Annotated in this window: 208 protein-coding genes, 4 tRNA genes and 3 rRNA genes (2 of these 215 cut by a window edge); 145 read left to right on the top strand and 70 right to left on the bottom strand. The window is 70.1% G+C overall.

The annotated features are described in order from the left end of the window. On the bottom strand, window positions 1–707 hold the 5' portion of the coding sequence (locus tag AC0VYL_RS24970; RefSeq protein WP_475481634.1) for a hypothetical protein. Its footprint begins 562 nt before the window's first position; only the first 707 of its 1,269 coding nucleotides appear in the window; its start codon is at window positions 705–707; its stop codon lies off the left edge, out of view. A 162-nt stretch (window positions 708–869) separates the two neighbouring features. On the opposite strand from AC0VYL_RS24970, the gene AC0VYL_RS24965 reads away from it, so the two are divergent. The 17 genes from AC0VYL_RS24965 (at window position 870) to AC0VYL_RS24885 (ending at window position 20,595) form a co-directional block, all read left to right on the top strand. Beyond that, window positions 870–1,580 carry a demethylmenaquinone methyltransferase gene (locus AC0VYL_RS24965; protein ID WP_475456464.1) on the top strand — a complete coding sequence of 237 codons (711 nt, stop codon included), beginning with the start codon at window positions 870–872 and terminating at the stop codon, window positions 1,578–1,580. 419 nt (window positions 1,581–1,999) lie between these two features. Continuing rightward, the gene (locus AC0VYL_RS24960) at window positions 2,000–3,304 is read left to right on the top strand and encodes a geranylgeranyl reductase family protein (protein WP_378738690.1); all 1,305 of its coding nucleotides are present in this window, start codon (window positions 2,000–2,002) and stop codon (window positions 3,302–3,304) included. Between the two features lie 157 nt (window positions 3,305–3,461). Further along, window positions 3,462–3,821 (top strand): NADH-quinone oxidoreductase subunit A, encoded by a 360-nt coding sequence (locus AC0VYL_RS24955; protein WP_017543079.1) that lies wholly within the window; start codon window positions 3,462–3,464, stop codon window positions 3,819–3,821. Between the two features lie 64 nt (window positions 3,822–3,885). Next, window positions 3,886–4,431 carry a NuoB/complex I 20 kDa subunit family protein gene (locus AC0VYL_RS24950; protein WP_475456461.1) on the top strand — a complete coding sequence of 182 codons (546 nt, stop codon included), beginning with the start codon at window positions 3,886–3,888 and terminating at the stop codon, window positions 4,429–4,431. A 1-nt stretch (window position 4,432) separates the two neighbouring features. Then, window positions 4,433–5,173 (top strand): NADH-quinone oxidoreductase subunit C, encoded by a 741-nt coding sequence (locus tag AC0VYL_RS24945; protein WP_475456459.1) that lies wholly within the window; start codon window positions 4,433–4,435, stop codon window positions 5,171–5,173. A gap of 55 nt (window positions 5,174–5,228) precedes the next feature. Then, window positions 5,229–6,524, top strand: a complete 1,296-nt coding sequence (locus tag AC0VYL_RS24940) for an NADH-quinone oxidoreductase subunit D (RefSeq protein ID WP_475456458.1) — start codon at window positions 5,229–5,231, stop codon at window positions 6,522–6,524. After that, window positions 6,521–7,261, top strand: coding sequence for an NADH-quinone oxidoreductase subunit NuoE (nuoE, locus tag AC0VYL_RS24935; RefSeq protein ID WP_475456457.1), 741 nt, complete (start codon window positions 6,521–6,523; stop codon window positions 7,259–7,261). Before AC0VYL_RS24940 ends, nuoE begins: the two co-directional genes overlap by 4 nt. Continuing rightward, window positions 7,258–8,580, top strand: a complete 1,323-nt coding sequence (nuoF, locus tag AC0VYL_RS24930) for an NADH-quinone oxidoreductase subunit NuoF (protein ID WP_475456455.1) — start codon at window positions 7,258–7,260, stop codon at window positions 8,578–8,580. Before nuoE ends, nuoF begins: the two co-directional genes overlap by 4 nt. Further along, window positions 8,577–11,036 carry an NADH-quinone oxidoreductase subunit G gene (locus tag AC0VYL_RS24925; RefSeq protein ID WP_475481633.1) on the top strand — a complete coding sequence of 820 codons (2,460 nt, stop codon included), beginning with the start codon at window positions 8,577–8,579 and terminating at the stop codon, window positions 11,034–11,036. The genes nuoF and AC0VYL_RS24925 overlap by 4 nt, the downstream gene beginning before the upstream one ends. Then, window positions 11,033–12,406 (top strand): NADH-quinone oxidoreductase subunit NuoH, encoded by a 1,374-nt coding sequence (nuoH, locus tag AC0VYL_RS24920; RefSeq protein ID WP_475456451.1) that lies wholly within the window; start codon window positions 11,033–11,035, stop codon window positions 12,404–12,406. The genes AC0VYL_RS24925 and nuoH overlap by 4 nt, the downstream gene beginning before the upstream one ends. After that, window positions 12,399–12,947, top strand: a complete 549-nt coding sequence (nuoI, locus tag AC0VYL_RS24915) for an NADH-quinone oxidoreductase subunit NuoI (protein WP_475456449.1) — start codon at window positions 12,399–12,401, stop codon at window positions 12,945–12,947. The genes nuoH and nuoI overlap by 8 nt, the downstream gene beginning before the upstream one ends. Next, window positions 12,944–13,906 (top strand): NADH-quinone oxidoreductase subunit J, encoded by a 963-nt coding sequence (locus AC0VYL_RS24910; RefSeq protein ID WP_475456447.1) that lies wholly within the window; start codon window positions 12,944–12,946, stop codon window positions 13,904–13,906. The genes nuoI and AC0VYL_RS24910 overlap by 4 nt, the downstream gene beginning before the upstream one ends. Next, the gene (gene nuoK / locus AC0VYL_RS24905; RefSeq protein WP_017543069.1) at window positions 13,894–14,193 is read left to right on the top strand and encodes an NADH-quinone oxidoreductase subunit NuoK; all 300 of its coding nucleotides are present in this window, start codon (window positions 13,894–13,896) and stop codon (window positions 14,191–14,193) included. The genes AC0VYL_RS24910 and nuoK overlap by 13 nt, the downstream gene beginning before the upstream one ends. A 14-nt stretch (window positions 14,194–14,207) precedes the next feature. Next, a complete protein-coding gene (gene nuoL, locus AC0VYL_RS24900) occupies window positions 14,208–16,154 on the top strand; it encodes an NADH-quinone oxidoreductase subunit L (protein ID WP_475463248.1) in 1,947 nt (648 codons plus the stop codon). Next, window positions 16,155–17,792 (top strand): NADH-quinone oxidoreductase subunit M, encoded by a 1,638-nt coding sequence (locus AC0VYL_RS24895; RefSeq protein WP_475456445.1) that lies wholly within the window; start codon window positions 16,155–16,157, stop codon window positions 17,790–17,792. Beyond that, window positions 17,789–19,450, top strand: a complete 1,662-nt coding sequence (gene nuoN, locus AC0VYL_RS24890) for an NADH-quinone oxidoreductase subunit NuoN (protein ID WP_475456443.1) — start codon at window positions 17,789–17,791, stop codon at window positions 19,448–19,450. The genes AC0VYL_RS24895 and nuoN overlap by 4 nt, the downstream gene beginning before the upstream one ends. A 140-nt stretch (window positions 19,451–19,590) precedes the next feature. Beyond that, on the top strand, window positions 19,591–20,595 hold the full coding sequence (locus AC0VYL_RS24885; protein WP_475456441.1) for a polyprenyl synthetase family protein: 1,005 nt from the start codon (window positions 19,591–19,593) through the stop codon (window positions 20,593–20,595). 108 nt (window positions 20,596–20,703) lie between these two features. Here AC0VYL_RS24885 and AC0VYL_RS24880 read toward each other — a convergent pair whose 3' ends face one another. Next, window positions 20,704–21,726: a hypothetical protein gene (locus AC0VYL_RS24880; protein ID WP_475481632.1), complete on the bottom strand. Its 1,023-nt coding sequence runs from the start codon at window positions 21,724–21,726 to the stop codon at window positions 20,704–20,706. Window positions 21,727–21,879: 153 nt separating this feature from the next. Here AC0VYL_RS24880 and AC0VYL_RS24875 point away from each other — a divergent pair, with 153 nt between their 5' ends. Continuing rightward, on the top strand, window positions 21,880–22,836 hold the full coding sequence (locus AC0VYL_RS24875) for a serine/threonine-protein kinase (protein ID WP_475481631.1): 957 nt from the start codon (window positions 21,880–21,882) through the stop codon (window positions 22,834–22,836). Between the two features lie 100 nt (window positions 22,837–22,936). Then, complete coding sequence (locus tag AC0VYL_RS24870) at window positions 22,937–24,124, top strand: FAD-dependent monooxygenase (RefSeq protein WP_475481630.1); 1,188 nt, start codon at window positions 22,937–22,939, stop codon at window positions 24,122–24,124. A gap of 64 nt (window positions 24,125–24,188) precedes the next feature. Here AC0VYL_RS24870 and AC0VYL_RS24865 read toward each other — a convergent pair whose 3' ends face one another. The 3 genes from AC0VYL_RS24865 to rarD form a co-directional block, all read right to left on the bottom strand. Beyond that, entirely contained in the window at window positions 24,189–25,469 is a 1,281-nt protein-coding gene (locus AC0VYL_RS24865; protein ID WP_475456433.1) for a hypothetical protein, read from the bottom strand. Window positions 25,470–25,651: 182 nt separating this feature from the next. Further along, window positions 25,652–26,503 carry a hypothetical protein gene (locus AC0VYL_RS24860; protein WP_475481629.1) on the bottom strand — a complete coding sequence of 284 codons (852 nt, stop codon included), beginning with the start codon at window positions 26,501–26,503 and terminating at the stop codon, window positions 25,652–25,654. Window positions 26,504–26,616: 113 nt separating this feature from the next. Continuing rightward, window positions 26,617–27,528 carry an EamA family transporter RarD gene (gene rarD / locus AC0VYL_RS24855; RefSeq protein ID WP_475456429.1) on the bottom strand — a complete coding sequence of 304 codons (912 nt, stop codon included), beginning with the start codon at window positions 27,526–27,528 and terminating at the stop codon, window positions 26,617–26,619. 100 nt (window positions 27,529–27,628) lie between these two features. Between rarD and msrA the strand changes: the two genes are divergently transcribed. From msrA to hppD, 7 genes are all read left to right on the top strand, one after another. After that, window positions 27,629–28,294: a peptide-methionine (S)-S-oxide reductase MsrA gene (gene msrA, locus AC0VYL_RS24850; protein WP_475456427.1), complete on the top strand. Its 666-nt coding sequence runs from the start codon at window positions 27,629–27,631 to the stop codon at window positions 28,292–28,294. A gap of 176 nt (window positions 28,295–28,470) precedes the next feature. Beyond that, window positions 28,471–28,800 (top strand): hypothetical protein, encoded by a 330-nt coding sequence (locus AC0VYL_RS24845; protein ID WP_475481628.1) that lies wholly within the window; start codon window positions 28,471–28,473, stop codon window positions 28,798–28,800. Window positions 28,801–28,832: 32 nt separating this feature from the next. Then, entirely contained in the window at window positions 28,833–29,441 is a 609-nt protein-coding gene (locus AC0VYL_RS24840; RefSeq protein ID WP_475481627.1) for a hypothetical protein, read from the top strand. Further along, the gene (locus AC0VYL_RS24835; RefSeq protein ID WP_475481626.1) at window positions 29,398–30,126 is read left to right on the top strand and encodes a DUF6518 family protein; all 729 of its coding nucleotides are present in this window, start codon (window positions 29,398–29,400) and stop codon (window positions 30,124–30,126) included. Before AC0VYL_RS24840 ends, AC0VYL_RS24835 begins: the two co-directional genes overlap by 44 nt. A gap of 122 nt (window positions 30,127–30,248) precedes the next feature. Beyond that, a complete protein-coding gene (locus AC0VYL_RS24830) occupies window positions 30,249–30,956 on the top strand; it encodes a DUF6518 family protein (RefSeq protein WP_475481625.1) in 708 nt (235 codons plus the stop codon). Window positions 30,957–31,113: 157 nt separating this feature from the next. After that, window positions 31,114–32,133 (top strand): acyltransferase, encoded by a 1,020-nt coding sequence (locus tag AC0VYL_RS24825; protein WP_475481624.1) that lies wholly within the window; start codon window positions 31,114–31,116, stop codon window positions 32,131–32,133. 246 nt (window positions 32,134–32,379) lie between these two features. Next, entirely contained in the window at window positions 32,380–33,426 is a 1,047-nt protein-coding gene (gene hppD, locus AC0VYL_RS24820; protein WP_475456417.1) for a 4-hydroxyphenylpyruvate dioxygenase, read from the top strand. 56 nt (window positions 33,427–33,482) lie between these two features. On the opposite strand, the gene AC0VYL_RS24815 is transcribed toward hppD, so the two are convergent. From AC0VYL_RS24815 to AC0VYL_RS24805, 3 genes are read right to left on the bottom strand one after another with little or no spacing between them, the layout of a single operon-like run. Further along, the gene (locus AC0VYL_RS24815; protein ID WP_475481623.1) at window positions 33,483–35,024 is read right to left on the bottom strand and encodes a tripartite tricarboxylate transporter permease; all 1,542 of its coding nucleotides are present in this window, start codon (window positions 35,022–35,024) and stop codon (window positions 33,483–33,485) included. Next, window positions 35,024–35,638: a tripartite tricarboxylate transporter TctB family protein gene (locus AC0VYL_RS24810; protein ID WP_475481622.1), complete on the bottom strand. Its 615-nt coding sequence runs from the start codon at window positions 35,636–35,638 to the stop codon at window positions 35,024–35,026. Before AC0VYL_RS24810 ends, AC0VYL_RS24815 begins: the two co-directional genes overlap by 1 nt. Continuing rightward, on the bottom strand, window positions 35,635–36,627 hold the full coding sequence (locus AC0VYL_RS24805; protein WP_475456411.1) for a Bug family tripartite tricarboxylate transporter substrate binding protein: 993 nt from the start codon (window positions 36,625–36,627) through the stop codon (window positions 35,635–35,637). The genes AC0VYL_RS24810 and AC0VYL_RS24805 overlap by 4 nt, the downstream gene beginning before the upstream one ends. Window positions 36,628–36,847: 220 nt before the next feature. Here AC0VYL_RS24805 and AC0VYL_RS24800 point away from each other — a divergent pair, with 220 nt between their 5' ends. From AC0VYL_RS24800 to AC0VYL_RS24790, 3 genes are all read left to right on the top strand, one after another. Continuing rightward, on the top strand, window positions 36,848–38,509 hold the full coding sequence (locus AC0VYL_RS24800; protein WP_475456409.1) for an ATP-binding protein: 1,662 nt from the start codon (window positions 36,848–36,850) through the stop codon (window positions 38,507–38,509). Beyond that, on the top strand, window positions 38,506–39,189 hold the full coding sequence (locus tag AC0VYL_RS24795) for a response regulator (protein ID WP_475456407.1): 684 nt from the start codon (window positions 38,506–38,508) through the stop codon (window positions 39,187–39,189). Before AC0VYL_RS24800 ends, AC0VYL_RS24795 begins: the two co-directional genes overlap by 4 nt. 99 nt (window positions 39,190–39,288) lie before the next feature. Next, window positions 39,289–39,657 (top strand): VOC family protein, encoded by a 369-nt coding sequence (locus AC0VYL_RS24790; protein WP_475456405.1) that lies wholly within the window; start codon window positions 39,289–39,291, stop codon window positions 39,655–39,657. A gap of 53 nt (window positions 39,658–39,710) precedes the next feature. On the opposite strand, the gene AC0VYL_RS24785 is transcribed toward AC0VYL_RS24790, so the two are convergent. Beyond that, complete coding sequence (locus AC0VYL_RS24785) at window positions 39,711–40,883, bottom strand: NAD(P)-binding protein (RefSeq protein ID WP_475456403.1); 1,173 nt, start codon at window positions 40,881–40,883, stop codon at window positions 39,711–39,713. Between the two features lie 4 nt (window positions 40,884–40,887). Continuing rightward, a complete protein-coding gene (gene sigJ, locus AC0VYL_RS24780) occupies window positions 40,888–41,796 on the bottom strand; it encodes an RNA polymerase sigma factor SigJ (RefSeq protein ID WP_475481621.1) in 909 nt (302 codons plus the stop codon). Window positions 41,797–41,927: 131 nt separating this feature from the next. Here sigJ and AC0VYL_RS24775 point away from each other — a divergent pair, with 131 nt between their 5' ends. Further along, a complete protein-coding gene (locus AC0VYL_RS24775) occupies window positions 41,928–42,464 on the top strand; it encodes a GNAT family N-acetyltransferase (RefSeq protein ID WP_475456399.1) in 537 nt (178 codons plus the stop codon). Between the two features lie 68 nt (window positions 42,465–42,532). Here AC0VYL_RS24775 and AC0VYL_RS24770 read toward each other — a convergent pair whose 3' ends face one another. The 6 genes from AC0VYL_RS24770 to AC0VYL_RS24745 form a co-directional block, all read right to left on the bottom strand. Further along, complete coding sequence (locus AC0VYL_RS24770) at window positions 42,533–42,748, bottom strand: hypothetical protein (RefSeq protein ID WP_110049703.1); 216 nt, start codon at window positions 42,746–42,748, stop codon at window positions 42,533–42,535. A gap of 75 nt (window positions 42,749–42,823) precedes the next feature. Continuing rightward, complete coding sequence (locus AC0VYL_RS24765) at window positions 42,824–43,036, bottom strand: hypothetical protein (protein WP_475456397.1); 213 nt, start codon at window positions 43,034–43,036, stop codon at window positions 42,824–42,826. Between the two features lie 330 nt (window positions 43,037–43,366). Further along, window positions 43,367–43,897, bottom strand: coding sequence for a hypothetical protein (locus AC0VYL_RS24760; RefSeq protein ID WP_475456395.1), 531 nt, complete (start codon window positions 43,895–43,897; stop codon window positions 43,367–43,369). Window positions 43,898–44,135: 238 nt separating this feature from the next. Next, on the bottom strand, window positions 44,136–44,798 hold the full coding sequence (locus AC0VYL_RS24755) for an NAD(P)-binding oxidoreductase (RefSeq protein ID WP_475456393.1): 663 nt from the start codon (window positions 44,796–44,798) through the stop codon (window positions 44,136–44,138). A gap of 101 nt (window positions 44,799–44,899) precedes the next feature. Continuing rightward, window positions 44,900–45,886 (bottom strand): 2-oxoacid:ferredoxin oxidoreductase subunit beta, encoded by a 987-nt coding sequence (locus AC0VYL_RS24750; protein ID WP_475463246.1) that lies wholly within the window; start codon window positions 45,884–45,886, stop codon window positions 44,900–44,902. A 61-nt stretch (window positions 45,887–45,947) separates the two neighbouring features. Next, window positions 45,948–47,798 carry a 2-oxoacid:acceptor oxidoreductase subunit alpha gene (locus tag AC0VYL_RS24745; protein ID WP_475481620.1) on the bottom strand — a complete coding sequence of 617 codons (1,851 nt, stop codon included), beginning with the start codon at window positions 47,796–47,798 and terminating at the stop codon, window positions 45,948–45,950. 493 nt (window positions 47,799–48,291) lie between these two features. Here AC0VYL_RS24745 and AC0VYL_RS24740 point away from each other — a divergent pair, with 493 nt between their 5' ends. After that, complete coding sequence (locus AC0VYL_RS24740) at window positions 48,292–49,152, top strand: M48 family metalloprotease (RefSeq protein ID WP_378738600.1); 861 nt, start codon at window positions 48,292–48,294, stop codon at window positions 49,150–49,152. A 50-nt stretch (window positions 49,153–49,202) separates the two neighbouring features. Here the strand turns inward: AC0VYL_RS24740 and AC0VYL_RS24735 are convergent, their stop codons facing one another. Beyond that, a complete protein-coding gene (locus tag AC0VYL_RS24735) occupies window positions 49,203–49,700 on the bottom strand; it encodes a YajQ family cyclic di-GMP-binding protein (RefSeq protein WP_475456389.1) in 498 nt (165 codons plus the stop codon). A gap of 221 nt (window positions 49,701–49,921) precedes the next feature. Between AC0VYL_RS24735 and AC0VYL_RS24730 the strand changes: the two genes are divergently transcribed. Continuing rightward, window positions 49,922–50,003: transfer RNA gene (locus tag AC0VYL_RS24730), tRNA-Tyr, on the top strand. Window positions 50,004–50,211: 208 nt separating this feature from the next. Here AC0VYL_RS24730 and AC0VYL_RS24725 read toward each other — a convergent pair. Next, window positions 50,212–51,342: an MrcB family domain-containing protein gene (locus tag AC0VYL_RS24725; protein WP_475481619.1), complete on the bottom strand. Its 1,131-nt coding sequence runs from the start codon at window positions 51,340–51,342 to the stop codon at window positions 50,212–50,214. Window positions 51,343–51,778: 436 nt separating this feature from the next. Between AC0VYL_RS24725 and AC0VYL_RS24720 the strand changes: the two genes are divergently transcribed. The 15 genes from AC0VYL_RS24720 (at window position 51,779) to AC0VYL_RS24650 (ending at window position 65,952) form a co-directional block, all read left to right on the top strand. Then, window positions 51,779–52,024: a hypothetical protein gene (locus AC0VYL_RS24720; RefSeq protein WP_378738596.1), complete on the top strand. Its 246-nt coding sequence runs from the start codon at window positions 51,779–51,781 to the stop codon at window positions 52,022–52,024. A 56-nt stretch (window positions 52,025–52,080) separates the two neighbouring features. Further along, window positions 52,081–52,335, top strand: coding sequence for a hypothetical protein (locus AC0VYL_RS24715; protein ID WP_378738594.1), 255 nt, complete (start codon window positions 52,081–52,083; stop codon window positions 52,333–52,335). 12 nt (window positions 52,336–52,347) lie between these two features. Beyond that, the gene (locus tag AC0VYL_RS24710) at window positions 52,348–52,593 is read left to right on the top strand and encodes a hypothetical protein (RefSeq protein WP_378738592.1); all 246 of its coding nucleotides are present in this window, start codon (window positions 52,348–52,350) and stop codon (window positions 52,591–52,593) included. A 10-nt stretch (window positions 52,594–52,603) separates the two neighbouring features. Beyond that, the gene (locus AC0VYL_RS24705; RefSeq protein WP_475456386.1) at window positions 52,604–52,912 is read left to right on the top strand and encodes a hypothetical protein; all 309 of its coding nucleotides are present in this window, start codon (window positions 52,604–52,606) and stop codon (window positions 52,910–52,912) included. Between the two features lie 134 nt (window positions 52,913–53,046). After that, entirely contained in the window at window positions 53,047–53,574 is a 528-nt protein-coding gene (locus AC0VYL_RS24700; RefSeq protein WP_475456384.1) for a hypothetical protein, read from the top strand. A 152-nt stretch (window positions 53,575–53,726) separates the two neighbouring features. Further along, a complete protein-coding gene (locus tag AC0VYL_RS24695; RefSeq protein ID WP_475481618.1) occupies window positions 53,727–54,491 on the top strand; it encodes a DUF2397 family protein in 765 nt (254 codons plus the stop codon). After that, window positions 54,491–55,867, top strand: coding sequence for a TIGR02678 family protein (locus AC0VYL_RS24690; protein WP_475481617.1), 1,377 nt, complete (start codon window positions 54,491–54,493; stop codon window positions 55,865–55,867). Before AC0VYL_RS24695 ends, AC0VYL_RS24690 begins: the two co-directional genes overlap by 1 nt. Further along, window positions 55,821–60,491 carry an SbcC/MukB-like Walker B domain-containing protein gene (locus AC0VYL_RS24685; RefSeq protein WP_475481616.1) on the top strand — a complete coding sequence of 1,557 codons (4,671 nt, stop codon included), beginning with the start codon at window positions 55,821–55,823 and terminating at the stop codon, window positions 60,489–60,491. Before AC0VYL_RS24690 ends, AC0VYL_RS24685 begins: the two co-directional genes overlap by 47 nt. Before the next feature lie 378 nt (window positions 60,492–60,869). Further along, window positions 60,870–62,975: an AAA family ATPase gene (locus AC0VYL_RS24680; RefSeq protein ID WP_475481615.1), complete on the top strand. Its 2,106-nt coding sequence runs from the start codon at window positions 60,870–60,872 to the stop codon at window positions 62,973–62,975. A gap of 278 nt (window positions 62,976–63,253) precedes the next feature. Further along, window positions 63,254–63,329: transfer RNA gene (locus AC0VYL_RS24675), tRNA-Thr, on the top strand. Between the two features lie 102 nt (window positions 63,330–63,431). Then, window positions 63,432–63,507 (top strand) — tRNA-Met (locus AC0VYL_RS24670). 101 nt (window positions 63,508–63,608) lie between these two features. Then, window positions 63,609–63,773: a 50S ribosomal protein L33 gene (gene rpmG / locus AC0VYL_RS24665; RefSeq protein ID WP_026117477.1), complete on the top strand. Its 165-nt coding sequence runs from the start codon at window positions 63,609–63,611 to the stop codon at window positions 63,771–63,773. Window positions 63,774–63,931: 158 nt separating this feature from the next. Further along, complete coding sequence (locus tag AC0VYL_RS24660; RefSeq protein WP_475456374.1) at window positions 63,932–64,375, top strand: MaoC family dehydratase N-terminal domain-containing protein; 444 nt, start codon at window positions 63,932–63,934, stop codon at window positions 64,373–64,375. 15 nt (window positions 64,376–64,390) lie between these two features. Further along, window positions 64,391–64,819: a MaoC family dehydratase gene (locus AC0VYL_RS24655; protein WP_475456372.1), complete on the top strand. Its 429-nt coding sequence runs from the start codon at window positions 64,391–64,393 to the stop codon at window positions 64,817–64,819. Between the two features lie 62 nt (window positions 64,820–64,881). Next, the gene (locus AC0VYL_RS24650; RefSeq protein ID WP_475456370.1) at window positions 64,882–65,952 is read left to right on the top strand and encodes a UDP-N-acetylmuramate dehydrogenase; all 1,071 of its coding nucleotides are present in this window, start codon (window positions 64,882–64,884) and stop codon (window positions 65,950–65,952) included. Between the two features lie 9 nt (window positions 65,953–65,961). Here the strand turns inward: AC0VYL_RS24650 and AC0VYL_RS24645 are convergent, their stop codons facing one another. Next, entirely contained in the window at window positions 65,962–66,270 is a 309-nt protein-coding gene (locus AC0VYL_RS24645) for a hypothetical protein (protein WP_475481614.1), read from the bottom strand. A gap of 385 nt (window positions 66,271–66,655) precedes the next feature. Between AC0VYL_RS24645 and AC0VYL_RS24640 the strand changes: the two genes are divergently transcribed. Continuing rightward, on the top strand, window positions 66,656–67,249 hold the full coding sequence (locus AC0VYL_RS24640; RefSeq protein ID WP_475481613.1) for a TMEM165/GDT1 family protein: 594 nt from the start codon (window positions 66,656–66,658) through the stop codon (window positions 67,247–67,249). A 32-nt stretch (window positions 67,250–67,281) separates the two neighbouring features. Here AC0VYL_RS24640 and AC0VYL_RS24635 read toward each other — a convergent pair whose 3' ends face one another. After that, window positions 67,282–68,331, bottom strand: coding sequence for an adenosine deaminase (locus AC0VYL_RS24635; RefSeq protein WP_475481612.1), 1,050 nt, complete (start codon window positions 68,329–68,331; stop codon window positions 67,282–67,284). 118 nt (window positions 68,332–68,449) lie between these two features. After that, a complete protein-coding gene (locus AC0VYL_RS24630; protein WP_475481611.1) occupies window positions 68,450–69,658 on the bottom strand; it encodes a pyridoxal phosphate-dependent aminotransferase in 1,209 nt (402 codons plus the stop codon). A 177-nt stretch (window positions 69,659–69,835) separates the two neighbouring features. On the opposite strand from AC0VYL_RS24630, the gene AC0VYL_RS24625 reads away from it, so the two are divergent. From AC0VYL_RS24625 to rplA, 5 genes are all read left to right on the top strand, one after another. Beyond that, window positions 69,836–69,908, top strand: a tRNA-Trp gene (locus AC0VYL_RS24625). A 102-nt stretch (window positions 69,909–70,010) separates the two neighbouring features. Beyond that, a complete protein-coding gene (gene secE / locus AC0VYL_RS24620) occupies window positions 70,011–70,265 on the top strand; it encodes a preprotein translocase subunit SecE (protein WP_378738568.1) in 255 nt (84 codons plus the stop codon). A 215-nt stretch (window positions 70,266–70,480) separates the two neighbouring features. Continuing rightward, on the top strand, window positions 70,481–71,290 hold the full coding sequence (gene nusG / locus AC0VYL_RS24615) for a transcription termination/antitermination protein NusG (protein WP_475456360.1): 810 nt from the start codon (window positions 70,481–70,483) through the stop codon (window positions 71,288–71,290). A gap of 281 nt (window positions 71,291–71,571) precedes the next feature. Beyond that, window positions 71,572–72,000, top strand: a complete 429-nt coding sequence (gene rplK / locus AC0VYL_RS24610; RefSeq protein ID WP_049569197.1) for a 50S ribosomal protein L11 — start codon at window positions 71,572–71,574, stop codon at window positions 71,998–72,000. A gap of 86 nt (window positions 72,001–72,086) precedes the next feature. Beyond that, complete coding sequence (gene rplA / locus AC0VYL_RS24605; RefSeq protein WP_017543020.1) at window positions 72,087–72,764, top strand: 50S ribosomal protein L1; 678 nt, start codon at window positions 72,087–72,089, stop codon at window positions 72,762–72,764. Between the two features lie 138 nt (window positions 72,765–72,902). On the opposite strand, the gene AC0VYL_RS24600 is transcribed toward rplA, so the two are convergent. Both AC0VYL_RS24600 and AC0VYL_RS24595 read right to left on the bottom strand, forming a co-directional pair. Then, window positions 72,903–73,751 (bottom strand): SCO4651 family lipoprotein, encoded by an 849-nt coding sequence (locus AC0VYL_RS24600; RefSeq protein ID WP_475481610.1) that lies wholly within the window; start codon window positions 73,749–73,751, stop codon window positions 72,903–72,905. 115 nt (window positions 73,752–73,866) lie between these two features. Next, a complete protein-coding gene (locus AC0VYL_RS24595; RefSeq protein ID WP_475481609.1) occupies window positions 73,867–74,622 on the bottom strand; it encodes a hypothetical protein in 756 nt (251 codons plus the stop codon). 375 nt (window positions 74,623–74,997) lie between these two features. On the opposite strand from AC0VYL_RS24595, the gene rplJ reads away from it, so the two are divergent. From rplJ to truA, 41 genes are all read left to right on the top strand, one after another. Continuing rightward, window positions 74,998–75,525 (top strand): 50S ribosomal protein L10, encoded by a 528-nt coding sequence (gene rplJ, locus AC0VYL_RS24590; RefSeq protein ID WP_475456353.1) that lies wholly within the window; start codon window positions 74,998–75,000, stop codon window positions 75,523–75,525. A 97-nt stretch (window positions 75,526–75,622) separates the two neighbouring features. Next, window positions 75,623–76,006, top strand: a complete 384-nt coding sequence (gene rplL, locus AC0VYL_RS24585) for a 50S ribosomal protein L7/L12 (RefSeq protein WP_475456351.1) — start codon at window positions 75,623–75,625, stop codon at window positions 76,004–76,006. An 824-nt stretch (window positions 76,007–76,830) separates the two neighbouring features. Next, entirely contained in the window at window positions 76,831–80,298 is a 3,468-nt protein-coding gene (gene rpoB, locus AC0VYL_RS24580; protein ID WP_475456349.1) for a DNA-directed RNA polymerase subunit beta, read from the top strand. 34 nt (window positions 80,299–80,332) lie between these two features. Next, window positions 80,333–84,211, top strand: a complete 3,879-nt coding sequence (locus AC0VYL_RS24575) for a DNA-directed RNA polymerase subunit beta' (protein WP_475481608.1) — start codon at window positions 80,333–80,335, stop codon at window positions 84,209–84,211. A gap of 2,524 nt (window positions 84,212–86,735) precedes the next feature. Beyond that, window positions 86,736–87,905 (top strand): hypothetical protein, encoded by a 1,170-nt coding sequence (locus AC0VYL_RS24570; protein ID WP_475481607.1) that lies wholly within the window; start codon window positions 86,736–86,738, stop codon window positions 87,903–87,905. Between the two features lie 460 nt (window positions 87,906–88,365). Then, window positions 88,366–88,737 carry a 30S ribosomal protein S12 gene (gene rpsL / locus AC0VYL_RS24565; RefSeq protein ID WP_014912437.1) on the top strand — a complete coding sequence of 124 codons (372 nt, stop codon included), beginning with the start codon at window positions 88,366–88,368 and terminating at the stop codon, window positions 88,735–88,737. Between the two features lie 2 nt (window positions 88,738–88,739). Then, window positions 88,740–89,210, top strand: a complete 471-nt coding sequence (gene rpsG / locus AC0VYL_RS24560) for a 30S ribosomal protein S7 (RefSeq protein ID WP_475456343.1) — start codon at window positions 88,740–88,742, stop codon at window positions 89,208–89,210. A gap of 45 nt (window positions 89,211–89,255) precedes the next feature. After that, entirely contained in the window at window positions 89,256–91,367 is a 2,112-nt protein-coding gene (gene fusA / locus AC0VYL_RS24555; RefSeq protein WP_475456341.1) for an elongation factor G, read from the top strand. Window positions 91,368–91,450: 83 nt separating this feature from the next. Next, window positions 91,451–92,644: an elongation factor Tu gene (gene tuf, locus AC0VYL_RS24550; protein WP_017543008.1), complete on the top strand. Its 1,194-nt coding sequence runs from the start codon at window positions 91,451–91,453 to the stop codon at window positions 92,642–92,644. Between the two features lie 257 nt (window positions 92,645–92,901). Then, window positions 92,902–93,210: a 30S ribosomal protein S10 gene (rpsJ, locus tag AC0VYL_RS24545; protein WP_013156110.1), complete on the top strand. Its 309-nt coding sequence runs from the start codon at window positions 92,902–92,904 to the stop codon at window positions 93,208–93,210. 12 nt (window positions 93,211–93,222) lie between these two features. Further along, window positions 93,223–93,873 (top strand): 50S ribosomal protein L3, encoded by a 651-nt coding sequence (gene rplC / locus AC0VYL_RS24540; RefSeq protein WP_357760506.1) that lies wholly within the window; start codon window positions 93,223–93,225, stop codon window positions 93,871–93,873. Between the two features lie 3 nt (window positions 93,874–93,876). Further along, entirely contained in the window at window positions 93,877–94,548 is a 672-nt protein-coding gene (gene rplD, locus AC0VYL_RS24535; RefSeq protein WP_475456338.1) for a 50S ribosomal protein L4, read from the top strand. Then, window positions 94,545–94,835, top strand: a complete 291-nt coding sequence (gene rplW / locus AC0VYL_RS24530) for a 50S ribosomal protein L23 (RefSeq protein ID WP_475456336.1) — start codon at window positions 94,545–94,547, stop codon at window positions 94,833–94,835. The genes rplD and rplW overlap by 4 nt, the downstream gene beginning before the upstream one ends. Before the next feature lie 58 nt (window positions 94,836–94,893). Beyond that, window positions 94,894–95,733 carry a 50S ribosomal protein L2 gene (gene rplB, locus AC0VYL_RS24525; RefSeq protein WP_475456334.1) on the top strand — a complete coding sequence of 280 codons (840 nt, stop codon included), beginning with the start codon at window positions 94,894–94,896 and terminating at the stop codon, window positions 95,731–95,733. Window positions 95,734–95,745: 12 nt separating this feature from the next. After that, a complete protein-coding gene (gene rpsS, locus AC0VYL_RS24520; RefSeq protein WP_475456332.1) occupies window positions 95,746–96,024 on the top strand; it encodes a 30S ribosomal protein S19 in 279 nt (92 codons plus the stop codon). Between the two features lie 74 nt (window positions 96,025–96,098). Next, window positions 96,099–96,467, top strand: coding sequence for a 50S ribosomal protein L22 (gene rplV / locus AC0VYL_RS24515; protein ID WP_017543002.1), 369 nt, complete (start codon window positions 96,099–96,101; stop codon window positions 96,465–96,467). After that, window positions 96,467–97,255 carry a 30S ribosomal protein S3 gene (rpsC, locus tag AC0VYL_RS24510; protein WP_049569156.1) on the top strand — a complete coding sequence of 263 codons (789 nt, stop codon included), beginning with the start codon at window positions 96,467–96,469 and terminating at the stop codon, window positions 97,253–97,255. Before rplV ends, rpsC begins: the two co-directional genes overlap by 1 nt. A gap of 3 nt (window positions 97,256–97,258) precedes the next feature. Further along, window positions 97,259–97,675: a 50S ribosomal protein L16 gene (gene rplP / locus AC0VYL_RS24505; RefSeq protein WP_378738545.1), complete on the top strand. Its 417-nt coding sequence runs from the start codon at window positions 97,259–97,261 to the stop codon at window positions 97,673–97,675. Next, the gene (rpmC, locus tag AC0VYL_RS24500; protein ID WP_017542999.1) at window positions 97,675–97,929 is read left to right on the top strand and encodes a 50S ribosomal protein L29; all 255 of its coding nucleotides are present in this window, start codon (window positions 97,675–97,677) and stop codon (window positions 97,927–97,929) included. The genes rplP and rpmC overlap by 1 nt, the downstream gene beginning before the upstream one ends. Continuing rightward, entirely contained in the window at window positions 97,926–98,198 is a 273-nt protein-coding gene (rpsQ, locus tag AC0VYL_RS24495; RefSeq protein ID WP_017542998.1) for a 30S ribosomal protein S17, read from the top strand. Before rpmC ends, rpsQ begins: the two co-directional genes overlap by 4 nt. A gap of 104 nt (window positions 98,199–98,302) precedes the next feature. Continuing rightward, a complete protein-coding gene (gene rplN, locus AC0VYL_RS24490) occupies window positions 98,303–98,671 on the top strand; it encodes a 50S ribosomal protein L14 (RefSeq protein ID WP_013156121.1) in 369 nt (122 codons plus the stop codon). A 3-nt stretch (window positions 98,672–98,674) separates the two neighbouring features. After that, a complete protein-coding gene (gene rplX, locus AC0VYL_RS24485) occupies window positions 98,675–98,980 on the top strand; it encodes a 50S ribosomal protein L24 (protein ID WP_475456328.1) in 306 nt (101 codons plus the stop codon). Next, a complete protein-coding gene (gene rplE, locus AC0VYL_RS24480; RefSeq protein ID WP_475456326.1) occupies window positions 98,980–99,555 on the top strand; it encodes a 50S ribosomal protein L5 in 576 nt (191 codons plus the stop codon). Before rplX ends, rplE begins: the two co-directional genes overlap by 1 nt. Before the next feature lie 13 nt (window positions 99,556–99,568). Further along, window positions 99,569–99,754 carry a type Z 30S ribosomal protein S14 gene (locus AC0VYL_RS24475; RefSeq protein ID WP_017573364.1) on the top strand — a complete coding sequence of 62 codons (186 nt, stop codon included), beginning with the start codon at window positions 99,569–99,571 and terminating at the stop codon, window positions 99,752–99,754. A 269-nt stretch (window positions 99,755–100,023) separates the two neighbouring features. Beyond that, window positions 100,024–100,422, top strand: coding sequence for a 30S ribosomal protein S8 (gene rpsH, locus AC0VYL_RS24470; RefSeq protein ID WP_026119486.1), 399 nt, complete (start codon window positions 100,024–100,026; stop codon window positions 100,420–100,422). Between the two features lie 17 nt (window positions 100,423–100,439). Further along, the gene (gene rplF, locus AC0VYL_RS24465; RefSeq protein ID WP_017542994.1) at window positions 100,440–100,976 is read left to right on the top strand and encodes a 50S ribosomal protein L6; all 537 of its coding nucleotides are present in this window, start codon (window positions 100,440–100,442) and stop codon (window positions 100,974–100,976) included. Window positions 100,977–100,978: 2 nt separating this feature from the next. Then, window positions 100,979–101,359: a 50S ribosomal protein L18 gene (rplR, locus tag AC0VYL_RS24460; protein WP_357760537.1), complete on the top strand. Its 381-nt coding sequence runs from the start codon at window positions 100,979–100,981 to the stop codon at window positions 101,357–101,359. 51 nt (window positions 101,360–101,410) lie between these two features. Continuing rightward, window positions 101,411–102,013 (top strand): 30S ribosomal protein S5, encoded by a 603-nt coding sequence (gene rpsE, locus AC0VYL_RS24455; protein ID WP_017542992.1) that lies wholly within the window; start codon window positions 101,411–101,413, stop codon window positions 102,011–102,013. A 2-nt stretch (window positions 102,014–102,015) separates the two neighbouring features. Continuing rightward, on the top strand, window positions 102,016–102,201 hold the full coding sequence (gene rpmD, locus AC0VYL_RS24450; protein ID WP_014912857.1) for a 50S ribosomal protein L30: 186 nt from the start codon (window positions 102,016–102,018) through the stop codon (window positions 102,199–102,201). Further along, a complete protein-coding gene (gene rplO, locus AC0VYL_RS24445; protein WP_017542990.1) occupies window positions 102,198–102,662 on the top strand; it encodes a 50S ribosomal protein L15 in 465 nt (154 codons plus the stop codon). Before rpmD ends, rplO begins: the two co-directional genes overlap by 4 nt. A 280-nt stretch (window positions 102,663–102,942) precedes the next feature. Next, window positions 102,943–104,256 (top strand): preprotein translocase subunit SecY, encoded by a 1,314-nt coding sequence (gene secY, locus AC0VYL_RS24440; RefSeq protein WP_475456322.1) that lies wholly within the window; start codon window positions 102,943–102,945, stop codon window positions 104,254–104,256. Then, window positions 104,257–104,916 carry an adenylate kinase gene (locus AC0VYL_RS24435; protein ID WP_475456320.1) on the top strand — a complete coding sequence of 220 codons (660 nt, stop codon included), beginning with the start codon at window positions 104,257–104,259 and terminating at the stop codon, window positions 104,914–104,916. Beyond that, the gene (gene map, locus AC0VYL_RS24430; RefSeq protein ID WP_475481606.1) at window positions 104,916–105,737 is read left to right on the top strand and encodes a type I methionyl aminopeptidase; all 822 of its coding nucleotides are present in this window, start codon (window positions 104,916–104,918) and stop codon (window positions 105,735–105,737) included. Before AC0VYL_RS24435 ends, map begins: the two co-directional genes overlap by 1 nt. A 90-nt stretch (window positions 105,738–105,827) precedes the next feature. After that, complete coding sequence (locus AC0VYL_RS24425; RefSeq protein WP_475456316.1) at window positions 105,828–106,274, top strand: DUF1707 domain-containing protein; 447 nt, start codon at window positions 105,828–105,830, stop codon at window positions 106,272–106,274. A 353-nt stretch (window positions 106,275–106,627) separates the two neighbouring features. Beyond that, window positions 106,628–106,849 carry a translation initiation factor IF-1 gene (gene infA / locus AC0VYL_RS24420; RefSeq protein ID WP_017578623.1) on the top strand — a complete coding sequence of 74 codons (222 nt, stop codon included), beginning with the start codon at window positions 106,628–106,630 and terminating at the stop codon, window positions 106,847–106,849. A gap of 53 nt (window positions 106,850–106,902) precedes the next feature. After that, entirely contained in the window at window positions 106,903–107,016 is a 114-nt protein-coding gene (rpmJ, locus tag AC0VYL_RS24415; protein ID WP_082206327.1) for a 50S ribosomal protein L36, read from the top strand. Window positions 107,017–107,234: 218 nt separating this feature from the next. Beyond that, window positions 107,235–107,615, top strand: a complete 381-nt coding sequence (gene rpsM / locus AC0VYL_RS24410; RefSeq protein WP_017542983.1) for a 30S ribosomal protein S13 — start codon at window positions 107,235–107,237, stop codon at window positions 107,613–107,615. A 69-nt stretch (window positions 107,616–107,684) separates the two neighbouring features. After that, window positions 107,685–108,089 carry a 30S ribosomal protein S11 gene (gene rpsK, locus AC0VYL_RS24405; protein WP_017542982.1) on the top strand — a complete coding sequence of 135 codons (405 nt, stop codon included), beginning with the start codon at window positions 107,685–107,687 and terminating at the stop codon, window positions 108,087–108,089. A gap of 181 nt (window positions 108,090–108,270) precedes the next feature. Beyond that, window positions 108,271–109,293, top strand: a complete 1,023-nt coding sequence (locus tag AC0VYL_RS24400; protein ID WP_017542981.1) for a DNA-directed RNA polymerase subunit alpha — start codon at window positions 108,271–108,273, stop codon at window positions 109,291–109,293. Window positions 109,294–109,358: 65 nt separating this feature from the next. After that, entirely contained in the window at window positions 109,359–109,823 is a 465-nt protein-coding gene (rplQ, locus tag AC0VYL_RS24395; protein WP_475456313.1) for a 50S ribosomal protein L17, read from the top strand. Window positions 109,824–109,951: 128 nt separating this feature from the next. Further along, window positions 109,952–110,797, top strand: a complete 846-nt coding sequence (gene truA / locus AC0VYL_RS24390) for a tRNA pseudouridine(38-40) synthase TruA (protein ID WP_475481605.1) — start codon at window positions 109,952–109,954, stop codon at window positions 110,795–110,797. 118 nt (window positions 110,798–110,915) lie between these two features. Here the strand turns inward: truA and AC0VYL_RS24385 are convergent, their stop codons facing one another. Next, window positions 110,916–111,941 carry a hypothetical protein gene (locus tag AC0VYL_RS24385; RefSeq protein ID WP_475481604.1) on the bottom strand — a complete coding sequence of 342 codons (1,026 nt, stop codon included), beginning with the start codon at window positions 111,939–111,941 and terminating at the stop codon, window positions 110,916–110,918. Between the two features lie 1,287 nt (window positions 111,942–113,228). On the opposite strand from AC0VYL_RS24385, the gene rplM reads away from it, so the two are divergent. The 4 genes from rplM (at window position 113,229) to AC0VYL_RS24365 (ending at window position 116,907) form a co-directional block, all read left to right on the top strand. Beyond that, the gene (rplM, locus tag AC0VYL_RS24380; RefSeq protein WP_378738514.1) at window positions 113,229–113,678 is read left to right on the top strand and encodes a 50S ribosomal protein L13; all 450 of its coding nucleotides are present in this window, start codon (window positions 113,229–113,231) and stop codon (window positions 113,676–113,678) included. Window positions 113,679–113,715: 37 nt separating this feature from the next. Continuing rightward, the gene (gene rpsI / locus AC0VYL_RS24375; RefSeq protein WP_017542976.1) at window positions 113,716–114,225 is read left to right on the top strand and encodes a 30S ribosomal protein S9; all 510 of its coding nucleotides are present in this window, start codon (window positions 113,716–113,718) and stop codon (window positions 114,223–114,225) included. A gap of 160 nt (window positions 114,226–114,385) precedes the next feature. Next, a complete protein-coding gene (gene glmM / locus AC0VYL_RS24370) occupies window positions 114,386–115,723 on the top strand; it encodes a phosphoglucosamine mutase (RefSeq protein WP_475481603.1) in 1,338 nt (445 codons plus the stop codon). Between the two features lie 155 nt (window positions 115,724–115,878). Further along, window positions 115,879–116,907: an ROK family glucokinase gene (locus tag AC0VYL_RS24365; RefSeq protein ID WP_475456304.1), complete on the top strand. Its 1,029-nt coding sequence runs from the start codon at window positions 115,879–115,881 to the stop codon at window positions 116,905–116,907. 3 nt (window positions 116,908–116,910) lie between these two features. On the opposite strand, the gene AC0VYL_RS24360 is transcribed toward AC0VYL_RS24365, so the two are convergent. Beyond that, window positions 116,911–117,507 carry a Uma2 family endonuclease gene (locus AC0VYL_RS24360; RefSeq protein WP_475456302.1) on the bottom strand — a complete coding sequence of 199 codons (597 nt, stop codon included), beginning with the start codon at window positions 117,505–117,507 and terminating at the stop codon, window positions 116,911–116,913. A 116-nt stretch (window positions 117,508–117,623) separates the two neighbouring features. Here AC0VYL_RS24360 and AC0VYL_RS24355 point away from each other — a divergent pair, with 116 nt between their 5' ends. The 3 genes from AC0VYL_RS24355 (at window position 117,624) to AC0VYL_RS24345 (ending at window position 120,396) form a co-directional block, all read left to right on the top strand. Then, window positions 117,624–118,397 (top strand): SDR family NAD(P)-dependent oxidoreductase, encoded by a 774-nt coding sequence (locus tag AC0VYL_RS24355; RefSeq protein WP_475456300.1) that lies wholly within the window; start codon window positions 117,624–117,626, stop codon window positions 118,395–118,397. A gap of 9 nt (window positions 118,398–118,406) precedes the next feature. Then, window positions 118,407–119,171 carry a crotonase/enoyl-CoA hydratase family protein gene (locus tag AC0VYL_RS24350; protein ID WP_475456298.1) on the top strand — a complete coding sequence of 255 codons (765 nt, stop codon included), beginning with the start codon at window positions 118,407–118,409 and terminating at the stop codon, window positions 119,169–119,171. Between the two features lie 130 nt (window positions 119,172–119,301). Continuing rightward, window positions 119,302–120,396 (top strand): DUF6716 putative glycosyltransferase, encoded by a 1,095-nt coding sequence (locus tag AC0VYL_RS24345; RefSeq protein WP_475456296.1) that lies wholly within the window; start codon window positions 119,302–119,304, stop codon window positions 120,394–120,396. A 12-nt stretch (window positions 120,397–120,408) separates the two neighbouring features. Here the strand turns inward: AC0VYL_RS24345 and AC0VYL_RS24340 are convergent, their stop codons facing one another. Next, on the bottom strand, window positions 120,409–122,535 hold the full coding sequence (locus AC0VYL_RS24340) for an acyltransferase family protein (RefSeq protein WP_475481602.1): 2,127 nt from the start codon (window positions 122,533–122,535) through the stop codon (window positions 120,409–120,411). Between the two features lie 577 nt (window positions 122,536–123,112). On the opposite strand from AC0VYL_RS24340, the gene AC0VYL_RS24335 reads away from it, so the two are divergent. Next, complete coding sequence (locus AC0VYL_RS24335) at window positions 123,113–124,204, top strand: CDP-alcohol phosphatidyltransferase family protein (RefSeq protein ID WP_475481601.1); 1,092 nt, start codon at window positions 123,113–123,115, stop codon at window positions 124,202–124,204. An 81-nt stretch (window positions 124,205–124,285) separates the two neighbouring features. On the opposite strand, the gene AC0VYL_RS24330 is transcribed toward AC0VYL_RS24335, so the two are convergent. The 7 genes from AC0VYL_RS24330 to AC0VYL_RS24300 form a co-directional block, all read right to left on the bottom strand. Beyond that, entirely contained in the window at window positions 124,286–126,301 is a 2,016-nt protein-coding gene (locus AC0VYL_RS24330) for a glycerophosphotransferase (protein WP_475481600.1), read from the bottom strand. Continuing rightward, window positions 126,298–127,773 (bottom strand): SDR family NAD(P)-dependent oxidoreductase, encoded by a 1,476-nt coding sequence (locus AC0VYL_RS24325; protein WP_475456288.1) that lies wholly within the window; start codon window positions 127,771–127,773, stop codon window positions 126,298–126,300. The genes AC0VYL_RS24330 and AC0VYL_RS24325 overlap by 4 nt, the downstream gene beginning before the upstream one ends. Window positions 127,774–128,355: 582 nt before the next feature. Continuing rightward, entirely contained in the window at window positions 128,356–129,912 is a 1,557-nt protein-coding gene (locus tag AC0VYL_RS24320) for an NCS1 family nucleobase:cation symporter-1 (protein ID WP_475481599.1), read from the bottom strand. A gap of 216 nt (window positions 129,913–130,128) precedes the next feature. Beyond that, complete coding sequence (locus AC0VYL_RS24315) at window positions 130,129–131,154, bottom strand: TIGR03842 family LLM class F420-dependent oxidoreductase (protein ID WP_475481598.1); 1,026 nt, start codon at window positions 131,152–131,154, stop codon at window positions 130,129–130,131. A 10-nt stretch (window positions 131,155–131,164) separates the two neighbouring features. Further along, window positions 131,165–132,571: a dihydropyrimidinase gene (hydA, locus tag AC0VYL_RS24310; protein ID WP_475481597.1), complete on the bottom strand. Its 1,407-nt coding sequence runs from the start codon at window positions 132,569–132,571 to the stop codon at window positions 131,165–131,167. A 4-nt stretch (window positions 132,572–132,575) separates the two neighbouring features. Beyond that, the gene (locus tag AC0VYL_RS24305; RefSeq protein ID WP_475481596.1) at window positions 132,576–133,418 is read right to left on the bottom strand and encodes a nitrilase-related carbon-nitrogen hydrolase; all 843 of its coding nucleotides are present in this window, start codon (window positions 133,416–133,418) and stop codon (window positions 132,576–132,578) included. A 371-nt stretch (window positions 133,419–133,789) separates the two neighbouring features. Then, on the bottom strand, window positions 133,790–134,602 hold the full coding sequence (locus AC0VYL_RS24300; RefSeq protein ID WP_475481595.1) for a DUF4352 domain-containing protein: 813 nt from the start codon (window positions 134,600–134,602) through the stop codon (window positions 133,790–133,792). A 284-nt stretch (window positions 134,603–134,886) separates the two neighbouring features. On the opposite strand from AC0VYL_RS24300, the gene AC0VYL_RS24295 reads away from it, so the two are divergent. Both AC0VYL_RS24295 and AC0VYL_RS24290 read left to right on the top strand, forming a co-directional pair. Then, a complete protein-coding gene (locus AC0VYL_RS24295) occupies window positions 134,887–135,366 on the top strand; it encodes a flavodoxin family protein (RefSeq protein ID WP_475481594.1) in 480 nt (159 codons plus the stop codon). Window positions 135,367–135,592: 226 nt separating this feature from the next. Beyond that, window positions 135,593–136,315: a response regulator gene (locus tag AC0VYL_RS24290; protein WP_378738474.1), complete on the top strand. Its 723-nt coding sequence runs from the start codon at window positions 135,593–135,595 to the stop codon at window positions 136,313–136,315. 66 nt (window positions 136,316–136,381) lie between these two features. Here the strand turns inward: AC0VYL_RS24290 and AC0VYL_RS24285 are convergent, their stop codons facing one another. Beyond that, window positions 136,382–137,026, bottom strand: a complete 645-nt coding sequence (locus tag AC0VYL_RS24285) for a dihydrofolate reductase family protein (RefSeq protein ID WP_475456274.1) — start codon at window positions 137,024–137,026, stop codon at window positions 136,382–136,384. A gap of 260 nt (window positions 137,027–137,286) precedes the next feature. Here AC0VYL_RS24285 and AC0VYL_RS24280 point away from each other — a divergent pair, with 260 nt between their 5' ends. Beyond that, a complete protein-coding gene (locus AC0VYL_RS24280) occupies window positions 137,287–137,991 on the top strand; it encodes a TNT domain-containing protein (RefSeq protein WP_475481593.1) in 705 nt (234 codons plus the stop codon). A gap of 223 nt (window positions 137,992–138,214) precedes the next feature. Here AC0VYL_RS24280 and AC0VYL_RS24275 read toward each other — a convergent pair whose 3' ends face one another. Continuing rightward, window positions 138,215–138,577: an ArsR/SmtB family transcription factor gene (locus tag AC0VYL_RS24275; protein WP_475481592.1), complete on the bottom strand. Its 363-nt coding sequence runs from the start codon at window positions 138,575–138,577 to the stop codon at window positions 138,215–138,217. Between the two features lie 136 nt (window positions 138,578–138,713). Between AC0VYL_RS24275 and AC0VYL_RS24270 the strand changes: the two genes are divergently transcribed. Then, entirely contained in the window at window positions 138,714–139,823 is a 1,110-nt protein-coding gene (locus AC0VYL_RS24270) for an NADH:flavin oxidoreductase/NADH oxidase (protein ID WP_475481591.1), read from the top strand. A 61-nt stretch (window positions 139,824–139,884) separates the two neighbouring features. Here the strand turns inward: AC0VYL_RS24270 and AC0VYL_RS24265 are convergent, their stop codons facing one another. Beyond that, window positions 139,885–140,118, bottom strand: a complete 234-nt coding sequence (locus tag AC0VYL_RS24265; RefSeq protein WP_475456267.1) for a DUF397 domain-containing protein — start codon at window positions 140,116–140,118, stop codon at window positions 139,885–139,887. A gap of 475 nt (window positions 140,119–140,593) precedes the next feature. On the opposite strand from AC0VYL_RS24265, the gene AC0VYL_RS24260 reads away from it, so the two are divergent. Both AC0VYL_RS24260 and AC0VYL_RS24255 read left to right on the top strand, forming a co-directional pair. Continuing rightward, entirely contained in the window at window positions 140,594–142,042 is a 1,449-nt protein-coding gene (locus AC0VYL_RS24260; RefSeq protein WP_475481590.1) for a gamma-aminobutyraldehyde dehydrogenase, read from the top strand. A gap of 105 nt (window positions 142,043–142,147) precedes the next feature. Continuing rightward, a complete protein-coding gene (locus AC0VYL_RS24255) occupies window positions 142,148–143,569 on the top strand; it encodes an NAD(P)/FAD-dependent oxidoreductase (protein ID WP_475481589.1) in 1,422 nt (473 codons plus the stop codon). Window positions 143,570–144,066: 497 nt separating this feature from the next. Here AC0VYL_RS24255 and AC0VYL_RS24250 read toward each other — a convergent pair whose 3' ends face one another. The 11 genes from AC0VYL_RS24250 to AC0VYL_RS24200 all read right to left on the bottom strand — a co-directional run bounded on the left by AC0VYL_RS24250 (window position 144,067) and on the right by AC0VYL_RS24200 (window position 153,541). After that, entirely contained in the window at window positions 144,067–144,387 is a 321-nt protein-coding gene (locus AC0VYL_RS24250) for a MerR family transcriptional regulator (protein ID WP_475456261.1), read from the bottom strand. 754 nt (window positions 144,388–145,141) lie between these two features. Beyond that, window positions 145,142–146,731 carry a polyamine aminopropyltransferase gene (locus AC0VYL_RS24245; RefSeq protein WP_475481588.1) on the bottom strand — a complete coding sequence of 530 codons (1,590 nt, stop codon included), beginning with the start codon at window positions 146,729–146,731 and terminating at the stop codon, window positions 145,142–145,144. 91 nt (window positions 146,732–146,822) lie between these two features. After that, window positions 146,823–147,191 carry a hypothetical protein gene (locus AC0VYL_RS24240; protein WP_475456257.1) on the bottom strand — a complete coding sequence of 123 codons (369 nt, stop codon included), beginning with the start codon at window positions 147,189–147,191 and terminating at the stop codon, window positions 146,823–146,825. A 12-nt stretch (window positions 147,192–147,203) separates the two neighbouring features. Further along, complete coding sequence (locus AC0VYL_RS24235) at window positions 147,204–147,716, bottom strand: DUF2617 family protein (RefSeq protein ID WP_475456255.1); 513 nt, start codon at window positions 147,714–147,716, stop codon at window positions 147,204–147,206. Between the two features lie 7 nt (window positions 147,717–147,723). Next, window positions 147,724–148,323, bottom strand: a complete 600-nt coding sequence (locus AC0VYL_RS24230; protein WP_431872943.1) for a DUF4178 domain-containing protein — start codon at window positions 148,321–148,323, stop codon at window positions 147,724–147,726. A gap of 317 nt (window positions 148,324–148,640) precedes the next feature. Then, window positions 148,641–149,495: a sulfurtransferase gene (locus AC0VYL_RS24225; RefSeq protein ID WP_475456253.1), complete on the bottom strand. Its 855-nt coding sequence runs from the start codon at window positions 149,493–149,495 to the stop codon at window positions 148,641–148,643. A 60-nt stretch (window positions 149,496–149,555) separates the two neighbouring features. After that, complete coding sequence (locus tag AC0VYL_RS24220) at window positions 149,556–149,963, bottom strand: hypothetical protein (protein ID WP_475481587.1); 408 nt, start codon at window positions 149,961–149,963, stop codon at window positions 149,556–149,558. 83 nt (window positions 149,964–150,046) lie between these two features. Beyond that, complete coding sequence (locus AC0VYL_RS24215; protein WP_475456249.1) at window positions 150,047–150,466, bottom strand: hypothetical protein; 420 nt, start codon at window positions 150,464–150,466, stop codon at window positions 150,047–150,049. Then, the gene (locus AC0VYL_RS24210) at window positions 150,459–150,821 is read right to left on the bottom strand and encodes a cyclin family protein (protein WP_475456247.1); all 363 of its coding nucleotides are present in this window, start codon (window positions 150,819–150,821) and stop codon (window positions 150,459–150,461) included. Before AC0VYL_RS24210 ends, AC0VYL_RS24215 begins: the two co-directional genes overlap by 8 nt. Window positions 150,822–150,939: 118 nt before the next feature. After that, a complete protein-coding gene (locus AC0VYL_RS24205; RefSeq protein ID WP_475481586.1) occupies window positions 150,940–152,991 on the bottom strand; it encodes a hypothetical protein in 2,052 nt (683 codons plus the stop codon). Window positions 152,992–153,121: 130 nt separating this feature from the next. Further along, window positions 153,122–153,541, bottom strand: a complete 420-nt coding sequence (locus AC0VYL_RS24200; RefSeq protein WP_475481585.1) for a hypothetical protein — start codon at window positions 153,539–153,541, stop codon at window positions 153,122–153,124. Window positions 153,542–154,749: 1,208 nt separating this feature from the next. Between AC0VYL_RS24200 and AC0VYL_RS24195 the strand changes: the two genes are divergently transcribed. After that, window positions 154,750–156,333, top strand: a complete 1,584-nt coding sequence (locus AC0VYL_RS24195; RefSeq protein WP_475481584.1) for an NAD(P)H-hydrate dehydratase — start codon at window positions 154,750–154,752, stop codon at window positions 156,331–156,333. On the opposite strand, the gene AC0VYL_RS24190 is transcribed toward AC0VYL_RS24195, so the two are convergent. Together AC0VYL_RS24190 and AC0VYL_RS24185 are read right to left on the bottom strand one after the other, a co-directional pair. Further along, entirely contained in the window at window positions 156,302–156,796 is a 495-nt protein-coding gene (locus AC0VYL_RS24190) for an NUDIX hydrolase (protein ID WP_475481583.1), read from the bottom strand. The two genes, AC0VYL_RS24195 and AC0VYL_RS24190, sit on opposite strands and share 32 nt — an antisense overlap. Then, on the bottom strand, window positions 156,793–157,443 hold the full coding sequence (locus AC0VYL_RS24185; protein WP_475481582.1) for a TetR/AcrR family transcriptional regulator: 651 nt from the start codon (window positions 157,441–157,443) through the stop codon (window positions 156,793–156,795). The genes AC0VYL_RS24190 and AC0VYL_RS24185 overlap by 4 nt, the downstream gene beginning before the upstream one ends. Before the next feature lie 102 nt (window positions 157,444–157,545). Here AC0VYL_RS24185 and AC0VYL_RS24180 point away from each other — a divergent pair, with 102 nt between their 5' ends. From AC0VYL_RS24180 to AC0VYL_RS24170, 3 genes are all read left to right on the top strand, one after another. Further along, window positions 157,546–158,529, top strand: a complete 984-nt coding sequence (locus tag AC0VYL_RS24180; RefSeq protein ID WP_475481581.1) for a hypothetical protein — start codon at window positions 157,546–157,548, stop codon at window positions 158,527–158,529. Continuing rightward, window positions 158,526–159,851 (top strand): methyltransferase family protein, encoded by a 1,326-nt coding sequence (locus tag AC0VYL_RS24175; protein ID WP_475481580.1) that lies wholly within the window; start codon window positions 158,526–158,528, stop codon window positions 159,849–159,851. The genes AC0VYL_RS24180 and AC0VYL_RS24175 overlap by 4 nt, the downstream gene beginning before the upstream one ends. Window positions 159,852–159,987: 136 nt before the next feature. Beyond that, window positions 159,988–162,126, top strand: coding sequence for a PrsW family glutamic-type intramembrane protease (locus AC0VYL_RS24170; protein ID WP_475456231.1), 2,139 nt, complete (start codon window positions 159,988–159,990; stop codon window positions 162,124–162,126). Window positions 162,127–162,135: 9 nt separating this feature from the next. On the opposite strand, the gene AC0VYL_RS24165 is transcribed toward AC0VYL_RS24170, so the two are convergent. Next, a complete protein-coding gene (locus AC0VYL_RS24165) occupies window positions 162,136–164,514 on the bottom strand; it encodes a molybdopterin-dependent oxidoreductase (protein ID WP_475481579.1) in 2,379 nt (792 codons plus the stop codon). 170 nt (window positions 164,515–164,684) lie between these two features. On the opposite strand from AC0VYL_RS24165, the gene AC0VYL_RS24160 reads away from it, so the two are divergent. The 3 genes from AC0VYL_RS24160 (at window position 164,685) to AC0VYL_RS24150 (ending at window position 168,188) form a co-directional block, all read left to right on the top strand. Beyond that, window positions 164,685–165,632 carry an HpcH/HpaI aldolase/citrate lyase family protein gene (locus AC0VYL_RS24160; RefSeq protein WP_475481578.1) on the top strand — a complete coding sequence of 316 codons (948 nt, stop codon included), beginning with the start codon at window positions 164,685–164,687 and terminating at the stop codon, window positions 165,630–165,632. Window positions 165,633–165,702: 70 nt separating this feature from the next. Next, entirely contained in the window at window positions 165,703–166,401 is a 699-nt protein-coding gene (locus AC0VYL_RS24155; RefSeq protein ID WP_475463244.1) for a response regulator transcription factor, read from the top strand. Window positions 166,402–166,481: 80 nt separating this feature from the next. Further along, a complete protein-coding gene (locus tag AC0VYL_RS24150) occupies window positions 166,482–168,188 on the top strand; it encodes a sensor histidine kinase (protein ID WP_475463243.1) in 1,707 nt (568 codons plus the stop codon). A gap of 25 nt (window positions 168,189–168,213) precedes the next feature. Here AC0VYL_RS24150 and AC0VYL_RS24145 read toward each other — a convergent pair whose 3' ends face one another. Next, window positions 168,214–169,473 (bottom strand): glycosyltransferase, encoded by a 1,260-nt coding sequence (locus AC0VYL_RS24145; RefSeq protein ID WP_475463241.1) that lies wholly within the window; start codon window positions 169,471–169,473, stop codon window positions 168,214–168,216. 304 nt (window positions 169,474–169,777) lie between these two features. After that, complete coding sequence (locus tag AC0VYL_RS24140; RefSeq protein ID WP_475481577.1) at window positions 169,778–171,475, bottom strand: S1C family serine protease; 1,698 nt, start codon at window positions 171,473–171,475, stop codon at window positions 169,778–169,780. A 229-nt stretch (window positions 171,476–171,704) separates the two neighbouring features. Here AC0VYL_RS24140 and AC0VYL_RS24135 point away from each other — a divergent pair, with 229 nt between their 5' ends. Next, complete coding sequence (locus AC0VYL_RS24135; protein ID WP_475456223.1) at window positions 171,705–172,310, top strand: response regulator; 606 nt, start codon at window positions 171,705–171,707, stop codon at window positions 172,308–172,310. 58 nt (window positions 172,311–172,368) lie between these two features. Here AC0VYL_RS24135 and AC0VYL_RS24130 read toward each other — a convergent pair whose 3' ends face one another. After that, window positions 172,369–174,534 carry a SpoIIE family protein phosphatase gene (locus AC0VYL_RS24130; RefSeq protein WP_475463239.1) on the bottom strand — a complete coding sequence of 722 codons (2,166 nt, stop codon included), beginning with the start codon at window positions 174,532–174,534 and terminating at the stop codon, window positions 172,369–172,371. 417 nt (window positions 174,535–174,951) lie between these two features. On the opposite strand from AC0VYL_RS24130, the gene AC0VYL_RS24125 reads away from it, so the two are divergent. Both AC0VYL_RS24125 and AC0VYL_RS24120 read left to right on the top strand, forming a co-directional pair. Continuing rightward, window positions 174,952–179,373 (top strand): HAMP domain-containing protein, encoded by a 4,422-nt coding sequence (locus tag AC0VYL_RS24125; RefSeq protein ID WP_475456221.1) that lies wholly within the window; start codon window positions 174,952–174,954, stop codon window positions 179,371–179,373. A gap of 6 nt (window positions 179,374–179,379) precedes the next feature. After that, window positions 179,380–180,018: a response regulator gene (locus AC0VYL_RS24120; RefSeq protein ID WP_378738389.1), complete on the top strand. Its 639-nt coding sequence runs from the start codon at window positions 179,380–179,382 to the stop codon at window positions 180,016–180,018. Window positions 180,019–180,117: 99 nt separating this feature from the next. On the opposite strand, the gene AC0VYL_RS24115 is transcribed toward AC0VYL_RS24120, so the two are convergent. Next, window positions 180,118–181,272: a PAS domain-containing protein gene (locus AC0VYL_RS24115; RefSeq protein WP_475456218.1), complete on the bottom strand. Its 1,155-nt coding sequence runs from the start codon at window positions 181,270–181,272 to the stop codon at window positions 180,118–180,120. 131 nt (window positions 181,273–181,403) lie between these two features. On the opposite strand from AC0VYL_RS24115, the gene AC0VYL_RS24110 reads away from it, so the two are divergent. Then, window positions 181,404–182,174, top strand: coding sequence for an ANTAR domain-containing response regulator (locus AC0VYL_RS24110; protein WP_475481576.1), 771 nt, complete (start codon window positions 181,404–181,406; stop codon window positions 182,172–182,174). 163 nt (window positions 182,175–182,337) lie between these two features. Beyond that, entirely contained in the window at window positions 182,338–182,685 is a 348-nt protein-coding gene (locus AC0VYL_RS24105; RefSeq protein ID WP_475456214.1) for an STAS domain-containing protein, read from the top strand. Here AC0VYL_RS24105 and AC0VYL_RS24100 read toward each other — a convergent pair. Together AC0VYL_RS24100 and AC0VYL_RS24095 are read right to left on the bottom strand one after the other, a co-directional pair. Continuing rightward, entirely contained in the window at window positions 182,675–183,652 is a 978-nt protein-coding gene (locus AC0VYL_RS24100; RefSeq protein ID WP_475456212.1) for an anti-sigma factor RsbA family regulatory protein, read from the bottom strand. The genes AC0VYL_RS24105 and AC0VYL_RS24100 overlap by 11 nt on opposite strands. 17 nt (window positions 183,653–183,669) lie before the next feature. Then, window positions 183,670–184,944: a glycosyltransferase gene (locus tag AC0VYL_RS24095; RefSeq protein ID WP_475456210.1), complete on the bottom strand. Its 1,275-nt coding sequence runs from the start codon at window positions 184,942–184,944 to the stop codon at window positions 183,670–183,672. An 847-nt stretch (window positions 184,945–185,791) separates the two neighbouring features. Here AC0VYL_RS24095 and AC0VYL_RS24090 point away from each other — a divergent pair. Then, window positions 185,792–186,553 (top strand): PP2C family protein-serine/threonine phosphatase, encoded by a 762-nt coding sequence (locus AC0VYL_RS24090; RefSeq protein ID WP_017590331.1) that lies wholly within the window; start codon window positions 185,792–185,794, stop codon window positions 186,551–186,553. Window positions 186,554–186,616: 63 nt separating this feature from the next. On the opposite strand, the gene AC0VYL_RS24085 is transcribed toward AC0VYL_RS24090, so the two are convergent. The 3 genes from AC0VYL_RS24085 to AC0VYL_RS24075 all read right to left on the bottom strand — a co-directional run bounded on the left by AC0VYL_RS24085 (window position 186,617) and on the right by AC0VYL_RS24075 (window position 188,320). Further along, entirely contained in the window at window positions 186,617–187,234 is a 618-nt protein-coding gene (locus AC0VYL_RS24085) for a copper resistance CopC family protein (RefSeq protein ID WP_475456206.1), read from the bottom strand. Between the two features lie 110 nt (window positions 187,235–187,344). Next, window positions 187,345–187,914: a copper resistance protein gene (locus tag AC0VYL_RS24080; protein WP_475481575.1), complete on the bottom strand. Its 570-nt coding sequence runs from the start codon at window positions 187,912–187,914 to the stop codon at window positions 187,345–187,347. 142 nt (window positions 187,915–188,056) lie between these two features. Then, on the bottom strand, window positions 188,057–188,320 hold the full coding sequence (locus AC0VYL_RS24075) for a WhiB family transcriptional regulator (protein ID WP_475456202.1): 264 nt from the start codon (window positions 188,318–188,320) through the stop codon (window positions 188,057–188,059). Between the two features lie 790 nt (window positions 188,321–189,110). On the opposite strand from AC0VYL_RS24075, the gene ectA reads away from it, so the two are divergent. The 8 genes from ectA to AC0VYL_RS24035 all read left to right on the top strand — a co-directional run bounded on the left by ectA (window position 189,111) and on the right by AC0VYL_RS24035 (window position 196,885). Next, window positions 189,111–189,617, top strand: coding sequence for a diaminobutyrate acetyltransferase (ectA, locus tag AC0VYL_RS24070; RefSeq protein WP_475463237.1), 507 nt, complete (start codon window positions 189,111–189,113; stop codon window positions 189,615–189,617). Window positions 189,618–189,708: 91 nt separating this feature from the next. Further along, the gene (gene ectB / locus AC0VYL_RS24065) at window positions 189,709–190,977 is read left to right on the top strand and encodes a diaminobutyrate--2-oxoglutarate transaminase (protein WP_475456200.1); all 1,269 of its coding nucleotides are present in this window, start codon (window positions 189,709–189,711) and stop codon (window positions 190,975–190,977) included. A gap of 148 nt (window positions 190,978–191,125) precedes the next feature. Further along, window positions 191,126–191,527 (top strand): ectoine synthase, encoded by a 402-nt coding sequence (locus AC0VYL_RS24060; RefSeq protein ID WP_026129663.1) that lies wholly within the window; start codon window positions 191,126–191,128, stop codon window positions 191,525–191,527. A 460-nt stretch (window positions 191,528–191,987) separates the two neighbouring features. Continuing rightward, the gene (gene ehuB, locus AC0VYL_RS24055; RefSeq protein WP_475463236.1) at window positions 191,988–192,857 is read left to right on the top strand and encodes an ectoine/hydroxyectoine ABC transporter substrate-binding protein EhuB; all 870 of its coding nucleotides are present in this window, start codon (window positions 191,988–191,990) and stop codon (window positions 192,855–192,857) included. A 6-nt stretch (window positions 192,858–192,863) separates the two neighbouring features. After that, entirely contained in the window at window positions 192,864–193,592 is a 729-nt protein-coding gene (gene ehuC / locus AC0VYL_RS24050; protein WP_475456198.1) for an ectoine/hydroxyectoine ABC transporter permease subunit EhuC, read from the top strand. Between the two features lie 8 nt (window positions 193,593–193,600). Next, window positions 193,601–194,254, top strand: a complete 654-nt coding sequence (ehuD, locus tag AC0VYL_RS24045; RefSeq protein WP_475463231.1) for an ectoine/hydroxyectoine ABC transporter permease subunit EhuD — start codon at window positions 193,601–193,603, stop codon at window positions 194,252–194,254. Continuing rightward, window positions 194,241–195,077: an ectoine/hydroxyectoine ABC transporter ATP-binding protein EhuA gene (ehuA, locus tag AC0VYL_RS24040; protein WP_475456196.1), complete on the top strand. Its 837-nt coding sequence runs from the start codon at window positions 194,241–194,243 to the stop codon at window positions 195,075–195,077. Before ehuD ends, ehuA begins: the two co-directional genes overlap by 14 nt. Before the next feature lie 296 nt (window positions 195,078–195,373). Further along, window positions 195,374–196,885 carry an AbgT family transporter gene (locus tag AC0VYL_RS24035; RefSeq protein ID WP_475481574.1) on the top strand — a complete coding sequence of 504 codons (1,512 nt, stop codon included), beginning with the start codon at window positions 195,374–195,376 and terminating at the stop codon, window positions 196,883–196,885. Between the two features lie 67 nt (window positions 196,886–196,952). Here the strand turns inward: AC0VYL_RS24035 and AC0VYL_RS24030 are convergent, their stop codons facing one another. Beyond that, window positions 196,953–197,651, bottom strand: coding sequence for a class I SAM-dependent methyltransferase (locus tag AC0VYL_RS24030; protein ID WP_475481573.1), 699 nt, complete (start codon window positions 197,649–197,651; stop codon window positions 196,953–196,955). A gap of 139 nt (window positions 197,652–197,790) precedes the next feature. On the opposite strand from AC0VYL_RS24030, the gene AC0VYL_RS24025 reads away from it, so the two are divergent. The 5 genes from AC0VYL_RS24025 (at window position 197,791) to AC0VYL_RS24005 (ending at window position 203,644) form a co-directional block, all read left to right on the top strand. Beyond that, complete coding sequence (locus AC0VYL_RS24025; RefSeq protein ID WP_475456190.1) at window positions 197,791–198,729, top strand: lysostaphin resistance A-like protein; 939 nt, start codon at window positions 197,791–197,793, stop codon at window positions 198,727–198,729. A 206-nt stretch (window positions 198,730–198,935) separates the two neighbouring features. After that, window positions 198,936–201,038 carry an RNA degradosome polyphosphate kinase gene (locus tag AC0VYL_RS24020; protein ID WP_475456188.1) on the top strand — a complete coding sequence of 701 codons (2,103 nt, stop codon included), beginning with the start codon at window positions 198,936–198,938 and terminating at the stop codon, window positions 201,036–201,038. Between the two features lie 74 nt (window positions 201,039–201,112). Next, window positions 201,113–202,057 (top strand): NUDIX hydrolase, encoded by a 945-nt coding sequence (locus tag AC0VYL_RS24015; protein WP_475483573.1) that lies wholly within the window; start codon window positions 201,113–201,115, stop codon window positions 202,055–202,057. A gap of 56 nt (window positions 202,058–202,113) precedes the next feature. Beyond that, complete coding sequence (locus tag AC0VYL_RS24010) at window positions 202,114–202,557, top strand: SRPBCC family protein (RefSeq protein WP_475481572.1); 444 nt, start codon at window positions 202,114–202,116, stop codon at window positions 202,555–202,557. Window positions 202,558–202,912: 355 nt separating this feature from the next. After that, on the top strand, window positions 202,913–203,644 hold the full coding sequence (locus AC0VYL_RS24005; RefSeq protein ID WP_475463227.1) for a M50 family metallopeptidase: 732 nt from the start codon (window positions 202,913–202,915) through the stop codon (window positions 203,642–203,644). A gap of 81 nt (window positions 203,645–203,725) precedes the next feature. Here AC0VYL_RS24005 and AC0VYL_RS24000 read toward each other — a convergent pair whose 3' ends face one another. The 3 genes from AC0VYL_RS24000 to AC0VYL_RS23990 all read right to left on the bottom strand — a co-directional run bounded on the left by AC0VYL_RS24000 (window position 203,726) and on the right by AC0VYL_RS23990 (window position 208,253). Further along, the gene (locus AC0VYL_RS24000; RefSeq protein ID WP_475456184.1) at window positions 203,726–204,082 is read right to left on the bottom strand and encodes an STAS domain-containing protein; all 357 of its coding nucleotides are present in this window, start codon (window positions 204,080–204,082) and stop codon (window positions 203,726–203,728) included. A gap of 591 nt (window positions 204,083–204,673) precedes the next feature. After that, complete coding sequence (locus AC0VYL_RS23995) at window positions 204,674–206,998, bottom strand: hypothetical protein (RefSeq protein WP_475456182.1); 2,325 nt, start codon at window positions 206,996–206,998, stop codon at window positions 204,674–204,676. Window positions 206,999–207,158: 160 nt separating this feature from the next. Then, window positions 207,159–208,253: a CaiB/BaiF CoA transferase family protein gene (locus AC0VYL_RS23990; protein WP_475456180.1), complete on the bottom strand. Its 1,095-nt coding sequence runs from the start codon at window positions 208,251–208,253 to the stop codon at window positions 207,159–207,161. A 310-nt stretch (window positions 208,254–208,563) separates the two neighbouring features. On the opposite strand from AC0VYL_RS23990, the gene AC0VYL_RS23985 reads away from it, so the two are divergent. Next, window positions 208,564–209,739 carry a ubiquitin-like domain-containing protein gene (locus AC0VYL_RS23985; protein WP_475456178.1) on the top strand — a complete coding sequence of 392 codons (1,176 nt, stop codon included), beginning with the start codon at window positions 208,564–208,566 and terminating at the stop codon, window positions 209,737–209,739. Between the two features lie 86 nt (window positions 209,740–209,825). Further along, on the top strand, window positions 209,826–210,710 hold the full coding sequence (rsmA, locus tag AC0VYL_RS23980; protein WP_475481571.1) for a 16S rRNA (adenine(1518)-N(6)/adenine(1519)-N(6))-dimethyltransferase RsmA: 885 nt from the start codon (window positions 209,826–209,828) through the stop codon (window positions 210,708–210,710). A 222-nt stretch (window positions 210,711–210,932) separates the two neighbouring features. Here the strand turns inward: rsmA and AC0VYL_RS23975 are convergent, their stop codons facing one another. Both AC0VYL_RS23975 and AC0VYL_RS23970 read right to left on the bottom strand, forming a co-directional pair. After that, window positions 210,933–211,166, bottom strand: a complete 234-nt coding sequence (locus tag AC0VYL_RS23975) for a hypothetical protein (protein ID WP_475456176.1) — start codon at window positions 211,164–211,166, stop codon at window positions 210,933–210,935. Beyond that, window positions 211,147–212,697 (bottom strand): PspC domain-containing protein, encoded by a 1,551-nt coding sequence (locus AC0VYL_RS23970; protein ID WP_475481570.1) that lies wholly within the window; start codon window positions 212,695–212,697, stop codon window positions 211,147–211,149. Before AC0VYL_RS23970 ends, AC0VYL_RS23975 begins: the two co-directional genes overlap by 20 nt. 238 nt (window positions 212,698–212,935) lie before the next feature. Here AC0VYL_RS23970 and AC0VYL_RS23965 point away from each other — a divergent pair, with 238 nt between their 5' ends. Further along, a complete protein-coding gene (locus AC0VYL_RS23965; RefSeq protein WP_475463224.1) occupies window positions 212,936–214,126 on the top strand; it encodes an ATP-binding protein in 1,191 nt (396 codons plus the stop codon). Between the two features lie 176 nt (window positions 214,127–214,302). Next, complete coding sequence (locus tag AC0VYL_RS23960) at window positions 214,303–214,974, top strand: response regulator (RefSeq protein WP_378738339.1); 672 nt, start codon at window positions 214,303–214,305, stop codon at window positions 214,972–214,974. A 115-nt stretch (window positions 214,975–215,089) separates the two neighbouring features. On the opposite strand, the gene AC0VYL_RS23955 is transcribed toward AC0VYL_RS23960, so the two are convergent. After that, complete coding sequence (locus AC0VYL_RS23955) at window positions 215,090–216,019, bottom strand: nucleoside hydrolase (RefSeq protein ID WP_475483572.1); 930 nt, start codon at window positions 216,017–216,019, stop codon at window positions 215,090–215,092. A 341-nt stretch (window positions 216,020–216,360) separates the two neighbouring features. Between AC0VYL_RS23955 and pcrA the strand changes: the two genes are divergently transcribed. The 4 genes from pcrA (at window position 216,361) to rrf (ending at window position 224,496) form a co-directional block, all read left to right on the top strand. Then, the gene (gene pcrA / locus AC0VYL_RS23950; protein WP_475481569.1) at window positions 216,361–218,691 is read left to right on the top strand and encodes a DNA helicase PcrA; all 2,331 of its coding nucleotides are present in this window, start codon (window positions 216,361–216,363) and stop codon (window positions 218,689–218,691) included. Window positions 218,692–219,354: 663 nt separating this feature from the next. After that, window positions 219,355–220,887 (top strand): 16S ribosomal RNA (locus AC0VYL_RS23945). Between the two features lie 306 nt (window positions 220,888–221,193). Next, a 23S ribosomal RNA gene (locus AC0VYL_RS23940) occupies window positions 221,194–224,283 on the top strand. 97 nt (window positions 224,284–224,380) lie between these two features. Then, window positions 224,381–224,496 (top strand): 5S ribosomal RNA (gene rrf, locus AC0VYL_RS23935). Together the 16S, 23S and 5S rRNA genes form the textbook arrangement of a ribosomal RNA operon. A 316-nt stretch (window positions 224,497–224,812) precedes the next feature. Here rrf and AC0VYL_RS23930 read toward each other — a convergent pair. The 4 genes from AC0VYL_RS23930 to AC0VYL_RS23915 all read right to left on the bottom strand — a co-directional run bounded on the left by AC0VYL_RS23930 (window position 224,813) and on the right by AC0VYL_RS23915 (window position 228,283). Beyond that, window positions 224,813–225,808, bottom strand: a complete 996-nt coding sequence (locus AC0VYL_RS23930) for a M23 family metallopeptidase (RefSeq protein ID WP_475481568.1) — start codon at window positions 225,806–225,808, stop codon at window positions 224,813–224,815. A 144-nt stretch (window positions 225,809–225,952) separates the two neighbouring features. Beyond that, window positions 225,953–226,507, bottom strand: a complete 555-nt coding sequence (locus AC0VYL_RS23925; RefSeq protein WP_475456168.1) for a methylated-DNA--[protein]-cysteine S-methyltransferase — start codon at window positions 226,505–226,507, stop codon at window positions 225,953–225,955. Beyond that, entirely contained in the window at window positions 226,504–227,961 is a 1,458-nt protein-coding gene (locus AC0VYL_RS23920; RefSeq protein WP_475481567.1) for an AlkA N-terminal domain-containing protein, read from the bottom strand. Before AC0VYL_RS23920 ends, AC0VYL_RS23925 begins: the two co-directional genes overlap by 4 nt. Before the next feature lie 52 nt (window positions 227,962–228,013). After that, window positions 228,014–228,283, bottom strand: coding sequence for a hypothetical protein (locus tag AC0VYL_RS23915; RefSeq protein ID WP_475456164.1), 270 nt, complete (start codon window positions 228,281–228,283; stop codon window positions 228,014–228,016). Between the two features lie 133 nt (window positions 228,284–228,416). Here AC0VYL_RS23915 and AC0VYL_RS23910 point away from each other — a divergent pair, with 133 nt between their 5' ends. From AC0VYL_RS23910 to sucD, 3 genes are all read left to right on the top strand, one after another. Then, window positions 228,417–228,827: a cobalamin B12-binding domain-containing protein gene (locus AC0VYL_RS23910; RefSeq protein ID WP_378745213.1), complete on the top strand. Its 411-nt coding sequence runs from the start codon at window positions 228,417–228,419 to the stop codon at window positions 228,825–228,827. 367 nt (window positions 228,828–229,194) lie between these two features. Continuing rightward, window positions 229,195–230,376 (top strand): ADP-forming succinate--CoA ligase subunit beta, encoded by a 1,182-nt coding sequence (sucC, locus tag AC0VYL_RS23905; protein WP_475481566.1) that lies wholly within the window; start codon window positions 229,195–229,197, stop codon window positions 230,374–230,376. Between the two features lie 13 nt (window positions 230,377–230,389). Beyond that, window positions 230,390–230,686, top strand: the 5' end (the start) of a protein-coding gene (gene sucD, locus AC0VYL_RS23900) for a succinate--CoA ligase subunit alpha (protein WP_017545891.1). The gene runs 582 nt beyond the window's last position; 297 of the gene's 879 nt are visible here — the first part of the coding sequence; the start codon lies at window positions 230,390–230,392; its stop codon lies off the right edge, out of view.

Below are 230,686 nucleotides of genomic sequence, written 5' to 3'. Positions count from 1 at the left end.
TCGACCTTGGTGAACGTCCCGTTGATGGCGAGCCTGCGGCCGTCCGGGCTCAGGGCCAGCTCCTGCACGCGCAGGACGCCCCGGCGCTGCTCGGAGATGGTCGGGGTGAAGTCCGTGTCCACCGCGCCGGTCGCGGCGTCGAGCCGGGCCAGCCCGGTGCGCTTCTCCCCGCCCACACCGGTGAAGTTCCCGCCGACGTAGAGCCGGCCCCCGTGACCGGCGAGCCGGTACACGCTCCCGTCGTCCAGCGCCGTGCCGAACGCGGAGACGGCCCGGCCGGTCCTGGCGTCGACGCGGGCGAGCCCCCGGCTGGGCGAGCCGTCGACGCTCTGGAACTGGCCGCCGATGATCAGTGACCCGTTCGGGCCCTCGGCCACGGAGTTGACGGTGCCGTCCACCCGAGGGGTGAAGCCGGTCAGGAGCTCACCGCTGCCGTGCCGGAAGGCGAACAGGTTGCGCCGGTTGTGCGTCTTGCCCCCGTCGGCGTCGGACACGCGCTCGAACTGCCCGGCCACCACGACGGTGTCACCGATCCGGAGGATGTCCTTGACGGTTCCGTCCAGGACGTGCGGGGTCCACTGGACGGGCTGTTCGCTGACCACGCCCTCGTGGGGTGCCGCGAGGGCGGGCGCGGCGGTCGCGACCCCCAGGGGGAGCAGGAGCAGGGAGCTCATCGTCAGGGCGACGAACGATCGGGCCGGTTTCACGGGACTCCTCGGGCGCGCGAAGGGTGGTTTCGGTCCCCTCATCATTGCACGGAGTGGGGGTTTGATTACGTCAAGTAATCGCCCGCTCGCCTGGTCAGTACCGTCGCGGGCTCCCTTCCCACCCGGTCCGCTCCGCTGTCCGGCCACCCTTAGGCTGGTGCCATGACCCGCGCGAAGCTCGACAAGAAGCCCCAGGACGTCGCCGCGATGTTCGACGGCATCGCAGAGAACTACGACCTCGTCAACGACGTCATCTCGCTCGGCCAGGACCGCGTCTGGCGACGCGCCGTGGTCGACGCGGTCGACGCCCACAGCGGCGAACTGGTGCTGGACCTCGCCGCGGGTACCGGGACCTCCTCGGAGTCCTTCATCAAGAAGGGCGCCCGCGTGATCGCCTGCGACTTCTCGCTGGGCATGCTCCAGAACGGCGCCCGGCGCCGGGGCGGCGCCTCGCGCGGCGGGGTGACCTTCGTGGCCGGGGACGCGCTCTCGTTGCCCTTCGCCGACGAGACCTTCGACGCGGTGACGATCTCCTTCGGGCTCCGCAACGTCGCGGACGTGGACCAGGCGCTGCGGGAGCTGCGCCGGGTGACCAGGGTCGGCGGGCGGCTGGTCATCTGCGAGTTCAGCCACATCCCGGTCGAGTTCGTGGACAGGCTGTACTCCACCTACCTGATGGCGGCGCTGCCGAAGATCGCCGGAGCCTTCTCCGGGCGCAGCGAGGCCTACGACTACCTGTCGGAGTCGATCATGGCCTGGCCCGACCAGGCCGAGCTGTCGACGTACCTCCAGGGCGCCGGGTGGTCGCGGGTCGCGTGGCGCAACCTGACGCTGGGCACGGTGGCCCTGCACCGTGGTTTCCGAGAGAAGTAAAAACAGACATAGCGCCCATACGGCGAAAGTCTTCTCTTCTAACTAAAAAGCACGCAAACCCCAAGGAAAGATCTGTTCCTTGGGGTTTTTTCTGTTACCCATGGGTCACTTGTTGTGGATCAGGTATCGCTAGCTGCGTATTTGACTGTTTGTGGCTGCTTTGGTGGGTGTGTGGAGGCTTGTGGGTCCTATATCCGATTTTCCGAAGAATGCCCCCCGGGGGTCGCCTCCTGGCTCGCGAGGGTCTAGACTGCGGAAAAGTGGCTTGTGAAGTGCTTCACAAGGCCACGAGGCTTATGACACAAGACCCATGTCGGACATGTCGGAAGTCCCCCAACGTCCCATAGCACCCCCCGTGAGCGGGTCGAACCCGCACTGACCCGCCACGGTGTACCGCGCGAGTAGTCGAGGACACATCCGTGAGCGAGACAGCCACCTCCTCTCCCAGAGGCCGGGAACGGATCGAGTACGACGCCGACGTCATCGTCGTCGGCGCTGGCCCTTCTGGCTCCACCACCGCCTACTACCTGGCCCAGGCCGGGCTTGACGTCCTGCTCCTGGAGAAGACCGCCTTCCCCAGGGAGAAGGTCTGCGGCGACGGACTCACCCCGAGGGCGGTGAAACAGCTCACCGCCATGGGGATCACCTTCGAGGACGAGGGGTGGATCAGGAACCACGGCCTGCGCATCGTCGGCGCGGGCGTGCGCCTCGAACTGCCCTGGCCCGACCTCGCCGCGTACCCGGGTTTCGGCCTTGTGCGCACGCGCTTCGACTTTGACCAGATCCTGGTCAACCGGGCGGTCTCCGCCGGGGCCAAGCTCCTGGAGCGCACCAACGTCACCGGCCCCCTCATGGACGAGCGCAGCAACCGCATCGTCGGGGTCCACGCCAAGAACGCCGACCGCGAACCCGTGACCTTCCGGGCCCCGCTGGTCGTGGCCGCCGACGGCAACTCGTCGCGGCTCTCCGTCGCCATGGGCATCCGTAAGCGCGACGACCGGCCGCTCGGCGTGGCCGTGCGCACCTACTTCGAGAGCCCCCGCCACGAGGACGACTACCTGGAGTCGTGGCTGGAGCTGTGGGACCGCAGCGGAGACAAGGACGTCCTCCTGCCCGGGTACGGGTGGGTGTTCGGTGTCGGTGACGGCACCAGCAACGTCGGCCTCGGCATCCTCAACTCCACCACCGCCTTCCAGGACGTGGACTACCGCAAGCTCCTGCGCCGGTGGACCGAGTCCATGCCCGAGGAGTGGGGCTTCACCGAGGAGAACCAGAAGGGCAAGATCCTCGGCGCGGCGCTGCCGATGGGCTTCAACCGGGTCCCGCACTACGCGCGCGGCCTGCTGTTGGTCGGTGACGCGGGCGGCATGGTCAACCCCTTCAACGGTGAGGGCATCGCCTACGCCATGGAGGCCGGGCAGATCGCCGCCGACGTGATCGTGCAGGCGCACGGCCGTCCCACCCAGCAGACGCGCGAGCGCGCCCTGCTGCGGTACCCGGAGGTCCTCGCGGACACCTACGGCGGCTACTACACGCTGGGCCGCTACTTCGTGAAGGTCATCGGCCAGCCCGAGTTCATGAAGTACGCGACCAAGTACGGGCTGCGTCAGCGCACGCTCATGAAGTTCGTGCTGAAGATGCTCGCCAACCTCACCGAACCGAGCAAGGGCGACGCCATGGACCGGGTCATCAACGGCCTGTCCAAGATGGCGCCCGCCGCCTAGAGGGCGACGGCGGGATCGTACGGCCGGACCGCCGGTGTTCCGCGGTCCGGCCCCACCACACAGACATTTCGGGAAGAGCCGAGAGAAGCACGTGAAAACGTTCACAAGTCAGCCGGTCGCGCGCTCCGACCAGCCATTCAGTGGAGGAGGGTGAGCCGTGGAGCTGTACACACCGATATTCGTGCTCGGTGGGATCGGCGCCGCGTTCGTCGTCCTGTCGATGGTCGCCGGTGCGGTCATGGGACCCAAGCGGTACAACCGGGCCAAGATGCAGGCGTACGAGTGCGGGATCGAACCCACCCCGCAGCCCGCGGGCGGTGGCCGTTTCACCGTCAAGTACTACATGACGGCGATGATGTTCATCGTCTTCGACATCGAGATCATCTTCCTCATCCCGTGGGCCGTGCACTTCGACGCCCTCGGCTGGTTCGGCGTCATCGCGATCATCCTCTTCCTGGTGAACGTCTCCATCGCCTACGCCTACGAGTGGCGCCGCGGAGGCCTCGAATGGGACTGATCCCCCTGACCCCGCACACCCCCGACCAGACCCAGCCGCCCACCCCCGAGGAGGTCCGCAGCTGATGGGTATCGAAGAGAAACTGCCGGCCGGAGTCGCGCTCACCACGGTCGAACAGGTCGTCGGCCTGGCCCGCAAGTCGTCCATGTGGCCCGCCACGTTCGGCCTGGCCTGCTGCGCCATCGAGATGATGGCGGTCGGCGGACCCCACTACGACCTCGCCCGGTTCGGCATGGAGAAGTTCGGCGCCACCCCGCGCCAGGCCGACCTCATGGTCGTGGCCGGGCGGGTCAGCCAGAAGATGGCCCCGGTCCTGCGCCAGATCTACGACCAGATGCCCGAGCCCAAGTGGGTCATCGCGATGGGCGTCTGCGCCTCCAGCGGCGGCATGTTCAACAACTACGCGATCGTCCAGGGCGTGGACCACATCGTCCCGGTCGACATCTACCTGCCGGGCTGCCCGCCCAGGCCGGAGATGTTCCTGGACGCCGTGCTCAAGCTCCACGACAAGGTGCAGAACACCAAGCTCGGTGCCCACCGCGAGCAGGAGATCGCCGAGACCGAGGAGCGCCTGCTCCGCCGTTCGCTGCCCCTGGTGACCAAGGACTGACATGAGCAACGAGAACGAGCGCGACGAGGCGGCGGAGAACCTCCCCGACCAGCTCGGGCGCGAGCGCTTGGCCGCACCGGTCAGGCGCACCGGCATGTTCGGCGCCCGGACCTCCGGCGACACCTCCGGTTTCGGCGGTCTACAGGTACGGGGGAGCGCTCCCGTCCAGAGCCAGCGCCCCTTCACCGACCCCGACGACCCGCGCACCGCCGACTTCGACCGGGTAGCGGACGACCTGGAGACGGCCCTCACGGCGATCGGCCGTGAGGCCGAGGTCGAGCGCGTGGAGGTCGACCGGGGCGAGATCACCTTCCACGTGCGCCGCGAGGCCCTGCTGGAACTGGTCCGCGTCCTGCGCGACGACCCCGCGCTCCGCTACGAGCTGTGCACGGGCGTGGTCGGGGTCCACTACCTGGAGGACATCGGACGCGAGCTGCACGCGGTCTACCACTTCCGGTCGATCACCCACAACAGCGAGATCCGCGTCGAGACCACCTGCCCCGACTCCGACCCCCGCGTCCCCTCGATCGTGTCGGCCTACCCGACCAACGACTGGCACGAGCGCGAGGCCTGGGACTTCTTCGGGATCGTCTTCGACGGGCACCCGGCGCTGACCCGCATCCAGATGCCCGACGACTGGCACGGCCACCCCCAGCGCAAGGACTACCCGCTGGGCGGCATCCCGGTCGAGTACCGGGGCGCCACGGTGCCCCCGCCGGACGAGCGGCGGTCCTACACGTGATCCGCGCGGCCACCACACCAGCCACACGAAGGCCCCTCCGGAAGGGAGGCACGGCATGACCGTCACCGAGGACTACATCGACGCCTCCGGTGGGGACTGGGACGACGTCATCGAGAAGGCCCAGGGCACCAGCGCCGAACGCCTGGTCGTCAACATGGGCCCCCAGCACCCGTCCACCCACGGCGTGCTCCGCCTGATCCTCACCCTCGACGGCGAGACCTGTACCGAGGCCCGCGTGGCCATCGGCTACCTGCACACCGGCATCGAGAAGAACATGGAGTACCGGACGTGGACGCAGGGCACCACGTTCGTGACCCGCATGGACTACCTCACGCCGCTCTTCAACGAGACGGCGTACTGCCTGGCGGTCGAGAAGCTGCTCGACATCACTGACCGGGTGCCCGAGCGCGCCAGCGTCATCCGCGTGCTGCTCATGGAGCTCAACCGGATGGCCTCGCACTTCGTGGCCATGGCGACGTTCGGCATGGAGCTGGGCGCCACCACGGTGATGACCAACGGCTTCCGCGAGCGCGAGATGATCCTGGACATCTTCGAGCTCGTCACGGGCCTGAGGATGAACCACGCCTACGTCCGGCCCGGCGGCGTGGCGCAGGACCTGCCGCCCGGAGCCGTGGGCAAGGTCCGGGAGCTCCTCAAGGAGATGCCCAAGCGCATCCAGACCATGCGCAAGCTCCTGGACGAGAACCCCGTCTACCTGGCCCGGACCAAGGACGTCGCGTACCTGAACCTGCCCGGCTGCATGGCGCTCGGCGTCACCGGCCCGCTGGTGCGCGCCTCCGGCCTGGCCTGGGACCTGCGCAAGGCCAAGCCGTACTGCGGCTACGAGGACTACGAGTTCGACGTCCCGGTCTCCGACGGCGGCGACGTGTACGCCCGCTACCGGGTGCGCATCGCCGAGATGGAGGAGAGCCTCAAGATCGTCGAGCAGTGCCTGGACAAGCTCCAGCCCGGCCCGGTGATGATCGAGGACGCCAAGATCGGCTGGCCCGCGAAGCTGGCGCTCGGCCCGGACGGCATGGGCAACTCCCCGGACCACATCGCGCACATCATGACCGGCTCGATGGAGGCGCTGATCCACCACTTCAAGCTGGTCACCGAGGGCTTCCGGGTCCCCGCGGGCCAGACCTACGCGGCGGTGGAGAGCGCCAAGGGCGAGCTCGGCTGCTACGCGGTCAGCGACGGGGGCACCCGCCCCTACCGCGTGCACTTCCGCGACCCCTCGTTCACCCACCTCCAGGCCGTCGCCGCCATGTGCGAGGGCGGGACGGTGGCGGACGTCATCGCGGCCGTGGCCAGTATCGACCCGGTGATGGGAGGCGTGGACCGGTGAGCGAGTCCAACGAGAACAACCCCGTGGAGACCCCCGAGGTCTTCACCGACGAGGTCGTGGCGCGCCTGGAACAGGACGCCAAGGAGATCGTCAGCCGCTACCCGAAGCCGCGTTCGGCGCTGCTCCCCCTGCTGCACCTGGTGCAGGCCGAGGAGGGGCACGTCAGCGCGGAGGGCATGCGGTTCTGCGCCGACCAGCTCGGCATCACGCTGGCCGAGGTCAAGGCGGTCGCCACGTTCTACACCATGTACCGCCGCGAACCCGGCGGCGACTACCAGGTGGGCGTGTGCACCAACACCCTGTGCGCGGTGATGGGCGGCGACGAGATCTTCTCCGCCCTCAAGGAGCACCTGGACGTGGCCAACGCGGAGACCACCGGCGACGGGAAGGTCACGCTGGAGCACGTCGAGTGCAACGCGGCCTGCGACTTCGCGCCGGTCGTGATGGTCAACTGGGAGTTCTTCGACAACCAGACCCCGGCCACCGCCAAGCAGCTGGTGGACGACCTGCGCCTCGGCCGGGACGTCGCCCCCACGCGCGGCCCCGCCAGCCTGTGCACCTGGAAGCAGGCCTCGCGCGTGCTGGCCGGGTTCGACGACGGCCGCGCGGGCGAGGGCGTCCAGGCGGCCGGTCCCTCGCTGGCCGGGCTCCGGATCGCGGACCGCCACGGCTGGACCGCGCCGGACCCGAACAACCTCCCCGTCCGTCCCGACCAGGGTGAGGAGGGCGCCAAGTGACCACCCTGACCCCGATCCTGTCCAGGAACTGGGACCGCCCCGACTCCTTCACGATCGACGGCTACCGGGCCACCGGCGGCTACGAGGCGCTGCGGAAGTCGCTCACCATGGAGCCCGACTCCATCGTGGACCTGGTCAAGCAGTCCGGCCTGCGCGGCCGCGGCGGCGCCGGCTTCCCCACCGGGATGAAGTGGGGGTTCCTGCCCAAGGACAACCCCAACCCGCGCTACCTCGTCGTCAACGCCGACGAGTCCGAGCCGGGTACCTGCAAGGACATCCCGCTCATGCTCGCCAACCCCCACGTGCTGGTGGAGGGGGTGGCGATCGCCTCGTACGCGATCAGGTCCCAGCAGGCCTTCATCTACGTGCGCGGCGAGGTCGTCCACGTGATCCGCCGCCTGCGCCAGGCGGTGGCCGACGCCTACGAGGCCGGACTGCTCGGCAAGGACATCCTCGGCAGCGGCTTCGACCTCGACGTCGTCGTGCACGCCGGGGCGGGCGCCTACATCTGCGGTGAGGAGACCGCCCTCCTGGACTCCCTGGAGGGCTACCGGGGCCAGCCCCGCCTCAAGCCGCCGTTCCCCGCCGTGGCCGGGCTCTACGCCTCGCCCACCGTGGTGAACAACGTCGAGTCCATCGCCAGCGTCCCCGGGATCGTCGCCAACGGCGCCGAGTGGTTCACGTCCATGGGCACCGAGAAGTCCGCCGGGTTCGGCTTCTTCTCCCTGTCCGGGCACGTCACCAACCCCGGCCAGTACGAGGCGCCGCTCGGGATCACCCTGCGCGAGCTCCTGGACATGGCGGGCGGGATCCGCGAGGGGCACCGGCTCAAGTTCTGGACCCCGGGCGGCTCCTCCACGCCCATCTTCACCGAGGAGCACCTGGACACCCCGCTCGACTTCGAGTCGGTGGGCGCCGCCGGGTCCATGCTCGGCACCCGCGCCCTCCAGATCTTCGACGAGACCACCTGCGTGGTCCGCGCCGTCGGCCGCTGGATCGCCTTCTACGCCCACGAGTCCTGCGGCAAGTGCACGCCCTGCCGCGAGGGCAACTTCTGGATGGTCCAGGTCCTGGACCGCCTGGAGCGCGGCGAGGGCACCGAGGCCGACATCGACAAGCTCCTCCAGATCTGCGACAACCTGCTCGGCCGCTCCTTCTGCGCGCTGGGCGACGGTGCCACCAGCCCCGTCATGTCGTCGATCAAGCACTTCCGCCAGGAGTACGTCGACCACTTCGAGAAGGGCGGCTGCCCCTTCGACCACTCCAGGTCCACCCTCTGGGCGGACCGGCCGACCACGGAAGAGGGAGGGAACCGGTGACCGTCACCTCCAACACCTCGGGCGGGTCCTCGCCCGCCCCGCCCCCGGAGGACCTGATCACCGTCACCATCGACGGTTTCCAGATCCGCGTCCCCAAGGGCACCCTGTTGATCCGGGCCGCCGAGCTGCTCGGCATCCAGATCCCCCGGTTCTGCGACCACCCGCTGCTCGACCCGGTGGGGGCCTGCCGCCAGTGCCTGGTGGAGATCCCCGACATGGGCAACGGGCGCGGGATGCCCAAACCGCAGGCCTCCTGCACCATCACCGTCATGGAGGGGATGGTGGTCAACACCCACCTCACCTCCGAGGTGGCGGAGAGGGCGCAGCGCGGGATCATGGAGTTCCTCCTGATCAACCACCCGCTGGACTGCCCGGTCTGTGACAAGGGCGGCGAGTGCCCCCTCCAGAACCAGGCCATGTCCACGGGCCAGGGGGAGACCGAGTTCGTCGACGTCAAGCGGACCTTCCCCAAGCCGATCGCGCTCTCGACCGGGGTGCTGCTGGACCGCGAACGCTGCATCCAGTGCGCCCGCTGCACCCGCTTCGCGGCGCAGATCGCGGGCGACCCGCTCATCGAGCTGATGGAGCGCGGCGCCCAGGAGCAGGTCGGTGTCGCGGAGGGGGAGGCGTTCGACTCCTACTTCTCCGGCAACACCGTGCAGATCTGCCCGGTGGGCGCGCTCACCGGATCGGCCTACCGGTTCCGGTCGCGCCCCTTCGACCTGGTCTCCACCCCGAGCGTGTGCGAGCACTGCGCGGGCGGCTGCGCCCAGCGCACCGACCACCGCCGGGGCAAGGTCACCCGCCGTCTGGCCGGGGACGACCCGCAGGTCAACGAGGAGTGGAACTGCGACAAGGGCCGGTGGGCGTTCACCTACGCCACCCGGTCCGACCGCCTCTCCCGCCCCCTGGTCCGCGACGACGAGTCCCAGGCCCTGGAGTTCGCCTCCTGGCCCGAGGCGACCAGCCTCGCCGCCCAGAGGCTCAGCGCGGCTCGGGGGAAGGTGGGTGTGCTGGTCGGCGGACGCCTGACCTACGAGGACGCCTACGCCTACGCCAAGTTCGCCCGCGTGGCACTGGGCACCAACGACGTGGACGCCCGTGCCCGCGAGCACTCCGCCGAGGAGGCCGACTTCCTCGCCGCCCACGTGGCGGGGACCCCGGTGGGCGTGGACTTCACCGCCCTGGAGAAGGCGCCCGCCGTCCTGCTGGCCGGGTTCGAGCCCGAGGACGAGTCGCCCTCCACCTTCCTGCGCCTGCGCAAGGGATCGCGCAAGCGGGGCCTGAAGGTCTACTCGATCGCCTCGCACGCCAGCCTGGGCCTCACCAAGACCTCGGGCACCCTGGTCCGGACCGTCCCCGGCGACGAGGCACGCGCCCTCAACGCCCTGGACACCGAACACCCCGAGGTGGTCGAGGCGATCGGCCGGGAGGGCGCCGTCATCCTGGCCGGGGAGCGGCTCGCCGCCGTCCCCGGAGCCCTCACCGCCGTCGCCGCGCTGGCCGAGCGCACCGGAGCCCGGCTGGCCTGGGTTCCGCGCCGCGCCGGTGAGCGGGGCGCGATCGACGCCGGGGCCCTGCCGGGCCTGCTGCCCGGGGGGCGCCCCGTCTCCGACGACTCGGCCCGCGCCGAGGTGGCCCGCGTCTGGAACGTCGGCTCGCTGCCGGACACCCCCGGCCGCGACACCGACGCGATCATCGCGGCGGCCGCCGCCGGTGAGCTGGACGCCCTGGTGGTCGCCGGGGTCGAGCTGGACGACCTGCCCGACCCGGACGCCGCCCGCGAGGCCCTGGCGAGGGTGCCGTTCGTGGTCAGCCTCGAACTGCGCGCCAGCGACGTCACGGACCGCGCCGACGTGGTGCTGCCGGTGGCCGCCGTCGCGGAGAAGTCCGGCACCTTCGTCAACTGGGAGGGCCGCCACCGGCCCTTCGGTGACGCGCTCAAGGTGCCCGGAGCCCTCTCCGACCTGCGGGCGCTGTCCGCGATCGCCAACGCGATGGACGTCCACCTGGGCCTGCCGGACGCCGCCAGCGCCTACGACGAGCTCCTGGAGCTGGGCGTGTGGGTGGGGGACCGGCCCGCCGGGCCCTCCGCCCGACCGGCCGAGCCCGTCTCACCCGCCCCGGGTCAGGCCCTGCTGTCCACGTGGCGGCAGCTCCTGGGGACCGGCCGGATGGAGGACGGCGAGCCCTACCTCGCCGGAACCGCCCGCCAGCCGCGCGCCTACCTGTCCAAGGCCACGGCCGACGAGGTCGGGGTCCCCGACGGCGGTTCGCTCCGCGTCACGGGGGAGCGGGGCTCGGTGACCGTCCCCGTGGTCGTCACCGACATCGCGGACCGGGTCGTCTGGCTCCCGGCCAACGCCCACGGCTGCGACATCCGCCGTGACCTGGGCGGCACCGCCGGGCAGACGGTCATCCTGGCCGCGCCCACCACCAACGGGAGGCAGCAGTGACCCCCGCCGCTCTCGATCCGCGCGCGGCCGTACTGGCCTCGGAGAGCACCCTGAGCGCCTTCGGGAACGACCCGTGGTGGATCACCACCATCAAGGCGCTCGCGATCTTCGTCTTCCTGATGATCTGCGTGCTCATGATGATCATGGCCGACCGCAAGGTCATGGGCCGGATGCAGCAGCGCCACGGACCCAACCGGATGGGCCCCTTCGGCCTCCTCCAGTCCCTGTTCGACGGCATCAAGCTCTCCCTCAAGGAGGACCTGATCCCGCGCGGGGTGGACCGGTTCGTGTACATCGCGGCACCGATGATCGCGGCCGTGCCCGCGTTCATCGCCTTCTCGGTCATCCCGATCGGGCCCGAGGTGAACATGTTCGGGGTCATGACCCCGCTCCAGCTCACCGACCTGCCGATCGCCGCGCTGCTGGTCCTGGCCACCGCCGCGCTCGGCGTCTACGGGTTCGTGCTCGGCGGCTGGGCCTCCCAGTCGCCGTACGCCCTGCTCGGCGGCCTGCGCGCCTCCGCGCAGGTGATCAGCTACGAGATCGCGATGGGCCTGTCCTTCGTCGCGGTCTTCATCATGGCGGGCACGCTCACCACCTCCGGCATCGTCGCGGCCCAGGAGAACCTGTGGTTCGCGGTGCTGCTCCTGCCCTCCTTCCTCATCTACATCGTCACGATGGTCGGTGAGACCAACCGTCTCCCGTTCGACCTGGCGGAGGGCGAGGGCGAGATCGTCGGCGGCTTCATGACCGAGTACGGGTCCATGAAGTTCACGATGTTCTTCCTCGCGGAGTACGTGAACATGTGCACCGTCGCGGCCGTGTCCGTGACGCTCTTCCTCGGCGGTTGGTACGCCCCGCCCGGGGTCACCGCGATCCTCCCGGGAGCCAACGAGGGCTGGTGGCCCGCCCTGTGGTGGCTGCTCAAGTTCGTCGCCGTCATGTTCCTGTTCATCTGGGCCCGCGGCAGCCTCCCGCGCGTCCGGTACGACCAGCTCATGAAGCTCGGCTGGAAGGTCCTCATCCCGATCCAGCTCGTGTGGATCACCGGTGTGGCCGTCGTCCGCATGCTCGTCCTCGACGGCGCGCACCCGATGGTCATCGCCGCCGTGGTCGCGGGCTTCACCGTCGCCACCGTCGCGGCCATCGCCGCCTGGGTCCGCTTCGTGCGCCGCGAGCGCGCGGAGGAGGCCCGCCAGCGCGCCGAGAACGCGCGCCGCGCCCACAAGGAACCCTCCTTCGGCGGGTTCCCGGTGCCCCCGAGCACCGCCGCCCACTACGGCAGCAGCGTGCTCGCCGAACCGTCGCGGACGGCCACGGCCGCCACCGCCGAACGCAACCAGAAGAAGGGGGAGGTTACCGGTGCTTGAGTGGCTCAACCCCGTCAAGGGTTTCGGTGTCACCTTCCACACGATGTTCAAGAAGGTGCCCACCGTCGAGTACCCGGAGGTCAAGCGCCCCACGGCGCCGCGCTTCCACGGACGGCACCAGCTGAACCGGTGGGCCGACGGCCTGGAGAAGTGCATCGGGTGCGAACTCTGCGCCTGGGCCTGCCCGGCCGACGCCATCTACGTGGAGGCGGGAGACAACACCGAGGACGACCGGTACTCGCCCGGTGAGCGGTACGGGCGCGTCTACCAGATCAACTACCTGCGGTGCATCCTGTGCGGTCTGTGCGTCGAGGCCTGCCCGACCCGGGCCCTCACCATGACCAACGAGTACGAGCTGGCCGACGACAACAGGCAGAGCCTGATCTGGACCAAGGAGCAGCTGCTCGCCCCGCTGCGCGAGGGCATGGAGCAGCCGCCCCACCCGATGCGCCTCGGCGACAGCGACCTCGACTACTACGCCACCGGGCGCGGTGAGCACGGGACCCAGGACCGGCCGGAGAACACGGGGGCGGTCCGTTGAACCCGCTCACCCCCGACTCCCCCGCGCAGCACCTCGCCGCGTCGGCGCCCATCGGCTCCGGTGAGGCCGCGGTCTTCTGGGTCCTGGGCACGGTCGTCGTGCTCGGGGCCCTGGGCGTGGTCTTCTCCCGCAAGGCCGTGCACTCGGCCATGTCGATGGCGCTGGCCATGGTCGGCCTGGCGATCTTCTACGGCATCAACGAGGCGCCGTTCCTGATGGTCGTCCAGATCGTCGTCTACACCGGCGCCGTGCTGATGCTGTTCCTGTTCGTCCTGATGCTCGTGGGCGTCAGCTCCGCCGACTCCCTCGTGGAGACCCTGCGCGGACAGCGGCTCATGACCGCGATCGTGGCGATCTGCTTCGTCGGCGCCCTGACCACCGGGATCACCCGGATCGCCGTGGGCGACCCGGCCGGGATCGCGGCCGCCGCCACCCCGGTCGGCGGCACCATCCCGTGGATCGCCAGCGAACTCCTGCTGCGCTACGTGGTGGCCTTCGAGGCCACCGCCGCGCTGCTCGTGACCTCGGTGCTCGGCGCCATGGTGCTCGCGCACACCGCCCGCACGGGCAGGCGCCGCACCCAGCGCGAGATCTCCGAGGACCGCATCAGGGGCGACCACCCCACCCCACTGCCCGGACCCGGCACCTACGCCCGGCACAACGCGATCGACATGCCCGCGCTGCTGCCCGACGGCACGGTCTCGAAGCTCTCGCTCAACCCGGTCCTGGCCGCCCGCGACCCCGAGCACCGGTCGGGCGTCCCGATGGACGTCCAGACCGGGCGGGCCGCGCTCCCCGGCGGGGCGTCGGACTCGGCCGACTCCAAGGAGAGCGGGATCACCGCCGACCAGGGGGACGGACCCGCCGAGCACGGTGAGGACGGCCCGGCCGCCACCACCGACGGCGAAGAGAACGGCAACGGCAACGGACAGGAGGTCGAGTCCTCGTGGACCCGATGAACTACATCGTCCTCGCGGCGCTTCTGTTCACCATCGGCGCGGTCGGCGTCCTCGTCCGACGCAACGCGATCATCGTCTTCATGTGCGTGGAGCTCATGCTCAACGCCTGCAACCTGGCGTTCGTCGCGTTCGCCCGGATGCACGGGGACATCGAGGGGCAGGTCGTCGCCTTCTTCGTGATGGTCGTGGCCGCCGCCGAGGTGGTCGTGGGCCTCGCGATCATCATGCAGATCTTCCGAACCCGCAGGTCGGCGTCGCTCGATGACGCGAACCTGCTCAAGCACTAGAAGGCGACGTGGCAGTGACACAACATCACGCGTACCTCGCCGCCGATCCCGTGGTGGCGACCACGGCCGACAGCGCGGTGCTGTCGAACGCCTGGCTGCTGATCGCCCTGCCACTCGTGGGCGCGGCGATCCTGCTGCTGGGCGGGCGGCGCACCAACGGGTGGGGGCCGCTGCTGGCCACCGCCCTGCCGATCGGCTCCTTCGTCTGGGCGGTCCTCGCCCTGTTCGACCTCCTCGGCCGGAACGCGGCCGAGCGGTCCGTCTCCGTGCCGGTCTACGAGTGGTTCGCGGCGGGTGACTTCTCCGCCCGGATCAACCTCCTGGTGGACCCGCTCTCGATCAGCTTCGTCCTGCTGATCACCTTCGTGGGCTCGCTCATCCACGTCTACTCGCTCGGCTACATGGCCGACGACCCGGCCCGGCGGCGGTTCTTCGCCTACCTCAACCTGTTCGTCGCGGCCATGCTCGTGCTGGTCCTCGCGGACAACTTCGTGCTGCTCTTCCTCGGCTGGGAGGGTGTGGGCCTCGCGTCCTACCTGCTCATCGGGTTCTGGCAGTACAAGCCCACGGCCGCCACCGCGGCCAAGAAGGCGTTCCTGATCAACCGGGTCGGTGACGTCGGCCTGCTCGTGGCGATCATGGTGATGTTCACCGTGCTCGGCGCGGTGAGCTTCAGCGACGTCTTCGCGGCCGTCCCCGGCGCCAGCGACGGCGTCCTCCTCGCCATCGGCCTGCTCCTGCTCCTGGGCGCCTGCGGCAAGTCCGCGCAGCTCCCGCTCCAGGCGTGGTTGCTGGACGCCATGGAGGGCCCGACCCCGGTGTCGGCGCTCATCCACGCCGCCACCATGGTCACCGCCGGCGTGTACCTGATCGTGCGCGCCGGACCGATCTTCGAGGGCGCCCCGGTGGCGCAGACGGTCGTCATGACGGTCGGCGCCGCCACCATGATCGCGGGCGGCCTGATCGCCTCGGCCAAGGACGACATCAAGAAGTCCCTGGCCGGTTCGACCATGAGCCAGATCGGCATGATGGTGCTGGCCGCCGGGCTCGGCCCGGTCGGCTACGTCGCCGCCATCGCCCACCTGATCACGCACGGCTTCTTCAAGGCCGGGCTGTTCCTGGGCGCCGGTTCGGTCATGCACGGCATGAACGACGGCGTCGACATGCGCCGGTACGGCGGCCTGGCGTCGAAGATGCCGATCACCTTCGCCACCTTCGGCCTCGGCTACCTCGCCATCATCGGCGTCCCGTTCCTGTCCGGCTGGTGGACCAAGGAGAGCATCATCTCCGCCGCCTTCGGCATCGGCGGGACCGCCGGGGCGGTCTTCGGCACCGCGATCATCGCGGGCGCCGCGCTCACCGCCTTCTACATGTCGCGGATGGTCTTCATGACCTTCTTCGGTGAGAAGCGCTGGGACGAGGGCGTGCACCCGCACGAGTCACCGGTGAGCATGACCGCCCCCATGGTGGTGCTGTCGATCGGGTCGGTCGCCCTCGGTGCCTTCCTGGTCTTCGGCGACCGGTTCGCGGGCTTCCTCGCCCCGGCCATCGGCGCCGAGCCGCACCACTTCACCGTGGGCCACGCCTTCACCGCGCCCTACGGCATCGCCGCCCTGGTCGTGCTGGTCCTGGGCGTCGCCCTGGCCTGGTTCATGTACCTGCGCAGGCCCGTGGCGCGCACCGCGCCCAAGGGCAACCTCGTCACCGACACGGCCCGCAACGAGCTGTACGGCAACGAGATCAACGAGGGCCTGTTCATGCGCCCCGGCCAGGTGCTCACCAGGGCCCTGGTCGTCATCGAGGACAAGGTCATCGACGGCGCGGTCAACGGGATCGGTGCCGGGGTCGGAGACTCCTCCACCGGACTCGGCAGGACACAGACCGGGTTCGCCCGCACCTACGCGCTCACCATGCTCCTCGGCGCCGTGATCGTCGCCGCGACGCTGGTTGTGAGGTTCTAAATGTTCCCCTGGCTCACTCTCGCGATCGCGCTCCCAGCGATCGGCGCGGCCGTCATCTGGGCGCTGCCGCGCGTCAAGGCCCCGGCGGCGTCGGGCGGTGCCACGGCCTCGGTCGGCGCCGAGTCCGGCTCCGGCACGGCCACGGCCACCAAGGCCCGTCCCGCCACGGGCGGGGCGGCCTCGGCCGAGCCCGCCAAGCGCCTGGCCCTGGGCTTCTCCGTCGCGACCCTCCTGCTGGTCGTGGCCATGGCCCTGAACTTCGACACCTCCGGGGCGGGGGGCCTCCAGTTCGAGGAGGTCTACCCGTGGATCCCCTACTTCGGGATCCACTTCGCGGTCGGCGTCGACGGCATCGCCCTCGCGCTGATCCTGATGTCCGTGGTCCTCGTGCCGCTCGTGGTGCTGGCGGCCTGGCGGGAACACGACGACCGGGACGACGGCGGACGCGGCTACTTCGCGCTCATCCTCGCCCTCGAGGCGATGATGATCGGTGTCTTCGCCGCCACCGACGTCTTCCTGTTCTACGTGTTCTTCGAGGTCATGCTCATCCCGGTCTACTTCATGATCGGGCGCTACGGACGCGGCGCCGACCGCGCCAAGGCGGCCATGAAGTTCCTGCTGTACAGCCTCGCCGGCGGCCTCATCATGCTGGTCGCGGTGATCGGCGTGTACGTCATCGGCGGGACCTTCCTGTGGACCGAGCTCACCGACCCGGGCGGCGCCCTCGCGGCCGTCGACCCGGCCACCGCCCGCTGGCTCTTCCTCGGGTTCTTCATCGCCTTCGCGATCAAGGCCCCGATGTGGCCCGTGCACACCTGGCTGCCCGGCGCCGCCGGGTCGTCCAGCCCCGGCACCGCCGTTCTGCTGGTCGGCGTGCTGGACAAGGTCGGCACCTACGGGATGCTCCGGTACTGCCTGGAGATGTTCCCGGCGGCCGTGTCGTGGTTCGTGTGGCCCGTGGTGGCGCTCAGCCTGGTGAGCATCTTCTACGGCGCGATCCTCGCGATCGGCCAGAGCGACATGATGCGCCTGGTCGCCTACACGTCGGTGTCCCACTTCGGCTTCATCACCCTGGGCATCTTCGCCCTGACCGAACAGGCCCAGGCCGGGGCCGCCCTCTACATGGTCAACCACGGGTTCGCCACCGGCGCGCTCTTCCTGATCGTGGGCTTCCTCGTCGCCCGCCGGGGCAGCGCGCGGATCGAGGACTACGGGGGCGTCCAGAAGGTCGCGCCCAAGCTGGCCGGGGTCTTCCTGATCGCGGGTCTGGCCGGTCTGGCGCTGCCGGGCCTGGCGCCCTTCGTCAGCGAGTTCCTGGTGTTCGTCGGCGTGTACGCCTTCAGCCCGGTACCGGCGGTCATCGCCGCGCTCGGCGTGGTCCTCGCGGCGCTCTACATCCTGTGGATGTACCAGCGCACGATGACCGGTCCCACCCCGGAGAAGCTGTCCGCCCTGCCGGACCTGTCCGGGCGTGAGACCTGGGCGGTCGCCCCGCTGATCGCCCTGATCATCGCGTTCGGCGTCTACCCGCAGCCCCTGCTCAACGTGATCAACCCCGCCGTCGAACGCACCGTGGAGGCCCCGGCCGACACCGAGGTGGCGGTCGCGGACGGCGACGCGGAAGGAGACGAGGAGTGATCCCCCTCAATCTCGCGGACGGGGCGCCCCCGGCGCTCCACGGAGTCACCGAGGCTCCGCCGGTCCTGGACTGGTGGCTGCTCGCACCGTTCCTGGTGCTGTTCGGCGCCGGTGTGCTGGGCGTGCTCCTGGAGGCCTTCTGGCCCAAGGGGTCCCGCCGCACCGCGCAGATCGCCCTGGCGGCGGTCGCCCTGCTGGGCGCGTTCGTCCTGCTGGTCCTCCAGGTGGAGGCGGTCGGTGACGGCACGACCATCGCCAACGGCGTGCTGGCCGTGGACCGGACGGTGCTCTTCTTCCAGGGCACCATCACCGTGCTGGCCCTGATCAGCCTCATGCTGATCGCCGAGCGGCGGGACGGCCGGGACGCGTTCTCGGCCCAGGCCGCCACGGTCCCGGGCAGCGAGGAGGAGCGGACGCACATCCTCGCGGGCTCGCAGCACACCGAGGTGTACCCGCTGGTGCTGTTCGCGGTGCTGGGCATGCTCATGTTCCCGGCCTCGAACGACTTCCTGGTCATGTTCATCGCGCTGGAGGTCATGAGCCTCCCGCTGTACCTGCTCTGCGGGCTGGCCCGCAGGCGGCGCCTGTTCTCGCAGGAGGCCGCGGTCAAGTACTTCCTGCTGGGCGCGTTCTCCTCGGCGTTCTTCCTGTTCGGCATCGCCATGGTCTACGGCTACGCGGGTTCGGTGAACTTCGGCGTGATCCGCCAGGCCGTGGAGTCCGGCGGGGCCGAGATCTTCCAGGACGGCAACGGTGAGCCGCTGCTCCTCATGGGCGTGGGCCTGGTCGCGATCGGCCTGCTGTTCAAGGTCGGTGCCGTGCCCTTCCACAACTGGAAGCCGGACGTCTACCAGGGCGCCCCGACCCCGATCACGGCGCTGATGGCCTCCTGCACCCTGGTCGCCGCCTTCGGCGCCCTGCTGCGGGTGTTCTTCGTGCCGTTCGGCACCTCGGTGGCGATCTGGGAGCCGATGCTGTGGACGGTGGCCATCCTGACGATGGTCGTCGCCGCGATCGTGGCCGTGACCCAGCGCGACGTGAAGCGGCTGCTGGCCTACTCCTCGGTGGTGCACGCCGGGTTCATCCTCACCGCCGTGGTCGCGGGCAGCGTCGAGGGCCTCGCGGGCGCCATGTTCTACCTGGCCGCCTACGGGTTCACCACGCTGGGCGCGTTCGCCGTCGTCACCCTGGTGCGTACCAGGGACGGCGGGCAGGAGCTCGGGGACCTCGACCGGTGGGCGGGGCTCGGACGCCGTTCCCCCGGGCTGGCCCTGGCCCTGTCGCTGTTCCTGCTGGCCTTCGCCGGTATCCCGCTGACCAGCGGTTTCATCGGCAAGTTCGCGGTGTTCGAGGCGGCCGTGGCGGCCGGAGCGACTCCGCTGGTCGTCATCGGTGTGCTCAGCAGCGCCGTCACCGCGTACTTCTACGTGCGGATCATCGTTGTGATGTTCTTCCGGGATTCCGAGGGCGAGGGTCCCACGGTGGCCCGTGCCGGAGTGCTCACCGGCGGCGTGATCACTGTGGGTGTGGCGGCGACTCTGGCGCTCGGGATCTTCCCGGGGCCCGTCCTGGACACCCTTCTGCCGTCCGGCGAGCCGGGTCAGGAACCGGCCGCGGTGATGGTCGACCAGGTCACGGAGGTATCCGCCGACGAGTGAGCGCCGACCCGGGTGTGGCTTTGGACCTTCATTCCGGGTCGGATACCGTGGCAAGTCGGATCATGTTCATGTGCTGAGCGTGTGGTGGCCCCCTCCCGAGGGGGCCACCAGCACGCCCGTTCAACAGGTGGAGCTTTACGGTGAGCGGTGCTGTCCCGAGCGGTTTTCTCGCTCTGCCGAGAGTCGACCCGACCCTCGCCCGGGAGGTCCAGGACGACCTGGAGAAGGTCGAGGAGCTGCTGAGGGAGTCGGTGCGGTCCAGCGACCCCATGCTGACCGAGGCCGCCTCCCACCTGCTGGCCGCCGGAGGCAAGCGCTTCCGCGCCATGTTGGTGCTGCTCGCGGCGCACTTCGGTGACCCCCGGGTCCCCGACCTCATCCCGGCGGCGGCCGTGGTCGAGCTGACCCACGTGGCCACCCTGTACCACGACGACGTGATGGACGAGGCGGAGCTGCGCCGGGGCGAGCCCAGCGCGAACCAGCGCTGGGGCAACACCATCGCGATCCTCACCGGCGACTACGTGTTCGCCAAAGCTTCGACCATGCTCGCGGACCTGGGCACCGAGGCGGTCCGCCTCCAGGCCGAGACCTTCGCGCGCCTGGTCCAGGGGCAGATCCTGGAGACCTCCGGGCCGCGTGACGGGATCGACCCGCTCGACCACTACCTCAACGTCATCGACGACAAGACGGCGTCGCTGATCGCCTCGTCGGCCGAGTTCGGCGGCATGTTCGGCAAGGTCGACCCGGAGACGGTGAGCACCCTGACCCGCGCCTGCGACGCGCTGGGCATGGCGTTCCAGCTGGCCGACGACATCCTGGACGTGGCCAGCGAGAGCGCCGACTCGGGCAAGGTCCCCGGCACGGACCTGCGCGAGGGCGTGCTGACGCTGCCGATGTTCTACGCGATGCGCTCCCAGGACCCGGCCGACGAGCGGCTGAAGTCGCTGCTGGGCCGCCCGCTGGTCGACGCCGAGGCCGAGGAGGCCCTGGGCCTGCTGCGTCCGCACCCGGCCATGGCCGAGGCCGACGCCACCCTGCGCGGCTGGTCCGAGAAGGCCCGTGCGGAACTGTCCACCCTGCCGGACATCCCGGCGCGGGACGCCTTCCTGGCCCTGTGCGACTACGTGGTGGAGCGCTCCGGCTGATCCGCCCCCAGACACGTCGCGGGCCCCGCCCGGAACCACGGTTCCCGGCGGGGCCCGCGTGCGTGCGGGGGAGGACCGGGGCGCGCACCCTGGCCGGGGCGCGGGGGCTCAGACGGCGGGCAGCGGGACGCCCAGCCTCTTCCGGGTCCGCGCGTACTCGGCCGCCGGACTCCGGGACATGTACCCCCACAGGTTGCCCTGGCCGAAGGGGACGACGGTCCCGGCCCGTTCGAGGGCGGCCGCCGCGCGCTCGTCCTCGAAGCACAGGGTGAGCGCGGAGCCGAAGGCGTGCGCGTCGCGGGCCACCAGGGGGTAGTCCGGGTCGCCCTCCAGCCAGCGGTCGGCGGCCTCGACGATCTCCGCCGTCACCGCCGTCTCCGTGTAGTGGATCGTGAGCAGGTCGCGCGTCTCGCTGACGGTCTCGGCCTCCTGCTCCCTGATCCAGTAGATGGCCTTCTCGTAGTGCGCCTGGGGGACCAGGACCAGGGAGCGGTCCCCGGCCGGGGCCTCCCGGGCCACCTCCCGCGCGAAGGCGAACATCTGCTCCTCCGAGCCCGACCACTTCCGGCACAGCACCTGGAGCCGGGACTCCAGGGAGGCGTGGTGGCGCGGGTCGAGTTCGACGATCCGCTCCCACATGTGGTCCAGCTCCTCGCGCGGCAGGCCGGACCCGAGCCCGAACCACTGGAGCTGGTCGAGGGCCGTGGGGGTCAGGCTCATCCGGGCCGCGTACGCGAGCGGCTCGAAGGCCGAGGCCAGCGTCTCCCGGAAGAGCTCGAAGCGGTCGTGCCCGACGTCCTTGGCCCATCGGCCCGAGCGGATCTCCCAGGCGGCCTTGATCCGGGTGACGCCCGCCCACATGAGCAGGTCCGGCTCCGGGTCCGGCTGGTCCATCCCGGCCTCCAGCGCGTCCAGGAGCGCGGTGCCCTCCTTGGAGAGCACGTGCAGGCGCAGCGCGCGCAGCTGGGGGTCGTTCACGGCCAGGAGGGCCAGCCCAGCGGTGAGGTCGCCGTCGAGGACGGCGGGCAGGGCCGCGGTGAGCTCCGGGTCGTGCCAGGCGTCGCCGTGGGTGAGGCCGTGTCTGCGCACGACCTGATCATCGCTCCGGCCGAGGAGCTTGTTGAGAACCATGTCCTGATTCTTGTGCTCCGTGAAGAGGACGAACGCGACTTACGGGATCGAAACGGCAACGGTTCGAGGATCGGGTGAGGGCCGCAACCGCCAGCGCCCTTCCGACGTCTCACCCGGTGACGTCCCCTCGGTCCCCGACGGAAGGGCGGACCCATGCCGCACCGCTGGTTCACCGGCCCCGAGCCCCTCGCCGCGGGCGACCCCGAGCGGGTGGGCGGGCACACGCTGGCCGGACGGCTGGGGGAGGGGCGGTCGGGCACCGTCTACGCGGCGCTGGGGCACGACTCCCAGCCCTTCGCGCTGCGCGTCTTCCACTCGGGGTTCGCGGAGGACCCCGGTTTCCGGGCGCGGCTCCGCAGAGAGGTCGACCTGGTCCGTGGGATCTCGGGACCGTTCGTCGCCCGCCTCCTCACCGCAGACCCGGACGCGCCGCGTCCGTGGCTGGCGACGGAGCTGGTCCCCGGGCCCGCTCTGGACCGGTGGGTCCGGCACGGGGGGCCGCTGCGCGGCGGCGCCCTGCTGGGTGTCGCGGTGGGGACGCTGGACGCCCTGCGGACGCTGCACAGCCGGGGCGCGGTCCACCGGGACCTGCGGCCGGGCAACGTGCTCCTCACGTCCGGGGGCCCGAGGGTGCTCGACGCCGGGATCGCCCGAGCCCTGGACGCGACCGTGCTCAGCCGCACCGGCGGACCGTGCGGGGACTCGGGCTGGATCGCGCCCGAGAGGTACCGGGAGGGGGTCTCCGCGCCGGGCGGGGACGTGTTCGCCTGGGGCGCGCTGACGGCGCTGGCCGCGACGGGCCGGGAGCCCTTCGGAACGGGGACGCCGCAGGAGGTGGCGGGGCGGGTGCTCTGGGAGGAGCCCGACCTGGAGGGGGTCCCCGCCGATCTGCTCTCCCCGGTGGCGGCGGCGCTGGACAAGGACCCGGACCGGCGGCCGGGGGTCGGGGACCTGCTCCGGGAGCTGACCGGGCAGGCCGAGCCGTCCGAGGAGGCCGTGGCCGCGGCGGGGCGCGGCTGGCCGGGGAGCGCGCGGCCCCCGGAGCGCCGGGGGCGGTGGTCCTGGCGGTGGCCGGGGCCCCTCACCCTGCTCCGGCCGCAGGGGCACTGACCCTCCGGGCTGAGTCGGGGGTGTCCCCGGGGCGGGGGCATTGACGAGAATTTGAACGTACGTACAATCAAATCACTGCGCTCGTTACCGGGAGGCCGACATGACCCCAGCACGCGTCCTCATCTCCGGCGGAGGGATCGCCGGTCCCGCCCTGGCCCACTGGCTGCGCCGCCACGGCATGCGTCCGACCGTCGTGGAACGGGCTCCGGCGGTGCGGGACGGCGGCCACCGCCTCCAGATCGACGGCGCCGGTGTCGACGCCCTGCGCCGCATGGGCCTCCTGGCGGAGCTCCGCGGGCTGGGCGTCCCCTCACCGGACGGGATCCACCTCGACTACGGAGGGAGCCGGGAGGTGGTCATCCCCGGTGTGCCCACCCTCGTCTCCGGCGAGCCGGGGCTCGTGCTCCGCAGGGGAGACCTGTGCGAGGTGCTCCACCGGCACGTCCGCGACGACGTCGAGTACCTGTTCGACGACTCTGTGACCGCGCTCCACGAGTCCGAGGACGCGGTCACCGTGAACTTCCGCAACCGGGAACCGCGCTCCTTCGACCTCGTCGTCGGCGCGGACGGCATGCACTCCCGCCTCCGCTCACTGGTCTTCGGCCCGGAGGACGCCTTCCGGCGGTACCTGGGCACCAACCTCGTCCTCTTCGACCTCGACCGCCACCGCGCCCCCACCGGCCACGTGGTCGGACGCATCAGACCCCGGCGCGGCGTGCTGCTCGCCCCCCTGCCTGATCCCGCGCGACTGGAGTGCACGATCCTCACACGGGACCGGGACCCCGTGACCGACCCCGAGGCGCATCTGGTCGCGGTGCGGGAACGCTTCGCGGGCGACGGCGAGGGGACCGCCCGGGTCCTCGCCGCCATGGAGGACGCACCGGCGGTGCACGTGGCACCCAGCGCGCAGATCCGCATGGGCACCTGGACCCGGGGCCGGGTGACCCTGCTCGGGGACGCTGGCTACTGCCCCGACCCGATGACCGGCCAGGGCAGCACCCTCGCCCTGGTGGGGGCGTGCGTCCTCGGCGGCGCGATCGTCCGGGCGGGCGGCGACCACCGGGCCGCCCTCCCCGCCTATGAGCGGGCGATGCGCGCGTTCGTCGACGCCAACCTGGCCATGGGCGGCACGAACACCGCGGTGGCCGCCCCGGACACCGGCCCGGCCGGGCTGAGGGCGCGCGCGTGGGCCCTGCGCGGCCTCACCCGGCTCTCCTCCCTCGTCGGGACGACACCCGCGCTACGGCGGGCCTACGAGTTCCCGCTCGCGGAGCACGTCCCGCAGTGAGCGGACACGACGGCGGCGCCGCCCCGGTGCGTGGGGCGGCGCCGCGATGACGGTACGGGGAGGACTACCTGACGAGGGGGAGCGCCTCGGAACCCGGCAGGTCCATGAAGGTGGGGTGCTGGACCATGCCCTCGGGGGTCTCCTGCTCGGCGGTGCCGCCCTCGATCGAGACGAGGTCGCTGGTGTCCAGGTCGTTGAGCAGGTCCGTGCCCCGGCTCAGGCCGTGGACCAGGTCCTCGGCGGTGGTGGTGTCGATGCCCTCGGCGACCTGCGGCAGCTGCGCGTCGGCCAGCGGACCCTGGAGGGAGACCGGCTCCGCGGAGCCGAGGTCGGACGCGCCGGTCATCAGGGCGTCGGTCAGGTCGGTGACGCGGGGCGCCTCCGGGGCCTCCGCGAGGGTCGCGGGGGCCGCGGGGGAGCTCTGCGGAACGGTGGTGAGGTCGCGGTCCTCCCAGGCGCGGTTGCCCACCATGCCCAGGACCTCCTCCTCACCGAGGTTCACGTAGTTGTCGGCGGTCAGCTCGGTGGCCTCGACGACGTCCTGGAGCTGGTCGGGGGTCTCCAGGCCGAAGGCGGCGGCCAGGTCCCACATGTTGGGCGCGGTGAGGTCGGCGCCCTCGGGCGGGACGGCGGCGCTCGTGTGGACGGGCGTGGGACGGGGCTCGGACAGGGCGCTGACCGGGTTGAGCTCGTTCAGCACCAGGGCGTTGTCACCGGTGAGGTCGGTGACGTTGCCCGCGACGTCGTTCAGGGAGGGCGCCTCGCTCAGCTCGGGCAGGCGGCGCTCCTCCAGGCTCGGCAGCCGGGTGGTGTCCAACTCGGGCAGGACCAGCATCTCGTCACGCAGGTCGGCGGCGGCCTGGACCGTGTGGGGCAGCACCTCTGTGGCGGTGGACTCCGTGGTCGTGCCCGCCTGACGGGCGGTGTCCTCCACGGCGGTTCCGGCGTCCTGGGCCGTGGACTCCAGGTGCCGTCCCACCGTGTGGCCGACGGTGTCGTGCGGGTCGCCGTCCAGGCCGGTGGCGTCCTGCGTCTTGGTGACGGTCTCGGAGAGCGGGGAGTCCGGGAGGACGGCGCCCAGGTCGGGGGCGGGCTTCTCGGCCTTGGCGGTCTCCTGGAGCTCGGCCAGCGCGCGGTCGGCGATCGGGGTGACGCCTTCGGGGGCGAGCGTGTTCACGGCCGGGGCCACGCCCTCGACGAGCGCGCGCTCGACGACGGGCGCGAGCTCCTGGGCCGGGGTGGCCAGGCCCTCGGCTCCGGCGACACCGGCGCCGAGGGCCACGAAGCCCGCGGTACCCGTGACGAGGAGTACGGCTCGGGCGGAGAAGCGCTTGGTGTGCGTCATGGTTTTCCTTCCCTGGTGAAGCTCTGGATGAACGGGACGGCCGGGCGGCCGTGCGGAGCCGGGGCGGACCACCGGCTGACGTGAATCACGTGAACGAGGGCACGGGACTCAGGTCAGCTCCCAGGAGGAACGTGCTGGGAACGGTCCGGGGGCGCCTCAGGCGCCCGGGGCGGGACCGTTCGCTAGTCCGGCGAGACCGTCAGGTCGTCGGCCGGGTCGGCGGGCACGGTGTGCAGCCGGTGCGCGGCCAGGCGCACGGCGTCGGCGGTGGGCGCGGGAAGCGGCGCCGCCGAGAGGTAACCGGCGACGGAGGGCACGGGGGCCGGTCCGTTGGCGGTGGGCGCGGGAGACCCGGTGGCGGGCTGTACGCGCTGGTGGTCGGGGGCGCCGTCGGCGTCCTCGCGCTCGGAGTCGTCCGTCCCGGAGCTCGGTGTCGCGGCGGCCTGGTGCGAGGTGGTCGCGGGCGGCACGGGGACGCCGTGGCCCTCGGGCCGCTCGGCGCGCTCGGGGTCCGCGTCCTCTTCGGAGACCCGGTCCTCCCCGGTCTCCTCCGGGGCGTCCGTCTCACGGGGCGCACCGGGCTCGGACAGCGGCAGGCCCTGGACCAGGCCGTGCTCGGCCGTGTCCCCGCGGCGGTCGATCTCCGCGACGAACCCGCGCACCTCGGCCACGGCGGGCTCGGGCAGGCTGACGGCGGCCTCTGCGGTGTCGGCGGTGCCCTTCTCCAGGCGCTGGTGCACGGTGCCGAGGGTGGTGGCCACCGGCGCGGTGACCTCCTCGGGCACGAGGCCCAACCTCGGCGCCTCGCCCAGCCCGAGGGCCTCGCCCGTGGCGGAGGCGGTCTCGGAGACCGGGGTCCCGAGGGCACCCGAGCCCAGGGCCGCGGTGTCCGCCTGCGCCGGTGCGGCGCCGAAGAGCCACAGCACGGCGAGGAGGGCGCCCAACACCAGGGGCGGGACGATCGCGGAGGGCACCACCGCGCACGCGGCCGAGGCGGCACGGAGCGTGCCGGTTCGGCTGGTGCGAGGAATCAAGGGGGCCCTCCGGGACGTGTGACCAGGTCGGGGCGGGGCAGAGCCCGGCGCCCACGACCTGACGTTAGCACAGTGTCACGGAGGGTAGTTTTGTTTGACCGAAACTGTCGGGGTCAGGGTCTGACGGCCTCACGACGGGCCGCCGCCCGGGCCCGCGAGCTGCGCACCTGGTCGAAGACGAAGACGCACACGGCCAACCAGACGAAGACGAACCCGATCCACCGGCTCAGCGGCATCTCCTCGCCCTGGACCAGCCAGCCGATCAGGAAGATCATGGTCGGCGCGATGAACTGGAGCATGCCGATCACGCTGAGCGGCACCTTGCGGGCGGCCACACCGAACAGCAGCAGCGGAAGCGCGGTGACGAACCCGCCGCCCACCAACAGCGCGGTGTGCCCGGGCGAGACCGACAGGGCGGTGCCCGCCCCGGTGGCCTCCAGGTAGACGACGAACCCCAGCGCGGGCAGGAACATCACCAGGGTCTCGACCGTCAGGCTCTGCATGCCGTCGAGGCTCACGTACTTCTTCACCGCGCCGTAGGCGGCGAACGAGGTGGCCATCAGCAGCGAGAGCCACGGGGTGGAGCCGTAGGCGACGGTCATCACCCCGACCGCGACCACGCCGAGCCCCACCGCGACCCACTGGGCGGTGCGCAGGCGTTCGGAGAAGAGGACCACGCCGAGGCAGACCGTCATCAGGGGGTTGATGAAGTAGGCCAGCGAGGCCTGGAGGGTCTGGGCGGTGGAGACCGAGTAGATGAACCCCCACCAGTTCAGCGAGATGAGCACCGCGGCCGCCCCGACCGGCAACAGCTGCCGGGGGTTGCGCAGCACCTGGGGCAGCCAGGACCAGCCGCGCCGGGCCAGCAGGAGGAACACGCACATGGCGAGGAGCGCCCACACCATGCGGTGGGCGAGGACCTCGGCGGGTTCCGAATCGGAGAGGAAGGGCCAGTAGAGGGCGGCGAAGCCCCACATGAGGAAGGCGGTCGCCCCGAGGGCGACACCGCGGTTGGAGTCCGACACAACGGCAATGGTAGGACGAATCCCCCCGCCTGTCTCCTGTCCGTCCCAGCCTGTGGACAACCTCCGGGGAAGCCCTGGACGCGCCGGATAGCCTGGAGACATGTTCGGCAGAAGAACCACCATGGTCGACCCCGCCCAGGCCCTTCCCGGCCGGGACACCGCGATGCCGGTGCCCTTCGGCCACACGGTGCTGGGCACCCGGCTCACCCCGCCCTACCCGGAGGGCAGCGAGATCGCGGACGTCGCGATGGGCTGCTTCTGGGGCGCGGAGCGCATCTTCTGGAGGCTCGGAGCGGAGCGCGGGATCATCACCACCGCCGTGGGCTACGCCGGCGGCTACACGCCCAACCCCACCTACGAGGAGGTGTGCTCGGGCCTGACCGGCCACACCGAGATGGTCCGGGTCGTCTTCGACCCGTCGCTGATCACCTACACGGAGATCCTCAAGGTGTTCTGGGAGGGTCACGACCCCACCCAGGGGCTGCGGCAGGGCAACGACGTCGGCTCGCAGTACCGGTCGGCGATCTACCACCACTCGGAGGCCCAGCGCGAGGCGGCCGAGGCCACCCGCGACGCCTTCCAGCCGGTCCTGACCCGTGCGGGCCACGGCCCGATCACCACCGAGATCGCACCGCTGAGGGCCTTCTACTTCGCCGAGGACTACCACCAGCAGTACCTGTCCGACGCGAAGAACCCCAACGGCTACTGCGGCATCGGCGGCACCGGCGCCAGCTGCCCCATCGGCGTGGCCTCCAGCGACGACTGACCTGGGCCCTGGCCGCATCCGGCCAGGGCCCAGGTCAGGGCACTCCAGAAGCGTGATCGAAGGGCCTTCGGACGCCGGAGTCCGGCCACGTACCGTCGCCCCCTGGTAGAGATGGGCAGTGCCTCCCCCTGCTCTTGGTGATGGCCGCCCATCCCCCGCGTGCCTCCTGGAGACCCATGTCCGACGAAGCCGGTGTCAACCCCTTCGCATCCCTGTCCAAGGCCGAGCTCGCCGAGGAGATGTCCGAGGCGATGGTCTATCTCGGTGTCGACTTCGAGACCGCCGTCGATGACCTGCGCGCTGTGGTTTCCCGGCACGTCACGGCAGGGCTGGGTGACTTCGAGACGGACGCCTTCCAGCACATTCGGTCCGTGGCCGACCATGGCATCGGGCTGGCCATGAACGTCCAGGGAGCCACGATTGAGATCGTCGACACCGACCACGAGAACGCTGAGGCCTACCAGGAAGGGCTGGAGGCGCTGGACCTCCAGATCAACTTCCCCTGACCAGCTCCCTCCGGTAGGAACGGATATCCCCCATGTCTATCCCCGCCATGTCTTTGGGCCTTCCCCCGGACATCGACGCCGAGCCCTCGGCCATCGAGAGCGGCGCGGAGACCCTCGACGGAATCTGTCAGACGATGTACGGGCGAGCCGAAGGCCTGGATGGTCAGTTCACCAACACGGCCATCGAGTTCACTGACCTCGTCTCCTGGGACATCAGTTCCGCTTCGGCCAAGGAACTGGAGTCCTGGCGTGAGGCCGGGGCCGCTCTGACGAACGGTGCGGCCGTCCTTCGGCTCTGGGCCGAGGACATCAAGGCCTATCGTCTGGTCCGCTCCGAACTCCAGCAGATGAGGAAAATGTCCACATCGTCCAGGGCGATGACGACGACATCGACACTGCGCGGGAGCTGTCCGGTATGGCGAGCGATGGTTTCGGAACGGCGTTGCATACGGAGGAGTTCTATGCAGACCCGGAGAACCCTGGTGAGACTCTGGGCAACCGGCTCGACCCAGAGGAAGACACTGGTCACAGCGGTTACTTCGAGGACGAGGAGAGCCTTGGTTACTTGGGAGATGTTCTCACCGGGGGGCGTCCCTGATGGCTGGCTCCCCCTCCGGCGACCCATTGGAGACAGGGGCTGACCAAGACCCCGGATCATGCCAGCCCTCGGGCCGGGAAGCCCCACGTGAGGAGTGGCCTGGGATCCGTCATCGGTGGCTCCTCCTGACGCTCGCTCTGGGGGCGGGATTCGTCTGCGGATCACTTGCGGCGTTCGTCAACGGGTTACATCCCGAGGACGGCGGGTTCCTGGAACTGTCAGTCGGCCTCTATGTCGTGCCTCCCGTCCTGCTCGGCTTGTTGGCGGCGAGGCCCTGGCTGGCGACGGTCACCGGCCTGTCCGTCTACTTGGCAGCGGTCCTGGGACATCTGATGGTCTCGGTGACGCTCGTGGACGACGTCAACGTGTTGGAGTACCGGGCGTGGGTCTTGGTGGGCCTCGTTGTAGGGCCCCTGCTGGGATTTCTCGGGGACCGGCTCCGCTCGGGGTCCACGTTCGCCCGGGGGTTCGCGGGCGGTCTCCCCCTGGGGCTGGTGGCAGTTTTCGCGTGCCTGTCCTTCCAGGTCTCCTCGGTGTCCGGGAGGGTCGGCGTTCACCCGGTCCCCGTGCTTGTGGAGGTGTTCCTGGCCCTGCTGCTGCTTGCGCTCTGCCGAGGTTGGAAGACCCGGAGCACGGCAGTACTGTGCGCGGCGGCGCTCCTCCTGCCGCTGGCCTTCGGAGTGGCCGCCCTTTTCATGCTCGTGTGGGTCGCGAGCGGGGACTACTGACCACATCGACTCCCGATTCCACGGGGCCACCGCGCCATCGGCTCCGGCTGTCGGGTTCGGAGGGTGAGGGCCTCACCGACGTGCCCCCGGATTCCCGGGCTCGCCCGAGGCGGAAGGATTCGATGAGCGAGACCGCAACCGCTGCTTCGAGCCTCGTGCGCCTTCTGGGGCTGGACGAGCGCCCCGAACCTCCGCTGTCCGCGCTTCGTGCGTTCTGGGACCGACACCTGTGGGCTCTGCTGCTCACGACCGCTCCGCTGGGCGCGGCGGGTGGTGTGTTATCGGCGTTGTACGTGCTCAAGGTGAACGAGTACCCGAGCGTCTCGTTCGGTCTGTTCGTCCTCCCCACGGTGCTGGCGGGCTGGGCGGCGTCGCGCCCGGGACACGCCACGCTGGCTGGGACGACCACACTGCTGTTCGGGGTCCTCGGGCACTTCGTTGGCTCCCGGTTCGTCGAGTACGCCCAGAACGACCTCGAATACCGGGGGTGGCTCGTCATCGGCCTCGTCTTCGGGGCGCTACTGGGCCATTTCGGCTTCCGGCTCCGTTCTGAGCGGACCATGCGGCGGGTGATGGCCGCTGCGGTGATCATCGGACTCTTGCTCGCTCCCTTGTACGTCTGGCAGGATTCTCCGACCTACCCGCTGAGGTCGGTCGATCCGCGCCTGTACCTCTTCGACCTCTGCGGGGCGGTCCTGGTCCTCCTGGCGTGTCGGGGGCTGGCACCCAAGGTGTTCGCTCTGGTCGTCAGCGCGCCGTTCGCGGTGATCTTCGGCGTCCTGTCGGTGTTCTCCTCCATTTTCCTGTGGGCCTCCGGAGGGGGTCGCTGACCACGGAAGAGACCCGATCACTGACCCCGGGTAACGAAATCCTGACTTGCGTTTCAGGTAACGAACAGATATCGGTGAAGGTGTGCGAGTCGATGAAGCCCCCCAAAACGCCGTAGCCCCGCCTCCCGCCGCCCCGACGGTCTCGAAGACCGCGTGGATGGGTTTCGCGCGGGTGGCCGCCATGGCCGCCGTCGTGCTGGTGCACGCCTATTCGCCGTTCGTGAGCACGACCTACACCGACCTGGGCGGCCCCACCTGGTGGGGGGCGCACGTGGTGGACGCCGCGCTGCGCTGGTGCGTACCGGTGTTCGTCATGATCAGCGGTGCGCTCCTGCTGCGCCCGCGCGACGAGGACGTCCGGGGGTTCTACCGGAAGCGGTGGGCCCGGATCGGCGTGCCGCTGCTCGTGTGGACCGCCGCCTACCTTCTGTGGCAGTTCTGGCGCGACGGCCTCGGGTTCCCCGACTCCCTGGCCCAGGCGGCCTCGGGGTCGCCCTCGATCCACCTGTACTTCCTGTACGTCATCGCCGGGCTCTACGTGTTCACGCCCTTCCTCCGCACGGTGGTGGCGCACACCTCGCGCACGGGCCTGTGGTGGTTCGCTGGCGCGGCTCTGTCGGTGGGCATGGTCGACCAGTTGTCCGCCCTCGTCGACGGGGTCGGCGGGGTCACCGCCGCCACCAGGTTCCTGCCGTTCCTCGGCTACTACCTGCTGGGCTGGCTCCTGGCGGAACGGGAGCAGGGGCCGCGCGACGCCCTCCACGGTTCGGTGGCCCTGGTCCTGGGCACCACCGGGACCGTCCTGGGCGCCTGGGGCGCCGCCGCCACGGCGGGCGAGTGGGGGACCGGTGCCGCGTACGTCTACGACTTCCTGTCCCCGACCGTGATCGTCGCGTCGGTCGGCGCCTTCCTCCTGCTGCGCACCTGGGGCACCCAGGTCGCGAAGCGGGGCCCCGGGAGCCGGGTGAACCGGTCGATCGCGGTGCTGTCCGGGCTGAGCTTCGGGGTCTACCTCGTGCACGTCATGGTCCTGTACACGCTGCGGGACCTCGGCGGGACCCCCGACGGGCTGGTGGGCCTGACCATCGCCGCCGGGTACGCCGTCGCCACGACGCTGATCAGCCTCGTCCTGGTGGCCGTCGCCCAGCGGATCCCCCTCCTGCGCGTCACCGTCTAGGGGCGAGGGCCCGCGCGGGAGGCGGCCCGGGGCGACCGGGCCACCCGGTTCGCGCCGGACCCCGGAAGAACTTTGGTAACCCCTTGTGTCACACCGGTAACGGGCTCGGCCGGGTGACCAGCGCTTCGTCGCTCGGGGGCCTTTCCCGCCCACTGAGGGCTCCTTTCCCGGGGGAGGGACGCTGCATAGTCTCGGGATCCCGTGGCGCCTCCAGCGCGCGGATCACCGACTTCCAGGGGAGAGTCCATGACGGCCCTGCACGGGTTGACGGTCGACCACCTCAGAATCCACACGGCGGACGCCGAGAAGGCCGCCCTGCGCATGCGCGACGGGTACGGGTTGGGCACCCTGGCCGAGAGCGTCCAGAACGACACCGAGCGGTCCACCATGGTGGGCGCCGGCGACATCAGGATGGTGTTCACCCAGGCGCTCACCGACGACCACCCGGTGGCCGACTACGTCCGCGCGCACGGCGACGGGGTCGCGGACATCGCCCTCACCGCCGGGGACGCCCGGGCCGCCCACGACCTCGCGGTCTCCCGGGGCGCGGAGTCGGTGGCCGCGCCCACCGAACGCGACGGGGTGGTCACCGCCACCGTCGGCGGGTTCGGGGACGTCACGCACACCTTCGTCGAACGCCCTCCCGGCACCGACGTGCGCCGCCTGCCCGGCCTCTCCCCGGTGGCCGGGGGAGGGACGACCGACCTCGGGCTGCTCACCGTCGACCACCTCGCGGTCTGCCTGGCACCGGGGCGGCTCGATCCCACGGTCGAGTACTACCGGAGCGTCCTGGGCTTCGAGGTGATCTTCGAGGAGCGCATCGTCGTCGGTTCGCAGGCGATGGTCTCGCGCATCGTCCGCTCCGCCGGGGGCGACGTCACCCTCACCCTCATCGAACCGGACCAGGACCTCGACCCCGGACACATCGACGACTTCGTGCGCGACCACGGCGGCCCCGGGGTCCAGCACATCGCTCTGAGCACCGCCGACGCGGTGAGCACGGTGCGGGCGCTGCGGCGGCGCGGGGTCGCCTTCCTGTCCACCCCCGGCGCCTACTACCGGCTGCTGGCTGAGCGCCTGGACCTGCGTAGACACACGGTGGACGAGCTCCGGGAGCTGGACATCCTAGTGGACGAGGACCACGACGGCCAGCTCTTCCAGATCTTCGCCCGCTCCACCCACCCGAGGAACACCGTGTTCTTCGAGGTGATCGAACGCCTGGGCGCCACCACCTTCGGCAGCGGCAACATCCGGGCCCTGTACGAGGCGGTGGAGCAGGGGCGCGAGGACTGACACACGGGAGCGGCCCCCGGGGAACGGTACCCGGGGGCCGCTGGGGGACGGGAGGGTCAGACCCGCTCGGTGGTCCTCTCGACCCTGCGGTCCGCGGCGCGGCGACGCAGCAGGGAGATCACCGGAACCAGGGCCGCCACCAGGACCAGGGCGTACAGCCCGATCGAGATGCCGCTGCCCACCAGGATCGACGGGTCGCCCGACGAGGCGGCCAGCGCACGGCGGAACTCGGTCTCCGCGATCGGCCCGAGCACCACACCGATCAGCGCGGGGGCGACCGGGACCCCGAAGGTCCGCATCGCCAGGCCCAACAGGGCGATGGCCAGCAACATCACCAGGTGCGTGATCGAGGTGTTGATGGCGTACACCGCCAGCACCGAGAACAGCGTGATGCCCGCGTACAGGTACGGCTTGGGCAGCTTCAGCAGCTTGGCCCACAGCGGCGCGAACGGCAGGTTGATCACCAGCAGCAGGACGCTGCCGATCAGGAGCGAGGCCAGCAGGGTCCACACCAGGTCGGCGTTGCGCTCGAACAGCACCGGCCCCGGCTGGAGCCCGTACTGCTGGAAGGCGGCGAGCATGATCGCGGCCGTGGCGGAGGTCGGCAGGCCCAGTCCCAGCAGCGGGACCATCGTGCCCGCCGCGCTGGAGTTGTTGGCCGACTCCGGACCGGCCACACCCTCGATCGCGCCCTGGCCGAACTCGCTCTTCTCCCCGGTCCGGCGCTCACGGCGCTCAGCGAGCTTGCGCTCCAGGCCCAGGGACAGGAAGGTCGGGACCTCGGCGCCGCTGCCGGGGATCGGCCCGAAGGCGCTGCCCAGAGCGGTGCCGCGCAGCCACGGCTTCCAGGAGCGGCGCAGGTCCTTGCGGCCCAGCCACGGGCGGCCGGTGCGGATCGACGCGAAGTTCGGCGCCGACTTGCCCCGGGCCGCGATGTACAGCACCTCACCGAGGGCGAGCAGGCCCACGGTGACGATCACGATGTCGATCCCGTCCAGCAGGCTGGAGGAACCGAAGTCGAACCGGGCGGCACCGCTCTGCCCGTCGATCCCGACCATGCCGATGGCCAGACCGATGAGCAGCGACGCGATGCCGCGCACCACCGAGCCGGACACGACCGCGGCCACGGCCACGAACGAGAACACCGTCAGCGCGAAGTACTCGCCGGGGCCGAAGTTGAGCGCGAACGCCACCATCACCGGGGCGAACAGAGCCACGACCAGCGTGCCGATGACGCTCGCCACGAACGAACCGATCACCGCCGTGCCCAGCGCCTGGGCGGCCCGGCCCTTGAGCGCCATCTTGTGGCCCTCGTAGGTGGTGGCGATCGACGACGCCTGCCCGGGGGTGTTGAGCAGGATCGAGGTGGTGGCGCCACCGAACATGCCGCCGTAGTACACACCGGCGAACAGGATGAGCGCGCTGGTGGGGTCGAGACGGAAGGTGACGGGCAGCAGCAGGGCCACCGCCATGGCCGAGCCCATGCCCGGCAGGACGCCCACGGCGGTGCCGAGCAGCACGCCGAGGAAGGCCCACATGAGGTTCTGCGGGGTCAGCGCCGAGGCCAACCCGTCCGCGAGGCTGATCAGAGTGTCCATCAGAGCACCATCTCCAGGAAGCCGCCCGGCAGGCTGAGTCCGAGGCCGAGCGAGAAGCCGACCTGGACCGCCGCGGACATCGACAGCGCCACGATCGCGTCACGCAGGTGGGCGCGGGCACCGAAGGCGTAGGCCACGACCCAGAACAGCAGAGCGCCAGCGAACAGCCAGCCCAGGATCTCCAGCAGGGCCACGTGCACCACCAGCCCGGCCAGCACCAGCAGCACCGGGCGGCCCTCGAACCAGTCCAGGGTGGAGGAGCCGTCGCCGGTGTTCCGGTTACGCAGGTTGACCACGGTCATGCACGCGGCGACGACCAGCAGCAGCACGCCCACGGCGCCGGGGAAGGCGCCCGGGCCGGGCCGGGTGGCGTTGGGCGGCGCCTCGATGGTGAGGCCGCCCCAGAGGGCGACAGCCCCCAGCGCCGCCACCAGCGCGGGGATGACCCACGCGGTCGGGCCGCGCCAGACGGTGGTCTCGGGGTCGAGCGTCTCGGCCCCGGTGGTCTCGGGGGACGCGGCCTCGACAGCCTCGGCCGCGGGGGCGTCGGTCTCGGGGGCCTCGGCCTCCGGGGTGTCCGTCGACCCGGTCACGCGGGTCTCGTCGGGCGTCACAGTCCCAGCTCCTTCACGGTCTCCTGGGTCAGGGCGACCTCCTCGTCGAGGAACTCCTCGAACTCCGCGCGGCCCTGGTAGGTGTCGGTCCACCGGTTGCGCTCCAGCGTGTCCGCCCAGGAGTCGGTGGCCAGGAGCTCGCGCACCAGCGCCTCCAGCTCGTCGGCCTCCTCCTCGGAGAGGCCGGGAGGGGCGATCACCCCGCGCCAGTTCGACATCTCCAGGTCGTAGCCGAGCTCGACCATGGTCGGGATGTCCACGCCGTCCAGGCGTTCGGGGGAGGAAACCGCGAGCGCGCGCAGCGGGCCGTCCTCCTCGATCTGGTCGCTGAAGTCGCCCAGGGTGCCGAAGCCGACCGCCGACGTCCCGGAGAGCAGCGAGGTCAGGGTCTCGCCGCCGCCCGAGTACGGGAGGTAGTTGATGTCGCCGGGCGAGATCCCCATGGACTGGGCGACCTGCGCGGCGAAGATCTGGTCGACGCCGCCCATGGAACCGCCCGCCACGGGGAGGGTCCCGGACTTCTCGTTCCAGTCCTCGGCGAGGTCGTCGATGGTCTCGTACGGCGAGTCCTTGGGGACGACGATCGCGAGGTACTCCGACGCCAGCTGTGCGATGGGGGTCGCGTCCTCCATGGTGTAGAGCGACCCGGTGGTCTCCACCGCGCCCACCATGCCCAGTCCGGTCATGGTCAGCACGTTGTCCTGGCCGTCGCGGCCCACGGTCTGGGCCAGCCCGATGGTGCCGCCCGCGCCCTCGGCGTTGCGGACCTCGACGTTGTACCGCAGGTCCTCCTCGCGCAGGCCGTTCTGCATCTCCCGGGCCAGGGTGTCCCATCCGCCGCCGGGGCCGGCGGGTGCGATGAGCAGCACCTTCTCCTGGGCCCCGTCGCCGGAGGCGGCGCTCTGACGTACGTCGTACAGTGCCGTCCCGACGAGGAGGAGGGCACAGAGCCCTCCCGCCACGCGGAGCGGCACGCCACGATCGCGCATCGTCCTCTCCTTCCTGAATGTCCGTGCACGTCTCCCAGTGCGCGGACGCAGGGGAGATCCAGACCACAGTGTGACCGTGGGCACGCCACTGTGAGGTCTTTGTTAAAACTGGAGTCATATTGGTCGTATTGTTCGTGAAGCTTGCTAGCGAAGCCGTCCCCGCGACGCCGACCTGCGCGTTCACCGGCCGGGAGATCCCACCCCGGCCACTGGAGTGCTCATGAACCCTCATCCCGCATCCGGCCGCCTCACGCTCACCGGGTCCCTTTTCATTGGATATGTCTGTCTTCTGGCGGTGGCGCTCACCGTCATCGGCTCCCTCTGGGCGATCCACGTCGACCGCGAGACCGACCGCCAGTACGCCGAACGCGTGCTCACCGTGGCCCGGTCGGTCGCGGTCCTGCCCGAGGTCGTCGAGGGCCTCCAGGCACCCGACCCGTCCGAGGACCTCGATCCCCTGGCCGACCGCATCTCCGCTGCCACCGGCGCCGACTACCTCGTCATCGCCTCGCCCGACGGGACCCGGCACACGCACCCGGACAAGGACCGGATAGGGGAGACCGTGTCCACCCCGCCCGGCCCCGTCGTGGACGGCGCCGAGTGGACGGGCGTGCAGGACGGAACCCAGGGCCGCACGGTGCGCGCCAAGATCCCCGTGTTCTCCGGCGGGGGTTCGCTGAACGGCGGCGACGCCCACGGGGAGGTCGTGGGATACGTGTCCCTGGGCATCCTGGACTCCAGCGCCACCACCGACGCGCGCGCCTCGATCCCGGTGATCCTGGCCGCCACCGCGCTCGTGCTCGTCCTGGGCGTGGGCGGTTCCTGGGTGCTCTCCCGGCAGGTCCGCACCAAGACGCACGGCCTGGAACCGGCCGACATCACCACGCTCCTGGAGAGCCGGGAGGCCCTGCTGTACGCGGTGCGCGAGGGCGTGCTCGCGGTGGACCGCGACGACCGGGTCCTGCTGGTCAATCAGCCCGCCCGCACCATGCTGGGCCTGTCCAAGGGGGTGGAGGGCCGCCGCCTGGACGACCTCGGCCTCTCCGAACGGGCCCGCGACATCGTGTCCGGCGCCGACCCCGGGGACGACCTCATCCTGCTCTCCGGCGACCGCGTCCTGGTCGCCAACCGGATGCCGGTGCGTATCCGGGGCGAGGAGGCCGGGGCCGTGGTCACCCTCCGGGACCGCACCGAGGTGGACCGGCTCACCGGTGAACTGGACGGGGCGCGGACCGTCACCCGGGGACTGCGCGCCCAGACCCACGAGTTCGCCAACCGGGTGCACACCGTCGCCGGGATGCTCGAACTCGGTGCCCACGACGAGGCCCGCGCCTACCTGGCCGACCTCGCCGCCACGCACACCCGCACCTCCAGCGGCGTGGCGGAGCACGTCCGCGACCCCGCGCTCGCGGCGCTCACCCTGGCCAAGTCCGCCCAGGCCTCCGAGCTCGGCGTGGACCTTCGGCTCTCCCCGATGACCAGCGTTCCGGCGTCCCTCAAGGGCGATCTGCGCTCGGACGCGCTCCTGACCCTGGGCAACCTGGTGGACAATGCCCTGGACGCGGTCACCCCGAACGGGTGGGTGGAGCTGATGGTGCGCCTGCACACCGCCGCCGACACGGGACTGCCGCACGACCTCCTGGAGATCCGGGTGACCGACTCCGGGCAGGGGGTGTCCGACGAGTTGGCGGAGGAGATCTTCCGCTACGGGTTCACCACCAAGGCCTCCCGCGACGGAGGCACCCGTGGCCTGGGGTTGGCGCTGGTCAAACAGGTCTGTGAGAGCAGAGGGGGAAGCATCGAGATGGAGGCACCCGACGCCGAGGAGGGCGCGGTGTTCACCGCCTGCCTGCCGGTCGTCACGGCGGCGGTGACCCGGTGATCCGCGTGCTGGTCGTCGACGACGACGTCCGGGTGGCCCGCAACCACCAGGAGCTGGTGGAGTCGGTGCCCGAGTTCACCGTGGTCGGGGTGGCGCACACGGCGGCCGCGGCCCTGGCACAGGTACGCGGTCACCGCCCCGACCTGGTTCTGCTCGACCTCCACCTGCCGGACGCCTCGGGCACCTCGGTGATGCACACCCTGCGCTCGGCCACCTCCCAGAGCGCCCCCCAACCCGACTTCCTGATGATCACCGCCGTCCGCGACATCGCCCAGGTCCGCGCCGCCCTACACGGCGGGGCCGTCCACTACCTGCTCAAGCCGTTCCCGCTCAGCGCCCTGCGCGACCAGCTCGAACGCTACGCGGTGGCGCGTCGGCAGATGGAGGGGGAACGGCAGGCCACGCAGCAGGACGTGGACCGGCTGTTCGGGCTGCTGCGCCCGCCCGCCGCCCGCTCCCTGCCCAAGGGGCTGACCTCCGCCACCGTCGACCTGGTCGCGGGCGTGCTGCGCGAGGCCGAGGGCGAGGTCTCCGCCTCCGACGTGGCGGAACGGTCCGGGGTCTCCCGGGTCACCGCGCGCCGCTACCTGGAGCACCTGTGCGCCGACGGCCGCGCGGAGCTCCGCATGCGCTACGGCTCGGCGGGCCGCCCCGAACACCTCTACCGCTGGGTCGCCTGACCTGGGGGGTACCGGTCGGTTTCCACAGGACCGATCCGGACCGGACGCACGGCGGTTCGGAGCCGCGGGAACGTCAGTGGCGCGTGTCACACTCGGGGCATGCTCGATCACCTCGGTATCCAGGTCGCTGATCCCGAAGCCAGCGCCACCTTCTACGACGCCGTCCTCGCCGCGCTGGGCCACCGGCGCATGCTCCAGTACGGGCCGGTGATCGGCTACGGCAGCGAGCACCCCCAGTTCTGGATCGCCCCCAGTGAGTCCGAGGGACCGGCGAGGGAGTCGCACATCGCCTTCCTCGCACCGGACCGGGCCACGGTCGACTCCTTCTTCGCGGCGGCGGTGGAGACCGGAGCCGAGGTGCTGCACGAACCCAGGGTCTGGCCGGAGTACCACGAGCACTACTACGGCGCCTTCGTGCGCGACCCCGACGGCAACAACGTGGAGGCGGTCAGCCACGTCCCCGCCTGATCCGGCGGTCCTCCGGGGCCGGGGCACGTCGAAGCGTCCCGGCCCCGGAGGGATCAGACGGTGCCCGCCCCCGAGCGGGCGCCGGTGCGGGACGTGCTCCGGCCGGTGGCCAGCTCGGCGGCGCGCACGGCGCTGGTGAGGGCCACCTCGCCCAGCAGTCCGGGCGCGGCCACCGCGTCCCCGGCCAGGTAGAGACCGTCGCCCCGGTCGATGGCGGGCCGGTCCCGCCACGTGGTGCCGGGCAGGTCCAGGGCACCGGTGCGGCCCCGGGCCACCTGGTCGCGCCGCCAGGTCAGCCGGTCCCGCCAACCGGTCAGGGCCGTGTCGAGCAGAGCCTCCAGGCGTTCGGTGGTCGCCGCGCGCGACTCGCCGGGCCGGACCGGCAGCTGGGCCTGGACGAGGTCCTCCCCGGCCGGAGCGAGGGTGGGATCGACGACGCTGTAGCGCTCCAGGAACCCGCACTCGTCGGAGTCGAACACCAGGAACGGGTCCCCGGAGCGGTGCCGCACTCCCAGGTCCACCATGAGCGTGTGGCCGCTCTCCCAGGTCAGGGAGGGGTCACCGAGCAGGGCGCGCGCGGAGTCCAGTGACGTGGCCACGATCGTCGTCCCCTCCGGCCGCTCGGCGGCCCGGGCCTCCAACTCGATCCGCACCCCCGCCGCACGGGCGCGGTCGGCGAGGCGGTCCACCAGCGCGGTCCAGCCGCCGACCACGTACCGGGGCGAGGGCCACGCCGGGCGGGTCACCCGCAGGAACCGTTCCCACACGAAGGCGGCGGACAGCGTCCCGGGTTCCGCGTGGAAGAGGGCCACGCCCATCATGGAGCCCACCGCCCGCGCGGACTCGGCGCCCAGCTCCTCCTCCGCCCACGAGCCGAAGTCCCGGTCGTGCGGGGCGCGCAGCCTCCGGCGGGCGGCGGCGCGGAGCACCGCGGCCGGGGGGCCGCCGAGCGAGCCCCGGTAACGCCAGCGCACCCCGAGGGCTGCCCGCGCGGGCAGCGCCCTGGCGGGTGGCACCAGGTCGCGCTCGCGCAGCCAGGCGTAGGGCGCGGAGTCGGAGTACAGCACGTGCGGGCCGTCGTTGGCCACGTACGGCGGTTCGGTGGAGCGGGCCCTCCCGCCCAGCGTCCGGTGGGATTCCAGCAGGGTGACGTTCGCGCCGAGTTCGGCGCTGGCGATGGCCGCGGTCAGTCCGGCGAGGCCACCGCCCACAACGGTGATGTCCATGCCCCTAGGACGGATCGGGCACCCGCAGACGTGACATCTTGTCCGGGTTGGCCATCAGGTACACGTGCCGCACCCGGTCCTCGAAGACGTCCAGCGCCAGCAGGAGCACCGGGGAACCCCCGGCGGCCACCAGCGCGGCGGGTCCGCCGTTCACCTCGGTGACCTCCATGGACAGCTCCGCCGCGGTGTCCGCGCCCACGGACCTGAGGAAGCGCGAGATGTTGCGCTCCTCCGAGATCGCGGTGAGGAACCGGCCCACCTTCCGGGAGCCGTGCAGCACCCGCAGCGGGGCCCGGACCTTGCCGCCGCCGTCGCTCACCATCGTGGCGTCGTCCGCGAGCATCCCCTTGAGCCCGTCCAGGTCGCCCTCCAGGCACGCCCGGAGGAAGCGTTCGGTCATGAGGCGGCGCTGGGTCCGGTCGGCCTCGAACCGGGGGCGGCGCTCCCGTACGTGGTCCCGCGCGCGCCGGGCCAGCTGCCGGGTGGCGTCCTCGCTCCGGCCGATGACCTCGGAGATCTGCGCGTAGGGCAGCTGGAAGGCCTCGTGCAGGACGAAGACCGCCCGCTCCAGGGGGCTGAGGGTCTCCAGCACCACCATGAGGGCGAACTCCACCGAATCCGCGAGCTCGGCGCGCTCGGCGGCGTCGGGCAGGTCGCTGACCGGCTCGGGCAGCCACTCGCCCACGTAGGACTCGCGCCGGGCGCTGGCCCTGCGCAGCCGGTCGATGGACAGCCGGGACACCACGGTGACCAGGTAGGCGCGGGGGTTGTCCACCTCGCCCCCGGACACCCCGGACCACCGCAGCCAGGCCTCCTGGACCACGTCCTCGGCGTCGGCCGCGGTGCCGAGGACGCGGTAGGCGACCCCGGTCAGGAGGGAGCGGTGGGCTTCGAAGACCTCTGTCGTCGTCATGTCAGGAGAGACGTACCACCCCCGCCCCCGTGTGACACGCCCGAACAGCTCCGAGGGGGCAAAAGGGCTTGCCTCGGCCGCGGGGCGGTTCTAGGTTGGCGCGACCTGAACCGTCATGAGAGGGGTTGCGGTTGTACCGCCTACGTGAGTGGAACCGGGGCGACGCCGACCGGTTGCTGGAGGCCTTCCGCTGGGACGAGCTGGCCTGGCAGGAACCCGAGGTGCCGCGCACGCGTGAGGAGGCCCTGGAGTGGATCGCGCGGTGCGGGCGCCTGGCCGAGGAGGGTGACGTCCACGGGTTCGCCGTGGTCGACGGGACCGACCGGGTCCTGGGGCACACGCAGGTCGGTGTGACCAGCCGCAGGCACGGCCTCGGCTGGTTGTCGTACTGGACGCACCCGGCCGAGCAGGGCCGGGGCGTGGCCTCGGCCGGTGCCCGCCTGGCCGCGGAGTTCGCCTTCGACCGGTTGGACCTGTTCCGCGTGGAGACGGGGCACCGGGTGAACAACCCCGGTTCCTGCCTGGTCGCCCAGCGGGCGGGCTTCCGGCCGGAGGGGATCGAGCGGGCCAAGCTCCGCTACGGGACCTCGCGCTACGACTCCGGGACGCACGCGCGGCTGGTCACGGACCCGGCCGAGGGCGTGGTCGCGGGCGTCTGCGGGGGCTGAACACGCGAAACGCGGGGCACGGTGGGTGAACACCGTGCCCCGCGTCGTTCCCGTGCCCGGAGCCGGAACTACCAGTCGAAGGCGGCGACGCCGGAGGTGATGTTGTTGTGGACGACGTTGCAGCCCTCGGAGCTGAAGCCCGCGAAGGAGATCACGTCGGCGCAGATCGGCACGGTGATGTTCTGGATGTGGGCGTTGTTGTCGGCGGCGGCGGTGCCGGTCATGGCGCCCAGGGCGAGGCCGGTGGCGAGGATGAGACCGGAGACGGCGGTGATGCGCTTCATTGTGTGTTCCCTTTCGGTTGGTGTTTCTCAGGTGGATCGGGCAGGTCTGACGGGGGGTCGCGCGACGGCAGGGGCCTAGTCGTGGACGGCGATGCCCGAGGTGGAGTTCCAGTCGACGACGTTGCAGCCGCTCGCGCTGAAGCCGGAGGCCTTGAGGACGTCGAGGCAGATCGGGATCGTGATGTTCTGGATGTGGGCGTTGTTGTCGGCCGCGGCGGTCCCGGTGAGGGCGCCGAAGGCGAGGCCGGTGGCGAGGACGAATCCGGAAACCTTGGCGATACGGGGCATGGTGGTTACCTTTCGGAAGTGCAAAACACGTTGGCTGCGGCCGCCGTAATTAACTTAGCGTAGCTGGGCGCCTGCTCGAAGTGATTTTCGGGAAGAGTTCAGAGTTTCTCAGGAGTTTCTTCGGCTTCGCACCGGACATGGCGGACATGTCATTCCTTGGCAGCCACCTGCGTTACACAACCGAAAGCGAGGCGCAGTCGAACTTCCGGCAATTGCATCGGAACCCGCTTCAGTCCGGATATGGGCCTTCGTACACGGGCGAACGCGGACACGAAAAAGGGGCCCACACGGTCACACCGTGTGGGCCCCGCTGTTCGGGAGGGGGTTCGGCTACCAGCCCTGCTGCTGTCCGTAACCCGGGTACTGCTGTCCATAGCCGGGCTGCTGGCCGTAGCCCGGCTGCTGCTGTCCGTAACCCGGGTACTGCTGCGGGTCGTAACCGGGGTACTGCTGTTGCTGCTGACCGTAGCCCTGGCCGTAACCCGCGTACGGGTCCGGCTGCTGAGCGCCCGTGTGGTGGTGCTGGTAGGGCTGCTGCTGGCCGGACTGGTCCTGCGGCACCTGCTGCTGGGCCTGCGGCGCCTCGGCCTGCTCGGACTCCTTCTTCGCGGTGTCCGGGCGGAAGATGAACAGGCGCGCGGCGGCGGACTCACCGGTCTCGCTGGGGGTGATCAGCTCCAGCCGCCACCCGGCCTCCTCGATGCCCTCGAGGATGCGGGTCAGCCCCGGCCGCAGCTTGCTGGAGGCCTCGTCGTAGGCGTTGACCTCGAGCTGGATGATGAACATCCGGCGCTTCTGCTGCGCGGCGACCTTGGCGTGCTCGACGACAGTGCTGTCCCTCACGACCTGCGTGACGCTCATGAATAACCGTACCCATCTGCTCTGCGGAGCTGCTTCACCCGTCGGGGTCGTTCCCGGTCGTCCGCGTCCACCGTGGCGGGATTCCGCCGGGCTCCGGTTCCATCATGCCTCCTATGAGGGCATCTGGCCACAGAAGGCCGGAACCGCCACCGACGACGGAAACCGCCGTGGAACCGCCGTGGTGGTACCGGGAACCGACGGCCCCGGGCCCCGTCACCGGAGCCCGGGGGCCGGGCGGCTAACCGGCGACGGCGCGGACCGCCTCGACGACGGGCGTCTCACCGTTCACCAGGTTGAGAACCCGCTTGGCCGTGCCCGGTTCGTCCAGAAGGGCCACGATCACGGCGGCCACGTCGTCGCGGGTCACCGAGTCGCGCTCCACGGCCTCGCCCAGGTCCACCCGGCCGGTTCCGGCCTCGTCGGTCAGCCGACCGGGGCGCAGGATGGTCCAGTCCAGGTCGAGGTCGTGCTCGCGCAGGTCGTCGTCGGCCGCCTTCTTGGCGGCCACGTACGCGGCCCACACCTCGTCGGTACCCTCCGGCACCGGCTGGTCCACGTTGATCGCGGAGACCTGCACCAGACGGCGCACCCCGGCCAGCGCGGCCGCGTTCGCGGTCAGGGAGGCCGCCTCGTGGTCCACCGTGGACTTGCGGTCGGCGCCGCTGCCCGGACCGGCGCCGGCGGCGAACACCACCGCGTCGGCGTCCATGATCCTCTCGGTCAACTCGGTGACCGTGGCCTGTTCCAGGTCGATGACGACCGGTTCGGCCCCGGCGTCGACGACGTCCTGGGTGTGGTCGGGGTTGCGGATGAGGGCGACGGGCTGGTCACCGCGGGCGGCCAGAAGCCTGGCCAGCCGCAGTGCGATCTTTCCGTGTCCACCGGCGATGACGATACGCATGGGGGCAGCGTATTGCCTGGGACACGGACACACCGGGAGGAACCCCCGGGCGGCGGCGGTGAACTTCCCGACGCCGCCCGGGGGAATAGGTCACCCGGGGGTCAGTCCACGGTCCAGGTGTCCCCGCTGGCCAGCAGCGCCCCCAGCTCACCGTCTCCGTGCTCGGCCCGCGCGTCCTCCACCTGTTCGTTCAGCAGCTCGTCGTAGACCGGTCGCCGTACGTCCCGGAACACCCCGACCGGCACGTGCTCGAAGGCGGGCTGGTCCAGTCTGGACAGGGCGAACGCGTACCCCGGGTCCGGGCGGTGCGCGTCGTGCCGGATCAGCCGGTCCTCGTCGACCGACGCGACGTCCACGACCTCCAGGCCGCCGAACCCGTCCGCCACCACACCGCGGTCCGGGCCCAGCCGCAGCGGCTCACCGTGTTCCAGGCGCAGCAGCCGCAGGTCGCGGGCGGCCGGGTCCTTCAACGGCTCGAACGCGTCGTCGTTGAAGATCGGGCAGTTCTGGTAGATCTCCACGAACGAGGCGCCGGGGTGGTCGGCCGCCGCGCGCAGCACCGAGGTCAGGTGCTTGCGGTCGGAGTCGACGGTCCGCGCCACGAAGCCCGCCTCGGCGCCCAGCGCCAGCGACACCGGGTTGAACGGCTGGTCCAGCGACCCCAGCGGCGAGGACTTCGTGATCTTCCCGGCCTCGGAGGTGGGGGAGTACTGGCCCTTGGTCAGCCCGTAGATGCGGTTGTTGAACAGCAGGATGTTGATGTTCACGTTGCGCCGCAGCGCGTGGATCAGGTGGTTGCCGCCGATGGACAGCCCGTCGCCGTCCCCGGTGACCACCCACACCGACAGGTCCGGGCGGCTGGCCGCGAGCCCCGTCGCGATCGCCGGGGCACGCCCGTGGATCGAGTGCACGCCGTAGGTGCTCAGGTAGTACGGGAAACGCGAGGAGCAGCCGATCCCGGACACCATCACGATGTTCTCGCGGGGCACGCCCAGCTGGGGCAGGAACGACTGGAAGGCCGCCAGGACCGCGTAGTCGCCGCACCCCGGGCACCAGCGCACCTCCTGGTCGGACTTGAAGTCCTTCATGCGGTACTCGGTGTCGGTCGTGGGCACCAGCCGCAGGCCGGCCGGGGGCGCCCCGTTCGTCTCAGTCACGGTCGATGACCTCCCGCAGCACGTCCGCGAGTTCCTCCGCCTTGAACGGCAGACCGCGGACCTTGTTGTATCCGATGACGTCCACCAGGAACCGGCCGCGCAGCAGCAGCGACAGCTGGCCCAGGTTGATCTCCGGGACCACGACCCGGTCGTAGCTCCGCAGCACGTCGCCGAGGTTGGCCGGGAAGGGGTTGAGGTGGCGCAGGTGCGCCTGGGCGACCCGGCCCCCGGAGCGCCGGATCCGGCGCACGGCCGCGGTGATCGACCCGTAGGTGCCGCCCCAGCCCAGTACGAGCACGTTCGCGTCGCCCGTGGGGTCGGACACCTCCAGCTCGGGGATGTCCCTGGCGATGGCGTCCACCTTCGCCTGCCGGGTGCGGACCATGAGGTCGTGGTTGTCCGGCGTGTACGAGATGTCGCCGGTCCGCGCGTGCTTCTCGATCCCGCCGATCCGGTGCTCCAGGCCTGCCGTGCCCGGTACCGCCCACGGGCGGGCCAGGGTCTCCTCGTCGCGCAGGTACGGCAGGAACCCGCCGTCCGGCCCGTTGGGCTCCGTGGCGAAGCCGGGATCGATCACCGGCAGCTCCGACACCTCGGGCAGCCGCCAGGGCTCCGAGCCGTTGGCGAGGTAGCCGTCGGAGAGCACGATCACCGGGGTCCGGTACCGCACCGCCAGCCGGACCGCCTCCAGCGCCGCGTCGAAGCAGTCGGCGGGGGAGGAGGGGGCCACCACCGGCACGGGGGACTCACCGTTGCGCCCGTACAGCGCCATCAGCAGGTCCGTCTGCTCGGTCTTGGTGGGCATGCCGGTGCTGGGCCCGGCGCGCTGCACGTCCACGACGACCAGCGGGAGCTCGGTCATCACCGCCAGACCCACGGCCTCCTGCTTGAGCACCATGCCCGGGCCGGAGGTGGTCGTGACCCCGAGTGAGCCGCCGAACGAGGCGCCGATGGCCGCGCCGACCCCCGCGATCTCGTCCTCCGCCTGGAACGTGCGCACACCGAACCGCTTGTGTCGGGAGAGCTCGTGCAGGATGTCGGAGGCGGGGGTGATGGGGTACGACCCCAGGAACAGGGGCAGCCCCGACCGCCGCGACCCGGCGATCAGCCCGTAGGCGGTGGCCAGGTTCCCGGTGATGTTGCGGTACGTGCCCGGAGGGAGCTTCGCGGGCTTGATCTCGTAGGAGACCGCGAAGTCCTCCGTGGTCTCCCCGAAGTTCCACCCGGCCCGGAACGCCGTCAGGTTGGCGGCGAGGATGTCCGGCTTGCTGGCGAACTTCGACTTCAGGAACGAGGTCGTGCCCTCCGTCGGCCGGTTGTACATCCAGGAGAGCAGCCCCAGCGCGAACATGTTCTTCGCGCGCTGGGCGTCCTTCTTGGACAGGCCGGACCCCTCCAGGGCGGCCACCGTCATCGAGGTGAGGCCCACCGCGCTCACGTGGAACCCGTCCAGGGTGCCGTCGGTGAGCGGGTCGGCCGCGTAGCCGACCCTGGCCAGGCTGCGCTTGGTGAACTCGTCGGTGTTGATGATGACGGTCGCGCCCCGCCGCAGGTCACCGAGGTTGGCCTTCAACGCGGCGGGATTCATCGCCACCAGCACGTCCGGGGCGTCGCCCGGCGTCATGATGTCGTGGTCGGCGAAGTGGAGCTGGAAGCTGGAGACACCGGGGAGGGTCCCGGCGGGGGCACGGATCTCGGCGGGGAAGTTCGGCAGGGTCGAGAGGTCGTTGCCGAACGACGCCGTCTCCTGGGTGAAGCGGTCACCGGTCAACTGCATCCCGTCGCCGGAGTCCCCGGCGAACCGGATGATGACCCGGTCGAGCTGTTCGATCTGTTTGGCCACTGAGATCGAAGACCTCCTTGGTCAGCCGCCGGTCGTGACGGGCGGCGGCGCTGTGGTGTCTACCCCCGGCCGAACCTCACCGTCACGGGCCGGGTGCCTGGATCGGGGGCAGGAGGACGGCGTGGCCCCCACACGCCCTGGGTGCGCCAACCCCGGGTGGTGTTTCGGCGGTCTCGGACCGCGACCGGGCCGTCCTCGGCTTCCGCCTCCGACGGCACGGCCCCCCGCTCACCTCGAAGGGGACGCCCGCCCCGCCGGGGCGCCGTCCCGTCCCCGTGGTGTTCGGAGTGACAAGGGCCACGTTCGCACTATAGGTCGTCGTCCCGACCCCGCGGCGGGGCGGGTGGCCATTGTCACAACCCCTCCGAATCCGGGTTGGAAGCGGGATGTGACCGACAGCTGGTCACATGGGGAACGCAAGACGCGGACCCGCACGTTTGTCACCATGTACGCATCCGGAGCCGGGCAGCGGCGAACAGCGGAAGGAGGGCGCGTGCACGTCAACGCGATCCGCGCGGTCGGCCTGTTCGCCGGGGTCTCGGCGCTCGCCGTCGTGGTCGGCTGGCTGTGCGGTGCGGAGAAGGGGCTCCAGGCGTCGGTGGCGCTGGTGGCCTGCGCGGGGATCCTGGTCTACCTCTTCGGGAACTCCCTGGCGCTCCGCGCGATGCGGGCCCGCCCGGTCAGCGAGATCGAACGCCCCGAGCTCTACCGGATGGTGCGGGAGCTGGCCACGGCCGCCCGGCAGCCCATGCCCCGGCTCTACCTGTCCCCGGTGCGCTCACCCAACGCCTTCGCGACCGGGAACAGCCCCCGCCGCGCCGCCCTGTGCTGCACGACCGGCCTGCTGCGCGCCCTCGACGAACGCGAGCTGCGCGGTGTCCTCGCCCACGAACTGGCGCACATCCGTGCCCACGACACCCTCATCAGTTCGGTGGCGGCGACGCTGACCGCGCTCATCACCGCCCTGACCGCGGTCTCGTTCCTGATCCCGCTCGGGGACTCTGAGGAGACGGACCTGCCCAACCTGCTGGGCGGACTGATGATGGTGGTCCTCGCCCCGCTGGCGGCGATGGTCGTCTACTTCGGTGTGGGCCGGGCGCGCGAGTTCCGGGCCGACGAGAGGGCGGCGGAGATCACCGGCGACCCCCTGGGGCTGGCCGACGCCCTGCTCAAGCTGGAAGCCGGGAACCGCGACTACCCGCTGCCCCGTGAACGCGCCCTGCTGGCCGCCTCGCACCTGATGACGACCAACCCCTTCCCCGGGGGCGTGGGCCGCCTGTTCGCCGCCCACCCGCCGGTGGAGGAGCGGGTCCGGCGGCTCCGCGAACTGCGCCGCAGGTGGGACCTGGGCTGAACGCCAACGGCCGCCCGCCCCTGCCGGGGAGGGCGGCCGTTCGGCGGTGCCTAGCGGTAGTTCACGAACTGGAGCGCCAGGTCGAAGTCCTTGTCCTTGATGAGGTTCATGACGTTCTGGAGGTCGTCCTTCTTCTTGGAGCTGACCCGCAGCTCCTCGCCCTGGATCTGGGCCTTGACGCCCTTGGGGCCCTCGTCCCGGATGAGCTTGGAGATCTTCTTGGCGTCCTCGGTGGAGATGCCCTCCTTGAGGCTGATGGGGAGGCGGTACTCCTTGCCGGAGGGCTTGGCCTCCTCGGCCGCGTCCAGGATCTTCAGGGACAGCTTGCGCTTGACCAGCTTCTCCTTGAAGACCTCCAGGGCGGCCAGGGCGCGCTCCTCGGAGCCGCTCCTGATCTCGATGCCGTCCTCGCCCTGCCAGGCGATGGTGGTCCCCGTGCCCTTGAAGTCGAACCGCTGGGACAGTTCCTTGCCCGCCTGGTTCAGCGCGTTGTCGACCTCCTGACGGTCGAGCTTGGACACCACGTCGAAACTGGATTCGGCGGCCACGTACTCTCACACCCCGCTACGTCTCATGGGTCACGGACGCTGTGGGGCGCCCGTGTACGTCTCGTCCGGCCCGGTCCGGGCCGGTTCAGAGCTTAGCCGCGCCGTGCGGGCCCCGCCTGACGAGCCCTGTCGGGGCGCGCCCGCCAAACGATTTCAGGTTCGGGCCCATCATCCGCTATTGTCGTTCCTGCGCGGCGACGCCACGGCGTCGCAGCAGCCCAGGCGGGTTGCCCGAGCGGCCAATGGGAGCGGACTGTAAATCCGTCGGCTTAGCCTTCGAAGGTTCGAATCCTTCACCCGCCACACTGGGAAAAGACCCCGATGACCAGCGTCAACGCTGAGCATCGGGGTCTTTCGCGTTCCCGGTCGTTCATGGGCGTCCTTGGAACAGCCACGGAACACTTCTCTGGCGGCGACTCCGGGGTAGTCTCCGCCGGTTCGGATCACGGGTGACCACCCTCGCCGCTGAAACCGCCCTAAATCTTGAGCGGGTGGTGGCGGATCGATACCTCTACGAGCCACCCGACTGGTAGACGTACGAGACGACGGTGAGGTCGTCCTCCGCGATCTCCCAAGGGGAAGTGCAGTGGAGGACGCCCCCACTCGCGGTGGGTGGTGACACGCTCCGGTCCAGGTTGATCGAGTGGACGACCACGAGGGCGTTCGCGGGAACGAGTTCGCGCTGCCTCTCGACCTCGGCGCGGGTGAGGATCACTTGGGTGCCTTCCGAAGTGGTTCCCTTCACCTCCACATGCAGGCGTTCATCCTTCCGTGTCAGCAGGAGGTCGTACGACTCCTTGGCACCGACGTCCTTGACTGTCCAGCCGTCGGCTTCGAAGTAGGCGGTGGCCATGCCGACACTGTGCAGTTCCAGCGCCCGTCGATCAGGTGCGCTCAGCCGGAACCCTTGGCCCTTGGCGGGCTTCCTCCGACGACCGGCGGTCTTGGCGGCCGCTTCGGTGGCGTCCAACACCTCGGGGGGAGCGTCCCCCGGGACGTGGGAGGCCGTGTCCTCCCCATGGTGGATCGCGCGGAGCAAGCTCGCCATGTAGAGGAGATCTTCGACCAGGGTGTTCTCAGGCGGCATCTCGTGTCGGTCGTACTTGATCGCGATCACGTTGCCAGCCGCGTATCCAGGGGCCACCTTCGACTTCACCGATTGAAGGTCGATGTCTTCGACGAGGTCGTCGCGTTGAAGGAGCAGCTCCTTCAGGAGGGGGCGGGCCCATGCCACACGCTTGGCGAGTTCGTCGTGACCTCGAAAAGCGAAGACCGACCCCGTCCACCTGGTGGTGCCCTGAATCAAGGAGAGGTAGAGCCGGTCACCCTCGGCGCTGAAGAGGTAGACCAGGTACCAACCGGTCGTCGCGCTGGAGGAGCGTTGGGGGATGTAGACGCGAATCCAGGGGATCTCGGTCTTGCGCCCCGTCCCGTCGCGGCCCTCCACGCCTACGTCGGACTCGGGTACGCCCAGTGCGGTCGCCAATTCAGGGACATGCTGCCGGAGCTGGCTCGCCAGGGTCCTGCGCACGAGGACCCCGCGGCACTTCATCGCCTCGGTGTTCTCGGCGGTCCATTGCTTCTGAAGGTCAAGGATCTCGATCAAGGTCTCGTCCACGACGTCGACCTTAGAGAAGTCCATGCATAAGGGGCTAATCGGGCATTGGGTGCACCCCGGTTGATCCGGGGGCTTCGTCGTGTCCGGGGCCGAACGGTGTGTGTCCGAGGGGGTCCCCGGGCCCGGGGGCTCCGCCGTCACGCTTCGTGGGGGGTGCTCACGGGGGGTCGCCTGATTCGGGCGGTTGCGAGATGGTCACGCTCCGAGTGCGCTTCGATCACTCTGTGTGATCTTTGATTGTTTCGGCGCGGCCGGACCGTGCTGATAAATCACCGCATCGTCCCTTTTGTATTCAAGGGCAAAAAGAGCGCACCCGGCAATCTGGACAATTAGTTTCCCGAGTTTCGGCGTTGACAAAAATCGGGGGGCGGATGATGATTGCATCAGTCCACCGCGACACAGGTGCAAAAGCGCCTGCGTCTTTTTCTGTCAATGCCTCGCTTGAATTCTCGGGGGAAACATGATCAAGAAGCTGACCGCTGCTGGCCTGGTCGCTGGTGCCGCGATGGGCGCGCTCCTCATGGGCGCTCCGGCCTCCGCCTCCCACGGCGGTGACCAGCAGTTCAACCAGAACCTGCAGCTCGTTCCGATCCAGTCCTGCAACCTGACGGGCAGCGTCGGCCTGGTGGCCGTCACCATCCCGATCCTGTCGCCGCAGACCACGGGCGACTGCGTGAACGGGCCCATCGGCACCAACATCAGCTAGTCCCGGCAATCGGTTCGACCGAGACCATATCTCAAACTTCTCTGAAGGGTAATTCAATGCTGCGTAAGCTCGGTGTTGCCGGCCTCGTTGCTGGTGCTGCTTTCTCTGCCGTTCTGGCCGCCACTCCGGCCTCCGCCTCCCACGGTTCCCACGGTGGCGACCAGCAGTACAACCAGAACCTCCAGGCCATCCCGGTCCAGCTGTGCAACACCAGCGCCGCCGTGGGTCTGGTCGCTGTGAACGTCCCGGTCCTGTCGCCGCAGACCACCGGCGACTGCGTCAACGGCCCCATCAGCACCAACATCGACTAGGAGAACCCCACAATGCGTAAGTTCACCGCCGCCACCGCCATCGCCGGTGTCGCTCTCGGCGCCATCCTCGCGGCCGCTCCCGCGTCCGCCTCGCACGGTGGCGACCAGCAGTACAACCAGAACCTTCAGCTGGTTCCGGTTCAGCTCTGCAACACCGAGCTGGCCGTCGGTCTCCTGGCCGGCGTCAACGTGCCGATCCTGTCGCCGCAGACCACGGGCGACTGCGTCAACGGCCCGATCAGCACCAACATCGACTAGGGAGCCACCCATGCTGCGCAGGTTCACCGCCGCCACGGCGATCGCCGGTGTCGCGCTCGGCGCGATGCTCGCGGCCGCTCCGGCCTCGGCCTCGCACGGTGGCGACCAGCAGTTCAATCAGAACCTCCAGTTGGTTCCGATTCAGCTGTGCAACACCGAGCTGGCTGTCGGCCTGGTCGGCGCCAACGTGCCGATCCTGTCGCCGCAGACCACGGGCGACTGCGTCAACGGTCCGGCGAGCACCAACGTCAGCCACGACAGTGCTGACAAGGGCGAGCACGACCGTGCCGACGAGGGCAACCACGGCTACGGCTACTGACCACCTGAGCGTGGTCGACGGAGCCCCCGGGCTCCGGTGACGGAACAGAGCGGGTCCGAGGCCCCCCGGCGTGTGCCGGGGGGCCTCGCCGCATCCCGCGACAGGATGGTCGCGAACCCAACGGAGGAGGTCGGTTGAAGTCCACACTCGTGGCCGGTGCCCTGATGGTCGGGGCGGTCCTGGCGCTGACGGCCTGCGGTGAGTCCGAGGAGCCCGTCGAGGACCGCCCCACGGCGCAGGACGACGCCCCCGGCACGGACTCCCCGGAGCCCGCCGACGGGCCCGTCGCGGAGGGCGAGGTCCAGGTCCTCAACCTGCACGGAGACGAGGAGGGCTTCGAGGACCAGCGCCCGGAGGTCTACGTCGCCACGGGGTCCACGACCTTCTCCGACATGGAGTGGGACGAGTGGGGCGACACCCGCGCCCGGGGCGAGGGCGAGGTCCTGGGCACCTGGTGCATGGACCAGGGCTGCCAGAACGACCCCTACGACGTGGAGGTGGAGCTCGGGGACCCGGTGGAGGCGGACGGGACCTGGTTCTTCTCCACCTACTCGATCACCGAGTACGACGACGACATGCCCCAGGAGCAGCGGGACGCGCTGGCCGACGCGGACGGCGGACGCCTCACCCTTCCGGCGGCCCCCGACGACCAGTCGACGTGAGCTTCGACTCCGCACCCGCTTCCACGAATCCTCGCAAAGTCGAGAAAACTCTCGAACCCGCTGGTCAGATCGGACGCGGGATGCATTTCAGCGGGGTCCGGGGTGGCCGAACCGGGCGTGGCGGGCCCCGGAGGTCTCTAGTCTGCTGAGTTGTGGGACTCAACCAGTGGGCGGACGACCGCGCGGACGAAGGACAGGGCACCGGTGACCGGCCGGTGCCACGGCACGGCCGCGCCGCTCTGCTGCGCCTGGCGACGTGGTTCGAGGCCGCGGAACCGGACCGCGCGGAGGCGCTGGCCACCGCGGCCTTCGCCCTGCACCCCGCCCGCCACCTGGAGGGGCGGGTGGACGACACGGTCGCGGCCACCACCAGCTGGTGGCAGGCCGAGGCCGACCGCAGCGCCGTCACCGAGCACCCCGGGACCCGCCCGCCCGAACCCGTGCGCGACCACCGCGCCCAGCAGGCCCGCCTGCGCGACGCGGCCGAGTCCTCCGCGCACTGGCGCCGAGCCGGTGCCGAACAGATCCGGTCCCTGCTCACCGAACCCACCTCGGACCGCGCCCGCCTGGACCTGTCCGGCGCCGGGATGGAGGTCCTCATGGAGCTCCTCACCGCCGCGCTCGGCTCCGGTGACGCCTCCCGCCGCCCCACCTCGGCCGGGGACCTGGAGTTCGGGCTGCGCCTGCACGTCCACGCCTCGCCCGGGGCGGAGCTCACGATCCGGGGCGAGGGCGGGGACCTGACGCTGGAGGGCCTGAGCCTGTGCGTTACCTCCTACGAACAGCACGCCGTACCGACGACCGGTGAGCGCCCGCACAGCCTGGAGCTCCCCGTGGTCCCGGCCGCCGACGACCTCCGCGACCCCGACGTGGAGACCACCGGCCCCATCGACATCGCGAGCGGAGGATGGGACTGATGGAGACCAGCGCACACACCGAGGACGCCGCCCTCATCGGTGAGCGGCAGGCCGCCGCCCGCGCCCTCATGGCCCGCCCCCTGCTCACCCGGCGCACCCACCCGGCCGAGTTCTCCCTCGTGCGCTCCCACGCCGAGTGGCTGGTGCAGCGCTTCCAGCGGGTCCTCGGCTACCGGCTGACCGTGGCCGACGAACACGCCCGCCTGGTCAAGCGCGGCCTCGTGGACGAGGTGGTGCGCCCGGCCACGAGGTCCACCGGCGCCCGGTTCACCCCCCGGACCCACACCTACCTCGCACTGGCCCTCGCCGTCCTGGTCGAGCAGACCGGGCCCACCAGCGCGTGGTCACTCACCTCCCGGGTCCGCGCCGCCGCCCGCGAGGCCGGGATCGACGCGGACCCCACGAGGGGCCTCGGTGAACGCCGGGCCTTCTGCGCGGCCCTGCACCACCTGGTCGGTCTCGGGGCGCTCACCGAGACCTCCGGGACCGTCCGCGCCCACCAGGCCGACCCGGCGGCCGACGTCGGACTCACGCCGCACACCGGCGCCCTGCGCGCCGTCGCCGCCCACCTGCCCCGGGCCGGCGACGACCCGGACTCCTTCCTCGCCGACGCGGCGGACCCGGACCCCGAGGGCGACCAGGCGGGCGAGATCGGCCTGCGCCGCCTGCTGGCCGAGACCGCCGTGGTCTACCGGGAACACCTCCCCGACCGCCAGCGCGACCGCCTCGCCGCCCACCAGTGGAGGGCCGCCGCCGCCCTCGGCAACCTGCTCGGCTGCGACACCGAGATCCGCGCCGAGGGTGTGGCGCTCGTCATGCCGGACGAGACCGAGGCGACCGCGCGCTTCCCCTCGGACGACCCGGTGGGCCGCACGGCGCTGGCCCTGGTCCGCCACCTCTCCGGCCGCCTGCACCCCGGCCGCCCCGCCACCTCCGTCCCCGTCCCCGACCTGGAACTTCTGGCCGCGCTGGAGACCCTCGGCGGTGAGGACGCCCCGATCCGCGCCGAGTGGGCGCGCGCCGCGGGCCCCGAGATCCCCGATCCGGACCGGCTGGCCGCCCTCGTGCTGGAGCTCCTGACCGGCCTCGGCCTGCTCACGGGAGGCCCCGGGGCGTGGTCGCTCACCGCCGCCGGGGCCCGGTTCGGCGCCGACGTGGACGAGCGCGTCCCGCTGATCCAGGACAATGACGAAGACAGCCGGACACTCCCCGCGCGACCGCGTGGTTCCGGTCAGGACGAACCCGATCCCCAGACCGGCCCCCGAGGCGACCTCGACCGGGTGACGTCCGTGCTGCAAGCGGTGGCGAACGAGAAGGTGAGCGCGACCAGTGGTGACACAGGAGACGATCGAGGCCCCCGGGACGGCTCCGGCTGATCCTGCCGACTCCCCCCGCTACCGCCTGGAACGCGCGGGCATCAGGAACGTGTGGCAGTACGACGACCACGTCCTGGACTTCGCGGAGGGGCGGCTGCTGCTGCGCGGCCGCAACGGCGCGGGCAAGTCCAAGGCCCTGGAGATGCTGCTCCCCTTCCTGCTGGACGGCGACGTCCGGCGCCTGGACACCACCGGCACCAACCGCACCAGCCTGCGCTGGCTGATGGCCGACGACCCCCGCTCCGCGCGCGGTCCGGTCGAGGAGGACACCGGCCCCGACCTGCTCGGGGGCCCCGCCGAACCCGAGTCCGGGGAGGACGGGGAGCCCGCAGACGGCCCGGCGCCCGCCGACGCCAGCTCCGGACCGGCCACCCGCCTCGGCTACCTGTGGGTCGAGTTCACCACCGCGCGCGGCGACCGCGGCCTGGACTCCGCCACCCCCGCGCGCACCCTCGCGCCCGCCGCTCCCACCACCGCCTCCGCGCTGCTCGCCGCCCTCGCACCGGCCGCCGACCCCGAGGACGACGCGGACCCGGCCATCGACGGCACCGACCCCGCCCGGGCCCCGGCCGACACCGACGACGAGGACGCCCCTGGGGCCCCGCCCCGGCACCTCACCCTCGGGGCCGCCGTCATGGCCGTCGGGGACGCCGACCCGCGCTGCGTGTTCTTCGTGACCGACCGCAGGGTCGGCCACGACCTCGACCTCGTGACCGACGGCCGCCCCAAGCCCGTGGACCGGCTGCGCTCGGAGATCGGCGCCGACAACTGCTTCACGAGCGCCGTCCCCTACCGCGCCCGCGTCATGCGCGACCTGTTCGGGATCGACGACTCCGTCCGCTACCGCAACCTCATCCACCTGCTCTACCGCCTGCGCCGCCCCACCATCGGCGACCGCCTGGAGGCCGGAGAGCTGGTCGGCGTGCTGTCCGAGGCCCTCCCGCCCATGGACGAGTCCGTCCTGGACGAGGTCGCCCGCAACATCGCGGACCTCGAACAGGCCCGCAGCGACAAGAACGGGCTCACCGAGGCCGGAGCCGGGGTCGCCGCCTTCCTCAGCGACTACCACGGCTACCTCCTGCACACCCTGCGCGCCCGCTCCTCGGAGGTCCGCGAGCAGCTCGACGCCTGCACCCGCCGCACCGAGGAGACCGACCGCCTGCGCGCGGAGCTGGACGACCTCATCACCGCCGAGAGCCAGATCGCGGAGGAACGCGACCAGGCCCGCCGCACCCGCGACACCGCCGACGCCGACGACGGCACCCTCGCCACGGCCCAGGGCGCGGCCGCCACCGCCACCACCAACGAGCGCCGCGCCTACGACGCAGCCGTCGGTGCCTACATCCGCGCCGCCGAGGCGGCCTGGGCCGCCGCCGAGCACGCCGCCACCACCGAGTCCCACGCGGTGGAGCGCCTGGGCGAGGACACCACCGCCATCGAGCGGGCCCTGGAGATCCTGCGCCAGACCCACCTCGAAGCCGCGCGCGCCGCCACCGCCGCCGGACTCGACACCCAGGGGCTCGGGCAGGTCCCCGACGCCCACACCACCGTGCACGCCCCCAGGGAGAGCACCACCCGGGTCGACCTCCAGGGCCTGGAACAGGCCGTCGAGCGCGCCCCCGTCGAGGGCGTCGACCTCGCTGACCTGCGCGACCACCTCGGCCGCCTGCACGACCGGCTCACCACCTGCGCCGACGCCGCCGCCGACCGCACCGACCTCGCCACCCAGCTGACCGGCCTCACCACCGCCGAGGCCGCCACCGACCGCCACCTGGTCGCCCTCACCAGCGAGGCGGAGAGCGCCGAGGCGGTCCTGGAGCACACCCACACCCGCGAGCAGGAGGCCATCGCCGCCCTACGCGCCGAGAGCACCACCTACGCCGACGGCGTCCGCGCCTGGGCGGCCCGGCTGCGGGACTCCAGCCACGCCCACGCTCTCGGTGAGGCCATCCACGAGCTGGAGGGCAGCGTCGAACTGCCCATCACCGACACCCTGCGCGTGCTGGACCCCCAGGTTCCGGCCGCCGTCTCCCGCCTCGCCCACACCGCCGTGGACCCGCTTCTGGAGGAACTGCGCGCCCGCCGCGACGTCGCCGTCAACGAGGAGGGCCAGCTCTCCGACGAACTGGCCGACCTCGCCGCCCGACGCGCGAGGAACACCGACAGCGCCCCCGAGCGCCCCGCCTGGGCCACCTACCCGCGCCCGGACGGCGACGGCGTCCCCTTCCACCTGGCCGTGGACTTCGCGGACGGTCTCACCCCGCGCGAACAGGCCGGACTGGAGGCGGCCCTGGAGGCCAGCGGACTGCTCTCCGGGTGGATCCGCGCGGACGGCACCCTCTACGACCCCACCACCCGCGATCTCATGGTCACCCCGGCCCGCCCGGCCAAGGGCCGCACCCTCCTGGACGTCCTCGTCCCGGTCGTGTTCCCGGACCGGGGCGCGCACGGCGACAACCTCCGCGCGCTGTTGTCCTCCATCGCCCTGCACTCGGAGACGCCGGGCAGCGCCGAGGACACCGAGCCCAAGCACCGCCGGGACAGCGCCGTGACCACCGTCAGCTCCATGTCGCTCTCCGGCGGCTGGCGCCTGGGCGTGGCCTCCGGAGCCCACTACAAGGGCGAACCGGAGTTCATCGGTGAGGCCGCCCGCAAGCGCGCCCGCGACCGCCAGTCCGCCAACACCGACCGGCGCATGGCGATCGCGGAGGCCCTGCTGGCCGAGGCCGGGGAGCGCCGCTGGGCCGTGGAGCACTCCTACACCGAACTGCTGGCGGTCTCCCGCGACCTCCCCGAGGCCGCCCCGCTGATCCGCGCCTGGGCCACCCTCGACGTGGCCCGGACCGACGTGGCCGCCGCCCGCCGCGCCCACGACACCGCCCAGGCCGCCGCCGAGTCCACCCGGGGCGAACTCCTCGGCATCCGCACACGGCTGACCGAGGCCGCCCGGGACGAGCACCTGCCCACCGTCCGCGCCGAACTCGACAGCGCCCTGCGCGCCCTGGACCACCTCCGGGTCCTGATCGCCTCGGCCCTGCGCGACCTCGACGTCCTCGCCTGGGAACTGGCCGACCACGAACGCCACGTCGCCGCCTGGTCCCGCACCCGCGCGGCCCGCGTCCTGGCCGAGGACGCCCGCGCCGCGGCGATCGACGACATGATCACCGTGCGCCGCCAGTTCGAGCTCGGTGACCGCGCCCGGGGCGTGGCCCCGGAACAGATCGACGCCGCCCGCGCCCAGGTCCAGGCGCGCGCGAAGGAGGCCGCCGATCGCCTCCCCGAACTCGAACGCGACGCCCAGCGCGCCCGCGACGAACGCGTCAGCGCCGAGGTCCGGCTCGACGTCGCCACCACCGAACGCGCCGAACAGGTCCGCCGCGCCCTGGCGGCGGGGGAGGCCCTGGTCTCCTCCGTCACCACCGTCGGTGACCCCGACAGCCCGGCCGTCACCGGCACCGAGGACACCGTCCCCGACGCCGTGCTGCTCCGCGCCGCCGGGCTGGAGGACTGCGCCGGGAGCGACGCCCCCCTGGCCCGTTACCTGGCGGCCGTCAACGGCGGACCCGAGGTCGAGACCACCGGGCCGGACGAGCGCCTGGCCCTCCTGGCCTCCTTCACCTCGCAGCTGGAGGACGGCCTGGCCGCCCAGGACGGCGTCGACGAGGTCGACGACAGCGCCATCCTCGGCAGCCGCGAGGAGCTGCACCGCCTCCTCACCTCGGTGGGCTGGGCCCAGACCCGCACCGAACTCAGCGAGCCGCGCGGCGTGAAACGCCTCACGGTCCACGACGAGGACGGCGCCCACGACGTCACCTCCTACGCGGAACGCGTCGCGGAGGCGGTCGTGCGCGCCGAGGAGACCGTGGCCGTCGCTGAGGAGGAGGCCTTCGAACGCCACCTCCTGGGCGAGCTCGCCGGACACCTCTCCCGCCAGATCGACGAGGCCCGCGCCCTCATCGCGACCATGAACGACGTCCTCAAGGACGTCACCACCTCCGCCGGGCTCGGCGTCCGCCTGGACTGGAGCCTGGCGCCCGACGCCGGGGCCGACGTCGAGGCGGTCGTCCCGCTGCTGGCCACCCCGGCCGACGAGCGCACCCGGGTCCAGACCACCCGCCTGCGCGACGCCCTGCGCCGCTGCATCGAGGCGATCCGCCGTCTGGACCCGACCGCCACCGGCGGCGCCCAGCTGCGGGCCGCGCTCGACTACCGCTCCTGGTTCACCTTCACCGTCTACGTGACCGACTCCGCCGGGGACGAGCGCCGCCTGGGCCACCGCACCGCGCTCAGCCAGGGCGAGCAGCGCGTCGTCGCCTACCTCGTGCTGTTCGCGGCGGCCGCCGCCCAGTTCGACGCCCTGGCGGCCCGCGCGCCGTGGGCACCGCGCCTGATCCTGCTGGACGACGCCTTCGCCAAGGTGGACGAACCCACGCACGGACGCCTGCTCGGACTGCTGGTCGAACTCGACCTCGACTTCGTGCTCACGTCCGAACGCGTCTGGGGCTGCTTCGCGAGCGTGCCGAGCCTGAACATCTACGAGTGCCTGCGGGACCCGAACGTCCCGGGCATCGCCACCCTGCACTTCACCTGGGACGGCAGCAGGAGGAGGCTGGTCGGCGTGTGACCCGGCGGCCCCGGCACCGCCGACGGCCTGAGGCGTCGGGTTCCCCGAACACGCCGACGCGCGCCCGCCGACCGTGTCACAGTGGCCTGGGTCACCTCCGGTCCTCGGGGGAGTGAGGCGCCGGAGAGTCCGGGTTCCAGCAAGCACCGAGCAAGACGAAGCAAACCGCCAGCGAGGAGCGAGCGTCAGGCGTAGACGAGGATGCCGTGTCGCCTTCTGAACCCGGATCCCTCTGCGAAGGCGCCGAACACGCTCCGAAGCGAAGCGGAGGCGCAATCGGGTACGACGGGTATCGGGTGCCGTCCGGCGCGCGTATCACCAGCGCGCTTCCTCCCGTCCTGTCCTACTCTGCAGGTGCAGGTTCGAGAACGGAGCGGGGTGGCGAAGGTGACTCGGGGACCCGAGGCGGACACACGCACAGGACGGGACGGCCACGCGGCCGCACCCCAGACCGAGGACCCCACCACCAAGGCACTCCTCGACGCCCTGGCGCGTTCGGGGCTGCCCGAGGCGGTCCGTACCTGGGTCGGCGCCGCCCTGTGGGGTGAGGAGGCGCTGGAGGCGCTCCTGAGGGGTGAGCACATCCCCGGGATCGTCCCCGGGGAGTCGCCCGAGCCGCCGCCCGGACGGGTGCGCCGGGCCTACCTCACCGGCATCCGCGTCCAGGGGTTCCGCGGCATCGGCCGACCGGCCGACCTCACCTTCTCCCCGAGCCCCGGCCTCACCGTCATCGTCGGCCGCAACGGCTCCGGCAAGTCGAGCTTCGCGGAGGCCGCCGAGGCGGCCCTCACCGGCCGCAACCCGCGCTGGGACGCCATGCCCACCGGCTGGCGCGACGGCTGGCGCAACCTGCACTACGACGAGCGCACCGAGGCGACCGTGGACATCCACATCGCCGGGGACCCCGGACCCACCCGGATCAGCCGCCGCTGGACCGGGGAGAGCGTCCGCTCCGCGCGCGGCGAGGTCGTGCACCCCAACGGCGACGTCTCCCCGCTGCGCACCCTCGACTGGGGCGAGAACCTCGTCCGCTACCGGCCGTTCCTGTCCTACGACGAACTCGGCCGCACGGTCACCGGCCGCGCGGCGGAGCTGTACGACACCCTCACGGCGCTGCTCGGACTCACCGGGCTCGCGGAGGCCGAGCGCCGACTGGCCAAGGTCTGCGACGGGCTGGCCCGGCGCCGCGACCGGCCGTCCCGCGAGCTGCGGCCGCTCCTGGACGTCCTGGGCGCCTCCAACGACCCCCGGGCGGTCCAGGCCGTCGGTGTGCTCTCCGCGCCCTCCATGGACCTGGAGGCGCTGCGCCGGGTCGCCTCCGACGACGGCCCCAGCGACCCCGCCCTGCACGTGGTCCTGCGCCGCCTGCGCCGCCTGGCCGTCCCCGAGCGCACGCTCATCGCGGACGTCGTCAACGAACTGCGCGGTGCCGCCATGGAACTGGCCATGGCGGCCGGGAGCAAGGGCGACCACGCGCACGGCGTGGTCCAGCTCCTCGAACAGGCGCTGGAACACCACAAGCGCCACCCCACCGAGACCACCTGTCCCACGTGTGCCGCGACCGGGGCGCTCGGCGCCGACTGGGTGCGCCGCGCCAACGCGCAGCTCCGCGCGCTCCGGCCCCAGGCCGCCTCCGCCTCGGCCGCCTACGACCGCGCCTCCGCCGCGCGCGACCAGGCACGCTTCCTGCTCTCCCCGGTGCCGTCCTGGCTGCCGCCGGAGAGCGAGCTCGGTCAGGTGTGGGCGCTCTGGGAGTCCGGCTCCGACATCGAGGACCTCGGGGAGCTGGCCGAACACATCGAGACCGTGGGCCGCCGACTCCGGGCGGCGGCGGTCAGCGCCCGCCGGGACGCCTCCGAACGGCTGGAGGATCCCACCGAGGGCTGGTCCGACCTCGCGGAACGGCTCTCCGGCTGGCTGGACGACGCCCAGGACGCCGTGGCGGCGAGCGAGACCCTGGGGGCGGCGGAGGCGGCCCTGAACTGGCTGGCCGAGCACGCGCGCGGCGTGCGCGCGGAACGGCTGGGGCCCGTGATCTCCCAGGCGGAGCAGGTCTGGTTCCGGCTGCGCCAGGAACGCCACATCGACCTCCAGGGCATGCGGCTGATCGGCCGGGGCGCCCGCCGGAGGGTCGAGGTGGACGTCTCCGTCGACGGCGTGGACGACCAGACCAGCGCGCCCGGGCTGCTCAGCCAGGGCGAGTTCCAGGCCCTGGCGCTGTCCATCTGCCTGCCGCGCGCGCTGGTGGAGGGCAACCCGTTCGGCTTCCTGTTGCTGGACGACCCGGTCCAGGCGATGGACACCGAGACGGTGGAGGGGCTGGCGGCGGTCCTGGCCGAGGTGGGGCGGCACCGGCAGCTCATCGTGTTCACGCACGACACCCGGCTGTCCGACGCCCTGCGCAGGCTCGGCCTGCCCGCCGACATCCGGACGATCAACCGCGACGCGATGTCCAACGTCTGGCTGGCCGAGCCGAACGGCTGAGACCGGGCCCGGGCCGGGTGCACGGCGTCACATCCGCCCTTTTCCGGGCCCCGGGCCGGACGGTGCGGAGGGCCCCGAGAGCGCGTGTGAACCCCTGTCGACCAGGGGTTCCCGTGTTCCGTGCGGAGTGCGGGGGAGGGGGTCGGAGTACGTCCCGGCGGGCCTCCTCCGGGGCGCCCGGCGCTCGATTTGGCAGAGCACCCCCGGATCCCTGTATAGTCATGTTCAGCGCAAGGGGGCAACACCCCCGGGGCGGACGAGAGAAAGTCCCACAGCGCGCCCCTTTAGCTCAGTCGGCAGAGCGTCTCCATGGTAAGGAGAAGGTCTACGGTTCGATTCCGTAAAGGGGCTCCACCACTTGACGAGGTTCCGGTCCACTCAGGTGGGTGGCCGGTGGAACTTCACCGGCCTTGACAGAGGGACATCCAGGATAGGATGTCCTTCCGTTCTGATCGGGGCGGGGTAGCTCAGTCGGTAGAGCAAGCGGCTCATAATCGCTGTGTCGTCGGTTCAAGTCCGGCCCCCGCTACCAACCCGCTGACCCCTGAGGCCCAGTACTCAGGGGTCGTCGTGGGTCTCCAGCAGTGTTCAACTGCGCCCAGGTAATGTCTCCAGCGAGAAAGGCACTCCGAAGTGGCTGCCACAGACGTGAGGCCGAAGATCACCCTGGCCTGCCAGGAGTGCAATCACCGGAACTACATCACGCGCAAGAACCGTCGGAACACCCCCGACCGTCTGACGATCAAGAAGTTCTGCCCGAACTGCCGCAAGCACAACGACCACCGCGAGACCCGCTAGGTTCTCCAGGTCCGTCGTCCCCGGCAGGGAGCGGTCGGCTTCTCGTAGACTCCAGCCCGGTGAGCACTTCGCTCACCGGGCTTTTGTTATTGCTGACACGGGCGGCGGGCGCAGCCCCGGCCGCTCCGTGAGCGCACACCGCACAGGAGAGACAGAGCGTGGCGATCAACCCTGACTACCTCGGCCGGGAGTACCCCGCCCCCGAGGCCTACGAGGTGACGCGCGGCAAGATCCGCGAGTTCGCCGAGTCGATCAACGACCTCAACCCCGTCTACCTCGACACGGCCTCCGCCAAGGCCCTCGGGTACGCCGACGTCATCGCCCCGCCCACCTTCCCCGTCATCCTCGGCATGGCCGGGTCCGCGCTGGCCCTGGCCGACCCGGACCTCGGGGTGGACTTCTCCCGGGTCGTCCACGGCGACCAGAGCTTCCGCTACAGCCGTCCGCTCCAGGCGGGCGACGTCCTGAGCACGGTCACCCGCATCACCGACATCAAGGCGCTGGGCGGCAACGAGCTCATCACCATGGAGACGGTGGCCGAGGCGGCCGACGGTGAGCACGTGGTGACGGCGGGCATGATGCTCGTCGTCCGGGGTTCCTAGGAAGCGGGGAAGACTGTGAACACGATCAAGTACGCGGACGTCGAGGTCGGCACCCAGATCCCCGAGCGGACCTTCCCGGTCCGCCGCCTGGACCTGGTCCGCTACGCGGGCGCCTCGGGTGACTTCAACCCGATCCACTGGAACGAGCGGTTCGCCAAGTCGGTCGGCCTGCCCGACGTGATCGCGCACGGCATGTTCACCATGGCCGAGGCCGGCCGGGTCGTCACCGACTGGACCGGGGACCCCGGCAGCGTCGTCGACTACTCTGTGCGCTTCTCCGCGCCCGTGGTGGTCCCGGACGACGACCAGGGCGCCGAGATCACCGTCAGCGGCAAGGTGAAGGCCAAGAACGACGACGGCACCGTCACCGTTCTGCTCACCGCACGCTCCGGTGGGGCCAAGGTCCTGGCCAAGGCCTCCGCCGTGGTCCGCCTGGCCTCGTAGCCGCCCGGCCGCGACCGACCCGCCCGCACCCGCGTTCGTTCTCTCCGCAAGAGGTATGCCCCGTGTCCACGATGCTCGCTGACCACACCACCCTCGGCCTGGGCGGCCCCGCCAAGGCCTTCCGGACCGCCAGCTCCACCGACGAGCTCGTCGCCCTCGTCACCGGGGCCGACCGCGAGGGCGAGCGCGTCCTCGTGCTCGGCGGCGGCAGCAACCTGGTCGTCGCCGACGACGGGTTCCCCGGCACGGTGGTCCTGGTGGCCTCCCAGGGCGTCACCACGACCGAGGCCGGAACCGACCCGGAGACCGGCGAGGAGATCGTCCTGCTGAGGGCGGACGCGGGTGTGGAATGGGACCCGCTCGTGGAGCGGACCGTCTCCGAGGGGCTCAACGGCGTCGAGTTCCTCTCCGGCATCCCCGGGCGGGTGGGCTCCACCCCCATCCAGAACGTGGGCGCCTACGGCCAGGACGTCAGCCAGACCGTCCGCGAGGTGCTGGTCCTGGACCGCACCACCGGGGAGCTGGTCACGCTCTCCAACACCGACTGCGGCTTCACGTACCGCGACAGCGCCTTCAAGGGCCACGACCGGTACGTGGTGTGCGAGGTCGTCTTCGAGCTGCGCCGCGGGCCGCTGAGCCGCCCCGTCCGGTACGCCGAGGTGGCCCGCACCATGGGAGTGGACGCCGGGGAGCGGGTGCCGCTGGCCCGGGCGCGCGAGGTCGTCCTCGGTCTGCGCCGGGGCAAGGGCATGGTCCTGGACCCCGCCGACCCCGACACCCGCAGCGCGGGGTCGTTCTTCACCAACCCGGTCCTGTCGGCCGAGGAGTACGCGGCCTTCCGCGAGCGGGCCCTCGCGCGCCTGGGCGCCGACACCGAGGTGCCGGGGCACCCCGACGACGCGGGCAACGTGAAGCTCTCCGCCGCCTGGCTGATCGACCGGGCCGGGTTCACCAAGGGCTACGGCGACGGCCCCGCGCGGATCTCGGGCAAGCACACCCTGGCGCTCACCAACCCCGGCGGTGCCACCACCGCGGACCTCCTGGACCTGGCCCGCGAGGTGCGGGCCGGGGTCGAGGAGGCCTTCGGGGTGCGCCTGGTCAACGAACCGGTGATGCTCGGCGTCAGCCTCTGAACCAGGCGGTCACCAGCCGAAGGGCGCCAGCGCCTCCTCGAACTCCGCGAGGCGGTCGGGGCACATCTGGTCGACCCCGATGACGAGGAGGCCGGGGTCACTGCCCTGGTCCATGTAGCCCTCGGTCCAGGCCGCCGCGCTCTCCGCGTCGCAGGCCGACCGGGTCACCCGGGTGACGGCGTCCATGTCGTTGGCCCGGGCCCCGTACGACTCGACCATGTCGCGGTGCGCGTCCTGGTCGTAGACCTCCGCCGCGCATCCGGCCAGGAGCAGCGGTGTCATGAGCGCGCTCATGACCAGGGGTGTCTTGCGGTGCACGGGGGAGCTCCTCGCGTTGGGGAATGTGACCGGAGGGACGCATGAGGCAGGTCACCGGTTGCCAGGATCCCCAGCGTCAGCGGGGCGGCACGGCCCGTGACGATGCGCCCAAGAAATAAGTTAGGCGCATCCAACACCTTTATCAGGCCAACCTGATAAATCAATTCGACAGATCAATAAATTGCAATCAACAATGGTTCTGGTAATGTCGTGAGCGTCGAAGGGGAGTAGTCCCCAATGCACACGGTCGACACACTGGACGCCGCCGTCCCGGCCGTGTGAGCCCAGCGCAGCGGGCGGACGAGACCTTTGACCCGGTAGGAAACGACCGGGTTGAAGGGGCGTTCTCCGCCTCCTTCTGCCCATCACGGACAGCGGGAGAACCATGTCAGCTTTTCTGATCGGCCTCGGCGTGAGCTCGGGCGCCATCTTCATCGCCGAAATGGGCGACAAGACCCAGTTGGTCGCGATGTCCCTGGCGACCCGTTACCGCGCCCTCACCGTCATCCTCGGCATCACCGTCGCCACCGCCGTGGTGCACCTGGGCAGCGTGTTCATCGCCGAGGTCCTCGGCGCGGCCGTCCCGACCGACTGGCTCACCCTCGTGGCCGGGTTCGCCTTCCTCGTCTTCGGACTGTGGACCCTGCGCGGCGACGAGATGTCCGACAAGGACGAGGAACGCGCGGCCTCCCGCCGCATCCGCTCCGGCTTCATGACCGTGTTCGTGGTCTTCCTCGTGGCCGAGCTCGGTGACAAGACCATGCTCGCCACCATCACCGTCGGCACCCAGTACCACTGGCTCCCCGTGTGGATCGGCTCCACCGTCGGCATGGTCGCCGCCGACGCCATCGCCATCGCCATCGGCGCCGTCCTCGGAAAGAAGCTCCCGGAGCGGGCCATCCGGATCGGCGCCGCCGTGCTGTTCTTCGTCGCCGGGGCGGCGATGCTCGGCCAGGGCGCGTGGATGCTCCTGGCCTGAGCGCGCCGGGCGGGGGGAGACCCCCGCCCCGCTCAACCCCCCACGGGCTCCGGCTCCGCGGCCAGCCAGTCGTCCACCCCGGAGAGCATCTGCTTCTTCAGGGAGTCGGGCGCCCCGGCGCCCCGGATGGACATCCGCGCGAGGTCCGCGAGCTCGGCGTCGGTGAACCCGAACACCTCACGGGCGATCCGGTACTGCTCCACCAGGCGCGGACCGAACAGCAGAGGGTCGTCGGTGCCCAGGGCGATCGGAGCCCCGGCCTGGTACAGCCTGCGCAGCGGAACGCGTTCGAGCTCCTCGAACACCCCGAGGCCCACGTTGGAGGTCGGGCAGACCTCCAGGGTCACCTCCTGGGTCGCGATGCGCTCCAGCAGGTAGGGGTCCTCCACGGCGCGCACCCCGTGGCCGATCCGGTCGGCGTCCAGCTCGTCCAGGCACTCCCGGACGCTGCGCGGGCCGTTGAGCTCCCCGCCGTGGGGCGTGGAGAGCAGCCCCGCGCGCTTGGCGATCCGGAAGGCCGCCTCGAACTCACGCGCGCGCCCGCGCCGCTCGTCGTTGTTCAGCCCGAACGACACCACGCCCCGGCCCGAGTACTGGGCGGCCAGGCGGGCCAGGGCCCGGGCGTCGAGCGGGTGCCGGGTCCGGTTCGCGGCCACCATCAGACCGATCGCCACCCCGGTCTCGCGCTCCGCCACCCGGGCGGCGTCCAGGATCAGCTCCAGGGTCGCGGTGAGTCCGTCGAAGAGCGACGCGTACCCGCTGGGGTCGACCTGGATCTCCAGCCAGCCCGAACCGGCCTCCCGCTCGTCCTCCGCCGCCTCCAGCAGGAGGCGGTGGATGTCCTCTGGTCTGCGCAGCACCGAGCGGGCGATGTCGTAGAGGCGCTGGAAGCGGAACCAGCCGCGTTCGTCGGTGGCCCTGAGCTTGGGCGGCCACTCCTTCACCAGCGCCTGGGGAAGGTGCACCCCGCGTTCCTCGGCCAGTTCCACCAGCGTGTCGTGGCGCATCGAGCCGGTGAAGTGCAGGTGCAGGTGGGCCTTGGGCAGCCGGTCCAGCCGGCGGGCGGTGGTCGGTGTCTCCATGAACCAAGCCTGCCGTATGAAGGGCACCGAGCGTGCCAGGAATGGCCAACACCACAACGGCCGACGCGCCCCGGGCCGGAACCCGGGGCGCGTCGGCCGTCGAAGGCGTCCGGCGGGGCTACTCCGCCTCGGCCAGCAGCTTCTGGACGCGGCTGACGCCCTCCACCAGGTCCTCGTCGCTGAGCGCGTAGGACAGGCGCAGGTAGCCGGGTGTCCCGAAGGCCTCACCGGGCACCACCGCGACCTCGGCCTCGTCCAGGATGATCTCGGCCAGCTCGGCGGAGGTGTGCGGGGTCCGGCCGCGGATGCTCCGGCCGAGCACGCCCCGGACCGACGGGTAGACGTAGAAGGCGCCCTCCGGCACGGGGCAGAGCACGCCGTCGATCTCGTTGAGCATGCGCACGATGGTCCGGCGGCGGCGGTCGAAGGCCTCACGCATCGAGTCCACGGCGGTCAGGTCGCCGGAGACGGCGGCCAGCGCGGCGGCCTGGGAGACGTTGGCGACGTTGGAGGTGGCGTGCGACTGGAGGTTGCCCGCCGCCTTCACCACGTCCTTGGGGCCGATGATCCACCCCACCCGCCAGCCGGTCATCGCGTACGTCTTCGCGACACCGTTGACGATCACGGTGCGGTCCGCGATCTCGGGCACCTCGACGGGCAGCGAGGAGAACTCCGCGTCGCCGTACACCAGGTGCTCGTAGATCTCGTCGGTCAGCACCCACAGGCCGTGCTCGTGGGCCCAGCGGCCGATGGCGCGCACCTGCTCGCGCGGGTAGACGGCACCGGTCGGGTTCGACGGCGAGACGAAGACCAGGACCTTCGTCCGCTCCGTGCGGGCGGCCTCCAGCTGCTCGACACCCGCCCTGTACCCGGTGCTCTCGTCGGTGACGACGACGACCGGCACACCCCCGGCCAGCTTGATCGACTCCGGGTAGGTGGTCCAGTACGGGGCGATGACGAGGACCTCGTCGCCCGGGTCCAGCATGGCGGCGAAGGCCTCGTAGATGGCCTGCTTGCCGCCGTTGGTCACCAGGACCTGGGCGGGCTCCACCTCGTAACCGGAGTCGCGGCGGGTCTTCTCCGCGATGGCCGCGCGCAGCTCGGGCAGCCCGGCGGCGGGGGTGTAGCGGTGGAAGCGGGGGTCGCGCGCGGCGGCCACGGCCGCCTCGACCACGTAGTCCGGGGTCGGGAAGTCCGGCTCGCCCGCGCCGAAGCCGATAACGGGGCGGCCCTCCGCCTTCATGGCCTTGGCCCTGGCGTCCACCGCGAGGGTGGCGGACTCGGAGATGGCGCTGATACGTGCGGAGACGCGGGGTCGGTCAGTCATGTCTCCATCGTGTCACGTGCGCCTTCGCGGCTCCGGGCCGGAGGGGGAACCGGTTTGTCCATAGCCGTGATGAGGGCGTACACTCACCGCGTCGGCCGGTCGCGTGCGGGTGTCACATCCACAAGGGTGTGCGACAGCACTCCGGACCGGCTATGGTGGGGAACGCAGTTTCCGCTAAGGGCAGTGGCTCAATTGGCAGAGCACCGGTCTCCAAAACCGGCGGTTGGGGGTTCGAGTCCCTCCTGCCCTGCAAGTCCGCGCGTGGTCGGGGTGGCGCATCCGTCGCCGCCCCGATCGCGAGGGCGACGGAACTACGGGGATACGAAGCAACCCGCGACCCTAAGGACCCCAGGTGACTCAGACTGACGCCGACGCGAAGCCCGACAAGGAGCCGAAGCGTCGTACCGGTCCGGTGACGTTCACCAAGCAGGTCGTCGGAGAACTCCGCAAGGTCCGCTGGCCCACGCGCAAGGAACTGGTCACCTACACCATCGTCGTGATGGTGTTCGTCGTGATCGTCCTCGCCTACGTCTCCCTCGCCGACTTCGCCTTCGGTGAGGCCGTGACCTGGCTCTACGGCACCTTCGGCCGTCCCGCCGGAGCCTAGCTCCCACCCCGTGCGCCCTCGCGGGCGCCCTCGACGGTGGCCGTGCCCACCTTCACCCGGTTCCTCCCGACCGGACCTCGTCCGGTCACGCTCGTCCGCGCGTTGGTCCCGCTTCGCCCGGAGAGACCGTAAGCTGGCAGGACTGGGTTCGACGCACGGCCGGTTTTCGGTGTGCGTCGTGCGCACTAGCGAATCCGACGAGAGAAAGAGCAGCCGTGTCCGAGTCCCCACTGACCTCTGACGACTTCCCCGAAGAGGAGCCGGATCAGTCGTCGGCGGAAGAGACCGGCCTGGCGGGCGAACTGTCCGAGGAAGCGGTCGAGCCGACCGACGCCGACAGCCCGGAGCAGACCGAAGAGGCCGACGAGAGCACCGAGGACGCCGATGAGGCCGACGCGGAGCCCGAGCTGCCCCGTCTCGACCCCGTCGAGGAGTTCCGCAACGAGCTCGTCCTCCTGCCCGGCGACTGGTACGTCGTGCACACCTACGCGGGCTACGAGAAGCGGGTCAAGGCCAACGTCGAGAGCCGTACCCAGTCCCTCAACATGGAGGAGTACATCTTCCAGGTCGAGGTGCCCGAGCACGAGGTCACCGAGGTCAAGAGCGGCAAGCGCCAGCAGGTCACCGAGAAGGTCCTGCCCGGCTACGTCCTCGTCCGCATGGACCTGACCGACGAGTCCTGGTCGGCCATCCGCAACACCCCCGGCGTCACCGGTTTCGTGGGCCTGTCCAACAAGCCCGCCCCGCTGAGCCTCACCGAGGTGGCCAAGCTCCTGGCGCCCGAGCCGGAGGAGGAGCCGGAGCAGACGCAGCAGGCCCGGTCCGCCGGCGGCGGCTCCGAGTCCCGCTCCGACGTGGCGTACGAGGTCGGTGAGTCCGTCACCGTCATGGAGGGCCCGTTCGCGACCCTGCCCGCCACCGTCAGCGAGATCAACGCCGACACCCAGAAGCTCAAGGTGCTGGTGTCGATCTTCGGCCGCGAGACCCCGGTCGAGCTCTCGTTCAACCAGGTCGCCAAGATCTGACCCTGTGGGGCCTTTCCCACAACCCGCCCGGACCACTGTCCGGGCGACGTAGACTTGGTGGGTCCGTCCCTCGCGGGACGGGCCCACTGTCGCGCTGTACCACCCGGGTGCGAACCCGGGCGGAACGCGCTCCGGTCCGTCCGGTCCCGACGGACCGTGACCCCGTGCCCCCGGCACGGACAGCCTCCTTCGGCAGCGGCTCCACAGCGGTCCCCGTGGCCCGTGGCGTCGTGGGGGAGGCAGGGATCGGCACACAACGCAGATCAGGCAAAGGACCCGATATGCCTCCGAAGAAGAAACTTGCCGCACTCGTCAAGGTGCAGCTCCCCGCCGGTCAGGCGACCCCGGCGCCGCCCGTCGGTACCGCTCTCGGTCCGCACGGCGTCAACATCATGGACTTCTGCAAGCAGTACAACGCTGCTACGGAAGCCCAGCGCGGCAGCGTCATCCCCGTCGAGATCTCCATCTACGAGGACCGCTCCTTCACCTTCATCACCAAGACGCCTCCGGCGCCTCGGCTGATCCTGAAGGCCGCCGGGCTGGACAAGGCCGCCACCGACCCGGGTCGCAGCACCGCCGGTTCGATCACCGCCGACCAGGTCCGTGAGATCGCGCAGACCAAGCTGCCCGACCTCAACACCGACGACATCGAGGCCGCGTCCAAGATCGTCGCCGGTACCGCCCGCTCGATGGGCATCGAGGTCAAGTAGCTCCCCTCGGGGTTGCTCGACGGCAAGAACCACCGTGGCAGGGCCAGCGCTGGCCCTAGGACCACACGTTCCCGTAGGAGAACAGCGTGAAGCGCAGCAAGAACCACCGCAAAGCCAACAACCTGGTGGACCGCGACCGGCTCTACAGCCCCGCCGAGGCTCTGAAGCTGGCCAAGGAGACCACCAACGTCAAGTTCGACGCGACCGTCGAGGTCGCCCTGCGTCTGGGCGTCGACCCGCGCAAGGCCGACCAGATGGTCCGCGGCACCGTGAACCTGCCGAACGGCACCGGCAAGACCGCTCGGGTCCTGGTCTTCGCGACCGGTGAGCGTGCCGAGCAGGCCCGTGCCGCGGGCGCCGACATCGTCGGTGACGACGACCTGGTCGAGAAGGTCCAGAACGGCTTCCTGGACTTCGACTCCGTCGTGGCCACCCCGGACCTCATGGGCAAGGTCGGCCGCCTGGGCCGCGTGCTCGGTCCGCGTGGCCTCATGCCCAACCCGAAGACGGGTACCGTCACCCCGGACGTGGCCAAGGCCGTGACCGAGATCAAGGGCGGCAAGATCGAGTTCCGCGTGGACCGCCACGGGAACCTGCACTTCATCATCGGCAAGGTCTCGTTCGACGAGCCCAAGCTGCTGGAGAACTACCAGGCCGCGATCGACGAGGTCAACCGCCTCAAGCCGTCCGCCGCCAAGGGCCGCTACATCAAGAAGGCCGTGGTCACCACCACGATGGGCCCGAGCATCCCGCTCGACGCCTAAGGCTGTTTCTCTTTGGGCCTCCGCTTCGCTTTGGCCCGGGGCTCGGGCCTCCGCTTAGCTTCGGCCCGAGGTTCGTGACACGAGAACGGCCCCCGCACTCCCTGAGGAGCGCGGGGGCCGTTTCCGTGTGCGGGGGTGTTACACGGTGCCGATCTCGTCCTCGGCGGGGATCTCGAAGGAGGTCGAGCCCAGGGCGGAGAACTCCATCCAGACGTCGGACTCGTCGTCGGAGAACTCGATGCGCATCGGGAAGCCGTCGGCGTCCAGCCAGAGCTTGGTGTCCAGGGTGCTCTCCAGGCCGCCGCCGAACAGCTGCTCCACGGCGCCGCGCTCCTCGGCCGTCATCTCGGAGATGTCACCGGTGGACATCGAGCCCTCGACCACGGTGGTCTCGACGCCGTCGATCTCCTCGGTACCGACCTCGGTGACGTCCTCCAGCTCGGAGAAGGCACCGGCCAGGTCCGGGAGCGCGTCGACGTCGAAGCTCTCGGTCGGGTCCGCGTTCTCCTCGACGTCACCGCGCAGCCACGGGGTGCCGGAGCCGTAGAGACCGTGGGGGTCGGCCATGAGGGTGTCGCCGCCCTCCAGGAGGAGGACGGTGGAGGCGCTCAGGTCCTCGGCGGTGACGCCCTCGGGGAGCTCCCCGCTCATGGACATCAGGTCGTACATGGTCTCGCCCAGGAAGGGCATGTCCACGGTGGCCAGGACCGCCGCGGGGTCGTCGATCACCTGGTAGTTGAAGGTGACGGTGACGTCGCCCTCGGCCGCCGGGTCGACGGTGACGACCTCCATGTCGAGGGTGTAGTTCGTGAGTTCCTGGGTGCTGGCGCCCAGGTTGTCCAGCAGGTCGCCCAGAGAGGAACCGGCGGGGGAGGCCTCGGCGGTGTCGCCGCCGTCAGCCGCGGGCTCCTCGTTACCGCAGGCGGTGAGGGCGAGGAGCAGGGAGAGGGAACCGGCGGCGATGAAGGCCGGAGTGCGGGTGTTCACGCGTACGTGTGCTTTCTCTAAGAGGGCGCGTCAGAGAACGGGGACGCCCAAGTAAGTCATCATGTTCGCATGTCAGACGGACATTTCCGGCAAACGGTTCCCAAGAGGGCGGGAGTCAGTTCCGGACGGGCTCGCTGACCTCGTCGCCGTTGGGTACGTGGAAGCTCGTCCCGCCCCGCTCGGAGAACTCCAGCCACAGCGACGAGACGGGGCCGGCGGACTCCATCCGGACCGGGAATCCCTCGGCGTCCACCCAGACGGACACGTCCAGGTGTCCCGAGACGTCCTCGCCGAGCAGAGGCGCGAGAGCGGCCCGCTCCTCGGATCCGGTGCCGTCCGCCAACGCGGGCAGGACCCCGTGGAGGGGGAGTGTCCCGGTGTCCCCGACGTCCTCGGCCGGGCCGGACTCGGCGCCCTCCATCCCGGACAGCAGCTCGACCAACCCGCCCAGGGAGCCGAGGTCGAACACCTCGGCGGGGGACGGCGAGGGGAGCAGGGCGTCGCCCCGGACCCACTCGGTGGGGGCGCCCAGCAGGTCCTGGGAGTCGTGCAGCACGGCCTGGCCACCCTCCGGGAGGACCACCACCAGTTCGGGGCCCTCGGGTGTCCTCAGCGTGGCCCGCACGGCGGCGGGGGAGTCCGTCACCTCGTAGGTGAGCAGCGTCCCGGCGCCCTCCTCGGACCGAGGCCCGAAGCCCAGGTCGAGCGTGTAGTTGTCGGTCCGCGCGGTGGCGTCGGCCAGGGCGTCGAGCAGCGCCCCGGTGTCGGCCTCCTCGTACCAGGGCGGGTCGGCGGAGGGGAAGAGCGCGCACCCGGACAGGGAGAGGGACAGGGCACAGGCCAGGACCAGGGCGGAACGGGGGGATTCCACGGGGGAGGGGACTCCTTCGGAGCGGGGGGCTCGGGTCCCCCATCGTGTCATCCCGGCCCTCCGGGGAGGGTGGGAGCGCGGCACGTGTCCGTCATCACCCGATCCGTATCCGGCCGGATGCCCGAGCACTCCGATCCGCAGCTAGTATTGGTACTTGCCGAAGACCGCTGGTCGTCACCCGCTCGGGTGACCCAAGGACCCATTGATGGGCGCCCGCGCAGGTGTCACCAGAGCTTTCCCGTTCCGGGACGTGCCAGCCACGTACTGAGAACGCGGTCGTGCCCCGTGCGCCTCGCGCTCGGGGCTTTTTCTCGTGCTGACGCCGATCATGGAGCCCTTGGGAGTCAACCAGCGTTCACTGTTGGAAGGAGTCCCATGGCGAGGCCGGACAAGGCAGCCGCGGTCGCCGAACTCACGGAGGAACTCCGTGCGTCGAACGGCGCCGTGCTGACCGAATACCGGGGGCTCACTGTCGCGCAGATCACTGAACTGCGCCGCAGCCTCGGTCAGACAGCGCGTTTTCGCATCGTCAAGAACACGCTGACCAAGATCGCGGTCAAGGAGGCCGGCGTCGACGAGCAGATCACCGATCTGCTCGAGGGCCCGTCCGCCATCGCCTTCGTCCACGGGGACGTCGTCGAGGCCGCGAAGGGTCTGCGTGACTTCGCGAAGACGAACACGCCTCTGGTGATCAAGGGCGGCATCATCGACGGCAAGTCGATGAGCGCCGAGGACGTCACCAAGCTGGCCGATCTGGAGTCCCGAGAGGTTCTCCTCTCGAAGCTGGCCGGTGCGCTCAAGGCCAAGCAGGGCCAGGCCGCCGCCGTCTTCCAGGCGCTTCCCTCCAAGACTGTGCGTCTCGCGCAGGCCCTGGCGGACAAGCGTTCCGAGGAAGCCGCTTAAACCCCATGAACCACGGCGGGTGCTCACGGCGCCCGGCCACTGGCTCGCACGATGCGCCATTGGGCGCGCGTGTCGTTAGAGAAAGAGAGATCGCATCATGGCGAAGCTCAGCAACGAGGACCTGCTTACCGCGTTCGAGGGCATGACCCTCCTCGAGCTCTCCGACTTCGTGAAGCTGTTCGAGGAGAAGTTCGACGTCACCGCCGCCGCCCCGGCCGCCGTCGTCGCCGCCGGCCCCGCCGGTGCCGCCCCGGCCGCCGAGGAGGAGAAGGACGAGTTCGACGTCGTCCTCGAGAGCGCTGGCGACAAGAAGATCCAGGTCATCAAGGAGGTCCGCGGCCTCACGAGCCTGGGTCTCAAGGAGGCCAAGGACCTCGTCGACAACGCCCCGAAGGCTCTGCTCGAGGGCGTCAACAAGGAGGCCGCCGAGAAGGCCAAGGCCGCCCTTGAGGGCGCTGGCGCCACCGTCACCCTCAAGTAGTCCTCCGCGGGCGCCAGTCGCCCGCTGGTCTGCGTGAAGCGGCCGTTCCTCCCTCAGGGGAGGGGCGGCCGCTTTCTCGTGCCCGGGGCGGCTTCGGGGTTCACCGGGATTCGGTCGCCGGGAACCGGGAGGTTCCGGACCGGGTCCGGAGGCCGAAGGTCCCCCGCCGACGGCGGACCGACGTCCCGTATGTCGTGAACGACGCCGTGTCTGAACCGTCGTGAGCTGGGTGATGTGCGAAGCTGGGGCGGTTCGCGGGCGGGAACGCCGAGTTCCCGTGTGCGAACTGTCCCCGGGACGCGATAATGTCCCGTCCCGGGAATCCTGACGGGCTCCGGAGAGAGTGTTTACCCGCCTGGGGCGGGGGAATCCTTCCGGGTGTCCGTTGGCTCACATCCCCCGTGGGGCCAGGGCAGGCGCGCTGTTTCACCCTGATGGTCCAGGGCCTTCCCCCGGGGATGTGCGCGGTGGCGGTACCGCCGTCGGCCGGGTACGACCCGGGACCACCGGTCCCTCGCGAGGGTGCCGGTGCAGGCATGCCGGGCTTGACGGATCGCCCTCCAGGGGTGATCCTGCCGGTGTCGTGAGTGGTGCTGTGGACCGTGAGTGGACAGCGGTGTGGTGTTCGGCTACACTGCTCTTTTGCGCTGCCCTTTGGTGATCCCTGTGTCGGTGTACGGCTTCCGCCATCCCATTTTTCTGGATTCCGGAAGGCCCGTCACCCGCTCGATGTGACCGTCTCAACCGCGTTGCGGCGGTCCCTCTCGTGACGGATCGTCTGGCGTGCGCGCTTCAACCGCCACAAGCCTTCGGAAGGACCCCTGTTGGCAGCCTCGCGCAACGCCTCCGCTAACGCCCTTGGTCCGCACCGCGTTTCTTTCGCCCGTATCCAGGAACCCCTCGAGGTTCCGAACCTTCTGGCCCTGCAGACCGAGTCGTTCGACTGGCTGCTGGGCAACGACACGTGGAAGACCCGGGTCGAGACGGCCCGCAACGCCGGCCGCAAGGACGTTCCGGAGCAGTCCGGTCTCGAAGAGATCTTCGAGGAGATCAGCCCGATCGAGGACTTCTCGGGCACGATGTCCCTTTCGTTCCGTGATCATCGGTTCGAGCCGCCCAAGTACTCCGAGGAGGAGTGCAAGGACAAGGACATGACGTACTCCGCCCCGATGTTCGTCACGGCGGAGTTCATCAACAACGACACCGGTGAGATCAAGAGCCAGACGGTGTTCATGGGCGACTTCCCGCTCATGACCGTCAAGGGCACCTTCATCATCAACGGCACCGAGCGCGTCGTCGTGTCCCAGCTCGTCCGCTCCCCGGGTGTGTACTTCGACAAGTCCGTCGACAAGACCTCGGACAAGGACCTCTTCGGCTGCAAGGTCATCCCGTCCCGCGGTGCATGGCTGGAGTTCGAGGTCGACAAGCGCGACTTCGTCGGCGTCCGCATCGACCGCAAGCGCAAGCAGGGCGTCACCGTCCTGCTCAAGGCGCTGGGCTGGACCACCGACCAGATCCTGGAGCGGTTCGGCCAGTACGAGTCGATCCGCAACACCCTGGAGAAGGACCCGACCGCCGGTACCGACGACGCGCTGCTGGACATCTACCGCAAGCTGCGTCCGGGAGAGCCGCCCACGAAGGAGTCGGCCCAGGCGCTGCTGGAGAACCTGTACTTCAACCCCAAGCGCTACGACCTCGCCAAGGTCGGCCGGTACAAGATCAACAAGAAGCTCGGCCTCGACACCGACTTCACGCAGGGCACCCTCACCGAAGAGGACATCGTCGCGACCATCGACTACCTCGTGCGCCTGCACGCCGGTGAGGTCGAGAAGGAGACCGTCCTCGGTCTTCGCCCGGTCGAGACCGACGACATCGACCACTTCGGCAACCGCCGTCTGCGCACCGTCGGCGAGCTCATCCAGAACCAGGTCCGCCTGGGCCTGGCCCGCATGGAGCGCGTCGTCCGCGAGCGGATGACCACCCAGGACGTCGAGGCGATCACGCCGCAGACCCTGATCAACATCCGTCCCGTCGTGGCCTCCATCAAGGAGTTCTTCGGCACCTCGCAGCTGTCCCAGTTCATGGACCAGACCAACCCCCTCGCGGGTCTGACCCACAAGCGCCGCCTCTCGGCGCTGGGTCCGGGCGGTCTGTCCCGTGAGCGCGCGGGCTTCGAGGTCCGGGACGTCCACCCGTCCCACTACGGCCGCATGTGCCCGATCGAGACCCCTGAGGGCCCGAACATCGGTCTGATCGGCTCGCTCGCCGCCTACGGCCGGGTGAACTCCTTCGGTTTCGTGGAGACCCCGTACCGGAAGATCATCGACGGCAAGGTCTCCGACCAGGTCGACTACCTGACCGCTGACGAAGAGGACCTCTACGTCATCGCGCAGGCGAACACCCCGATGAACGCGGACGGCAGCTTCGCCGAGGCCGGCGTGCTCGTCCGTCGTAAGGGCGGGGAGTTCGAGCAGGTCAGCACCGACGAGGTCGACTACATGGACGTGTCGCCGCGCCAGATGGTGTCGGTCGCCACCGCCATGATCCCGTTCCTGGAGCACGACGACGCCAACCGCGCGCTCATGGGTTCCAACATGCAGCGCCAGGCCGTGCCGCTGCTGCGCGCCGAGTCGCCCTTCGTCGGCACCGGCATGGAGTACCGCGCCGCCACCGACGCCGGTGAGGTCATCCTCGCGGAGAAGGCCGGTGTGGTCGAGGACGTCACCGCCGACTACGTCACCGTGATGGCCGACGACGGCACGCGCAAGACGTACCGCATGGGCAAGTTCCAGCGCTCCAACCAGGGCACCTGCTTCAACCAGCGCCCCATCGTGTACGAGGGCCAGCGCATCGAGGTCAAGCAGGTCCTCGCGGACGGTCCGTCCACGGACCAGGGCGAGATGTCGCTGGGCAAGAACCTCCTCGTGGCGTACATGTCCTGGGAGGGCCACAACTACGAGGACGCGATCATCCTCAGCCAGCGTCTGGTGCAGGACGACGTCCTCTCCTCGATCCACATCGAGGAGCACGAGGTCGACGCCCGTGACACCAAGCTCGGCCCGGAGGAGATCACCCGCGAGATCCCCAACGTCAGCGAGGAGGTCCTGGCCGACCTCGACGACCGGGGCATCATCCGCATCGGCGCCGAGGTCGTCGACGGCGACATCCTCGTCGGCAAGGTCACGCCCAAGGGTGAGACCGAGCTGACCCCGGAGGAGCGCCTGCTGCGCGCCATCTTCGGTGAGAAGGCCCGCGAGGTCCGCGACACCTCCCTGAAGGTGCCGCACGGCGAGACCGGCAAGGTCATCGGCGTCCGCGTGTTCAGCCGCGACGAGGGCGACGAGCTCGCCCCCGGCGTCAACGAGATGGTCCGCGTCTACGTGGCCCAGAAGCGCAAGATCACCGACGGTGACAAGCTCGCCGGCCGTCACGGCAACAAGGGCGTCATCTCGAAGATCCTGCCCCAGGAGGACATGCCCTTCCTGGAGGACGGCACGCCCGTCGACATCATCCTCAACCCGCTGGGCGTCCCCGGCCGAATGAACGTCGGTCAGGTACTGGAGGTCCACCTGGGCTGGCTGGCCAAGAACGGCTGGTTGGTCGAGGGGGTCGAGGAGGAGTGGCAGAAGTCGCTGCACGCGATCGGAGCGGCCGAGGTCTCCCCGAACTCGCGCGTGGCCACGCCGGTCTTCGACGGCCTGCACGGTGACGAGCTCAGCGGCCTCATCCAGTCGGTCCGCCCGAACAAGGACGGCAACCGCCTCATCAACGAGGACGGCAAGGCCCGCCTGTTCGACGGCCGCACCGGTGAGCCCTTCGCCGAGCCGATCTCCGTCGGCTACAAGTACATCCTGAAGCTCCACCACCTCGTGGACGACAAGATCCACGCCCGCTCCACCGGCCCGTACTCCATGATCACGCAGCAGCCGCTGGGTGGTAAGGCGCAGTTCGGCGGTCAGCGGTTCGGTGAGATGGAGGTCTGGGCGCTGGAGGCCTACGGTGCCGCCTACGCGCTCCAGGAGCTGCTCACCATCAAGTCCGACGACGTGGTGGGCCGCGTCAAGGTCTACGAGGCCATCGTCAAGGGCGAGAACATCCCTGAGCCGGGCATCCCTGAGTCCTTCAAGGTGCTCATCAAGGAGATGCAGTCGCTCTGTCTGAACGTGGAGGTGCTGTCCAGTGACGGTATGTCCATCGAGATGCGGGACAGTGACGAGGACGTCTTCCGCGCCGCGGAAGAACTGGGAATCGACCTGGGCAGGCGAGAGCCGAGCAGTGTCGAAGAGGTCTAACTTCCGCGGAATTCGAGAGCAGGGGACGAATTAAGTGCTCGACGTCAACTTCTTCGACGAGCTGCGGATTGGCCTCGCCACCGCCGACGACATTCGCCAGTGGTCACACGGCGAGGTCAAGAAGCCCGAAACCATCAACTACCGGACCCTCAAGCCCGAGAAGGACGGACTCTTCTGCGAGAAGATCTTCGGTCCGACCCGGGACTGGGAGTGCTACTGCGGCAAGTACAAGCGCGTCCGCTTCAAGGGCATCATCTGTGAGCGCTGCGGCGTCGAGGTGACCCGTGCCAAGGTGCGCCGTGAGCGGATGGGCCACATCGAGCTGGCCGCTCCCGTCACGCACATCTGGTACTTCAAGGGCGTGCCCTCCCGCCTGGGCTACCTGCTGGACCTGGCGCCGAAGGATCTCGAGAAGATCATCTACTTCGCCGCCTACATGGTCACGTGGGTGGACACCGAGGCCCGCGAGCGCGACCTGCAGTCGCTGGAAGCGCGGATCTCGGTCGAGAAGCAGCACCTGGAGCAGCGCCGCGACTCGACCATCGAGGAGCGCCACCGCAAGCTGGAGGCCGACCTGGCCGAGCTTGAGGAGCAGGGTGCCAAGGGCGACGCGCGCCGCAAGGTGCGCGAGGGCGCCGAGCGTGAGATGCGCCAGCTGCGCGACCGCGCCCAGCGCGAGATCGACCGCCTCGACGAGGTGTGGAGCCGTTTCAAGAACCTCAAGGTCCAGGACCTCGAGGGCGACGAGATGCTCTACCGCGAGATGCGCGACCGCTTCGGGAAGTACTTCCGCGGCGGCATGGGCGCCCAGGCCATCCAGGACCGCCTGTCCAACTTCGAGCTGGACGAGGAGGCGGAGAAGCTCCGGGAGACCATCCGCACGGGCAAGGGCCAGAAGAAGGCCCGCGCCCTGAAGCGGCTCAAGGTCGTCTCGGCGTTCCTCAACACCACCAACAGCCCCATGGGCATGGTGCTGGACTGCATCCCGGTCATCCCGCCGGACCTGCGTCCGATGGTGCAGCTGGACGGTGGCCGCTTCGCGACCTCCGACCTCAACGACCTGTACCGCCGCGTCATCAACCGGAACAACCGCCTCAAGCGGCTGCTGGACCTGGGCGCGCCCGAGATCATCGTCAACAACGAGAAGCGGATGCTCCAGGAGGCCGTCGACGCGCTGTTCGACAACGGCCGCCGCGGTCGCCCGGTCACCGGTCCCGGTAACCGTCCGCTCAAGTCGCTGTCCGACATGCTCAAGGGCAAGCAGGGCCGTTTCCGTCAGAACCTGCTCGGCAAGCGCGTCGACTACTCCGGCCGTTCGGTCATCGTCGTCGGCCCGCAGCTGAAGCTGCACCAGTGCGGTCTGCCCAAGCAGATGGCCCTGGAGCTCTTCAAGCCGTTCGTGATGAAGCGCCTGGTCGACCTGAACCACGCGCAGAACATCAAGAGCGCCAAGCGCATGGTGGAGCGGTCCCGCCCCGTGGTGTGGGACGTCCTCGAAGAGGTCATCACCGAGCACCCGGTGCTGCTGAACCGTGCTCCGACGCTGCACCGCCTGGGCATCCAGGCCTTCGAGCCGCAGCTGGTCGAGGGCAAGGCCATCCAGATCCACCCGCTCGTCTGCACCGCGTTCAACGCGGACTTCGACGGTGACCAGATGGCCGTGCACCTGCCGCTGTCCGCCGAGGCCCAGGCCGAGGCGCGGCTGCTGATGCTCGCCACCAACAACATCCTCAAGCCGTCCGACGGCAAGCCCGTGACCATGCCCACCCAGGACATGATCATCGGCCTGTACTACCTGACGACGGAGCGCGCGGGTGCCGCGGGCGAGGGCCGTGCCTTCCGCTCGCCGGCCGAGGCCATCATGGCCTACGACCTGGGCGACCTGGACCTCCAGGCCAAGATCCGGCTGCGTATCGCCGACGGCGCTCCCGCGCCCAAGGACTGGACGCCGCCGGAGGGCTGGGAGCAGGGCGACGTCTACGTCCTGGAGACCACGCTGGGCCGGTACCTCTTCAACGAGGCCACCCCGGTGGACTACCCGTACGTCAACTTCCAGGTGGGCAAGAAGCAGGTCTCGGTCCTGGTCAACGACCTGGCCGAGAACTACCCCAAGGTCCAGGTCGCCACGACCCTGGACGCCCTGAAGGACGCCGGTTACCGCTGGGCCACCCGGTCCGGTCTGACCATCGGCATCGAGGACGTCGTCGCGCCTCCGCGCAAGGCCGAGATCCTCGGCGGCTACGACCGCAAGGCCGACAAGATCCAGCGGGAGTACGACCGCGGTCTGATCACCGACGACGAGCGCCGTCAGGAGCTCACCGAGGTGTGGACCCAGGCCACGGCCGAGGTCGCGAAGGACATGGAGGACAACTTCCCCATCGACAACCCGGTGTGGATGATGGTCCAGTCCGGTGCGCGCGGTAACCCGATGCAGGTGCGTCAGATCGCCGGTATCCGTGGTCTGGTCTCCAACACCAAGGGTGAGACCATCCCGCGTCCGATCAAGTCCTCCTACCGTGAGGGCCTGTCCGTGCTGGAGTACTTCATCTCCACGCACGGTCAGCGCAAGGGTCTGGCCGACACCGCCCTGCGTACCGCCGACTCGGGTTACCTGACCCGTCGTCTGGTGGACGTCGCGCAGGACGTCATCGTCCGCGAGATCGACTGCGGTACGGACCGTTCGCTCTGGCACGAGATCGGTGAGAAGAACGCCGCCGGTGTCGTCGTGCGCAAGCACAACGTCGAGAACACCGGTTTCGGTCGGACCATCGCCGAGGACACGCTGGACCCCGAGGGCAAGCTCGTCCTCCCGGCGCTGTCCGACACCTCCGAGCAGAACATCGACAAGCTGGTCGCCGCCGGGGTCACCCGCGTGCGCATCCGCTCGTCGCTGACCTGTGAGGCGAAGATCGGTGTCTGCACCACCTGCTACGGCCGCTCCATGGCGACCGGCAAGCCGGTGGACGTCGGTGAGGCGATCGGTATCATCGCGGCCCAGTCCATCGGTGAGCCCGGTACCCAGCTGACCATGCGTACCTTCCACATGGGTGGTTCGGCCGGTCAGGACATCACCCACGGTCTGCCCCGTGTCCAGGAGCTCTTCGAGGCCCGCATCCCCAAGGGTGTGGCCCCGATCTCCGAGATGGAGGGCCGGATCAGGGTCGACGACACCGAGAAGAGCCGCAAGATCGTCGTCATTCCGGACGACGGCACGGACGAGATCGCCTACCCGGTCCCGATGCGTGCGCAGCTCCTGGTGAGCGACGGCGACCACGTCAAGGTTGGCCAGCAGCTCATCCAGGGTGCGATCAACCCGCACGAGGTTCTTCGCATCCAGGGCCCCCGCGCGGTGCAGCAGCACCTCGTGTCGGAGGTCCAGGAGGTGTACAAGTCGCAGGGTGTGTCCATCCACGACAAGCACATCGAGATCATCGTCCGCCAGATGCTCAAGCGGGTGAACATCCTGGAGTCCGGTGACACCGAGCTCCTGCCCGGTGAGATGGTCGAGCGGCCGAAGTTCGAGCGGATCAACCGACGCGTCGTGTCCGAGGGCGGCCAGCCGGCCGCCGGACGTCCGGTGCTGCTGGGTATCACCAAGGCCTCGCTGGCCACGGAGTCCTGGCTGTCGGCGGCCTCCTTCCAGGAGACCACCCGCGTGCTGACCGAGAACGCGATCCACGGTAAGAGTGACCCGCTGCTGGGCCTCAAGGAGAACGTCATCATCGGTAAGCTCATCCCGGCCGGTACCGGTATTCCGCAGTACCGCAACATCCGGGTTGAGCCGACCGAGGAGGCCAAGGCCTCGATGTACTCGGTCTCCGGTTACGAGGAGCCCAGTGAGTACACCTTCGGGCAGGGTTCGGGCGAGGCCGTCCCCCTGGAGGAGTACGACTTCGGTCCGTACAACCGGTAAGTCCAACCTGAACGTTGGTTGAGCTGACGGCGGTGGTCAGCCACCCCCATCACCGGGGGTGGCCCCGCCGCCGTTTCGTCGTTGTCGGTTCGTACACTGCGGTGCGGACGGGGAGAGGGCGCTACGGCGCTGTCGGGAGAGCAGGCAAGTGACTGATAACGGGGGCGGGGCGCCGGGCAACCGTGCGTCCGATGCGGACGGGGACTCCTGGTTCAAACCCAGCGAGAACCGCTACCGCTCACAGTCGGAGTACCAGGACCCCCTGGAGGAGGACGCGGCGGCGAACCCCGGGGAGGACGGCGCCGTCTTCCCTGACAGCGGCGGCTACGCGGGGCTGAGCGCCTCGCGTCCGGCGATGGTGGAGCCCTACCCGGACGCCCTGGGCGGACCGCCCTCGGCGCCGGGCATCTCGTACCCGGGCGCGGGCACGTCGGCCTACGAGCCCGTGACGCGTTTCCCGGGGGAGGACCCGCTGGCCCAGCGGGAGCCCGAGGCTCCGGCGACCGGCGGCTACCCGGGCATCGCGGCCAGCGCCGAGGTCCCGCTGCCTCCGGAGGAGCCCGCGCGCGAGGCGGGCGAGCCCGCCTCCCAGGGCCCCTACCGGGACTCGTGGGCCGGGAGAGGCCAGGACTCCGGTTCCGACCGGGACCCGCTGACGCCCCAGACACCGGCTTCCGCCGGGTGGGGATCCGAGGGTTCCTCGGACTCCGCTCCGTGGTCCCCACAGGGCGCTTCCGATCAGGACCCTTACTCCCGACCCGGCCAGGAGCCCGGCTCCGCCCTGGGCGGTCCGCTGGACTCCGGGACGCCGCACGTGTCGGCTTCCGGCGCCGGGGACCCCTGGGGTTCCGAGGATTCCTCGGACTCTGCTCCGTGGTCCCCTCAGGGCGGCCCTGGTTCCTCCGACTCCGGTCGTGAGCCCTGGGATCCCGAGATCCCCGGGCACCCTCGTGTGCCCGGTGGTACGCGGGACTCCTGGTCCTCGGATGACCCCGCCTTCACGGCGGACCCGCGCACCTCGCAGGACTCGTTCTCTGCTTCGGGCCGTGAGGCGTGGGACCCCGAGGCTCCGGCGTCCGGTTCCGCCCTGGGTGGTTCGCCGGACTCCGGGACGCCGCACACGTCTGCCTCCGGCGCGGACCCGTTCTCCGGTCCCGGCCGTGAGCCCTGGGACCCGGAGGCCCCGGTTCCCGGCGCGGTCCCGGGCGGCCCGGATTCAGGTCCGGGTCGGGACTCGTGGGGTTCCGAGGGTTCCTCCGACTCTGCTCCGTGGTCCCCGCAGGGCGGCCCCGGCTCCTCCGACTCCGGTCGCGAGCCGTGGGACCCCGCGGGCCCGGTTTCCGGTTCCGCCCCGGGTGGTTCTTCGGACTCCGGTACCGACCGGGACCCGTGGTCCCCGGAGGGTGCGGACCCGTGGTCGCCACGCGCGACGGCCTCCGGTGCGGACCCGTTCCCTGGTTCCGGCCCGGAGTCGTGGGACCCGGAGGACTCCGGGCGCTCTCGTGTGCCTGGTGGTACGCGGGACTCCTGGTCTTCGGACGCCCCCGCCCACACGTCGGACCCGCGTAGCTCGCAGGACCCGCTCTCTGGCTCCGGTCGTGAGGCGTGGGACCCCGAGGCCCCGCTCTCCGGTTCCGCCCTCGGTGGTTCCCCGGACTCCGGGACGCCGTACGGGTCGGCCTCCGGCCCGGACCCGTTCTCTGCTTCGAGCCGTGAGCCGTGGGACCCGGAGGCTCCGGTGACAGGATCCGTCCTGGGCGGTTCGCCGGATTCGGGCCGGGACTCGTGGTCCCCGGAGGGGGCGGACTCCCGGATCCCGTATGCCCCGAGAGACTCCGACACGGAGTGGTCCGCACAGGGGGCTGGTGCTTCCGGTGACTCCTGGAGTTCGCGGGACTCCGCTGTCGCGGACTCGTTCTCCGGCTCCGGCAGTGAGCCGTGGGACCCGGAGTCCCCGGCGTCCGGTTCGAGTGGTTCGCCGGACTCCCGGGGGCCGCACGCCTCCGGCACCGCTGACTCGTGGGGCTCGGAGAGTTCCTCCGACCCCGCTCCGTGGTCCCCGCTGAGCTCGGACTCCTCCACTTCCGATTCCGGTGCGGACCCGTTCCCTGGTTCCGTTGGTCAGCCCTGGAACCCGGAGGCCCCGGCGTCCGGATCGGCCCTGGGGGGTTCCCCGGACTCGTGGTCGCCGCACGCGTCGGCTTCCGGTGCCGACGGTGACGCGTGGGCTTCGCGGGAATCCGCCTCCGGGTCGGAACCGTTCTCCGGCCCCGGAAGTGAGCCGTGGTCCCCGGAGGGATCGGACCCGCTGGGCTCCGCCCCCGCTTCCGGGTGGGGCCACCGGTCCTCGGACGACTCCGGCCTCGCGTCGGACGCGCGTCGTGAGCCGTGGGGCTCCGACGGTCCGGGCGAAGACCCGTTGATGCCGCAGGCGTCGGGACCGGGTCAGGAACCGTGGGGTACACGGGACTCGGCCCTCGACCGGGACCCGCGTCAGGGCTCCGCGTCGGACGCACGTGACCCGTTGGACCCCGAGACTCCGTGGTCCGCGTCGGGTCCCGGCGAGGAACTCTGGAAGTCCGACCGGGAACAGTCGGGCGAGTGGAGCGGCACCGGCGGACTGGACAGCTGGAGCCCGAGCGAGGACACCGGGGACACGTGGAAGGGCTCGGGCACCACCGAGCCGTGGGCGGAGCAGACCGAACGCCCGTGGTCCGACCACCACACCCCCTCGTACGGCGGCGACCGGTACGACGACGAACTCTCCCCGCGTCCTGCGGAGGAGCGCGGCGACCGGTACGACGACGAGCTCTCTCCCGCCCCCGAACAGGGTGGGAGCGGCAACACCTGGGCCTTCGACCGCAACGACCCGCGTCTGCCCGACGTCGTCCGCGACGCCGAGCGGCGCCGCAGGGAGTCGCCCCAGGAGCCCGCGTACGCGGACTGGGGGAGTGAGGACGCACCGGCGGAGCCGGACACCGGCACGCTGTCCGCCGCCGTCCCGGGTTCGGACGACCCCCTGGCCGCCATCGCGGACATGCAGTCGCGGGCCAGGTCCAAGGATCCCCTGGACGACGAGGACGACCGGCCCTGGGACGACGCCGAGGACCAGCGGTGGGACGAGGCGCCCGCGGAGGGCGACGACTCCTGGCGCGGTGGCGAGGGTGCCACCCAGATGTTCACGGCGCCCTCCTTCGACTCCGAGCCCGACACCGGTCGGCGGGAGGAGTACGAGGACGAGCGTGACGACCGGCCGGAGACGGGCTACGAGGACGAGAGTGACGACCGGGCGGAGTCGGACTACGAGGACGACTTCACCCCGGCCGACTACGGGATGCCGGAGCGGCCCAAGCAGGCGAAGCGCCGTCGCGACAAGATCGCGGAGGACTTCCCCGGCTTCGACGAGGCCCGGGACGACGGGGACTACCCCGGCTACGACAGCATCGACTTCCTGGCGGACACCGAACCCGGGGCGAACGTCACCATGTGGCTCGGTATCGCCTCGTTGGTTCCGGTCGTCGGTGTGATCACCGCGATCCTGGCGTTGTTCGTCACCGGACCCAAGGCGAAGAGGGCGATCCGCGAGTCGCGGGGGACCCTCGACGGACTGGGCCTGATCACCACGGGCACGGTCTTCGCGGTCATCGGCGTCCTGGTGACCGTGATCTCCCTCGTGATGTGGTTCGTTCTGTAGATTCCCGGCCGTTCCCGGGGGACAATGGGTCCTCCGGGAACGGCCGTTCTCTTTGACGGCCCTTCGTTGGGAAAACCCGGGGCGAAGCGCGCCGGGGAGCACGTAGACTGGTGGAGACCCACGGCTACGCGAGATCCGGTTCCGCTTGTCTCGCCATGTCGCACACCGTTTTGACCGCCTGTTCGGTTAGCGGTAGCCTGTGTGATTGTGCCCGTGAGTCGACGGGTCACACGTGCGTGTGCGGCGCCCCAGTTCTCCACAGGATGGACACAGGGCGCGCGGCGCAGGTGAACCCCCTCCTGTGAATCGGTCTCCGACCGGGTGTGCATCCGTTCGCCATGCGTGGGAACGAGGGCGACACGCCCGACCACGGGGGTCGGGGAGGTTCGGGGAATTCAGCAGGTCAATAGCGATATCGGCTACGAGAACCGGCGTAGGTCACGAGGAAGACGGAGACGCGGTGCCCACCATCCAGCAGCTGGTCCGCAAGGGCCGACAGGACAAGGTCGCAAAGAACAAGACCCCGGCGCTGAAGGGGAGTCCGCAGCGTCGTGGTGTGTGCACGCGTGTCTACACCACTACGCCGAAGAAGCCGAACTCCGCTCTGCGTAAGGTCGCTCGCGTCAAGCTGAGCAGCGGCATCGAGGTCACGGCCTACATCCCCGGCATTGGTCACAACCTCCAGGAGCACAGCATCGTGCTGGTTCGTGGCGGTCGTGTGAAGGACCTGCCGGGCGTTCGCTACCGAATTGTCCGCGGTTCGCTCGACACCCAGGGTGTCCGAGGCCGCAAGCAGGCCCGTAGCCACTACGGCGCCAAGAAGGAGAAGTAAGCATGCCGCGCAAGGGCCCGGCGCCGAAGCGCCAGCTCATCACCGACCCGGTCTACGGCTCGCCGCTCGTCACCGCACTGATCAACAAGGTGCTCCTCGACGGCAAGCGCTCCATCGCCCAGGCCGTCGTGTACGACGCCCTGGAGGGTGCTCGCGAGAAGACCGGTCAGGACCCGCTCGTCGTTCTCAAGCGAGGCCTGGACAACGTCAAGCCCGCGCTGGAGGTCCGCAGCCGCCGTGTCGGTGGCGCGACCTACCAGGTGCCGGTCGAGGTTCGCGCCTCCCGGTCCACCACGCTGGCCCTGCGCTGGCTGGTCTCCTACTCGCGTCAGCGTCGTGAGAAGACCATGACCGAGCGCCTGATGAACGAGCTGGTCGATGCCAGCAACGGTCTGGGCGCGGCTGTCAAGAAGCGTGAGGACACGCACAAGATGGCCGAGTCGAACAAGGCCTTCGCCCACTACCGCTGGTAACCCCGCGGCGAATCGATTCCTTGAGACCTAGGGAAGACGAGCCTCATGGCTAAGACTTTGCTTGACCTGGCCAAGGTCCGCAACATCGGCATCATGGCCCACATCGACGCGGGCAAGACCACGACGACCGAGCGGATCCTCTACTACACCGGTGTGACCCACAAGGTGGGTGAGGTCCACGATGGCGCCGCCACGATGGACTGGATGAAGGAGGAGCAGGAGCGGGGTATCACCATTACCTCGGCTGCTACCACCACCCACTGGGACGACCACACCATCAACATCATCGACACGCCCGGCCACGTCGACTTCACGGTCGAGGTCGAGCGGTCGCTGCGTGTCCTCGACGGTGCCGTCGCGGTGTTCGACGCCAAGGAAGGCGTCGAGCCCCAGTCGGAGCAGGTCTGGCGTCAGGCCGACCGCTACAAGGTCCCCCGGATCTGCTTCGTCAACAAGATGGACAAGATCGGCGCCGAGTTCCAGCGCTGTGTCGACATGTTCCGTGAGCGCCTCGGCGCGAACGCCATGCCGATCCAGCTCAACATCGGTGCCGAGAGCGACTTCAAGGGCGTCATCGACCTCGTGAAGATGAAGGCCTACGTCTGGAACGACGAGGCCGCGCTCGGTGAGATGTACGACACCGTCGACATCCCCGAGACGCACACTGACGCCGCCCGCGAGGCGCGCGACCAGTTCATCGAGACGCTGGCCGAGGCCGACGACGAGATCATGGAGCTGTACCTCGAGGGCCAGGAGCCCACCGAGGAGCAGCTGGTCACCGCGATCCGTCGCGCGACCATCGCGGGCACCGCGATCCCGATCGTCTGTGGCACCGCCTTCAAGAACAAGGGCGTCCAGCCCCTGCTCGACGCGGTCACCGCCTACCTCCCCTCGCCCCTGGACGTGGACGCCATCGAGGGCCACGACCCCAAGGACGAGACCGAGGAGACGAAGCTCCAGCGCAAGCCGAGCGTGGACGAGCCGATGTCCGCTCTGGTCTTCAAGATCATGAGCGACCCCCACCTCGGGCGGCTCACCTACCTGCGCATCTACTCGGGCGTGCTCACCACCGGTACCCAGGTGCTCAACAGCCTGAAGGGCCGCAAGGAGCGCATCGGCAAGATCTACCGCATGCACTCGAACAAGCGTGAGGAGATCTCCGAGGCCGGCGCGGGCGACATCGTCGCGGTCATGGGTCTGAAGGACACCACGACCGGCGAGACGCTCTGCGACCAGTCGGCTCCGATCGTCCTGGAGTCCATGACCTTCCCGGCTCCGGTCATCGAGGTGGCCATCGAGCCGAAGACCAAGAGCGACCAGGAGAAGCTGGGCATCGCGATCCAGCGTCTGGCGGACGAGGACCCCTCCTTCCAGGTGGCCTCGGACGAGCAGACCGGTCAGACCGTGATCTCGGGCATGGGCGAGCTGCACCTCGAGGTGCTGGTCAACCGCATGCGCGACGAGTTCAAGGTCGAGGCGAACATCGGTAAGCCCCAGGTGGCCTACCGAGAGACCATTCGCAAGAAGGTCGAAGGCCACGTCTACACCCACAAGAAGCAGACCGGTGGGTCGGGCCAGTTCGCCAAGGTCAAGATCAACCTCGAGCCGCTTGAGGCCGAGGAGGGCGACGCTTCCGGGTACGAGTTCGTCAACTCCGTCACCGGTGGCCGTATCCCGCGGGAGTACATCCCGTCGGTCGACGCCGGCTGCCAGGAGGCCGCTGAGCTGGGCGTGCTCGCGCACTACCCGCTCGTCGGCATCAAGGTGACGCTGACGGACGGTCAGTACCACGACGTCGACTCCTCCGAGATGGCGTTCAAGACCGCCGGTTCGATGGCCTTCAAGGAGGCCGTCAAGCTCGCGAAGCCCGCGCTGCTCGAGCCCGTCATGGCCGTGGAGGTCACCACTCCCGAGGAGTACATGGGTGACGTCATCGGTGACCTGAACTCCCGCCGTGGACAGATTCAGTCCATGGACGAGCGTTCCGGTGTCCGGGTCGTCAAGGCCCAGGTGCCCCTTTCGGAAATGTTCGGCTACGTGGGTGACCTGCGCAGCCGTACCCAGGGTCGAGCCAACTACTCGATGGTGTTCGACTCCTACGCGGAGGTTCCGTCCGCTGTCGCCCAAGAAATTGTGGCGAAGGTTCGCGGCGAATAGTCGCGAGCAAGCAACCCGGCTGTACCCCGCATCCGCGGGGTTGGACCACAGTCAGATAGATCTGTACGTCTAGGAGACTTCCAGTGGCGAAGGAAAAGTTCGAGCGGACCAAGCCGCACGTCAACATCGGCACCATCGGTCACATTGACCACGGCAAGACCACGCTGACCGCGGCCATCACCAAGGTGCTGCACGACGCGTACCCGGCGCTGAACCCGTTCACCCCGTTCGAGGACATCGACAACGCTCCCGAGGAGCGCGAGCGCGGTATCACCATCTCCGTCGCTCACGTCGAGTACCAGACCGAGGCGCGTCACTACGCCCACGTCGACTGCCCCGGTCACGCTGACTACGTGAAGAACATGATCACGGGTGCCGCGCAGATGGACGGCGCGATCCTGGTCGTGGCCGCCACCGACGGCCCGATGCCGCAGACCAAGGAGCACGTGCTCCTGGCCCGCCAGGTCGGCGTCCCCGCCATCGTCGTCGCCCTGAACAAGGCCGACATGGTGGACGACGAGGAGATCTTCGAGCTCGTCGAGCTCGAGGTGCGTGAGCTCCTCAGCGAGTACGAGTTCCCCGGCGACGACATCCCCGTCACCAAGGTCTCGGCTCTCAAGGCCCTCGAGGGCGACGCGGAGTGGGGCAAGGCCGTCCTGGAGCTCATGGGCACCGTGGACAGCTTCATTCCCGAGCCCGAGCGTGACACCGAGAAGCCGTTCCTCATGCCGATCGAGGACGTCTTCTCGATCACCGGTCGCGGCACCGTCGTCACCGGTCGTATCGAGCGCGGCGTCGTCAACGTCAACGAGACCGTTGACATCGTCGGCATCAAGGAAGAGAAGCAGACCACCACCGTCACCGGTGTTGAGATGTTCCGCAAGCTGCTCGACAACGGTCAGGCTGGCGACAACGTCGGTCTGCTCCTGCGCGGCATCAAGCGCGAGGACGTCGAGCGCGGCCAGGTCGTGATCAAGCCCGGCACGACCACCCCGCACACCGAGTTCGAGGGCCAGGTCGTCATCCTGTCCAAGGACGAGGGTGGCCGCCACACGCCGTTCTTCAACAACTACCGCCCGCAGTTCTACTTCCGCACCACCGACGTCACCGGCGTCGTGACGCTGCCGGAGGGCACGGAGATGGTCATGCCCGGTGACAACACCGAGATGACCGTCAACCTGATCCAGCCGGTCGCGATGGAAGAGGGCCTCAAGTTCGCCATCCGTGAGGGTGGCCGGACCGTGGGCGCGGGTCGCGTCACGAAGATCCTCAAGTAGCACACACGTTGGGGTGGCACCTTCCGGAGCCGCCCCGACGTGGTGGGTGGGCCGCTTCACGGCGGCCCGCCCACCACACTGACAAGACGTCATCGGGCTCTGTGACGGTGACGCACCGCAGGGGCAAGCCCTGTTGCGGTTTCTCAAGGGAATAGGGGCTCACGGCCAACACGCCGGCGGATTCGCCGACGGGCCTGGGCGTCTGTGACCGGACAGCTCACCGTTACGGACACTGAAGCGAAGGACGAACAGGCCACATGGCGGGACAGAAGATCCGCATTCGGCTAAAGGCCTATGACCACGAGGTCATCGACAGCTCGGCGCGCAAGATCGTTGAGACTGTGACGCGAACTGGCGCACAGGTCGCGGGCCCGGTGCCGCTGCCGACGGAGAAGAACGTTTACTGCGTCATCCGATCGCCGCACAAGTACAAGGACTCGCGCGAGCACTTCGAGATGCGCACCCACAAGCGGCTGATCGACATCATCGACCCCACGCCGAAGACGGTGGACTCGCTCATGCGACTCGACCTCCCGGCTGGCGTTGACATCGAGATCAAGCTTTAAGGACGCACAGACATGGCCACCAAGCAGATCAAGGGAGTTCTGGGCGAAAAGCTCGGCATGACCCAGGTCTTCGACGACGCGGGCAAGATGGTGCCCGTGACCGTCCTGAAGGCCGGTCCGTGCGTCGTGAGCCGCATCCGGACCCCTGACACCGATGGCTACTCCGCCATCCAGCTCGGCTACGGGCAGATCAACCCGCGCAAGGTCAACAAGCCCCTGGGCGACTACCTGCGCGCGAACGACCTGACCCCGCGCCGTCACTACGTCGAGGTGCGCACCACCGACGCCTCCGAGTACACGCTCGGTCAGGAAGTCGACGCCGCCGCGTTCGAGAGCGGCCAGAAGGTCGACGTCACGGGCAAGAGCAAGGGCAAGGGTTTCGCCGGTGTGATGAAGCGCCACGGTTTCCGTGGTCTCTCCGCCTCGCACGGCACCCAGCGCAAGCACCGCTCTCCCGGCTCCATCGGCGGCTGCGCCACGCCCGGCCGCGTTTTCAAGGGCATGCGGATGGCCGGGCGCATGGGCAACGTGCGCAAGACCGTCCAGAACCTGACCGTTCACTCTGTGGACGCGGAGAAGGGCCTCATCCTGGTCAAGGGTGCTGTCCCCGGTCCCAACGGCGGTCTGGTGCTCGTCCGCACCGCTGTGAAGGGGGACAAGTAAGTCATGGCCCAGATCGAGGTCAAGAACCCCGAGGGCGGCTCCAAGGGCAGCGTCGAGCTTCCCGAGTCCGTCTTCGCCCAGCAGGTCAGCATCCCGCTGATCCACCAGGTCGTGAACGGCCAGCTGGCCGCCGGCCGGCAGGGCACGCACGCCACCAAGACCCGCGGCGAGGTCCGCGGCGGTGGCAAGAAGCCCTACCGCCAGAAGGGAACCGGTCGCGCCCGTCAGGGCTCGATCCGCGCCCCGCAGTACACCGGTGGTGGAACCGTTCACGGTCCCCAGCCGCGTGACTACAGCCAGCGGACCCCGAAGAAGATGAAGGCCGCCGCCCTGCGTGGCGCCCTCTCCGACCGGGCCAGCCACGGCCGCATCCACGTCATCACCGAGTTCGTCGGTGAGGGCGCGGACAGCAAGCTCACGCAGACCGCTCTGAAGGCGCTGCGCCAGGTCACCGAGTCCGACAAGGTCCTCGTCGTCCTGGCCCGCGAGGACGAGCACAACCGGCGCGCCCTGCGCAACCTCGAAGAGGTCCACATCCTCGACGCGGACCAGGTGAACACCTACGACGTCCTCTACGCGGACGACGTGGTCTTCACCGAGGCGGGCTACGCCGAGTTCCTGGCCCACGCGGCCGGTGCCTCGAAGGCCGCTGAGTCCGAGGAGGACGACCAGTGAGGATCGCCGACCACCGGGACATCATCATTGAGCCGGTGATCTCCGAGAAGAGCTACGGGCTCATGGACGAGAACAAGTACACGTTCATCGTTCGCCCGGACGCCAACAAGACCCAGATCAAGATCGCGATCGAGAAGATCTTCGAGGTGAAGGTCACGAACGTGAACACGATCAACCGGAAGGGTAAGCGCAAGCGGACCCGTTTCGGTTTCGGGAAGCGTCCCGACACCAAGCGCGCGATCGTCAGCCTGGCCGACGGCCAGCGGATCGACATCTTCGGTGTCTGACCTTTCCCGGGTCTGACCGCTACATGTCAAGCAACACGTAAAGGAATGCGCGAAGAAGATGGGCATTCGTAAGTACAAGCCGACGACGCCGGGTCGTCGCGGCTCCAGCGTGAGCGACTTCGTCGAGATCACGCGTTCGGAGCCGGAGAAGTCCCTGGTCCGTCCGCTTCACTCCAAGGGCGGTCGTAACGGCCACGGCCGGATCACCGCTCGTCACCAGGGTGGTGGCCACAAGCGCGCCTACCGCGTGATCGACTTCCGTCGTCACGACAAGGACGGCGTGCCGGCCAAGGTCGCTCACATCGAGTACGACCCGAACCGCACCGCTCGCATCGCTCTGCTCCACTACGTGGACGGTGAGAAGCGCTACATTCTGGCGCCCGCTGGCCTCAAGCAGGGCGACAAGATCGAGAACGGCCCCCAGTCCGACATCAAGCCGGGCAACTGCCTCCCGCTGCGCAACATCCCCACGGGTACGTTCGTGCACGCGGTCGAGCTGAAGCCCGGTGGCGGTGCCAAGCTGGGTCGTTCCGCGGGGTCGCAGATCCAGCTCCTCGCCAAGGAGGGCCGTTACGCCACGCTGCGTATGCCCTCCGGTGAGATGCGCATGGTCGAGATCTCCTGCCGCGCCACGGTTGGTCAGGTCGGCAACGCCGAGCAGTCCAACATCAACTGGGGCAAGGCCGGCCGCTCGCGGTGGAAGGGCAAGCGCCCGACCGTCCGTGGTGTGGTCATGAACCCGGTCGACCACCCGCACGGTGGTGGTGAGGGCAAGACCTCCGGTGGTCGTCACCCGGTCAGCCCCTGGGGCAAGAAGGAAGGCCGGACCCGGTCGAAGAACAAGGCCAGCGACAAGCTGATCGTGCGGCGTCGGCGTAGCGGTAAGAAGAAGCGGTAAGGAGCACGTCTGATGCCACGTAGCCTTAAGAAGGGTCCCTTCGTCGACGGCCACCTCATCAAGAAGGTGGAAGTCCAGAACGAGAAGGGGACCAAGAACGTCATCAAGACGTGGTCCCGGCGATCCATGATCGTCCCGGAGATGATCGGTCACACGATCGCCGTCCACGACGGCCGCAAGCACGTTCCGGTGTTCGTGTCGGAGTCGATGGTCGGCCACAAGCTCGGTGAGTTCGCTCCCACGCGTACTTTCCGTAGCCACGTCAAGGACGACCGCCGCAGCCGCCGCTAGCGGTTGCAGCAGTTGTAAGAACCATTTTCTCCACGGTGAGTGGGGAAGGAATTTCCGTGAGCGAGGGAAAAGCGATGGGAACGAGGGCACAGGCGCGGTTCGTCCGCGTTACGCCCCGAAAGGCTCGCCGGGTGGCGGACCTTATTCGCGGGTTGCCCGCTGACGAGGCACAGGCGGTGCTCCGGTTCGCGCCCCAGTCGGCGAGCGAGCCCGTTGGCAAGGTGCTGGCTAGCGCCATCGCCAACGCTGAGCACAACGACAAGCTGGACCGTGAGTCCCTGGTGGTCGAGCGCGTCTGGGTGGACGAGGGTCCGACCCTGAAGCGTATTCGTCCCCGCGGCTTCGGCCGGGCTTTCCGGGTCACCAAGCGCACGAGCCACATCACCGTGGTCGTCGCTGAGGGCGCGGGCGCCTCGTCCAAGACCAAGGAAAGGACCCGATAGTGGGGCAGAAGGTAAACCCGCACGGGTTCCGCCTCGGCATCACCACCGACTTCAAGAGCCGTTGGTACGCCGACAAGTCCTACAAGGACTACGTCAAGGAAGACGTCGCGATCCGTCGGATGCTGACCCGTGGCATGGAGCGCGCGGGCATCTCCAAGGTCGAGATCGAGCGCACCCGTGACCGTGTCCGCGTGGACGTCTACACCGCCCGGCCGGGCATCGTCATCGGCCGTCGCGGCGTCGAGGCCGACCGGATCCGTACGGACCTGGAGAAGCTCACCGGCAAGCAGGTGCAGCTGAACGTCTTCGAGGTCAAGAACCCCGAGATCGACGCGCAGCTCGTCGCCCAGGGCGTCGCTGAGCAGCTGAGCAGCCGCGTGGCGTTCCGCCGCGCGATGCGCAAGGCCATGCAGAGCGCCATGAAGAGTGGCGCCAAGGGTATTCGTATCCAGTGCGGTGGCCGTCTGGGTGGGGCCGAGATGTCCCGCTCGGAGTTCTACCGCGAGGGTCGCGTCCCGCTGCACACGCTGCGCGCCGACATCGACTACGGCTTCTTCGAGGCCCGTACGACGTTCGGTCGCATCGGCGTCAAGGTGTGGATCTACAAGGGCGACGCCCCTGTGACCCGCGCCGAGCGCGAGGCGGCCCAGGCCGCCCAGCGCACCGCCGGTGGCGGTCAGCGCCGTGAGCGTCCGCAGCGCCGCCGTCGTGGCGGTGCCGCTGGCGCCCCGGGCACCGACGCCAAGGCTGGTGCTTCGGCCGAGGCCCCGAAGACCGAGGGGAGCTAACCGATGCTTATTCCTCGTAAGGTCAAGTACCGGAAGCAGCACCACCCGGACCTTCGTGGCAAGGCTCAGCGTGGTACTACGGTCGCCTTCGGCGAGTTCGGTATCCAGGCCCTGGAGTCGGCCTACGTGACGAACCGTCAGATCGAGTCCGCTCGTATCGCCATGACGCGTCACATCAAGCGTGGCGGCAAGGTGTGGATCAACATCTTCCCGGACCGTCCGCTGACGAAGAAGCCCGCCGAGGTCCGCATGGGCTCCGGTAAGGGTTCGCCTGAGTGGTGGGTCGCGCCGGTCAAGCCGGGTCGCGTGATGTTCGAGCTGTCGGGCGTGCCCGAGGCCGTGGCCAAGGAGGCCCTGCGCCGTGCGATGCACAAGCTCCCGATGAAGTGCAAGTTTGTTAAGCGGGAGGTGTGGGAGTAGTGGCGAAGTCCGTGACTGCCCACGAGCTGCGCGACCAGTCCGTCGAGGACCTGGTCACGAAGCTCAAGGAAGCCAAGGAAGAGCTCTTCAACCTCCGCTTCCAGGCCGCCACCGGCCAGCTCGACAACCACAGCCGTCTGCGCACTGTCAAGCGCGAGATCGCCAGGATCTACACGGTCCTGCGCGAGCACGAGCTGGGCATCGTCCCGCTGTCTGGTGAGTCGGCTGAGGAGACGAAGGAAGCAGCCGAATGAGTGAGAACCAGACCGCGACGCGCAACTACCGCAAGGTGCGCGAGGGCTACGTCGTCAGCGACAAGATGGACAAGACCGTCGTTGTCGAGGTCGAGGACCGCGTCAAGCACGCCCTGTACGGCAAGGTCATCCGTCGGACGACCAAGTACAAGGCGCACGACGAGGCGAACTCCGCTGGCGTCGGCGACCGGGTCCGCATGATGGAGACCCGGCCGCTCTCCGCGACGAAGCGTTGGCGCGTCGTGGAGATCCTGGAGAAGGCTAAGTAACCCCAGCCTGTTGGCGGCCGGCACACGTTGCCGGCCGCCGACCAGAGGGGTGAGACCACCTAGCCGTGCGGCAGTGGACCGCACGCATCACATCAGGAGCAGACGTGATTCAGCAGGAGTCGCGACTCAAGGTCGCCGACAACACGGGTGCCAAGGAGATCCTTACCATCCGTGTTCTCGGTGGCTCGGGTCGGCGCTACGCCGGGATCGGCGACACGATCGTCGCCACGGTGAAGGACGCCCTGCCTGGCGCTGGAGTCAAGAAGGGCGACGTCGTCAAGGCCGTTGTCGTGCGCACCGTCAAGGAGCGCCGCCGGCCCGACGGCTCCTACATCCGCTTCGATGAGAACGCTGCCGTGCTCATCAAGGACGGTGGGGACCCGCGAGGCACCCGCATCTTCGGCCCGGTCGGCCGTGAGCTGCGTGACAAGAAGTACATGCGCATCATTTCGCTGGCGCCGGAGGTGCTCTAAGCGATGAAGATCAAATCTGGCGACGAGGTCATCGTTCTCGCCGGCAAGGACAAGGGTGCCACCGGCAAGGTCGTCAAGGCCCTGCCGAAGGAAGACCGTGTCATCGTCGAGGGCGTCAACCTGGTCAAGAAGCACAGGAAGGCCAACCCGGCGGGCGGCCAGCAGGGCGAGGTCGTCACGAAGGAGGCCCCCATCCACGTGAGCAACATCGCGCTCGCGGAGGACGGCAAGGCCACTCGGGTCGGCTACCGCTTCGAGGAAGACGGAACCAAGGTTCGGGTCTCCCGTCGCACCGGTAAGGACATCTGATGACGGTTACCAACGACATCACCGCCCCTCCGATGCCGCGGCTCAAGGAGAAGTACCGCAACGAGATCGCTGCGGGCCTCAAGGACGAGTTCGACATCGCCAACGTCATGCAGATCCCCGGTCTCACGAAGATCGTGGTCAACATGGGCGTGGGCGAGGCGGCTCGTGACGCGAAGCTGATCCAGGGCGCGATCGCCGACCTTACGGCGATCACCGGCCAGAAGCCGAAGGTCAACCGGGCCAAGAACTCCATCGCGCAGTTCAAGCTGCGCGAGGGTCAGCCGATCGGCGCCAGCGTCACGCTGCGCGGCGACCGGATGTGGGAGTTCCTGGACCGGCTGCTCTCGCTGGCCCTGCCCCGGATCAGGGACTTCCGTGGCCTTTCCCCGAAGCAGTTCGACGGGAACGGCAACTACACGTTCGGTCTGACCGAGCAGGTCATGTTCCACGAGGTCGACCCGGACAAGGTCGACCGTCAGCGTGGGATGGACATCACGGTTGTCACGACGGCGACCACCGACGAACACGGCCGCAGCCTGCTCAAGCGGCTCGGTTTCCCGTTCAAGGAAGCCTGAGGGGTTACCACAGATGGCTAAGAAGTCCCTGATCGCGAAGGCGCAGCGGAAGCCGAAGTTCGGCGTTCGTGCGTATACTCGATGCTCGCGGTGCGGCCGCCCCCGCGCCGTCTTCCGGAAGTTCGGCCTGTGCCGTATCTGCTTCCGCGAGATGGCCCACCGGGGCGAGCTGCCCGGTATCACCAAGTCGAGCTGGTAGTTTCCGGTGGGGCCGACCCTGCGCGCTAGCGCGGTCGGCCCCCCGAAACGCCACCTGACGGTGGTACGAAGCAGTGCCCGTGCCCGCCTCCTGGCGGTGCACGGACCAGCTACATCCATTCAACAGGGCACGGCAGTCCCGGGAGGGACCGCGGTGCCCACGACCACGCCGAAGGTCCGTTTGTGCACTCTCCGGGGGTAACCCCGACGAGAGGCAGGCTCTGGGAAAGCCCGCACTCGGAAACCGCGGTGAGGAAGGGCCAGTCGGCCATGACGATGACCGACCCGATCGCAGACATGCTGACGCGTCTGCGTAACGCGAACTCGGCGTACCACGACACCGTGACGATGCCGTATTCCAAGATCAAGGCGCACATCGCCGAGATCCTCCAGCAGGAGGGCTTCATTCAGGGCTGGCGGACCGAGGAGGCCCCCGTGGGCCAGAGCCTCGTCCTCGACCTGAAGTACGGCCCCACCCGTGAGCGTTCCATCGCGGGAATCCGCCGGGTGTCCAAGCCCGGTCTCCGGGTGTACGCGAAGAAGGAGAACCTTCCGCGCGTGCTGGGTGGCCTCGGTGTGGCGATCATTTCGACGTCCGGTGGCCTGATGACTGACAAGCAGGCCAAGAAGCGTGGCGTGGGCGGCGAAGTCCTCGCTTACGTCTGGTAATAGGGAGAGACTGAAGCATGTCGCGAATCGGTCGACTGCCGCTCTCGGTCCCCAAGGGCGTCGAAGTCACGATTAACGGGCAAGACGTCACTGTCAAGGGGCCGAAGGGCGAACTCAAGCACACGATCGCCGAGCCGATCACCGTCTCCTTCGAGGACGGTATCGTCACGGTCGCTCGTCCTGACGACAAGCCGGAGAACCGGTCGCTGCACGGTCTGACCCGTGCGCTGGTCGCCAACCTCGTCGAGGGTGTCTCCAAGGGCTACGCCAAGACGCTGGAGATCCACGGTGTGGGTTACCGCGTCCAGGCCCGCGGCTCCAACCTGGAGTTCTCGCTGGGCTTCAGCCACCCGGTGGTCATCGAGCCCCCCGAGGGCATCACCTTCCGCGTGGAGAAGCCGACCATCCTCCACGTCGAGGGCATCGACAAGCAGCTGGTGGGCCAGGTCGCCGCGAACATCCGTGGTCTGCGCAAGCCTGACCCGTACAAGGCCAAGGGCGTGCGGTACAAGGGTGAGCACATCCGCCGCAAGGCCGGAAAGGCTGGTAAGTAGGCATGGGCATCACCGTGAGCCGTAAGCGCACCGCGAAGGCGACCACCTCCCGCAAGCGCCGGCAGTTCCGGGTCCGCAAGAAGGTCGTGGGCACCAGCGAGCGTCCGCGTCTGGCCGTGTTCCGCTCCTCCAAGCACATCGTCGCGCAGGTGATCGACGACACCAAGGGTCACACCCTGGTCGCCGCCTCCAGCGTCGAGACCGATGTGCGGGGCGCCGAGGGCACGAAGTCCGACAAGTCCGTCAAGGTCGGTGAGCTCGTCGCGCAGCGCGCGAAGGACGCCGGTATCACCCAGGTCGTCTTCGACCGCGGTGGTAACCGGTACGCCGGTCGTATCGCCAAGCTCGCCGACGCGGCGCGCGAGGGCGGGCTGGAGTTCTAGTTCGATGACCTCTGTACTGGCCAAGAACAAGCACGAGAAGAGGAATCACTGATGGCTGCAGCACCGCGGCGCGGCGCCGGTGGCGAGCGGCGTGATCGCCGTGACGATCGCCGCGGCGGCGCCGCAGACAAGGGTGTCTCCTACATCGAGAAGGTCGTGACCATCAACCGGGTCGCGAAGGTCGTCAAGGGCGGCCGTCGCTTCTCCTTCACCGCTCTCGTCGTCGTCGGTGACGGCAACGGCATGGTGGGCGTTGGTTACGGCAAGGCCAAGGAAGTTCCGGCCGCGATCGCCAAGGGCGTGGAGGCCGCGAAGAGGAACTTCTTCCGCGTCCCCCGCATCCAGGGCACCATCGTGCACCGGGTCCAGGGCGAGGAAGCCGCTGGCGTCGTCCTGCTCCGTCCGGCCGCCCCGGGTACCGGTGTTATCGCCGGTGGCCCCGTGCGCGCCGTCCTGGAGTGCGCCGGCATTCACGACGTCCTGAGCAAGTCGCTCGGTTCGTCCAACCCGCTGAACATCGTGCACGCCACGGTGGCGGCGCTCAAGGGTCTCAACCAGCCCGAGGAGATCGCGGCCCGCCGCGGTCTGCCGATCGAGGATGTGGCCCCGGCTGCCATGCTGCGCGCTCGCTCTGAGGCGAAGGCAGGAGCCTGATCATGGCCAAGATCAAGATCACGCAGACCCGCTCCAAGATCGGCGGCAAGGAGAAGCAGCACGCTGCTCTCCAGTCGCTGGGCCTGGGCCGGATCGGTAAGTCCACCGTGCGCGAGGACCGTCCCGAGGTTCGCGGGCAGATCACGATCGTCTCGCACCTCGTCACTGTCGAGGAGGTCGCAGAATGAGCGACTACAACCCCGACGAGCTGCTCAAGCTGCACCACCTGCGTCCCGCCCCGGGTAGCAACAAGGCCAAGATCCGCAAGGGTCGCGGCGAGGCTTCCAAGGGTAAGACCGCTGGTCGCGGTACCAAGGGCACCAAGGCTCGTAACACCGTTCGTCCCGGCTTCGAGGGTGGGCAGATGCCCCTCATCCGCCGGATCCCGAAGCTCAAGGGCTTCAGCAACGCCCGGTTCAAGACGACCTACCAGGTCGTCAACCTGGACAAGCTGAGCGAGCTCTACCCCGAGGGTGGCGAGGTCACCGTCGAGGGCCTGGTCGCCAAGGGCGCGGTTCGCAAGAACCAGCTCGTCAAGGTGCTGGGTACGGGTGAGATCACCGTCGCCGTGCAGGTGAGCGCCAACGCGTTCTCCGGCTCCGCGAAGGAGAAGATCACCGCCGCCGGTGGCACTGTCACCGAGCTGTAGGGGTTTCCCTACGATGCGTACTGGGGGCGCCCGCCCGGCAGGTCCGAAAGGTCCTGTTGGCGGGCGCCCTCACGTGTTGTGAGTGTTGATCGTTATGCCTCACGACACCAGGCGTCAGGTGATGACTGTTACAGTGCCATCTGTTTGAGCTCCCCGCTTGACGTAATGTGAGTACTTCCGAGCACCGGGCGACAGGCCCGGCGCTGACGTTCTACGACGATTCAGGATCGGCCGCGATGTCTGGAACCCGTTCCGCCGCCGAAGCCGCGCAGGAGGAGACGTGCTAGGTGCGTTCGTTCGTGCATTCCGCACGCCCGACCTGCGCAATAAGCTGCTGTTCACACTGTTCATCCTGACGATCTTCCGGCTGGGTTCGGTGATTCCCGCTCCGGGCATCGACTCGGCGGCGATCCGGGACCAGATGGACTTCATCACCGCGCAGGACCAGTCCGGTGTCTACGCGTTGGTGAACCTGTTCAGTGGCGGCGCCCTGCTTCAGCTGGCGGTGTTCGCGCTCGGGGTCATGCCGTACATCACCGCGAGCATCATCATCAACCTGCTCACTGTCGTGATCCCCCGTCTGGAGGCCCTCAAGAAGGAGGGCCAGGCCGGACAGAGCAAGATCACGCAGTACACCCGCTATCTGACCCTCATGCTCGCCGTGCTCCAGGCCACCTCCATCGTGGCCATGGCCCGCACCGGCGCCCTCTTCCAGAACTCGATCGACCCGTCGGTCTACATGCCCAACCAGGACATCCTCACCATGGTGACGATCGTCTTCGTGATGACCGCGGGTACCGCGATCATCATGTGGATGGGTGAGCTGATCACCGAGCGCGGTGTCGGCAACGGTATGTCGCTGCTGATCTTCACCCAGGTCATCGCGATGTTCCCCTCCTCGATCATGGGCCTCTACGAGGAGCGGTCGGTCTGGATCTTCATCATCATCTGCCTCGCCGGTCTGGCCCTGATCACCGCCGTGGTGTTCATGGAGCAGGCGCAGCGCCGTATCCCGGTGCAGTACGCGAAGCGCATGGTGGGTCGTCGTATGTACGGCGGCAGCTCGACCTACATCCCCCTGAAGGTCAACCAGGCGGGCATCATCCCCGTGATCTTCGCCTCCTCCCTGCTCTACCTCCCCCAGCTGGTCGTCGGTCTGATCGGACAGGACTCCACCCACCCGGTGGCGCAGTTCTTCCAGACCTACTTCCTCACGGGCACTCACCCCGTCTACATGGTGACGTTCTTCGTCATGATCGTCGGCTTCGCGTTCTTCTACGTGGCGATTACGTTCAACCCCACTGAAGTCGCGGACAACATGAAGAAGTACGGTGGGTTCATCCCGGGTATCCGTCCGGGGCGTCCGACCGCCGAGTACCTGGACTACGTCCTGACTCGTCTGACGACCCCCGGCTCGCTGTACCTGGGTGTGATCGCTCTCCTGCCCATGGTCGCTCTCGGCGCCACCGGTGCCGACATGAACTTCCCCTTCGGCGGGACGAGCATCCTGATCATGGTGGGTGTCGGGCTGGACACGGTGAAGCAGATCGAGAGTCACCTCCAGCAGAGGAACTACGAAGGTTTTCTGCGATAAATGCGTGCAGTATTGGTGGGGCCGCCTGGGGCCGGCAAGGGCACCCAGGCCCAGATCCTCGCGGAAGAGCTGTCGATCCCGAAGGTGTCCACCGGTGACATCTTCCGGGCCAACGTCAGCGGTGGTACCGAACTCGGCAAGAAGGCCAAGGAGTTCATGGACCGCGGCGACCTCGTCCCCGACGAGGTCACGAACGCCATGGTCAAGGACCGGCTGGCCCAGGACGACGCGGCGGGCGGGTTCCTGCTCGACGGGTTCCCCCGCAACGTCCCCCAGGCCGAGACGCTCCGGGGCATGCTCGCGGACCTCGGGACCCACCTGGACGTCGTCCTGGAGCTGCGGGTCGACGAGGAGGAGGTCGTCAAGCGCCTCTCGGGTCGTCGTTCCTGCCCCGAGTGCGGCCGCGTGTACCACGTGGAGTACGACGCCCCGAAGGTCGAGGGCAAGTGCGACAACGAGGGTGCGGCGCTGTACCAGCGCGAGGACGACCGTGAGGAGACCATCAGGCATCGCCTGAAGGTCTACCGCGAGCAGACGGCTCCGCTGGTCGAGTTCTACACCGGTGAGGGCCTGCTGGCCACCATCGCCGCCACGGGCCCCGTGGCGGAGGTGACGGCCCGCGCGAAGGCCGCCATCGAGGAGAAGCGGTCGGCGGTCTGATGTCTCCGAGGGACTCGGGCGTGCAGATCAAGACGCCGGAACAGATCGCCAAGATGAGGGCGGCGGGCCAGGTCGTGGCCCGCGCCCTGGACACCCTCCGGGCCGCGGTGCGGCCCGGGGTGTCCACCCTCGAACTCGACTCGGTGGCCGAGAAGGTCATCCGGGGCGCCGGGGCCGTTCCGTCCTTCAAGGGCTACCACGGCTTCCCCGGTTCGATCTGCGCCTCGGTGAACGAGGAGGTCGTGCACGGCATCCCGACCGCCGAGCGCGTCCTGGCGGACGGGGACATCATCTCCATCGACTGCGGTGCCATCCTCGACGGCTGGCACGGCGACTCCGCGGTGACCATCGCGGTCGGGGACGCCCGGCCCGAGGACTTCGCCATGATGGAGGTGTGCGAGGAGTCCATGTGGCTGGGGATCGCGCAGATGCGTCCGGGCAGGCGCCTGGGTGACATCGGCTTCGCGATCGGCGGCCACATCTCGGCCAACGGCGGCTACGGCAACGTGCGCGAGTACGGCGGCCACGGCATCGGCACCGAGATGCACATGGACCCGCACGTGCTCAACTACGGCAAGAAGGGCCGCGGTCAGAAGCTGGTCGAGGGCATGTGCCTGGCGATCGAGCCGATGACCACGCTCGGCAGGCACGACGTGGTGGAGCTGGACGACGGCTGGACGGTCGTCACCCGTGACGGTGGCCGCGCCGCCCACTTCGAGCACACCGTGGCGATCACGGCGGACGGCCCGATGGTGCTGACCGCGCGTGAGTCGAACCGCGATAAAATCACCCAGATGGGGCTCGTCCAGCCGACCTGGTGACGGCGGGCCCACCCCCCGGACCACTCCGGCGACCAGCCGGAGCGGCGGGGGTGGCGACCACCCCCACGGGTGAGAGGCGAGGTACGCGCTGTGTCCGACCCGGTGCCGTCGATGCGATCGTCCGACTCCGAACGCGACCGCGTGGCGGGGCTCCTCCAGGAGCACTTCGCCCAGGGGCGTCTGGACCACGAGGAGTTCACCGAACGCCTCAGCCAGGCGTACCGGTCCCGGACCGTGGACGAGCTGGCCCTGGTCACCCGTGACCTCCCCGAGCGCGACCTCGCCGACGTCGGCCGGGTTCCGCTGGCCGACGCCGCGGCGGCCCCGCCCCTGCGGCTGAGGGACCCCGCCCTGATGGTGCCGTGGGTCCTCTACGGCGGAGTGAACGTCCTCTGCTTCTTCATCTGGCTGATCCTGTTCTTCACGACCGGGGCCAGCTACCCGTGGTTCCTGTGGGTCCTGGGCCCGTGGGGGATCATGATGTCCGTCGTGACCTTCGGGGTGCTCGCCGCCCAGCGAGGGCAGGGCGAGGACTAGCCTCCGCCGGCTCCCCTGAGCGGTGCCTCGGGGCGGGGAACAGGGCGGCCCGCGCGCCGGTTCGCCCCAGGGGACGTACGGTGTAGGGTTCTGTGCCCTTCGGTTAGGAGTACTTGCCCGAAGGGGATAGACTGTCACTGCCCATACGCGGGCTGTTGGGTCAGTCTGCCTTCTTTGTGCCACGTCATTCCACTCGACGTACGCTCTCTCGCAGTTGGCCCGAGCTTCCAGTGTGTTCAGGCTCTGGCGACCAGGGATCCCCCCGGTCGTCCGGGCTCTCGTGTCATGCGAGGCCCACTGGGGTCGCGTCGGGTTGTCATGATCAACCAATTGATGAGCGAGGCGTGGAGGACATGGCGAAGAAAGACGGCGCCATCGAGATCGAGGGTTCCGTTGTCGAGTCGCTACCCAACGCTATGTTCAAGGTAGAGCTCGACAACAAGCACACGGTCCTTGCCCACATCAGCGGCAAGATGCGGATGAACTACATCCGTATTCTCCCCGACGACCGCGTCGTCGTGGAGCTGAGCCCGTACGACCTCACGCGCGGGCGCATCGTTTACCGCTACAAGTAGCCCGTCAGGGGCCGACGGCCCAAGACTGGTGATGTGATGAGTTCGGAGTCACCATGAAGGTCAAGCCGAGCGTGAAGAAGATCTGCGCGAAGTGCCGCGTGATCCGTCGTAACCGTCGGATCATGGTCATTTGCTCGGACCCGCGTCACAAGCAGCGCCAGGGCTAACACCCCGGTCCGCTCGCCGCGGCTTCCGCACAGCGAGGACCCGGTAGGGGGAGGATCCCCCCGCCGGGCAGTGAAACAACGAAAACCTGTTCCGATCTCCCGCCGTCGAGGACGCGCGGGGGAGAACCCCCGGTCGGAGGCCGGGGCCTCGTCGATTGGGCGACGAGAGGATGGAACGGGTCAGACCTCCGCATATGCATGGATGGAGTCTCGCCCACATGGCACGTATTGCCGGCGTTGACCTCCCCCGCGACAAGCGGGTGGAGATCGCTCTTACTTACGTCTTCGGGGTTGGCCGTACCCGCGCCCTCGAAACCCTGAAGAACACCGGTGTCGACGGGAACACCCGCGTCTACCAGCTGTCCGAAGAGGACCTGGTCAAGCTGCGCGAGTGGATCGACGCCAACTACCAGGTCGAGGGTGACCTGCGTCGCGAGGTCCAGGCCGACATCCGTCGCAAGATGGAGATCGGCAGCTACCAGGGCATTCGCCACCGTCGTGGCCTTCCGGTCCGCGGTCAGCGCACGCAGACCAACGCCCGTACCCGCAAGGGCAAGAAGAAGACCGTGGCCGGCAAGAAGAAGGCCGGCAAGAAGTAGTCCGCCTCGGACCTTTCGACCGCGTCCGAGAAGATACACACGGACCGATGATCTCTGGGAGTTTCGCTCATGCCGCCTAAGGGCCGTCAGGGTGCCGCGCGCAAGGTGCGCCGCAAGGAAAAGAAGAACATTGCCCACGGGCACGCTCACATCAAGAGCACGTTCAACAACACGATCGTGAGCATCACCGACCCCACCGGTGCGGTGATCGCCTGGGCCAGCTCGGGTCAGGTCGGCTTCAAGGGGTCGCGTAAGTCCACCCCCTACGCCGCGCAGATGGCCGCCGAGGCCGCGGCCCGCCGCGCCCAGGAGCACGGTGTCCGCAAGGTCGACGTCTTCGTGAAGGGTCCGGGCTCCGGCCGGGAGACCGCCATCCGTTCGCTTCAGGCGACCGGTCTCGAGGTCGGCTCCATCCAGGACGTCACCCCGGTTCCGCACAACGGCTGCCGTCCGCCGAAGCGCCGCCGCGTCTGATTGGCACCGGTGCCCGCGCCTCCTACCGCGCGGGCACCCCGTGGTGCGGTCCGCCACCGTCTCCCGTGCGGAGACGGGGCGGACCGGGTAGGAATCCGAACAGGGGACACCACCACTCCGGTGGTGTCCGTCCGGTGGCCGTCAAATAGCGGGCGGCCATGTGGAAGGGAAGTCACGGACCATGTTGATCGCACAGCGTCCCACGCTCACCGAGGAAGTCGTCTCGGACCTGCGTTCGAGGTTTGTCATCGAGCCGCTGGAGCCGGGTTTCGGCTACACGATCGGTAACTCTCTCCGGCGCACGCTGCTGTCCTCCATCCCCGGTGCCGCTGTCACCAGCATCCGCATCGAGGGCGTCGAGCACGAGTTCACCACCGTGCCCGGGGTCAAGGAGGACGTCACCGAGATGATCCTCAACCTCAAGGGTCTGGTCGTCAGCTCCGAGCACGACGAGCCGGTGCTGATGTACCTGCGCAAGCAGGGCCCCGGTGTGGTGACCGCCGCGGACATCGCTCCGCCGGCCGGTGTCGAGGTGCACAACCCCGACCTGCACATCGCCACGCTGAACGGCAAGGGCAAGCTGGAGATGGAGCTGACGGTCGAGCGCGGCCGCGGTTACGTCTCTGCGACGCAGAACAAGCAGCAGGGCCAGGAGATCGGTCGGATCCCGATCGACTCCATCTACTCGCCGGTGCTGCGCGTGACCTACAAGGTCGAGGCCACCCGAGTCGAGCAGCGCACCGACTTCGACCGCCTGATCGTCGACATCGAGACCAAGCCGGCCATCCGTCCCCGTGACGCCGTGGCCAGCGCGGGCAAGACCCTGGTCGAGCTGTTCGGTCTGGCGCGTGAGCTCAACGTCGACGCCGAGGGCATCGACATGGGCCCGTCGCCCACGGACGCCGCGCTCGCGGCGGACCTGGCGCTGCCGATCGAGGACCTCAACCTCACGGTCCGGTCCTACAACTGCCTCAAGCGTGAGGGCATCCACAGCGTTGGTGAGCTGGTTGCCCGCTCCGAGCAGGACCTGTTGGACATCCGTAACTTCGGTGCCAAGTCCATCGATGAGGTCAAGCAGAAGCTCATCGACATGGGCCTGTCCCTGAAGGACTCCCCGCCCGGATTCGACCCCAGCACCGCGGCCGACTCCTACGGCTCCGAGGACGACGAGGGTGAGTCCTTCGTCGAGACGGAGCAGTACTAACCTTCGTCGCCCCAAGGTCCCCGGCCGAGTGCGGCCGTGGACCGCATCACTAGGAGAACGACACCATGCCCACGCCTACCAAGGGCGCCCGTCTGGGTTCCGGGCCCGCTCACGAGCGGCACATCCTGGCGAACCTCGCCACCTCGCTGTTCCAGCACGGCCGTATCCGCACCACGGAGGCCAAGGCCAAGCGCCTGCGTCCGTACGCCGAGAAGCTCATCACGCTCGGCAAGCGCGGTGACCTGCACGCCCGTCGTCAGGTGCTGACCAAGATCACGGACAAGTCCGTGGTGCACGAGCTCTTCACCGAGATCGGTCCGCGCTTCGAGAACCGCCCCGGTGGTTACACCCGTATCACCAAGATCGGTCCGCGGAAGGGCGACAACGCCCCGATGGCCATCATCGAGCTGGTCGAGGCGCTGAACGCGCCCGCCGCTCCGGCCGCCGCTCCCGTCGAGGAGACCGCCACGGCCGAGGAGACCACCACGGAGGCCCCCGAGGCCACCGAGGAGAGCTCCGAGAGCAAGTAGGGCCGACGTGCGCCGGGCCCCAGGGCCCGCGCGCCAGGCTCGTCGAGTGCCCGACCCTCGCGGGGGTCGGGCACTTCTTCTTTTCACGGGGGCGTGTCCCGTGGGACGCGTCCGGATGCGGGGTGGGGATGGACGAGAACGAAACGACCGTCCGGCTGCGACTGGACATCGCCTACGACGGCACCGACTTCTCCGGGTGGGCGGTCCAGCCGACCCGGCGCACCGTCCAGGGTGAGCTGGAGTCCGCGCTGGCGAAGGTGCTCCGGCTGCCGTCGGCCTCGGTGACGTGCGCGGGGCGCACCGACGCCGGGGTGCACGCGCGGGGCCAGGTGGCGCAGGTGGACGTGCCGCTCGCGACCTGGGAGAGCGAGGGGGAGCGGGTGCTGCGCAGGCTCGCCGGCGTGTTGCCCCGGGACGTGCGGGTGAACGCCGTCCGGGTCGCGCCGCCGGGGTTCGACGCGCGCTTCTCCCCCCTGTTCCGCCGGTACGTGTACCGGATCAGCGACGCCCCGTACGGGGTGGATCCGCTGCGCCGCCGGGACGTGCTGTGGCACCGGCACCCGGTGGACGTCGACCGGATGAACGAGGCCGCCGCGCTGCTGGTGGGTGAGCACGACTTCGCCGCCTTCTGTAAGAGGCGCGAGGGGGCCACGACCATCCGTGAGCTGCTGCGCCTGGAGTGGGTGCGGGAGGAGCGGCACCTGATCGCGGGGACGATCCAGGCCGACGCGTTCTGCCACAACATGGTGCGCGCCCTCGTGGGGGCGCTCCTGGCGGTGGGGGACGGGCGGCAGGGGGTCGAGTGGCCCGGCCGGGTGCTGGGCGCGGCTGTGCGCGACTCCTCGGTGCACGTGGTGGGTCCGCAGGGCCTGAGCCTGGAGGAGGTGCGCTACCCGGCCGACGAGGAGCTGGCCGGGAGGGCGAGCCTCACCCGGCGCGTGCGCGAGCTGCCCTGCAAGGGGCACGCGGAGTAGGCGCCACGGGGAGGCGGCCCTGGGACGGCCCCGTGGCCCCACTGGTCGAGCTGGAGACGCGGGAGGGCGCCACCCCGGTCCACGGTCTGTGGACAACCGGGTGGCGCCCTCCCGTGCGTCAGGCGCGGTCGTCGGCCAGGGCCGTGTGGGCGCTCTCGATGAACCCCTCACCGATGTCGCGCAGCTCGGTGGCGTCGGCGCCGTCCTCGGTGCCCTCGTCGCTGCCGTCACTGTTGGCGGACAGGGAGAAGAGGAGGTAGCGGCCCCACTGGCCGCTGCTGCCGTGGCCGCCCGAGTAGCCGAGGCGTTCGGCCGGGGTGCCCTCCTCACCGGGCAGACCGGCGAACCAGGCGGCGCCGACCAGGTCCTGGGCGGCCAGCGCGGTCTCGGCCTCGGAGTCGCTCGGCAGGGCGGCGATCCCCACCGTGACCGCGTGGTTCTGGTCCTCGCTCAGGTAGGAGGCGCGGACCAGCTGACGGCAGTCGTTGTCGCTGAGGACCTGGCCGTAGTCGCCGTGGGTGCCTGAGGCGCAGTCCTCGCTGTCGTCCACGGCCACGCGGCTGAACGTGCCCTGGCCCTCGATCTCGATCTCCTCGGGGAAGAGGCCGTCGGGGGTGAGGGCCCCGGAGTCGGCGTCCTCGTCGGAGACCGCGGCGCCGCCGCCGGATCCGGACCCGAAGTAGAAGGCGCCGCCGCCCGCGATCGCGAGCAGGGCGACGAAGCCCGCGCCCATGAGGACGAGCTGGCTGCGGGGACGCTTCCGCGCGGGCCGGTCGTCGTAGTCCTCGTAATCGTCGTAGTCGTCGTAGTCGTCCCGCACGCTCTGGACGTCGAACTGGGCGGTGTCCGCACCGGCGTCCTCGGGCACCTCGTCCCGGTACAGGGGGCGGGCGCCCGCGGCGGGGGCGGCCGGGACCGCGCGCAGGTTCTGGGTCGCGCCCATGGCGTCGGCCGGGAAGACGGGGTCCTCGGCGGGTCTGGGCGGCTCGGGCGGCTGGACGGGGTACGACGGCGGGCGGGCCCCGGCGGGCGCGCCGTGCGGGGGCATACCGGGACCGCCGGGACCGCCGGGACCGCCTGGCGGAAGGGAGTTGGGCGGGGGCGGGATCGGCCCGCGCATCGACTGCTGGCCGCCGGTGGGCATCGCCTGGGGGCCTCCGGGCGGACCGGGAGGCGGGCCGGGCTGGCCGGGCTGGCCGGGAGGAGGCTGTGGCGGACGGCCCTGCGCGTACGGCGGCACCGGGGCGCCCTGCCCGGGGTGCGGTGCGCCGGGGGGCAGCGGCTGACCGGGGTGGGGGTGGCCGGGAGCCTGCGGTCCGGTGGCCGGGCGTCCGGGGCCCTGCGGGCCGCCCTGGGGGCCGCCCTGGGGGCCGCCGGGGGGGCCGCCGGGGGGGACGTTCGGGCCGCTCTGAGTGAGATGTCCCATTCCGGGGTGGCCGCCCGTGGGGACGCCGGGGCCGCCAGGGCGCGGGCCGCCCTGCTGCGGACCGCCCGGGTACGGCGGCGCCTGCGGGCCGCTCAGACCCGCGTGCGGCGGAAGCTGGGGGCCGCTGTGGGCACCGGGAACGCCCTGCGGGCCGGTGCCGCCCTGGGGCGGCTGGGGGAACTGGCCGTGCGGAGGGAGGCCAGGAGCGGGCTGCGGCGGCTGCGGGCCGGAGGGCCCCGCGTGCGGTGGGAACTGCGGACCCGAGGGTCCCGCGTGCGGAGGGAACTGCGGCCCGGATGTGGAATGCTGGCCCTCAGGCTGGGAGGGCGCACCGAGCAGGTCCCGACCGTCGCCGGCCTCCGGCTGGAGAGGTCGTCCGTCTGGGCCGTACTGAGGCGGGTTCGGATGGGTACTGATGGGAGTCTCCGAAGGCTCTGAGAGTGGGACTGGGCCGCGGTTCGCCGGGCCCGTGGCCTGTGTCCGCGCTGTGGCTTCCGTACTGCTTCAGCGGACGTTCGGCGATCGTGACGGGCGTCTCCAAGGTGCGGTTCACCGCCCGTGGTACCGGGCGGATACCGGCCTTTTGGTGCAAGGGTAACCAACGCGCGGGCGAGAGCAGGACGAAGCACTCCCGGCGACAGGCATAATAAAAGGCGGAGAGGTCACGGATGTGAACCCGTCCCGGCGCTTTCCCGCCAGACGTATCCCACCGGTCGGCCCGACGCTCGCTTTGACCTGCGTTAGGGTGGACAGGTAGGATATTTCGTCGTTGTGCGTTGAGTTGCCGTGGGCCCCAAACTCCCGAAGCTGGGTGCCGATCCACGCACCATCGTCTGCGCACTCACGACCGGGTCGTCCTGATTGGACATGGGACATCCGGCCAAGTAACAGCCCCGCACCCGCGGCGGCTGTTCCCGGCCCCGCACCCGTAGGGGTGTTCCGTAATACGAGTCCACCATCCCGTTCGGGATGGGGCAGCCGACTGAAGAGCGAAGGCGAACGATCGTGCGCACATACAGCCCCAAACCAAGCGATGTCCAGCGTCAGTGGCACGTTGTCGACGCTACCGATCTCGTGCTCGGGCGTATGGCGAGCCAGGTCGCCACGCTGCTTCGGGGCAAGCACAAGCCCTACTACGCGCCCCACATCGACACCGGCGACTTCGTCATCGTCGTGAACGCCGAGAAGGTCGCCCTGACCGGCAAGAAGCTGGACCAGAAGCGCGCCTACCGGCACTCCGGTTACCCCGGCGGTCTGCGTTCGATCGCGTACGCCGACCTGCTGGAGAAGAACCCCGAGCGGGCCATCGAGAAGGCCGTCAAGGGCATGCTCCCCAAGGGCTCCCTCGGCCGTCAGATGGGCAAGAAGCTCAAGGTGTACGCCGGTGCGGAGCACCCGCACCAGGCCCAGCAGCCGGTTCCGTTCGAAATCAAGAAGATCGAGCAGCCCGCCTAGGCGTTCGCAGACTTTTACAGGAAGCACGAGGATAACCGTGGTCGAGCCCACCGGCATCGAAGACGTCGAGCAGGAAATCGCCGAGAACCCGGAGGAGTTCCCCTCCGAGTACACGAGCGAGTCGGACGAGACGACCGCCGCCTACGTCCCCACCGCGTCCGGCCCCAGCGCCGGCACCGGTCGTCGTAAGCAGGCCGTCGCCCGCGTCCGCATCGCCCCCGGTTCGGGCGAGTGGAAGATCAACGGCAAGCCGCTTGATGTCTACTTCCCGGACAAGGTCCACCAGCAGACGGTCAAGGACCCCTTCGTCTCCCTCGGGTTCGACGGCGCCTACGACGTCTTCGCCCGTCTTGACGGCGGCGGCACCAGCGGCCAGGCCGGCGCCCTGCGTCACGGCATCGCCCGTGCGCTGGCGACCCTGGACGCCGAGAACAACCGTCCGACCCTGAAGAAGGCCGGCTTCCTCACCCGTGACGACCGTGAGGTCGAGCGGAAGAAGGCCGGTCTCAAGAAGGCGCGCAAGGCTCCGCAGTTCTCCAAGCGCTAATGCTCATGCGCCGGCTCCTGCTCGGCTGAGCTTTCGCCCGTACGTCGTTCCCTCTGTCGGGGACGGCGTACGGGCTTTTGGTTTTTCCGGTGGCTTTCACCGCCACGCTGAACTTCACCGGCGCCCACTCCGGCGCCGCTTTCGAAAGGGGCTGTCGCCTGTGGCTCGGCTGTTCGGAACCGACGGTGTACGCGGTCTCGCGGGACGCGACCTGACCGCTTCGCTCACCCTGGAACTGTCCATCGCGGCGGCGCGGGTCCTGGCCCGCACCGAGGGGGAGCGTCGACCGCTCGCGGTGGTCGGCCGCGACCCCCGCGCGTCCGGTGAGTTCCTGGAGGCCGCGGTCGTCGCGGGTCTGGCCAGCACCGGTGTGGACGTCGTGAAGGTCGGCGTGCTGCCCACCCCGGCCGTGGCGTACCTCACAGGAGCCCTGGGCGCCGACTTCGGCGTGATGCTCTCGGCCAGCCACAACCCGGCGCCGGACAACGGGATCAAGTTCTTCGCCCGGGGCGGCCAGAAGCTGGAGGACGCCCTGGAGGAGGAGATCGAGGGCATGCTCGGCGTCCCCTCGCCCCCCGCCGTGGGCGACGCGGTGGGCCGTGTCACGGAGTCCCACGACGGTGCCGAGCGGTACACCCGGCACGTGCTGGACTCGCTCCCGCACGCCCTGAACGGGCTCAAGGTCGTCATGGACTGCGCGCACGGAGCGGCCAGCGCGGTCGCCCCCGAGGCGCTGCGCCGGGCGGGTGCGGAGGTCATCGCGATCGGTGACCGGCCCGACGGTCACAACATCAACCAGGGGTGCGGGTCCACCAGCCTGGCGGCCCTCCAGGAGGCGGTGCGGCTGCACGGCGCCGACGCGGGTATCGCCAACGACGGCGACGCCGACCGCTGCCTGGCGGTGGACGCCGAGGGCAACGTGGTGGACGGCGACCAGATCCTGGCGATCCTGGCCACCGAGGCCAAGGACGCCGGGCGTCTGGAGCGGGACACCCTCGTGGTGACGGTCATGTCCAACCTCGGTCTGAAGCTGGCGATGGCGCGCGAGGGCGTCACCGTGGTGGAGACCGCGGTCGGTGACCGCTACGTGCTGGAGGAGATGAAGCGCGGCGGGTTCGGTCTGGGCGGCGAGCAGTCCGGCCACGTGATCCTGCTCGACCACGCCACCACCGGCGACGGTCTGCTGACCGGCCTGCACCTGCTGGCGGCGATGGCGCACCGTGGACAGGGCCTGGCCGAGCTGGCCAAGGTGATGACCCGCCTGCCGCAGGTACTCATCAACGTCCCCGACGTGGACCGGTCCCGGGCCGCGGAGTCCGAGGAGCTGGCCGCCGCCGTCCGCGAGGCCGAGGCGGAGCTGGGCGAGACCGGCCGAGTGCTGATCCGCCCGAGCGGGACCGAGCCGAAGGTCCGCGTGATGGTGGAGGCCCCCGAGCTGGAGCAGGCCACGGCCGTGGCCGAGCGTCTGGCCGGAGTGGTGCGCACCGCCCTCGGGTAGGGCGTTCCTCCCACGATTCCAGCGCGCATCCGGGCACATCGCGGCCCGGGTGCGCGTTTTCGTGTGTGTGCGGTGTGGTGGGGCGGCCCCGGACGGGCCGCTCCCTAGGGTCGGACGGGGATCGCCTGGTCCCCGGCGGGTGGAGCGGAGCGGGCATGATGACGGACGCGCGGTACGGGCACTCCCTCACCGTCGGTGTGGACATCGGGGGGACCAAGGTCGCCGCAGGGGTGGTCACGCCCGGCGGCCGGGTGCTGGCGCGGCTGCGCACGGAGACCCCGGCGCGGAGCAGGAGCGCCACGGTGGTGGAGGACACGATCGTGTCGGTCGTGTCCGAGCTGCGCCGCGAGTACCGGGTGCGGGCCGTGGGCGTCGGCGCGGCCGGGTTCGTCGACGAGCGCCGTTCCCGGGTGCTGTTCGCCCCGCACCTGTCCTGGCGTGAGGAACCGCTCAGGGACGCCCTGTCCGTGCGTCTGGGGCTGCCCGTGGTGGTGGAGAACGACGCGAACGCCTCCGCCTGGGCCGAGGTGCGGGCGGGTGCCGCACGGGGTGTGGACGACGTCGTGGTGGTGAACCTGGGCACGGGGATCGGCGGCGCGATCGTCCTGGGCGGTGAGCTCAGACGCGGGCGCTACGGGTTGGCGGGCGAGTTCGGTCACATGACGGTGGTGCCGGGCGGGCACCGCTGCGAGTGCGGGAACCGGGGTTGCTGGGAGCAGTACGCGAGCGGCAACGCGCTCACCCGTGAGGCCCGCGAGCTGGTGACGGCGGAGTCCCCTGTGGCGGAGGTGCTCTGGCAGGCCGTGGGCGGGGACCCGGCGCTGATCACGGGGCCGCTGGTGAGCGAGCTCGCCCGGAAGGGGGACCGTGCCTGCCGTGAGCTCCTGGAGGAGGCGGGCGGGTGGCTCGGTGTGGGGTTGGCCAACCTGGCGGCGGCCTTCGACCCGGAGCTGTTCGTGATCGGCGGGGGTGTGTCCGAGGTGGGCGAGCCGCTGCTCGGCCCGGCGCGGAACGCGTTCGCGAGGAGTCTGACCGGGCGCGGCTACCGGCCGGAGGCCCGTGTGGTCGCCGCCGCCCTGGGCAACGAGGCGGGCCTGGTGGGCGCAGCCGACCTCGCGCGCGAGGCCCTGCCGAGGGGGCGCGGGCGCCGCCGCCAGCAGCGTCTGGGCAGGGCCCGGTGGTGAGTGTCAGCGCCGAGGGGTCAGCGCCCTCACGTCGACGTCGATGGGGAAGGGCACGTCCAGCTTGAGTCGTTCCCGGGCGACGGTGGTCGGGACGTACCGGGGCGAGGCGGTGCCGTCGAGTTCGTACACGTGGATCGCGGGTCCCGTCTCCTCGGGTTCGATCCGCCAGAAGTGCGGGATCCCGGCGGCCGCGTACTTCATCGGTTTGGTGGTGCGGTCCCGCTCCCGGGACTCCGGGGAGACGATCTCGATCGCGATGAGCACGTCCTCGGGCGGGACGTGGGTGGCCTCGTACCAGTCGAGGTGGTCGTCCCTCCCCTCCGCGAACTCGTAGACGAGGATGTCGGGCTCGGGCCGCTGGTACCTGCCCAGCTTCATTGTCATCCCGACCACGACGTCGACGTTCCCAGACGCGGCTCGTTGGATCTCGTTCGCCAGCCTCGTCCGCACGTGTGAGTGGAACCGGGTCTGAGGGGAGAGCGGGACGAGCGCTCCGTCGACGAGTTCCACTCGGGGTGCCCCCGGCGGAAGGTCGTCCATGCCGTCGGCGGTCCAGCCTCCGGGGGGTGTGAGAAACCGTTCGGGGGGCGGCTCGGCCATCGAATCCTCCTCGGTTGAATCCTGAAGTCCCTCTCAGTGTCGCTGGTCAGGGCGTTACCCGCGATTAACCGAACCCGGTTCTAGTGCGCGGGTCACATTCTCTGTAGAGTGCGGCCATGGATCTCAACGGAATCTCCGCCCTCGTCTCGGGCGGCGCCAGTGGCCTCGGTGAGGCCACCGCCAAGGAACTCGCCTCCGCCGGAGCCACCGTCGTCGTCGCCGACCTCAACGCCGAACGCGGCGAGGCGGTCGCCAAGGAGATCGGTGGCGTCTTCGTCTCCACCGACGTCTCCCAGGAGGACCAGGTCAAGGCCGCGGTGCAGGCCGCCGTCGACACCGGCAAGCCCTTCCGGGTCGCGGTCTCCTGCGCCGGGATCGGCTGGGCCACCCGCACGGTGGACCGGAACGGCAACCCCCACGACCTGGACAGCTACCAGAAGGTCATCCAGGTCAACCTCATCGGCACCTTCAACGTGCTCCGCCTGTCGGCGGCCGAGATCGCCAAGACCGAGCCGGTCAACGAGGACGGCGAGCGCGGCTCCATCCTCAACACCGCCTCCCTCGCGGGCATCGAGGGCCAGATCGGTCAGATCGCCTACTCCTCCTCCAAGGGCGGCGTGATCGGTATGACCCTCCCGGCGGCGCGCGACCTCGCCGCCATCGGCGTCACCGTGAACACCATCGCCCCCGGCATCCTGGAGACGCCCATCTACGGCGACGGCCCGGGTTCGGAGGAGTTCAAGCAGCGCCTCGCCGCCCCGGTCCCCTTCCCCAAGCGCCTGGGCACCGCCGCGGAGTTCGGCAAGCTGGCCCGGACCCTGCTGGAGGTCAGTTACGTCAACGGTGAGGTCGTCCGGATCGACGGCGGCCTCCGCATGCCCCCGAAGTAGGAGGACACCGTGTCCGACGAGGTTCTCTACACGGCTGAGGACGGCGTCGCCGTCATCACCATCAACCGTCCCAAGGCGAAGAACGCCGTGAACGCGGCGGTCGCGGCGCGCATCGCTGAGGCGCTGGACGACGTGGACGCCCGCAAGGACGTCAACGTCGCGATCATCACCGGCGCGGGCGGCACCTTCTGCGCCGGGATGGACCTCAAGGCCTTCATGAAGGGCGAGGTCCCGGTGGTCGAGGGGCGCGGGTTCGGCGGCTTCGCCGAGCGCGGCCCGAAGAAGCCGCTGATCGCGGCGGTCGAGGGGTACGCCCTCGCGGGCGGGTTCGAGGCGGTGCTCGCCTGCGACCTGGTCGTCGCGGCGGACGACGCCAAGTTCGGGATCCCCGAGGTGAAGCGCGGCCTGGTCGCCGGGGCCGGCGGCCTCCTGCGGCTCCAGCACCGCATCCCCCGCAACATCGCGATGGAGTTCGCCCTGACCGGCGACTTCGTCGGCGCGGGGCGCCTGGCCGAGCTCGGTCTGGTCAACCAGGTCACCGAGAGCGGCGGCGCCCTGGAGGGCGCCCGGGCCCTGGCCGCCCGGATCACCCCCAACGGCCCGCTGGCCCTGAAGGTCTCCAAGGAGATCATCCAGGCCTCGGACGACTGGTCCTCGGACCAGATGTGGGACCGGCAGAACGAGCTGGCGGGCCCCGTGTTCGTCAGTCAGGACGCCATGGAGGGGGCGATCGCCTTCTCCGAGAAGCGCGCCCCCGTCTGGAAGGGCGAGTAGCGCTCACCTGCCCGGCGGCCGTCCCCGAGGGGGCGGCCGCCGTTCGTGTTCTCCGAACCATGCGTTCCCGAGTGGTCACGCTCCGTGTGTAGCCTGGGATCTCCATTCCGAACGCCAAGGAGACGGCTTCGTGACCCTCATTCCCACTGGGAGCCGCCCCGCTACCCGGGTCGGGGCGCCCACGATCCTGGCGGTGGCCGACTCGTCGGAGCGGGTCGGGCTCACCGTCACCATGCTCGACCGGCTCTCCGGTGCCGGGACCACCGTCGGACTGGCGGTCGCCCGCACCGACCGGACCCCCTCCCCGGCCCGGATCCGCGACGAGACCGAGGGCAGCCGCCAGGCCGGTCTGCGGGTGCCGGTGCTCACCGCGCGCCAGGTCCGCTCCCTGGTCCGGCGCCACCGCCCCGACGTCGTGCTGCTCAACTGCTCCGGCCCGCTGGTGGAGACGCTGTCCTGCTCCCTGAGGTCCGTGGTGCGCCGGTACCGGCCCGTGGTGGTGTCCGCGCTTCCGCCGCTCTCGCTGCCCGCCACCGAGGGGGAGTGGCTGCACCGCTCCAGGGTCGACCTGCTCGTGGCGCACAGCCGCCGCGAGGTCGCTGAGTACGCCGCCCTGGGCGAGGGGCTCGGCGTCCGGGGGGAGGTGGGGCTGGGCAGCCTGCCGTTCGGACGGCGGACGGAGGGCGCCCGGCGTGACCGGATCGTGTACGCGGCCCACCCAGGGGCGCCGGACACCGAACGCGGGCGCCGGGGCGTCCTGCTGGCCCTCACGGAGCTGGCGGAGGGCCGACCCGACCTGGAGGTCGTCGTCCACCTGGGACGTGAGCGGGGGGAGCGCCACCCGTTCGTGGAGTCCTGGCGCTCACTGGTCCGCGCCGACCTGGCCGAGGACCACACGCTGGTCTTCCGCTCCGGGCGCCTGTCCGACCAGCTGGACCGGGCGCGCGGCCTGGCGGCGGTCGGTTCGGCGGCGGTGGTGGAGGCCGTCGCGCACCGGGTGCCCACCCTCGTCCTCACCGACTTCGGGGTCGGCCCGGAGCAGGGCAACGCGGTCTTCGAGGGCAGCGGCCTGCTCGGCACCCTCGCGGACGTGCGCGCCACCCGGTTCCGGCGGCCCAGCCGGGAGTGGGGAGAGCAGAACCACTTCCACGCGCCCGAGCACGACGACTGGGTGGACCGCCTGCGCGTCCTGCACGGGCGCAGGCTCCGGGGCGAGCTGGGGTGAGGCCCGCCGCGGTCAGGACTGGTTGCCCTCCTCCACCGCTTCCTCCTGGAGCGGCAGGGCGGCCTCCGCGAGGGTGAGCTCCGCCTCCGGCGCCCGGTTCGCGGCGGCCAGCAGGTAGGGCTCCATGACCATCGCCAGCGACTGGGAGAAGGAGTAGGAGAAGTGGTTGGTGTCGTAGTACACCAGCTGGTTCCCGATCACTCCGTGGCACACCTCCTCCTGGCACAGGTAGTTGGTCATGTCCAGGAACCGGGTGTTGGGCGGGACGTCGGTGAGCTCCTCGTAGGGGGCCTCCGCCGCCATCGAGTTGGACCTCGGCTCCGAGCACTCCGACCGGTGGTTGCGGTCGGTGCAGTCGGGGACCCGGAAGGAGAACCGGGGGGTGTCCCGGACCGCGACGACGTCCACGCCCCGCTCGTCCAGCTGGCGCCAGCGCTCCACGAAGCCCTCGGGGACGTGCTCGTCGGGGCCGGTGCGCACACTCGTCAGCGAGGCCAGGGTGAAGACCGTGTCCGGTTCCAGCTCGTCCAGCGCGGCCATGACGTTGTCGTTCCACCGCGTGCACTCGGGGTACTCCGCACCCCGGTACCACTGCTCCTCGGCGCTGAACTGGCAGGCGTTCTTGGTCATCGTGACCAGCCGCCACCCGTGCTGGTCCGCGAGGGTCTCCAGGGCCTGGAACCAGTGCCGCACGTGGGAGCTGCCCACCAGGGCGATCGTGTAGTCGGAGCGCACGTCCCCGAACTCGCAGGTGACCACCTCGGGCTGGTTGGTCAGCGCGTTGCACTCGCGGGTCTGGTCGATGGTGTCCCGGGCGACCGTGGTCGTGTCCGGGTAGATCGGCAGGGCGGGCAGGTTCCGCGCCAGGTCCTGGTCGAGGTGGACGGCGGCGCCCGGGTAGGCGAGCGGGTTGGAGCTGAGCTCGGTGCGCAGCTGCCGGTCGCGTTCGATCGACTGCCCCCACAGGGACCCCGCAACCAGCACGGGGGCGACGAAGAGCACCCCGGCCGCCAGTGACCACACCGGGGCGCGGAGCCCCCGGGTGGCCCGGTTCACGCCGCCGTCCACCAGCCAGCTCGTGGCCAGCGCCGCCGCGAAGGACACCCCCAGGACGAGCAGGCCGCCGCCGGGGGTGGGGCGGTCCAGCCCGGTCAGCTCCAGGTGCAGGACCAGCACCGGCCAGTGCCACAGGAACAGGGTGTAGGCGTGCCCGCCCAGCCAGGTCAGCGGACGCGCGCCCAGGAGGCGGTTGGCGGACAGGCGGCCGTTCGCCGCCCGGCCCGCGCCCGCGAGGATGATCAGCAGCGCGGCCAGGGTGGGCCACAGGGAGGCGTAGCCCGGGTAGGCCAGGGAGTCACCGATCACGAACCCGCACAGGACCAGCGCGACCAGGCCGAGCCATCCGGCGGCCGTGCGCGCCCAGCCGGGCAGGTCCACCCGGTGCACGAAGAGCGCGAGCAGGCCACCCAGGGCCAGTTCCCACAGGCGGGCGCCGGTGTCGAAGTAGGCCCACACCGGCTCGGTGGAGGTGATCCACAGCGAGTAGGCGAAGGAGGCCGCGAACACCGAGCCGACCGCCACGGCGGCGCCCCGGCGGACGGAGCGGCCCAGCCGGGCGGCGACCAGTGCGGCGACGCCGACCAGAACGGGCCACAGCAGGTAGAACTGCCCCTGCACGGCCAGGGACCAGAAGTGCTGGACGGGGCTGGCGGCGGAGTTCTCCGCCATGTAGTCGACCGATCCCAGCGCCAGGTGCCAGTTCCCGTAGTAGAGGGCGGCCGCCCACACGTCCTCGATGACGGTGGTCCACTGGGAGCGCGGGAAGTACGCGTGGGCCATCAGGAGGACCGCGGCGAGCACCACCGCCCCCGCGGGGAAGAGCCGTTTGACCAGCTTGGTCCAGAAGGCGGCGAGGTCGACGCGCCCGTCGCGCTCCATGGCCCGGACCAGCGACCCCGTGATGAGGAAGCCGGTGAGCAGCAGGAAGACGTCGACACCGCCGGAGACCGTGCCGAACCAGATGTGGTAGACGGCGATCAGCAGGGCGGCGACGGCGCGCAGCCCCTCGATGTCGGGGCGGCGGCGGGTCACGCGGGGTGTGACGGGGTCGTGGGCGCGGTTCAGGGCGGGAACGGACACGGGTCTGCCTCGGGCTCGAAGGAGGTGAGGGCAGGGGCCAGCCGGGCCGTTCGGTGCTTGCGACGGGGTGCCGGAACGCGGTGGGGGCTGAGGGAGACGCCCTGCCGGTCCAGTATCAGCAGCACCGGGGTGTGTCCTGTGTGAGGTACGGGCGCTGTTGTCGAGTCGAGATGGAATCTGTGTGAATGCGTATCCCTGAACAGGGGAAACGTGTGTGCCGGGTCACATGTGAGGTTGCGGGTCCACCCGCACGGGGTTCGTCGCCCCGGCGCTCCCGTGGGGTGCGCCGAACCTCGCGTTCATCACGATGTGTCCCGATCTTGGTTCGTGTGAACCCCTTCGTTCACTTCGGCGTCTTCCTTTGGCTGACGAACACAACAGAGATGCCCCGGAGTACGGCCCTGACCGCGCCGGACCCCGGTCTTCGGTCCCCCCCTGCGAACCCGCTGGCGCCGAGATCCCCCAGGCACCTCCGACGACGGCCACGTGGCCACGGGTCCCGCATACCCCGTGCCACGAGTTGCCCTACGCCGCCCCTCCGTGGCGGCACCCCCAGAACATGCCTGGAGTCACCGGAATGTCATCCTTCACCCTCCAAGACGTACGGGAACAGACCTACAAACCACGCGACTCGTGGTGGACGGTCTGGCTGGTCGATCCCCTCGCGTCCCGCCTGGTCCGCTTCACCGCCAACCGCACCTCGATCACCCCCAACCAGCTCACGCTGGCGGCCCTGGTCCTCGGACTGGTCGCCGCGCTCTGCTTCTACCTCGCTGACTGGTACTGGCTGCTCACCGGGGCCGTCCTCTTCCACCTGAGCTTCGTGCTCGACTGCATGGACGGCAAGATCGCCCGGCTCAAGGGCAACGGCTCGGTCTTCGGTAGCTGGCTGGACTACGTCTTCGACCGCATCCGCGTTCTGATCTGCGGAATCGCCCTCATGGGCGGCCAGTTCGCCGTCACGGGGAACCCGCTCTTCCTGTGGGTCCTGCTGGGCATCGTCTTCACCGACATGTTCCGGTACCTGAACTCGCCGCAGATGGCGAAGGTCCGCTCCGCCATGCGCCGCCACATCGCGCAGGCCATCCGCGAGGTGGAGGAGCACGCCCAGGACCAGGACACCAGCGGCGTGCGCCGTGTGGCGGCCGGGTTCGACGACGACGGTGCGGGCGACGACGACGGCGTCGCCATCGGCCGGGTCGAGCAGGTCAAGGCCCCGGTCGCCCGCGCCGAGAGCCGGTCGGACGAGCCGGAGGACGCCGACGGGGCCGACGGAGCCGAAGGGGCCGACGGCCCGGTCGTCCTCACCCCGAACCGCAAGGCCAAGGCGCTCCAGAGCACCGCGCTCCAGGAGGGCTTCCACCAGCGGTTCCCCTGGTACCGGCGCTACCGTGACGTGCTGCGCGGGAGCCGGATCCGCCCGCACCTGTTCAGCGGTATCGAGTTCCAGATGGGCGTGTTCATCGTCGCCCCGCTGGTCGGGATGTTCTCCCCCGTCGGCATGGTGGTGACCATCATCGCCTCCGCCGCCATGATGCTCGCCTTCGAGATGCTCATCATCTACAAGCTGTGGCTCTCCACCCGGGAGTTCGCCCGGGTGACCCGGGACATCAACCAGGCCCTGGAGGAGCTGGAACTGGCCGCGCCCGAGAACCGGAAGGCCGCCTGACACACACCCTGACGAGAGTGGGCCCGCGCGAGGATCGCGCGGGCCCACTCTCGTCGATGACCGTCTCCGGCCCCGTGGCGGTCAGTCGGCCACGGGCACCGGGGTGTCGGCCGGGCCCCGGAACGGGTCGGCCGGGATCGGCTCGGCGGTCGTGCCGAGCGGGAAGTCCAGCAGCGCCCGTTCGTAGAGGTCGTTCACGGCGGTGTCGAACCGGGTCAGCGAGTCCGGCTCGTCCGGGCCCAGCAGGTACTGCTTGAGCACCGCGCGGCGTCCGGCCAGCTCGTCGCCCTCCGGCTCGCGGGCGGCGGCCAGGACGGTCTCCAGCCCGGCCAGCCCGGGGCGCAGCACGTAGCCCGCGCCCGCCGACGGGAACTGCCGACGGAACTCGTCGTCGTCGGTTCCCTGCATGTCCACGATCGCGTACGGCTTCCCGCTGGCCACGAAGTCCGCGACCACGCTGGAGATGTCGCTGACCATCACGTCGGACTCGTTGAAGCACGAGAGCAGCGACGGAAGGGTGTCGGTGACCACGTGGTGGCGCAGTGGGCCCGAGGAGGTCCAGTACAGGGAGTGCCAGCGGTCCAGCAGCTCCCGGTAGCCGACCAGGTCCTCGGGGGACACGTGCCGCTCCGAGGCGCCCTCCCGGAAGGCGTCGATCCGCTCCCGCAGCTCGGTGAGCTCGCGCACGGCCTCGGGCGTCACCGGCTCCAGGCGGCCGTTGGCCTCCTCGATCAGCTCGATGATCCGCCGGTGCGCCGCTCCGGCGGCGGGGGCGCGCCGCCCCAGCAGCGGGTGCGGTTTGTAGATCACCCTGACCGGTTCGGGTCCCCTGACCAGCCGTTCCACCAGCTCCAGCCCGGCGGTGTCCGCCGAGGTGAGGTAGTTGTTGTCGTCCACGCCCTCCCAGGTCGGCGCGTAGATGACGGTCGGTACCGCGCGCTGTTCGGGCGGCCGGTGCCCCCGCACCTCCACCAGCTGCGGACGGCCCACCTCGACCACGTCGCGGTCGTCGATGGCGTGCCGGACCCGCTCGTAGCGGTCGCGGCCGCCGCGCCCGGCCACCCAGATCTCGTCGAAGATCCGGCTGACGCGGTTGCTGCTGGGCAGCTTGTCGCTGTCGCCGTGGCCGACGAACACGTGCTTGATCTCGGCGCGCTGGATCAGGTGGATGTTCTTGCCGGTGTTGCCCGGGTAGAGGGCCACCCGCACCGCCGAGAGGTCCAGGGCGGCCAGGTCGTCGGCGCGCGGCACGCACACCACCGGCAGGGAGGTCGGCTCCAGGTGCGGCAGGTTCCCGCGTTCCCGGAAGATCACCAGCGCGCGCCGGTCGCCCTTCTCCAGGGCGTCCAGCCACATGTTCGCCTGGTAGACGGCGTTCTGCTGGCCCACACCGAAGGTGAAGTACAGGACCACCTCGGGCTCGATCCCCCGCAGCGCGCGGTTGACCTCCTCGATGACCTCCTCATGGGAGGGCATCCGCAGGTGGGCCAGGAAGACCGGGACCACGAACCCGACCGCGACCACCGCCAGGAGGATCGTGAGCGCCGCGCCGGCCTCGGCCAGGACGGCCGGGCCGCCCGCGAGATAGCCGACGGCGCCCAGGACCAGCGGGAGGTCGGCCAACAGGAGTCGGCTCATGGACAGTTTCCGCAGCGGCTCGGGGACCTCGGGCACCCCGAGCGCGGACAGGTCCAGGTTGCGGGTCTTCACCGGCATCCTGGCCCGGCGGAACACCTGCTGGCGGAGCAGGTCGTAGGCGAGGGTCAGGACGAAGAACGCGGCCACGGCGCCGACGGTCCACCAGTAGGCGGGGGTGCCGACCGCGTCCACGGAGGCGTACAGCGCCAGCACCAGCACCTGACGGGCAAGGGTGCGCACGGTCAGGCCGAACCGGATGCGGCTCAGGACCTTGCCGAGCGCGGTGACGCGCTGGGAGACCAGCCACTCGGTGGCGTACAGGACCAGCGCCAGCGCGCCGAAGACCCAGACCTGAGCCAGGGCGACCTCGATCGCCTGGAGGAGGAAGGTCAGACCCATGATCCCGAGGACGGCCAGGGCGGTGCGGTCCAGCCCGAGCCGCGCGAGGTAGTTCTTCACTTCGCCGCTTCCCGTTCCTTCTCGTGCGTGCGGGCTCCGGCCGGGGACAGGGCGGGGCCGTCCCGGCGCACGTCGACGACGTGGCCGGTCAGGTCGGAGAGGAGGACGTCGACGGAGGTGCGGGCGACCTGGTCGGAGCTGAGCAGGCTCCCCGCGGGCTCGTCACCGAAGGCCCTGGTGCGCATGGGCGTCTGGGTGCGCTCGGGGTTGATGCAGTTGATCCGCACCCCGTCGGCGGACCACTCGTCGGCCAGCGCTTGGGTGAGGTTGACTGTGGCGGCCTTGGTGGAGGAGTAGAGGCTGTACTCGGCGCGGCCCCGCGTGTAGGAGCTGGACGTGTAGAGCAGCAGCTGCCCGCCGGTCCGGGCCAGGTACGGGAAGGACGCGCGGGCGATGTTCACCGGCGCCAGGTAGTTGACCCGGAGGGTGTCCTCGATCTCGGCCGGGTCGGTCTGGTCCAGGCGGCCGATGCGCAGGACCCCGGCGGTGTTGACCACGAAGTCCACCCGTCCGGTGGCGGTGTAGGCCTGTTCCAGGGCACCGGCGACGTCGTCCGGGTTGGCGACGTTGGTGCGGGTGGCGCTGCGGGAGTAGCGGAAGACGCGGGCGCCGTGCCTCTCGGCCAGGTCCGCGACCCCGGCGCCGATGCCGTAGCTGCCGCCGAAGACCACCACGGTCCTCCCGGAGAGCTCGCGGGCGTACTCCTCCTCGGACAGTTCCGGGGTGGCCGAGGTGGCGAGCTGGAAGAGCTTGTCCGCGATGAAGATGTCGACCGGCTGGGTGACCTTCATGTTCTGCTCTTCACCGGCGACCACGTGGATGGGGACGTCGGGGGAGTAGCGCAGCACGACGGAGCAGTCGTCGGTGGCCTCGAAGCCGGGGTCCTCCCACGCGCGCGTGTAGGCGTCGCGGATGGCGGAGAGCCGGAAGGCCTGCGGGGTCTGCCCGCGGCGCAGTCGCGACCGGGTGGGGACGTCGGTGATCAGCTCGTCGTCGACCTCGATGATGGTGTCCGACGACGGGATGGCCACGTCCACGGCCTCGTGGGTCTCCAACGCCGTCACGCAGTCCTCGATGATCCGCTGGGAGAGCATCGGCCGGACGGCGTCGTGGAACAGGACGTTCGTGGTGGGCGCGGGCAGGTGGGCCAGCGCGTCCAGGGCGAGCTGCGTGGTGGCGTTGCGGGAGGTCCCCCCGGGGATCACCTGGGTGACCTTGGTCAGCCCGGCGCGGTCGACGATGTTCTGGGCGTCGGTGACGAAGCCGGGGTTCATCATCACGATGACCTCGTCCACCCGCTCGGCCCGCTCGAAGATGGTGAGCGTGTGCTCCAGGATCGTCTTCCCGGCGATCTTGAGCAGCTGCTTGGGCGTCGCCAGGCCGATGCGTTGGCCGCTGCCTCCCGCCAGGACGACCGCCACCGTGCGGGTGGCGGGGGCGGGGATGGGACGCGGGGTGGTGATATCAGGCAAGTTCGTCTCCCGTGGAACTCGTGGAAACTCTGTGCCCGACCTTGGGGGGACAACGTGCTCGGTGGCGGCACGTCAGGCCGAGTCGCGGATGACCGTGACGCCCCGTGGGGTGAAGGGTTTCGCGGATGGTGTACTGACGCTTTTCTGGTGTTCACGCACCATTCGTACGAGAACTCCACATTGATGACGGCATGGGGCACGATCCGGTTCACACGCCGGGTTGACGTGTCGCCCACGGGGACGCGGTGGCGTGAGTGTGCCTGAGAGGTCCGCTGGCCGTCGTTCCCCACGTGGCGGATGCCCGGGGGATGTACGCAGATTTCGACGTTACCCCCCTCTGACCACGGAAAACAACGAAACATGCCGTGCTGTTCGGCACGCTGTGTCCGGTTGGTCGGCCCGGGAAGCGGGGCCGGGCCCGGCGTGTCGGGAGATGCCGGACACGGACCCCGCGCGGTCGTGGACCGGGTCAGTGGCTCCGCGTTTCGGTGCGCGCCCGGGAGAGGAAAAGGGTCGACCCCGGTTCTCGCATGGTCACTGGCCATTGCGAGGAACCGGGGTCACGGTGTCACGGGGGCGGGGTCAGGCCGCGGGCTGGGCGGGCCTCCCCGCGGCGGCGAGGTCGGCCTCCTGCTGGCGGCGGTCCGGGACGAACCGGCCCAGCGCCCAGTGCAGCAGCAGTGCGCTGAGCAGTGCCACCACCCAGCCGTAGTCGGCCAGCGGGGCCAGGAACCCGATGACCGGGCCCGAACCGAGGTCGGCGCCGCCCACGGCCAGCAGGGCGCCCACACCGAAGGCCACCAGCGCGCGCCAGTTCCAGCCGCGCGAGTACCAGTACTCGGAGTCGCGCGTGTAGAGCGCGGGCAGGTTCACCCGGGTCCGGCGCAGCAGCCAGTAGTCGGCCAGCAGGATGCCCGCCACCGCGCCGAGCAGGCTGCCGACCGTGCCCAGCCACGAGAAGATGTAGACGTTCTCGTCCTCCATGAGCTTCCAGGGGAAGATCATGACCCCCAGGAACGACGTCGTGATCGCGCCCACCCGGAAGCTGAACCAGTTCGGCTTCAGGTTGGCCAGGTCGTAGGCGGGGCCGACCAGGTTGGCGGCGATGTTGGTGGACACGGTCGCCAGCAACACCACGAAGATCGCGAAGAGCAGGCCGATCCCGCTGCCCATCTGGTTCACGACGTCGATCGGGTTCCACAGCGCCTCGCCGTAGACGACCGACGTCCCGGCCGTCACCATCACCGCGATCAGCGAGAACAGCGTCATCGTGGTGGGCAGGCCGAGCGACTGGCCGAGGACCTGGGAGCGCTGCGAGGAGGCGAACCGGGTGAAGTCGCTGATGTTCAGGGTCAGGGTCGCCCAGTAACCGATCACGCCCATGAGCGAGGGGAAGAACAGCACCCAGAACGACGGCCCCCAGCCGAGGCCGTCCTCCGTGCTGAGCATCGGGCCGAAGCCGCCCGCCTCGAAGGCCATCCACACCAGCAGGGCCACGCCGCCGACGGCCATCAGCGGCGCCGCCCACACCTGGAGTTTGCGCACGCCCTCCATGCCCCACAGGATGATGGCGACCTGCACCAGCCAGAACAGGCCGAACGACAGCCACAGCGTCCACGCGTAGCCGCCGATCGCGGCGGCGCCGGTCCAGGAGTCACCGAACAGGCGACCGGCCAGGACGTACACGCCCTGCCCGCCGACCCACGTCTGGATGCCGAACCACCCGCAGGCGACCGCGCCGCGCAGCAGGGCGGGCAGGTTGGCGCCGCGCAGTCCGAAGGAGGACCGGGCGAACACCGGGAACGGGATGCCGTACTTGGCGCCCGCGTGGCCGGTCAGCACCATCGGCAGCAGCACGATCAGGTTGCCCAGGACGATGGTGACCATCGCCTGCCGCCAGTCCATCCCGGCGGCGATCAGCCCGCTGGCCAGCGTCCACGCGGGGATGCTCACCGACATGCTCACCCACAGCGCGGTGAAGCTCCCGGTGCCCCAGGTCCGCTTGGACATGGGGACGGGCTGGAGGTCGTCGTTGACGAACGGGCCGTCGGGGAGCGTGGTGCCCTCGGGCATCGACACCCGGCCGTCGGGGTGCACGACCTGGGACGTTGACTCTGGCGCGGATGGCGTGTGGGACACGGGACACCTGTGTTTCGGTGGTGCTGACGGGGAGCGAGGTGCGTGGGCGCGACGCCGGGCCCACGCGCGTGCGGCCTGTGCGAGACCCCGGGCATACCCGAAATATCCTGATCTGCTTCAGGCCATCGAATATCTTCGCACGTCATCCGTGTCGTACTGACGCCTCGTGGGCCGGGACCCGCACGGGTACCGGCCCACGAGGGCGGGGGAGCGGCGTCAGGCCACGGGTTCCCCGGACAGGGCCGGTACGATCTCCCGGCCGTAGGTGTCGATCACCCCGTCGACGTCGTCGTGCATGGCGTAGACCGCGAACTGGTCCACCCCCACGGCGCGCAGCCGCTCCAACTTCTCCACGTGGTCGGACACCGGTCCGACCAGGCAGAACCGGTCCACGATGGCGTCGGGCACGAAGTCGGTGTCCGGGTTGTCCACCCGGCCGTGATGGCTGTAGTCGTAACCCTCCCGGGCCTTCACGTAGTCGGTGAGCTCCTGGGGCACCATGTCCGACTGGTCGCCGTACCGGGCCACGAGGTCCGCGACGTGGTTGCCGACCATCCCCCCGAACCAACGGCACTGCTTCCGGGCGTGCGCCAACCCCCCGGCCGACCCGTCGGTGACGTAGGCGGGCGCGGCCACACAGATCCGCACCGCGTCGGGACCGCGCCCGGCGGCCTCGGCGGCGGTCCGTACGGCCCGCACCATCCACTCGGTCAGGTACGGGTCCGCGAGCTGGAGGATGAAGCCGTCCGCCTCGCGCCCCACCATTTCGAGGGCCCTGGGGCCGTACGCGCCCATCCACATGGGCAGGGAACCCTCGCGCACCCACGGGATGCGCATACCGGCCCCGCCCACCTGGGCCTCCCTGCCCTCGGCCAGGTTCCGGATCACGGTCATCGCCTCGGAGAGCTGGGCGAGCGTGGCGGGTTTGCGTCCGGCCACCCGCATGGCGGAGTCGCCCCGGCCGATCCCGCAGACGGTCCGGTTGCCGTGCATGTCGTTGAGGGTGGCGAACGTCGACGCCGTCACCTCCCACGAGCGGGTGCCCGGGTTGGTGACCATCGGGCCGATCACCAGCCGTTCGGTCCGGTCCAGCACCCGGCTGTGGATGACGAAGGGTTCCTGCCAGAGCACCGCGGAGTCGAACGTCCACCCGTGGGTGAAGCCGTGCCCCTCGGCGCGGACCATCCGTTCGATCAGCAGGTCGGCGGGCGGATCCGTCTGGAGGACGAGTCCGAAGTCCATGTGAGCCTCCTCAGACCAGGTACTGGCAGGTGGACCGGGGCACGTAGGAGCCGTCACCGGCCGAGCCCAGGTAGGAACCGTCGTCCACGATCACGCGGCCGCGCGAGAGCACGGTGCGGGCCCGGCCCGTCACCCGCTTCCCCTCGTAGGCGGAGTAGTCCACGTTCATGTGGTGGGTGGCGGCCGAGAGGGTCTGCTCGGCGCCGGGGTCGTAGACCACCAGGTCGGCGTCGGCTCCCGGGGCCACGGTGCCCTTCTTCGGGTACATCCCGAACATGCGCGCCGGGGTGGCGCAGGCCAGCTCGATCCACCGGCGGCGGCTGATGCGCCCCTCCACCACGGCCTGGTGCAGCAGGTCCATCCGGTGCTCGACCCCCGGCATGCCGTTGGGGATCTTCGAGAAGTCGCCCGCGCCCAGGTCCTTCTGACCGACGAAGCAGAACGGGCAGTGGTCGGTGGAGACCACGGACAGGTCGTTGGTGCGCAGCGCCCGCCACAGGTGCTCCTGGTGGTCCCGGGGGCGCAGCGGCGTGGAGCACACGTACTTGGCGCCCTCGAACCCCGGTTCGGAAAGGTTGTCGGTGGACAGGAACAGGTACTGCGGGCAGGTCTCCCCGAACACGTTGAGGCCCAGGTCCCGGGCGCGGGCCAGCTCGGCCACCGCCTCGGTCGCGGACACGTGCACGACGTACAGCGGCGCCCCGGCCACCCGGGCCAGCTGGATGGCGCGGTGGGTGGCCTCGGACTCCAGCAGGGCCCGGCGCACCTCCCCGTGGTACCGGGGGTCGGTCCGGCCCTCGGCCAGCGCCTGTTCCACCAGGACGTCGATGGCGATGCCGTTCTCCGCGTGCATCATGGTGAGCGCGCCGTTGGCGGCGCCGCGCTGCATGGCCCGCAGGATCTGCCCGTCGTCGCTGTAGAACACGCCCGGATAGGCCATGAACAGCTTGAACGAGGTGATGCCCTCGTCCACGAGGACGTCCATCTCCTTGAGGGACGACTCGTTGACGTCGGACAGGATCGCGTGGAAGGCGTAGTCGACCGCGCAGTTGCCGTCGGCCTTGGCCATCCAGGCGTCCACCCCTGAACGCACGGACTCGCCCGGCCGCTGGATCGCGAAGTCGACGATGGTGGTGGTGCCGCCCCACGCGGCCGCGCGGGTGCCGGTTTCGAAGGTGTCGGCGGACCGGGTACCGCCGAAGGGCATCTCCATGTGGGTGTGGCCGTCCACGCCGCCCGGGACGACGTAGTGGCCGGTGGCGTCGATGGTCCGGGCGCCGCTCTCCGCCCAGGAGCGGGCCGGGTCGCTGCCGCGCAGGGCGAGCGCGGCTACCCTGCCGCCCTCGACGAGGACGTCCGCCTCCAGTTCCTCGGAGGCGGTGACGACGAGGCCGCCGCTGATGAGGGTCCGAGTCATGGGCCTACCCCTCCACCAGCGGTCCGTAGGCGTCCGGCCTGCGGTCCCGGTAGAACGCCCACTGCTGGCGGACATCGTCGACCAGGTCGAAGTCGAGGTCGCGCACGACCAGTTCCGCGTCGGTGTCGGAGGCCACGTCTCCGACGAACCGCCCACGCGGGTCCACGAAGTAGCTGCTTCCGTAGAAGTCGTTGTCGCCGTACTCCTCGACCCCGACCCGGTTGATCGCCGCCACGAAGTACTCGTTGGCGACGGCCGCGGCGGGCTGCTCCAGCTTCCACAGGTAGGCGGACAGGCCCCGGCTGGTGGCGGAGGGGTTGTAGACCAGCTGGGCCCCGGCCAGTCCGAGCGCGCGCCACCCCTCGGGGAAGTGCCGGTCGTAGCAGATGTACACGCCGATCCGCCCGACCGCCGTGTCGAAGACCGGCCAGCCCAGGTTGCCGGGGCGGAAGTAGTACTTCTCCCAGAAGCCCTTGACCTGGGGGATGTGGTGCTTGCGGTACTTGCCGAGGTAGGTGCCGTCCGCGTCGATGACGGCGGCGGTGTTGTAGTAGAAGCCGGGCTTCTCGACCTCGAAGACCGGTAGCACCATGACCATGTTCAGTTCCCTGGCCAGGGCGCCGAACCGGGTGACGGTGGGGCCGTCGGGGACGGGCTCGGCCCAGCGGTGGTGTTCGGGCTCCTGCACCTGGCAGAAGTAGGGGGCGTTGAAGACCTCCTGGAAGCCGATGACCCGCGCTCCCTGGGCGGCGGCGTCGCGTGCGTACTTCTCGTGGGCGGCCATCATGGATTCGGCGTCACCGGTCCACTCGGTCTGTACGAGTGCGGCCCGGACGGTGTGCGGCATGGTTCCCTCGCTCCTCTTCGAGCGCCGCCCCGACTGCGGGCGGCGAAGGACGCGGCCGGCGCGTTGTAGAGGTCGCACCTTAGGTAAGAGGGGAATGGCCGGTCAACGTCCGACATCCGGGCGACGGAAAAGAAACCGGTGAACCCTGCACACTCCCGTGGCCAGGGTTGCCAATGTCCTTTGTGCGGTGAAATCAATTCGGAGGAAGCGACAGGTTTCGCCGCGCCTTGGGCATGGATTTTCATGCCTTCGTACACGCGCCCGAGGGCGGCCGGGCGGGTGTGCCCGGCCACCCTCGGGCGGTGCTGCCCGGACCGTGGTCGCGGTCCGGTGTGGAGGAGTGCGGCTGGGGCGCGCTCGGTCGGAGCGGGTCAGCCGGTGACGTCCACCTCGATCTCGTCGCCGCCGAGGAACTCGGCGCTCAGACCCATGTACGAGATGTCCGCGGGGTCGTCGACGTCGAAGACGATCGGCGCGACCTCGGACTCACCCGGGGCCAGGTCGACGTCCATCTTGAGGTTCGAGTCGAAGCTCTCCGTGGCGACGTAGTCCTCCTGGATGGCCTCGTCGTCGTAGGTGTAGAGGTGCTGCTCGTCGCGCCAGAACTCGATGTCCTCGTTGCCGTCGGGGGTGACGTTCACGTACACCACGACGAACTGGCCGTAGGGGGTGTGCCCCGGGACGTCGGCGTCGACCTCGATCTCCGTGATGGTGAAGGCCATGCCGTTGTGGCTGACCTCCTCACCGACCCCCGGAATCTCCGGGTTCGAGCGCTCCTCGTTGCCCAGGCCGGTGCTGGTGTTGCCGGAGGCCTCGCCGGTGCCCTCGGACTCCTCGGACTCCGAGGTGCCGCCGGAGGAACCGCCGCCGTAGGGGTCGTCGCCGCCGTCGTCGGAGAGGAAGAAGACGAGGAGGACGACCAGGGCCACGCCGATGACGAAGAGGCCGCCGCAGCCCAGACTGATCCAGAGCCAGGGGCCGCCGCCCTTGGACGGGGGAGGGGTGGGCGGACCGTACTGGCCGCCCGCGTACTGGCCGCCGTAGGGGTTGCCGCCGTAGCCGGGGCCGCCCGGGGCGCCGTAGGGGTCACCGCCGTAGGGGCCGCCGGGGCCGCCCGGGCCGCCGGGAGGGAACCCACCGGGCGGGGGCGGGCCCATGGGCGGCGGTCCGCCGCCGGGGGGCATCCCACCAGGAGGCATTCCGCCCGGGGGCATCCCGCCGGGGGGCATTCCGCCGGGGGGCATTCCGCCGGGCGGGGGCGGACCCATCGCGGGCTGGCCACCGGAGGGCGGGCCCATGGCGGGCTGACCGCCGGAGGGCGTTCCGTAGGGAGGACCACCCTGATAGGGGTCCTGTCCGTGGGGAGGAGGCTGATTCATGGGGTCCTTGGCTTTCTTCCGCGGTGCTCACGGTGAGCGGGAGCGTGTGACCGGGCCACGCCAGGGGGGATCTGCCTAATGTGGGGGGCATGGCACGACTCCTCATCGTTCACCACACGGTCTCCCCCGCCACCAGGGAACTGCTGGACGCGGTGCTCGACGGCGCCCGTACAGACGATATCGAAGGCGTACGAGTGCAGGTCAAGGCAGCACTCTCCGCGAACGCCGCGGACCTGCTCGAAGCCGACGCCGTGGTACTCGGCACCCCCGCCAACATCGGTTACATGTCCGGAGCCCTCAAGCACTTCTTCGACACCGTGTACTACCCCGTGCAGGTCGACACACAGGGGCTTCCGTACGCACTGTACGTCCACGGTGACAACGACACCTCCGGAGCGGTCCGCTCGGTGGAGTCGGTGGCCAAGGGTATGGGGTGGCACCGACACCGGCCCCCGGTCGCCGTCACCGGCCGTCCGGACGCGGACGCCCGGGAGGCCTGCTGGGAGCTGGGCGCGGTGACCGCGCTGGCCGCCCTGGAGCACGCGGGAGAGGACGGCGGAGGAGGGTAGGCGCGGGTCGTCGTTCTCCGCCGATCGCGGTGGATCGCCGACCGTGCCCGGAGACGGCCGAGAATTCCAAGCACATACCGTTCTCTGATCACTTATGGGACAGTGTAGAGAGCCTCGCTGAGGGAGGATTCGCTGGTGAACTCCCCCATTGTCCGGATTCTCGGAACCGCCGTCAGCGAGCCGATCCGGAAACCCGGTATTTCGGTTATGCGCAATAGGAGTTCTGGTGAGTCCCCACCCCCTGTCACCCGCTCGGCTGAACTACGCCTCGGAGGAGGTGGTGGCACCGGCGGCCCCGATCAGGGTCCTCGTGGTGGACGACCACGCGCTCTTCCGCAGGGGGCTGGTTTCGGTCCTCAACGACGAGGCCGACATCGACGTGGTCAGTGAGGCGGCCGACGGCGACGAGGCGGTCGTGCTCGCCACCGAGTTGCGGCCCGACGTGGTGCTGATGGACGTCATGATGCCCAACTCCACGGGGATCGAGGCCTGTCCGAGGATCCGCGCGGCGGTGCCCGAGGTCAAGTTCGTCATGCTCACCATGAGCGAGGACGAGGCGGACCTCTTCGAGGCGCTCAAGGCGGGGGCGACGGGTTACCTGCTCAAGGAGATCGCCGTCACCGACATCGCGCGCGCCGTCCGGGCGATCGCTGAGGGGCGTTCCTTCATCAACCCCTCCATGGCGATCAAGCTGATCAGCGAGTTCGCCGGGTTGGCCAAACAGGAGCGCACGCCCAAGGCCGCTCCCGCCATTCCCGAGCTCACCCCTCGTGAGACCGAGGTGCTGAAGCTGTTGGCGCGTTCGCTGAACAACAGGGAGATCGGTGAGCGCCTCTTCATCACGGAGAACACCGTGAAGAACCACGTCCGGAACATCCTGGAGAAACTCCAGGTGCATTCCCGTACGGAGGCGGCCATCTACGCGGTGCGCGCCGAGTACCTGGGTTAGTCCCCTCTCCGGCGGCTCCGCCGCGTGCGCTTCCTCGCTGAATCGGGGCCAGCGGGCCGACCGTCGCTACGGCCGGGTGAAGGTCATGTGCGTGACGCCGCTGGGGGTGGTCACGGACTCGGTCTCGAACCGCCCCTCCAGCCCTTCGAGGCCGTCCCACAGGCGCTCGCCACGGCCCAGGACGATCGGGACGACGGCGACGTGCAGGTGGTCGACGAGGTCCGCCGCGAGGAACTCGCGGACCGTGGTCGGCCCGCCGCCGATTCGTACGTCCAGGCCGCCCGCGGCCTCGCGCGCCTGGCGGAGCGCGTCCCGTGGTGCGGCGTCGATGAAGTGGAAGGTGGTGCCGCCCTCCATCTCCAGCGAGGGGCGGGGGTGGTGGGTCAGAACGAAGACCGGCGTGTGGAAGGGCGGGTTGGATCCCCACCAGCCCTTCCAGTCGTCGTCCTCCCAGGGGCCGCGCTCGGCGCCGAACTTGTTGCGGCCCATGATCTCCGCCCCGATGCCCACGGCCCAGGTGCCGGCGATGGCGTCGTCGACCCCGGTGCTCCCGCCCGGGTTGCCCTGCATCCGCTGGAAGGTCCTGGTCGGGAAGAACCACTGGTGGAGCCGCGATCCGGCGTGGCCGAACGGGGTGTCGAGGGCCTGCCCCTCACCGGTGGCGAACCCGTCGACGGAGACGGAGAAGTTGTGGACCCTCACACGGGACATGACGGGACTCCCACCCTCGAACCGATGCGGCCGCGAACCGCGGTCACTCACCACAGAGCCTGGACTCCGCGACGCGGGAATGCAATCACCGGCACCGGAAGTGGGAGCCGTGCTTCGGGTTGGCGCGGCTCGACCGCACCGAACAGGGGATCGGGTCGAGCGCCCCCGGCGGCCGTGTACACCGCTCCTGTGGTTGACTTCGATCCGTAGCTTGCTGATGACCCTCGGTGTTCTTTCGGGGTCGAGTCGAACGGAGTCCGATGTCGAAGTTCCCTCTGCTGGCCGGGGTCACCCTCGCCCTGCTGATGACCGCCACCGCCACCGCCCCCGCTCACGCCGAGCCCTCGGGCTGTCCGGTGCTGTCCCCACCGCCCAGCGCGGAGGACCTGGAGCGCTACCTGTGCGGCGACCCCCGTCTCGGCCCGTCCGAACTGCCTCAGGACGGCCCCGTGGGAACCCTGGTCGAGGGGTACGACCGGTTCGGTGGCCTGTCCCCCGTGGAGTTCCTCGACCGCTGGTGGACCGTGGACGGCAGCTGGGACTACCCGGAGCACGACGGTTTCGTGGTCGTCGACGGCCAGCCGGTGAAGGAACTCCAAGAGCTGCCCTCGGGCTGGATGCTGGACCGCTTCGGCTCCCCGTGGGGCTCGTTCCTCGCTCCGGCCGGCGCCTCCTACGAGGAGCGTGCGCTGCCGCCCAACTCGCTGAACACGTGGCCGGACGGGCCCGAGCACAACTACAACTGCTACGAGGTCACCGAGCCGGTCACCGCGTGGGTCGGCCCGATCGCTCCGCACTTCGAGCAGCCCGGCGGCGGCGAGCAGCTGCTCGTTCCGGCGGAGGAGGTCCCCGAGGCCGAGGGCGAGGGCAACGTGCCCGTCAACGACCTCCTGGAGTGGGGCTACCTGGAGCAGCGCCCCGCCGAGGAGTGCGTCCTCGTCGACGGTTACGGCCTGAGCGCCTGATCGATCGCCTCGCGCCCTGCTCAGGAACGAGGCTCGCGCCTCAGGGGAGCGGAACCCCTCCACATGGCCACTCCAAGGGCAAGAGGTGACACCCGTCGGCCGCATCTCGGGATTGAGTCCGGGGTGCTCGCTCCCCAGGCCAAAGACGTCCGGACTCGCGTAGTTCGGTCCAGTGAAGCCATCCACGGGAACTCTTGAGCCGTGCCCGGTCGGACACCACTTCTCAGACGGTCCGGCCGGGCACCGTCGCGTCCAGGCTCCGGGCGCGGAGCACGGCCGACAGCAGGCCGGGGAAACGCTCCTCCAGGTCCTCGGTGCGCAGTCCGCTCATGCGGGAGGTGCCCTCGTAGTGCTGGCGGATGACGCCGGCCTCGCGCAGGACGCGGAAGTGGTGGGTCGAGGTGGACTTGCTCACCGGGAGTTCGAAGGCGATGCAGGCCATGTCGTCGTGGCCCAGGGAGAGGTCGTGGACGATGCGCAGCCGGATCGGATCGGACAGCGCGCTGAGCACGTCCTCCAGGCGGATCTGGTCGGTCTCGGGATGCGCGCACTGTCGCCCCTGGCTGGCGCGGGCGGTCCTGGCCATGCTCTGACCCCCTTCCGTTCGGCTCGTGTCTCAATGTACGAACACCGTCGTAGTTTGACAAGCGCCGTAGTACGACTTGTACCGTACAAAGGTCGGTCCCGCCGACACCCGAGACCGCCTATGCGAAGGAACGCCTGTGAGCACCCTGTTCACCCCGCTGACGCTGCGAGGGCTGGAGATCCCCAACCGCGCGTGGATGTCCCCGATGTGCATGTACTCCGCACGTTCCGAGGGCCCCGAGACCGGGGTGCCGACCGACTTCCACCTGGCGCACCTGGCCGACCGGGCGGCGGGCGGCCTCGGCCTGGTCATGGTCGAGGCGACCGCCGTGCGCCCGGACGGGCGGATCAGTCCGTGGGACCTGGGCCTGTGGAACGACCGGCAGCAGCAGGCGTTCGCGCGGATCACCGCCGCCGTCCGCGCCCACGGATCGGTGCCCGCCATCCAGCTCGCGCACGCCGGACGCAAGGCCTCGGTCGACAGGCCCTGGCTCGGCAACCGGCCCGTCGCGCCCGCCGACGGCGGATGGACCACGGTCGGGCCCAGCGCCGAACCGTTCCACGACCACCCCGCACCCGCCGAGCTGACCGTCGAGGAGATCGGCCAGCTCGTGAGCGACTTCGCGAAGGCGGCCGAGCGCTCCCTCGCCGCCGGGTTCGACGTCGTGGAGGTGCACGGTGCCCACGGCTACCTGCTCAACTCCTTCCTCTCCCCGGCCGCCAACCACCGCACGGACGCCTACGGCGGCACCCTGGAGAACCGCATGCGGTTCCCGCTGGAGGTCGTCGAGGCCGTGCGGGCGGTCTGGCCCGAACACCTGCCCGTGCTCTTCCGCACCTCCGCCACGGACTGGATCTCGGAGAACACCGAGGACCCGCGCGCGGGATGGACCGCCGAGGACACGGTGCGCCTGGCCAAGGAGCTCCAGACCAGGGGTGTCGACCTGCTCGACGTGTCCACCGGCGGCATGGTCCACGACGCGTCGATCCCCGCCGCTCCCGACTACCAGGTCCCCTTCGCCGAACGTGTGCGCCAGGAGACCGGCCTGCCCACCGCGGCGGTCGGCCTGATCCTGGAGCCCGCCCAGGCGGAGGAGATCGTGGCCTCGGGCCGCGCCGACGCCGTGTTCCTGGGCCGCCAGCTCCTGCGCGAGCCCTACTGGGCCCACCGTGCGGCGGATGAGCTGGGAGCCGAATCCCGCTGGCCTGTCCAGTACGGCTACGCCGTCGGCCGCGGCCCGAAGTAGCACCGGCCCCGGTTGGAGGGAACCTTCGCGGGGGCGGAGGTTCCCTGGTCCGTCGCCCGGGTCAGGTGAGACGCAGGAACGCCGTCCACTCAGGGGAGGGGAAGGCGAGGTGTCCGTGCTCGCGGTGCCTCGTGTCGCGGACGGCGGCACCGCAGGGCAGGTCCGCGACCTCGATGCGGTCGTCACCGGAGCCGCTGTGAGTGGACCTCCGGAAGTGGGCGACCTCCACACACTCTCCCGCGGTGTTGCTGTGAGAGGACTTGCGGAAGGTGAGTGCTTCGGCCTGGGGGTACATGTCTGGAGCCTCCGAGGGGGATGGGTCTGTGGACTCACCCACTGTCCTGCCCACGGTGACACCCCGAACTCGGCGGAGAACGTCCTGTGCCCGTGTCCAGCTGTGGCCACTCCCGGTCGACGCCGCCGACGTCCCGCTCAACGGCCCACGCTCACGGTGATCGGGACCCCTCCACCGGGAAGGGCTCCAACACCGTGTCCCGCGCGCTCAGCCCGCCCAGCGGCACGTACCCGCCGGTCGACCCCTGGGCGAAGGTGATCATGTCCGGCCCCGCGGTGAGCACTCCATCCTGAGTGCCCCACTCAATAGAAACAGTCGCCCCAGGCCAGCCTCTGTCAAGTATTCCGTCGAGCCGCCCAAACTTCACAACGGAATCCCTTGGTAAGGCTTGAAGTCGCCCAACGGTGATGGCAGTGTCGGGTCACAGGCCACACACACCCGCGCGCCCGCTGCGCCCGAACCCAGGGAAGCCGCCGTGACCCAAGGGCCCGAAACCGAACACCTGCGCAACTTCGTGAACGGCGCGTACGCCGACACCGTCGAGGGCCGCCGCGGCGAACTCGTCGACCCCGCCACGGGACGGGTCTTCGCCACCGCTCCGGTCTCCGGCCCCGAGGACGTCGACGCCGCCTTCCGGGCCGCGCACCGCGCCTTCGAGGACGGCTGGCGCGACTGGACCCCGGCCGAACGGCAGATCGCGCTCAACCGGTTCGCGGACGCCGTCGAGGCCCGCGCCGACGACCTCGTCGCCGCCGAGGTCCGCAACTGCGGCAAACCCGTGGGCCTCACCCGGACCGAGGAGATCGGCCAGGTCCTGGACGCCCTGCGGTTCTTCGCCGGAGCCACCCGCAACCTGGAGGGCCGCGCCGCGGGCGAGTACCTGCGCGACCACACCTCCTGGGTCCGCCGTGAACCCCTCGGCGTGGTCGGCCAGATCACCCCGTGGAACTACCCGATGGCCATGGCGGCCTGGAAGATCGGCCCGGCCCTGGCGGCCGGGAACACGATCGTGCTTAAGCCCTCGGACACCACCCCGGTCTCCACGCTGCTGCTCGCGGAGATCGCCGCCGAGTTCCTGCCTGCCGGGGTGTTCAACGTGGTCTGCGGCGACCGCGACACCGGCCGCGCCCTCGTGGACCACCCGATCCCCGCGCTGATCTCCCTCACCGGCTCCACCCGGGCCGGGATGGAGGTCGCGCAGGCCGGTTCGCGCGACCTCAAGCGCCTGCACCTCGAACTCGGCGGCAAGGCACCCGTGATCGTCTTCGACGACGCCGACGTCGAACGGGCCGCTGAGGGCATCGCGGAGGCCGGGTTCTTCAACGCGGGCCAGGACTGCACCGCCGCCACCCGCATCCTCGCCGCCCCCGGCATCCACGACGACCTCGCCGCCGCCCTCACCGAACAGGCGCGCGGCACCGTCACCGCCGGGCCGGACCACGCCGACGCCGCCTACGGCCCGCTCAACAACGCCGACCAGCTGGCCCGGGTCACCGGCTTCCTGGCGCGCACCCCCGACCACGCCGAGATCCTCACCGGTGGCTCCCGGGTGGGTGAGCGGGGGTTCTTCCACGCGCCCACGGTCGTCTCCGGGCTGCGCCAGGGCGACGAACTGGTCACCGACGAGATCTTCGGCCCCGTGCTCACCGTCCAGCGCTTCACCGACGAGGACACCGCGGTGAACTGGGCCAACGCGGTGGAGTACGGCCTGGCCTCCAGCGTGTGGACCCGCGACCACGCCCGCGCGCTGCGGGTCTCGCGCCGCCTCGACTTCGGCTGCGTGTGGATCAACACCCACATCCCGATCACGGCGGAGATGCCGCACGGCGGGTTCAAGCACTCCGGCTACGGCAAGGACCTGTCCGCGTACTCGTTCGAGGAGTACACCCGGGTCAAGCACGTCATGAGCTACATCGGCCCCTGACACGACCACCGCCGCGCCGCCGACCGACCCCGCGCCCCCCAAGCTGGAGGGACCGGCCGCCGAACCCCGGCGGGCCGGTCGAACGACGAGAGACGAGTGAGATCCTTGGCCGACACCACGCGCGACGCAGCGGCACGGGCCCTGGAGGGCGCCCGTGCCCGGGTCTTCTGGCTGGACCCGGACGTCCCCGGGCACGAGGTCCCCGAAACCGCCCCGACACTGGTCGGGGACGTGCACACCGACCTGGCCGTCGTCGGCGCCGGATACGGCGGACTGTGGACGGCGCTGATCGCCAAGGAGCGCGACCCGGACCGCGACGTGGTCGTGGTGGAGGCCCGCACCACCGGCTGGGCGGCCTCGGGGCGCAACGGCGGGTTCTGCGCGGCCAGTCTGACCCACGGCCACGAGAACGGCGCCGAGCGCTGGCCCGAGGAGATCGACGAGCTCGAACGCCAGGGCATGGCCAACCTCGACGCCATCGAGGAGACCGTCCGGCGGTACGGCATCGACTGCGAGTTCGAGCGCACCGGGGAGACCCTCGTGGCCACCGCGCCCTGGCAGGCCGAGGGGTTCGAGGAGGCCGCGGAGGCCGTACGGGCCCACGGCGGCACCGCGCACGTGTGGGACGCGGAGGAGACGCGGCGGCACATCGACTCACCCACCTACCTGGGCGCCCTCCACGACCCGGACGGGGTGGCGATGCTCCACCCGGCCAAGCTCGCGTGGGGGCTGCGCGCCGCCTGCGAGGAGCTGGGAGTGCGGTTCTTCGAGAACAGTCCCGTACGCGCCATCGGCTCGGTGCCCGCCGGGCTGCGCCTGGAGACGCGGTCGGGGAGCCTGCACGCGCCCAAGGCGGCCTGGGGCGGCGGGGCGTTCCCCGGCCCGCTGCGCCGTCTGCGGCACTACCTCGCGCCGGTCTACGACTACGCGCTCATGACCGAACCCCTGACCGACGAGCAGATGGCGTCGATCGGGTGGAAGGGCCGCCAGGGGGTCTCCGACTCCGCCAACCTCTTCCACTACTACCGGCTCACCGCCGACAACCGCGTCCTGTGGGGCGGCTACGACGTGGTCAACCACTCCGGGAAGGTGCGGCCCGAGTACGACCAGCGGCCGGAGACCTTCCAGAAGCTGGCCGAGCACTTCCTGGAGACCTTCCCGCAGCTGCGCGGCATCCGGTTCGGTCACACGTGGGGAGGGGTGATCGACACGTGCAGCCGCTTCTCGGTGTTCTTCGGTGAGGCCCACGGAGGCCGGCTCGCCTACGCCGCCGGGTACACCGGCCTGGGCGTGGGCGCCACCCGGTTCGGCGCGCAGGTGGTGCTGGACCGGCTCGACGGGCTGGACACCGAGCGCACACGGCTGCGGATGGTCCGGGAGAAGCCGCTCCCGTTCCCGCCCGAGCCGGTCCGGTCGCTGGGCATCGAGCTCACGCTGAGGGCCACCGCCGCCGCCGACCGCAACGGGGGACGGCGCAACCTGTGGCTGCGCGGTCTGGACTCCGTGGGGATGGGCTTCGACAGCTGACCAGGGAGTCGGGCGGCGGAGCGGGAGCCGGGCACGGGCGGGGTACGGGGCCGGGCGAAGGACGACCGGTGCTGGATCCGGGCACTCACGCACACCAGGCCGGAAACCAGGCCTTTCCGGCAAGGATCGGTAAGTCTGTGCCAAGGGTTGTCATGTGGGGCGATGCGGGCGGCGTGGCGTGTGTGCCGCCCACCCGGCGCGGGCGAGGATGGAGATCGGGCCGCAGGGGGGTCGACGAAGGTGACCGGACCCCTCGCGCGGTCCGCCCCACCTCCCCAGGACCCACCGCGTGGCCGCCCACTGGCCCAAGGTTCCAGGTCGCGCGGTGTCAGACGTGAACGGCGCCCGTACCCCCGGTACGGGCGCCGAACGCGTGCGGTCACCGGTGCGAGGAGCCGTCGGTGCGTCGCGTCCCACCGCCCCCTGCCCGTGGAAACGAATGGCCTCGGCCCTGACGGGCGAGGCCTGCGCGGGACACCGGCGGAAGACGGGCGCACTCAGCTGGGCGGGTCGGCGGCGCGCAGCTCCTCGTTGATGCGCAGGGCCTCCTCCAGCTGGTCCTCAAGGATGATGATGCGGCAGGCGGACTCGACCGGCGTCCCCTGGTCGACGAGTTCGCGGGCGCGGGCGGCGATCTTGAGTTGGTACCGGGAGTAGCGGCGGTGTCCGCCGTCCGAGCGCAGGGGCTCGATCAGTTTGGCCTGGCCGAGGGTGCGCAGGAAGGCCGGCGTCACGCCGATCATCTCCGCTGCGGCGCCCACGGTGTAGGCGGGGTAGTCGTCATCGTCGAACCGGTGGCCGGTCTCGGGACGGGGCAAGTGCGTGTCCTTCTTCTCCTGAACGCACGTCGAGGGCCCCAGCGCCGTACGGCGCTGGGGCCCGAGAGTTCAATACCACCTACCGGCGACTGCCGGTCTTCCGCCACCCGACGTCAAGCTGGGTCGGGATCGCGGGGATCGCGGTTGTGTGACCGTGGACCACCTTCTTCCGAACCGGGGCCTGCGGTACCCGAGCGGAACTGTCTCTCGCCCAGGCGATCCTGATGGCATCTACTCCTCTCGTTCTCACTTCGTGCACTGCTTTCGACTGCGGTCCTACCGGCTCCCGGCGCCGTACAACCGTGCGCCGGTCGAGCCCTACCGCGTCCTTCCCTCTGCTGCGGTCTCCCCTGTGTGAGCGAGAGACCGGTACTGCGTTACTGCGGGTACTGCTGTACTTCGGCACTGCGGTCCTACCGGCTCCCGGCGCTGAACAACCGTGCGCCGGTCGAGCCCTACCGCGTCCTTCCCTCTGCTGCGGTCTCCCCTGTGCGAGCGGGTGACCGGTACTGCGGTACTGCTCGACTTCCGTACTGCGGTCCTACCGGCTCCCGGTGTCCTGAAGCACGTGCACACCGTCGAGCCGACCTGCTCTCCACCGGCGTATCCGGTGGTCCAGCCGTGTGTCTCAGTGGCTACGACAGAAAACATAGCAGGGTGCGGTGCGCATGTCTACAGCGGCCGGTGCAAGTTTGTGGACGTGTCGGAGGGAGCTTCTCCGGGGGTTCTCGCCCCGTGCCCTCCGTACCCTCGATCAGTAGCCGCGCCAGGCCTGACGGTCCTGGTGGTAGCCGATGATCCTCGGGTGCATCATCGTCGAGGACTCCACGTCACCCTCCCGGCGGTCGATGGGGAAGACCAGCGCCGCGCTCAGCAGGTCCTGGTCCAGGAAGCGCAGCTCGGGGGCGTCCTCCGCCAGGGTCAGCTCCGGAGCGCCGCCCGGATCGGAACCGGACACCCCCAGGTAGAAGCCCCAGTTCCCGAAGGTCGGCACGTCCACGTTGTACGGGGTGACCGCGAGCCCGGCCTCCTCCAACGAGTGCCCCACGCTCCAGTAGGCGTCCGGGGCGAAGAACGGCGAACCGGCCTGCACGACCACCCGGCCCCCCGGATCCAGGGCCTGCTCCAACAGGGCGTAGAACTCGATCGTGTACAGCTTCGAGGTACCCACGTCCGTGCCGTCGGGCAGGTCCGCGATCACCACGTCGAAGTAGTCCCGGTTGTCGCGCAGCCACTGGAAGGCGTCCGCGTTGACCACCTCCACGCGCGGGTCCTGGAAGGAGTCGTCGTTGAGGTCGCGGATCACGGGCTCCGTGGAGGCCAGCTCGATCACGGCCGGGTCGAGGTCCACCAGGGTCACCGACTCGACGTCGTCGTAGCGCAGCAGCTCGCGGATGGCCAGGCCGTCCCCGCCCCCGAGCACCAGGACGTCCTCGCGGGGCCCGTCCATCGCCGGGTGGATCAACGACTCGTGGTACCGGTACTCGTCCAGGGTGGAGAACTGGAGGTCGCCGTTGAGGAACATCCGCACGTCACGGCCGTCCAGGGACTGCGTGAGCACGATCTCCTGGTACTCGCTGCGCTCCGCGTGCGCGATCGGGTCGCGGTACATGGCCTGGCGCGCGTCCACCTCGAAGTTCTCCGCGAAGTAGTAGGCCAGGCCCAGCACCGCCACGATGAACGTCAGCCCGACGGTCAGTCCCACGTAGGCCAGCCGGGTCAGGTCCGTGCGGAACAGCCACAGCACCACGGCCACGCCGATCACCGCGTTCAGCACACCGACCATCAGGGCTCCCTTGGGCAGCCCCAGCAGCGGGAGCAGCAGGAACGGGAAGGCCAGACCACCGATCAGACCGCCCACGTAGTCGGCGGCGAACAGGTCCGCCACCGCCTCGGAGGCCTCCTGCTTGCGGATGCGCTGGATCAGCGTCATCAGCAGCGGGATCTCGATACCGATCAGCGTGCCGATCACGAACGCCAGGAGCACCAGGGTGGGCTGGTAGGCGGAGGCCGACAGCCAGGCGAAGGACCCGTACAGCAACAGGACCGACAGGCCGCCGACGAGGGACAGCAGCCCCTCCACCACGGCGAACGACAGCGCCGGCCGGGACTGGTACCGCTTGGAGAGCAGCGAACCCACACCCATGGCGAACACCATCACGGACAGGACCACGGAGGCCTGGGTGATGGTGTCACCGAGCAGGTAGCTGCCGATGGCGACGAGGGCCAGCTCGTACACCAGGCCGCAGGCGGCGCAGATGAACACCGCCAGCAGAACGAAGAACCGGGCCGCGCGCGGCGGCACCGGGAGTCGGGGCCGTGCGTGGGCCGTGGTCTCGCTCAAGGTACTGCTTTCTCAGGAAGGGACACGAGGGTGTGCGGAGGGCGTCGGGGGGTCGGGCTGGGTGCCCAGCCCGACCCCCCGAACGCGCGGACTACTTGCCGAAGCCCGAGCCTCCGCCGCGGTTGTCGCTTCCGCTACCGCCGCTGTTGGAGTTGTTGTTGCCTCCGCCGCCGAAGCCGCCGAAGAAGAAGAACCCGCCACCTCCGCCGCTGCGGCCGTTGGAGCAGTCGTCGGTCGGGGAGGGGCTGGGCGTGGGTCCGGACGCCGTGTTCGAGGTCCCGGTGCTGGTCGAGCTGGTGGAGCTCGTCGTGCTCGCGCTGGGGTCGTCCTTCGGCTCGCAGTCGGCGTTGTTGCCGCCGCTGGAACAGGCAGAGAGGAGGATCAGCAGGGCGGTCGCCCCGCCGATCGCGGCGAGCTTGTGTCTGGGAGCACGGGCTCCCCTGGTCGTGGTCGTGGCCATGTCGGCCTCCTCTTAGGGGGTCAGGGTTGTGGTCGTCGTCACCAGCTCGTCGCTTTGCGGGTAGGCGTGCCAGGTACGCCAGCGCAGGGACGCCCCGCTGCCGGAGGTCAGGTGCAGCGCGGTGATCGCGAGTGGATCACCGGGAAAGGCGACGAGGAGCCCGCCGGGCGAGTCGGAGGCGACGTCGTGCACCTCCGCCACCCGGCGGGTGAGTTCCGCGCGAGACAACGACTCGACGACCGAGTCGAAGCGGTAGTCGCCCACCCCAGGCAGGGGGTGCTCGGCGTTGCCGGGTAGCCCGCCGGAGGAACCCGGCAGACAGGCGACCGTCTCCACCAGCTCGCCGCCGTCGGAACCGGGGCGCAGGACCACCTGGTGTGAGGCGCCGAGCACCCGTAGCTCGATCTCTCTGCCCGACACCGTGACGGTGCGGGTGGCGAGGGGTTCGACCAACGGGTGGTTCAGGGTCCAGACCAGGTCGTCGGCCTTGGTGTCGACGAAGGCGGCGCTGATGCTCGCGCGCATGTGGGTGTCAGCTCCCGGGGAAGATCGTGAAGGTACCGGGGGCGACCTTGGTTCCGGTGCTGACTTCCCAGCTGCCGTGATCGAACCGCTCGAAGGCGAGCAGCTGGCCGTCCTCGGACTCGTAGTCGGCGTAGTCCATGCCACCCTCGGCCTTGAGGCCGGTGGTGCCCTCGGAGCGGTAGGAGCCGGAGCCCTTCTCCTCAAGCTTGTAGGTGACGCCCTCAAGCTCGATGGACTTGCCCTGGGGGACCATGGTCAGGTCCGGGCGGCCGGTCCACAGGGCCAGTTCGACGTCCGGGTCCTCCTCGACCGAGAGCCAGCGCTTGCCGCCCTCGACCTCCAGGAAGTGCTCGGACCAGACGTAACCGCCCTCGGAGAGGCGGAGGGTGCCGCGAATCCAGGTCCGCTCGTTGCCCCAGTCGATCATGTCGCCCGCCTTGATGTTGCGCGGGTCACCGGCGGTGTCGGTGGTGGCGGAGGCGGCGAAGGGGTCCTGGGGAGGCGGGGGCGGTGTGTCCTTCTTCTGGGCCTGCGAGCGCTGCTTGTATATCAGGACCGCGATCACGATCCCGGCGATGAGAATCAGTAGCAGGAGGAGTTCGATCACCAGTGTTCCTCGATTCGCGGTGAAGCACGTCTTGGGGGTTCTCCCGGGGCCGGGCGGTCCCGTGCGATGTGACGCCGGTGCGGGAGGTGTGGTTCCGCTCCTGGCCGGATCGGGTCAGGGAAAGAGGGCGCTGGGGGGAACTCGTCTCGGGTGTCAGCAGTGCGCAGGACCAGCACGTTCCGGATTTTTCGGACCGTTGCCCTCCCAGCCTAGGTGGTTTTCGGCCCGTCTGGGGGCCCTGTACGCAGCGTGCCGGGAACGCCACGGGGCCCGCGCGGAAGGCGCGGGCCCCGTGGTGGTCGGTCTTGGTCCTGTCGTCAGGACCGTGGGTCCCCGGTCTCCAGGGGGAGGGAGTCGTCCCCGCCCCAGCGGCTCCACGAACCCGGGTAGAGGCGGGTCTGGCCGAACCCGGCGTGCTCCAGGGCCAGGAGGTCGTGGCAGGCGGTCACCCCGGAACCGCAGTAGGCCGTGACCGTGCGGGCGGAGTCCGCGCCGAGAGCGGCGAAACGCTCGCGCAGGACCTCGGGGGCGGCGAGGAGGCCGTCCGGGGCCAGGTTGGCGGGCCACTCGGCGCTGCGGGCACCGGGGATGTGACCGGCGCGGGCGTCCACCGGAGCGGGGGCCTCACCGGTGTAGCGGCCGTGCACGCGGGCGTCCAGGAGCAGCTGGTCGGGGTCGGCCAGCTCCTTCTGGAGGGCTTCGGTGCCGACGATGCGGTCGGCGGGCCAGGGGAGGGCGGTCCGGTGCGCCGGCTCGGTGCTCACCTCGCCCTTCTCCAGGTCGCCGGTCCAGGTCTGGAGGCCGCCGTCGAGGAAGGCGGCGGGGGTGCCCAGCACCCGCAGCATCCACACCAGGCGCGCGGCCACGGAGCCGTTCGCGTCGTCGTAGACGACCACGGAGGAGCGGTCGCCGATCCCGAGGCGGCCCAGGGTGCGGGCGAAGTCGGCGGCGGCCGGAAGGGGGTGGCGGCCACCCTCGTCACTGGACGGCGCGGCGAGGTCGGTGTCCACGTCGGCGTGCACGGCCCCGGGAATGTGGCCGTTCAGGTGGGCCTCGCGGCCGGAGCGGCCGTCGAGGTACCAGCGGGAGTCGACGAGGACCACCTCGTCGCGGTGGTCACGGAGCCAGGCGGCGGAAACGGCCACCGGCAGGGACAGCGTCTGATCGGACATGGCGACAGCCTAGTGGGGGCATCTGTCGGAGAGTCGCCGCGCCCCGACGCACGGTGGTGGTCAGGAGCCGGACGGAGAGGGGCCCGAGGAGGGGCGGAAGGCCGCGTAGGCCAGCCCGGTCAGGAGCGGGACGGAGAACCACAGCTGGTACCAGAACACCGAGCCGAGGTCGGACCACGGCATGGTGGCCACGGAGGCGGCGCCCACCAGGCCGATCGCGAACGTCACCGCGCTCCGGGGCAGGTACGGGGCGGAGGGCAGGCCGTCGAGGAACAGCCGGGCCGCCAGGAGGACGGCGCCGAGGAACCACAGGGAGAGGAAGATCTGGTGCCGGGCGGGATCGGGGACCGCGTCGCCCCAGGCCGAGAGGGTCAGGACCAGGCCGATGGCGAGGACGGTCGGGCCGCCCACCGCCGCAGGGGTGAGGTGCGTCCGACTGAGGGTGCGCGTTCGGGTGTGTGCCTCCATAGGCATCATCCATGCCCCGAGGGTGCCGGTCCATGCCTGGGCGGGCGCGTCGGCTTCGCCACAGGTCGGGCTGGTTTGAGTGGCTACGCGTCCCGGTCCATGCGGTGGACGTGCAGGATCCACCACAGACCCAGCGCCGGCAGGACCAGCGGGATGAACAGGTACCCGCTGCCGAAGTGCGACCACACCGTGTCGTCCGGGAACGCACCGGCGGCGAACACGCTGAGCGCGCCCACCACGAGGACCCCGATCATCTCCACGGACACCGACACCAGCGCGACCATGCGCGAGGTGCGTCCGGCTCGGGCCAGGCCCACCGCCGCGACCAGGTAGATCACCCCGGCGAGCACGGAGAGCCCGTACGCCAGCGGGGCCTCGTCGAACCGGGTGGCCAGCTGGTAGGAGCCGCGCGCGGTCGCCGCGAGCGCGAACACGGCGTACACCGCGACCAGCAGTCGGCCGGGGCCGGTGCGCAGGGTGCGGTCGACGGATGCCTCAGACAACGGGACTCCACATCTGCTCGACCCGGACCATGAGCACGGGGAGGATCAGGCAGGCGAAGGCGATCACGGCCGGACCCCACTTGCTGCGCTCCATGAACCCCCACACGGCGCAGGCGGGCGGCAACAGCGCGACGGTCGCAAGGTAGGAGACGAGCATGACCGTCTCACCGGGGCGCTCGCCGCCGACCATCGCCACGGTGATCGCGCCGACCTGCCCGAGCACGAGCAGCCACAGCACGCCCATGCCCACCAGGTGGGGGACGAGCATCGGCTGGTCGCGGAAGGTGGAGACGAGACACCACACGGCCATCGCCAACGACACCATCTGAATGGTCATGGTCAGCCAGTCGACCACGCCGCCTCCGCTCCGCACGTCCGCCCATGTCAGCGGACCACAACAAACTACGACGCATCGTAGTCGTTGGCGGGCACCACCGCGTACCCGGCCCCGTCCCGGGGCCGGGTCCCCCGGTTCAGCGCTTCCAGTAGAAGACGTCGGCGGTCGCGGACGTGATCTGGGCCTCGACCTTGCCGTACTGGGCCACCCGCACGCGTACCCGGCGCCCCTCGCCCAGGTTGCCCTTCCACGAGTAGGTGAAGTGGGCCCGGCCGCCCACGTGCACGGGGCTGTCGATCGGCCGGTTGCGCGCCACCTTCCAGCCGCCGTTCCCGTTCGGCTCGTACTCGGTGAGCCGGATCTGTGCCTCGGCACCGGAGTCGAGTCCCTCCAGGGTCACCCCGACGGAGATGTCGTAGTAGGCGCCCTTGGTCTCCTCGACCCCCACGAGGGCGTAGAACTCGCCGGTCTCGCCGTCGTGCCGCTTGTCGAAGGCCAGGCTCGCCCAGCTGCCGGGCTCCAGCTTCTGGGTCTTCTCCTTCTCGAACCTGCGGTGAGAGGGCATGTCGTCGTCTCCTTCAGTGTTTCCGGGAGCTTTGGCGAAGGTGCCGTCCTTGACCAGCGCGTAGGCCTTGTCGCCGGGGCAGGACGTGGAGATGAAGTCGCGGTGGCCGAGCACCTTGCCGGAGATGGAGGTGTCGGGTTCCATGAGCCACTGCCGCAGCTGGCGGACCGCGTTGATCTGTTCGGGGGTGATGGGGTCGGAGGGGCCGGTGGCCAGGGTGCAGGAGTAGTGGGAGGAGTTCCCGCCCGGCTGCGCGGCCTGGGTCCGGTACAGTCCGCGCCCTTCGAGCACGTACCCGTGGGGACAGGCCATGAACGAGTTCCCGGTGAAGTACACCGTGCCCCGTCGACGGGCCAGCCAGGTGCCGTTCGGGGTGGTCGGACACCACACGTGCCCGCCGTGGGTCTCCTCGCTGATGGTGAAGGCCCCTCGACGGGACGCGGCGGCCTTCGGGGAGAAGTGGGTCTGGCGACGCAGTTCCACCTTCCACATGGCGTGGTCCGTCGCGTCGGTGGGCGGCCTGCGGGTCAGCGAGGTGGCATGCCCGGCCAGGATGGCCGCGAACTGGAACGCTTCCGCCCCGTCCCTGTTCTTCTGGCTGAGTGCCCGTGAGCCGTTGGTCCTGTTGTTGTGCCCGTCCGCCAGAAGTGAGACCTCGATGAAGCGTTCGAGCTGCGTTCCGGTGAGGGAGGACAGGAACGCGTGGGTGGGAACCCGGTTCGGAGCCAGCTCCAGCAGGACCCGTTCCGCGTCCGCGGACAGGTGGAACTCCACCAGGCCCCGGTTGAGGGCCTCACGCCAGCGGGGAACTCCGTCCGAGGCCGAGCCGGTGCGGGGGAACCGCTCGCACGGGGGGCCGAAGAGGTCGAGGAGGGCGGCCCTGATCCTGGCGACGTTGTCCGGGTCGCGCTCGGCTGACTGGTGGACGGCCACACCGGAGCTGGGTTCGCGGCTCCGGCTCTGCGGCTTGACGTGGCCCTCGGTCCAGAACCAACCGATCAGCTCGACGAGGGAGTCCTCCCACTTGGGTTCGGCGGGCAGGCTCTCGCAGGGCGCCGACAGGGGGATGCGGTCCCAGTGGGTCAGTGACTCCGTGGTCGCCCACACCCGCTCACGGCCCTGGTCCCCGCGCTCCGCGCGACCGGTCGCGGCCCACCGTCCGTCAGCCGACTTCTGGCGTTCCGTACCCGTTGAGCGGTGGAACCGCTCAACGGGCCAGCGGTGCTGGGGGGTGGTCAGGGAGGAGTGTGAACGCCCCTCCATGCGGATGAGTGTGCGCTCGGTGGCCGGGAAGACGTTGACGGCCTGGACCGGCTGCCAGCGGGAGGTGCCGGTCTCGTGGTCGAGGGTGAGGACCGCGTCGCCCGTGCGGAGGTCGCGGAAGGACCGCCAGCCGTCCTCGGTGAGGATCTGCGTCTCCTCGTCGGCGCAGTACCCGATGTCCGCCCAACCCCGGGAGGGACCGGTGTGGAAGTTGCGGGTGTTGCGCCAGTAGGTGACGCAGGAGGAGTGGTTCTTGTCAGCGAGGTTCTGGTCGCTGCTGTCGTAGTGGATGACGAGACCGGAGCGGGGGTTGGACCGTTCGGCGGGGGAGGCACCCCAGCCCAGATCGGACCTGGACACATATTTGCTTGGTCGAGGCATGCACCCATTGTCCCCTGCGAGGACTTCTCTACGTGTCGATTCCGTGACAACGGGCTATATGTGTAGAAAGTGATTTCTGAGCAACAAGTCCCTTTCGTGGCCCAAGTGGCTAGAGGGGCCAGAGGAAGACGACGGCCTCGGCGGAGACCAGGTGCGCGTCGGCCTCCCCGAACTGCGCGGCCCACATCTCGACGCGGTGGCCCGGCTCCAACCGGTCCTTCCAGGCGTAGGTGAAACCCCCGTGCCCCACTGCGTGGGTGGTGACCTCCACCGGCAGCTCCCGCCCGAGGGAGCCGTCCGGCGCGAACTCGACCGCGCGCAACTGGACCTCCCGGCCCGGGGTGATGTTGGTGAGCGTGACCCCCACGGCGAGGTCGTACAGCGCGCCAGAGGGCTCGGTGGATCCCACCAGCTCCGCCGGATCGGTCGGCGGTTGGCCGTCGCGCAGGTCGAAGCCGATCCGGTGCCACTCCCGTGGCTTCAACGGCTGGCCGGTGGACTTGGTGAAGCGGCGGTAGCCGGGTGCCATGGGTGCTTCCTCCCGTGGGAATCGGGTGGCTCCTGCCCCTGCCACCTGCGGTCACATCAAAAAGTAGTCCAGTATCACTCTCGGTGTCCGCACTGCTCCGGGCGCGTCCCCGTCCGAGATCGTCGCCCCGCCCGGTGCCCGTGGCGCGGCGCGGACACGCTCCCTTCGGTCCGGGACGGAGTGCTCCGGGAGGGGCGCCCCGTGTGCCGTGCGCGCTCGTTCGAAGTAGGTGCGCGTCCCCGCGGGGTGCCCAAGGGTGGCGGTGGCTCCAGGCGCGGCGGTGGCTGGTACGTGTGCCGAGGCGGAGCGTCCTCAAGGATCGTGTCGGGGCAGGGGGTATCCGGGGTGCGTCTGGGGCCTCTGTGCGTGGTGGTGCGCATGTTCCCTCTGGAGGTGCGGAGGGGGCTGGGGTGGCGATGTGCGTCGGGGTGCGAGGGAGAGCTGGTGTCTCGGGGCTGGTGTGGTTCGTGTGGCTGCTGAGGTGGAGCGTCCTCAGGGGGAGGTGCCCGGGGTGTGCTGCGCTTGTGTGCGTGGTGGTGCGCACGTGCCCTCTGGAGGTGCGGAGGGGTGCCGAGCGGCGATGTGCGTCGGGGCGGCGGTGCCTTTGGGGCTGGTGAGGCTCGTGTATCTGCTGAGGTGGAGCGTCCTCAGCGGGTCGCGTCGGGGGAGGGGTACCGGGGTGCGTCTGGGGCCTCTCTGCGTGGTGGTGCGCATGTTCCTTCTTGGGGTGCGGAAGGGGGGCTGGGGTGGCGATGTGCGTCGGGGTGCGAGGGAGCGCTGGTGTCTCGGGGCTGGTGTGGTTCGTGTGCCTGCTGAGGTGGAGCGTCCTCAGGGGGGGAGGTGCCTGGGGTGTGCTGGGCTTGTGTGCGTGGTGGTGCGCACGTGCCCTCTTGAGGTGCGAAGGGGTGCCGAGCGGCGATGTGCCTGGATGCGTGGTCGTGCCGTTGGGGCTCGCAGCTCGTGTGCGTGCTGGGGCGGGTGTTACCAGCGGGGCGCGCTGGGTGGCAGGCGAGGGGGGCGATGCCTCCTGTGTGGTGGTGCGCATGTTCCTTCTTGGGGTGCGGAAGGGGGCTGGGGTGGCGATGTGCGTCGGGGCGCGGGGGAACGCCGCTGGCTTCGGGATTGGTGTGGCTCGTGTGCGTGGCGGTGTGGGTGCGTTCCGGGGCGTGCGCCACGATGGAGGCACCGCCCCTCGAAAGGTGTGACCCATGCGCTCCGCCCACGTCGTCAGCGTCGTCCGGGAGGCCGAGCAGGCGCTCATGGCCCGACTGCCCGAAGGCGCGCTGATGCGCCGGGCCGCCATGGGCCTGGCCGTCCACTGCGCCCGCATGCTCCCCCGCGTCCACGGCGCCCGCGTGACGCTGCTGGTCGGCGGCGGCGACAACGGGGGCGACGCCCTCTTCGCGGGAGCGAGCCTGGCGTCGCGCGGCGCGTTCGTGCGGGCGGTCCTGGCGGGCAGGCGGGTCCACCCCGAGGGGATGGCCGCGCTGCTGGCGGCGGGCGGTCGGGTCATCGACAACGGCCCGGCCGTGGCCTCCGGGGCGCCTGAGGCCACAAGGAATTTCGGGGCTGGTGGGGAGGGTGGTGCACCTCGCGCGCTGATCACCGCCGAGGCGGAGTCCGCGCTCCTGGACACCGACCTCGTCGTGGACGGCCTGGTCGGGATCGGCGGGCACGGCGGACTCCGTGAACCCTATGCCTCGCTCGCCGTCCTGGCCTCGGACTCGTCCGCACCCGTCGTCGCGGTGGACCTGCCGAGCGGGGTGGACGCCGACACCGGCGAGGTCGCCGGGGAGGCGGTGCGCGCGGACGCCACGGTCACCTTCGGCACGTACAAACCGGGGCTGTTCGTCGACCCGGGAGCGGTGCGGGCCGGGAGGGTCAGCCTCGTGGACATCGGGCTGGAACCGGAGCTGCCCGAGGCCGGTCTCGTCCGTCCACAGGCTGTGGACATCGCCCGACTCCTGCCCGTCCCCGCCGCCGAGGACGACAAGTACCGCCGGGGCGTGCTCGCCGTCCGGGCCGGTTCCGACCAGTACCGGGGCGCCGCCGTCCTGTGTGTCGGCGGCGCGCTCCGCACCGGGGTGGGCATGGTCCGCTACGGCGGCGGCGAGGACGTCCTCTCCCAGGTGATCGCGCGGTGGCCCGAGGTCGTGGGCCTGCACATGGACCCGAGGAGCAGCACCGACCTCGGTCCGGGGCGGGTCTCGGCGGTGGTGGTCGGGCCCGGTCGCGGCACCCACCCGGCCAACGCGGACGAGCTGCGCGCCCTTCTGGAGAGCGACGTCCCGGTGCTGCTGGACGCCGACGCGCTCACCCTGGTGGCGAGCAGCGTCCCCCTCACCGAACTGGTGCACCGGAGGGGCGCGCCCACGCTGCTCACCCCGCACGCGGGGGAGCTGTCCCGGCTGCTGCCGGACACCGACCGCGCCGAGATCGAGGCGCACCGGCTGGCGCAGGTCACCCGCGCCGCGAAGCTGTACCGGTCGACGGTCCTGCTCAAGGGGTCCACGACGGTGATCGCCCACCCGGGGGAGCGGACCGTGGTCAACCCCACGGGCACCCCGCTGCTGGCCACCGCGGGCTCGGGTGACGTGCTGTCGGGCGTGGCCGGGGCGCTGCTGGCCTCGGGCCTGTCCGGGCAGGACGCCGCGATGTGCGCCGCCTACCTGCACGGGCGGGCGGCGGTCCTGGCCCGTGAGGGCGCGCCGATCAGCGCCTCGGACCTGTTGGACGCGCTGCCCCTCGCGGTCGCGGAGGTCAGGACCGGGCGGCCTCCAGGCCGAGCCTGACGATGTCGGTGATGAAGTAGTCGCCGGGGTCGCGGGCGTCGCGCAACAGGTGCAGCTTCGAGTCGTCGACCCACATGTACTCGGTGTGCTTGTCGGCCTCCAGCACGGGGGCGGACAGGTCGCCGTCCACCCGGACCAGGTAGTCCACCTCGCGGCGGGTCACCCCGTCGCCCGGGTCCCAGTCCAGCCGGTACAGCTCCGCGACCACGGCCGACAGGGTCCAGCCGGTCTCCTCGCGGATCTCGCGGGCCAGCGCCTGGAGCATGGTCTCGCCGTCCTCCACGTGCCCGCCGACGATGTCCCAGCAGTGCGGGAACACCTTGCGGGTGGCCGACCTGCGCTGGGCGAAGGCGTGGCCGCGTTCGTCGACGACCACGGCTCCGGCGACCCAGCGCTCCCCGTCGGCGGTGTCGGGGAAGACGATCCCCTCGCTGATCTCCACGTTCACGGTGCTCTCCTTCACGGGTTGCTCTTGTCGGGGGTCCCGCGGCGGGGCAGGCGCAGTGTGAGCAGCTTGGCGCGTGGCGCGAGCCTCCCGGCCAGGTCGAACACGCCCTCGGTGCGGCTGCGGTCCTCGTCGAGCACGGAGAACAGGTTCACGCCCAGGTAGAAGGTGATCGCCGCGTACGCGACCTCCTGCGCGGGCAGCAGCCGTCCCAGGGGCGACCCCCCGAGCACACGATCCCACTCGTCGGCGATGAAGTCGATCCACGGCTGGGAGCGCTCGTTGATCTCCGCGCGCAGCTCGGGCTTGGTGACCGCCGCCGCGACCAGCTCGGAGAACTCAGCGATGTGGCCGCGCTCCAGGTCGGTCCGGTAGATGCGGGTGGCCACCTCCACGAGCTCCTCCAGGGTGCGGGCCTGCGCGGCGAGCTCCCGGTAGAGGGTCATGCGCTCGGCGCTGGAGCGGTCGAGCGCCGCGAGCAGCAGCTGGTCGACGCCGCCGAAGTGGTAGAAGACCAGCGCCGAGTTGGCCTCCGCGCGGGTGGCGATGGCCCGGGCCGAGGCCCCGGCGTACCCCTCCTCGCGCAGTACCTCGCTGGCCGCCGTGATCAGGCGCTCCCTGGTCTCGGCGCTGTTCTTGCGGCTCCCGCCGCCGGTCCTGGCCATGGTCCTCCCTCGGGTCGGGATTCATCATACGGTTTAATCGAGTGATTAAACCGTGTGCTTTAATCATGTCGTCAAGTCAGCGACAGCCGAGGAGCCCCCACCGTGACGCAGCCATCCCTCGAACCGGACCGTCCCTCGCCCCGGGCCAGACCCACGGCGGCCCGGTGGATCCTCGCCGGGATCGTCCTCGCGGCCTTCACCGCCCTGCTCGCCGTCCGGGTGACCAGGTTCGGCGGCCTGGACCAGACCGCCCTGTTCTACGTCGGGCTGCCCGCCCTGCTGGCCCTGTTCGTGGTCCTCTGCGTCCGGGCGCGCGGCGCCGTCCGCGTCGCCATGGCCGTCACCACGGTCTGCCTGCTGGTGGCCGGACCGATGCTCGGGGAGGGCATGGTCTGCCTGCTCATCTCGGCCCCGCTGATCTACGGCGTGGTCGCCCTGGTCGCCTGGGTGGTCGACGCGCTCCGGCGGCCCAGGCGGAGCCACCCCCACGCCCTGCTGGCCGTCCCGCTCCTGTTCGCCCTGGCCCTGGAGGGGGTCGCCGGGTTCTCCCTGCTTCCGAGGGAGGACGCCGGAACGGGGTCGGTCCTGGTCACCGCGGACTCCGCCGACGTGGCCGACGCTCTCGCGGCGCCGCCCGCGTACGCCGCCCCGGACGCCTTCCTGCTGAGCGCCGTCCCCTTCCCCGAGCCGGTCGAGGCCGTCGGCTCCGGGCTGGAGGAGGGCGACACCCGGGTCGTCCACTTCACCCCGCGCCGGACCCTGGCCCTCGGCGCCGAGCCCACCCCGCGCCACCTGCGGCTGGAGGTCGTGGAGAGCGAGGTGCGCGCCGACGGCGGCCGGGTGGTCTTCGCCGTCACCGAGGACACCGCCTTCGCCAACTGGATGGAGATGGAACGAGCGGTGGCCACCTGGCGGGGCGAACCCGACGGGACGCGGCTGACCTGGGAGATCGAGTACACCCGCACCTACGACCCCTCCTGGTACTTCGGTCCGGTGCAGTCCCACGTCACGGACCTGGCCGCCGACTACCTCGCGCGGACCTTCCAGGCGGAGGCCCGGGCGCTCGCGGGAGGTGGGTCCCGATGACGCCCGAACTCCCCGCCCTGGCGGTCCGGGGTACGGGCCTCCTCCTGCCGGTGCTCGCGGTCGCGGCGCTGTGCCTGTGGCGGGCCCCCGGGCAGCGGGAGATCGCGGCGATGGTCGTCGCCTCCGGCTGGGCCCTGCTCACCCTGCTGCCGCTGAACCTGGTCGCGCAGCGGACGGGCTGGTGGTCCTTCCACGCCCAGGGCGCGGTGTGGCAGGGCGTTCCGGTGGACCTGCTGCTCGCCTGGGTGCTGCTGTGGGGCGCGCTGCCCGCCCTGATGCTCCGCTTCCTGCCCGTCCCGCTGGTCACCGCCGTGCTCGTGTGGCTGGACCTCATCCTCATGCCGCTGGCCGAACCCGTGGTGGTGCTCGGTCCGCTGTGGCTGCTCGGTGAGTTCCTGGGCGCCGTCCTCTGCCTGATCCCCGCGCTGCTGCTGGCCTTCTGGACCCGGCGCGGCCAGCTGGTCCACGCCCGGATGTGGGCGCAGGCGGTGCTCGCCCTCGGCCTGATGGTGGTCCTGCCGGTGTACGTGCTGGCCACCGCCCCGGTCGGGCCGTCCTGGAGTTGGACTACCTCCCCGGAGGCCCTGACCGCGGGCGCGCAGGTGCTCGCCCTGATCTGCCTGCCCGGCCTGGCGGCGGCACGGGAGTTCGCGACGGTGGGCGGCGGGACCCCGCTGCCCTACGACCCGCCCTCGCGTCTGGTGACCAGCGGCCCCTACGCGTACGTGCGCAACCCGATGCAGCTCACCATCGTGCTCCTCTACCTGGTCCTGGGCCTGCTCCATCCACCGCTGCTGGTGGGCGTCCCCGTCGCCGTGGCCTACGGCGCCGGGTTCGCCTCCTGGCACGAGGGCGGGCAGCTGCGCGCGTCCTTCGGGGCGGACTGGGAGGTCTACCGCGCGGGTGTGCGGGCGTGGCTGCCGCGTTGGCGGCCGTGGGCGGGACGGGCGCGGGGCACCCTGTACGTCGCGGCCGACTGCGGCCCATGCCGGGACGTGGGCGCCTGGCTGGCCGCGCGCGGACCGACCGCCCTGACCCTGCGCCCGGCCGCCGAGCACCCCGAGGTGCTGTACCGGCTCACCTACGAGAACGCGGAGGGGGTGCGGTGGAGCGGTGTCGCCGCCCTGGCGCGGGCCATGGAGCACCTGCACCTGGGCTGGGCGATCACCGGGTGGGCGCTGTCCCTGCCGGTGCTGCGCCACTTCGTGCAGCTGTGCGGCGACGCCTTCGGCGCCGGACCGCGCCCCTCCAGAACCGCCACCGGGCGTTCCGGAGAACCGCCGAAAACGGACACGGTGGCCATGACCCGTCCTTTCACCTGACCACGTCCGGCAACCGAACGATCGCCGCGAACTCACATGTTCCACGGGACCCCCTCGCCGTTATGCTCATGCGGGGCCGCGCCTCCCACAGGGCACGCCCGACCCACGCACCCAGCCCCCCGGCACGAGGATGTCCATGGAAGAACAGGCGATGCTCGCGCGCGACCTCGTGCTGCGCGTCTGTGCCGGCCCCACCGAGTTCTCCCACCAGTGGATCCAGGCCAGGGGCAAGGTCACCACCCCGTTCGTGGTGCCGCGCGACCGCAACCTCATCCGGGGCGTCGTCGAGGCCGGACGGGCCCTGGGCGTCGACCGGCTCCTGGTCTGCCGCACCCGCGCGGAGTACTCCTACGACCCGGTGACCGAGGTCCCCCTCGACACCGACACCCTCATCGACCTCATCCGGGGATGGGGGCCCACCCCGACCGACTTCCTCGTGTGCGTCGAGGACTTCTCGGCCGCCGTCCTGGTCTCCGCCAGCGAACTCACCGTCGCCTCGGGACCCGTGGACTTCGTCCGCGAGATCGTCGGCCCGGACATCCCCCGGGTGCGCGCCGACTTCGCGACCAGGGCCCTGGACGCCAACCGGCCGGACCTGCTCCGCGCCGCGCAGCACTACAACTGCGTCGAACCCGGCGCCCGGCATGCGCGCGCCCCCCGTGCCCCCGGCCCCGACCTGGCCGAACGGCTCGCCCGCGGGGCCGAACGCGCCCGCGAGCGCAGACCGGGAACAGTCCGGTCCCTGCGCGCCCTGCGCGGCACCTGGGGCTGGCTCATGCTCGGCGTCCTGCTGGTCGCCCCCCTCGCGGTCCCGGCCCTGGGCGCGGCCCCGCCCGCCCTGTTCCTCGCCTACCTGCTGCTGTTCCAGCTGGCGCTGCTGGCGCGCTCCCGGACCGTCTCCTTCGCGGCGCTCCTGCGGGTGACCGCGCTCGGCGCCCTCCTGCTCTGGCCGCTGGCCCTGCTGTCCTCACTGATCAGCGGGGCTCTCGGGTGGGACGTCGACGGCGTGCTCAGCCAGACCTACGTGGCGGTCACCGTGGAGGAGGTCGGCAAACTCGTCCCGCTGCTGGTTCTGGTGCTGCTGGCCCGCCGCCGCGTGCGCCGCCTGTCCGCCGTGGACTTCCTGCTGCTCGGAGCGGCCTCCGGCGCCGGGTTCCAGCTTGCCGAACGGCTGTTCGTGGGGATCTCCGCGCCCCTGATGGACCCCGCCACCGGGCTGGTGAGCGGGACCGCGCCCGAACCGTACTCCGGGCACGCCGTCGCCACCGGCCTGATCGGCGCCGCCCTCGGCCTGGCGATCGTCGGTCGCCGGTACGGGGGCTGGCTGTGGCTGCTTCCGGTCCTGGCCACCTCGCTGGTGTTCCTGGACCACCTGGACGTCAACGCCCGGGCGGCCGGGGCCCGCCTCGACGGCTTCTCCACCCTCGTGCACACGCTGTTCGGCGGCGGCGCGCTCACCCCGTGGCTGCTGCTGCTCGCCCTGCTGTTCGCGGTGGCCATGGACTACCGGGTGATCGCCACGGCGGCCGAGACCACGCCCCCGCTGCCCGGCCGGACCCCGCTGCCGGGGCTGCGCCGCTGGGCGCACGGCAGGTCGGTGGCCCTGCGGGTGCGCGTCCCCGCCGACATCGCCCCGCTCTTCCGTCGGATCGCGCTGTCCTGGGTGAACCTGCCGGTCACCCTCGCCACCACGCTCACCACGATCGCGCACGAGCTCGCCACCGCCACCATGGCCGCCAAACAGGGCCCGGGAGCCCTGGCCGACGCGCTGCGGTTCCTCCGCTGGCGACGGGCCAACGCCATGGGCGAGGCCCGATCACGGGGCCGGAGCTGGCGCCGCTATCCCTCCCAGGAGGAGCTGGCCGACAACGCCCGCGACCTGGCCCGCCGGATCGGCCTGGCCGGGACCGGGGGCATCGTGGTGGCCGTCGCCGCGCTGCTCGTCCTCGGGGCCGGGGCGGTGCCGGAAACCGCGCCAGAGGGGACCCCCGGCTACGCGGTGCGGGCGGTGGAGCTGTTCCTCGGCTGGGTCACGGCGGCCGACACCGCCACCCTGGTGTGGACCTCCCTCACCGGACTGGCCGTGCTCACCCTGCTCACCACGGGCAACGCCGTGCCACGCGCCCACCCGCGCATGGGTGAGTTCCTGCGCGCCCCCACCGCCAACACCGGAGCGATCCTGGGCATGCTCGCCCCCGGCCAGGTCGGCTACGCGTTCCTGGGGCTGGTCGGGCTCATCCTGCCCGCCGGGGTGAACCGCCTGATCCGCCGCTGACCGACCCGGTCAGCCCTCGAACGGCTCCACACCCACCGGGGGGTCGAACGCGCGGACCCTCGGCGGGGTGCCCGCGTACGGCTCCACCCGCACCCGCACCAACTGGCCGGTGCAGCCCTGGGACAGGGACGAGGTGCCCACGTCCTCGGTGAGGGCGTTCGGGTTGCCGTGCACGCAGGTGACGTCGGCGCCCGACGGGTCGTACCAGGCACCGGTCGAGAGCTGGACCACCCCCGGCCGCAGGGCGTCGCTCACCACGAGCCCGGCGAGGCACGACCCCCGCGCGGCGGACACCCGCACCACGTCGCCGTCGCGGACCCCGGCCCGCTCGGCGTCGTCGGGGTGCATGCGCAGCGGGTCGCGGCCGTGGACCTTCCGGGACGCGCTGTACCCGCCCATGTCCTGCTGGCTGTGCAGACGGGTGGCGGGCTGGTTGGCGACCAGCACCAGCGGCCGTTCGTCACCGCCGACGGCACGGTGTCGTCCGCCCGGCCCGTCCTCCGAGCCGTCCTGCCCGGTCACCGCGGGACCGGGCAGCCAGACCGGGAGCCCGGGGCAGTCCTCGTAGCCGAAGGACGCGATGGTCTCCGAGTACAGCTCGATCCGCCCGCTCGGGGTCCGCAACGCGTTGCCCTCGGGATCCGCACGGAACTCGCCCAGGTGGGTCTCGTCCTGGACCCGGGCGGGCATGTCGATCCGGCCCCGCTCCCAGAACTCGTCGAAGCCGGGGACCTCCAGGTCGCGGCGGGCCAGCAGCGCCCGCCACCGCTCGTAGACCACCCGCGTCCACTCGCCGCTGGTCCGGCCCTCGGTGAACTCCTCCCGCACGCCCAGGCGTTCGGCCAGGTCGGCGTAGGTGTCGTACTCGTCGCGCGCCTGCCCGTGCGGCGGGACCACGCGGGGCATCGCACGCAGCGCCAGGTCGCCCTGGCTGGCCGCCATGTCGTTCCGCTCCAGCACGGTGGTCGAGGGGATCACGATGTCGGCGTGCCGCGCGGTGGCCGTCCAGTGCGTCTCGTGCACCACCACGGTCTCCGGACGGCCGAAGGCCGTGGTCAGCCGGGCCAGGTCCTGGTGGTGGTGGAAGGGGTTGCCGCCCGCCCAGTACACGAGTCTGATGTCCGGGAAGACACGGCTCTCGCCGTTGAAGTCGTAGGTCTGCCCTGGACGCAGCAGCATGTCGGAGACCAGCGCGACCGGGATGGACGAGCGCACCGCGTTGTTCCCCTGCGGCATGCGCGGCAGCCCCAGCGGGGTGGCCCCGCCCCCGTAGTTGCCCATGGAGCCGTACCCGGACGCGAACCCCGCCCCGGGCAGCCCCACCTGGCCCAGGGCACAGGCCAGCGCGAACCCCGCCCACAGCGGCTGCTCGCCGTACCGCGCCCGCTGGAGCGACCAGCCCACGTTCACCAGGGTGCGCTTCTCGGCCATCCGCCGGGCCAGGGCGCGCAGGTCGGCGGCGGGCACCCCGCTCACCCGCTCGGCCCACTCGGGGGAGCGCTCCACCCCGCCCGGGTTCCCGTGCTCGTCCCGCTCACCCAGGACGTAGGCGCGCAGCCGGTCGGCGCCCACCGTGTGGCGGTCCAGGAAGGCGGTGTCGGCCAGCCCCTCGCGGAACAGCACGTGCATGAGGGCCAGCATCACGGCGGTGTCCGTCCCCGGGCGCAGCGAGACCCACGCCGACTTCACCCCGGCGTCGGTGTCGTCGCGCAACGGGGACACCGACACGAACTCCACCCCGGCGTCCGAGGCCGCCCGCATCGCCGCCCCGGCGGTCTGGGCGGCCCGACCGCCCGAGGTCGTCCACGTGTTGGAGACCCGCAGCCCGCCGAAGCTCACCAGCAGCTCGGTGTGCTCCCGGATGCGTTCCCAGGACGGCACCCGGCTGAACAGGCGGTTGGCGTCCCTCGTGCCGATCAGATGGGGGAACAGCACCTCCAGGGCGGCGTGGCTGTAGGTGTTCACCGACCGCGTGTACCCGCCGACGGTGTTCAGGAACCGGTGCAGCTGGCTCTGCGCGTGGTGGACGCGGCCCGCGCTGCCCCAGCCGTAGGAACCCCCGTAGATCGCCTCGTTGCCGTGCTCCGTGCGCACCCGGTCCAGCTCCTTGGCGAGCAGGTCCAGCACGGTGGACCACTCCACCTCCACGTAGGCGTCCTCCGGGTCGCCCCGGCGCGGATCCGGGCCGGGGCCGTGTTCCAGCCACCGGCGGCGCACCGCCGGGCGGGCCACCCGGGTGCGGTGGTGCTGGGCGGCGGGGGTGTTGCCGATGACGGGAGACGCCTCCGGGTCCTCCGGGTTGGCGCGTACCCCGACCACCCGGTCGTCGTGGACCTCGACCTGGTAGCTGCCCCAGTGGGCGCTGGTCGGGCGAAGCGTCGCGGACATGTGCACTCCCGTGTTCCCCTGCGTGGCCACGGACGGCGGTACGGACCCCCGTCCCGGCTCACACTCTACGCAGCGACGGGGGCGCGCCCTCGTGCGGCGTCCGCGGCCGGTGCGATGATGAGCCGCGCAGCCAACACGAGTGGACACACACGGCAGGGGAGCGGACGACGATGGGCGAACTCAGGTCACGGCGGTCGGTACTCGCGGTCCCGGGGTCCAACCCCCGGTTCGTGGAGAAGGCCCGGGGACTGGACACGGACGCCTTCTTCCTCGACCTGGAGGACGCCGTGGCGCCGCTGGAGAAGGAGGCCGCCCGCGCCACCGTGGTCCGGGCGCTCAACGACGGCGGCTGGGAGGGCCGGGTCCGGTCGGTGCGCGTCAACGACGTCTCCACCCCATGGGCCTACCGCGACGTCATCGCCGTGGTCGAGGGCGCCGGAGCCCACCTCGACACCCTGGTCCTGCCCAAGGTCACCGGGGCCCGGGACGTCCACTGGCTGGACACCCTCCTCACCCAGATCGAACGCGCCTCCGACCTGCCGGTCGGCCGGATCGGGATCGAGGCGCAGATCGAGGACGCCAGGGGCCTGGTCGAGGTGGACCGGATCGCCGCCGCCTCACCCCGTCTGGAGACGCTGGTCTACGGACCGGCCGACTTCATGGCCTCCGTCAACATGAAGAGCCTGGTGGTGGGGGAGCAGCCGCCCGGCTACGACACCGGCGACGCCTACCACCACGTGCTCATGCGCATCCTCGTGGCGGCGCGCGCCCACGGGCTCCAGGCCATCGACGGCCCCTACCTCCAGATCCGCGACGTCGACGCCCTCCGCCGGGCGGCCGGGCGCACCGCCGCGCTCGGGTTCGACGGCAAGTGGGTCCTGCACCCGCTCCAGGTGGAGGCGGCCAACGAGGCCTACGCCCCCTCCCAGCAGGACTACGACCACGCCGAACTGATCCTGGACGCCTACGCGCACGCCACCACCGTGGACCGGCGCGGCGCCGTGATGCTCGGTGAGGAGATGCTCGACGAGGCCTCCCGCAAGATGGCGCTGGTGGTGGCGGGCAAGGGCCGCGCCGCCGGGCTCAGCCGTACCCGGACCCTCGACCCCGACGCCTGAGCCACCGGTCTCGTATCCCTCCGGCCCGCCTCTTACCGACCTCTCACCAAGGTGGGAGAGCATGGGCCCCATGGAAAGCACCGCCACCGTCCTGATCGCCGACGATGACCGGGCCATCAGGGAGTCCCTGGAACGCGCCCTCCAACTGGAGGGGTACACGGTGCGGACGGCGGCGGACGGCGTCCAGGCCCTGGCCGCCGTCCACGCCGACCCCGTGGACCTGCTCGTCCTCGACGTGATGATGCCCGGGGTCGACGGACTCGGCGTGGCCCGGGTACTGCGCGCGGAACACGACCGCACCCCGATCCTCATGCTCACCGCGAGGGTGGAGACCCCGGAGCGGGTGGCGGGGCTGGACGCCGGTGCCGACGACTACCTCGCCAAGCCCTTCGAGCTGGACGAACTCCTGGCGCGGCTGCGCGCCCTGCTGCGCCGGGCAGCGCCGGTGCCGGAGGAGTTCGACGGGGACGCGCCGCTGCGGGTGGGCGAGCTGAGGCTGGACGGCCGGGCCCGCCGGGTGTGGCGGGGCGAGCGGGAGATCGAGCTGTCCAAGACCGAGTTCGACCTGCTCGAACTCCTCATGCGCAACGCCGGGATCGTGCTGGACCACGCCACCATCTACGACCGCATCTGGGGCTACGACTTCGGCCCCGAGTCCAAGAACCTCGCGGTCTACATCAGCTACCTGCGCCGCAAGCTGGAGGACGGCGGTCCACCGCTGATCCAGACGGTCCGGGGCGTCGGGTACACGCTGCGTCCCCAGGGGTGAGGCCGGTGACCGCTCCCACGACGGATCCCACCGGAGCCCCCGGCCCCGGCCCCGCAGCCTCCGGCGCCACGCGCGGCAGCGTGGTCCTGCACCCCGGTGAGTGGCGCCTGGGCACCCGGTTCGCCGTGCTGTTCGCCCTGGTCGCGGCGGTCACCATCGCCCTGGTCGGCACCCTGGCCTACAGCACCGCCGCCGCGCTCATCCGGGCCGACGCCGAGAGCGAGTTCAACGAGGCCGTGCAGAACCTGTCCCGGCAGCTGGAGATCTCCGCGCGGAACAACCAGGACGCCCCGGACGGCAGCACCTTCACCTTCCTGGCACCGGGCAGCCTGGACGCGCAGATCCTCACTCCGGACGGCACCTGGGCTCAGCTGCTCGCCAACCGGCACGAACTCGCCTCCTTCCACCCCACCGCCGAGGACCTGGAGGTGGCGCGGGCCGACGACGCCGGGGTGGTGGACACCCGCGAGACCCTGGTCCAGGGCCAGGAGTACCGGGTGGGCACCGTGTCCCTGGGGGAGGGGCACGGGGCGATCCAGCTCCTGCAACGGCTGTCGCCGGTGGAGCAGATGATCGGGCGCCTGGCCGTCCAGATCCTGTGGGTGGGGCTGCTGGTCGCCCTGTGCGCGGCCTCGGTGGGCTGGCTGGTCGGCCACCGCATCACCGGCCGCCTCGTCCGGCTGACCAACGCGGCGGAGTACGTCAGTTCCACCGGGCGCCTGGACCCGGTCACCCCGAACCGGAACGGCAACGGGGACCAGGCCGACGCCGTCGGCGGGGTCGGCGCCCCGGAGGAGCCGGGCAACGACGAGGTGGGGCGGCTGAGCAGCGCGTTCAACGCGATGCTGGCCCGCCTGGCCCGGTCCAAGGACGAACAGCGCCGCCTCGTCCAGGACGCCGCGCACGAGCTGCGGACCCCGCTCACCAGCCTGCACACCAACGTCCAGGTGCTGGGCCGGGTGGACCGGCTGAGCCCGGAGGGCAGGCAGCGGCTCATCGACGACCTCCAGGGGGAGACCCGCGAGCTCACCGGACTGGTCAACGAACTGGTCGGGCTGGCCACCGGTAACCACGAGGACGAGACGCCGAGCGCGGTGGCGCTCGCCGGGGTCGCGGACCGGGTGGCGGCGCGTAGCCGGCGGCGCACCGGCCGGGAGATCCTGGTGGACGCCGACGACAGCGTGGTGTGGGGCCGTCCCGGTTCGCTGGAGCGGGCCCTGGCCAACCCGGTGGAGAACTCCGCCAAGTTCGACCCCGACGGGAGGGAGCCGATCGTCATCCGGGTCCGCCGGGGCGTGGTGGAGGTCCTGGACCGGGGCCCGGGGGTGGACCCGGCCGAGATCGGGCACCTCTTCGAGCGCTTCTTCCGGGCGACGGTCGCGCGTGGTCTGCCCGGCTCCGGGCTGGGACTGTCCATGGTCCAGGAGATCGCGCAGACGCACGGCGGCCAGGTGTTCGCCCGCAACCGCGAGGGCGGCGGCATGGTGATCGGCCTCCAGCTGCCGCTCCACCAGCCTCCGCAGGACGGTCCGCCGCCCGCACCGCAGGGACCACCGGCCGCTCCTCCGGGATCTCCGCCGTCGCCCGGGAGGCAGGGGCCTCCGCCCGCGGGACCATCCGGTCCGTCATTCGGACCCCCGTCCGGTCCGCCACCCGGCCCGCAGGGGCCACCACCCGGCCGGTCCGCTCCGCACCACGGACCGTCGGGCCCGCCACCTGGAACGCCTGGTCCTCCCTCCGGGCCACCCGGTCCGCCGTCCGGTCCGCAGGGGCCGCCACCCGGCTAGGTCGTCGGCCGGTCGGTACCCGCCCTCACCAGGGGCGGGTGCCGGCCGTCGCGTCCCGGTAGATCCGCTCGAAGCGCTCCAGCGAGTCCTCCAGGCGGTGCCGGGACGCCATCAGCCTGCTGTGCCCGCCCATCCGCGCCCGCGTGGCCTCGTCCTCCACCACCAGACGCAGCCGCTCCGCCAGCTCGGCGGGGCGGCCCGGCCGGTACAGGTAGCCGTTGCGGCCCTCCTCCACCAGGTGGGGCAGGGCCATCGCGTCGGCGGCCACCACGGGCAGACCGCTGGCCATGGCCTCCAGTGTGGCGATGCTCTGGAGCTCGGCGGTGCCCGCGATGGTGAACACGTCCGCGCACCGGTACACGTCCGGCAGGTCCTCGTGGGCGACGAACCCGAGGAAGACCACCCGGTCGGTCACCCCCTCCGCGCGGGCGAGCTCCTCCAGCCTGGCCCGGTGCGCGCCGTGCCCGGCCAGCAGCAGCTGGACACCGGGCAGGAGCCGGACGGCCCTGACCAGCTCGTCGGCGTTCTTCTCCTCGTCCAGGCGGCCCACGAACAGCATCGACGTGAGGTCGGGGACTCCGAACCGCTCACGCAGGCGTCGCCGCTCGGTCGTACGGGCCCTTTCGGGCAGCGGCTGGAAGCGCGCCAGGTCGATGCCGCAGGAGACCGGCTCCACGGGCCGGGCGAACCCCTGGTCCGTCAGGAGTCCGGCGGCGGCCGGGGTCGGCGTGGTCACGTGCTCGACCCTGGACAGCACGCGGCCCAGGTCCCACCAGGCCAGCCGGGCCGCGTACGGACGCAGGGGCTCGGGTATCCGCATGGGGTCGAAGAGGTTCTCGGGCATGAAGTGGTTGGTGGCCACCACCGGGATGCCGTGGGCGCGCGCGGCGTGGGTGAGCATCCGGCCGACCAGGAAGTGGTTCTGGATGTGCACGGTGTCGGGGCGCAACCGGTCCAGGAGCCGGTTCAGGTGCCCGCGCACCCCGGGTGGCAGTGCCAGCCGCACGCTCTCGTGCGCCAGCGACGGCATGGACCGCAGCCGGTGCTCCACCACCCCGTCCCGCTCGGTCACGTAGGGGCGGCCGGTGGGCGAGGGGCCCAGGACGTGCACCTCGGCTCCGCGCCCGGCCAGGCCGTGGGCGAGCCGGGCGGTGAAGTAGGCGGCGCCGTTCACGTCCGGCGGGTAGGTGTCGGTACCGATGAGGACCCGGACGCGGCGCCTCCCGCGGCCCTTCTCCGGAGACCGGGGAACGGTGGGGGACTTCGGTGCGAAGGACGTGGACATACCGGTTCTCCTGGAGGCGTCGAGCGGCTGGGCCGTGCTCTGGTCCGGTGTGGCTGCCACGAGTGTGGTCCACCGGTATGGACCGCCGCCGACCTTCCGGTGACGCCGAGGCGACCGGCGACGTAGCACAAGGCGCAGGGATGAATACTCTCCGTGTCCGCCTTTGTGTGTCAAGTCACCATCGCCGCGTGCGGAGTGTCGGTTCGGGACCAACGACCCGCGCACAGCGGACGGGGGCGGGCTGGCCCCCGCGGCCAGCCCGCCCCCGTCCTGGGATCGGAGAAAGGGAAGGAAGACGCCCCCGTCAGTCCTCCTCGATCTCCGAGGCCTCCTCCTCGGCCGACGCCGCGCTCTGCTCGCCCAGCGTCACCTTGACCTCCTGCTCCGAGCCACTGCCACCGGGCAGCACGCCCAGGGTGGCCTCGTCGCCGGGCCGGAGGGCACGGATCTGGGCGATCAGCTGGTCCGGTGAGGACACGGCCTCACCGTTGACGGACACGACCACGTCCTCGACCTTCAGGCCCGCCTTCTCGGCGGCCCCGCCCTCGGTCAGTTCCATGATCTGCGCTCCGCCGACCGGGCTGGGCGCGATGGTGGCCTGGATGGCCGGGTAGCTGGCGCTGCCGGTCTCGATCAGCTGCTCGGTGATCGGCCGGACCTGGTTGATGGGGATGGCGAACCCCAGACCCACCGAACCGCTCTCCTGGGACAGCCCGGCGATGGCGGTGTTGACGCCGATCACCTCACCGGACATGTTCACCAGCGGACCGCCGGAGTTGCCGGGGTTGATCGCGGCGTCGGTCTGGATCGCGTTGATCACCGTCGCGGTCTGACTGCCGCCGCTCTCGGTGGCGCCGGTGTTCACCGGACGGTTGAGCGCGCTCACCACACCCGTGGTCACGGTGCCGGACAGGCCGAGCGGCGAACCGATCGCCACCACGTCTCCGCCGACGCCGACCTGGTCGGAGTCACCGAGCTTGGCCGGGGTCAGGTCGGTGCGGTCCTTGGCCTTGACCACGGCGATGTCGGAGACCGGGTCGGCCCCGAGCAGCTCCGCCTCCGCCGAGGTGCCGTCGTTGAACCGCACGAGCAGGGGGCCGTCACCGGCGGCCTCCACGACGTGCGCGTTGGTCAGGATCTGGCCGTCCGAGGAGATGATCACCCCGCTGCCGCCGCCCGCGCTGGTCTGGATGGAGACCACGCTGGGCAGGACCTGGTCCGCGACGTCACCGACGGCGCCCTCGGTGGCGGTGGACCCCTGCTCGCCGGTGAGCGAACTGATCGGGGAGCTCGCCCCGCCGGGCATCAGGTAGGCGGTGCCCAGAGCGGCGGCCGGTCCCACGATGAGGCTGGTGACCAGGGCGGTCGCCGCCGCCACGGCCACGATCCGGCCGGTGCCGCGCTTGCGCTGGGCCTGCTGCGGCTGGCCGGGGAAGGGCCCCGGGCCGAACTGCTGGTACTGCGGCGGTCCGAACGGGCCGGGCTGCTGCGGTCCGCGCGGGTACGCGCCGCCGAAGCCGCCGGGTCCCTGCGGGCCGCCGTGACCTCCGGCCATGAAGGCCGCGGTGGGCGGGCCCTGGGGCGGTGCCCCGGGAGCCGGGTGCCCCGCCGCACCCGGACTCTGCGGAGCTCCGAAGCCGCCGGGCCGCTCGGGGCCGTCGGCGGGCCGGGGGCCCTCCGGGGCGGTACCGGGAGCGGTACCCGGGTGGCCTTCGGGGCCGGGGAAGACGTAGGAGGCCCGGTCCGTGTCGTTGGGTCCGGTCGCCCAGCCGGGCTCGGGGCCCTCGGGCGCGGAGAGGCGGGGCGCGGACGGGCCGGGGGCCGGCTCGCCCGGCGCCTCCTGACCGGTCACGCCGTCGTCCTTGGGAAGGGAGTCCTCGAAGGACGTCCCGCCGGTCTCGGGCTGGTCCGTGGCACCGGACCCGGTGCGACCGTGCTCGGCGTCGCCGTGCTCGGCTCCAGCACCGGTCTCCGGACCTTCACTCGGGTCGTTCGGGTGCAACTCATCCTCCAGCGGACGGGACGATGTACTGACTTGCTTCATCTTGGGGGGCGTGGGTTAGAACAGGGTGAGAGCCCGATACAGCGTGGTTTCGAGTTGGCTCCGGCCCTGGTCGGCGGTGTGTCCCGATGTGCGGTCCCCGCGAAGACAGGGACTTATGCACCACAATGTCCGAAACGATACCCCGCGCCCGCCTCCGGAACCCGGTACGACAGGGAAGGCCCCACCCGTGATCAAGCTCGTGCTCGCCGACGACGAACACCTGGTGCGCGGAGCGATCGCCGCGCTCCTCGGACTGGAGGACGACCTGGAGGTCGTCGCCGAGGTGGGCCGCGGCGACCAGGTGGTGGACACCGTCCTCGAACACGGGGCCGCCGTCGCCGTCCTGGACATCGAGATGCCCGGCGCCACCGGGCTGGAGGCCGCCGCCGAACTCAAGCGGCGCGCCCCCGACTGCGGGGTCGTCATCCTCACCAGCTTCGGCCGCCCCGGATACCTGCGCCGCGCCCTCACCTCCGGGGCCCGGGGCTTCCTGGCCAAGGACGCCCCCGTCGAACAGCTCGCCGGGGCCATCCGCAGGGTCCACGAGGGCGGCCGCTACATCGACACCGAACTGGCCGCCGCCGCGATGGTCGGCGGGGAGAGCCCGCTCACCGACCGCGAGGCCGAGGTGCTGCGCGCCGCCGCCGACGGCGCCACCGTCGCCCGCATCGCCGGGACCCTGCACCTCACCGAGGGCACGGTCCGCAACTACCTGTCCAACGCCATCGGCAAGACCGGCGCCGACAACCGCATGGCCGCCATCCGCACCGCCCAGGACATGGGCTGGCTCTGACCCGTCACGCACCGACCCCGTTCCGGACGGGACGGGGCCGGTGCGGGCCCGGGACGGGCTACAGGAAGCGCAGGACCAGCATCGCGGTGTCGTCGGAGTTGCCGCCCGGGGCGTACTCCTCCAGCTCACGGTCGATCCGGCTGATCACGGCCTGGGCGGTGAGGCCCGCGGCTCCGGAGAAGATCTTCATCAGACCCTCGTCACCGAGCATGTCCGAACCGCTGCGGCGCTCGGTGACGCCGTCGGTCACGGCCAGGACCACCTCACCGGGGCGGATGTCCACGCTCTCCGTGCTGAAGCCCACGTCCTCGAAGGCGCCCAGCAGCGGCTGGGAGGTGCCGAACGGCTCGACCTCGCCCTTCTGGTTGAGGCGCAGCGGCAGCGGGTGCCCGGCGGACACCATGCGCACGCGCATCCCGCCCGCCTCGTCGGTGGCCGGGGTCATCTCCCCGTAGAGCATCGTCAGGAACCGGGTCGAGGTGTTCTCGTCCAGGATCGCCAGGTTCAGCCGCTGCATGATGTGCGCCGGGGTGAACCCCTCCCGGGCCAGGGCGCGCAGCGTGTGCCGGGCCAGCCCGGTGACGGCCGCCGCCTCCGGGCCGGTGCCGCACACGTCACCGATGGCGAAGCACCAGCGGCCGCTCGCGGAGAACACGTCGTAGAAGTCCCCGCCCACCTCGCTGCGCTCGTCCGAGGGCCGGTAGTAGACCGCGTGGTCCACACCGGGGATCACCGGCTCCTTGTCCTTGGGCGGCAGCAGGCTGCGCTGGAGAGCCGTGCTCATCGCCGTGTGCCGCTCGTGCAGCCGGGCGTTCTCCATCGCGGACGCCACCCGTCGGCTGAGGTCGTCCGCGACGTCGGCCTCCTCACGGGTGAAGTCGTCCGAGTCGTTCTTGCCGATGGTCATCCGGCCGAGCGCGCGACCGTGGGCCACCAGCGGGATGCTGATCGCCGGACCGCGCGCGATCGACCCGGTCATCTGCTCGTCCAGACCCTCCTGGACCAGGTCCTTGTTCGACCACAGCGGGCCGGGCTCGCGCTGCTCGCGCGGGGGCAGCGCGGTCAGCAGGGACCGCAGGACGTCGTTGAGGTTCTCGTCGCCGTGCACCACGTGGGTGAGCGTGGAGCCCCCGAGCTCGTTGATGGTGTGGATGGCGCACCACCGGCCCAGGCGCGAGGTGATCAGCTGCGCGGCCAGGGCACCCGTCATCCGTTCGTCCAGCGTGCCCGCGAGCAGGTCGCTGGCCTCGGCCAGGAAGCTCAGCGAGGCGCGGCGGCTCAGCTCGACCTCGGCCAGCCGGGACCGCTCCACCGGCAGGGCGATCAGGTCCGCGCCCTCCTGGAGCCGCTTGGCCGCCGCCGGACCGAAGTGCCGGGCCCGTGTGGAGGCCACGCCGAGCAGACCGGTCACCCGGCCGTCGACGATCAGCGGCGCCGTCACCAGCGAACGCATCCCGGCCCTGGCCAGGGCGCCCCGGGTGGTGCGGGAGATCATCATGTCGTCGTTGATCACCGGACCGGGCTCGGGCGCCGCCGACGGGAAGATCTCCTCGGAGCGCACCCGCAGCGGTCGCCAGGGAGCGCCGCCGGTGAGCCCCACCGCCGAGCGCACCTCCCACATGGTCTCGTCGGAGGTCGCCAGCGCTATGTACGCGGCGTCCCCGCTCAGCGCGGTGGTCGAGTACTCCACGGTGCGTTCGAGCAGCTGCGGCAGGGAGAGCCGGGAGCCCAGGGCCGAGTCCAGCGCGGACCACGCGGGCGGCCGCACCGGGCGGGACGGACCCCGGCGCACCGGCGGGGACTCCAACGACGGGTGGTCACCCGGCCGGTCCTCGATCCGGAACCACACGGCCTTGTCGTTGCGCCCGTAGCTCACGCCCCAGCTGGACGCGATGGCCGACGCCAGGGCCAGCCCCAGACCGCCGCTGCGCTCGTCGCCGGTGGAGGGCGAGGTGTCCACGGCGAGCGGCCCCGCCTGCGGGACGGCGCGCTCGGGCGCGGAGTCGGTGACCATCACCTCGGTCGAACCCTCCGCGCGGCGCACCGCCACCTCCAGCGCCGAGTCCGCGTGGATGACGGCGTTGGTGACCAGCTCGCTCACCAGCAGGATGATGTCGTCGAAGGGATCGGGCACGCCCCAGCTGAGCAGGGTGTCGTGCACGAACTCCCGGGCCGCCGCCGCGGTCTCGGGGGCAGGCGGGAACTCTCGTCGTGCGACCTTCAACGCGTCTTGTGCTGCCAAGCCGTCGGTGTCCTTCGTCACTGGGCGCGGGTGTGGGAGGGGTGGCCACTGCCACGATACGCGTGCCGTCCTCCCGGGGAACCCCGAACCACCCCGAACCTTCCGTGACCCCTCACGGGAACGGTGTGTACGGGCGGGACCCGGGGTCGGTCAGCCACGAGCGAAAGGGCAACATGGCCAACACTCCTGTGCGCTTTGGCTCAGGCAGTTAGTGTAAGACGACACATCCGCTTCTTTCGGGTGGTATTCCGCGACGATAGCGTGACGGGATGTCACCAGGGGTGCGCGTGAGGCACGTGCCACCCCCGAGTCCCGTGCGTGCGATTCGCGCGGGACCCTTTCACCGTGGGCCGTGCGCGGTCGGTGGCCGAGAAGACGTGCGGGATTGAGGAGGGGTTCATGCCCGAGGCGGTCACGGGACTGGCCGACGACCAGCTCGACGAGATCCTGAGTGCCCTGTACCGGATGCGTGACGGCGACTTCAGTGTCCGGCTCAGGTCGCGGGGCAGCGGCAAACTCCGCGAGATCACCTCCGTGTTCAACGAGGTGATCGACCACAGCGAGCAGCTCAGCACCGAACTCCAACGGGTCGGTGACGTCGTGCGCGACGAGGGCCGACTCAACGAGCGGGTCAACGTCCACCCGGCACGGGGAGCGTGGGGCAACAGCGCCAGAGCCCTCAACATCCTCCTCGACGAGGTCGCGGAACCCGTCACCGACGTCGCCAGGGTCCTGGACTCGGTGGCCGAGGGCGAGCTGAACCGCAGGGCCTCCACCGAGGGCCGCCGGGGCGAGCTCAAGGGAGACCTCCTGCGCCTGGCCAACACCGTGAACCGGATGGCCGACCAGATGAGCGGCTTCACCGAGGAGGTCACCCGGGTCGCCCGCGAGGTGGGCACCGAGGGCAAGCTGGGCGGCAGCGCACGCGTCGAGGACGTCTCCGGTGCCTGGCGCGAGGTGACCGAGTCGGTCAACCAGATGGCCTCCCGCCTCACCCTCCAGGTCCGTGACATCTCCACCGTCACGACCGCCGTCGCCCGCGGTGACCTCAGCAAGAAGATCACCATCGACGTCCAGGGCGAGATGCTGGAGCTGAAGGACACCTTCAACACGATGGTGGACCAGCTCTCCACGTTCGCGGACGAGGTCACCCGCGTCGCCCGCGAGGTCGGCACGGAGGGCAAGCTCGGCGGTCGCGCCAACGTCCGCGGGGTCCAGGGCATCTGGAAGAACCTCACGGACAACGTGAACTCCATGGCGGACAACCTGACCAACCAGGTCCGCGACATCTCCAAGGTGACCACGGCGGTGGCCCGGGGCGACCTGACCCGCAAGGTCGAGGTGGACGTCCAGGGCGAGATGCTGGCCCTCAAGAACACCGTGAACACCATGGTCGACCAGCTCGACTCCCTGGCCGACGAGGTCACCAGGGTGGCCCGTGAGGTCGGTACCGAGGGCAAGCTGGGCGGCCGCGCCAACGTCAAGGGCGTGTCGGGCATCTGGAAGGACCTGACCGACAACGTCAACTCGATGGCCAACAGCCTCACCTACCAGGTCCGCAACATCTCCCAGGTGACGACGGCGGTCGCCAAGGGCGACCTCAGCAAGAAGATCACGGTCGACGCCCAGGGCGAGATGCTCGACATGAAGGACACCATCAACAAGATGGTGGACCAGTTGTCGACGTTCGCGGACGAGGTCACCAGGGTGGCCCGTGAAGTGGGTACCGAGGGCAAGCTGGCCGGTCAGGCCCACGTGCGCGACGTGTCCGGGGTCTGGAAGGACCTCACGGACAACGTGAACTCCATGGCCAACAACCTGACGTACCAGGTGCGGCAGATCTCCATGGTCACGCGGGCGGTCGCCGCCGGAGACCTGACCAAGAAGGTCACCGTGAACGCCAAGGGCGAGATGCTGGAGCTGAAGGACACCATCAACGTGATGGTGGACCAGCTGTCCGCGTTCGCCGACGAGGTGACCCGCGTGGCCCGCGAGGTGGGTACCGAGGGCAAGCTGGGCGGCCGCGCCAGCGTCAAGGGCGTCTCCGGCATCTGGAACGACCTCACCGAGAACGTGAACTCGATGTCGCACAACCTGACCACCCAGGTGCGCAACATCTCCGAGGTCACGACCGCCGTCGCCGCCGGTGACCTCACCAAGAAGATCGACGTCAACGCCCAGGGAGAGATCCTTGAGGTGAAGACGACGGTGAACACCATGGTCGACCAGCTGTCGGCCTTCGCCACCGAGGTCACCCGCGTGGCGCACGAGGTGGGCAGCCAGGGCCAGCTCGGCGGCCAGGCCAAGGTCGAGGGCGTCACCGGGACCTGGAAGCAGCTGACCGACAGCGTGAACGGCCTGGCGGGCAACCTCACCACGCAGGTCCGCGCGATCGCGGAGGTCGCCAACGCCGTCGCTAAGGGCGACCTGACCCGGAACATCCAGGTCGACACCCGCGGGGAGATGGAACAGCTCAAGTCCAACATCAACCTGATGGTGTCCAACCTGCGCGAGACCACCGCGGACCAGGCCGACGCCGACTGGCTCAAGTCCAACCTGGCCCGCATCTCCGGTCACATCCAGGGCCACCGCGACCTCAACGAGCTCGCGCGCCTGATCATGACCGAGGTGACGCCGCTCATCCACGCCCAGCACGGCGCCTGCTACCTGCCCGAGGACCAGGACAACGAGGGCGTCTTCCGCCTCTACGCCGGGTTCGGCTTCGACCCGCCCGAGGGGCGCCAGCGCATCCGCAAGGGCGTGGGGCTGGCCGGAGAGGCCCTGTCCCAGCAGGTCGAACAGCACGTGTCCCACATCCCGCCCGGCTACGTGATGGTCGAGTCCGGACTGGGCGGGGCGCAGCCGCGCCACCTGTACATCCTCCCCATCGTCACCGAGGGGCGCTCGCTCGGCGTGATCGAGTTCGCGTCCTACGACGAGTTCCGGGAGATCCACAAGAACTTCCTGCGCCAGCTGGTGGCCCTGCTCGGCACCACTATCAACACCATCCTGGCCAACAACCGCACCGAGCACCTGCTCGAACAGTCCCAGCAGCTCACCAGCCAGCTGCGCGAACGCTCCAACGAGCTCCAGCGCCAGCAGGAGGAGCTGCGCGGCAAGAACGCGGAACTGCGGCAGAAGGCCACCCAGCTGGCCAACCAGAACCGGGCGATCGAGCTCCAGAACCAGCAGATCCAGCGCTCCCGGAACGCGTTGGAGGAGCGCGCCCACCAGCTCCAGGTCTCGTCCAAGTACAAGTCCGAGTTCCTGGCCAACATGTCCCACGAGCTGCGCACGCCGCTGAACAGCCTGCTGATCCTGGCCCGCCTGCTCGCGGACAACGCCGAGCAGAACCTGTCCGCGAAGCAGGTGGAGTTCGCGCAGACCATCCACAAGGCCGGCAGCGACCTGCTGCTGCTCATCGACGAGATCCTCGACCTGTCCAAGGTGGAGGCGGGCCGCGCCGAGGTGCAGCCCAGCGAGGTGTCCATCGCCCAGCTCGTCGACTACGTGGAGGCCACCTTCCGGCCGGTCACCGGCGAGCAGGGGCTGGCGTTCGCGGTGGACGTGTCACCGGACATCCCGGAGACGCTGTGGACCGACGAGCAGCGCCTCCAGCAGATCCTGCGCAACCTGCTCTCCAACGCGGTCAAGTTCACCCCGCAGGGCGAGGTGCGGCTGCTGATCGAGCCCGCCTGGGCGCTGGAGGACACCGACCTCGACATGTTCGTGGAGAACGAGGAGGTCATCGCGTTCACCGTGGCCGACACCGGCATCGGGATCGCGGAGGACAAGCTCCAGGTGATCTTCGAGGCCTTCCACCAGGGTGACGGCGGCACCTCGCGGCGCTTCGGCGGCACGGGCCTGGGCCTGTCCATCAGCCGGAACTTCGCCCGCCTGCTCGGCGGCGAGATCCGGGTCCAGAGCGTGGCCAACCAGGGGTCGACCTTCACCCTGCTGCTCCCGGTCCGCCTGCCCGACGACGCCGGGGAGAACGCGGACGAGCTCACCGCCCTGGAGCCGGTGCCCGCGATCGAGCCGAGCCGGATCGAGTACGACTCCCTGCCGGACCTGTCCGACGATGACCTCAATCTGCCCGACGAGGACTTCGACGCCGTCGTGGCGGCCCTGACCGACTCCGGGGAGACGGTCGAACCGCTGCCCATGGTGCAGGTGCTCAAGGCGCCCGAACCCGCCGAGACGGAGTCGGCCGAGAGCTCCCAGGAGACCGTGGAGGCCCGCACCGACCCCGAACGGCGCGCCGTGCTCGCCGGTCAGCGGGTGCTGATCGTCGACGACGACGTGCGCAACGTGTTCGCCCTGACCAGCGCCCTCGAAGCCCAGGGGCTGGAGGTCCTCTACGCTGACAACGGGCACACCGGCATCGAGAAGCTGGAGGCCAACGAGGACATCTCCCTCGTCCTGATGGACGTGATGATGCCCGAGCTGGACGGCAACCAGACGACCCAGCGCATCCGTGAGATGCCGCAGTTCGAGGACCTGCCGATCATCTCCCTGACGGCCAAGGCCATGCAGGGCGACCGGGAGCGCAGCCTCGCGGCGGGAGCCACGGACTACGTGACCAAGCCGGTGGACCTGGACCACCTCCTGGACGTGATGCGGCGGTGGCTCACGGCGGGCCCGGAGGAGACCAGGGCCGGTGCCGCGGGCGACGACCTCAGGGCCGGTGGGACGGCCGGGTCACAGGCCGGGCACAATGGCGCCACGGGTCCCGACAACCGCAGTGACACCAGGGATAACAACGACGCGAGCGGGGACACCGACAGCACCGGTAACACCCCGACCGAAGACTCGGAGTAGCCAGCAGTGACTCAGAAGGCCAACATCCTTCTCGTCGACGACCGCGACGAGAACCTCATCGCGTTGGAGGCGGCCCTCACGTCCCTCGACCAGAACCTGGTCCGGGCCAACTCCGGTGAGGAGGCGCTGAAGCACCTTCTGGGCACCGACTTCGCGGTCATCCTGCTCGACGTGATCATGCCGGGCATGGACGGCTACGAGACCGCCGCGCACATCAAGCAGCGCGAGAAGACCAAGGACGTGCCGATCATCTTCCTGACCGCCCAGGAGGTCGATCGGCACCAGGTCTTCCGCGGCTACTCGTCACGCGCGGTGGACTTCCTGATCAAGCCGTTCGACCCGTGGGTGCTGCGCTCCAAGGTCGAGGTGTTCGTGGAGCTGCACCAGCTCAAGGCACAGATGCGCGAGCAGGCGAGGTCGCTCCAGCGGGTCCTCAACCAGGAGACCGGCGAACCCGGCCGGGTCCTGGCCGAACAGCTCGCCCAGCGCTCCCGCCAGGTCCAGACCGACCTCGCCGCCCTGCGCGAGCACATCGTCGACAACTACCAGGAGGTCGACCAGCCGCTGGTGGACGCCGTCCGCAGGGTCGACCGGTCCGCGTCACGGTTGTCCACCCTGGTGGACACGCTGCACGGGCCCGAGTAGCTGTACTCCTTCGCATCTCCGCTTCAGTTCGACGCGAGTTCGGTTGTACCTCTTTGGGCCGAAGCGGAGCGGAGACGCGAAGAAAACACGGCAACACCCCTAACGGGGCGGCAGGGCCAGGCCGATGTGCTCACCGATCTCCTCGATGAGCCCGAGGTCGGCCAGCCGGAAGCTGCCCCGGTTGCTGCGTCGGATCAGCGTGAGCGCACCCCGTACGCCCCGGCTGCCCCTCAGGGGCACGGACAGCAGCGATCCCGCGCCGAGGACCGACAGGAGGGGCGCGCCGCTCTCCGAGTGGCCCAGGACCGTCTCGTCCTCGATCAGGGGGAACAGCAGGGACTGGCCCCGGCCCAGCACCTCGCCGGGGATGTCCGAGTCGCCCGGGGTGAGCCCCGCGACCTCCTCGCGCTGACCCTCGGGGGCGTCGGCGGGGCCGACCACCGCGGCGCGGCGGGCCGCCCTGGGCCCCTCGGGCAGGTCGCAGACGTCGATGATCACCCAGTCGGCGTACGAGTCGGCCAGGAGGTCGGCGGCGTCGGTCAGGGCCAGGTCCCGGGTCGGGGTGGTGCCGCGCAGCAGGAGCCGGGTCATCCTGGTGAGCACGTCCAGCCGCCGTGCGGCCAGCACCACCACCTGGTCCTCGACCTCGGACTCCAGCGGGGCGGGCCCCTCCTCCTCGGAACCGCTCATGGGCGGGGACATCGCCACCAGCACCAGCGGCTGCGCCTCGGTGGGTAGCTCCAGACGCGTGAGGGTCAGGTGCACGTCCTCCGCCCAGCCGCGCTGGGCCAGCCGCGACTCCAGGTGTGCCGGGCCGTCCCCGCGCAGGACGGCGGCCAGCCAGGACTGCATGGCGGCCCGCTTGCGCAGGTCCACGAAGTGCGTGAAGGGCTTGCCGGTGAGGTAGCCGGGCGCGCTGCCCAGCTGCGTGGCCCCGGCGCCGTTGATCCTGCGGACGTAGCCGTCGTGGTCGAGGAGCACCACGGGCACGCTGAGCTCGTTGAAGACCGCGCGCAACAGGGCGCGGTCGCCCTCGTCGGCGGGTCTGCGGGGTTCGGGGGCCTCGCTGTGCGTCCGGGCCAGTTCCGACCCGGCCGTTCCCAGCAGGCGTTCGGCGTACTCCAGCTCGGCCAGGGCGGCCTCGGCGGTGCCCCGGGCGTCGTCCGGGTACATGGCGTGCGTGGTGCGCAGGGCGCTGATGCGCTCACTCAGAGCGGCGATCTCGCGTTGCAGTTGTGCGAGGTTCTCCGGCACGCACGGTCTCCCGGTCATCATCGAGGGCGTCCCGCCGGCGACGGGTCTGACACCCGGCCGGTCCGGTCGAGGGTCCCCCGAAGGTTACCTTTGGAGCGGGGAGCCGGGAATCGTCTGAGGAGGTTCGGACTGTGTGGATCGAACACCTCGCCCGTGACATCGGTGCGTTGGGGCAGGAGGAGCACACCACCCTCGAACGCGCCCTGGACCAGATGAGCAGGGCCGCATCCCTCGGGGTCCCCGGCTGTTCGGCCGCGCTCGTGGTGGTCTGGCGCGAGGTGGTGGGCCGGGACGGCTCCATCCGCCACGTGGTCACCGACTACGGCGCCTCGCACTCCGACCTCGCGGAGGCCCTGGAACACCAGTACACGACCGACCAGGGCCCCACCGTGGAGGCCGTCCGGGAGATGACGCAGGTCCGCGTCGGGGACGTGCTGCGCGAACACCGCTGGCCCCGGTACACGAGCATGGCGGTCCAGTGCGGCGACCGCTCCTCCGTCACCCAGCCCAGCAAACTGGCCGGGGACGACGGTGACGAGGACCGCATCCTCACGTTCGGCGTGCACTCCGGGCGCCCCGACGCCTTCGACGAGGAGGTCGTCACCCAGCTCACCGCGCTGCTGGCCGAGCACGCGGCGATGGCCCTGAACACCGCCGACCGCCGCGCGGACGCGGCCCGCGAGTCCGCCCACATGCGCCGTGCGATGTCCGCTCGCACCGTGATCGACCAGGCCAAGGGCATCATCATGCACGCCCGGGGCTGCGACGCGGACACCGCCTTCGCGGCACTGCGGGAGGTCGCGCAGCGTAACCGGAAGAAGGTCGTGGACGTGGCCCGGGAACTCGTCGCGGAGAACACCGGGCCGCAGCGGTCGCGCCGTCCGAGGCCAGACGGGCGCTGAGACGGCGGGTTCGCCTACGTGTCGAGGTCACTCCGAGTCCAGAGCGTGACAGTGAGCCGTCATGATGAAGGTTCGGGGCCGTCGCGGTACGCGGTGGCGGTCGGTCCGCCCGGGGGAGCGTCGAGCTCCTCATGGTGCACGCGAACGACAAGGAGAACCGAGCGTGACGTCAGACATCTCGATCCGCCGCGAGGATGGCGTCGTCGTCGTGACACCCGTGGGAGAGATGGACGCGGTCACCTCGCCCGCCCTCGCGGAGGCTCTGGACGAGGTGCTGTCCGCACCCCTGCCCGTCGGGGTGGTGGTGGACCTGGCCAAGGTGGGCTTCTGCGACTCCCGCTGCATCGGGGTGCTGGTCTCGGCCTTCCGTCAGGCCCGTGACCTCGGGCTCGGACTCGTCGTCACCGAACCCCAGCCGCAGGTGAACCGCCTGTTCGTGATAGCGGGCATCGACCAGGTCATCCCGATCGACGCGAGCACGGACAACGCCGTGGACACGCTCAAGGGGTGACCCCGGCACTCCGGCCGCACCCCGTGCGGCCCGAGTCCGCGCGCGCCGGATCCACGAAGTGGAGCCGGGTCAGCGACCCCTCGCCGCTGCCGCAGATCTCCAGGAAGTCACAGGTCTGCCGGGTGATCCACAGCCCGTAGCCGCGCGACCGGAGCGTGTCGGCCGGGCGGTATCCGGCGAGCGGATCGCTGAGGTCGCCGTGTTCGTCGAACACGTCGCACACCCACCGGTCCGGCGCCCGCCACAGGTGGACGCTGCCCTTGCCCGCGCCGTGTTCGAGCACGTTCGCCGCGAGCTCGTTCACCGCCACGACCATGCTGTCCACCCGGCCCCGGGGCAGGCCGACCGCGTTCGCGAGCGACCCGATCTCCTCGCGCAGCCGGGGCAGCGACTGCCCGATCTCCAGACGGTGCACCGGCCCCCGCACGGGGAGCGGCTCCGGCGCGAGCGGCCGCTGTCCGAAGGCCTCCGTGCCCAGGTACGCGGGGTTGGGTCGGGGCCCCGCCTCCCCCACGAGCGTCGGGTGGGTGGCCCGGACCGCGGCGCGCACCCCCGGACCCAGGGGGCGCTCGTCGTGCACGCACAGCATCCTCATGCGCATCGGCGCCAACGCGGTGCTCAGCACCGACTCCAGCCGGTGCCACTCGCGCAGCTCCATCGCGGGGCCATGGGCGAGCGGCGCCAGCGGCGGCTCGGCCACCACGCTCACCGGTCCCGGCCCGTGGAGGAGGGCCAGCCGGTGCAGGGCGGCCAGAGTGCGCCCAGGGGCCTCGTAGAGGTCGTCCCTTCCGATGACGTCCACCCTGCCGCGCTCGTGCCGGTCCAGCCCGTTCAGGAGCGGGGCGGGGTCGGCGACGGAGAGCACGACGTGGGCGTCGGCGCGGACGGAGGACCGCAGCCGCTCCAACGCCACGTCGTGGAACCGTCTCTCATGGCGGAAGAGGAGTCCCTGGTGTTCGAACGTCATCGGTGTGGGCGGACCGTTCAGTTGGGGGAACCGGACAGGAGGAGGTCCGCCTCATCTTCCTCGATCTCGTCGCGCGCGGCCAGCTGCGGACGGGAACGTTCGTAGGCGAGCTCGGTCTCGATGGCGATGCGCTGCCACGTGAACCGGGAACGGGCGCGGTCCACGGCGGCGATCCCGTAGGCGGTGCTCATCGTGGGCGTGTTCAGCACGGCGCGCACTGAGCGGGCGACCTCGTCGGGACGGCCGAAGCGCATCAGGACCCCGCTGGTGCGGTGCAGGACCGCGCCGGGGACCGCGCCGGTGGCGGTGGCCACCACGGGCAGCCCGCAGGCCATGGCCTCCAGGACCGCGCCGCCGTAGGGGTCGTAGGACGCGGCCGACACGAACACGTCGGCCGAGCGGAGCAGGCGCGGCAGCTCCTTGCGCTCCACCGGGCCGGTCAGGTGCACGCGGTCGTCCACGCCGAGCTCCTTGGCGAGCAGCTCGATCCCCCGGGCGTTCTCGTCCAGGGCCACCTCCTGGTCCTCGGCCGTGGAGACGAGCACCAGCTCGGCCTCGGGCAGGCGGACCATCGACTCCACCAGACGCCGGGCGCCCCCCGCCTCGGTCAGGGAGGTGACGGAGACCAGCCGGGCGCGCTCCTCGCGGCGGGAGTGCCACGGCTCGGCCGAGGCGCTGCCCTCCACGCTGAAGTGGTCGGGGTCCACGCCGAACGGCACGACGCTCACGTGGTGGCGGGGCACGCGCAGGCGGGCCAGCTCCCCCTGCTGGTCGGTGGAGTTGACCAGGACGTGGTCGGCGCGTGCGGCGAGGATCGTCTCCATGCGGGCGCGGTCGGGCCGGTGGGGCAGACCGGAGCGCTGCTCGCTGGCGTTGAGCGAGTGGAAGGTCTGGACGATCGGGGTGCCGCTCTGGTCCTTCTCGCTGTGCGCCTGGGCGTGCAGGGCGGCCAGTCCGCTGGTCCAGCCGATGGCGTGCAGGACGTCGGGGACGTCCTCGTCCAGGACGGCGGCGAGCGCGGTGCCGAAGGCCCCGGTGTGCTCGGCGTGCTCGTCCTCGGAGAGCGGGCGGGCGGGCCCCGCGTCGAGGTAGGCGACCGAGACGCCGCGCGCCATGCGGGTGCGGCCGTCGGGCTGGTCGGGGTCACTCCGGCGGACGTAGACGGTCACCCGGTGCCCGCGCTTGGCGAGCTGGCGGGACAGGGCACACACGTGCAGGCTCGCGGGGCAGGCCGGTTCGCCCCGGTGAGCGGGAAGGGGATTGGCGTGTTCGGCGACCATGGCGATCTTCACTGGGCTTGGACTCCTTGGACACCGCCGTGGTGTCCGTCGTGGATGGGCCCGGTGGGACTCCGGAGCGGGGAGTCGGAATCCTCCCGGGCGGGACTTGCGCGGGTGGTCCGTCGTCGGCGGCCGCGGTGGCGCCGGTGCCGCCCGGGTACGGGGGCGGCGGGACCGGGGGATCGTGGCGGACGGTTCAGTGGAACGCGCGTCCGGGATCGGGGCCCGGTGGAGGGGGATGGCGGGCGGCACCGAGCGCCGCGCGTGCGCGGCGCGCACGGACGGTGGAGACCGGAGAGGAGAGAGGAAGGGAAGGACGCATGAGACCACACCAAACGACCGTCGAAAGGGAGTTCGAGCCACCGGGGAGCCTGAGGAGGTCAGGGCACCGCCCGGGGCGGTCGTGTGTGTCTGCGTCTTAGACACCCAACGGGACCATTCTGCCAGACCCTCAGGGAACCGACAACGTGGCACCGATCCCCTCCGGGGTGCCGGGGGAGTGTCCGGACCCGGCCCGGGAGTCGTCGGACCGGACCCGTACAGGGCCTCTGGTCTGCGGGTTGACCGAACCTGGCGGTGGGCCCTGTCGGGAGGTCCCCGGCACCGCTACTGTCAGACCCGAACCGAACGACGGCACCACACACGTCCCAGGATCAACCGCCACAACACTTTTGGCGGCGAAAACCGGTGCGGGAACTGCATATCCGGGTGTTTTCCGCCATGATGTACGCGGATTTTGACCGACTCCGGCGGTGGCTCGGTACGGTTACAGAATCCAGACGATGTACGGGACTCGACCAAGGCCCGGCGCCAGACGCCGGGCAACCGGCCACGGCCGATGAAACGGGAGGAAGGGCGTATGGGTGTCGCTGGTGGGGAAGTCATTGTCACGGCCCTCACGCACCGGGGCGCTATCCGCCCCGCCAACGAGGACTCCGTGGTCATGGGTGCTCTCACCGTCGCCAGCGCGAACATGACCTCCCCGGTCCGCTGCGTGCTGCCGGTGAGTGAACCGGTCATCCTCGCTGTCGCGGACGGGATCGGCGGCCAGGCCGCCGGAGAGATCGCCTCCGAGCACGCGGTGCACCGCATGGCCGAGATGGGGCCGCGCCTCAACGGCCCGGAGGAGATCGCCCAGCTCCTCACCAACATCGACGAGGAGATCAAGGACCACGCGCTCCAGCACACCGAGTTCTCCGGCATGGGGACCACGGTCGCGGGTGTCCTGCTCAACAGCGACGGCAACTTCTGGTTCAACGTGGGTGACTCCCGCACCTACCGTCTGGAGGGCCGCCACCTGCGCCAGCTCTCCGAGGACGACTCCCCGGCCCTTCCTCCCTCCGAGGACGGCCGCCCCGTCACCACCAACTTCATCACCCAGTCCCTGGGCGGCAGCTCCGGCGGGTCGATGGTCCCCCACGTGGGACGGGACGACGCCGCCGACCCCAGCGCCTGGCTCATGTGCAGCGACGGCCTGTCGGATCTGGTGCTGCCGGAGGAGATGGAGCGGATGATCGCGGAGGCCGGGAGCGACGAGGCCGCCGTCCACGCCCTGTGGCAGGCCGCCATGGAGGCCGGAGGCAAGGACAACATCAGCATCCTGCTGGCCCGGAGACGGTGACGGTCCGTTGACCGGGGAAGGGGCCCGCACGCCGAAGCGTGCGGGCCCCTTCGTCGTTCCGCGCTACTTCCGGGATCCCTCCCCGGAGCCGGGGCGGTTGCGCGAGCGCACCACCACGAGCACGACCGCGCCGATGGCGGCGACGGCCACGACCACACCGGCCAGGACCATCAGCGGGGAGGTCCCGCCCTCTTCGGCGGCGGTGTCCTCGGCGGCGGCGGGGGTCTCGCTGGCGGCCTCCTCAGGGGCCTCCTCCTCGGCGGCCGGCTCCTCCTCGGTCTCCTCCGGGGCGGCGGCCGCGACGGCCTCCTCGGACAGCGAGAAGCTCAGGGTGTCCTGGATGGGGTGACCGTCCGAGGAGACCACCCGGAACGAGAGGCCGTACTCGCCCGCCTCGGTGGGCGTCGCGAGGGCGACGGACACGTCGGTGCCGTCGAAGGTCAGCTCGCCCTCCTGGATCTCCGTGCCCTCGGGGCTGGTCACGACGATCGCGCTGCCGCTGCCACCCGCCATCGGGGAGTTGTTGAAGGTGAGGGTGACCTCCTCGGGGGCGGTGTCGAGGGCGGCGCCGTCCTCCGGGTCGGAGGCGATCAGCACGTCGTGGGCGAAGGCGGGGGCGGGGGCCAGCAGCAGTGCGGCGGCGAAGGGGGCGACCAGGGCCGCGGTACGGATTCTTCTCATGATCTTCTCTCAGGCCGTTCGGGTGCGGTTCGCGCCCGGCGGGCACGGGTCGGGGACCGGTGCTCGTCCGGGGCTTTCTGGGGGACCGCCTCGACCGCCGGAACCGGGGGTTACGGGAGGGCCGGGCGGAACGCGGGCGAACCGGGGGGCCCGCGGGGACCGTGCGTCGACGGCTCTGGGGAAGTGGGCGCCGGGGAAGGGGGCGCGACGGGCGCGGCCCCGGACTCCACGGGCGCCAGGTCGGGCAGGCGTGGCGGTCGCGGGAGGGCCCGGGCGACGGCGGTCGCCAGGAACCAGAGCGCGGACTCGCCGTGGGCCAGCAGCGCGGAGGCGAGCAGGGCCGCCCACAGGTGGGCGAACAGCATGCCCGGCGCGAGGCCGAGGACGGCGGATCCGTGCCCGGCGTGGTCGATCGGGACGACCCCGGGGCCGGACAGCTGGAGGATCAGGTGCAGGGCGACCTGTGCGAGGGCCATCACGGCGAAGATGTCGCCGAAGCCCCGCATGATCCTGGTGAACCGCCACAGGAGGCCGAACAGGAACGCCGTGGCCAGAAGGAAGCCCCAGGCCCCGGCGGGGGTGTCGGCCCCGATGTTGTGGCCGACCCAGGCCAGCCCGGTGCACGCACCGGCGAGGAGCGCCGTGCGTGTGAGTCGGAGCGTGCCGTGAGCGGGTCGCACGATAGTGAACCTAGGCCGTGCCACAGGGGCCCGCAAGACCTCCGGACGTGAGAACGCGCTCCAACGTCTCGGAGTGGGGGCCTCGGTGACAGACGTGAGCCGCCGGACGCGAGTGTTCGCGTCCGGCGGCTCCGCCTTCGTCCTAACCCGCCGGGACCAGCTCGCGGCGCATGTAGCGACGCTGCTCCGGGGTGGTGCCACCCCAGACTCCGTGGGCCTCTCCGGCGCGCAGGGCCCACCGCAGGCATTCCGGGCGAACAGTACAGCTGCGGCAGACGGCCAGGGCGCGCTCCGTGTCGGTGCGGCCGATCCCGGTGCTGCTCACCGGGAAGAAGATCTCGGGGTCGTACGAGCGGCAGTTCCCCTGCTCGACCCAGTCCTCGCTGTCGTGGTACAGGCGGTTCACGGACGCCTCCGATCCCTGGTCAGTGGTCCTCGCCGTGTTCCCACGGCGGGGGCGACGAAGTTCGAGTCCGCACTGCCGTCCCGGGGGTGCCGGACCCGCATGGGCTGCGGCGAAGCGGTGCGACTAATTGTAGTACTACATGAGGTCGTACTACACAGAGTCTGATGGAAAGTCAGGGATTCATCAAGGTCGTCCGACGGTGGCGCCGGTCTCCGCGCGTCCGGGCGCACCGGGCGCGAGGGGCGCTTCCGGCCCGCCCGAGGGGCGGATTCCCCGGCTCGCGAGCCGGGGAAATTCCTGCGTACAGGTGGTTCCAGCGGGCGGCGCGCGTAACGTGTGACGTGCGAGGCGACCCTGCCCGGGCGATATGTCGCGAGCTTTCCACCGAATTGATGTGACTTAACGCACGCTTAATATTCGCCGTGGAGGCTCTATGTTTGACCCTGACGGTTGCCGACCACCCGCCCGCGAGTCACCTCCCACCTCGCGCGACGCAGGTCCGCCCCAGGGGCCGAACCCCCTGATAGACAGGGCGTGGACGGGGAGGACGGCCGCTACCCAGCGTCACCTGGGAGCCCCGTCCAATGCGGAATCAAGCTGCTAAATAAACAAGCCCTACCCATTGGTAATCCTCCCAAACATCTGCGCGGAATCTCGCTGAAACTCCTTTGACCTTCTTTCGCTAAGTTCGATCGACGTGCCACATCAACGAACGAACCTCCAAGCACGCGACCGAATCGAAGGTGGGGCTGTGAGCTCCGAGACCACGGAGGCCGCGGGCCGTGAGGACGTGCGCCTCTCGCACCCCTCCCCGGAGGACGGGCCGCACATGTGGCGGTTGGCCGGCGACACGGGGATGGACGTCAACTCCCCGTACGCCTACACGCTCTGGTGCCGGGACTTCGCCACGACCAGCGTCGTGGCACGGGACGCCGACGGCCGGATGGCGGCCTACGTCACCGGCTACGTCCGTCCCGACAGCCCGGACACGTACTTCCTCTGGCAGGTGGCCGTCGGCTCCGAGTACCGGGGCCAGCGGCTGGCCCGCCGGATGCTCGACTTCATCGGCGAGCGCCTCGTCGACCAGGGCCTGCGCTACCTCGAAGCGACCGTCACCCCCGACAACGAGGCCTCCCGGGCCCTCTTCTCCTCGTTCGCGCGGAGCCTGGGCGCCGAGGCCGCGTGGAGCCCGCTCTTCGGCGCGGAGCACTTCCCCAAGGACGGAGAAGGGCCCCACGACCCCGAGGACCTCGTGCGCATCGGGCCCATCGGCGCGCACTCCGACACCGACGACTGACCGTCCGCTCCGGATCGAACGCGATCCCCACCCGCCCCTCGTCTCAGCCCTGAGCCCACGAAGTTGGGGAAAGGAACCAAGGAACATCACGATGGAGACCTTCCAGCGCCTCGAGTCCGAAGTCCGCGGATACTGCCGGAACTGGCCTGTCGTCTTCGACAAGGCGGTCGGCAGCCACGTCCACGACGAGAACGGCCGCCCGTACCTGGACTTCTTCGCCGGGGCCGGATCGCTCAACTACGGGCACAACAACCCCGAGCTGAAGACCTCGCTCATCGAGTACCTGACCGACGACAAGATCGTCCACAGCCTCGACGCGTACAGCGTGGCCAAACGCGAGTTCCTGAAGACCTTCGACGACGTCATCCTCAAACCCCGGAACCTGGACTACAAGGTCCAGTTCCCCGGCCCCGCGGGAAACAACGCGGTCGAGGCCGCGCTCAAGCTGGCCCGCAAGTACACCGGCCGCCAGACCATCATCAACTTCACCAACGGCTTCCACGGCATGACCCTGGGCGCCCTGGCCGTCACCGGCAACTCCATGAAGCGCGGCGGCGCCGGTGTGCCGCTCGACCACGTGGCCACCATGCCGTTCGACAACTACCTCGACGGGCAGACCCCGGACTTCCTGTGGCTGCGCTCCCTCCTGGAGGACAGCGGCAGCGGTCTGGACGCCCCGGCGGCCGTGATCGTCGAGGCGGTCCAGGGTGAGGGCGGCATCAACGTCGCCAGCGCCGAGTGGCTGCGCGGCCTCTCCGACCTCTGCCAGGAGTACGGGATCCTGATGATCCTGGACGACATCCAGATGGGCTGCGGCCGCACCGGCAAGTTCTTCAGCTTCGAAGAGGCCGGCATCACCCCGGACATCGTCACCCTGTCCAAGTCCATCAGCGGCTACGGCCTGCCGATGGCGCTCACGCTGTTCAAGCGCGAGCTGGACGTCTGGGAGCCGGGCGAGCACAACGGCACCTTCCGCGGCTTCAACCCGGCCATGGTCACCGGTACCGAGGCGCTGCGCCGCTTCTGGTCCGACGACACCTTCGCCCAGGCCACCCTGGCCAAGGGCCAGCTGGTCGAGGGTCGCCTCGCGGAGATGGCGGCCGAGCACGCCGACTTCGGCGCCCACGTGCGCGGCCGCGGCCTGGCCCGCGGTCTGGCCTTCGACGCCGAGGGCGGCATCGCCAAGAAGGTCGCCGCCGGGTGCTTCGACCGCGGCCTGCTCCTGGAGACCTCCGGTCCCGAGGACGAGGTCGCCAAGCTCCTCCCGCCGCTCACCACGACGGAGGAGGAGCTCACCACCGGTCTGGACATCATGGCCGACGCCGTCCGCGAGGCGGTCAAGGTTCCCCAGACCGCCTAGACGCGACACGCCGGTGCCGTTTCGGACCGGCGTGCCCACCGAATCGGGCGCGGGGCCGGCCAGTACCTCTACCCGGGGTGCCGGTCGGCCCCGTACCGTGTACCACCAGCGCATACACAGCGCGCATCAGAGCGTGAAGGAGACACAAGTGATCGTTCGCAGCATGGACGAGGTCAACGACACCGACGCTGACATCAAGACCGAGAACTGGCGCAGCCGTCGGATCGTCCTGGCCAAGGAGAAGGTCGGCTTCTCCTTCCACGAGACCGTCCTGTACGCGGGCACCGAGTCGACGTTCTGGTACGCCAACCACATCGAGCTCGTGCACTGCATCGAGGGCGAGGCCGAGCTGACCAACGAGGAGACCGGGGAGAAGCACATCATCACCCCGGGCACCCTCTACCTGCTCAACGGCCACGAGAAGCACACGGTCCGCCCGAAGACCGACTTCCGCGTGCTGTGCGTCTTCAACCCCCCGGTCACCGGCCGTGAGGTCCACGACGAGAACGGCGTCTACCCGCTGGTCGTCGAGGAGGACGTCAACGCCTAGTTCCACAGGGCGCGTCGAGCCGACGCGGGGCGGGGTCCGGAGGTCCGGGCCCCGCCTTCGTGTTACCGGGGGTAGGAATCCCTCGGTAACGGGCATAAGAACCCATAGTCACGAACCACAGGTGGCCAGCTCGGAGGGAGCTTGTCGTCGGGTCACCCGACGAACAGAGACTCATAACCAGTGCATAACGGACCAAACGGGTTCAGTTACTGCACCTCGGGCTCGGGGAGGGAGACCCCGTACCAGCGCCGTCGTCCCGAGCACCCGGGCAACGGTCACGACCGCGGCCACCGCGCCGCGGAACGCGCCCACACGAGGCGAACCAGCATTCCGAACGCGTGAGGCCTCGCCCCGTCCTTCGGGCGAAGGCTCCGCACCCGCGAGTTTTCGAGGAGCAGTCGTGAAGAATCAGGTACCAGCGCGTCGGCGGGGAACCTGGGGACGTCGAGACGCCTTCCGCCTGGCCGGAGCAGGTGCGGCGGTCGCGGGCCTCGCGGCGTGCAGTCGGGTCGACTCCGGGGCCGGCGGCCAGAACGCGGAGGGCCAGAGCACCCTGGAACGCCTGCGCGAGCAGGGGTTCGTGGCGGTCGCCCTCGCCAACGAGGTGCCCTTCGGCTTCGTCGACTCCAGCGGCAACCCCGCCGGGCAGTCGCCCGCGGTGGCCAAGGCGGTCTTCGAGGAGCTGGGCGTCCCCGAGATCCAGGCGTCGGCCACCTCCTGGGACGGACTGATCCCCGGCCTCCAGGCCAACCGCTACGACGTCATCGCGGCCGGTGTGTTCATCACGCCCGAGCGCTGCCAGGAGGTCGCGTTCAGCGAGCCCACCGCGACGTCCCCCGAGGCGTTCCTGGTGGAGAAGGACAACCCGAACAAGATCCAGCACTTCGAGGACTTCGTCGAGAACCCGGACCTCAAGCTGGCCGTGCTCAACGGGTCGGTCGAGCAGACCTACGCCGAGTACTTCGAGGTTCCCTCGGGGCAGCTCGAACTCATCCCGGACCAGACCCGCGGCTTCGAACTGCTGGAGAGCGGCCGCGTCGACGCCGTGTCCATGCTCGCGGTGTCCCACTCGTACCTGCTCATCGAGCGCGACCTGGAGGACCAGTACACCGTGTCCGACCCCTTCTACCCCGTCATGGACGGTAACGAGGAGAAGGGCTGGGGCGGACTGTGCGTCCGTCCCGAGGACGAGGAGCTCCTCTCGGAGATCAACCGCGTCGTCGCCGAGTTCACTGAGAGCGGTCGCCTGCTCGAACTCGGTGAGGAGTGGGGGTTCACCGAGGACGACCTGCCCGACGGGACCACCACCGCCGCGCTCTGTGAGGGCTGATTCCGCGTGGAGTTCCTGATCGCACAGTGGCCGCGCTTCCTCGACGGGACGCTGCTCACGATCCAGCTCACGCTCGGCGGCATCGTCCTGGCGTTCGTCCTGGCGATGACCTTCGGGATCATGGGCACGATGCGGCACTGGCTGCCGCGGGCCGTCGCCACGGTGTACGTGGAGGTGTTCCGGGGCATCGCGGCGCTGGTCGTCATGTACTGGCTGATCTACGCCCTGCCCCTGGTGAGCGGCTTCCAGCTGGAGGACATGTTCGCCGCGATCCTCGCGCTGGGCCTCAACCTCGGCGCCTACGGGGCCGAGGTGGTGCGCTCCTCGATCAACGCCGTGCCCAGGGCGCAGGTCGAGGCGACCGTCGCCCTGAACATGTCCTGGGCGCAGCGCATGCGCCTGGTGGTCCTGCCGCAGGCGTGGGCGCAGATGCTGCCGACCTTCGGCAACCTGGTCGTGGAGCTGATGAAGGCCACGGCCGTGGTCTACCTGGTGTCGATGCACGACCTGTCCTGGATCGCCGACGACCTGCGCCGCCTCACCGGTGAGACGATCCCGGTCTTCCTGGTGGCCTTCGCGCTCTACTACCTGATCGCGCAGGTCCTCATCTTCGGCGTGCGGCTCCTCGAACGACGGGCCAACCGCAAGCTGGGCCGCGTCCCGCCGTCCGGCGGAGGGATCATCGGGCTCCTGCGACCCCCGACAGTCGGTACGAAGGTGGGGGTGGCCAAGTGAACGGCCTCATGGAGTTCGTGAACGGCCTGTGGGACTTCCAGTACACCGGCCAGGTCCTGCCCGACCTGTTCAGCGGCCTGCTGGTCACCATCCAGGCGACGGTGATCGGCTACGCCATCGCCCTGACCCTCGGCCTGCTCATCGCGGTGGTCCGGCGGGTGCCGGTCTTCGGCACCCTCCTGCACTTCCTGATGGAGTTCATCCGGACGACGCCGCTGGTGATCCAGCTGGTGTTCGTCTTCGCGCTGTCCCCCGCCAACATCTCGGTGTTCACCATCGGCGTCGTCGTCATCGGCGTCCACTACGCGGCCTACACCGCCGAGGTGTACCGCTCCGGCATCGAGGGCGTGGCCAAGGGGCAGTGGGAGGCGTCCCGGGCGCTGAGCCTGCCGACCTCGCGGACCTGGACGGCGATCGTGCTGCCCCAGGCCATCCGCAGGGTCATCCCCGCGCTGGGCAACTACCTCATCGCGATGTTCAAGGACACGCCCCTGCTCTTCGCGATCGGAGTCGTCGAGCTGTTGGCCGTGGCCCAGCAGGTCGGCAGCAAGGACTTCCGCTACGTGGAGACGTTCACCATGGTCGGGTTCCTCTTCCTCCTGGTGAGTGTCCCGTCCGCGATTGTGATTCGACGACTGGAGAAGCGATATGTCGCCGTCTGATACCCCTGAGAACACGACGGCGCCAGGTGTCGGAGACAGCGCCGCCGACGGACCGCTGATCGAGTTCGACCAGGTGGTGAAGCGCTTCGGCGACCTCACCGTCCTGGACCACCTCGACTTCGGTGTGGCCGCCGGAGAACGTGTCACCCTGATCGGGCCCAGCGGCTCGGGCAAGACCACCATCCTGCGTCTGCTCATGACGCTGGAGAAGGTCACCGAGGGCCGCATCAACATCGGCGGGGAGCCGTTCAGCCACATGCCCAAGGGCAGCGGCCTGGCCCCGGCCAGCGAGAGCTACCTGCGGCAGCGCCGCAAGAGCATCGGCATGGTGTTCCAGCAGTTCAACCTGTTCCCCAACATGACGGTTCGCAAGAACATCATGGAGGCGCCGGTCCACGTCCTCGGCCTGTCCAAGGACGAGGCCAGTGCCCGGGCGGAGGAACTGCTGGACCTGGTGGGCCTGGGCGACAAGATCGACGCCCACCCGACCCAGCTGTCCGGCGGCCAGCAGCAGCGCGTGGCGATCGCCCGCGCCCTGGCGATGCGCCCGGAGATCCTCCTGCTGGACGAGGTCACCTCCGCCCTGGACCCGGAGCTGGTGGCGGGCGTGCTGGACGTGCTGCGCGAGGTGGCCGAGACCACCGACATCACGATGCTGTGCGTCACCCACGAGATGGGCTTCGCGCGGGACGTGTCCCACCGGGTCCTCATGTTCGACCAGGGCCGGATCGCCGAGGAGGGGCACCCGGACCAGATCTTCGGGGACCCCCAGGAGGAGCGGACCAAGACCTTCCTGAAGTCGGTCCTGGAGAACGGGCACTAGTCCCCTCCAGGGAAGCCCGCGAGAGCGGGGCGGGCGCCGCCCGCCCCGCCTCTGACGTGGGAAGGTGTCCGCGAAGGCCGGGAGTCATGGGATGGTCACACCATTGCCGTGGCCATGATTCACTGTCGGTTGCACCACAAGTGCACCTCCAGGACACCTGACCGTACCCAGGCCGCTTGCCGGGTTCCCTCGCGCGTATCCCGCCGAGCCCGTTCCCGTGAGACTCCAGGCCTCTGGCCTTCTTAGGAAGACCGTTGACCACAACGCAGAACGGGGCCAAGCCCCCCACACGCAGGATGCGACTGACTCTCGGCGTCCTCTCCGCCATCGAACGCGTCGGCAACAAGCTGCCGCACCCGTTCTGGCTCTTCGTCATCATGGCCGGCCTGGTGATCCTGACCAGCGCCGCGCTCAGCGCGCTGGACGTCTCGGTCGTCTCACCGGCTGACGGCTCCACCATCGCGGTCCGCAGCCTGCTGAGCCCCGAGGGCCTGCACTTCATCGTCGGTGACGCCGTCGCCAACTTCGCGGCCTTCCCGCCGCTGCCGCTGATCGTGTCGGTCATGATCGGCGTCTCGGTGGCCGAGCAGAGCGGCCTGATCACGGCGGCGCTGCGCGGCAGCGTCACCCGGGTGCCGAAGAAGCTGCTGACCTTCGCCGTGGTGCTCACCGGCATCTGCGCCAGCGTCGCCTCCGACGCGGCCTACGTGGTCTTCATCCCGCTGGCAGCCATGGTCTTCAAGGCCGTCGGGCGCAGCCCCGTCCTCGGCCTCATCGTCGGCTTCGGCTCGGTCAGCGCCGGATACAACGCCGCGCTGACCGTCACCCTCACCGACGCGCTGATGTCGGGCATCAGCACCAGCGCCGCCCAGATCATCGACCCCGACTACGTGGTCAACCCGCTGTCGAACTTCTTCTTCACGTTCGTCTCCGCCCTCTTCCTCGCGGTCGTCATCACCCTGCTCACCGAGCTGGTGCTGGTGAAGCTGACCGACAAGGTCCAGGAGGACGGCGACGGCGGAGCGGGCGACCTGGGCTCCATGCTCCTCACGGGCGAGGAGCGCAGGGGCCTGCGCTTCGCCGGGATCGCGCTCGTGCTCTACCTCGGCGCCCTGGCCGCGATCGTGCTCCCGCCGGCGTCGCCGCTGCGCGGTGAGGACGGCGGTCTCCTGAGCTCACCCATGCTGACCGGCGTGGCCGTGGTCCTCGCCGTCGGGTTCCTCATCGTCGGCATGGTCTACGGACGCGTCGTCGGATCCCTGCCCACCACGGCCTCGGTGCCGCCCGCGATGGCCGTCGGCGTCCGGGAGCTGGCCCCCGTCCTGGTGCTGTTCTTCGCGGCGGCCCAGTTCATCGCGTACTTCTCCTGGTCGGGGATGGCCGACGTGATCGCCGTCTCCGGCGCGGACATGCTCGACTCGCTCAGCGTGCACCCGGTGCTGTTCTTCGTCGGGTTCCTGCTGCTGGCGACCGTTCTGAACGTCTTCATCACCAGCGGTTCGGCCCAGTGGGCCCTCATCGCCCCGGTGTTCATCCCGATGTTCATGCTCATGGGGGTCAGCCCCGAGACCACCCAGGCGCTCTACCGGATCGCCGACTCGGCCACCAACATCATCAGCCCGATGAGCGCCTACTTCATCCTGGTGCTGGGCCTGCTCCAGAAGTACCGCAAGGACGCGGGCGTCGGCACGATGATCTCGCTGACCATGCCGATCAGCGTCACGGTCTTCGTGAGCTGGTCGCTGTTCTTCTTCCTCTGGTGGGGCCTGGGCATCCCCCTGGGGCCGGGCTCGTCCTACACCTACTAGGCGGTGGTCGGTGATCGACGGGGGCGGGGTCCGGGCGGGCCCCGCCCCCGCGTGTGTCCGGGCGGGCCTACTCGGCGACGAGGACGAAGAAGAGGAACCCGAGGAACCGGGTGTGCCCGTGGCGGAACTCGGGCAGCAGGTGGGCGGGGGTGTCCTCCGCGACGGGCGGTTCGTCGATGTCCGCGACGCGGAACCCGGACCGGGTGAAGTCCTTCACCATCGCGTGCAGCGGGCGGTGCCAGACGTTCAGGACGGCCCGGACTCCCCGGAACTCCTCCTCCACCAGCCAGGGGGCGACCGTGAAGTAGTCGGTGTCCGGCCTGATGAGCACGTGGGCCGCCGGGTGGTCCACGGAGACGAGGAGACGGCCCCCGGGCCGCAGGACCCGGCGCAGCTCCCGGAGCGGCCCCGCCCACTCCCTGAGGTAGTGCAGCGACAGGGACGAGACGACGTCGTCGAACGCGCCGTCGGAGTACGGGAGCGGTTCCGCGAGGTCGAGCACGCGCAGGTCAATGTCGTCCCCGAGGCGCTTCCTGGCCAGTCCGATCATCTCCGCGCTGGAGTCGAACCCGGCCACCACGGCGCCCCGGTTCCGGAGTTCCAGTGCGAGGGGGCCGGAACCGCAGCCCGCGTCCAGGACGCGGCGGCCCTCGACCTCACCCGCCAGGTTCAGCATGGCGGGGCGTTCGTAGTGGGCGTTCATGAGACTGGAGTCGTTGTCGGCCGAGTACGCCTCGGCGAAGGCGTCGTAGTCGCTGTGGGTCACGGGGGGCTCTCTTCCTGGTTCACCGCGCGTGTCGGGACGCCGGTGACAACGGGGTAACGACATACCGTAGTCATTAAGTCGCTTTTAGTTTTCCCTGGTGCAGAATGTGTGTTCTGAGACAGGGGGGACACTTGTGACCATGGTGCGAAGATGGGGGCTCGCCTGGGCCGTCGCCCTCGCCGCCGTCCTGATCATCGGGCCGGCGCTCATCCGCCCGGCGATGCGGGACGACGTCGGTGGGTCGTCCGTGCTGTTCCTGATCTCCTGGATGCCGATGGTGATCGGCATGGTCATCGCCTGGGGGCTCGTCCGGGCGTTCGGGCGGCGGGAGGAGCTCGACCGGCGGATCGCCGCCGCCATGGACGGGCACCCCGTCTACCGTGAACTCGGCTGGATGGTGCTCCTGCTCGCGGGGCTGGTCCTCTCGATGGTCGTGCTGTCGTGGATCTTCACCGTCTACGGGGAGCAGACCGGCGTCTCCCCGGACCTCGCGATGTCCGTCGCACTGGTCTCGCGTCTGCTGTTCCTCTTCGCCGTCCCGCTGCTGATCCTGGACCGCTCGGGCCTGACCGTCGACGGCAAGGGTACGGCCATGCCCTCGATCGCGCTGAAGGTGAGCGAACCCTGGCGCTGGCTCGGGGTGGTGCCCGTGGTCGTCTCGGTGCTGCTGATCGGCCTCCTGATCACGCCGCACATCGGACTGCCCCCGCCCTCGCTCACCCTGTACGCCATGCTGGTCGCCTTCACCGTCATCGCCCTCTGCGAGGAGATCTTCTTCCGGGGCATGATGCAGAGCCGACTCGAACTGCTCCTGGGGCGCTGGGGCGGCATCGTGCTGACCTCGGTGGTGTTCGCGATGACCTACGCGTTCATCCAGCCCTACGACGCGGTCTCCCAACTGCCCGGCATCGACTTCGTACACGACACCGGCATGGCGATGCTCACCTACGGCGCCGCCGGTCTGCTCTACGGATACCTGTGGGCGTGCTTCCGCAACACGTGGATCAACATCCTCATGCGCGTGTCGATGTTCCTGCTCATCCTCCCGCCCGACCTCCAGATCGGTATCGGCCAGTAGCACCGACGCCCGACAACGCCCGCCAACACGCGCGTCCCGCCAGGTCAGGTGGGGCGCGTGGTCGCGTCATGAGGGAAAACTTGCCCGTCGTCCAGGGACACGGGCAGCGATATGGGTACAGATGCTCCATAGCAGTCGCGTTGCGGTCATTTTCCCCTCACGGGGTTGTCACCGTGTGGTCATGAAAAAGGGGGAGTCTGCCCACTGTGAGCACGGAATCAGCGCCAACGCCAGCGGGACCCGCCACCGCCGACCTTCCCGCCGACAGGTTCATGGACCGAGAGGAGGGATGGCTCCGCTTCAACCAGCGGGTGCTCGAACTCGCGGAGGACGAGGACATCCCGCTGCTCGAACGGACGCGGTTCCTCGCGATCTTCTCCAGCAACCTGGACGAGTTCTTCATGGTGCGGGTGGCCGGCCTCAAACGCCGCCTGGCCACGGGGCTGTCCGTCGCCTCGCCCAGCGGACACCACCCCAGGGACCTGCTGGAGCGCATCTCCCTGTTCACCCACGACCAGATCCTGCGCCTGACCGCCTGCTTCGAGGACAGCGTCGCCCCCGCCCTGGCCAGGGAGGGCATCAGCATCGTCCGGTGGAACGAACTGGACGACCGCGAACGCGAGTACCTGCACGGCTACTTCCGCCGTTCCATCTACCCGCTGGTGACGCCCTTCGCCGTCGACTCCGCGCACCCCTTCCCCTACATCTCGGGCCGCTCGCTCAACCTCGCCGTCACGGTGCGCGACTCCAGCGACGACCGGCACATGTTCGCCCGCGTCAAGGTGCCCAGCGCCCTGCCCCGGTTCATCGAGCTCACCACCCACGGCGGCGGCCGCTTCGTCCCGGTCGAGGACATCATCGCCGCGCACCTGCCCCAGCTCTTCGAGGGCATGCGGGTGGTCGAGCACCACGCCTTCCGGGTCACCCGCAACGCCGACCTGGAGGTCGACGAGGACGAGACCGACGACCTCGTCCAGTCCCTGGAGAACGAACTGCTGCGCCGCCGCTTCGGCCCCCTCGTGCGCCTGGAGGTCGAACAGTCCATCAGCGACGAGGTGCTGTCGATCCTCAGCCAGCAGCTCGGCGCCGAGGACGAGGAGGTCTACCGCGTCCCCGGCCCGCTCAACCTGGCCGGGCTGGCCCAGATCGCGGACACCGACCGCCCCGACCTGCGCTACCCGCCCATGGTCCCGGTCGAACCGCGCGCCCTCACCTCCGGCGACCTGTTCGCGACCATCCGCGAACGCGAGGTCCTGGTTCACCACCCCTACGAGTCCTTCGCCACCACCACCGAGCGGTTCCTCGCCCTGGCCTCCACCGACCCCAAGGTCGTGGCGATCAAACAGACCCTCTACCGCACCAGCGGCGACTCACCGATCGTCGAGTCGCTGATCGAGGCGGCGCGGGAGGGCAAGGAGGTCGTGGTCCTGGTCGAGGTCAAGGCCCGCTTCGACGAACAGAACAACATCCAGTGGGCCCGCAAGCTGGAGGAGGCGGGCTGCCACGTCGTCTACGGGGTCGTGGGGCTCAAGACCCACTGCAAGCTGTCCATGGTCATCCGCCAGGACGACGACGGCCTGCTCCGCCGCTACTGCCACGTGGGCACCGGCAACTACAACCCGAGCACCGCGCGGATCTACGAGGACTTCGGCCTGTTCAGCGCCGCCTCGGAGGTGGGTGAGGACGTCAGCGACCTCTTCAACAGCCTCACCGGGTTCTCCCGCAAGAAGCACTACCGCAGGCTCCTGGTCGCCCCTGCCGCCCTGCGCCAGGGACTGCTCAGGCAGATCGAGACCGAGGTGGAGAACCGCCTCAAGGGCGAGCCCGCCCACATCAGGATCAAGGTGAACTCCCTCGTCGACGAGGAGATCATCGACGCCCTGTACCGCGCCTCCCAGGCCGGGGTGGACGTCGACCTGTGGGTGCGCGGCAGCTGCGTCCTGCGCGCCGGGGTACCGGGCCTGTCCGAGAACATCCGGGTGCGCAGCATCCTGGGCCGCTTCCTCGAACACTCACGGGTGTTCGTCTTCGCCAACGGGTGGCGCCCCAAGGTCTGGATCGGCAGCGCCGACCTCATGCCCCGCAACCTCGACCGGCGCGTCGAGGCCCTCGTCCGGATCGCGGACCCCGAGCAGTGCCGCCGTCTGGTGGGCATCATGGACCTGGCGATGTCCGACAGCACCTCCTCGTGGCGGCTCGAACCCGACGGCTCATGGAACCGGGTCACCCGTGACGAGGAGGGCCAACCGCTGGTCGACCTCCAGGACACCCTGCGAGGCGACCGGCACCTGAGAGTGGTGGACGGGTGAACACCCACGAGTACGGGGCCGGTCACGGGGGCCCCGACGCGGGACCCCCGGAGACGAACGCCCCCGAGATCCGTATGACCAGCGCGTTCCCGCCGCGCGACACGGCGGTCGGCGGGTATCTGGAACCCATCCGGGCGGGCGGGGCCGTGCTCTGGCGCGACGGCCCCTCCGGCCGGGAGGTCGTCCTCATCCGGCGGCCGGACCGGGGCGACTGGACCCTGCCCAAGGGAAAGCTCAAGAACGGCGAACACCCCATCATCGGCGCCGTCCGCGAGGTCGAGGAGGAGACCGGCCTGACCCCCGTCATGGGGCGCCGCCTCCCTCCGCAGCGCTACCTCAAGGACGGCTGGCCCAAGCAGGTGGAGTGGTGGGCGGCCACCCCCGCCCAGCCGGGAGGGCGGATCGACTACGAACCCAACGAGGAGGTGGAGACGGTCGAGTGGGTCCCCGTCGCGGAGGCCCGGACCCGTCTCACCTACGACCACGACGTCCAGGTCCTCGACAACTTCCGGGTCGGCCCCGCCCGGACCTTCCCGATCATCCTGCTGCGCCACCTGTCAGCGGGGGAGAAGCGCTCCTGGACCGACAGCGACCTGCTGCGGCCCCTCGACGCGACCGGCCGCGCCGACGCCCTGGCCCTGCCCCGGGTGCTGGGCGCCTACGGGAGCCTGCGGGCGGTGTCCTCGGCGGCGGCCCGCTGCACGGAGTCCCTGCTCCCGCTGACGGTCGAGTGCGACGTCCCCATGAGCACCGAACGCGCCCTCACGGTGGGGGCCGAGGGCGGGGGCCACGACGTCGAGGACGCCCGGGAGGTCATCGCGCGGGTCCTGGACGAGCGGCGGCCGACGGTCGTCTGCACCCACGGTGAGCTGGTCCCGCACCTGCTCACCGAGGCGCTCACCCGCCTCGGCGCACCGCTGTCGCAGCAGCGCGGCCTGCGCAAGGGGTCGTTCTGGGTCCTGCACATCTCCTCGGAGGGCGAGCTGGCCGGGGTGGAGCGGCACGAGGTTCGCGAGTGAACCCCGCCCGACAACCCCGGTGGGGGAGTGGTCCGCGACGGTGACATGATTCCGTCATGCCCAAACACATGGTGGCCCGGAGCGTCGTGGTCGACGCACCGGCCAAGCGGATCTTCGACCTCGTCGCCACACCGTCCCAGCACGCCGTGCTCGACGGTTCCGGCACCGTCCAGGGCGCGCAGCACGGCCCGGAGCGGCTGGAACTCGGTTCCGAGTTCGGCATGGACATGAAGATGCTCGGCCTCCCCTACCGGATGACCAACCGCGTGGTGGAGTTCGAGGAGGGGCGGCTCATCGCCTGGAAGCACGTGGGCTCGCACCGCTGGCGCTACGAGCTCAGGGAGCTGCCCGAGGGCGGGACCCTGGTCACCGAGACCTTCGACTACTCACGGGGCCAGACCGCCTTCTACGTGCTGAGCGGAGCCCCCGCGCGCAACGCGCGGGGGATCGTCCGGACGCTGGAGCGGCTCAAGGCGGCCGCCGAGGCCGAGGAGGTCTGACCCGCGCTCCGGCTGACGCGGCCCCCACCCCCCACCCCCCACCCCCCCACCCCCCACGCGCACTCCGGGCCCCGGTCACACGGCCGGGGCCCGCCGCGTGCGCGGACCGGTCCCGAGCGGTCGGACACCGAGACGGCGGCGGCCCCCGGGCCGGTCCGGGGGCGTTCGACCAGTTCACCGAGGCCCGGAGCGGCGCCCGTTTCGGTCCGGTCCGCGGCAGCCCGACACACACGGCACTCTCCGAAATGCCCTAAAGTTCGGCAAGGGCCGCGTTCCCCCGCGCCTCCCAGCCGCCGCGGCGCCGGGTGAGCGGGCCCGCTGACAGGGAGTTCCGGTGGCGGGCGCGCACCGGTCGATGCGGGAAGTCGGGAGACCAGTGGTGGGAACGAGCTTGGGCGACGTGTGGCAGGACGTGGTGACCGGCCAGCCCGATCCGGAACAGTGGATCATCGTCACGACCGCCGTGGTGGCCCTGGCGGCGGTGCTGCTGGGTCCGCCCTGGCGGGTGGCCCGCAACGTCGTCACCATCGCCCACGAGGGCGGGCACGCACTCGTGGCCCTGCTCAGCGGACGTCAGCTGACCGGGATCCGACTGCACTCGGACACCTCCGGGGTGACGGTCTCCCGGGGCAGGCCCACCGGCATCGGCATGATCCTCACGGTCTTCGCGGGCTACGTCGCCCCGAGCGTGATCGGCCTCCTCGGCATCATGATGCTGAAGGCGGGCTACATCACCGCGCTGCTGTGGCTGAGCATCGTCGTGCTGGCCGCCATGCTGCTCATGATCCGCAACTTCTACGGCGTGCTGTCGATCGTGGTCACCGGGGCGCTGGTCTTCGGCGTCAGCTGGTTCACCCCGGACGAGGTCCAGGGGGCCTTCGCCTACCTGTTCATCTGGTTCCTGCTGTTCGCCGGCGTGCGTCCGGTCATCGAGCTCCAGTCGCAGCGCGTGCGCAACCCCTCCCCGCACTCCGACGCGGACCAGCTGGCCCGCCTCACCGGCCTGCCTGGCACCCTCTGGGTCGGGGTGTTCCTGCTGGTGAACGCCGCCGTCACCCTACTGGGCGTGTGGCTGCTGTTCTTCTGACCGGCGGACGCCGCCCCCACACACGAAGACAGGCCCCGCGTCCTGACGCGGGGCCTTCGTGGTGCCCGGAGGCGGGCGGGGCTACTGGGCGGTCTGCGGGGCGCTGAGCGCCAGGGCGACCGAGGAGAACACCGGGATGCGGGTGTCCAGCGAGGTGACGCGCAGGATCTGCGTGACGCGCGGCACCGGAGCGGCGATCACCAGGAGGGCCTGCTGCTCCTTGGCGGCCTTGTGGGCTCGGATGAGCACGCGCAGCCCACTGGAGTCGATGAACCGCAGATCGGCGCAGTCCAGCACGACGCGACCGAAGGGCTGCGTGGTCAGCGCCTCCGTGACCGCCTCCTGGAAGCGGTTCTCGGTGGCCATGTCGATCTCCCCGTCCAGGGCCAGGACTCTTCCGGCCTCATGGAGGGTGGAGGAAATGGTCAGGTCGGGCATGGCGACTCCGGCGTACTCGGGCCGTGCCCGACGGGTCGACGAGGCAGGCCGAACGTCTCCCCACCGGGGACGTGCGGTGACCGGTGCGATGGTTGCGTTACCGCGTGAGCCAAGCTGATGGTTCATCAAGTTCCTTGCGTGGTGCCCCGGGCTGGGAACCGGGGAGGAAACGCCTTTCTCGCCTGGTTTGCTCGGAAAAGCACGGCACCCCTACAACGCCTGGCCTGGGCCAGGCGTTCCTGGTGCCGTGTGTCATCGGTGTGACTTGCGTCGTGCGACGAGGGCGCGGTTCATGGTGTCCCCGTGCTCGGCCGTCCTGCCGGAGCCGGCGGCCGGGCCGGGCCCTCCGCCAGTGAGAACCCGCCCGCGGCGGCGGGCATTCCCCGGTGGGCCGCGGCGGGGACCGTGACTGGGCCGGTGGTCCCCGGTGGACCCGACTCCTCCCGGCGCGCCGTCAGGGCGCTGGGACGCGTTGGTGTCGGGGCCGTCCAGCCTCGGACTTTACCACAGGGCCGTGGCCGTTTCGTGACGGGAGCGACGCAAGGTCGTGCCCCCGCCGATTGACCGTTTCCTGGATTACTGGTGTATGGATCACGCCTTGGGGACGTATGCGGTCTCCACCGGGTCCTCTTCGGGCTCCCGCTCGCGCTGCTGGAGCGCCCACACACACGCGGACAGGGTGAGCGGGACCGCCACGGTCAGCGCCAGCGCGGGGATGGCCACGCCGGAGTCGTTGGCCGCGAACCCCACCAGTGCCGTCACCAGGGAACCGGTCAGACCGGCCCGGAGCGTCGGCGCGTACTCGTAGGCACGCTGGAGCGCGCCGATCCGCCATCTGCCCGGCCGGTTGAGGACGGCGAACAGGAAGACCAGGGCCCCGGCCGCCAACAGGGTCAGGTGCCAGTTGCCCAGGGTGCCCAGCATGGCGCCCAGCTTGCGGGCGAGCACCGTCCCGGCGTCCCCGCTCACCACCTGCTCCGCGAACGCGCCGAAGTGGCTGCGGTCCTCCACCGGCCGCATGTAGTCCATCCAGGCCAGCAGGGAGATCGCGGTGACCGAGACGACGCCCACCGCGGCCAGGCGCAGGGCGGTGATCCGCACCCCCGCGATCATCATCGTGGTCACCGCGAGGCCCGGGATCAGGGCGATCACGCCGCCGAAGTCCGTGCCCAGCCCCGGCCAGCCGATGATCAGCACCGAGGCGGTCCCCACCAGCAGGGTCGTGATCACCGCCGCGCGACGCCTGCCCCGCGAGATCAGCGAGTGGGAGATGCCCGCGACCGCCATCAGCATGCCGGTGGCGAAGGTCGCGAAGGCGATGTTCCCTATCCCGTAGAAGCGCCCGGCCACGATCGGTGAGTACCCCGTGGGCGAGTTCATCTGGAGGTGGGCGCCGAAGCAGAGGTCGAGGAAGAGCACGAGGGTGGTCGCGCCCGCCACCACCGTCATCGGGCCGAGGATGGTCCGGCGCCACGGTCCGGCCACCGCCAGCGCCACCACCAGGGCGTCCACGGCCAGGACCGACGCCAGCAGGGCCAGCGGCGGGACCTGCGTCGCCCACCACGGGATGAGGTTGGCCAGGTAGCTCGCCACGGGGAAGGCCGCGCCCGCCAGCGCCACGACCCGGGTCACCGACAGCACCACGGCCCGCTTGCCGCGCTCACCCCAGGAGTACCGGTGCATGGCGTAGGCCGCCGCCGCGTAGATGAGCAGCTGGATGGCGACCAGCCCGCTGAAGAACCCGGGGATGGCCGCGCCCACCACCACCGCCGCGGTGTTGAAGTCCACCAGGCGGACCACCGCCTCCTCCACCGGCTGGGGGCGGTCGGTGGTCTGCCACACCCGTCCGCCGGTGGGGCCGCCCGCGTCCAGCCCCAGCTCGGCCAGCACCGTCACGGTGGTGTCGGTCAGGGCCACCAGCCCGGGGCGGCGGGTCGACTCCGAGGCCAGGTAGGAGGCGGGACCGGCCAGCCCCTGCTCGGTCACCTCGCCGGTGAGGGCGACGGTCAGCTGTGAGGGGCCGGTGTCCATGGAGACCCCGACCACCATCAGGGTGGATCCGGCGGGCAGGTTCCCGACCAGCGCGGACAGCCGGGAGTCGAGGGTCTCCAGGGTGTCCTCGCGGACCTGTTCCGGAACGTCCTCGGGTTTGGCCTCCTCGGGCTCGTCCCCGTCCTCGGTTTCGGCCGGGTAGAGGCTGGTGAGCTCGGGCAGCTCCACCGCCGCGAGGGAGACGCCGCGCAGGCGCTCCTGGGAGAGGTCCCGCGCCGAGTCGACGTAGTGGTCGACCCGGCCGGACTCGTCGGCGGCTCCCAGTGCGGCGCCCGGCCCGGCGGCCAGGGTCAGTCCGCCCTGGTCGCGGACGGTCTGCCCGAGCAGGCCCACCGGCGCGGCGAAGACCGACCGCGCGTTCTGCTCGACGAAGTCCCGGAACCCCGGGACGGTCGCGCCCGACCCGTCCACGACCGGCTCCGGAGCGGGCTCGCACACGGTGAAGCGCTCCCGGTCGGAGAGGGAGCGCTGCCCCGCCGAGACCGAGAGCCAGCCGTCCGTGGGGCAGGTCCGGGAGGTCACGGTGCGGATGGAGACGTTGCCGATCGCCCCGGCCTCGGCCAGCTCCCACAGCGCGGGCGTGTGCTCGGGGGTGACGTCCTCCCAGAGCAGCCCCGGCACGCCCACGAGCACGACCGGGCCGTCGGACGGTCCGGCGCGGCCCGGGTCGAGCCCGGGCGGGCTCCCCGAGCCCGCGGCGGCGGGGGCCGTGCAGAGCAGGACCGCCACCACCAGCAGGAGGGCGTACAGGCGCCTGGGCGGGCGCCTTCCCGGCTGCCCTCCCGGGCGCCCGGCCCGTTGTCGGGCACGGCCTCCGGCCGCACACCGTTCCGAGCGCACGCCGAGCCGTCGACTCGGTGACATGGCGGTCCCCCCGATCGCGATCACCTCACTGGTCGCCCACCCTAGTGATCACACGGCTCTGAGCGGGGAAAACGGCGATTCCGGACAGGGGAATCGCGGGGTGCGCCGGGGAGGGGAACGGCCGGGCCGGGGGAGCGGTCCGGGCCGGGGGAGGTGAGGGTCAGGGGGTGAGGCCCCACTCCTTCAGGGTCGCGTCGGTGTCGGGCAGCGGGCGCCCCCGGGTGACCTCGCCGGGGGTACGGCCGAACCTCGGCGCCGGTCCGGCCACGACCCGGTCGCCCTCGCGCACGAGCGCGCCCCGCGCCCGCACGTGCGGGTGGTCGGGAGCCTCCGCCAGGGACAGGACCGGCATCACGCAGGCGTCGGTCCCCTCGAAGACCGCCCCCCACTCGTCGCGGTCGCGCGTGCGCAGCACCTCCGCGAAGCGCGCGCGGAGCCGGGGCCACCCCTCGGTGTCCCACTGGTCGGGCAGCTCCTCGGCGTCCAGCCCCGCCCCCGCGAGGAACGCCGCGTAGAACTGCGGCTCGATGCAGGCCACGGACAGGTGGCGGCCGTCGGCACACTCGTAGACGTCGTACCAGGGGGCCCCGGTGTCGAGGTAGTTGGTGCCGCGCTCGTCGGTCCACGAACCCCGCGCGCGGTCCTCGTGCACCATCGACATCAGCAGGGCGCTGCCGTCCACCATCGCGGCGTCCACGACCTGGCCGAGCCCGGAGCCCCGCCGTTCCAGGAGGGCGGCCAGGATTCCGGTGACCGTGAACATGGTGCCCCCCGCGAAGTCACCGAGCAGGTTGATCGGCGGGACCGGAGGGCCGTCCGCGCGTCCGATGGAGTGCAGGGCGCCGTTCACGGACACGTAGTTCATGTCGTGTCCGGCGGTGCGGGCCAGTGGCCCCTCCTGGCCCCAACCGGTGACGCGCGCGTACACCAGGCGCGGGTTGAGCTCCAGACAGTCGTCGGGGCCCAGGCCCAGGCGTTCCATCACCCCCGGGCGGAAGCCCTCCAGGAGGACGTCGGCGCGGGAGACGAGTTCGCGGGCGCGGGCGATCCCCTCGTCGGACTTGAGGTCGGCGCCGAGCACGGCGCGGCCCTCGCTCATGTGCGGTCCCGTGGAGCCGGAGGCCATGGCCTCGGCGGCCCCGGGGCGGTCGATCCGGATGACGCTGGCACCCATGTCGGCCAGGAGCATTCCGGCCATCGGCGCCGGGCCGATCCCGGTGAACTCGACGACGCGGATTCCGTTGAGGGGTCCCATGGTGCCTCCGGGGCGTTGGTCGGGAGAGGTGACTGGAAGGGCGGTGGCTCGATCGGGGTGACGATCCGCAGGTGACTAGAACGGCGTTCGGTTCATTGTGCAGGCTACGCCGCCCCGAGACCAGGCCGTCGCGTGGGGGCGGGGCGGAAAAAAGAATAGGGGGAAATGCACGATTTGCAGCGTAATGGTTTTCGGGCCATGTAAAAAACCCACGCTCACCTGGTGTTAATGTGACCCTGTTCGGCCCTCGGAAGCCCCTCCACCACCGAGGACTCCCACGGACCACCCCTTGAAGAAGGGCTCGGAAATCATGCCCACAGAATCCGGGAAGAACGGCTCCCGGCGCCGTTCCCGAAGGCGCCGACGCCCCAGGGCGTCCCTCCTCCTCCCCCTGCCGGTCATGGCGGGCGCCGTCGCCTTCGTCCTGGTCCTCGCGGGCGGAGGCACCGCCCTGGCCATGGAGAAGACCGTCCTGCTCGACGCCAACGGCCAGGAGAGCGAGGTCAGCACCTTCGGGGACAGCGTCCAGGACGTCCTCGACTCCGCCGGGATCGAACTCGGTGAACACGACGTGGTCGCCCCCTCCCCGGACACCGAGGTCACCGCCGGCGACCACGTGGTCCTCCGCTCACCCCGCGAGATCACCGTCGACCTCGACGGCCACGAACTCAACCACCGGGTGCACGCCGCGACCCTCGACGAGGCACTCCGGCAGATCGGCCTCGACCCCGAGGGCGTCGAACTCTCCGAGGAGCACGACACCCCGATCCCCGAGGACGGCCTCACGGTGACCGCCGAGCGCGCGCCCCGCATGGTCGTCATGTACGACACCGTCCGCTCCGAGACCCGCACCACGGGCGCGACCGTCGCGGACGTCCTCAGCGCCGCCGGGGTCGAGACCGGTGAGCACGACATCGTCTCCCCGAAGCCGGACGAGCCCGCCGAACCCGACATGGTGGTGCGCGTCCTGCCCGCCCTCGGTCAACCCGAGACCGAGGAGGTGGTGATCGAGGCGGAGACCGTCGAACGCGAGAACCCCGACCTCCCCGAGGGCGAACGCGAGGTCGTGACCGAGCCCGAGGACGGGCTCAAGGAGGTCACCACCCTCCGGGTCCTGCGCCACGGCGAGGAGGTCGACCACGAACTCTCCGAGGAGGTCGTCACCGAACCCGTCGAGGGGTTGGTGGAGATCGGTACCAAGCCCGAGGAGGACGACCCCCAGGCCAGCGGTGAGGCGGGCGGCCTCAACTGGGCCGGGTTGGCCCGGTGCGAGTCCGGGGGCGACGCCTCCGCGGTGAACGCGGCGGGCGGCTACTACGGGCTCTACCAGTTCAGTCCGAGCACCTGGGCTTCGGTCGGCGGCAGCGGACTGCCCTCCGACGCCAGCGCCGCCGAACAGACCCAGCGCGCCCAGCAGCTCTACGACAGCGTCGGCGGGAACTGGCAGAGCCAGTGGCCGCACTGCGGGGTCCACCTCTTCGAGTGATCGGGGTCCACCGGTCGATCAGCCCGCCCCGACCGGTGGCCGCCCCCCGCGGCGTGGATGAGCGGGTGGGCGGCGGCTGGCAAGATGTGTGGGTGACACAGACACCCGAACCCGACCCCGCCGACCGTTCCCGCCTGCTCACCCCCGCCGACGTGCGGGCCCTCGCCGAGCGGTTCGGTATCCGGCCCACCAAGACCCTGGGCCAGAACTTCGTCATCGACCACGGCACCGTCCGCCGCATCGTCCGCGTCGCGGGCGTCGGCGCCGACGACGTGGTCGTCGAGGTGGGGCCCGGGCTCGGATCGCTCACCCTCGCGCTGCTCCCGCACGTACGGCACGTCACCGCGATCGAGATCGACCCGGCACTGGCCGAGGCGCTGCCCGGCACCGTCACGGACCACGCGCCCGACCTCGTCGACCGGCTCACGGTGGTCCCCGGTGACGCCATGCGCGTCACCGAACTGCCAGGCCCCGCGCCCACCGCGCTCGTGGCCAACCTGCCCTACAACGTCTCCGTGCCGGTCCTGCTGCACCTGCTCGAACTCCTGCCGAGCCTGGAGCGGGTGCTGGTCATGGTGCAGGCGGAGGTCGCGGACCGGATCACCGCCACCCCGGGCGGGCGCATCTACGGGGTGCCCTCCGCGAAGGTCGCCTGGTACGCCAGCGCGCGCCGGGCCGGAGCGGTCGGCCGGAACGTCTTCTGGCCCGCGCCCAACGTCGACTCCGGGCTGGTGGAACTGGTCCGCCGCCCCGAGCCCAGCACGAAGGCCCCGCGCAAGGAGGTCTTCAAGGTCATCGACGCGGCCTTCGCCCAGCGCCGCAAGACCCTGCGCGCCGCGCTGTCCGGCTGGGCGGGGTCGGCCCCCGCGGCCGAGGCCGCGCTCCGGGCCGCCGGGGTCCAGCCGAGCGCGCGCGGGGAGTCCCTCGGCATCGAGGAGTTCGCCGCGATCGCGGAGCACCGCCCGGAGTAGCACCCCGAGCTCCGCCCCGGGGGACGCACACCGGACACCCACGGGACACCGGACCCCGGACACCGGACACCGGACCCCAGACACCGCACTCCGGCACCGGGGGTTTCGGTCAGGACATCAGATGCGGGACACCGGTCGCCAACGGTCGCCGGGCACGGGAAAGGGGCGCCCTCCGAGGAGGACGCCCCTTTCCCGTGTTCACCGCTCCCCTCTCGGGGGCGATCAGCCCTGGTCCGTCGGGGGAGGCGGGGGAGGCAGCTCCTCGGCCTCCCGGGGGCGCGACCGGAACAGCGCCCGCGCCATCGCCGCCACGCCCAGGCCCACCGCCAGCACCGGCAGCAGCCACATCACGTTCGGTTCCCAGTCACCGCTGCCCCGGACGGCGATCGCCACAGCCAGCCCCAGGAACAGCACTCCCGCGACGAGCGATCCCCAGTCAGTTCCCCGCTTGGCCATACCGCACCTCCACTGTCCCGGCCACGCTGCTGGTGTGCACGTTGATCACCGGCACCCCCTCCGGCCCGTTCCTCGTCTCCCCGGTCCGTTCCGAGCCCCGTGGGGGCTCCGTCGGCTCGAAGGTCTCCTCGTGGTTCACGCCCAGCCCGGCCACGAAGTCGCCGTCGGGTTCCATGCCGCCGATCCCGACCGCACCCGCCGTGACGTCCGACACCAGGTTCACCCGGGCGTCCTCCGGAATCACCAGCAGCAGGCTCCCCACGTCCACCCGGGCCACCACGTCCACGGACCCCTCGGGGCCGAGTTCTGCGGGCAGGGACGTCAGGTCCAGCGTCCCCGAGCCCACGTTCAGCCACTGGTCGTCCGACCGCGCCTCCGCGACCGTGGTCGGCCGCCACAGCTCGTCACCGATCCGCGTCCGGGTGACGTCGACCGAGGACACCAGGACCGCGCCCAGCACGGCGAGCGCACCGAGGACCATCAGGCCCCGGGGGTTGCCCACCCAGGTCCCGACCAGCGCGTACAGGCCGACCACCGCCACCACGGCGGCCATGAAGAAGACGCCGAGCTCCGGTCCCACCAGCAGCTGAGCGGCGCTCGCCTCCGACACCGGCGGACCGAGGTGCGGAGCGGTCAGTGCCCAAGCGACCGCCATGATGACGACGGTCCACACCGCGTGTGAGGCCAGTGGTGAGGAGCGCGGCTTCGGCCCGTGCCCGGAACCGTCCCCACGACAGCCCCCGCCGTGGCGGTCCGCGTCCCTCGGCTCCTCCTCCTGCCCCGCTTCCTCGTCGTCCTCGTCTTCCTCATCGTCGTCCGCGCCCAACGACGTGCGCTCGGAGACCACCGCCAGGTCCACCGGGCCCTGCGGGGCCGAGGCCCACGGCTGGGCCGGGTTGTAGTAGGCGGGCACCGGCTGCGGCAGCGGCCCCGTGGGCGGCGGTTCCCGCGTGGCCAGGTCCGCGCGCAGGCCGAGCAGCGAGGTCCGCAGGTCCACACCCCGGTTCCTCGCGGTCAGCAACCCCAGCACCAGCGGGATCGCCAACACCAGCGTCCCCCAACCGAACCCGCCCACCAGGCTGAGCGCCGTGGCCCCGGCCAGGCCGAGGGTCAGCAGCTTCAGCACCGCGTGCGGCGGAAAGCTCCGGTTCAACATCTGCTCGAAGGTCGCCGGACCGCCCTGCGGGTCCCGCATGAGCATCCACGCCGCGATGTACAGCAGCAGCCCCGCGCCGCCGGCGAACGCGGTGAGCACGAACGCGGCGCGCCACACCACGGGATCCACCCGCGTGTACGCGCCCAACCCGGCGCACACCCCGGCCAGGGCCTGCCGCTGGTCGTCGCGGCGCAGCTCGGGGCCGGTCACCGGGCCCGGTGAATCGCTCCCGGGGCCGTTCTCCGTGGCGACACCCTCGGAGGACCCGGCCCCGGCCCGGGCGGAGCCGTCCTCCGGGGAACCGTGCCCGAAGGCCCCGCCCCCGAGGGGATCGCTCCCCGCCGACGCCCCGGTCGGCGTCTCTCCGTCAGACATGGACGCTCACCACACTTTCCTCATGGAACCATCGTGACCTCTGATGCGTCGCGAAGGGAATCCGGGACGACCCTGAACCCACCCTGACCGGAACACCAGGGCCGGACCAGGGCCGCGCCCCCGATGTCCCACGAGGGTCACACAGGGCATGCTGGAACCGTCCACAACCACGCGCGCGCCAGGCCACGGGCGTCGCGCCACACACGAAAGCGGTGATCCGGCGGTGCCAACGACGGCCGTGGAGACCCCGCGGCTCACCCGCGCGGTCGACGGCAGACTCCTCGGCGGCGTCGCCTCAGGGCTGGCCCGGCACCTGGGGCTGGACCCGGTCGTGGTCCGCCTCGCGTTCATGGCGCTCGCCGTCGGCGGGATCGGCGTGGCCGTCTACGCGGCCCTGTACTTCCTCGTCCCCAAGGAGGAGGTCGGCGCCGACGGGTCCGCACCGGGCGAGGACGCCCGGCGCAAGGGCCGCGACATCTCACAGCTCATCGCCTACGTCGGCCTCGCCGCCGGGCTGGGGCTCCTGTTCCTGGTGTTCGGCGGGGTCTTCGACCCGCTTCTGTGGTTCGTCATCTTCGGTGCGCTCGGGGCCACCATCCTGTGGCAGCAGGCCAACCCCGCCGAACGCAACGAGTGGATGAACAGCACCGTCAGCCGTACACGGCCCAAGAGCATCATGCGCACCACCGCCGGTGTCCTGCTGGTCGTGGTCGGCGTCATCGGCTTCCTGGTCTTCCAGCAGCAGCTCCAGGAGGCCCGCGCCGGGCTGACCTTCGCGTTCACGCTCATCGCGGGCATCGCGCTCATCGTCGCCCCCTGGATCATCGGTCTCATCCGCGAACGCGACTCCGAGCGCCGCGAGCGCATCCGCAACGCCGAACGCGCCGAACTCGCCGCGCACATCCACGACTCCGTCCTGCACACGCTCACGCTCATCCAGCGCCGCGCCGACGACCCCCGCGAGGTGCAGCGGCTGGCCCGCGTCCAGGAGCGCGCCCTGCGCAGCTGGCTCTACCAGCGCCCCGCCGACGCCGAGACCACCGTCACGCCGGGCCTGGAACGGGTGGCCGCCGAGGTGGAGGAGGAGCACGGCGTGCCGATCGAGGTGGTGTGCGTCGGAGACGCGCCCATCGACGACGGCATCAGCGCGATGCTCCGCGCCGCACGCGAGGCCATGGTCAACGCCTCCAAGTACGCCGGAACGGACACCATTTCGGTGTTCGGGGAGGTGGACGAGGCGGAGGTCCTGGTGTTCGTGCGCGACCGGGGGGCCGGGTTCGACCTCGACGACATCCCCGAGGACCGCATGGGCGTGCGCGGCTCCATCGTCGGACGCATGGAGCGCCACGGCGGGAGCGCGCGCATCCGCACCGAACCCGGAGAGGGCACCGAGGTGCAGCTCCGTATGCCCCGCATCCCCGACATGTGAGCCCGGGGGGACACGGGGACGGAGCGGAGGGGCCGAGGAACGGGCAAACCGTGGGCGCCGGGGCCGGGGCGGTGGGCCTTCCGGACGCCGGGCGCGGTGGCCGCTTCGGGCCAGAGGGCGGGCCGGGCGACGCGGGCCACTACCTACCGGGTGACTTCCCTGGATAGGGTCCAGGTGTGGGAGAAGAGAGCACGAACTTCAGTGACGGAGACGCGGTTCCCCGCGTCGTGATCGTGGACGACCACCGGCTGTTCCGCAGCGGAGTGCGCGGGGAGCTCGGGGACGCCGTCAACGTCATCGGTGAGGCCGGTGACGTCGACAGCGCGGTGCACGTCATCGGGGAGACCCTGCCCGACCTCGTGCTCCTCGACGTCCACCTGCCGGGTGGCGGGGGAGTCGAGGTGCTCCGGCGGGTCCTGGCCAAGCACCCCCAGATCCGCTTCCTGGCCCTGTCGGTCTCCGACGCCGCCGAGGACGTCATCGGCGTGGTGCGCGGGGGCGCGCGCGGCTACGTCACCAAGACCATCTCCGGCAAGGACCTGGCCAACGCCATCGTGCGGGTCGCGGACGGCGACGCGGTGTTCTCTCCGCGGCTGGCCGGGTTCGTGCTGGACGCCTTCTCCGCGACGGACGCGCCCCCGGCCGACCCCGAGCTGGACCGCCTCACCCAGCGCGAACGCGAGGTCCTGCGGCACATCGCTCGCGGCTACGCGTACAAGGAGGTCGCCAAGGAGCTGTTCATCTCGGTCAAGACGGTCGAGACGCACGTCTCCTCGGTGCTGCGCAAACTCCAGCTGTCCAACCGGCACGAGCTCAGCCGCTGGGCCACCGCCCGACGACTCGTCTGACCCGGCGCGGACCGGGACGCGGGCCCCTGTCTCCAGGGGACCCCGAATCCCTCCGTGCCGCCAGCCCGCATCCCCAGCCTGTGGACAACCGGCCCGCCGGACGACCGGTGACCGGTCAGCGCAGCGAGTCGAGCATGCGGTCGAGGAACTCGTCCTCCCGCACCTCGGTGACCACCCGCGCGGCCCGGCGCTCGTCGTCGCTCGGACGCAGGCGACGGTCGGCCACGGTCATCCCACGGGTCAGCCCGCCGGTGAGCTCCACCCGGACCGGAGCCTCGAAGGCCCCGGTCACCAGGTGCGGGTCCACCAGCACGGCCGCGGCCAGCGGGTCGTGCATCGCGCACTGGCGCACCCCGAAGATGCCCCGGTAGAACTCGGCGTAGAAGTCCAGGAACGCGGACGTGTTCTGGGCGCGCGCCCCGGGGACCTCCTGGAGCCGGTCCAGCCACGCCCCGGTGGCCACCGTCCTCATGGTGATGTCGAGCGCGATCAGGTCCAGGTCGAACCCGGCCGCGAACACCGCCTCGGCCGCCTCGGGGTCGTTGGCGATGTTGGCCTCGGCGTGCGAGGACACGTTCCCGGGCACCTCCACGGCACCGCCCATCACGACCAGGCGCCGCACCAGCTGCGGGAGACGCGGCTCCAGGCCGAGCGCCAGGGCCAGGTTGGTCAGCGGTCCCACGGCCAGAACGTCGACCTGCCCCGGGTTCTCACGCACCAGACGCACGAGGAGTTCGGCGGCGGACTCGGCCACCGGTGCACGCACGGGCTCCGGAAGCTTCACGTCGCCCAGGCCGTTCTCACCGTGCACGTGCCCGGCCAGCCGCGGCTCCTGCACCAGCGGCCGGGCGGCGCCCACGGCCACCGGTACGTCCGGGCGGCCGTACAGGTCGAGCAGGCGCAGCGCGTTCAGCGCCGTCACCTCGACCGTGTTGTTGCCGAACACCGCGCCGACACCGACGATCTCCACCTCAGGCCGCGCGGCCAGGTAGGCGAGCGCGACGGCGTCGTCGATCCCCGGGTCGCAGTCGACGAACACACGCATGGACTCCTGGTCAGCCAAGACCAATCTCCCCCCGAACAGGACATGGACCAGCCAGGCGGATGACCTGGTTGGTGTGTGGGGCGTGACCGGAGAGGTTCCGTGGTCGGTCGTGCGTCACAGGAGGCACGCGCACGACCGGAGACATCCGCCGAAAACGCCCCCAACAGGGTAAGCCGCCGGCCGCACCGCACGTCGACGGCGGCCCCGCCCCCACGGGGCGGGAGTGAGGGGAACGACGGAAGGGGCGGGAGGGAGCGGGCACGGGGAGAGCGGGGCGGCCCCTCGGGGGCGCCGCCCCCGGGTGGACGGTCACGTCACCGGTCGGCCGTAACCTGGTAGGCGTGTCCTCCCAAGAGCAGCTTCTCGAAGGTCTGAACGGTCCCCAGCGCGACGCCGTCACCCACGCCGGGGCGCCGCTCCTGATCGTGGCGGGCGCGGGATCGGGCAAGACCCGTGTCCTCACCCACCGCATCGCGCACCTCATGGCCGAGCGCGGGGTGCGCCCGGGGGAGATCCTCGCGATCACCTTCACCAACAAGGCCGCGGCCGAGATGAAGCAGCGCATCGAGGCCCTCCTCGGCACCCGCGCCGCCAACACCATGTGGACGATGACCTTCCACTCGGCGTGCGTGCGCATCCTGCGCCGGGAGGCGCACCGGCTCGGCTACCCGAGCAGCTTCACCATCTACGACGCCGCGGACTCCCAGCGCCTCATGCAGCTGGTCTGCAAGGAGGTGGACCTGGACCCCAAGCGGTTCCCGCCCAAGTCCTTCAGCTTCCAGGTGTCCAACCTCAAGAACGAGCTCGTCGACTACGACACGTACACGGAGCAGGCCCAGACCGAGCAGGAGAAGAAGCTCGCGGAGGCCTACCAGCTGTACCAGCGCCGCCTGCTCGAAGCGGGCGCCATGGACTTCGACGACCTGATCATGATCACGGTCAACCTCTTCCAGATGTTCCCGGACGTGGCCGAGTACTACCGGCGCCGTTTCCGGCACGTCATGGTCGACGAGTACCAGGACACCAACCACGCCCAGTACGCGTTCGTCCGCGAACTCGTCGGCGCGGCGGAGGGCTCCGACACCAGCGTGGTCCCGCCGGCCGAACTCTGCGTGGTGGGCGACGCCGACCAGTCGATCTACGCCTTCCGGGGCGCGACCATCCGCAACATCCTGGAGTTCGAGCGCGACTTCCCGAACGCGCGGACCATCCTGCTGGAGCAGAACTACCGCTCCACCCAGAACATCCTCTCCGCCGCCAACACGGTGATCGACCGCAACGAGGGCCGCCCGGCCAAGAACCTGTGGTCGGAGCAGGGCGAGGGCCCGATGATCACCGGGTACGTCGCGGACAACGAGCACGACGAGGCGGCCTTCGTGGTCGGTGAGATCGACCGGCTCACCGACGAGGGCGCGGTCAAGCCGAGCCAGGTCGCGGTCTTCTACCGGACCAACGCCCAGTCCCGCGTGTTCGAGGACGTCTTCATCCGGACCGGCCTGCCGTACAAGATCGTCGGCGGTGTGCGCTTCTACGAGCGCAAGGAGATCCGCGACATCCTCGCCTACCTGCGGGTGCTGGCCAACCCCGAGGACACGGTGAGCCTGCGCCGCATCCTCAACGTGCCCAAGCGCGGCATCGGCGCGCGGGCGGAGGAGTCCATCGAGCTGCTCGCCGCGCGTGAGCGCGTCTCGTTCTCGAAGGCGCTGCGCCGCGTGGACGAGGCCCCGGGCCTGGCGACCCGTTCGGCCAAGGCGATCCGCAACTTCACCGCCCTGTTGGACGAGCTCGCGGAGGTCGTCCCGGGCAGCACCCCCGCGGAGATCGTCGAGGCGGTGCTCAGCAAGACCGGCTACCTGTCGGAGCTCGCGGAGTCCAAGGACCTCCAGGACGAGAGCCGGGTGGAGAACCTGGAGGAGTTCGTCGACGTGGCCCGGGAGTTCGAGCACACCTTCGCCGCGCTCATCGAGGACGAGGCGGAGCTGGAGGGCGAGGAGAACCAGGGCATCGACCCGGGCGAACCCACCCTGGTCGACTTCCTGGAGCGCATCTCGCTGGTCGCTGACACCGACCAGATCCCCGACGAGGACGACGACGGCGGGGTGGTCACCCTGATGACCCTGCACGCGGCGAAGGGGCTGGAGTTCCCGGCTGTCTTCCTCACCGGCATGGAGGACGGGGTCTTCCCACACACGCGGACGCTGGGGGACAAGACCGAGCTGGAGGAGGAACGGCGCCTGGCGTACGTGGGCATCACCCGCGCCGAGCAGCGGCTGTACGTGAGCCGCGCGGCGGTGCGCAGTGCCTGGGGGACGCCCTCCTACAACCCGGCGTCCCGGTTCCTGGACGAGATCCCGTCGGCGCTGATCGACTGGCGCCGCGCCGAGTCCACGCTCTCCGCCCCGCCCAGCCGCACCATCGGCGGCCGCTCCGGCGGAGGATTCGGTGGTGGCGGCGGCGGCTTCGCGAGCCCCTTCGGCAGCGGGAGGAAGAAGGCCGTCAAGGAGGCGCCCACGCTCAGTGTGGGCGACCTGGTCAACCACGACTCCTTCGGGATGGGCCGGGTGCAGCTGGTCGACGGCGCCGGGGACAAGACCAAGGCCAGAATCGACTTCGGCGCCGACATCGGTGAGAAGGACTTCCTGGTCAAGTACGCCCCGATCGAGAAGCTCTAGGCGGTCGGATCCCCTGGGGACAGGGGTCCCGCTCCTCTGAGGGGAGCGGGACCCGGAGCGGTGGACGGGTGGTTTCCGGCCCGCGACCGGGTCGCTCCGAGGCGATGTAGGCCAGGACACCGAAGAGATTTCGCAAACCTGTCACGAGCACTCCACCCCAGGGGTACAGTTGGTCAAGACCGAGCGAGACGAACGCGGATAACTCCGCGGGCGGGCCGGTCCACCTCCTCCGAAACACACTGGTTCGAGCAGTCGCTCGGAGCATGTAGGCTCGGGGAGTTGCTTCAAAAGCCCGGCGGAAACGCGGAGCGGACGAGGCACCGGGAATTCTTTCTCCGGATCAGGTTTGAAAGCGAAAACGCCGATTTGGCGGGGCGCGGAACACCTGATAAAGTAAAGACACAATAAAGCGGAAACGCAGAGGCCTTCTCCGGAAGAGCAGACGGAACCTTGAGGTTCTGGCGCTTGTACGGGAAGAGCGATTGTTTCTTGAGAACTCAACAGCGCGTGTTTGATTTTCTTTAAGCCATGTTTGTTTTGGCCCCGACGCACTTCGGTGCGTAGGGTTCCTTTGATTAACCAACGCGAGTTGGTTGGTCAGGATTTCTTCTAGGTTTACTCGCCCCAGGCTGACCTCTGGTCGCCGGGACGGGTTGTTTGACCTTTATGGAGAGTTTGATCCTGGCTCAGGACGAACGCTGGCGGCGTGCTTAACACATGCAAGTCGAGCGGTAAGGCCCTTCGGGGTACACGAGCGGCGAACGGGTGAGTAACACGTGAGCAACCTGCCCCTGACTCCGGGATAAGCGGTGGAAACGCCGTCTAATACCGGATACGACCCGCCACCTCATGGTGGAGGGTGGAAAGTTTTATCGGTCAGGGATGGGCTCGCGGCCTATCAGCTTGTTGGTGGGGTAACGGCCTACCAAGGCGATTACGGGTAGCCGGCCTGAGAGGGCGACCGGCCACACTGGGACTGAGACACGGCCCAGACTCCTGCGGGAGGCAGCAGTGGGGAATATTGCACAATGGGCGAAAGCCTGATGCAGCGACGCCGCGTGGGGGATGACGGCCTTCGGGTTGTAAACCTCTTTTACCACCAACGCAGGCTCCACGTTCTCGTGGGGTTGACGGTAGGTGGGGAATAAGGACCGGCTAACTACGTGCCAGCAGCCGCGGTAATACGTAGGGTCCGAGCGTTGTCCGGAATTATTGGGCGTAAAGAGCTCGTAGGCGGCATGTCGCGTCTGCTGTGAAAGACCGGGGCTTAACTCCGGTTCTGCAGTGGATACGGGCATGCTAGAGGTAGGTAGGGGAGACTGGAATTCCTGGTGTAGCGGTGAAATGCGCAGATATCAGGAGGAACACCGGTGGCGAAGGCGGGTCTCTGGGCCTTACCTGACGCTGAGGAGCGAAAGCATGGGGAGCGAACAGGATTAGATACCCTGGTAGTCCATGCCGTAAACGTTGGGCGCTAGGTGTGGGGACTTTCCACGGTTTCCGCGCCGTAGCTAACGCATTAAGCGCCCCGCCTGGGGAGTACGGCCGCAAGGCTAAAACTCAAAGGAATTGACGGGGGCCCGCACAAGCGGCGGAGCATGTTGCTTAATTCGACGCAACGCGAAGAACCTTACCAAGGTTTGACATCACCCGTGGACCTGTAGAGATACAGGGTCATTTAGTTGGTGGGTGACAGGTGGTGCATGGCTGTCGTCAGCTCGTGTCGTGAGATGTTGGGTTAAGTCCCGCAACGAGCGCAACCCTTGTTCCATGTTGCCAGCACGTAATGGTGGGGACTCATGGGAGACTGCCGGGGTCAACTCGGAGGAAGGTGGGGACGACGTCAAGTCATCATGCCCCTTATGTCTTGGGCTGCAAACATGCTACAATGGCCGGTACAATGGGCGTGCGATACCGTAAGGTGGAGCGAATCCCTTAAAGCCGGTCTCAGTTCGGATTGGGGTCTGCAACTCGACCCCATGAAGGTGGAGTCGCTAGTAATCGCGGATCAGCAACGCCGCGGTGAATACGTTCCCGGGCCTTGTACACACCGCCCGTCACGTCATGAAAGTCGGCAACACCCGAAACTTGTGGCCTAACCCTTCGGGGAGGGAATGAGTGAAGGTGGGGCTGGCGATTGGGACGAAGTCGTAACAAGGTAGCCGTACCGGAAGGTGCGGCTGGATCACCTCCTTTCTAAGGAGTCTTTTGAAGACCAACACCTTTCTATCGTTGGTCGGACTCGAAAGTGGACCTCACACCCTTCGGGGTGATGGGGAGTGGCTGAAGTGAAATCGAACTTAACCTCCGGCGACTAGAAGCGTCGGGGGGCGCGCTGTTGGGTATCTGAGGAAGCAATCCTTGTGGTTGGTTCCCGCTACCACCTCCAGTAACTCCCACGATCCTGGCCCTTGCGGGTTGGGTTTGTGGTTTGAGGTAGGGGAGTTTGTGGTTGGTGTTTTGATTTGTGAATAGTGTGCGCGAGCATCTTATTATCTGTAGTGGCCAAGTGATAGTGGCACACGGTGGATGCCTTGGCATCAGGCGCCGATGAAGGACGTGGGAGGCCACGATAGGCCGCGGGGAGCTGTCAACCGAGCTTTGATCCGCGGGTGTCCGAATGGGGAAACCTAGCCCGAGTTGTGTCGGGTTGCCGCTACCTGAATGTATAGGGTAGTTGGTGGTGACGCGGGGAAGTGAAACATCTCAGTACCCGTAGGAAGAGTAAACAACAGTGATTCTCCTAGTAGTGGTGAGCGAACGGGGAAGAGGCTAAACCGTGCGCGTGTGATAGACGACAGTCGTTGCGTGTGCGGGGTTGTGGGATGCATCTTTTCAGGTCTGTCGGCCTGGAGCGCTGATGATTTTTCTAGCTGAATCCGTTGGGAAGCGGTACCGGAGTGGGTGAGAGTCCCGTAGGTGAAGGAAGAGTCTAGGTGTTGATGTTCTCCCGAGTAGCGCGGAGCCCGAGAAATTCCGTGTGAATCTGGCAGGACCACCTGCTAAGCCAAAATACGTCCTGATGACCGATAGTGCACTAGTACCGTGAGGGAAAGGTGAAAAGTGCCCCGGTGAGGGGTCGTGAAATAGTACCTGAAACCGTGTGCTGTCAAGCCGTCAGAGCAGTCCTTCGGGGTTGTGATGGCGTGCCTTTTGAAGAATGAGCCTGCGAGTCATGGTGTGTGGCGAGGTTAACCCGGGTGGGGTAGCCGTAGGGAAACCGAGTCTGAATAGGGCGTTTGAGTCGCATGCTGTGGACCCGAAGCGGAGTGATCTACCCATGTCCAGGGTGAAGCGGGGGTAAGACCTCGTGGAGGCCCGAACCCACCAGAGTTGAAAATCTGGGGGATGAGGTGTGGGTAGGGGTGAAAGGCCAATCAAACTCCGTGATAGCTGGTTCTCCCCGAAATGCATTTAGGTGCAGCGTCGCGTGTTTCTTGCTGGAGGTAGAGCTACTGTTTGGCTGATGGGCCCTACAAGGTTACTGACGTCAGACAAACTCCGAATGCCGGTTAAGTGAAGCGTGGCAGTGAGACTGCGGGGGATAAGCTTCGTAGTCGAGAGGGAAACAGCCCAGATCATCAGCTAAGGCCCCTAAGCGTGTGCTAAGTGGGAAAGGTTGTGGAGTTGCCCAGACAACCAGGAGGTTGGCTTAGAAGCAGCCATCCTTTAAAGAGTGCGTAATAGCTCACTGGTCAAGTGGTTCTGCGCCGATAATGTAGCGGGGCTTAAGTACACCGCCGAAGCTGTGAAGTCCAAGTTTATTCTTGGGTTGGTAGGGGAGCGTCGTGCATCCAGTGAAGCTGCCGAGTGATCGAGTGGTGGAGGGTGTGCGAGTGAGAATGCAGGCATGAGTAGCGAAAGCAACGTGAGAAACGTTGCCGCCGATTGACTAAGGGTTCCTGGGGCAGGTTAATCCGCCCAGGGTGAGTCTGGACCTAAGGCGAGGCCGACAGGCGTAGTCGATGGATAACGGGTTGATATTCCCGTACCCGTGCACGAGCGTCCAGTATCGAATCAGGTGATGCTAACCACGCTGGTTCTTGGTGGTCCCTTCGGGGAGTGCCTCTGAACTGGTCTGGGACCCGAGCTTGTAGTAGGTAAGTGATGGGGTGACGCAGGAGGGTAGCTCTACCCGGCGGTGGTTGTCCGGGGGTAAGCGTGTAGGCCGAGGGGTAGGTAAATCCGCCTCTCATGAAGGTTGAGACGTGATGCCGAGCCGTTTTTGGCGAAGTGAGTGATCCCATGCTGTCGAGAAAAGCCTCTAGCGAGTTCGTGTGTGGCCAGTACCCTAAACCGACGCAGGTGGTCAGGTAGAGAATACCGAGGCGTTCGGGTGAACCATGGTTAAGGAACTCGGCAAATTGTCCCCGTAACTTTGGGAGAAGGGGAGCCCTGTCCGGTGAAGAAGCATGCCTTCGGAGCTGGGTGGGGTCGCAGATAGCGGGGGGAAGCGACTGTTTATTAAAAACACAGGTCCGTGCGAAGTCGTAAGACGCTGTATACGGACTGACGCCTGCCCGGTGCTGGAACGTTAAGAGGACTGGTTAGTGGGTTTCGGCCCGCGAAGCTAGGAATCTAAGCGCCAGTAAACGGCGGTGGTAACTATAACCATCCTAAGGTAGCGAAATTCCTTGTCGGGTAAGTTCCGACCTGCACGAATGGCGTAACGACTTCCCCACTGTCTCAACCATGGGCCCGGTGAAATTGCACTACGAGTAAAGATGCTCGTTTCGCGCAGCAGGACGGAAAGACCCCGGGACCTTCACTATAGCTTGACATTGGTGTTTGGGATGGTTTGTGTAGGATAGGTGGGAGCCTGTGAGACTGTCACGCTAGTGGCGGTGGAGGCGTTGGTGAAATACCACTCTGACTGTTTCGGGCATCTAACTTTGGACCGTGATCCGGTTCGGGGACAGTGTCTGGTGGGTAGTTTAACTGGGGCGGTTGCCTCCCAAAGAGTAACGGAGGCGCCCAAAGGTTCCCTCAGCCTGGTTGGTAATCAGGTGTTGAGTGTAAGTGCACAAGGGAGCTTGACTGTGAGACGGACGTGTCGAGCAGGAGCGAAAGCTGGGACTAGTGATCCGGCACCGGCGTGTGGAAGCGGTGTCGCTCAACGGCTAAAAGGTACCCCGGGGATAACAGGCTGATCTTCCCCAAGAGTCCATATCGACGGGATGGTTTGGCACCTCGATGTCGGCTCGTCGCATCCTGGGGCTGGAGTTGGTCCCAAGGGTTGGGCTGTTCGCCCATTAAAGCGGCACGCGAGCTGGGTTTAGAACGTCGTGAGACAGTTCGGTCCCTATCCGCTGTGCGCGTTGGAGACTTGAGAAGGGCTGTCCCTAGTACGAGAGGACCGGGACGGACGAACCTCTGGTGTGCCAGTTGTCCTGCCAAGGGCATGGCTGGTTGGCTACGTTCGGGAGAGATAACCGCTGAAAGCATCTAAGCGGGAAGCTTGCTTCGAGATGAGGTCTCCTGCCTCCTTGAGAGGGTAAGACTCCCTGTAGACGACAGGGTTGATAGGCCGGGTGTGGAAGCCTTGTGAGGGGTGGAGCTGACCGGTACTAATAGGTCGAGGGCTTGTCCGCTGCAGATAATTGGATGTTCGCGCACACTTTGTTCACGAAGCTTGCTCGTGGCTGTCATTCCCTTTCGGGGTTGAGTGGTGGTTGTGGGTGTTGGTTTCCGTGGTGGTTTTGGCAGGAGGGTCACACCCGGTCTCATTCCGAACCCGGTCGTTAAGTCTCCTTGCGCTGATGGTACTGCCCTGTGATGGGGTGGGAGAGTAGGTCGCCGCCACGGTTTTTCTTGGAAGGGGAGGGGAAGGGTTCACGCCTTGGGGTGTGGGTTCTTCTCCTTCTCTTTTTTGTTGTCCTGGTTTGTGCGTTTGTGAAAATGGTGGTGGGCAGGCCTGTGTGTGCGCCTCCCTGGGGCTGAGGGGGTCTTCGCCGTGCGGGTTCAACCACGGGGGTGGTCAAGCACACCCCCTGGGGCTGAGGATGCTCCACACCCGCACGTACACAACCCCTGGGGTTGAGGGGTTGTGTACGTGCGGGAGGAGAGGGCCGAGCACACGGGGAGAGGGGCCCCTGAAGCCAGGGGCCCCTCTCCCTTTGGGTCAGAAGCCGTAGTTGTACATCGAGCCGCCCGGGTAGACGTTGCCCACGCCGTTGCGGTAGGCGTAGCCGCCGTAGTTGGCGCCCTCGACGAAGGTCCAGCCGCCGAGGGTCAGGCCGTTCAGCGCCACGTACCAACCGGCGGCGTTCGGGTCCGTGTAACCGCGCAGCGCGAAGTGGATGTGGGCGCCGGTGGTCGAGCCGCCCGCGCAGAGGCTGTTGCCCTGGGTGCCCAGGTAGTGGCCGGTGCCGACGTTGTTACCGGGCAGCCACTGGTAGTCCTCCAGGTGGTAGTAGTCCGTGGAGTATCCGTTGTCGTGGATGACCCGGGTCCAGCCTGAGCACAGGGAGTAGGCGTAGCCGCCCCGGGCGGCGCGGGCCTGGCCGTTGCCCCCGGCGAAGTCCACTGAGCTGTACGGCGGGCCGGAGCTGAACCCGTGCGGGCCGCCGGTCATGATCATCGAGGTGCCGATCGAGAACGGCAGACCCACGCCGGTGTAGGCCATGGGGGAGAGCTGGCCGGGGTCGGTGGAGGCCGCGACGGTCTCGCGCTGTTCGGTGTCCATCAGCCCGGACGCGGCGAGGATCTGGGAGAACTCGTCGGTGCCTTCGAGCCCCACCTCCCAGGCGCCGTCGAGCTCTGCGGCGAACAGCCAGGCGTAGGGGTCCTCGCCCTCGACCTCGGGGGCGGTCACGATGGCCACACCGAAGGCGGCCTCGTCGTTGGCCTCCCGGATGTCGACTCGCACGTCACGGTCCTGGGCGGCGAGGGTGGACAGCTCCGTGGAGCGCTCCGCCAGGACGTCCTCGATGACCGAGTCGGCCAGGGAGGGGGCGGCGGTGGGGAGGTCGTCGGCCACCTCGGACTCGAAAAGGATCTCGACGTTGTCAGCGGTGCTCAGGGGCTCGTTCTGCGCGGACGCGGGGGTCATGCCCGTGACCACGAGGGCGACGGAGGCGGTCAGTACGAGGGGGATTCGGGGGGTTGGCAGTGTCAACGCTTCTCCTGGGGGAGTCGTGCGAACGGGGAGTGACACACCACTTCGTGTTCGTGGCTACCGCAGAGTAACCAGGCACCCAGGCACGGACAAGGGGTGTAACCGGAAAGTTCCTTCGGCTACACCCCTGATTTGGTTGGTTTGTTACCGCTCCAGGGCCAGGAGGAACTCCTTGCGCTCCAGTCCGCCCGCGTAGCCGGTCAGGCTCCCGTTGGCGCCGATGACCCGGTGACAGGGGACGATGACGCTGATCGGGTTCCGCCCGTTGGCCATGCCCACGGCGCGGGACGCGGTGGGGCGGCCCAGCTCCTGGGCGAGCTCACCGTAGCTGGCGGTCTCCCCGTAGGGAATGGTGGTGAGTGCCTGCCACACCCGGAGCTGCCAGGGCGTACCGGCGGGAGCGAGGGGCAGGTCGAAGTGCCGGAGCCTCCCCTCGAAGTACGCGGTCAGCTGCTTCCTGACCTCGGTGAACGCGGCCTCGTCCCGCACCCAGTCGGACGGCACGGTCCGTCCTTCCTTGGGCGGGGTCAACAGCCCGCCCAGGGCCTCGCCGTCGCCGTACAGCGTCAGTTCGCCGAGGGGCGAGTCCATCGTGGTGTGGCGGGTCGGGCCGGGGAGCGGAGTCCGGAAGGTCACCGCCGCCTCGCGTGGCGGGGCCACCGGCTCCAGGTCCATGGGAAGTGCTTCCTGTGTGTTCATCCTGATCCTTCCTCGTCGGGTAGTCCCAGCGACGCCCACAGGAGGTGGGTCGCGTACGAACGCCAGGGGCTCCATGCCTTCGGTGAGACCGGGCCCGTTCGTTCCAGGGCCTGCCGCACCCCGAGGTCCGTCTCCAGGAACACGTCCGGGTCGCCCAGACCGCGCATCCGGACGTAGCCGGCGGTCCACGGGCCGATCCCGGGCAGCTCCATCAGTCGGTGTTCCGCCTCGTCCCGGTCGCAGCCCGGACCCAGGTCCACGCGGCCGGAGGCGATCGCCCCCGCCACGTTGGTGAGGGCCCGCCCCCGGGACACGGGGATGGACATCCCCGCCGGGTCGGCGTCGGTCAGCGCCTCCGGGGAGGCGAACGTGTGGGTGAGCCCGGGGAACAGGCCGTCGAGCCCGGGTCCCAGCGGTTCCCCGTACCTGGCCACCAACCGTCCTGCCAGGGTACGCGCGGCCCTGACCGAGACCTGCTGGCCCAGGACCGCGCGGACCGCCAGTTCGGCGGGGTCCACGTGGCCCGGCGCGCGCACCCCGGGGCGTCGGCGCAGGACCGGGCCGAGCACGGGGTCCGGTCCGAGGACCTCCGCGACCGCGTCGGGGTCGGCGTCCAGGTCCAGCAGGCTCCGGCAGCGGCGCACGGCGCTGGTCAGGTCGCTCGGGTCGGTCAGCCACAGTCGGCACCGCACGTGCCCGGAACCGGCGGAGAGTTCGACGATCCCCGGACCGTGGGGCAGACGGAGCGTGCGCCGGTAGCTGCCGGAGTACTCCTCCACGCCCGGGACCGCGCGGTCACCGAGGAAGGAGAGCATCCGGTCCAGGTCGATCGCGCCCCGGTACGGGAGTCGCAGCACGATCCCGCTGGTCGGTGGTGTGCTCGACCGTCGGGTGGCGGCGCGCATCTCCGAGGGGGAGCGGTCGAAGACCGCCCGCATCGTCTCGTTGAACTGCCGCACACTCGCGAACCCGGAGGCGAAGGCGACGTCGGACATGGGCATGTCCGTGGTCTCCACCAGGACCCGCGCGGTGTGGGTGCGTTCCGCCCTGGCCAGGGCGAGCGGTCCCGCGCCGACCTCGGCGCTGAGCAGGCGGTTGAGCTGGCGTTCGCTGTATCCGAGGTTGTCCGCGAGGGCGCCCACCCCTCCTCGGTCGACGGCGCCGTCGTGGATCAGCCGGATCGCCCGGCCCACCACGTCGGCCCGCACGTTCCACTCGGGGGAGCCGGGCACGGTGTCCGGCCGGCACCGTTTGCAGGCGCGGAACCCGGACTCCTGCGCGGCGGCCGCCGTCCTGTAGAAGCGGACGTTCTCCCGGCGCGGGGTCACCGCGGGGCAGCTCGGTCGGCAGTAGATGCCGGTGGTGCGCACGGCGGTGTAGAAGACCCCGTCGAAACGGGAATCCCTGCTCCGTACCGCTCTGTAACGCTGCTCGTCGTCCATCACAACCACCATGTTCGCCCAGTGGAGAGGGGGATGCTGGCGGTTTTCGGACACCCAGGTGGGGTCAGTCCTCCCCGTTGAGATAGTCGATGTAGACGGGGCGCAGCGCCTCGTGCACCTTCGGGTCGTGCTCCGACGAGAACGCCTCGTAGAGGAGCCCCGACACCTGGGCGACGCTGGCCTCGCTGGCGTCCCGGTTGCCCGCGGCGGCCTCGGCGGCCGGGATCAGGCTCAGCAGGCGCCAGAGGAAGCCCACGTCCCAGCGCTTCCGTGCCAGTTCCAGGGCGCGTTCCCGCAGGTCCTCCGTGCTGGTCTGTTCGTATCCGTCGTCCATGGTCGGACGATACCCGCCCCCGTGCCCCGCACCCGCGAGTGACCTGGGTTACTCTTCACACGAGTTCATCATCTCCCCGGCGGGAGGGCCCTCACGAGGGGCGCCCCGCAGGGAACGTAGTGAGGGGTACGCCATGGCCGAGGCCGCCGCGCGCGTCGTCGTCGCGAAGCCGGGACTGGACGGGCACGACCGGGGGGTCAAGATCGTCGCCCGGGTCCTGAGGGACGCCGGGGTGGAGGTCATCTACACCGGACTGCGCCAGACCCCGGAGATGATCGTGGCCGCCGCGCTCCAGGAGGACGCCGACGCCATCGGGCTGTCGGTGCTCTCGGGCGCCCACATGACGATGTTCGGCCGGGTCATGGAGCTGCTGCGGGAGAACGACGCCACCGACATCAGGGTGTTCGGCGGGGGCATCATCCCCGACTCCGACATCGCGGAGCTGGAGGCGATGGGGGTCGCCCGGATCTTCACACCGGGTGCGCCGACGGCGGAGATCGCGGACTGGGTGCGCGAGAACATCCGGCCCGCGCACGCGGCCTGAGGGGTCGTGACCTTCGTCGCACTTCGGTGGAAGTCCGATGCGGGGCGGATCGACCCCGGATCGGTGTTATCAGTCGTGTCTCTGGTCACATATGTTCCCATGTGGGAGGCCCCGCAGTGCCGCATGAGCGGCATTTGTGCGCAAGGCCATGGGGTCAACGCGACCCTGGTGTCCGGTGGCCGGACAACGGGCGACTAAGCTTTGCGCATGTCGCGGGTGGCAACGCCGCGGCGATCTCGATCTCTGTAGGCGGCTCACCCCCAACGAGGGGTGTGCGTCGTGTGACACCCCTTCAGTGCGTCACCGCCGATCCGGACACGCCACCCCGGTACACACTTGAGCCAGCGAGTTACAAGGACGGACCCTCGTGGACCTGTTCGAATACCAGGCGAAGCAACTCTTCGCAGAGTACGGGGTTCCCGTACCCCAGGGGAAGGTGGCGAGCACGGTCGCTGAGGCGCGTGCCATCGCCGATGAGTTCGCCGCCGCGGGCAAGCCCCGCGTCGTCGTGAAGGCCCAGGTCAAGACGGGCGGCCGCGGGAAGGCCGGCGGCGTCAAGGTGGCCGACGGCCCCGAGGACGCCGAGGCCAAGGCCGAGCAGATCCTCGGCATGGACATCAAGGGCCACACGGTCCACCGTGTCCTCGTCGAGGAAGCGAGTGACATCGCTGAGGAGTACTACTTCTCCTTCCTGCTCGACCGCGCCAACCGCAACTTCCTCTCCATCTGCTCCAAAGAGGGCGGCATGGAGATCGAGGAGGTCGCGGAGACCAACCCCGACGCCGTCGCCAAGATCTCGATCGACGCCCTGAAGGGCGCCCCGGCCGACGTGGCCGCGGAGATCGTCAAGGCCGGCAACCTGCCCGAGGCCGCGGCCGCGGGCGCCACGGAGATCGTCTCCAAGCTGTGGGACGCCTTCGTGGGCAAGGACGCCACCCTCGCGGAGGTGAACCCGCTCATCCTGACCAAGGACGGCCGGGTCGTCGCCCTCGACGGCAAGGTGACCCTGGACGAGAACGCCGAGTTCCGCCAGGACCTGGAGAGCCTGACCTTCGCCGAGGAGGGTGACCCGCTCGAGGTCGCCGCCAAGGCCAAGGGGCTCAACTACGTCAAGCTCGACGGCGAGGTCGGCATCATCGGTAACGGTGCCGGTCTGGTCATGTCGACCCTGGACGTGGTCGCCTACGCCGGTGAGAACCACGGCGGCGTCAAGCCCGCCAACTTCCTCGACATCGGTGGCGGTGCCTCCGCCGAGGTGATGGCGAACGGCCTGGAGATCATCCTGGGCGACCCCGCCGTCAAGAGCGTGTTCGTCAACGTCTTCGGTGGCATCACCGCCTGCGACGCCGTGGCCAACGGCATCGTGCAGGCTCTGGAGCTCCTGGAGCAGCGCGGCGACGACGTCAGCAAGCCGCTGGTCGTCCGCCTGGACGGCAACAACGCCGAACTGGGTCGCCAGATCCTCGACGAGCGCGCCCACCCGGCCGTTCGTCGGGTCGACACGATGGACGGCGCCGCCGCTCAGGCCGCCGAGCTCGCGGCGAAGTAGGGGACAACACACCATGGCTATCTTCCTGAACAAGGACAGCAAGGTGCTCGTCCAGGGCATGACCGGCTCTGAGGGCACCAAGCACACCCGCCGTATGCTCGCGTCCGGCACCAACATCGTTGGTGGCGTGAACCCGCGCAAGGCCGGGCAGAGCGTCGACTTCGACGGCACCGAGGTGCCCGTCTTCGGCTCCGTCGCGGACGGTATGGCCGCCACCGGCGCCGACGTCACCGTGATCTTCGTTCCGCCGAAGTTCTCCAAGGACGCCGTCGTCGAGGCGATCGACGCCGAGATCGGTCTGGCCGTCGTG

The sequence above is a fragment of the Nocardiopsis sp. iso_238 genome (genome assembly GCF_056173325.1).
The sequence above is the reverse complement of the archived record's forward strand: the minus strand, read 5'-3'. Positions and strand labels throughout refer to the sequence as shown.

Coding starts and splice junctions, on each gene's coding strand:
- AC0VYL_RS24805 (WP_475456411.1), bottom strand. CDS start 36,627: ATGCGCGATCGTGGCGTGCCGCTCCGCGTGGCGGGAGGGCTCTGTGCC.
- AC0VYL_RS24335 (WP_475481601.1), top strand. CDS start 123,113: ATGTCATCCTTCACCCTCCAAGACGTACGGGAACAGACCTACAAACCA.
- rpsH (WP_026119486.1), top strand. CDS start 100,024: ATGACGATGACCGACCCGATCGCAGACATGCTGACGCGTCTGCGTAAC.
- AC0VYL_RS24705 (WP_475456386.1), top strand. CDS start 52,604: ATGCTGCGCAGGTTCACCGCCGCCACGGCGATCGCCGGTGTCGCGCTC.
- AC0VYL_RS24265 (WP_475456267.1), bottom strand. CDS start 140,118: ATGTACCCCCAGGCCGAAGCACTCACCTTCCGCAAGTCCTCTCACAGC.
- AC0VYL_RS24220 (WP_475481587.1), bottom strand. CDS start 149,963: ATGGAGGCACACACCCGAACGCGCACCCTCAGTCGGACGCACCTCACC.
- AC0VYL_RS24725 (WP_475481619.1), bottom strand. CDS start 51,342: ATGGACTTCTCTAAGGTCGACGTCGTGGACGAGACCTTGATCGAGATC.
- AC0VYL_RS24400 (WP_017542981.1), top strand. CDS start 108,271: ATGTTGATCGCACAGCGTCCCACGCTCACCGAGGAAGTCGTCTCGGAC.
- AC0VYL_RS24175 (WP_475481580.1), top strand. CDS start 158,526: ATGACGCCCGAACTCCCCGCCCTGGCGGTCCGGGGTACGGGCCTCCTC.
- AC0VYL_RS24235 (WP_475456255.1), bottom strand. CDS start 147,716: ATGCGCGCGAGCATCAGCGCCGCCTTCGTCGACACCAAGGCCGACGAC.
- AC0VYL_RS24100 (WP_475456212.1), bottom strand. CDS start 183,652: ATGACGTTCGAACACCAGGGACTCCTCTTCCGCCATGAGAGACGGTTC.
- AC0VYL_RS24360 (WP_475456302.1), bottom strand. CDS start 117,507: ATGGCCGAGCCGCCCCCCGAACGGTTTCTCACACCCCCCGGAGGCTGG.
- AC0VYL_RS24090 (WP_017590331.1), top strand. CDS start 185,792: ATGGGTGTCGCTGGTGGGGAAGTCATTGTCACGGCCCTCACGCACCGG.
- AC0VYL_RS24035 (WP_475481574.1), top strand. CDS start 195,374: ATGCGACTGACTCTCGGCGTCCTCTCCGCCATCGAACGCGTCGGCAAC.
- AC0VYL_RS24800 (WP_475456409.1), top strand. CDS start 36,848: ATGAACCCTCATCCCGCATCCGGCCGCCTCACGCTCACCGGGTCCCTT.
- AC0VYL_RS24025 (WP_475456190.1), top strand. CDS start 197,791: ATGGTGCGAAGATGGGGGCTCGCCTGGGCCGTCGCCCTCGCCGCCGTC.
- AC0VYL_RS24830 (WP_475481625.1), top strand. CDS start 30,249: ATGAGCGAGACCGCAACCGCTGCTTCGAGCCTCGTGCGCCTTCTGGGG.
- AC0VYL_RS24010 (WP_475481572.1), top strand. CDS start 202,114: ATGCCCAAACACATGGTGGCCCGGAGCGTCGTGGTCGACGCACCGGCC.
- AC0VYL_RS24865 (WP_475456433.1), bottom strand. CDS start 25,469: ATGACGCACACCAAGCGCTTCTCCGCCCGAGCCGTACTCCTCGTCACG.
- rpsK (WP_017542982.1), top strand. CDS start 107,685: ATGCCGCCTAAGGGCCGTCAGGGTGCCGCGCGCAAGGTGCGCCGCAAG.
- rplO (WP_017542990.1), top strand. CDS start 102,198: ATGAGCGACTACAACCCCGACGAGCTGCTCAAGCTGCACCACCTGCGT.
- AC0VYL_RS24690 (WP_475481617.1), top strand. CDS start 54,491: ATGGAGACCAGCGCACACACCGAGGACGCCGCCCTCATCGGTGAGCGG.
- rpmJ (WP_082206327.1), top strand. CDS start 106,903: ATGAAGGTCAAGCCGAGCGTGAAGAAGATCTGCGCGAAGTGCCGCGTG.
- AC0VYL_RS24125 (WP_475456221.1), top strand. CDS start 174,952: ATGCCCGAGGCGGTCACGGGACTGGCCGACGACCAGCTCGACGAGATC.
- AC0VYL_RS24365 (WP_475456304.1), top strand. CDS start 115,879: ATGATGACGGACGCGCGGTACGGGCACTCCCTCACCGTCGGTGTGGAC.
- ehuD (WP_475463231.1), top strand. CDS start 193,601: ATGGAGTTCGTGAACGGCCTGTGGGACTTCCAGTACACCGGCCAGGTC.
- AC0VYL_RS24295 (WP_475481594.1), top strand. CDS start 134,887: ATGGCACGACTCCTCATCGTTCACCACACGGTCTCCCCCGCCACCAGG.
- AC0VYL_RS24475 (WP_017573364.1), top strand. CDS start 99,569: ATGGCTAAGAAGTCCCTGATCGCGAAGGCGCAGCGGAAGCCGAAGTTC.
- AC0VYL_RS24760 (WP_475456395.1), bottom strand. CDS start 43,897: ATGAGCGTCACGCAGGTCGTGAGGGACAGCACTGTCGTCGAGCACGCC.
- AC0VYL_RS24825 (WP_475481624.1), top strand. CDS start 31,114: ATGGGTTTCGCGCGGGTGGCCGCCATGGCCGCCGTCGTGCTGGTGCAC.
- AC0VYL_RS23995 (WP_475456182.1), bottom strand. CDS start 206,998: ATGTCACCGAGTCGACGGCTCGGCGTGCGCTCGGAACGGTGTGCGGCC.
- rpsM (WP_017542983.1), top strand. CDS start 107,235: ATGGCACGTATTGCCGGCGTTGACCTCCCCCGCGACAAGCGGGTGGAG.
- AC0VYL_RS24300 (WP_475481595.1), bottom strand. CDS start 134,602: ATGCCCCCCGGCGGCGGACCGCCGCCCATGGGCCCGCCCCCGCCCGGT.
- AC0VYL_RS24765 (WP_475456397.1), bottom strand. CDS start 43,036: ATGCCCCGTATCGCCAAGGTTTCCGGATTCGTCCTCGCCACCGGCCTC.
- AC0VYL_RS24750 (WP_475463246.1), bottom strand. CDS start 45,886: ATGAAGGACTTCAAGTCCGACCAGGAGGTGCGCTGGTGCCCGGGGTGC.
- map (WP_475481606.1), top strand. CDS start 104,916: ATGTCTCCGAGGGACTCGGGCGTGCAGATCAAGACGCCGGAACAGATC.
- hppD (WP_475456417.1), top strand. CDS start 32,380: ATGACGGCCCTGCACGGGTTGACGGTCGACCACCTCAGAATCCACACG.
- AC0VYL_RS23915 (WP_475456164.1), bottom strand. CDS start 228,283: ATGGACGACGGATACGAACAGACCAGCACGGAGGACCTGCGGGAACGC.
- sigJ (WP_475481621.1), bottom strand. CDS start 41,796: ATGACGACGACAGAGGTCTTCGAAGCCCACCGCTCCCTCCTGACCGGG.
- AC0VYL_RS24185 (WP_475481582.1), bottom strand. CDS start 157,443: ATGGCCAGGACCGGCGGCGGGAGCCGCAAGAACAGCGCCGAGACCAGG.
- rplE (WP_475456326.1), top strand. CDS start 98,980: ATGACGGTTACCAACGACATCACCGCCCCTCCGATGCCGCGGCTCAAG.
- ehuA (WP_475456196.1), top strand. CDS start 194,241: ATGTCGCCGTCTGATACCCCTGAGAACACGACGGCGCCAGGTGTCGGA.
- AC0VYL_RS24715 (WP_378738594.1), top strand. CDS start 52,081: ATGCTGCGTAAGCTCGGTGTTGCCGGCCTCGTTGCTGGTGCTGCTTTC.
- AC0VYL_RS24835 (WP_475481626.1), top strand. CDS start 29,398: ATGGCTGGCTCCCCCTCCGGCGACCCATTGGAGACAGGGGCTGACCAA.
- AC0VYL_RS24155 (WP_475463244.1), top strand. CDS start 165,703: ATGGAAAGCACCGCCACCGTCCTGATCGCCGACGATGACCGGGCCATC.
- AC0VYL_RS24165 (WP_475481579.1), bottom strand. CDS start 164,514: ATGTCCGCGACGCTTCGCCCGACCAGCGCCCACTGGGGCAGCTACCAG.
- hydA (WP_475481597.1), bottom strand. CDS start 132,571: ATGACTCGGACCCTCATCAGCGGCGGCCTCGTCGTCACCGCCTCCGAG.
- AC0VYL_RS24285 (WP_475456274.1), bottom strand. CDS start 137,026: ATGTCCCGTGTGAGGGTCCACAACTTCTCCGTCTCCGTCGACGGGTTC.
- rplL (WP_475456351.1), top strand. CDS start 75,623: ATGGCGAAGCTCAGCAACGAGGACCTGCTTACCGCGTTCGAGGGCATG.
- rplC (WP_357760506.1), top strand. CDS start 93,223: ATGGCCACCAAGCAGATCAAGGGAGTTCTGGGCGAAAAGCTCGGCATG.
- AC0VYL_RS24145 (WP_475463241.1), bottom strand. CDS start 169,473: ATGTCCACGTCCTTCGCACCGAAGTCCCCCACCGTTCCCCGGTCTCCG.
- rpmD (WP_014912857.1), top strand. CDS start 102,016: ATGGCCAAGATCAAGATCACGCAGACCCGCTCCAAGATCGGCGGCAAG.
- AC0VYL_RS24755 (WP_475456393.1), bottom strand. CDS start 44,798: ATGCGTATCGTCATCGCCGGTGGACACGGAAAGATCGCACTGCGGCTG.
- AC0VYL_RS24940 (WP_475456458.1), top strand. CDS start 5,229: ATGACCGTCACCGAGGACTACATCGACGCCTCCGGTGGGGACTGGGAC.
- AC0VYL_RS24720 (WP_378738596.1), top strand. CDS start 51,779: ATGATCAAGAAGCTGACCGCTGCTGGCCTGGTCGCTGGTGCCGCGATG.
- AC0VYL_RS24710 (WP_378738592.1), top strand. CDS start 52,348: ATGCGTAAGTTCACCGCCGCCACCGCCATCGCCGGTGTCGCTCTCGGC.
- rpsJ (WP_013156110.1), top strand. CDS start 92,902: ATGGCGGGACAGAAGATCCGCATTCGGCTAAAGGCCTATGACCACGAG.
- AC0VYL_RS24005 (WP_475463227.1), top strand. CDS start 202,913: ATGCGGGAAGTCGGGAGACCAGTGGTGGGAACGAGCTTGGGCGACGTG.
- rpsQ (WP_017542998.1), top strand. CDS start 97,926: ATGAGTGAGAACCAGACCGCGACGCGCAACTACCGCAAGGTGCGCGAG.
- AC0VYL_RS24630 (WP_475481611.1), bottom strand. CDS start 69,658: ATGACTGACCGACCCCGCGTCTCCGCACGTATCAGCGCCATCTCCGAG.
- AC0VYL_RS24355 (WP_475456300.1), top strand. CDS start 117,624: ATGGATCTCAACGGAATCTCCGCCCTCGTCTCGGGCGGCGCCAGTGGC.
- rplR (WP_357760537.1), top strand. CDS start 100,979: ATGGGCATCACCGTGAGCCGTAAGCGCACCGCGAAGGCGACCACCTCC.
- AC0VYL_RS23920 (WP_475481567.1), bottom strand. CDS start 227,961: ATGGTGGTTGTGATGGACGACGAGCAGCGTTACAGAGCGGTACGGAGC.
- AC0VYL_RS24280 (WP_475481593.1), top strand. CDS start 137,287: ATGTCGAAGTTCCCTCTGCTGGCCGGGGTCACCCTCGCCCTGCTGATG.
- AC0VYL_RS23955 (WP_475483572.1), bottom strand. CDS start 216,019: ATGCGTGTGTTCGTCGACTGCGACCCGGGGATCGACGACGCCGTCGCG.
- AC0VYL_RS24785 (WP_475456403.1), bottom strand. CDS start 40,883: ATGGACATCACCGTTGTGGGCGGTGGCCTCGCCGGACTGACCGCGGCC.
- truA (WP_475481605.1), top strand. CDS start 109,952: ATGGACGAGAACGAAACGACCGTCCGGCTGCGACTGGACATCGCCTAC.
- rplJ (WP_475456353.1), top strand. CDS start 74,998: ATGGCGAGGCCGGACAAGGCAGCCGCGGTCGCCGAACTCACGGAGGAA.
- AC0VYL_RS23925 (WP_475456168.1), bottom strand. CDS start 226,507: ATGAACACACAGGAAGCACTTCCCATGGACCTGGAGCCGGTGGCCCCG.
- msrA (WP_475456427.1), top strand. CDS start 27,629: ATGTTCGGCAGAAGAACCACCATGGTCGACCCCGCCCAGGCCCTTCCC.
- AC0VYL_RS23975 (WP_475456176.1), bottom strand. CDS start 211,166: ATGGCCAAGCGGGGAACTGACTGGGGATCGCTCGTCGCGGGAGTGCTG.
- AC0VYL_RS24880 (WP_475481632.1), bottom strand. CDS start 21,726: ATGGTTCTCAACAAGCTCCTCGGCCGGAGCGATGATCAGGTCGTGCGC.
- AC0VYL_RS24815 (WP_475481623.1), bottom strand. CDS start 35,024: ATGGACACTCTGATCAGCCTCGCGGACGGGTTGGCCTCGGCGCTGACC.
- AC0VYL_RS24950 (WP_475456461.1), top strand. CDS start 3,886: ATGGGTATCGAAGAGAAACTGCCGGCCGGAGTCGCGCTCACCACGGTC.
- AC0VYL_RS24945 (WP_475456459.1), top strand. CDS start 4,433: ATGAGCAACGAGAACGAGCGCGACGAGGCGGCGGAGAACCTCCCCGAC.
- AC0VYL_RS24160 (WP_475481578.1), top strand. CDS start 164,685: ATGGGCGAACTCAGGTCACGGCGGTCGGTACTCGCGGTCCCGGGGTCC.
- AC0VYL_RS24000 (WP_475456184.1), bottom strand. CDS start 204,082: ATGCCCGACCTGACCATTTCCTCCACCCTCCATGAGGCCGGAAGAGTC.
- AC0VYL_RS23970 (WP_475481570.1), bottom strand. CDS start 212,697: ATGTCTGACGGAGAGACGCCGACCGGGGCGTCGGCGGGGAGCGATCCC.
- AC0VYL_RS24875 (WP_475481631.1), top strand. CDS start 21,880: ATGCCGCACCGCTGGTTCACCGGCCCCGAGCCCCTCGCCGCGGGCGAC.
- AC0VYL_RS23910 (WP_378745213.1), top strand. CDS start 228,417: ATGGCCGAGGCCGCCGCGCGCGTCGTCGTCGCGAAGCCGGGACTGGAC.
- AC0VYL_RS24195 (WP_475481584.1), top strand. CDS start 154,750: ATGCGCTCCGCCCACGTCGTCAGCGTCGTCCGGGAGGCCGAGCAGGCG.
- AC0VYL_RS24170 (WP_475456231.1), top strand. CDS start 159,988: ATGGAAGAACAGGCGATGCTCGCGCGCGACCTCGTGCTGCGCGTCTGT.
- rplK (WP_049569197.1), top strand. CDS start 71,572: ATGCCTCCGAAGAAGAAACTTGCCGCACTCGTCAAGGTGCAGCTCCCC.
- AC0VYL_RS24015 (WP_475483573.1), top strand. CDS start 201,113: ATGACCAGCGCGTTCCCGCCGCGCGACACGGCGGTCGGCGGGTATCTG.
- fusA (WP_475456341.1), top strand. CDS start 89,256: ATGGCTAAGACTTTGCTTGACCTGGCCAAGGTCCGCAACATCGGCATC.
- AC0VYL_RS24965 (WP_475456464.1), top strand. CDS start 870: ATGACCCGCGCGAAGCTCGACAAGAAGCCCCAGGACGTCGCCGCGATG.
- AC0VYL_RS24770 (WP_110049703.1), bottom strand. CDS start 42,748: ATGAAGCGCATCACCGCCGTCTCCGGTCTCATCCTCGCCACCGGCCTC.
- AC0VYL_RS24845 (WP_475481628.1), top strand. CDS start 28,471: ATGTCCGACGAAGCCGGTGTCAACCCCTTCGCATCCCTGTCCAAGGCC.
- infA (WP_017578623.1), top strand. CDS start 106,628: ATGGCGAAGAAAGACGGCGCCATCGAGATCGAGGGTTCCGTTGTCGAG.
- AC0VYL_RS24305 (WP_475481596.1), bottom strand. CDS start 133,418: ATGCCGCACACCGTCCGGGCCGCACTCGTACAGACCGAGTGGACCGGT.
- rpsE (WP_017542992.1), top strand. CDS start 101,411: ATGGCTGCAGCACCGCGGCGCGGCGCCGGTGGCGAGCGGCGTGATCGC.
- AC0VYL_RS24385 (WP_475481604.1), bottom strand. CDS start 111,941: ATGCCCACCGGCGGCCAGCAGTCGATGCGCGGGCCGATCCCGCCCCCG.
- rplV (WP_017543002.1), top strand. CDS start 96,099: ATGGGAACGAGGGCACAGGCGCGGTTCGTCCGCGTTACGCCCCGAAAG.
- AC0VYL_RS24435 (WP_475456320.1), top strand. CDS start 104,257: ATGCGTGCAGTATTGGTGGGGCCGCCTGGGGCCGGCAAGGGCACCCAG.
- AC0VYL_RS24635 (WP_475481612.1), bottom strand. CDS start 68,331: ATGGAGACACCGACCACCGCCCGCCGGCTGGACCGGCTGCCCAAGGCC.
- AC0VYL_RS24225 (WP_475456253.1), bottom strand. CDS start 149,495: ATGTCCGATCAGACGCTGTCCCTGCCGGTGGCCGTTTCCGCCGCCTGG.
- AC0VYL_RS24790 (WP_475456405.1), top strand. CDS start 39,289: ATGCTCGATCACCTCGGTATCCAGGTCGCTGATCCCGAAGCCAGCGCC.
- rpsG (WP_475456343.1), top strand. CDS start 88,740: ATGCCGCGCAAGGGCCCGGCGCCGAAGCGCCAGCTCATCACCGACCCG.
- AC0VYL_RS24315 (WP_475481598.1), bottom strand. CDS start 131,154: ATGGACTTCGGACTCGTCCTCCAGACGGATCCGCCCGCCGACCTGCTG.
- AC0VYL_RS24275 (WP_475481592.1), bottom strand. CDS start 138,577: ATGGCCAGGACCGCCCGCGCCAGCCAGGGGCGACAGTGCGCGCATCCC.
- rplX (WP_475456328.1), top strand. CDS start 98,675: ATGAAGATCAAATCTGGCGACGAGGTCATCGTTCTCGCCGGCAAGGAC.
- rplB (WP_475456334.1), top strand. CDS start 94,894: ATGGGCATTCGTAAGTACAAGCCGACGACGCCGGGTCGTCGCGGCTCC.
- rpsS (WP_475456332.1), top strand. CDS start 95,746: ATGCCACGTAGCCTTAAGAAGGGTCCCTTCGTCGACGGCCACCTCATC.
- AC0VYL_RS24640 (WP_475481613.1), top strand. CDS start 66,656: ATGTCAGCTTTTCTGATCGGCCTCGGCGTGAGCTCGGGCGCCATCTTC.
- AC0VYL_RS23990 (WP_475456180.1), bottom strand. CDS start 208,253: ATGGGACCCCTCAACGGAATCCGCGTCGTCGAGTTCACCGGGATCGGC.
- AC0VYL_RS24895 (WP_475456445.1), top strand. CDS start 16,155: ATGTTCCCCTGGCTCACTCTCGCGATCGCGCTCCCAGCGATCGGCGCG.
- rplD (WP_475456338.1), top strand. CDS start 93,877: ATGGCCCAGATCGAGGTCAAGAACCCCGAGGGCGGCTCCAAGGGCAGC.
- AC0VYL_RS24240 (WP_475456257.1), bottom strand. CDS start 147,191: ATGGCCACGACCACGACCAGGGGAGCCCGTGCTCCCAGACACAAGCTC.
- rplQ (WP_475456313.1), top strand. CDS start 109,359: ATGCCCACGCCTACCAAGGGCGCCCGTCTGGGTTCCGGGCCCGCTCAC.
- rplP (WP_378738545.1), top strand. CDS start 97,259: ATGCTTATTCCTCGTAAGGTCAAGTACCGGAAGCAGCACCACCCGGAC.
- AC0VYL_RS24085 (WP_475456206.1), bottom strand. CDS start 187,234: ATGAGAAGAATCCGTACCGCGGCCCTGGTCGCCCCCTTCGCCGCCGCA.
- AC0VYL_RS24870 (WP_475481630.1), top strand. CDS start 22,937: ATGACCCCAGCACGCGTCCTCATCTCCGGCGGAGGGATCGCCGGTCCC.
- AC0VYL_RS24840 (WP_475481627.1), top strand. CDS start 28,833: ATGTCTATCCCCGCCATGTCTTTGGGCCTTCCCCCGGACATCGACGCC.
- AC0VYL_RS23985 (WP_475456178.1), top strand. CDS start 208,564: ATGCCCACAGAATCCGGGAAGAACGGCTCCCGGCGCCGTTCCCGAAGG.
- AC0VYL_RS24200 (WP_475481585.1), bottom strand. CDS start 153,541: ATGGCACCCGGCTACCGCCGCTTCACCAAGTCCACCGGCCAGCCGTTG.
- ectB (WP_475456200.1), top strand. CDS start 189,709: ATGGAGACCTTCCAGCGCCTCGAGTCCGAAGTCCGCGGATACTGCCGG.
- rplF (WP_017542994.1), top strand. CDS start 100,440: ATGTCGCGAATCGGTCGACTGCCGCTCTCGGTCCCCAAGGGCGTCGAA.